This window comes from Variovorax sp. FG153 (assembly GCF_057809595.1).
Genome location: NZ_JBMDKG010000001.1, coordinates 444545 through 663958, shown reverse-complemented (window position 1 = coordinate 663958; position 219414 = coordinate 444545). Strand labels below are relative to the sequence as shown.

The window sequence follows — 219414 nt, the reverse complement described above, 5'->3', positions numbered from 1 at the left end:
TCGCGGAGCCCGGCACCGTGCCGATGTCCAGGCCGTTGTCGGTGAAGCTGCCGCCATAGCTCATGAGCCTGTAGAGGCCCGGGCCGAAGCTGCCGCCCGCGGACTGCGCGATGTTCAAGGTGCCATCGAGTTGCAGGTTGCCGGTGACGTTGATCAGGTCGTTGAGCGCGCCGCCCGGAACACCGGCTTGGCCGAGTTCGTAGTTCAGCGTGGAGCCGCCGGCCAGGGTCAGCGCGCCCAAGGTCAAGGTGCCCGGGCTGTTGCCCGCGGCGAGGATGCCGCCCTTGTCGATCGTGACCGCGCCAGCGATGCTGCCGCTGCCCGCGAGGGTCGCGCCGCTCTGGACCTGCACCGCACCCGTGCCCGTCGCACTGACGCCCTTGTTGTTCACGCTCAGCGTGCCCGCACCGACGGTGGTACCGCCGGTGTAGGTGTTGGCGCCCGTGAGCGTGAGCGTGCCGCCGCCCACCTTGACGAGCGAACCGCCCATCCCGCTGATCGTGCCCGACAGCGTGGTGTTGTCGCCGCTCGCGCCCAACGTGAGCGCCTTGGCGCCGAGCACGAACTCGCCCGCGCCGCTCAGCGAGCCGAAGCTCACGCCGGTGGTCGCCTGGTCGATGCGCACCTGCGCGCCGGCCTGGTTGAGCACCGTGGCCTTGTCGGCCGTCGCGTCGCCCGCGAAGGCCAGCACGCCGCCCGCTGCGTTGGTGATGGTCGACGCACCCGCGCTCGCCTTGTCCTGGAAGCGCACCGTGCCCTGGTTGCCAATGGCCGCAGTGCCGGCATCGAAGCCGCCACCCAGTTGCAACGTAGCGCCCGAAGCCACGCTCGCCGCGCCGCTGCCCAGCGCTCCGGTCACGTCGGTGGCCAGCGTGCCGGCGTCGACGGAGGTACCGCCGGCGTAGCTGTTGGCGCTGCTCAACGTCAGCATGCCCGCGCCGATCTTGCGCAGCTTGCCACTGCCGCTCATCGTGCCCGCATAGCTGCCGGTCTTGGCCTGGTCGAACACGACCTCGGCGTCGTTGACGATGCCGCCCTGCAGGCTCGCCGTATTGCCTTGCAGCACGCCGGCCTTGACCGTGGTGCCGCCGGTATAGGTGTTGGTTCCGCCGAGGATCAGGCGCCCCACGTCGTCCTTCACCAGGCCACCCGCGCCGGTCAGCGCGACATTCACCGTGGCCGTGCGATCGACGTCCGTTCCCGAGCCATCACCCACGCGCACCACCGTGCCCGAAGCACCGAGCTCGATCGCATCGCCCTGCAGCACATAGCCATCGGCCGCGAACTGCGCGCCGTTGATGCGCACCGTGCCGCCCGCATTGCTGACCGTGACCGTGCCGCCCGTGCCGCTGAACACCGCGAACTGGTCCTGCGCCCAGGCCGCGTTGATCTTGCCGTCCGCACCGGTCCAGCCGTCGCCCGGCACGCCCACGCGCCAGGTGCCCGTGCCACCCGCGATCTTGCCGTCGTTGTACTTGGTGTTGTCGCCGCCATCCCAGAAGTTCAGCGACAGACCCGTGCGGTTCACCAGATTGACCTGCTGCGCCACCGAGGTCTGCACCTGCAGGTCCTTGGCCGCGACCGGCGCGCTGCCGATGTCCAGGCCGTTGTCGGTCAGGCTGCCGGTGTAGTCGATGAGGCGATAGATACCCGCGCCGAACACGCCGCCCTTCGATTGCGCCACGTTGAGCGTGCCGTCGAGTTGCAGATTGCCATTGACCTGCACACGGTCGTTGAGTGCGCCACCGGCCGTATTGGCCTGGCCCAGGTCGTAGTTGAGCACCGAGCCTTCGGCGAGGTTAAGGCCGCCCAACGTCAGCGTGCCGACGCCTGCGTTGCCCGCCGACAGCACGCCGCCCTTGGCGATGCTGACCGCGCCTGCGACGCTGCCATTGCCCGCCAGGGTTGCACCGCCCTGTACTTGGACGGCACCAGTACCCGTGGCGCTACCGCTCGCGTTGTTCACGGCCAGCGTGCCCGCAGCCACCGTGGTACCGCCGGTGTAGGTGTTGGCACCACTCAGCTCGAGCGTGCCGCTGCCCACCTTGACGACCGAACCACCGGCACCGCTGATCGTCCCCGACACCGTCGTGCTGGTGTTCAGTCCACCCGTTGTCAGCGCCTTCGCGCCCAGCAGCACGTTGCCCGCGCCTTCGAGCGAGCCGATGCCCACGCCCGCGTTCGTCAGGTTGCTGATGCGCAGCCGCGCCCCCGCGTTGTTCACCACCGTCGCCTGGTCCGCGCTCACGCGGTCGAACAGGTCGATCAAGCCGCCGCTCTCGTTGACCAGGCGTGCCTGGCCCGCGCTTGCATCGTCGAGCAGGTTGATCTGCCCGCCATCGAAGTTGGTGATCTGCGCCTTGCCTGCGTTCGCGTCGAACCACAGGGTGGTGATGCCGCCGCGGTTCTCGATCACGGCATTGCCCGCGCTCGAGGTACCGCGGAACTCGACCGTGGCGTCCTTGTTCGCCGTGATGGTCGCGCTGCCGGCAGAGCTGCTGTCGCTGAAGGCCAGGAAGCCGCCGTTGTCGGTCGGCGCACCGCCGCGCTGTGCCACGGTGATCGCGAGCTTGCCCGCGTCGGCCTTGTTGGTGAAGACCAGCGAGGCATTGCCCGCGACCGACACCGGGCCCGTGCCCAGTGCGCCCGTGACCAATGCCTCGACCGAGCCGGTCGCCACTTCGGTGCCGCCCGCGTAGCCGCTGGCCGCGCCGAGTTGCAGGGTGCCCAGGCCGGTCTTGCGCAGGCCGCCCGTGCCGCCGACCGTGCCGTTGAGCGCCACGGTGCGGATCAGGTCGATGTCGAAGCTGTTGACGCCCGCGCCCAGGCTCACGGCGCGCGTGCTCGTGGTGTCGCCGGTCACGTGCAGGGTGGTGCCCTCGAGCGCGAGACCACCGGTGGCCGCGCCGAGGTTGGCGTCCGATGCGATCTGCAGGATGCCGCCCTTGACGGTGGTGCCGCCGCTGTAGCCGTTGCTGCCCTCGAGCACCAGGGTGCCCAGGTCCTCCTTGACCAGGCCGCCGGTGCCGTTGAGTGCCGAGGCGATGGTCGCGGTCATGCCCGCGCCGGCCGCGGTGCCGTCGCCCACGCGCACGGTGGTGGCCGCGTTGCCGAGTTGGATCGCGTCGCCCTGCACGCGGTAGCCGTCGGTGGCGAACTGCGCGCCGGTGATGCGCACGGTGCCGTTGCCGCCGTCCACGCTGACGATGCTGGCGGTGCCGCTGAAGACGGCGAACTGGTCCTGCACCCAGGCCGCGTTGATCTTGCCGTCGGCGCCAGTCCAGCCGTCGCCCGGTACGCCCACGCGCCAGGTGCCCGATCCGCCGGCGATCTGGCCGTCGTTGTACTTGCTCGCGTCGCCGCCGTCCCAGAAGTTCAGCGACAGGCCCGCGCGGTTCACGAGGTTGACCTGCTTGGCCACCGAGGTCTGCACCTGCAGATCGGCCTTGGCGCCCGGTGCGCTGCCGATGTCCAGGCCGGCGTCGATCAGGCCGCCGGTGTAGCTGATGAGCCGGTACAGGCCCGCGCCGAAGCTGCCACCCGTGGACTGCGCGACGTTGAGCGTGCCGTCCAGGCGCAGGTCGCCATTGACGTTGACGAGGTCGTTGAGCGGACCGCCCACGGTGTTGGCCTGGCCGAGCTGGTAGTTCAGCACGGCGCCGTCGGCGAGGCTCAGGCCGCCCACCGTCAAGGTGCCGGGGCCGCCATTGCCGGCCGACAGCACGCCACCCTTGGCAATGCTGACCGCGCCCGCGATGCTGCCGCTGCCCGCGAGCGTGGCGCCGGACTGCACCTGGACCGCGCCCGTGCCCGTGGCGCTGCCAAGCGGGTTGTTCACGGCGAGCGTGCCCGCCGCGACGGTGGTGCCGCCGGTGTAGGTGTTGGCGCCGCTCAGCGTGAGCGTGCCGCTGCCCACCTTGACGATGGATCCGCCCGTGCCCGAGCCCGGCTGCACGAAGACGCTGCCCTTGTCGCTCACGGTGCCCCAGAGGGTGTCGGTGGTGTTCAGCCCGCCCACGGTGAGCTGCGTGGCGCCGAGCACCACGTTGCCCGCGCCCAAGAGCGAACCCAGTTCGACGCCGGTCTTGGCGGTCGAGCCCGACACGTCGACCACGCCGCCCGCGGCGTTGCTGACCGTGGCTCCCGCGCCCGAGCTGCTGTCGGCGAAGCGCACGAGGCCGCCGAAGGCATTGCTGATCTGCGCGCTGCCCGCCGTGGCGGTGCCGCCGAAGCCCAGCAGGCTCTTGGCGCCGTTGGCGATGGTCGCCGACCCGGCGCTGGCGTTCTCGAAGAAGCTGATCGAGCCGCCGGCATTCGTGATGCTCGACGTGCCCGCGCTCGTGTTGCCGCTGAACTGCACCGAGTTCGCGCCGACCATCTGCCAGGTCGCGCCATTGAGCGTGATCTTCGAGTTCGCGGCCGTGGCGTTCTGCGAGAACAGCAGCATGTTGCCGGCGTCCGCGCTCAAGGCGCGGCCCACGGTGTAGTCGTTGCCGCCCGCGCTCGCCGTGCCGGTGTACAGCAGCAGCGTGCCGTTGCCCTGCTGGCGCACCGCGCCGCTGCCGAGCACGCCGCTCGCGGTGGTGGTGATGCTCGCGCCGTCCTGCAGCAGCGTGCCGCCGCTGTAGCTGTTGGCCGTCACCAGGCCCAGGGTGCCGCCCTTGCCGGTGACGGTGAGCAGGCCCGTGCCGCTGACGAGGCCGCCCACGCCGAAGACGCTGTTGCCCAGGTCGATGGTGGCGCCGCCCGCGCCGAGCGCGAGCGCGCGCATGCTGAAGAACGGGGTGGAACCGGCCGCGATGCGCAAGGTGGCGCCATCGATCGCGAGCCCCGTGCCGAACGCGCCGAGGTTGTTGTCGGCCGCGATCTGCAGGATGCCGCCCTTGATGGTCGTGCCGCCGGTGTAGCTGTTGTTGCCGCTGAGCACCAGCGTGCCGCCGTCGTCCTTGACCAGTCCGCCCGCGCCGCCAATCGATGCGGCGATGGTCGCGGTCATGCCCGCGCTGGCATTGGTGCCGTCGCCCACGCGCACCACCGTCTGCGGGGCGCTGATCGTGAGCGGGTCGCCGTTGATCGTGTAGCCGTCGACCGCGAACTGCGCGCCGCCCAGGCGCACCGCGCCGCCCGTGCCCTTGTTGTCCACCGTGACGGTGCCGGCGGTGCCGCTGAAGATCGCAAAGCCGTCCTGCACCCAGGTGCCGTTGGCCAGGCCGTTGGCATCGGTCCAGTTGTCGCCGGGACTGCCCGCGCGCCAGGTGCCCGTGCCGCCCGCGATCTTGCCGTCGTTGAAGTTCGCGCTGTTGCCGCCGTCCCAGAGGTTGAGCACGAGGCCGTCGCTGTTGATCAGGTTGACCTGGTTCGCCACCGAGGTCTGCACCGCGAGCTTGTTCGTGGGTGCCGTGCCGATGTCCAGGCCGTTGTCGGTCAGCGCGCCGGTGTAGTTGATGAGGCGATACAGCCCCGCGCCGAACTTGCCGCCCGCGGTCTCGCTCACGTTGAGCGTGCCGTCGAGCTGCAGGTTGCCGTTGACGTTGATCAGGTCGTTGAGCGCGCCGCCCGCCACGCCGGCCTGGCCGAGCTGGTAGTTCAGCACGGAACCGGCCGCGAGGTTCAGGCCGCCGACGGTCAGCGTGCCGGGGCCTGCGTTGCCTGCGGACAGCACGCCGCCCTTGGCGACCGTGACCGCGCCCGCGATGCTGCCGCTGCCCGCGAGCGTGGCGCCCGCTTGTACTTGCACAGCACCAGTACCCGTCGCGCTGCCGCTCGCGTTGTTCACGGCCAGCGTGCCCGCGGCGATGGTGGTGCCACCGGTATAGGTATTGGCCCCCGTGAGCGACAGCGTGCCGCTGCCCACCTTGACGACCGAACCGCCCGCACCGCTGATCGTGCCCGACACGGTCGTGCTGGTGTTCAGCCCGCCCGTGGTCAGCGCCTTCGCGCCGAGGAACACGTCACCCGCGCCTTCGAGCGAGCCGATGCCCACACCCGCATTGGTGAGGCTGATGATGCGCAGTTTCCCGCCCGCGTTGTTCACCACCGTCGCCTGGTCCGCGCTCACGCGATCGGCCAGGTTGATCACCCCGCCGCTCTCGTTGACCAGGCGTGCCTGGCCCGCGCTCGCATCGTCGAGCAGGTCGACGCGACCGCCCGCGAAGTTCGTGATCTGCGCCTTGCCGCCATCCGCGTTGAACCACAGCGTGGTCGAGCCGCCCCGGTTCTCGATCACCGAGTTGCCCGCGCTCGATGTGCCGCGGAACTCGACCGTGGCGTCCTTGTTCGCCGTGATGGTCGCGCTGCCGGCAGAGCTGCTGTCGCTGAAGGCCAGGAAGCCGCCGTTGTCGGTCGGTGCGCTGCCGCGCGCGGCCACCGTGATCGCGAGCTTGCCCGCATCGGCCTTGTTGGTGAAGGCCAGCGAGGCATTGCCCGCCACCGACACCGGGCCCGTGCCCAGCGCATCCGTGACCTGTGCCTCGACCGAGCCCGCGGCGACATCGGTGCCGCCCACGTAGGCATTGGCCGCACCGAGCTGCAGGGTGCCCGCGCCGGTCTTGCGCAGGCTGCCCGCGCCGCTGACCGTGCCGTTCAGCGCGACCGTCTTGTCGATGACGAAGCTGTTGACGCCCGTGCCCAGACTCACGGCGCGTGCGCTCGTGGTGTCGCCTGTCACGTGCAAGGTGGCGCCTTCGAACGCGAGGCCGCCAGCGGCCGCGCCGAGGTTCGCATCCGAGGCGATCTGCAGCACCCCACCCTTGACGGTGGTGCCGCCGCTGTAGCTGTTGGCGCCCTCGAGCACCAGGGTGCCCAGATCGTCCTTGACCAGGCCGCCGGTGCCGGTGATGTCGGACGCGATGGTCGCGGTCATGCCAGCGCCCGCGGCGGTGCCGTCGCCCACGCGCACCGTCGTGGCCGGAGCGCCGATCGTGAGCGCATCGCCGTTGACCGTGTAGCCGTCGACCGCGAACTGCGCGCCACCGATGCGCACCGCGCCGCCCGCGCCCTTGTTGTCCACCGTGACCGTGCCGGCGGTACCGCTGAAGATGGCGACACCGTCCTGCTGCCAACCGCCATTGAGCGTGCCGTCGACGCCGGTCCAATTCGCGGTCGAACCGCCCGCGCGCCAGGTGCCGCTGCCGCCCGCGACCTTGCCGTCGTTGAAGTTCGCCGGATCGGCGCCGTCCCACAGCGTGAGCGTCACGCCTTCGCTGTTGATCAGGTTGACCTGCTTGGCCACCGCGGTCTGCACCTGCAGGTTCTTCGCATCGGTCGGCGCGGTGCCGATCTCCAGGCCGTTGTCGATCAACGTGCCCGTGTAGTCGATCAGGCGATAGAGCCCGGCCCCGAACTTGCCGCCCTGCGATTGCGTCACGTTGAGTGTGCCGTCGAGCTGCAGGTTGCCGTTGACGCTGATCATGTCGTTGAGCGCGCCGCCCGCCACGCCGGCCTGGCCCAGTTCGTAGTTCAGCACGGAGCCGGCCGAGAGGTTCAGGCCGCCGACGGTCAGCGTGCCGGCGCCGCCATTGCCCGCCGACAGCACGCCGCCGTCGGCCACCGTGACCGTCCCCGCGATGCTGCCGCTGCCCGCGAGCGTCGCGCCAGCCTGGACCTGCACCGCGCCCGTGCCGGTCGCGCTGCCGCTCTTGTTGTTCACGCTCAACGTGCCCGCGGCCACCGTCGTGCCGCCCGCATAGGTGCTGGCGCCGGTGAGATCGAGGCTGCCGCTGCCAGCCTGCGCCAGGCTGCCGGACCCGCCGATGCTGCCGCCGAAGCTCACGGCGTCGGAACGATCGAAGGCCAGCTCGCCGTTGGCGACCACGTCGCCCGAGATGCTGCCCGCCGTGCCGCCGTTGCCGATCTGCAGCCGGGTGCCCGCGGCAATCGTGGTCGTGCCGCCGGGGACCCTCGTCGTCAACGAGCCCGTGACCACCGCGCCCTTGCTCACGTCGAACGAGAGATTGTCGGCGGCCACCTTGCCGGTGATGCTCAGTGCCCGTCCATTGGCAAAGCTGAAGCCGCCGGTTCCGGGGACGCTGCCGGCGTCGAAATCGCCCAGGGTCGCGACCATGTTGGCGCCGGTCAGGTTGACGACGCCCACGGCGCTGCCGCTCAGGGTGTCGGCGACGATCGCGCCGGAACTCGTCTGCCCGATCGCGCCGGTCGAGAACAACACCGTGTCGGTTGCGCTCACCGTGCCGGAGATCGACAGGTTGCTTCCCATCAGGTAGGTGCTGGCACCGCCGTCCACCTTGCCCGTGACGTTCAGCTGGAGACCGCTCTTCACGGTCAGGCCCTGCGCGCTGAAGTCGCCGAGCGTGCCGATCTGGTTGGCCTCGTTGGAGAGCGCGACCGCGCCTGCGGCACTGCCGGTCAGCGTGCCCGCGGTGATCGTGCCGCTGGACTGCGCGATGCCCTGGCTGCTGTTCAGGCTCAGGGTGCCGGCCGTCTCGACATCGGCGGCCAATGCAATGCCATCGCGCCCGCCCAGCGTGACGTTGCCGCCGCGCACGGTGTTGCTGATGCCCAGTTGCCCGCCTTCCGCGGCGAGGACCACGTTGCCGGTGCCGGCATCGATGGCCTGGCTCGGCAGCACGAGCTGGCCGCCCGCGACCACCGAGACGCTGCCATTCGTGCCGTTGGCCAGCGAAGACACTGTGAGGTCGTTGCGGTCGCGGATGGCAATGCTGCTGCCCTGCAGGCTGACCGCGCCGCCGAAGTCGTTGTTCGCATCGGTCAGCGCGATGGCGCCTGTCGCGTCGAAGCTGCTGGTGCCGACGACCGACAGCGCACCGGTCTGCGTGATCGCGCCGCCGCTCGTGAGGCCCAGCGTGCCGCCGACCGCGCCGGCGCCCAGCGTCAGGCCCGAGGCAGCGGCGATCGAGGTGTTGCCGCCGGTGATGCCCAATGCGCCGCCGAAGCTGTTGCTCCCTTGCGTCAGCGTGATGGTGCCCGTGCCTGCATTCAGCGTGGTGGTGCCGGCGACCGCCAGCGCACCGGACTGAACGATGGCGCCGTTGTTGCTCGTGGCATTGATCGAGGCGGCGCTTCCCTGGCCGAGCGAGAGCGCTCCGTTGCTGGTTGCGGTGAGGTCGCCCGTTGCGAGGTTGCCCAGCGTCAATGCGTTCGCGTCGGTGATCTCCGTCGTGCCGCCGGTCAGATGCACCACGCTGCCGAAGTCGTTGCCCGTGTTGTTGAGCGTGATGGCGCCAGTGCCCGCCGCGGCGGAGATGGTAGTCGTGCCGGCGACGCTGATCGCCCCGCCCTGGACGACGGCACCGCTCGTGCTGGTGGCATCGATCGATGCGGCACTGCCTTGCCCGAGCGACAGCGCGCCGCCGCTCACGGCGGTCAGCGCGCCGGTCGCGATGTTGCCCAGCGTCAGGGAATTGGCGGCATTGATCTGCGTGGCGCCGCCCGCGAGGTTGACGAAGCCGCGGAAGTCGTTGGCCGTGTTCGTGAGCGAGATCGCGCCACCGTTCGCTTCGATACTCAGCGCCGCGCCAGCGTCGATAGCGCCGGTCAGAGCGATGGCGGAGCCCGTGCTCGTGATGGCGCCCGTGTTGGCCATGACCACCACGCTGCGCGCGCTCGTCAGATCGCCGGTCGCTGAGAGCGTACCGCCGTCGAGCACGAGCCTGCCGAGGCCCAGGTTGGCATCGCTGGCGACCTGCAGCACGCCATTGCGAACGACCGAGTCGCCCGTGTACACGTTGTTGCCGCTGAGCACCAGCGTGGCGCCGCTTGTTTGCGTGAGGTCACCGCCACCCGAGATCACGCCCGAGAGTTGCACCCCGTTCGCGCCCGAGACGGTCAGCCCGCCGGTGCCGAGAACGACGTCGTTGGCGAGCGAGAGACCGGGTACCGCAGCTTCCAGCGCCCCGCCGTTCGAAGTGACCGCGCCCTTGCCCAGCGACAGCGCGTTGTCGATCACCGCGGTCGCGCCCGATCCCAGCGTGGCCTGCGTGGCACCCGACACGCCGTTCAGCGTCCAGGTGCCGCTCGCGACATCGAGCTGGTTGAAGTTCAGATATTTGCTGTTCGAGAGGGTGCCCGTGAGCGAGGTGCCCTGTTGCAGGCGCAGCGTGTTGTTGCCGCCCAAGCCGCCGTCGACCATGCCCGCGGCGGCGAAATTGACCGTGACGGCGCCGATGCCCAGGTTGGTCGCCAGTGCAGTTCCCCCTGCCGCATTGACCGACGAGTCGGTCGTCGCCACGAACAGGTTGGTGCTGTTGGCGCCGAGGGCGACGCTGCCATTCACGGTGCCCGAATTGGTGAAGGTATTGCCCCCGGCCGAGGAGCCCAATCCGACGCGCCCGGTGATGGTGCCGGAGTTGTCCACGTTCACCCGACCGCCGCCATAGCCCACCATCACCCCTGCGTCGGGAGCGCTCAAGGTTGCCCCGAAGATGGGGGCCGTGGACATCGTGCCCGTGTTGGTGATGTTCGAGGTGCCCCCGGCCCCGTTCTGAATCGCCAGCGCCATCCCGGTCAGCCCCACCGACAGGCCCCGGGTCCCGCCGAGGATGCCGTTGTTGGTCACGGTCTGCGTGCTTCCCGCCGCGTTGCCCATGACCACACCCGACGACAACACGCCCAGGCCCGAGCCCAGGAGGGTCGGATCGATTCGGCCGTTGTTGGTCAGCGTGTCGTTGGAGCCCGTGAGCGTCATCGCATTGCCGCCCACGCCCAGGAGCACGCCCACGCTGCCGCCCGGGTTCACCGTCACGTTCAGGTTGTTGCTGCCATTGGCGTAGCTCGGCGCCAGCGGGTTGGCCGCGCCGCTGCAGCTCACGTTCGAGCCTGCTGTCGTGCATGCCGCCTGAGCGGGGAAGAAGCTCGTAGCGAACAGGGCGAGCGCCGCGCCCGCAACGGCGGTCGATACGCTGCGCTTGCCGCGGGAACGGGTCGTTTCCGGTACGGCGACCCAACTGCCCGTGGCTGCATTCCAGAGGCTTCTGAAGGCGATGTTCATGGGGATGTCTCGATGTCTTGTTGACGGTTAGAACGTTTTGACACAATTATGAATTGCAGCGCAATGTTTCCTAACTGTTAATTCAGCTTTTGGTCAGTCTTGAGCTCGGGCCGTTGCGAAGAGAGAACAGTCCAGCCTCCCCGGTCGGAACGGGACACGCTCTCGCCGGCAGCACTTTCCAAGGCGCGCGACCGCAGTTTTTTCCAAGCCGCGGCGTCCCGCCGTTCCTAAGCTCTGGCCACCTTCGTTCAACCGCCATAGCCCATGCCATCCCAAAGCGACCTTTTCCACTGCCTGCATTCGGGCCCCGCGCCCCTGATCCTCGTGAACGCCTGGGACGCCGCCAGCGCCCGCGTCATCGAACGCGCCGGCGCGAGCGCCATCGCCACCACCAGCGCGGGCATCGCGTGGTCGCTCGGCTATGCGGACGGCGAACGGATGCCCGCCGATGAACTGGTCGCGGCCTGCGCGCGCATCCGCCGCGTGGCGCGCGTGCCGCTCAGCGTGGACCTCGAACGCGGCTACGGCGACAGCACGCAGGCCGTGCGCGACGTGGCGGCCGCGCTCATCGACCTGGGCGTGGCCGGCATCAACATCGAGGACGGCACACGGCCGGGCACGCGCGAGCTGGCGCCGCCCGAAATGCTGTGCGAGCGCATCGCCGCGATCCGTGCGCTCGATGGGCGCTTCTTCATCAATGCGCGCACCGACACGCACATCGTTCCCTGGGATGACCCGGCGGCGCGCTTCGAGGAAACGCTGCGCCGCGCGACGCTCTGCGCGGCGGCGGGCGCGGACGGCATCTTCGTGCCCGGCCTGTCGAGCCCCGAGGAAATCGAAGGCCTGTCCCGCGCGGTGGCCCTGCCGGTGAACGTGTACGGGGGCTATGCCGGCGCGCCCCCGGCCGAGAGCTTCGCGCGGGCTGGCGCGCGTCGCATCAGCCTCGGCTGCGGCCCGCTGCAGGCGGCGCTGGGCCTGGTGGGCCGGCTCGCGAGCGAGGCCTTCGCGCACGGCCGCTTCGATGCGATGGACGAACGCATGCTGTCGGTCGGCGAGCTCAACGCGCTCTTTTCACCCGCCGCATGAAAATTCAGTTTTCATTAATGCGAATCACTCTCATTTAGTGCTATAGTCGAGCCAAGTCACCAACCAGCTTCATTCCAAAGCGACCACCGCCACCATGCAAGCTCTCCTCTCTCAAGGAAGCCAACCGTCCCCGTCGGGACTGCCGAGCCAACGTCCGACCCTGCGCGTGCGCCGCGCGGCCGCGCCGCAGCCCGTCGACGTGACGGCCGAGGCCTTCGTGCACGCGCCGGTGCTCGCGGACGAAGTCGCCCGTGAAGCCGCCGCGCAGGCGACGGCCAGCCTCGACAGCGCCGCGCTGCTGCGCGGCCAGAAGGTGGTCGAGATCTCGCACAACGGATTCGTGTACAGGCTGCAGGCCACCAAGCTGGGCAAGCTCATCCTGACCAAGTAGTTTCAGTTTCATCGTGGGGCGACTCCGAGACTCAACGGTCTCCAAGGGTCGTTTTTTGCTAGCCATCGGTTCACCGGCCAGCCATGCATTTTTTTCCCACGCCGACGAACATCGACCGGACGCACGCGCATGGACGAGCACGCCGCCGCTCCCGACCTGAAGCAGACCGGGCTCAAGGCCACCCTGCCCCGCCTGAAGGTGCTGGACCTGTTCCGCACCAGCAAGCAGCGGCACATGGCGGCGGAAGACGTCTACCGCCAGCTGGTGGCCGAGCAGACCGACCTCGGCCTGGCCACCGTCTACCGCGTGCTGGCCCAGTTCGAGCAGACGGGCCTGCTCAAGAAGAGCCAGCTCGGCAACAACAAGGCCGTCTACGAACTCAACGACCGTGAGCGCCACCACGGCCACCTGGTGTGCACCAAGACGGGCGACGTGCTCGAGTTCTTCGACCCCGAGATCGAGAACCGCCTGAAGGTCATCGCGGCGGAGCTGGGCTACGAGCTCTCCGACTACGTGGTCACGGCCTTCGGCGCGCGGCGCTAGCGACCATGCGTGATCGAGCGGCGAGATGCCAGGCCCCGAGGCGGGCCCGGCCCGTCGTTCCGCTCTCCCAAACTCGGATCCACGGCACGGCCACTCGCTCCCGCGTCGACGCCTTGTTACAGGCTCGCGAGATACTCGGGCGGTGAACCCGCCGTCTCTCTTTCTCCCTTCCCACCACGACCCGCTGATCGTCGCGGCCTCGCTGCTGATCGCCACCCTGGCCTCTTTCGTCGCCCTCGACCTGTCGCGGCGCATGCGCGGGAGCGCCGGGGATTTCCGGCCGCTGTGGTGGAGCGTGGGCTCGGTGGTGCTGGGCACGGGCATCTGGTCGATGCATTTCGTGGGCATGCTGGGCTTCACGCTGCCGATCGAGCTGGGCTTCTCGGGCTGGTACACCTTCCTGTCGTGGGTCGCGGCGGTCGCGGCCTCCGGGGTGGCGCTATGGGTCGCGAGCCGGCCCAACTACAGCCTCGGGCGGCTGGGCGTGGCCTCGCTGGTCATGGGCGGCGGCATCTGCGGCATGCACTACATCGGCATGGCGGCGCTGCAGATGGCGCCCGGCATCCTGTGGCAGCCGGTGATCGTGGCGCTGTCCGCGCTGGTGGGCGTCGGAGCCTCCGCCGCGGCCTTGCTCATCATGCGCAACCTGGGCCGCGTGAGCACCGCCCGGCGCCCCGCCGTGCAACTGCTGGCGGCGCTGGTGATGGGCATCGCGATCTGCGGCATGCACTACACCGGCATGGCCGCGGCCAACTTCGCGCCCGATTCGGTCTGCCTGAGCGCCAACGAACTGCACGGCGCGGGGCTCACGGTGATCGTGGTGCTGGCTTCGTGCGTGCTGCTGCTGGGCACGTTGCTCGGCTCGATCCTCGAGGGGCGCATGCAGGTGGTCACGCAGCGCCTGGCCAACTCGCTCGAGAACGCCAACGCCGAACTCACGCAGGCCAACCGCGAACTGCAGCGCTACGCCTTCACCGATGCGCTCACCGGCTTGCCCAACCGCGTGCTGTTCGAGGACCGGCTGCAGCACGCGCTGGCGCGCATGGCGCGCGTCAACCAGCCGCTGGTGAAGGAACGCGTGGCGATCCTGTTCGTCGACCTCGACGGCTTCAAGCCGATCAACGACTCCTTCGGCCACGCGGCCGGCGACGAGATCCTGCGCGCCGCGGCCAGGCGGCTCGGGGAGGTCGCGGGCGACGGCGACACGGTGGCGCGCATCGGCGGCGACGAGTTCCTGCTGCTGCTCGAGGGCGTGAGCGACGCGGCGGAGGCCGCGCAGGTAGCCAACCGCGCGCTGCGCCGGCTGGCCGAGCCCTTCTCGCTGCAGGACAAGCCGCTGCAGATCGCCTGCTCGATCGGCATCGTGGTCTACCCGGGCCAGGGCGAGCCCGACAAGCTCGTGGCCAATGCCGATGCCGCGATGTACATCGCCAAGCGCGCCGGCGGCGCGAACTACGTGATGTTCGAATCGCACATGGGCTCCGACGTGGCGGCGCAGCTGCGGCTGCAGAGCGACCTGCGCCGGGCCGTCGACCTGAACCAGTTCGAGCTGCACTACCAGCCGAAGATGGACGGGCGCGACGGCTCGCTCAGCGGCGTGGAGGCGCTGGTGCGCTGGAACCACCCCGAGCTCGGCCTGATCGGGCCCGCGCAGTTCATCGGCCTGGCCGAGCGCTTCGGCATGATCGTGCGCCTGGGCGACTGGATCCTCGACGAAGCCTGCCGGCAGATCGCGCTGTGGCGCGCGCAGGGCCTGTCGATGCCAGTGGCGGTGAACCTGTCGGTGATGCAGCTGCGCGAGGTCGATTTCGTCGAGCGCGTCGAGCGCGCGCTGACCCGGCATGCGGTGCCGGCCTCGCTGCTGCTGTGCGAGATCACCGAGTCGGTGGCGATGGAGGACATCCGCGCCACGCACCGCACCTTCGAGGGCCTCGCGGCCGTGGGCGTGTTCCTGTCGATCGACGATTTCGGCACCGGCTACTCGAGCCTGAGCCAGTTGCGCCGGTTGCCGGCGCGCCAGGTCAAGATCGACCGCAGCTTCGTGCAGGACCTCGAATCCAAGGAGGACTCGCGCGCCGTGGTCGACGCCGTGATCCGGCTCGCGCATGCGCTGGGCCTGAGCGTGGTGGCCGAGGGGGTCGAGAACGAGATCCAGCGCGACATCCTGCTGACGATGGGCTGCGACGAACTGCAGGGCTTCCTGTACTCGCGCGCGCTGCCGGCCTCGCAGCTGTTCGACTGGCTCGCGGTGCGCGCCGCAGCCTAGGACGCGTCCAGCACCTCGCGCACCCGCACCGCCAGTTCCTCGATCGTGAAGGGCTTGCCGATCAGGTGCACGCCCGCGTCGAGCACGCCGTTGTGCACCACCGCGTTGCGCGTGTAGCCGGTGGTGAACAGCACCTTGAGTCCGGGCCGCCGCCGCAGCGCCTCGTCGGCCAGCTTGCGGCCGTTGGTCTCGGGCATCACCACGTCGGTGAACAGCAGCTGGATCTCGGGATGGGCGTCAATCAGCTTCAGCGCCGCCGCGGCGCCGTCGGCCTGCAGCACGCGGTAGCCGAGTTCGGTGAGCGCGGCCACCGTCAGCTGGCGCACCGCGGGCTCGTCCTCCACCACGAGGATCAGCTCCTCGGTGCCGCCCAGCGGTGCATCGGGGGCGGCCTCGGCCTTCTCGTCCTCGGCGGGCGCGCCGAGCAGGCGCGGCAGGTAGACCTTCACGGCCGTGCCCTCGCCGACCTCCGAATAGATCTTCACGTGGCCGCCCGACTGCTTGACGAAGCCGTAGACCTGGCTCAGGCCCAGTCCGGTGCCGCGGCCCACTTCCTTGGTGGTGAAGAAGGGGTCGAAGGCCTTGGCGACCACGTCGGCGGGCATGCCCGAGCCGGTGTCGCTGACGGCGATCATCACGTACTGCCCGGCCGAGAGGCCGAGGTGCTCGACCGCATAGCGCTCGTCGAGGTGGGTGTTGGCGGTCTCGATGGTGAGCCGCCCGCCGTCGGGCATGGCGTCGCGCCCGTTGACCGCGAGGTTGAGGATCACGTTCTCGAGCTGGTTGGGGTCGGCATGCGTGCGCCACAGGCCGCCGGCCAGCACGGTCTCGAGCTGGATCGCGCCGCTGAGCGAGCGGCGCAGCAGGTCCGACATGCCCGCCACCAGCCGGTTGGCATCGAGCGACTCGGGACGCAGCGGCTGCTGGCGCGAGAAGGCGAGCAGCCGTTGCGTCAGCAGCGCGGCGCGCTTCGCACCGTCGCGCGCGGCCTCGACGTAGCGCCGGGCGCGAACGTCGTCGACCGCGAGCTGACGCCCCAGCAGGTCGAGCGAGCCGATCACCACCGCGAGCATGTTGTTGAAGTCGTGCGCGATGCCGCCGGTGAGCTGGCCCACCGCCTCCATCTTCTGCGCCTGGCGCAGCGCCTCCTCGGTCTTCAGCCGCTGCGCGACCTCCTCGGCCACGCGGTGCTCGAGCGAGTCGTTGAGCTCGAGCAGCGCGCGCTCGGCGCGGTGGCGCTGGGTCACGTCCTGGAACAGCACCGCGACCTGGCGGCGCTCGGGCGGCTCGACGCGGAAGGCCGCCAGCTCGAGGAAGCGGCCGGTGCGCACCAGTTCGCGCTCGAAGCGCACCGGCTCGCCCGTGAGCAGCACGCGGCGGTAGATGTCGACCCAGCCGTCGGCCTCGTCGGGCACCATCTCGCGCACCCGCTGTCCCACCACGTCGGCGATGCCGGCATTGGCCAGGTAGGCCGGGTTGGCCGTGACGTGGATGTAGTCGCTCATCGGCCCGTGCGGGCCGTCGAGGAATTCGATGACGCAGAAGCCCTCGTCGATGGTCTCGAACAGGGTGCGGAACTGCCGGTGGCTCTCGCGCAGCGCGAGCTCGGCCGCCTTGCGCTCGGTCAGGTCGAGCATGGCACCGATCATGCGCAGCGGCCGGCCCTGCGCGTCGCGCAGCACCGTGCCGCGGTCGAACACCGCGGCATGGCTGCCGTCCTTGCGCAGGAAGCGGTATTCCTGCGTCCAGGCCGTGCCGCCGCCGTCGATCACCGCATGGATGCCGGTCTCGACGCGCTCGCGGTCCTCGGGATGGATGTGGTCCAGCCACCAGTCGGCGCTGGTCTCTTCCTCCGTGTGGCCGAACAGCGTGGTCAGCGCCTGGTTCCAGACCACGTGGCCGTCGGACAGGCGCCAGTCCCAGACCGCGTCGTTGGTGGCCAGCACCGCGAGCCGGTAGCGCTCCTCGGTCTCCATGCGCTGCGCCTGGCGCCGCGTCGCCTCGTCCTCCTCCACGGCCAGCCGGCGCTGGGTCAGCACCTTGTCGGTGGTTTCCCAGACCGTGCACAAAAGGCCATGCACGGCGCCTCGTTCGTCGCGCAGCGGCGCATAGGAGAAGGTGAACCAGGTCTGTTCCTCGCGACCCTCGCGGTTCACCACGAGCGGCAGGTCTTCGCGATAGACCGGGCTGCCGGACAAGGCGGTCTGGACCAGCGACCCGACGTCGGGCCAGATCTCCGCCCAGACCTCGGCCAGCGGCGCCCCCATGGCCCGGGGATGCTTGCCCCCGAGGATCCGGGCGTAGGGCTCGTTGTAGACCATGCCGAGCCGCGGGCCCCACGCCAGCCACATCGGCACGGCGGAGTCCTGCATCAGCGACACCGCGTGGCGCAGTGCGCCCGCCCAGCCCTGGGGCGGCCCGAGCGCCGAGCGGGTCCAGTCGTACTCGCGCAGGAACGCGGCGGCGGGCGTGCCGTCCGGCCGGAAATGCCCGCCATGCTGCAGTGCGGTGCCGGGCCCGCCGTGTGTCTCGCTGTTCTTCATGAGTGCGTCCGCGTGCTGGGCGCATCCCTCGATACGCCTGTCCAGGGCGGTATCGTAGGGGCGCCGCGGGGCGGGACGCGTCGGCGGGCAGGCCGTTTTGGCGCGGACTTCGCGCCACCGGCAACGGGGACGGGGTCAGGCGCTTGCGTCGGGCAGAAGCACCAGCTTGCCGAAGGTGCGCCGCTCCTGCAGGTCGCTCAAGGCACGCGGCAATTCGCTGAAGCCGTAGCGGCCACCCACGTCGGCATGCAGCTGCCCCTGCCTGAAACCCGCCAGCACGTCGTCCAGCGCCTGCCCGATCAGCGGCAGGTCGCGCTCATGGCTCCAGTAGATGCCCAGCGCCGAGGCGCTCTTGAGCAGGAGCCGGTTGGCGCGGATCTCGGGAATGCGCCCGCTCGAGAAACCCACGAGGCACAGGCGCGCGCCGTGGGCCAGGCACTTGACGCTGCGGTCCGTGATATCGCCCCCCACGGGATCGATGACCACATCCACGCCCTTGCCGCCGGTGGCCTGCATCACCTGCTCGACCCAGTCGTCCTCGCGGTAGTCGATGCAGACCGAAGCGCCGCGCTCCCTGCAGCGCGCGAGCTTGTCCTGGCCACCCGCGGTGGCGATGACGCGCGCACCGGCCCGAACCGCGAGCTGGGTGGCCGCCAGCCCGACCCCGCCGGCGGCCGCGTGCACCAGCACCGTCTCGCCGGCGTGCAACCGGGCGCGCGCGAACAGGGCGATCCACGCGGTCGGCCAGACCACCGGCAGCGCGGCGGCCTCGGCCAGCGGGACCTCCTCGGGCACGCGCACCAGCCATGAGGCCTCGGCCACCGCGAACTGCGCGAAGCCGCCCCACAGGACCTTGGTGGCGACCCGGTCGCCGGGGCCGAAGGCGCCACCGCCCGAGACGCTCTCGACGATGCCGCTGATCTCCTGGCCCGGGGTGAAGGGCAGCGGCGGCCGGATCTGGTAGGCGCCGCGCGCCATCAGCACGTCCGAGAAGTTGAGCCCGGCCGCCGCCACCCGTACCAGTACCTGGCCCGGCTTGGGATGCGGCAGCGGCATCTCCATGAGCTCCGGGGCCTGAGTGGTGTCCCTGACGATCCACGCCTTCATACGGCCCCCCGCGCGCGCAGTTGCGCAAGATCCGCCGGCGCGATGCCGATGCCCTGCAACACCTCGTCGGTGTGCGCGCCCAACAAGGGGTCGGCCTGGACCTTCGCCGGATCTCCCGAAGAGAACACGGCCGGCTGCAGCACGAACGGCCAGGGGCGCTCGGCATCCTGCGCCTGGGCGACGCGTCCTCGATCCTGCCGCGCGGACTGCGCATGGGCCTGCTGCAGATCCCAGACCGGGCCCGCGGGCACGTCGGCCTCCAGGCAGGCCTGGACCACCTCGTCCACGGTCCGCTCGCGCGACCATGCCGTGATCGCCGCCTTCAGCGCCGGCTCGTTGCGCGCGCGCTGCGGGTTGTCGACGAAGCGCGGATCCTCGACCCACTCGGGCTTGCCGATCAACGGCGCGAAGCGGCGGAAGAACCCGTCGTTGCTGACCACGATCACCACCCAGCCGTCGCGGGCCTCGAAGCAGTCCACCGGCGAGGTCACGGGATGGCGGTTGCCCACGCGCTGCGGCGCCGTGCCGCTGGCGAACAGGCGGCTCGCGCTGGTGAGCTGCAGGGCCAGCATCGCATCGAACATCGACAGGTCGATCTGGCGCCCCTGGCCATCCCGTTCGCGAGCGAACAGAGCCGTCATCAGCGACCAGGCACCGAACAGGCCCGTCACGAGGTCCGCCACCGAGTCGCCCACGCAGGTGGGTTCCTGCCCGGGACGGCCCGTGGTGCTCATGAGCCCGGACATGGCCTGGATGATCAGGTCATAGGCCGGTCGCCCCTTGAATTCGCCCTGCTGCCCGAAGCCCGAGATGCTCAGGTACACCAGCGAGGGATTGCGCGCCTTCAGCGTCTCGTAGTCCACCCCCAGCCGCTGCGCGACGCCGGGGCGGAAGTTCTCGACCACCGCATCGGCGGTGTCGATCAGCGCATACAGCATCTCGCGCGCGCGCTCGTCCTTGAGATTGAGCGTGACGCTCTTCTTGTTGCGGTTCAGCAAGGAGAAGTAGACGCTGCGGCCGTCGACGAAGGGGCCGAAGTGGCGCGAATCGTCGCCGGTCACGGGCGTCTCGATCTTGATCACCTCGGCCCCCACGTCGGCCAGCAGCGCGGTGCAGTAAGGCCCCGACATCACGCGCGACAGGTCGACGATGCGCAGGCCATTCAGAAGTTGTTGTTGGGTCATGAGAGGGTCATCCCAGAAGAAGGCTGTCGTCGCTGAGTTCCTTGCCGCTGCGCTGGGAGAACAGCGCCAGCAGGTCCGGAACATCGAGCCGCTCGCGTTCGCTGCCGGCGATGTCGAAGACGATGCGCCCCTGGTGCAGCATGATGGTCCGGTCGCCGTGATCGAGCGCCTGGCGCATGCTGTGCGTGACCATCAGCACCGTGAGCTTCAATTCGCGCACGAGGTCGTCGGTGAGCTTCATCACGAACTCCGAGGTGCGCGGATCGAGCGCGGCCGTGTGCTCGTCGAGCAGCAGCAGCTTCGATTCGTTGAGCGACGCCATCAGCAGGCTGATCGCCTGGCGCTGCCCACCCGAGAGCAGGCCCATGCGGTCGTGCAGCCGGTTCTCCAGGCCGAGGCCGAGCCGGGCCAGCGCCGCGCGGATGCGCTCGCGCCGAGGCGCCGTCACCGCGTGACCCAGTCCGCGCGCATGGCCACGCGCCAGCGCGATGGACATGTTCTCCTCGATCGTCAGTTCCTCGCAGGTGCCCGCCAGCGGGTCCTGGAAGACGCGGGCGATGGCACCGGCGCGACGCGCGACCGGCCAGCCGGCGATGGCTTCGCCATCGATCGTGACGGCCCCGCCGGTGGGGGTCGTCTCTCCCGCCAGCACATTGAGCAAGGTCGACTTGCCGGCGCCGTTGGAACCGATCACCGTGATGAACTGCTGCTGGGGGATGTCCAGCGACAGGCCGCGCAGCACGTGGTTCTCGAGCGCGGAACCGGCGTTGAAAACGACATCGAGCTTCTCGACCCTGATCATGCTTTTCTCCCGCGCAACGCGCCGGCCAGGCCCACGCCGGGCGCGACCAGTGCCAGTGCCACGAGCGCCGCGGTCACCATGTTCAGGTCCGAGGGCGTGAGCCCGATGCTGTCGACGTCCAGGGCCAGCGCCACCGCGATGCGGTAGAGCACGGCGCCCACCAGCGCGGACAAGGTCGCGCGCACGATGGTCGTGTTCCTGATCAGCACCCCGCCGCCGATCACGGCGGCAAAGCCGACGACCACCACGCCGCCGCCCATGTTGACGTCGGCCGAGCCCTGCGTCTGCGCGAAAAGCGCACCGCCGAGGGCGGACAGTCCGTTCGCCATGGCGAGCCCCAGCCAAGTCATGCGGCCGGTGTGGATGCCGTAGGCCGCCGCCATGCGCGGATTGGCGCCGGTCGCCCGCAGGGCCAGCCCGGTCTCGGAAGCGAGGAAGCGGTTGAGCAGCAGCACGATCGCCGTGCACAGCAGGACGAGCACGAGCGGCACCGCATAGGCACTGCCGGCGAAGTGCGTGGCCAGGCCCGTGAACACCGTGTCCGTGCCCAGCAAGGGCGTGTTGGGCCGCCCCATGATGCGCATGTTGATCGAGTACATCGCGACCGAGGCCAGGATGCCGCTGAGGATGTGCAGGATGCGCAGCCGGACATTGAGGAAGGCCGTGAGCGAGCCCGCGAGCATGCCGGCGACGAAGGCCAGCAAGGTGGCCAGATAGGGGTTGGCGCCCGCGACGATCGATGCGGCGGCCACGGCCCCGCCGAGCGGGAAGCTGCCCTCCACCGTGATGTCGGGAAACTTCAGCAGGCGAAAGGTGATGTAGGTGCCGAGCGCGACGAAGCCGAAGATCAGCCCCGTCTCGAGCGCGCCCAGCAAGGCGTAGAAATTCATCCCGCCCTCCTCAGCGATTGACGATGTTGGCCTGGCGGGCCACGTCGTCCGGGATGCTCAGGCCCGCGGCCTGCGCGGCGCGCTGGTTCACGACCGTGCGAAACACCTGCGGCGTTTCCACGTCGATATCGCCGGGCTTCGCGCCCTTGAGGATCCTGACCACCTGGCGGGCCGCTTCCTCGCCGACGGCGTTGTAGTCGAAGCCGATCGAGGCGACCGCGCCGCGCTCCACGGTGCGGGTCTCGGCCGTGAACACGGGAATCTTCTGTTCCTGGCCGATGCGCACCGCCGATTCGAGCGCCGCGTACACGGTCGGATCGTTGGGAATCCAGACCACGTCCGTCTTGCCCACGAGCGAACGCATGGCCGAACCGACCTCGTTGGAGGTGGGCGCATTCGCCTCGACCAGCGTCATGCCATGGGCCTTGAGCAGCGGCTTGAGCACCTCGATCTGGTAGCGCGAGCCATCGAGCCCGGTGTTGTAGATCACCCCCAGGCGCCTGGCCTGCGGCATGAAGGCCTTGATCAGGCGCAGCTGCCGCTCGATCGGCGCGAGGTCGGAGATGCCGGTGGCGTTACCGCCCGGACGCTTCAGCGAAGGGACCACCTTGGCGCCGAGCGGATCGGTCACCACGGTGAAGACCACGGGCACCGTCCTCGTGGCCGACAAGGCGGCCTGCGCCATCGGCGTGGTGATGGTGACGATCACGTCGGGCGCCTCGCCGACGAACTTGCGCACGATCTGCGTGGCGATGCCCGCGTTGCCCTGCGCCGACAGGTAGTCGAGCCTGAGGTTCTGGCCCTCGACATAGCCCGCGCCGCGCAGCGCGTCCACCAGCCCCGTCTTGACCTGGATCAGTTGGGGAATGTCGACCATGTTCGCGATCGCCACGTGCTTGTTCTGCGCCGAGGCCATCGACGCGCCGACGACGAGCCCGAGGGCCAGGAAGTACCTTGTCCATTTCATGACGTGCTCCTTCAGAGTCAGGCTGCCAGCGAAGGCAGGTCCAGTTGGCGCTCGCGCGCGGTGCGCGCGGCGATCTCGTAGCCCGCGTCGGCATGACGCATCACGCCGGTGGCGGGATCGTTCCAGAGCAGCCGCGCGATGCGCTCGTCGGTGCCTTGCGTGCCATCGGCCACCAGCGCCATGCCCGCGTGGATCGAATAGCCCATGCCCACGCCGCCGCCGTGATGGATGCTGACCCAGTCGGCACCGCAGGCCGTGTTGAGCAGCGCATTCAGGAGCGGCCAGTCGGCCACGGCGTCGGAACCGTCGAGCATGCCTTCGGTCTCGCGGTTCGGACTCGCCACCGAGCCCGAATCCATGTGGTCGCGGCTGATGGCGATCGGCCCGCTGAGCTCGCCGTTGCGCACCATCTCGTTGATCGCGAGCCCGGCGAGATGCCGCTCGCCCAGGCCGAGCCAGCAGATGCGCGCGGGCAGGCCCTGGAACCTGACGCACTCGCGCGCCATCGTGAGCCAGCGGCCCAGCGCCTGGTCTTGCGGGAACAAGGCGCGCAGGCGCTCGTCCGTCTTGTAGATGTCCTGCGGATCGCCCGAGAGCGCGACCCAGCGGAAAGGCCCCTTGCCCTCGCAGAACAGGGGCCGGACATAGGCCACCACGAACGACGGAAAGTCGAAGGCCTGCGTCACGCCCTCATCGAGCGCGACCTGGCGGATGTTGTTGCCGTAGTCGAACACCACGGCGCCGCGCGCCTTGAAGTCCAGCATCGCGCGCACATGCAGCGCGATCGATGCGCGCGCCGCCTGCTCGACCGCGCGGGGGTCGCTCGTGCGCGCCGCCTCCCAACGCGCCACGTCCCAGCCGGCGGGCAGGTAGCCGTGCAGCAGGTCGTGCGCGGCGGTCTGGTCGGTCACCACGTCGGGACACAGGCCGCGCCGGACGATCTCGGGCAGGACCTCGGCGGCATTGCCGCACAGCGCGATCGACAGCCCGCGGCGCTGCGCGCGTGCCTCGTCGACGAGTTCGAGCGCATGCGCGAGATCGCGCGCCTGCACGTCGAGGTAGCCGGTGCGCAGGCGCATGTCGATGCGGCTCTGCTGGCACTCCACCACGAGGATCGCGGCCCCCGTCATCCGCCCGGCCAGGGGTTGCGAGCCGCCCATGCCGCCGAGCCCCGCGGTGAGCATCCATCGGCCCTCCATCGAGCCGCCGAAATGCCGGCGCCCGACCTCCGAATAGGTCTCGTAGGTGCCCTGCACGGTGCCCTGGCTGCCGATGTAGAACCAGGAGCCGGCCGTCATCTGGCCGAACATCATGAGGCCCTTGCGCTCGAGCTCGTTGAAGTGGTCCTGCGTGGCCCATTTGGGCACGAGGTTGGAATTGGCGATCAACACGCGCGGCGCCATCGCATGGGTCCGGAACACGCCCACGGGCTTGCCGGATTGCACCAGCAGGGTGTGGTCGTCGTCCAGCCGCTCGAGCGTTTCGACGATGCGATCGAAGGCGTTCCAATTGCGCGCCGCGCGCCCCACGCCGCCATAGACGATCAATTGCGCAGGATTCTCCGCAACGTCCGGATCGAGGTTGTTCATCAGCATGCGCAACGGCCCTTCCGTGCGCCAGCTGCGGGCTCGAAGTTCGCTCCCGCGGGCTGCGCGAACGACCCGGGGCAACGATGTCTCGTGAGGCAATTTCTTCTCCTGTGCGGTCCATGCCAAGGCGGCCGATTCAGCGTTGCCACCAATTCCATTGCTCATGGATCCGGAGAAAGATGGCATGCCTGAAAACGATGGGAATTACGCCGGTTCTCCCTAGAATGCGGCGTGTCCGCGACGATTATGAAAATTGCGTTGCACGGCCGAAAGCGATTTTTCCTCCTTGGTTGATGACCAACGCTCATGCATTGAATGCGAACCCACACGCCCTCCCTTTCGTGCCTGCTCGCGTTCGAGGCCAGTGCCCGGCACCACAGCTTCACCCGCGCGGCCGACGAGTTGTGCGTGACGCAGGGCGCGATCAGCAAGCTCATCAAGGCCTTGGAGGACGAACTCGGCACGCTGCTGTTCGTGCGTGAAGGCAAGCGATTGACGCTCACGCCGGCGGCCGATGCGTACCTGCGGCGCATCCAGCCGCTGCTGCACAAGCTCGAGGCCGCGTCGGTCGAGCTCAAGGCCGGGGGCCGCAGCAGCGGCCGTTTCAACCTCGCGGTGCTGCCCAGCATCGCGGCTCGGTGGCTGATGCCGCGCTATTCCGATTTCTCGGCGCGCCATCCCGACGTCATCCTGAACCTCACCACCCACCTGTCGCCGTTCAACTTCCACATCGAGGACATCGATGCGGCCATTCATTTCGGCGCCAAGGCCTCATGGAGCGGCGCCGAGATGGAGTTCCTGCTGCAGGACGCGGTGGTGCCGATCTGCAGCCCGGATTTCCTGCGCCGCTACGGCCCGTTCGACGAGCCGCGCCGGCTGCTGGACTACACGCTCGTGCACCTGGCCTCGCGCATGGACTCGTGGAATTTCTGGCTCGGCAGCCTGGGCGTGGAGATGGGGCACACGCCGCCGGGCCCGGTGTTCGAGCACTACCTGATGATCGTGCAGGTGGTCACCGCCAGCCTGGGCATCGGGCTCGCGCCCTATTTCCTCGTGGCCGACGACATCGAGCAAGGCCGGCTGGCCGTGCCCTATCGCCATATGGCCAGCGAGGACCTGGCCTACTACCTGGTCTATCCCGGCGAGAAGAAGGACTATCCGCCGCTGCGCGCGTTCAGGGGCTGGCTGGCGCAGGAGTTGGTGGCGACGCAGGGGTCGATCGACAGCTTCCGTGCAAGCTGCCCGCATCCATCGTTCAGGACCTCGATGCCATCGTGACGGGAAGGGAGTCCTGGCGCCGCTGCGCCCACGCCACCACCTGCCCCAACGGCGCCGGCCGCATGAAATAGAAGCCCTGCAGCAGCGGACAGCCCAGCCGCACGAGCGTCTCGAACTCCTCCTGGCTCTCCACGCCCTCGGCCACCACCTCGATGTCCATCGAGCGTCCGAGCCGCACCACCGCCTCCACCATCAGGCAACTGGCCGGCGAGGAATCGAGGCCGAACACGAAGCTGCGGTCGATCTTCACCTGGTGCACGTGCTCGCCGCGCAGCGAGGCCAGCGAGGAGTAGCCGACGCCGAAATCGTCGATCGCGACCGCGACGCCGGACTCGGCCAGCGCGCGCAGCCGGGCGCGCGCGGTCGAGGTGTCGAGCGCGACCTCCTCGGTGATCTCGATCTGCAGGCGTTGCGGCGGCAGGCCGTGGGCCGCGAGCACCTGCGCGGTAATGACATCGACCGGCAACTGCGACATCTCGCGCGGCGACACGTTCATGGCCACCGGCAGTTCGGCGAAGGCGCCGCCGATGCCACCGAGTTGCACCAGGCCGTGGCAGACCTCCTCGAGGATGTGGCGCAGCAGGCGCTCGGCCAACCCGGTGCTCGCGGCCGCGAAGATCACTTCGCCCGGCGCGACCCAGCCGTGCTTCGGATGCCGCCAGCGCAGCACGGCCTCGAGGCTGTGCAGGCGCCGCCCGCGGTCGGCGAGGATCGGCTGGTACCAGGCGCAGATGGCGCGCGTCGCCATGGCCTCGACCATGTCGCGCTCGATGTCGCGCCGGCGCAGCAGGCGGCCGTGCAGCACCTCGTCGAAGCGGTGGCAGCGGTTGCGCCCGCGCCGCTTGGCCTCGTAGAGCGCTTCGTCGGAGAAGCTCAGCATCTCCTCGGCCGAGCGGTCGAGGCTGGTGCAGATGCCCACGCTCACGCCGAGCTGGCCGCCGTAGTGCGAGGTGGCATGGCCGATCGAATCGATGAGCCCCTGCGCCACGTGCTCGGGCGCATCGGCCGCGCCACGCGGGCGATAGAAGACCGCGAACTCGTCGCCGCCCCAGCGGCCGACCACGGCGTCATGCTGCGAGAGCCGCTGCTGCAGCCATTGGCCGACGTCCTGCAGCACGCGGTCGCCGGTCTTGTGGCCGAAGGCATCGTTGATGGCCTTGAAGCCGTCGAGGTCCAGCATCAGCGCGGCATGCGGCACCATGTCCGCCTGCGCGGCCTCGAAGCGCGCGGCCGCCTTCGCGAAGCCCTCGCGGTTGAGCAGGCCGGTCAGCGAATCGTGATTGGCGCGGAAGTCCAGCTCGCGCGTCGCGCGCGTGGACTCGGCATGGGTGCGCTGCAGCTCGGCCGCCATGAACAGCGCCTCGTTCTTCAGCCGGCTGCTGGCGCGGAACGCGCGCTCGCCGCGCCGCGAGGCGTAGACCAGCGTGCACAGGTAGACGAAGACCATCGCCGCCAGCGCATCGTGATGAAAGCCGCCGGCATGGAGCAGCCACGCGGTGACCGCGGCCAGCGCGGGTGTCACGAAGACGATCGGCACCGGGGCATAGGCCGCGCTGAAGATCACGGAGCCGGCGCAGACGCCGCAGACGATGGTCAGGAAGAACAGCGTCTCCGAGGGGTTCCCGCTGTCGCAGAACAGCGGCAGCAGTGCCCACACGCAGCCCGACAGCAGGGACGACAAGGTGATCCGGCGGAAGCGCAGAGCGAGTTCGCGCTCGTCCATGCGGGCCACGGCCCGTTCGACCGCGCGCAGCGAGCGGCATACGTAGGCGCGGTAGGCATTCGACAGCACGACCAGCATCAGCCATGCAGCCGGCCCGGCCCAGTGGGCCGAGGCATAGAGCGCGACCCCGGCGGTCACGCAGCCCACGGCCATGCCCGAGGGCACCACGGCGCGCACGCTGCGCTGCACCGACAGGAGCTGGTCGCCCCTCACCCGTCTCGAGAGTTCGTCGGGCGACGGGCCGCTCGAGTGGTCTTGACCTGATGGAAGATCGACCATGGTGGCAACGGGTAGCGGGAGCTCTCACCCCCTCAAGCCATTGCGCACCCAATGCACCTCGGCGCGATTCGTCCATCTGCCCTTCGGGGCGTCGGCCTGCGCCGACAGAAGGCATCAGGCCGCGGACACGACCACGCCGTCCCCATCGAGCCACAGCCGATCGCCGGGCCGGAGCTCGATGCCGCCGAAGGCCAGCACCACGTCGCGCTCGCCCTTCCCGGCCAGGCTCGCGCGCCGGGGCGTGGTCCCGATCGCGAGCACGGCCAGCGGCAGCGCGGCCAGCAGTTCGGCATCGCGCACGGCGCCATGGATCACGACACCGGCCCAGCCGTTGACGAGGCCGATGCGCGCGAGCCGGTCGCCGAGCAGCGCCATGCGGCAGGTGCCGCCGCCATCGACGACCAGGATGCGCCCCTCGCCAGCGGTCGCGAGCAGGTCCCTGACCAGGCCGGCATCCTCGTGGACACGCAGGCAAGCGATGAGGCCCGAGGCGCGGCGTGTCGATCCGAAGGAGCGCAAGCCGACTTCACAGACCCTGGCATCGGAACCGAGCCGGTCGGCGACATCGGCGGTGGCCTCGTGTGTGTCGTTGCCGTGCATGCCTCAATCCAGCGTCGCGCCCGACTGCCTGACCAGCTTCTGGTGCTTCGCCAGTTCCGACTGGAAGAAGGCCGGCGCCGCATCGGGCCCGATGTCGAGCACCGCGAGCCCCTGCCCCGTGATGGCGGCCTGCGCCTCGGGCGACTTCATGGCCGCGCGGATCGCCGTGGCTGCCGCGTCCACCGCCGGCCTGGGCAGGCCCGCGGGACCGACCAGTGCGATCCAGGCATCGAATTCGTAGCCGGACACGCCGGCCTCGGCGAGCGTGGGAACCTCGGGCAGCGCGGCCGAACGCTGGCGGGTACTGACCGCGAGCGCGCGCAGCGTGCCGGCCTTGACCTGCGGCGCGACCTGCGAGACGGACACGAAGGCCAGGTTCACCTGGCCGCCGATCAGGTCGGTGATCAACGGGCCCGTGCCGCGGTAGGGCACGTGCTTCATGTCGATGCCGGTCTCGCTCACGAGCAGTTCGGCCGCGAGGTGCAGCGTGCTGCCGTTGCCGGCCGAGCCGTAGTTCAGGGTGCCGGGCTTAGCCTTGGCGTGGGCCAGGAGTTCCTTGACCGACTTCACGGGCAGGGCCGGGTTGACCACGAGCACCAGCGGCACGGTGGCGAGCACGGCGATCGGCGTGATGTCCTTGAGGCTGTCGAAGGGAATGGACTTGTAGATGCCGGGATTGATGACGTGGTTGGACGAGATCATGCCGAGCGTCAGCCCGTCCTTGGGCGCGCGCACGATCTGCTGCGTGCCCGGGATGCCGCCCGCGCCGGCGACGTTCTCGACCACCACCGGGTGGCCGGTGCCGCGGCCCAGCGCGGGTGCGACGGCGCGCGCGACCGCGTCGACCGTGGAGCCCGCGGCGAGCGGCACGATCATGCGCAGCGGCTTGTCGCCGCCCAGGGCCTGGGCCCAGGCGCCGATCGGCGCGAGGGTGAACGCGGTCGCCATCGCGGCCAGCGCGCGGCGTTTCATCGAGATGCTCGTCATGGGGTCGTCTCCGTTGGTTTGAATCTTGTCGTTGGCGCTCAGGCCTCGCCGTGCCTTGCGCGCAGCTGCGCGAAGGACAACAGCTCGCCCGCGATCGCGCTCGCGGCCACCGTGGGCGGGCTCGCGAGCCAGACGCTGCCGGGACCGCCGCGGCCCGGAAAGTTGCGGTTGATGGCGCTGACGGTGACCTGCGCGGCATGCGTGGATCCGCCAGGGCCGCAATTGCCGCAGGCGCCGCACGAGGGCTGCAGGATGCGCGCGCCGACGCGCTCGAAGGCCTCGAGATAGCCGGCGGCGATGCAGTGGTCGCGCACGGCGGTGGTGCCGAACTGCAGGAACAGTTCGACGCCGGGCGCCACGCGCAGCCCGCGCGACGCGGCCCAGTGCAGCACCTCGTGGTAGTGCGCGAAGTCCTCGCGCTTGCCGGCGGTGCACGAGCCGCCATAGGCGATGTCCACGCGCACCGGCGCCGCGAGCGCCGCGAGCGGCAAGCCGTTGCCGGGGTCGCCAGGCGCGGCGAGCATGGCGCCGACCGCCGCGCAGTCGACATGCAGGGTCCGGTCGTACACCGCGCCCTCGTCGCTGCGCATCCACGGCTCGAGTTCGAATTCGATGCCGCGCCGCTCGCGCAGGAAGCGCAGCGTCTCCTCGTCGGGCGCGACGATGCCGGTGAAGCCGCCGAGCTCGGCCGTCATGTTGGTGAGCGTCGCGCGTTCGTCGATGGACAGAGCCCGCACCGCGGCGCCCGTGAACTCGAACACCATGCCCACCCCGCCGCCCGCGCGGATGAAGGGCAGCGCCAGCAGGTGCAGCACCAGGTCCTTGGCCGTCACGCCCTCGGCGAGCTGGCCGGCGAGTTCCACGCGCAGCGAGCGCGGCATGGTGAGCCGCACGGCGCCGGTGACGAAGGCATTGGCCATGTCGGTGGTGCCGATGCCGAAGGCCACGCAGCCGAGCGCGCCGCTGTGCGGCGTGTGCGAATCGGTGCCGACGATCAGCTGGCCCGGCAGCGCATGGCGCTCGGCCACCATCGCATGCGAGATGCCGGCCACGTTCGAGCCGTCGTCGCGCGCGGCCTCGTCCTCGGTCGGCGTGCGATGGCTGCGCAGCGCGTACTGCGCGGCGAAGCGGCGCTGCGCCTCCACCATGCGATGCACGTTGGGCACCAGGCCGCCACGCACATGGGTCGGGCTTTCTTCCACGTAGGAGGTGTGATCCTCGAACACGACGATGCTGTCGGGCCGGTGCAGTTCCAGGCGCGGACCGAAGGCGGCATGCAGCATGTGCGCGGCCATGCCGGTGTAGTACTCGTGGATGAAGCGCAGGTCGGCGCGCACGAAGGCGCCGTCGCCCGGCGCGGGCCGACCGCCGGTGACGGGCGTCGAGAGTGCATGCCGCTCGACGATCTTCTCGAACAGCGTGCGCGGACGTTCCGTGTCCGATGCCGGCTCGGCCTCGGGCTGCCGCAGGTGCGAGGCGCCGAAGCGCAGCAGCCCGCCGCTGCGCAGGATGGCGCAGGCCAGCGCGTCGCGGCCCGCGAGCAGCTCGTCGAGGGCGATGGCCTCGCCGGCCTCGATGCGCTCGACCAGGCCGAAATCGGTGGAGGTGAACAGGCCGATGTTGTCGGCGTTCTGGCGATAGATGCGTTCGAAGCTGCGCGCGATCACCAGCCGCACGCCGGCCAGCTTCTCGGCCGCGGGGCTGTGCTCGCGCGACGAGCCCTTGCCGTAGCGCCCGCCCGCCACCACGACCTCGATGCCCGAGGCGGCGATGGCGCCGGGCGCGATCGGCTTCCTGCCGTCGACCTCGAGGCCGGTGTAGGGAAAGCGGCCGAGCTGCTCGTCGTAGTGCGTGAGGATCGCGATCGGCGTGATCTCGTCGGTCGAGACGTCGTCGCGCAGCGCGCCGGCCGCGGCCAGGCTGCCGCGTTCGCCGCGCAGCACGGCCTCGATGGCACCGGGCGCGGTGCCGAGAAACAGGATGCGGGGATCGAAGCGAAGCGCCGCGTCGCCGGGCGGTTCTTCTTGTCTGTCGTGGAGCATGCCGCATGCTGCGGCTGCCGCCGGCGCGCGGGAAGCGCCAAGGCGGCAGAGGGGGTCACGCGAAACGCGTGATCGGGTGAAACCCGCAGCCGGCTCAGCCGCGCAGGCTGTCGATCAGCGCGAGCACCAGGCGCGGCTGCGGCGAGCGGCGCAGGCTGTAGAGCTGCAGGTTGCGGTCGGCCCAGCGCTCGTCGAGCGGGCGGCGCTCGAAGCGCGCGGTGCCCGCGAAGGCCGAGGCCGCGCTGCGCGGGATGATTGCGATGCCGAGCCCGGCCTCGACCATGCGGCACACGGCGTCGAAGCTGCTGACCGACACCGTGGGCGAGAAGCGGCCGCCGCCGGCCTCGGCGCGCTCGTGCAGCGAGCGGTCGAGCGCGCCTCCCTGGTGCACGCCGATCAGCGGCTCGCGCAGCACGGCGGCGAAGGAGACGCTGTCGAGCGCGGCGAAGGCATGCCCCGCGGGCACCACCACCTGCAGCGGATCGTGCGCGAAATGCCAGGCCTCGAGCCCGGCCGGCACCGCCTGCTCCACGCCGACGCCGACGTCGGCGAGATCGTCGAGGCAGGCGCGCAGCACGTCGCGCGTGTCCTGCTCGTGCAGCGCCACGCGCGCCTGCGGATGCGCCTGCATGAAGCGCCGCAGCCGCTCGGGCAGGAAGCCGACCACGGCCGACATGTTGGCGTACAGCCGCACCGTGCCGCGCAGCTCGCCGCCCTCGCTCTGGACCTCGCGCGCCAGCGCCTCGAGGTCCTCGTCGATCTTGATGCCGCGCGTGAGCACCAGCCGGCCGGCGTCGGTCAGCGCGATGCCGCGCGGCGAGCGCACCAGCAGCGCGGTGCCGAAGGCGTGCTCGAGGTCGGTGATGCGCCGGCCCAGCGCGGAGGCCGCGATGTGCTCGCGCTCGGCCGCGCGCGCGATCGAGCCCGCCTGGGCGGCCGCGACGAAGAGGCGGATGCTGTAGGGATCGATGCGGCGTGCCATGGAGCGGGTGGATGGAGGCTTCGCCGCATTCTCTCAGTCCCCCGCGCGCCAGCCGCCGCCCAGGGCCCGGTACAGCCCCACGCTCGCCTGCAGCCGCGCCATGCGCAGCTGCGCCGCGTCGTCCTTCGCCGCATGGAGCGTGCGCTGCGCATCGAGCAGGGTGATCAGGCTCTCGGCCCCGGCGCGGTAGCGCGTCTCGGCGAGCACGCGCGAGCGCGAGGCCGCGGCGAGTTCGCCGGCCTGCGAGGCGATCTGCGCCTCGAGGCCCTCGACCGCGTGCAGCGCGGTCTGCGTGTCGGCGAAGGCGTTCACGATGGCGGCGCGGTAGTCCGCCAGCAGCTCCTCGCGCCGCGCCTGGGCGAGATCGCGCCCGGCCGCGAGCCGGCCCGCGTCGAAGATCGGCGCGGCCAGCGCGGCGCCGATGCCGTAGACCGGGTTGTCGAAGAGGCCGCGCAGGCGGCCGTCGGCGCTGCCAAGCGCGGCCGTCAACGTGAGGCTCGGGAACATCGCCGCGCGCGCCGCATCCACGCGCGCATCGGCCGCGGCCAGCCGGGCTTCGGCGCGCGCGATGTCGGGACGACGCAGCAGCAGCTCGCTGCGCAGGCCGGCATCGACGCGCGGCGGCCGCAGGCGCTCGAGGCTGCCGGCCGCGAGCGGTGCGGCCGGTTCGCGCTCGCCGAGCCAGGCCGCGAGCTCGACCCGGCTGTCGGCCTCGGCCTGGCGCAGTGCATCGGCGGTGCGCCGCTGCGCGGCGACGATGCCGCGCTGCTGCTCGAGCTCGAGCGGCGTGGCCGCGCCGGCGAGGTGGCGAGCCTCGATCAGCGCGAGCAGCCGTTCGGCATCGCGCTGGTTGAGCTCTGCGATCGCCACGCGCTCCTGCAGCCCCGCGGCGCGCAGCCAGGCCGAGGCGACGCCGGCGCTGGCACCGATGCGCAGCGCGGCGAGGTCGAAGCGGCTGGCGCGCAGGTCCTCGAGCGCGCCGCGCTGCGCCGCGCGCTGGCGGCCCCAGAGGTCGACCTCGTAGCTGGCCGCGAGGCCGATCGCGTGACTGGCGCCCGCCACCGTGGCGTTGCCGCCGAGCCGGTCGTCGCGGCGCGCGCCCAGCGAGGCCGTGACCGCGGGCCACAGCAGCGCGCCATCGATGCGGGCCTGGGCCTCGGCCTGGCGCGCGCGCGCCGAGGCGGCGGCCAGGTCGAGGTTGCGCGCCTGCACGGCATCGACCGCGGCCTGCAGACCGGCATCGCCGAAGCCGGCCCACCAGTCGGCCTGAGCCGCGTCGGCGGACGGCGGCACGGCCTGGGGCACGGCGGGCGGCGGGGTCTGGGCACAGCCCGCGGCCAGCGCCGCGAACGCCAGCCGAAACAGAAATCTCATCGTCATCGTGTGCCTGTTCATTCGCTCGAAAGGGCCGCGACGGGATCGAGCCGCGCGGCCTGGCGCGCCGGCATGAAGCCGAACACCAGGCCGGTGGCGGTGGCGCAGGCGAAGGCACCGACGATCGCGCGCAGCGAGAAGATCACGGGCACGTTCCACCAGATCAGCGCGCCGCCCACGGCCAGGCCGATCGCGACGCCGGCGCAGCCGCCCACCACCGACACCAGCACGGCCTCGGTCAGGAACTGGCGCAGGATGTCGCGCTGCCGCGCTCCCGTCGCCATGCGGATGCCGATCTCGCGGGTACGCTCGCGCACGGTCATCAGCATCACGTTCATCACGCCGATGCCGCCGACCAATAGCGACACCGCGGCGATCAGGCCCAGCAGCAGGGTCATCGTGTCCTCGGTGCGGGCCTTGGCGGCGATCGCGGCGGCCGCGTTGCCGATGCGGTAGTCGCGGATGCCGTGGCGCTCGAACATGACCTCGTCGACCGCGCGCTCGGCCGCCTCGACGCCGGCGCCCTCGCGCACCGTCATCGCCGTGTAGGTGGGCTCGCGCTGGCCGAACACCTTCACGCTGGCGGTGGAGAACGGCATCAGCAGCAGGTCGTCGTAGCTATGGTCGCCGGCCAGCGCGCCCTTCTCGGCCATCACGCCGATGACCTGGAACGGCATGTTCTCGATCAGGATGTGCTGTCCCACGGGATCGTCGATCTCGGGCATCAGGTCGCGCGCGAGCTTGCGGCCCAGCACCGCGACGGCGGCCATGGTGTCCTCGTCCTCGGCGGTGAAGAAGCCGCCGCTGCACACCGGCCAGGTCTGCACCGCGGGCATGGCGGCGCCGGTGCCGCGCACATAGGTCTGCAGGTCCTTCTCGCCGAAGCGCACCACCTTGTTGCCGGTGACGTTGGGCAGCACCACCTCGATCTGCGGCAGCTCGGCCACCGCCGCCAGGTCGGCCAGCGTGACGCTGCGCCCCGGGATGCGCGAGCTGGCCCCCACCGAGCTCATGTAGAGCAGATTGGCGCCGAAGGCACTGGCCTGCGCCACCACCTGCTGGCGCGCCCCGAGCCCGACCGCGAGCATCACGATCACCGAGGCCACGCCGATCACGATGCCCAGCAGCGTGAGGCTGGTGCGGAAGCGATGGATCCACATCACGCGCCAGGCGGCGCGGCAGGCATCGCGCAGCTCGGCCACGAACGGCGCGCGCGCGCCCCTGGCCTGCGGCCGCAATTCGGGCAGCACCGCCGTGCCGGAGGGCGGCGCGGCCGGGCCGGAGTCGTCGACGATCAGGCCGTCCCTGATCTCGATCGTGCGCCGCGCGGCGGCCGCCACCTTGTGGTCGTGCGTGATGACGATCACGGTGTGGCCGGCGCGCGCGAGTTCGTCGAGCAGCGCCATCACCTCGGCGCCGCTGCGCGAATCGAGGGCGCCGGTGGGCTCGTCGGCCAGGATGATGCGCCCGCCGTTCATGAGCGCGCGCGCGATCGACACGCGCTGCTGCTGGCCGCCCGAGAGTTCGTGCGGCCGGTGCGCCAGCCGCTCCTCGAGGCCCAGGCGCGCCAGCAGCGCAGCGGCGCGCACGCGGCGCTCGGCCTCGGGCATGCCGGCATAGAGGGCCGGCACCTCAACGTTCTCGCGCGCCGACTCGGTGCCGATCAGGTGGTAGCTCTGGAACACGAAGCCGAAGGCCTCGCGCCGCAGCCAGGCCAGCGCGTCGGCATCGAAATGCGTGACGTCGCGCCCGGCGAAGCGATAGCTGCCGCCGCTCGGGCGGTCGAGGCAGCCAAGCAGGTGCATCAGCGTCGACTTGCCCGAGCCCGAGGCGCCGACGATGGCGACGAACTCGCCGGCGTCGATGCGCAGCGACACGCCGCGCAGCACCTCCACCGCGGGCGCGCCGCCGCGGCCGCCGTAGCGCTTGCGCAGGCCGCGCAGCTCGATCAGGGGCGGCGCCTCGCTCACAGCTGGAAGCGCCGCGGGCCCGAGGCGGGCACCGGATCGGCGGTGATCAGCCGGTCGCCCTCGGCCAGGCCCTCGAGCACCTCGGCGCGCAGGCGGTCGCGCACGCCGATGCGCACCTGACGCTCCTGCGGCCGGCCGTCGGCCGCGAGCACGCGCGCGGTGTAGCGGCCGGGCTTGCCGGCCACCGGGCGCAGCGCCGGCAGCGGCGCGGTCAGCACGTTCCTGGCCGCGGCCGTGACGAAAGTGACCTGCGCCGTCATCTGCGGCATCAGTTCGCCGTCGGCGTTGTCGACGTCGAACAGCACGGTGTAGAGGATCACCTTGCTGGTCGACGGCGCGAGCGCGGTGCCGGCGCTCTTGCCCTCGGGCACCGGCGGCGCGGGCAGCACCTGGCGCACGCTGCCGCTCCAGCGGCGGCGGCCCTCGGCGCCGCCCTGCCCGCCCAGCGTGGTGAAGTGCACCGGCATGCCGGTCTTCACGCGGCGCACGTCGGCTTCGGAGACCTCGGTCCACACCGTCATGGCCGACAGGTCGGCCACGCGCAGCACGTTGGGCGTCTGGTAGGTGGCGTTGAGGGTCTGGCCCACGCGCGCCTCCACCGACACCATGGTGCCGGTCATCGGCGCGTCGATGCGGGTGTAGCCGAGCTGGGCCTGGTTGCCCTTGAGCGTGGAGCGCGCCTGCTCGATCTGCGCCTTCAGGCGCGCGATGCGCGCCGCGGCGGTGGCCAGCGCGGTCTCGGCCGCCTCCACGTCCTCCTCGCGCGTCGCGCTGGCGCGCGCCATCTGCTGCTGGCGCGCATGCTGGCGCAGCGCCTGGCGGTGCAGCGCCTGCTGCTCGGCGAGCTGCGCCTCGAGCCCGGCCAGCTCGGCGCGGTTGGCGTCCACCGTCGCCTGCTGCACGGTGGGATCGATCTCCACCAGCGGCTGGCCCTGCTTCACGTCGTCGCCGGGCCGCACGTGCAGGCGCCGGATCTGCCCCGACACCTGCGCGCCCACGTCGACGTAGCTGCGCGGCTGCAGGGTGCCGATCGCGCTCACGCTGGCCTCGATGTCGCCGCGCGCGATGACGGCTGTTTCGTAGCCGCCGGTCTCGCGGCCCTGCCAGGTCAGCGCGAGGCCGGCCAGCAGCGCGACGGCCGCGCCGGCCAGCAGCCAGCGCAGACGGCGCGGCTTCGGGATGTCTTCTTCATGCGCCATCGCGGTCAGCGCCTCGGTTGCGAAATTGCTCTCATACCGGCATGACGCGCGAAGTGCGGAAACGGGTAGTCCCCCAGCACCGGCGGAAGGTGGATCGTCAAAAAGTTCGCACTACAATGAGAATCGTTCTCACTATCCAATCACACCAGCAGCCGTCCGGGATCGCGCGCCGTGTCTTCCTCTCACCCTGAAATCCGCGAGCTCTACGCAGCGCACCATGGCTGGCTGCGTGGCTGGCTGCTCGGCCGCCTGCGCTGCGGCTTCACCGCCGCGGACCTGAGCCATGACACCTTCGTGAACATCCTCGAACAGCAGGCCGCGCCGGTGCTGCGCCAGCCGCGCGCCTACCTGCAGGTGGTCGCGAGCCGGCTGATGATCAACCGCTTCCGGCGCATGACGGTCGAGAACGAGGTGCTGCGCACCGTGGCGCTGCTGGCCGAGGACGATCTCGCGCCGAGCGCCGAGGATGCGGCCTCGCGCCGCGAGCTGCTGGGCCAGGTGCTCGCGTTGCTGGCCGACGAGCTCGACGAGAAGAGCCGCACCGCCTTCATCCTGGCGCGCGTCGACGGCCAGCCCTACCGCGAGATCGCCACCCAGCTCGGCGTGTCGGAAACCCGCGTGAAGCAGTACCTCGCGAAGGTGCTGCTGCACTGCCACAGCCGCATGGCCGCCGCCGTCGCGGCATGAACGCGGCGGAGCAGCACAGCCGCGAGCAGGCCGCCGACTGGGTCGTCCGGCTGTCCGACGAGGAGGTCGACGACGCCACGCGCGCCGCCTGCGAGGCCTGGTGCGCCGAACATCCCAGCCACGCCCGCCTGCTCGCCGAGATGCGCGACCTGTGGGGCGCGGTCACGCCCCAGACGCCGGTCGCCGGCGCGGTGCCGACGACGCGGCGGCGCAAGCCGCATGCACGCCGCGCGCTCGGCCTGCTGGCGCTGGTGCCGGTGCTGCTGCTCGGCGCCTGGGCGCTGCCCTGGCACGAATGGGCGGCCGACCAGCGCACGGGCATCGGCGAGCTGCGCCGGCTCACGCTCGCCGACGGCAGCCGGCTGGTCATGAACGGCGACAGCGCCGTCGACATCGATCTCTCGGGCGAGGTGCGCCAGCTGCGCCTGCTGCGCGGCGAGGTCTACGTCGAGGTCGCGAAGGCCGCCGCCCCGTTCGAGGTGCTCGACCGCGACGGCAGCGTGCGCGCCTTGGGCACGCGCTATGCCGTGCGGCGCGACGACGAGGACACGCTGGTCACCGTCACCGAATCGCGCGTGCGTGTCAGCCCGCGGGCCGCCGACGGCGAGGCCGTCGAGCTCGGTGCCGGCGAGCAGCTGCGCTTCGACGGCCAGGGCATCACGCGCCCGCCCGCCGCGGCCACGGCCAATACGCTGGCCTGGCAGCAGGGCCGGCTGGTGTTCGAGGATGCGCCGCTGCCCGACGTCTTGCGCGAACTCGCGCGCTACCGCCCCGGCCTGCTGCTGGCCGACGACCCGGCCCTGCGGGACCTGCGCTTCACCGGCGTGCTGCCGACCGCGCGCAGCGATGCGGCGCTCGAACTGCTCGGCGCCAGCCTGCCGCTGCGGGTGCTGCGCGTGTCGCCCTGGCTGGTGCGCGTGAGCGCGGCCGGCCCCGCGCGGTGAGGGATCGAAAAAAAACGCGCCGCCCCTACCCGATTCCGGCGCTCGCTTGTCATAGGTGGAAAGAGCCACACACCAATGACAAGAGGTTGACATGAACCACCGCTGGAACGCGCCGCGGCTGAGCGCCGTGGCGTTCCTGTTCTGCGCCGCCATGGCGTCGATCCATGCCCAGGCCGTCGACGCGCCCATCGACTGGCAGCAGCCCGCGCAGCCGCTGGGCGGCGCCCTCACGGCCCTCGCGGTGCGCACGGGACTGATCGTCGGCGTCGACGCCGCGGCCGTGCGCGGCAAGCAGGCGCCCGCGCTGCAGGGCCGCTACACGGCCCACGAGGCGCTGCAGCGGCTGCTCGCGGGCAGCGGGCTGCAGGCCGTGCGCGACCCGAACGGCAGCTATGCGCTGCGCAGCGCCGTGCCGGCCCCCGCGCCGCCGGCGGCCGCCGTACCCGCGGGCGCAACGCTGGGCGCGATCCAGGTCAACGCCTCGCGCGACGCCATCACCGAAGGCAGCGGCTCCTACACCACCGACGCGCCGCTCACCAGCGCCACGCGGCTGCCGATGACGCTGCGCGAGACGCCGCAGTCGGTCACCGTGATCACGCGCGAGCGCATGCAGGACCAGGGCATCACGCAGGTCGCCGACGTGCTGCGCCAGACGCCGGGCCTGAGCTTCATCCAGAGCGGCAACGCGGGCACCGATGCCAACAGCGTCTACGCGCGCGGCTTCGTGGTCGAGAACTACCAGGTCGACGGCATCCCGCAGACCGGTAGCTGGCTCACGCAGACCGGCGACCTCGCCTTCTACGACCGGGTCGAGGTGATCCGCGGCGCGACCGGCCTGCTCAACGGCGTGGGCACGCCGGCGGCCACCATCAACCTGGTGCGCAAGCGGCCGACGCGGGACTTCCGCGCCAGCGCCGCGCTGAGCGCCGGCTCGTGGAACACCTTCCGTGGCGAGGTCGACATCGGCGGCCCGCTCAACGAGGCCAACACGCTGCGCGCGCGCATCGTGGCCGCCGCGCAGGACGGCGACTCGTGGATCGACCGCTATTCGGAACGCAAGAAGCTCCTCTACGGCATCGTCGAGGCCGACCTCACGCCGGCCACGCGCCTGACCGCCGGCGTGGAACTGCAGCAGCACCACAACGACGGCACCGCGCGCAGCGGCCTGCCGCTGTACTTCAGCGATGGCTCGCTCGCCAACTTCGCACGCTCGCGCAGCGCCGCCGCGCGCTGGGCGCGTTCGTACCAGGACCAGCGCCAGTTCTTCGCCGCACTCGACCACCGCTTCGACAACGGCTGGGGCCTGCATGCGAGCTTCAACCAGTCGCGCCGCGGCTACGACGACGTGATCGGCTATGCGCTGCGCGGCTACGTCGATCGCGCGAGCGGCACCGGCCTGGGCCTGTGGGCCACGCGCTGGAATTCGGAACCGCTGCAGAACGCGGCCGACCTCTACGCGAGCGGGCCCTTCGAGCTGTTCGGGCGCAAGCACGAGCTGGTGGTGGGCTACAACATCTCGCGCACCAAGGACAGCCCACCCACCTACTACAACTGGACCATCCCGGGCTACGACGCTTCGATCCCGAACTTCTACCTCTGGAACGGCGACTGGCCGGCGGAGCCCTTCAATCCGCGCACCGGCAGCTCGCAGACCGCGACCAACCAGACCGGCGCCTATGCCACCGCGCGACTGCGCCCGACCGACACGCTGTCGGTGATCCTCGGCACGCGCGTGAGCCGCTGGACCGAGCGCACGCGCCGCGTGCCGTTCCAGGGCAGCGCCAACTTCGGCGAGCGCAGCGAGAAGGACGTGGTCACGCCCTATGCCGGCGTGGTATGGGACTTCGACCCGCAGTGGTCGGCCTATGCGAGCTACACCGACATCTTCAAGCCGCAGACCAACAAGGCACTGAACGGCGACTACCTCGATCCGCTCGTGGGCAAGGCCTACGAGATCGGCATCAAGGGCGCGCTGCTCGACGAGCGCCTGAACCTCGGCGCGGCCGCGTTCGAGGTCCGGCAGGACAACCTCGCGGTGCGGCTGGACAACCAGTTCGCGCCCGACGGCTCGGCCGCCTACCGCGCGGCGCAGGCCACGACCACGCGCGGCTACGAGCTCGAGGCCGCGGGCGAACTCGCGCCCGACTGGCAGATCGGCGCCGGCTATTCGCACAGCGTGTCGCGCGACGCGGCCGGCGCGCGCCTGAACACGCAGGTGCCGAAGAACCTGCTCAAGCTGTTCACCAGCTACCGCATCGCCGGCATCGGCAACGGCCTCACCGTGGGCGGCGGCCTCAACTGGCAGAGCGCGAGCTACAGCCGGAACCTGGGCCCGAGCGGCTCGGCCACCTTCACGCAGGGCAGCTACGCCACGCTCGACCTGATGGCGCGCTACCAGCTCTCGCGCCAGCTCAGCCTGGCGGTGGCGCTCAACAACGTGTTCGACAAGCGCTACCACACGAGCACCACCACCAGCTTCTACGGCGCACCGCGCAACCTCACCGTCACGCTGCGCGGCACCTACTGATCCTTCGAGCCAGATCGCCCCCGGCCCCGACGCCGGCGGGCGGCGCCAGCCATTCCCTTCCACGGCAACCGGCGTCGCGCGACGCCCTTTCCGGATTCCCATGCCACATCACGCTCCCCGCTTCCATCCCTCGCCCCTGGCCCTCGCGGCCCTGCTCTGCAGCCTGTCCGCCGCCGCGCAACAGGCCACGCCCGAAACCGCCGCGCTCGGCGCCATCACCGTGACCGCCGACCGCGACAACCGCACCGAGGGCAGCGGCTCCTACACCGCGCGCGCGGCCGGCACCGCGACCCGGCTCGACATGACCCCGCGCGAGACGCCCCAGTCGGTCAGCGTGGTCACGCGCCAGCAGATGGACGACCAGGGCCTGCGCACCGTGGCCGACGTACTCGCGCAGTCGACCGGCATCACGGTCAACGAACTCGACAGCGAGCGCACCGGCTTCTATGCGCGCGGCTTCTCGATCGACAACTTCCAGATCGACGGCATGTCCCGCGGCAGCAACAGCCCGCTGACCGACACCGCGCTGTACGACCGCATCGAGATCGTGCGCGGCGCCAACGGCCTGATGGGCGGTACCGGCGATCCTTCCGCCACCATCAACTTCATCCGCAAGCGCCCGACGCGCGAGTTCCAGGCCAGCGCCGGCCTCACGCTGGGCCGCTGGGACCTGCGCCGCGCCGACGTCGACATCGCGGGCCCGCTCAATGCGAGCGGCAGCGTGCGCGGCCGCTTCGTGTTCGCCGACTCCGACCGCAAGTCCTTCATGGACTACTACCGCGAGAAGAAGAAGCTCGGCATGGTCTCGATCGAGGCCGACCTCACGTCCTCGACGCTGCTCACGGCCGGCTTCGACCTGCAGGACAACAAGCCGCGTGGCGCGACCTGGGGCGCGGCGCCCTACTGGAACTCGAACGGCACGCTGGCCAACCTGCCGCGCAACTTCAGCATCACCACGCCGTGGAGCGGCTGGGACAAGAAGCAGAGCACCGCCTTCGCCTCGCTCGAGCACCGTTTCGACAACGGCTGGCGCGCCAAGCTGGGCCTGGCGCGCACCGAGAGCGAGGTCGACCGCAGCGTGGTCTACGCGGGCAGCGGCTACCCGAATCCCGCCACCGGCGGCGGCCTGTCCTTGTGGTCGGGCGTGGGCTGGGCCAAGGAGACGCGCGACAACCTCGACCTCTACGTCTCGGGCCCGGTCAGCTTCCTGGGCCGCAAGCACGAGCTGATCGCGGGCTGGAACGGCGACTGGCGCGAGAGCGACACGCCGGCCGCGCGCGTGACCTATCCCTACTCGGCCACCGTGCCCAACTACTACACCTGGAACGGCTACCTGCCGCAGCCGGTCGCGGTGCGCACCGGCGCCTACACGCTGGGCCACACGCGCCTGGGCGGCGGCTACGTCGCGGGCCGCTTCAGCCTGGCCGATCCGCTGACGGTGATCGTCGGCGCGCGCGTGAGCAACTACACCACGCGCACGAACAGCTACAGCACGGCCGGCGTCTACAACGGCTTCAGCGGCATCTCGCGCCACAAGAACGAGGTCACGCCGTACGCGGGCATCGTCTACGACATCGACGACCGCTGGTCGGCCTACGCGAGCTACACCGACGTGTTCGCACCGCAGTCGTACAAGGACAAGAACAACAACTTCGTCGACCCGGCCACCGGCACCAACATCGAGGCCGGCATCAAGGGCGAGTTGATGGAGGGCCGGCTCAACGTCTCGGGCGCCATCTTCCGCACCAAGAAGGAGAACGTCGCCACGCTCGACACCTCGGTGCCCGCGGGCTTCACGCTGGCCGACGGCAGCTCGGCCTACGTCACCGACGGCACCGGCACCATCGCGCGCGGCGTCGAGGCCGAGGTCTCGGGCCAGCTCACGCCGGCCTGGAACCTCACGGCCGGCTACACCTACATGAGCGTGGACCGGCCGGAGTGCAGCTGCTCGGTGCCGATCCCGCCGCGCCACCTGCTGCGGCTGTCGACCGCCTACCGCCTGGGCGGCGCGCTGCAGGGGCTGACGCTCGGCGGCAGCGTGAGCGTGCAGAGCGCGACCACCAACCTGTCCTGGTACAACCGGCCCGGCACCACCTCCAAGGCCGAGATGCGGCAGCCCGGCTACACGCTATTCAACGTGATGGCCTCGTACGAGCTCAACCGCAACCTCACGGTGGCGCTCAACGTCAACAACCTCTTCGACAAGAAGTACTACCGCAACATCGGCTTCTACGACGGCGTGTACTGGGGCGAGCCGCGCAACGTGACCGTCTCGCTGCGCGCGAAGTTCTGAGGGAGCGGCCGATGAACGCCCCGATCCGCCATCGCCTGGCCGTCGCCTCGCGCGCCATCGCCGCCATCGGTGGTGGCTATGCCGTGGCCGCGCTGTCGGCCGCCGCCATCGCGCTGTGGTGGCCCGCGAGCCGTGCCGAGGCGGCGCTGGGCGGCACGCTCGCCTCCTTCCTGGTGTTCGCGGGCGCGGTGGTGTGGGTGTTCGCCGCCCGCAGCGCCGCGCGCGCCTGGCTGGGGCTGGCCGCGCCCGCGCTGCTGCTCGGCGCGCTGGTGTGGCTGCGCTACCCGGGGAGCCCGGCATGAAGGAAGGCTTTCGCCAATCGATGGCCTGGCTGCACACCTGGTCAGGCCTGCTGGTGGGCTGGGTGCTGCTGCTGGTGTTCGCCGCCGGCACGGCCGCCTACTTCCGCGACGAGATCACGCTGTGGATGAAGCCCGAGCTGCACCGGGCCGCGCGCCAGCCGGTGCCGCAGGCCCAGGCCGCGGAGCGCGCCATCGCGCTCTTGCAGCAGCGCGGCCCGAACAGCCCGAGCTGGACCATCACCCTGCCCACCGTGCGCGAGCCCGCGGTGCGCGTGTTCTGGCGCGGCCCGCCCGCGCCGCCGCCGCCCGCGGGCGAGCGGCCGCGCCGCGCGCGCTTCGAGAACGCGACCCTCGATCCGGCCAGCGGCGAGGCCATCACCGCCGCGCGCGCCACGCGCGGTGGCGAATTCTTCTACCGCCTGCATTTCGACCTGCACTACATGCCCGCGCTCTGGGCACGCTGGATCGTCGGCTTCTGCGCCATGTTCATGCTGGTGGCGATCGTGAGCGGCGTGATCACGCACAAGCGCATCTTTGCCGACTTCTTCACCTTCCGGCCGAGGAAGGGCCAGCGCTCCTGGCTCGACGCGCACAACGCCACCGCAGTGCTGGCGCTGCCCTATCACGCGATGATCACGTACACGGGCCTGGTCACGCTGATGTTCCTCTACATGCCGTGGGGCCCGCAGCTCGCCTACCAGGACAAGGGCGGCACCGAGGCCTTCTTCTCCGAGGTGTTCCCCGCAGGCGGCCCGCGCGATGCCAAGGCCGCGGGTCGGCCGGCGCCGCTGGTGCCGATCGCGCCATTGCTCGCACGGGCCAGCGCGCACTGGGACGGCGCGCCGGCCGGGCGCATCGCCATCGGCCATCCCAACGACGCCAACGCCACCATCAGCATCGCGCGCCAGGAAGGCCGCGGTCTCTCGAGCGACCAGCCCTCGATGCTGTTCGACGGCACGACCGGCGCGCTGATCTCGACCACGGGCGATGTGCCGAAGGCGGCGGCGCAGACGCGCGGCGTGCTCTACGGCCTGCACATCGGGCGCTTCGCGAATCCGCTGTTGCGCGCGCTGTTCTTCGTCTCGGGGCTCGCGGGCTGCCTGATGGTGGCGACCGGCCTGCTGCTGTGGGCCGTGAAGGAACGCCAGAAGTACGCGAAGACGCTCAAGCAGGGTGGCCGCATCGGCTTCGGGCTGCGGCTGGTCGACGGCCTCAACGTGGGCGCGATCGCGGGGCTGCCGATCGCCTTCGCGAGCTACTTCTGGGCCAACCGGCTGCTGCCGGTGGGCATGCAGGATCGCGGCGCGAACGAGATCCTCTGCTTCTTCGTCGCCTGGGGCGCGGCGACCGTCGCGGGCCTGGCCTGGCCGTCACGGCGCATGTGGCAGGTGCAGCTCTCGATCGGCGCGCTGCTGTTCGCCGCGATCCCGCTACTCAACGCCTTCACGACCGCCACCCATCTCGGCCATTCGCTGCGTGCGGGACTGTGGGCCGTGGCGGGCTTCGACCTCGTGTCGCTCGCGCTCGGCCTCGGCCTGGGCGCGGCGGCCTGGCACCTGGGCCGGCGCAAGGCGGTGAAGAAGCCGGAGCCGTCCGCGGCCAACGCGCCCGCGGGGGGGCGCGCATGACGCAGGCCTTGTCGATCCTCGCGGCCTTCGCCGCCACACTCGGCGGCTTCATCGCGCTGAGCCTCGCGATGGACCGCCACCATGAGGACGCCTTCGGTCGCGGCCGCAGCCCGGGCCGCTGGCGGCGCCCGCTGCAGGGCGCCGGCAGCGCGCTGCTCGTGCTCTCGCTGGCGGCCTGCCTCGCGGCGCAGGGCGCGGTCATCGGCTGGGTGCTGTGGTTCGGCGCGCTCACGGCCGCGGCGCTGTGCACGGTGCTGGTGGCGGGCTACTTCGCGCGGCGCGCGGCGGCGGTCAGCGTGGCCGCTGCTTCGTGCGCGGTGCTGTGCCTGGCCTTCGCGCTGCTGCGCTAGCGAACGCCCAGGCTCGGCGCAAGAAGCTCAGAACTGCCCCTGCGCGTCCCCCGTGCGATCGTGCACCCATCGCATCGCCTGCAACTGCGCCTGCCGCAACGCCTCCTTGGCGCTGCCATGCCCGAGGTCGTCCGCGGGCAGTTCACCGGCGATGAAGGCGGGGCCGCCCGCATAGTCAAGCCGCGCCAGATAGCGGCCGCTGCCGTCGGGCTGCGCACGGCAGATGAAGGCGTGTTCCCACAGGTCGATTCGTTCTTCGAAGCTCATTCGGAGGGTCCTCTCGTTGTCCGGTCTTCAATGACTTGGAACGAGTCTATGGACGGCGCGGCCGCGCCGCGTAGGAGCCGCCCGCGCGGGCAAGTCGGCAGGCAGGCGGGCTGCGCGGATGCGATGGCTCACGGTATCGATAGCCGTCATGCCTGACGGGTCCGCCGAACCTTCGCGCGTCAGCCTTGATGCTTCGTTAGAGCAGTTGCTTGCGTCGCGCGCCGAAGTCCGCTTCGACCTCGTCATGCGGGCGCCCCTCTCCGACTCGCACGTCCCGTCGACCGGCCTCCACCTTTCGCGCCACGAATGCTTTGAGCTCCGGATCCTCGCGCTGATTGCGCACGAACTCGCGCAGCTCGGACTTCAGCTTCATCGTGAATACGGATTCCTTGGACATGCCGACCCTCCTTGAAAAAAACGAAATTTACTGTCTGCAAACCCACCCCGGATACACAGCGATACGCAGCCCCGGCCCCCGGCCCCTCCCGCGAATGAACATCCGCCCCATCGATCGCCAGGCAGCGCGAACGACACCGGCGCGACAGGCCCTCGGCCCGATGCCATCCACCACCATTCGCAAGGAGTTCCCATGACGCTTTCCTCCCCGCTCGAGCGCCGCTCGTTCCTCGCCAAGGCCGCCATCGGCCTCGCCACGGCCCAGTTCGCGGCGGTCGTTCCCGCGTTCGCGCAGTCGAACACGACGTCCGCCGGCGGCACGCCGCGGCGCCTCGAGCCGCTCAAGCACATCGATGCGGGCGTGCTCAACGTGGCCTATTTCGAGGCCGGCCCCGCCAACGGCGCGCCGGTGCTCCTGCTGCATGGCTGGCCCTATGACATCCACATGTTCGTCGACGTCGCGCCGCTGCTCGCGGCCGCGGGCTTTCGCGTGATCGTGCCCTACCTGCGCGGCTACGGCGCCACGCGCTTCCTCTCGGCCGACACGCCGCGCAACGGCCAGCAGTCGGTGGTGGCGGCCGACATCTTCGCGCTGATGGACGCGCTGCGGATCCGCAGCGCCACGGTCGCGGGCTGCGACTGGGGCGCGCGCACGGCCTGCATCATGGCGGCGCTGCAGCCCGAGCGCGTGAAGGCGCTGGTGTCGGTCAGCGGCTACCTGATCGGCAGCCAGGAGGCCGGCAAGAACCCGCTGCCGCCCGAAGCCGAGTTCCAGTGGTGGTACCAGTACTACTTCGCGACCGAGCGCGGCCGCCTGGGCTACGACAGGAACCGCAACGCGTTCTCGAAGCTGATCTGGCAGCTCGCCTCGCCGAAGTGGAACTTCGATGCCGCGACCTTCGAACGCAGCGCGCGCGCCTTCGACAACCCCGACCACGTCGCGATCGTGGTCCACAACTACCGCTGGCGCCTCGGCCTGGCCGAGGGGGAAGCCCAGTACCAGCCGCTCGAGGACCGGCTCGCCAAGGCACCCGCGATCACGGTGCCGACCATCACGCTCGAGGGCGATGCCAACGGCGCGCCGCATCCCGAGCCCGCGAGCTACGCGAAGAAGTTCTCGGGCTTCTACGAGCACCGGCAGGTCGACGGCGGCATCGGCCACAACCTGCCGCAGGAAGCGCCCCAGGCCTTCGCGACCGCCGTGGTGGACGTGGCGCGACGCGCCGTCTGAGCCGGGTCTGGCCGCCGCCTCGGTATCCAGAAGTGCCAAAAAGTAGACACTTATGTTTTCATTTATTGAAAGATTACTAAAGCTTTAGTTACACTGTCGGCTTCGAGGGTCAGACGGCGCAGACCGGTCCCGCCCTGAGGGGGTACGCGAGTACCCCTTTATTCATTTGTTCGTGTCCGGCTTGCCGCCGCCCTGCGTCCACACGCGGGGAGGCTGTGCGTCGGCGCCAGCTACTGACTCCTCGAAATGCACGTACTGTCGATCTTCGGGACCCGTCCCGAGGCCATCAAGATGGCCCCCCTCGTCGCCGCCCTGCGCCGCGAGCCGCGCGTGCGCAGCACCGTGTGCGTGACCGGCCAGCACCGCGAGATGCTGACCCAGGTGATGTCGCTGTTCGACCTCGAGGCCGACCACGACCTCGACGTGATGCGGCCCAACCAGTCGCTCAACGGGCTCTACGGCCGCCTGATCGCGGGCGCCGACGCGGTGCTCGAGGCCGAGCAGCCCGACTGCGTGCTCGTGCACGGCGACACCACCACCGCCGCGGCCTGCGCCATGGCCGCCTTCCATCGCCGCATTCCGGTCGGCCACGTCGAGGCCGGCCTGCGCAGCGGCGACATCCGCTCGCCCTTCCCCGAGGAACTCAACCGCCGCTTCGTCGATTCGGTCAGCAGCTGGATGTTCGCGCCCACGCCCTCCTCGCGCGACGCGCTGCTCGCCGAGAAGCCACCGGGGCGCATCTGGGTCACGGGCAACACGGTGATCGACGCGCTCGCGGCCACGGTCGAGCGGCTCGAGTCCGACCGCCCGCTGGCCGCCACGCTCGCGAAGCGCCACGGCTGGGTCGATGCCAGGCGCCGGCTGGTGCTGGTCACCGGCCACCGCCGCGAGAACTTCGGCGAGGGCTTTCGCAACATCTGCGCCGCGCTGCGCGAGCTGGCGCAGCGCGACGACGTGCAGATCGTCTACCCGGTGCACCTGAACCCCAACGTGCACGACGTGGTGAAGGCCCAGCTGTCGGGCCTGCCCAACGTGCACCTGATCGCACCGCTGGGCTACCTCGACTTCGTCTGGTTCATGCAGCGCGCCTACCTGATCCTGACCGACTCGGGCGGCGTGCAGGAAGAGGCGCCCTCGCTGGGCAAGCCGGTGCTGGTGATGCGCGACGTGACCGAGCGCCCCGAGGCCGTGGCCGCTGGCACCGTGCGGCTGGTGGGCACCTCGCCCGAGCGCATCGTGGGCGAGGCGCGCCGCCTGCTCGACGACCCCGCGGTGCACGCCGAGTTCTGCCGCCGCGGCAATCCCTACGGCGACGCGCGCGCGAGCCAGCGCATCGTGGACGTGCTGTGCGAACGGCACACCGCCGAGTTCGTGCCCTGAGCGCCGAACGCCGCCCCTCTTTTTTTTTCAAGTTTTCCTGCCGAGTCTCTCCATGCCTTCTCTGTTCTCACGACGGATCGTCCCCACGGCCCTGCTCGCCCTGAGCACCTCCTTCCTCGCGCACGCCAGCCCCGCCAGCGACGCGCTGCAGCGCCTGCAGGGCGAGACTTGGGTCAACCGCAGCTTCGCGCTGTCGGACCTGGGCATCGGCGACATCGTGCTGCTCAACGGCTTCGACAGTCGCCAGGAGTTCTACCTGCCGGTGCCGCGCGGCCTCGCGCTGGCCGAGGCCAGCATCGACTTCAGCGGCCGCTACCACAAGGCCGAGGGCGGCAGCACCTCGATGCTGCTGACGGTCAACGGCCGGCCGGTGCAGGCGCACCGCATCGAGGCGGCCGAGGGCGACGCGAGCCAGAGCCTCAAGGTCGACACCGGCGTCGCGCGCACGGCGAACTTCGTGCGCCTCGGCGTCCAGTGGTCGAACAACGTGGCGCGCCGCGTCTGCGAACTCGAGCGCTCGACCGGCAACGTGCTCGCGATCTCGCCCGAGACGCGCTTCAACTACCGCTTCAACAGCGGCGCGCTGACCAGCCTCGCCGACGCCTGGGCCACGCTGCCCGCGCGCCCGGTCCTGCTGGTGGCTTCGCGCAATCTCTCGAAGACCAGCTACGACAGCGCCTGGCGCCTCGGCGTTGCGCTCGAGCAGGCCAACCGCCGCGTGCAGATCCAGGCCTTCCCGGTGGCCGGCGATGTCGTCGACACCTCGGGCTGGCAGGTGCCCGCGGGGCTCGCCGCGCTGCCGGCCTTCGCCGGTCTCGCCGGCGGCAATGCGCGCTACGAACTCAAGAACGAGGCCGAGGTCGGCGCGCTGCTGGTGCTCGGCGCCACCGCGGCGAGCGGCGATCTGCTGGTGGCCGACACGGCGCTGCGCCAGCAGATCGCCAAGGCGCTCGAGGCGCTGGCCGTGCAGTTCGCGGGCGACGCCGACGCGCTGCGCGCCTTCGCGCTCTGGCGCGAGCAACAGACCGCGCTCGCCGCGGATGCCGGCAGCGCCGGCCAGGTGCGCCTCGCCACGCTGGGCGCGCATCCGGTGATCGTGGTGCCCGAGAACGCGGGCGCGCAGGCGGCCGGCGTCTTCGCCGAGACCTGGCGCAACCTGCTGGTGTCGCGCCAGGCCGGCGTGCGCACGGCCGATGCGCCCGATGCGAGCGAACGTCCGGCGATCCGTCTCAACAGCCTGGGCGCCAGCGAGGCCGGCTTCGACGTGGTGTCGCGCGGCGAGTGGACCGCCACCCTGCCGCTGGGCGTGGTCGCGGCCAACGGCCGCATGCCTTCCGAGCTGGTGATCGACGTGGCGGCCGCGCCCGGCGCCTCGTCCACGCGTCCCGTGGCCTCTGTGTTCTGGAACGACGTGCTGCTGTCGGCCAAGCGCCTGGAGGCCGATGGCCGACCCGAGCGCCTCGATGCGCGCATTCCCGGCTATGCGCTGGGCCTGAGCAACGTGGTGCGCGTGTCCTTCCAGCGCCAGCCCTATTCGAACGACTGCCAGGAGATGCCGCAGGGCTTCCCGGTCAACGTGCTGCCCACCAGTTTCGTGCGCGCGGGCGACGCGCGGCCCGATGGCAGCTTCGTCGGCCTGCTGCCGCTGATGTCGGGCAACCCGCAGGTCGCCGTGCCGCAGGCCTGGCTGGCCGACGCGCCCGCGAGCCTCGCGCGCCTGGTGCGCATGGCCGTGGCCGCCGGCGTGACGCCGGTGCGCTCCGAGCTGGTGGTGACGCAGTCCGGCGCCTTCTCGCCGACCCGGCCCTTCCTCGCGCTGCAGGTGGCGGTCGACGGCGCCGCCTCGAAGGTCGAGGTCAAGGACGCGAGCCTGCGCATCCATGGCCGCAAGGCGCCGTGGCTCGAGCTCGACGACCTGTCGCAGCTCAGCGCCATCGAGGTGAGCCGCGCGCATGGCCAGGACGGCATGCAGTGGCAGCCGATCGGCGCGCGCGCCGTGGTGCCGGCCAAGCCCTTCGTGCTGAATCGCGGCGACATCGCGATGCTCGGCGCCGACGGCCCCGTGAGCTGGCTCGACAGCGGCAATCCCGCGGACGAGAGCGCGCGCCGCGGCGGCGAAGGCGCGTTCTTCGAATGGCGTTCGTATGCCGCCTGGGGCATGCCGGTGATCGGCGTGGCCGTGTTCGCGCTGCTGCTGCTGATCCTGCTGGCCTGGCGCGCGCGGCGCCGCCATGCGCGCAAGTCGCAGCAGTAAGGATCCGACCGAAGCCGCATGTTCGAGCTCTACGGACCCTTCCTGCTGGCCGACTACTACCGCGGTCTGGAGATCGTGACCGCGGTGGTCGGCGTGGTGATCCTGCTGTCGAGCATCGACGACCTGTTCGTCGATGCCTGGTACTGGGTGCGCGAGATCTACCGCTCGCTGACCGTGCGCCGCCGCTACCGGCGCCTGACCGCCGCGCAGCTGCGCGCGGCGCGCGAGCAGCCGATGGCCATCATGGTGCCGGCCTGGCTCGAGTACGACGTGATCGCGCCGATGCTCGCCAACATGGTGTCGACGCTCGAGTACAAGAACTACGCCATCTTCGTCGGCACCTACCGCAACGATGCGCGCACCATCGCCGAGGTGGAGCGCATGCGCCGGCGCTACCGCCAGCTGGTGCGCGTGGAGGTGCCGCACGACGGCCCCACCTGCAAGGCCGACTGCCTCAACTGGGTGGTGCAGGCGCTGTTCCAGCACGAGCGCACCATGGGCGAGCCCTTCGCGGGTGTCGTGCTGCACGACAGCGAGGACGTGCTGCATCCGCTCGAGCTCAAGTACTTCAACTACCTGTTGCCGCGGATGGATTTCATCCAGCTGCCCGTGACCTCGCTCGAGCGCCACTGGTTCGAGCTGGTGGCCGGCACCTACATGGACGAGTTCGCCGAGTGGCACAGCAAGGACCTCGTGGTGCGCGAGAGCCTGTCGCGCATGGTGCCCTCGGCCGGCGTCGGCACCTGCTTCTCGCACCGCGCGCTGCAGACGCTGGCCGCGGAGCTCGACAACCAGCCCTTCAACACCGCCAGCCTGACCGAGGACTACGACATCGGCGCGCGCCTGGGCCGGCTCGGCATGAAGCAGATCTTCGGCAAGTTCGACGTCGAGTACGTGACGCGGCGCACCGCCTGGTTCGGCGCCGGCCGCGAGAAGCTCGGCTCGCTGCGCATGCCGCTGGGCGTGCGCGAATACTTCCCCGACACCTTCCGCACCGCCTACCGCCAGAAGGCGCGCTGGACCCTGGGCATCGGCCTGCAGGGCTGGGAGCAGATGGGCTGGGCCGGCTCGCTGGCCACCAAGTACCTGCTTTTCCGCGACCGCAAGGGCCTGTTCACCGCCTTCGTGGCCATCCTCGGCTATTTGCTGATGCTCAATTTCCTGCTCTTCTTCTTCGCCGACGCCATGGGCTGGTGGACCGTCTACTACCCGTCGATCTTCCAGTCGGGCGGCTGGCTCATGACGGTGATGGAGCTCAATGCCGTGGCGCTGCTGCTGCGCTTCGCGCAGCGCTTCCATTTCGTGTCGGCGCTCTATGGCTGGGAGCACGGGCTGCTGTCGATACCGCGCATGGTGATCGGCAACTTCATCAATGCCATGGCCGCGGCGCGCGCATGGAAGCTGTTCCTCTCGCACAAGCTGTTCGGCAAGCGGCTGGTGTGGGACAAGACCATGCACGACTTCCCCTCGGCCGACCAGCTGGTGCAGCAGCGCCAGCGGCTGGGCGAGGTGCTGCTGTCGTGGCGCGCGATCGACGAGACACAGCTCGACAACGCGCTCACGATCCAGCGCGGCACGGGCCGCAAGCTCGGCAGCATCCTGCTCGAGCAGGGCTGGCTCGACGCGGGCACGCTCGAGGAGGCGATCTCGTTCCAGCGCGGCGATTCGGTGCTGGCGCCGCTCGCGCCGCAGGGAGTGCCGGCATGAAGGGGCTCGACAACCGCACGCTGCTGGCGGTCGCGCTGGCCGCGGCCTGGCCCGCGGTGCCCGCGTTCGCCGCCGTGCATTCGCTGCCGGCCGCGCCTTCGCCCTCGACGTCGGCTTCAACCGCTTCCACGCCCGGCGCCGCGCCGGCGCCGACGCGCACCGCGCCGCGCAAGCGCTCATCGCATGGCCGTGCCTGGCAACTGGCCGACCAGGCCTTCAAGGCCTATGGCCGCGGCGACTTCGAGACCGCGCTCGCGCGCGCCGATGCCGCCTTGCGCCTGCAACCCGCGGCGCAGCGCGTGCACCTGCTGCGCGTGTATGCGCTGCAGAAGCTGGGGCGCAACGACGAGGCCGCGCGCGCGGCCGAGCGTGCCATCGACCAGGGCCATGGCAACGCGGCGCTGCGTACGGCACTGGCCAACCTGCGTGCCACGCCCGCCGACGGCACGCCCGGTACCGAGGCCTACCGCGCGGGCTTCCCGCTCGCGGCGCAGGCCTACCGCGACTACGCCGAGGGCCGCGATGCCGAGGCGGCGAGGTCGGCCGAACAAGCGGTGCGCGCCGATCCGAGCCAGGGTCCCTGGGTACTGCTGTGGCTCGACGCGCTCGCGCGGCAGCAGCGCCACGACGAACTCGTGCAGGCGGCGGCCACCGCGCTGGAGCTGGGTGCGCCGAACGCCGCCGAGATCGCCGCGCGCGTGCGGCAGGCCAGCCGTTCGATCGCGCTGCGGCATGCGCAGAAGGCCTACGACGCCCTGTCGCGCCAGCAGCCGCGCGCGGCGGTCGACGAGGCCCGCGAGGCGGTGCGCATCGCGCCCGACGTCGCGAGCCATCGCCAGTTGCTGATCGATGCACTGCAGGCCGTGCCCGACCTGGAAGGTGCCGAACAGGCGACCACCGAGGCCTTGGCCGCGCAGGACGACGGCGCGGCATTGCGGCTGCAGCGCGCCTACCTGCGCCAGCAGCTGTCGCGCGGCGGCGAGGCGCAACAGGATGTCGATGCCGTGGTCGCCGACGCGAAGGTCGACGAGGAACAGCGCCGCGACGCGCGCCTGATCGGCGCCGATCTCGCGCTGGCCGCGCGCGACGGCGAGCGCGCGCGTACGCTGCTCGCGCCGCTGCCGCCCGACGACGCGCAGGTGCGCTCACGCCGCCAGCGGGCCGAGGATGCCGCGAGCGGTTGGGGCTCGCCCGCCACGCCGCCCGTCACCGCCTATGCGCCCGTGAAGCTCTGCAACGACACGCCCGAGGGCCCGGCCTGCGCGCTCGCGCCCTGGGACACGCCGAAGGCCGGCGATGCCGCCACGCGGGCCTACGCGGCCTATGCGCAGAAGCGCTATCCCGAGGCCATCGCGCTGGCGAAGCAGGCCGCGGCCGAACGGCCCGACGACGCATCGCGCCAGAAGCTGCTGACCACCACGCTCGCCGCGGGCACGACCGCGGAACGTCAGCAGGCGCTGCAGCGGCTCGACACCGCGATCGCCGCGCAGCCCGCCGACGCCACCCTGTTGCGTCAGCGCGGCTACCTGCACATCGCGAACAAGGACCCGGCACTCGCGCTGCAGGACTTCGTCGCGGCCCGCAACACCGGCCAGGCCCCGCGCAGCAATCTGCTCGACGAGGCGCAGGCGGCCGCCGGCACCGGCGACCGCGCCGGTGCGGCCGCCACGCTGCGCCAGGCCGTCGACGACGAGGACGTGGGCTGGCTCTCGCTCGACCGTCAACAGCTCCACGACCTGCGCAGCACCATCGCCAGCTATTCGCGCGAATGGGGCGTGAACAGCACCGTCGGCTACCGCGGCGCGCATGCCGCCTCCTTCGGACTGCCCGGTCAGCCGGTGGCCGTGCCCGGCAACGCGAGCTTCAACACCACCGAGGTGTTCTGGCGCCCGAGCGGCATGCTCAACACCAACCGCAGCATCTTCGACGTCTACGGCCGCCTCTCGACCACCCTGCACGCCGGCACCGACGTGACCGCCGCGCAGTTCGTGCAGAACCCCTGCGGCGGCATCGGCATCACGCCCGAGCAGCGCACCCGCGGCATCGCCGGCCTGCCCTCGACCAGCGGCGCCCTCGGCGTGCGCTACACGCCCGACACCGCGACCGGGCTCACCTTCGGCCTCGAGCGGCAGTTCATGCTGGGCAGCGCCACGCGTTCCGGCGCCATCGATCCCGCGCCCGCGAGCCTGCGCTGCCAGCTCAACAACCGCTCCGCGGCCCTCGACTACCGCGCCGACACGGGTTCGGGCGGCTGGCAGGCCTACCTGCTCTACGGCTTCTACGAGGGCACCGGCCTGCGCGTGGACAGGCGCAGCTGGTTCACCATGGAAGGCTACCTGCAGGCCGGCTACACCCTGCTCGACATGCCGGCCGCCTACACGGTGCGCGACACCGCCGGCAACGTGCTCGCCGACGGCAGCGGCCGCCTCAAGCGCGGCCAGGGCTTCGCGGCCGGCGAGGTGCGCATCGGGCGCAGCTTCGTCACCGACTACAACGACCGCCTCGTGTTCTTCCCACACGTCACGCTCGCCGCGGACTGGTTCTCCAACCGCAACCGCGCGAGCGGCGTGCCGATCGCGGGCTTCGACAGCGTGGCCCTGTCCGACCGCGGATCGAGCTGGTCGGCCGGCGCGGGCGTGGGCATCAACCTGCGCTACTGGTTCAACGAGGACCGCTACAACGCGCAGCGCTCGCATGTGGATGCGAGCTTGCAGTACCGGACCACGCTGGGAGGGGTGGCGGGGCGGGCGAAGGGGGTGTTCTTGAATCTGACGTTGTCGTACTAGGCCCATGCAGGCCCGGTCGACGACCTCAGGCACATCAAGGATGCCTGCTCGGTTCGGATCGGTGTTTGGTTAGACGGATCTCCGTGACCAGCATCCCGGCCACGATCAATGCGGCACCGATCCAGTTCTGAAGCGTCAGTCGATCGCCGGCGAGAAAGTAGCCGAACAGGCCGCCGAATACCGGCTCCAGGACGATGATCAGAGCGATCCTGTTGGGTGATGAGGCGACTTGCGCTTTGGTTTGCACATAGAAGCCAAGCGCTGTGCCAAGGACTCCGATCACGAGTATCGCGTTGACCGCCGCCCCGGCTGGAGGAATAGCCCACTCCCCTAACATAACCGATTGGGCCAAAGACAGAAGTCCGACGACGGATATCTGAATCAGCGCGATATTGAAGGCATCTGCCATCTTGCTGGCACAAGATAGAAGAATGATATGCAACGCAAATGAAGCCGCGCACATCAACACCAGCAGATCGCCCCATCGAACGCTCAGACCTTTCAGTGTCAGCAAGGCCAATCCGATCGTCGCCAGAAAAATGCCAACGACCTGCCGTCTTTCGGGCTTCACATGGCGCCAGAAGAACAGCAGCAGCGGCGTGAAGATCACCGCCAAGCCCGTGATGAAGGCGGCATTCGAGGCCGAGGTGAACTTCAGTCCCTTGGTTTGAAAGAGAAAGGCGAGGTAGAGGGCCATCCCCGTCATGCTTCCCTGCACGAGATCGATCTTCGAGATACACCGCCGACGCGCGGTGGCCACCAACAACATCGCAACCGCTGCCACGAGAAATCTGCAGGCATTGAAGGCCGAGTCGCTCATGCCATTCAAGGCATCGTGAATGGCGACGAATGACCATCCCCACAGCGCTGTGACGAATATCAAAGCGACCTCCCATTGCCGCCTTCGATGATGTGTCTGTTCGATTGAATTCATCATGACTTCCGGATTTCCCAAACAAGGGAACGTCCGGTTCGAGCGCCGTTATTCCTCGGCGCGAATTATCAAAACCCACCCGTAAGAAGTGGCGGACCGAGTGTCAGTTTTGGTGTACGCTGCATGCGACTGAAAGGGAGAGGTCCTCGCGGCCAGGACGCATGCCATCGAAGACGACGGAGCCGCTTCGCGCCCTGCTGGCGCGCCGCAGCAGAGAGCTGGGGAGGTCACTCACCGCCATCGCGGCTGAAGCGGGCCTTGCCCGTACCTATCTCTACGAACTCGCCAATGGCAACAAGCGCGACCCGTCCGTACGCACGCTGATCAAGCTGGCGGGGGCGCTGCAGGTTTCGCCCCTCCTCCTCTTTCGCTACTACGCAGCCCTCGAGGGTTCGACGGCCTTCGGCGCCTTCCCTCTGCCGACCAATCGTTCGCACAATCCTCGCGACCCGAACGACATCGCCGCCTTCAACGCCGACGTCACCACACCCGACCATGCGGTGGTCTCGCCCGGCGAGACATTCAGAAAGATCTGGGAGATCCAGAACGTCGGCACGCGCCCCTGGCGCGGGCGTCGCCTGATCCGCGTCGACGGCGAGTACGCGATCGCGAGACGGCTGCCGGACGGCAGCCTCGAGGCGGTTCAGGAGGCCTATCTGGCGAGCCTCTATCGCGATGTGGAAGTGCCCGACACCTTGCCGGGGCAGCCCGTGCATGTCGGCGTGGACTTCGCGGCACCGAAAGACACCTGCACCGTGGCATCGATCTGGCGCATGACGAATGCGGAAGGCGTTCCTTGCTTCGGTCCCAAGTTCTTCTTCCACGTCGTCGTGACGGTGATGGCGCAGTAGGACCTAGAAAGCGACGCCCCACGCCTCGAGCAAGCGCTTCGCCTCCGGCGTCTCCCCCACCACCCACGGATCGATCGCGAACGCGATCACGCGCTCCGCGCCATAGCCGCGCGCGATCTCCATCTGCCGTCGCACGCGCTCGGGCGTCGCGGCGCGCGCCTTGAAACCCTCCTCGCTCCCCGGTGGCACGGGCAACTGCTCGAACAACTCCACCACCAGATCGAAGGCCACGCCACGCCGCCGCAGCAGCGCGCGCAGCGGCTCCAGCCCCGCGAGGTTGTCCATGCCGCCCACGCCCACGCCGTCCTGCAACATCGGGCGCAGCGGCGCGCGGTCGAGGATCCGAGACCAGAGTTCCGCGAGCGAGCCCTCGGTCGGCAGCCGGCTGAAGAAGGTCGACACCGCAAGCGGCTGGCCGCCCGTGCGGCGGGCGACGGTCGCGATCCCTTCGAGCCAGTCCACCAGCTGCTGCCGGCGCTCGGCCGTCGCCCAGTTGTACTGGTCGAGCTCGTAAGGCAGGTACCAGCCGCGAAAGCCCGGCAGCTTGGGCCAGCGCGCCGACTCCATGAACCGCAGGCAGCGATCGCGCGCGGTGGCCAGCAAGGACGGCAGAACCGCCGGATCCTTCGAGCCCATGGCCTTCCACCAACTCTCGTCGTAGGGCAGGCCCATGCGGATGCCCATGCCCTCGCGCGCGGCCTCCTCGAACAGCATGGCGAGCAGGCTGTCGGGCAGCGTCCAGTCGAATGCACCGCCGTAGAGGGCGCTCCACTGCAACACGATCTCGTCGCAACCGAGTGCACGCGTGATGCGCAGCCGGCGCCGCCATTCGTCGATGGAGAGCGATTCATGGCTCTTCCAGGGCTGCAGGAAGCTGCCCTGGAACCTCGGCGGCGGCGCGGTGCAGGCGCCCAGCAGGGCGGCCGCGGCCAGCATCAGGCAACTGCGTCGGCGAAGCAGCGGGAGCGGCAAGGGCGCGGGAAGAAAAGACATCGGGCCACAGTATCGGCGCGTCCCGCGCGACGGCTTCGCGCTCCGGCGGCGGGCCGCGGGTCGCTGTGGTCTCGAGGACACATTTGTCCACAAAGGTCAAAAGGCATAGGAAGTTTTGCAGCAACGCCAACCTATGATGAGAATCGTTTTCATTCATAACAAGCTCGCCAGAGCCCGGCCATGCTGGCCCGCCAGCGTCGTGCCGCCCCGTTTCCGACCTCGCCCCGCCCCCGCACCGGCTCGCCGGTGCCTGCTCTTTCTCGCCGATCCCCGACCGATGTCCTCCCGTTCCGCTCCCGCCTCCCGCACCGCCTCCACCGTTCCTCCCTCTTCCCTCCGCCCCCTGGCACGCCATTGCCTGGCCGCCTGCCTGGCTTTCGCCGCCGCCGGCACCGCGGCCCAGACCGCCACCGCGCCCGCGACGGGCCAGCTCGGCGAAGTCGTCGTCTCCGGTGAAGCCGAAGCCATCGGCGGCCTGCAGAAGACCTATGCCGGCGGCCAGTTCGCGCGCGGCGGCAGCCTCGGCATCCTGGGCATCACCGACCTGATGAACGTGCCCTTCAGCACCACCAACTACACGGCCGAGCTGATCCAGAACCAGCAGGCGCTGAGCGTGGCCGACGTGGTGATGAACGACGCCTCGGTGCGCCCGCTGACCTCGCGCGGCGGTTTCGGCGACGACTTCCAGATCCGCGGCTTCACCGTGCCCAACGCCGACATCGGGCTCAACGGCCTGTTCGGCCTCACGCCCACCACGCGCGTGCCACTCGAGATGATCGAGCGCGTCGAAGTGCTCAAGGGCCCGGGCGCGCTGGCCAACGGCGTCGGCCCCAGCGGCAGCGTGGGCGGCAGCATCAACGTGGTGACCAAGCGCGCGGCCGACGTGCCGCTCACGCGCCTGACCACCACCTACATGAGCAAGGGCCAGCTCGGCACGCACCTCGACGTGGGCCGCCGCTTCGGCGACGAGAACCAGTGGGGCGTGCGCGTCAACGGCGTGTTCCGCAACGGCGAGGGCAACATCGACAACGGCAAGCAGAAGCTCGGCCTCGGCTCGCTGGGCCTCGACTACCTCGGCACGCGCCTGCGCTGGTCGCTCGACGCCTTCGCGAGCAAGGGCGAGACGCGCGAATTCCGCCCGCAGACCAGCTTCGCGGCCGGCATCACGCGCATTCCCGAACCGCCGTCGGCGCGCCTGAACTTCTACCCGGGCACCGAGCTGAACGACAACGTCAAGACGGCCATCTCGCGCGTCGAGTACGACATCAGCGACAGCACGATGGTCTACGGCAGCGTGGGCTACACCGACCTCGACTACCAGCAGGTGTTCCCGAGCGGCCGGCCCAATTCGCTGGGCAACTTCAACGTCTCGAACGCCTACTACGACTTCTACAGCAAGACCACCGCGGCCGATGCCGGCGTGCGCACGAAGTTCAAGACCGGCAGCGTGGGCCACACGGTGGCGCTCGGCGTGAACCTGCTCGACCAGGAGTCGGGCTTCTTCTATGCGACCTCGCGCACCACGAATCCGTCGAGCCTGTACTTTCCCTCTCCACTGCCGCTGGTGACCACGCCGCGCACGCCCGCGGTGAAGTCGGCCGAGCTCAAGCAGTCGAGCGTGGTGCTGGCCGACACCATGTCCTTCGCCGACGGCCGCTTCCTCGCGACGCTGGGCCTGCGCGACCAGACCATCGAGCAGGAGAGCTTCTCGCAGACCTCGGGCGCATCGACCAGCCGCTACAAGGCCAGCGCGACCTCGCCGCTGGTGGGCCTGGTGTTCAAGCCCGTGCAGAACGTCTCGGTCTATGCCAACTACACGGCCGGCCTCACGCGCGGCGGCACGGCCGGCCCGGGCACCGCCAACGTCGGCGAGACCTTCGCGCCGCAGAAGTCGAAGCAGTACGAAGCCGGCGTGAAGGTCGACTGGGGCCGCCTCACGACGCAGGCCGCCGTCTACCAGATCACGCGGCCCAATGCCCTCACCGACCCGGCCACGCTGGTCTACAGCTTCGGCGGCGAGCAGCGCAACCGCGGCCTCGAGCTCACGGCCTACGGCGAGCTCCCGCAGGGCCTGCGCGTGATGGCCAGCGCGGCCTTCAACGACGCCAAGCTCACGCGCACCGCGGGCGGCACCAACCAGGGCAAGGACGCGGCCGGCGTGCCCGACCGCACCTTCAACCTGGGCCTGGACTGGGACACGCCGTGGGTGGCGGGCCTGAGCCTGAACGGCCGCGTGATCCACACGTCTTCCGTGTATGCCGACGCCGCCAACATCCTGCGCGTGCCGGGCTGGACGCGGCTGGACATCGGCGCGCGCTACGCCACGAAGATGGGCGGCAAGCCCGTGACCTTCCGCGCCAACCTCGAGAACGTGTTCGACAAGAACTACTGGGTGACCAGCACCTACGTCACCGTGGGCGCGCCGCGCACGCTGATGCTGTCGGCCACCGTCGATTTCTGAACCTGAACCAAGGAGCTTTACGCATGAACCGCATCACCGCCATCGCCACCGCCGCCTTCGCCCTGCTGGGCTTCGCGGGTGCCGCGCAGGCGCACCAGATCTGGATCGAGCAACCGGCCGGCGAGAAGACCGCCGTCGTGCGCTTCGGCGAGTTCGGCGAGAACCTGCGCGAGGTCTCGCCGGGCCTGCTCGACAAGTTCGGCAAGCCCACCGCCACCCTGGTGTCGGCCAAGGGCGAGCAGAGCGTCGACGCGCAGAAGACCGCCAGCGGCTTCGCGCTGCCCTTCGGCGCCGCGGCCGGCGAGAGCATCGTGGCCGAGGACGCGGGCTATCCGCTGTTCAACCGCAAGCAGGGCGACAAGCAGACCGTCGGCCGCTACCACCCGGCCGCGCGCCTGGTCACCGGCTTCGCGCCGCTGCAACCGAAGCTGGTGCTCGACATCGTGCCCGCGGGCAATGCCGGCGAGTTCAAGCTGTTCTTCAAGGGCCAGCCCAAGGCCAAGACCAAGGTCGCGCTGGTCACGCAATCGGGCTGGGCCAAGGAAGGCCACACCGACGAACAGGGCCTGGTGAAGTTCGACCTGCCGTGGCAGGGCACCTATGTGGCCGAGGTCAGCGTCAGCGACGCCGTGGCCGGCGAGCGGCCCGGTGCCAACGGTCCCGAGAAGTTCGACAGCGTGAGCTACGTGACGACGCTGACGTACGTGAAGGCGGACGGCATCGCGGCGCTGCCGGCGGGGCCTGCGGCTGCGCCGAACAAGTGATCGATCGCCGCCCGCGTTCTACGCGGGCGGATCGTCGGTCGCGCCCTCCATCTCCCGCACCCACCGCCACAACGTCGATCGGCTCACCCCCAGCTGCCGCGCGGTCTGCTGCCGGTTGCCGCCGTTCGCGGCCAGCAGTTCGCGCCACTGCGATTTCGCGGGCACACCGCTCACCTCGACCGGCACGGCGCTCTCGTCCGCGAACAGCTCCGGGCATTCGTGCCGCAGCTCCTCCCAGCGAATCTCCTCGATGCGCTCGAACTGCATGAGGAAGACGGCGATGCGCTCGCCCACGTTCTCGAGTTCGCGCACGTTGCCGGGCCAGCCGTAGGCCAGCAGGCGCGGCATCAGCGGTGCCAGTGCTCGCCGCGCATCGAGCGCGCCATGGCCCTGCCGCTGCAGGCAACGCTCCACCAGCACCTGGGCCAGCAGCGCGACGTCCTCGCGGCGCTCGCGCAGCGGCGGCAGCACCAGGCGCAGGGTGTTGATGCGGTAGTAGAGGTCCTGGCGAAAGCGCCGCTCGGCGATCATCTGCTGCAGCGGCTGGTGCGTGGCCGCGATCACGCGCACGTCGACGGGAATCGGCGCGGTTGCGCCCAGCCGCGTGATCTCGCGCTCCTGCAGCACGCGCAACAGGCGCGTCTGCAGGTGCAGCGGCATGTCGCCGATCTCGTCGAGGAACAGGGTGCCGGTGTGCGCGGTCTCGAACAGGCCGCGCTTGCCGCCGCGGCGCGAGCCGGTGAAGGCGCCCTCCTCGTAGCCGAACAGCTCGCTCTCGAGCAGCGCCTCGGGAAAAGCCGCGCAGTTCACCGCCACGAAGGGCCGGCCCGCGCGGGTGCTCTCGTTGTGGATCGACTGCGCGAACAGCTCCTTGCCCACGCCGCTCTCGCCCGCGATCAGCACCGTGAGGTCGTTGCGCGCGAAGCGCTGCGCGGTCTGCACGGCGCGCGCGAAAGCCGGGCTGTGGCCCACCAGGCTCGCGAAGCGGTGCCGCGCCGCGCTCTGGCGGCGGCCATGCTGCATGCGCAGGCTGGTGTCGGCTTCCTGGATCGCGCGCGCGTCGTAGAGCGTGAGCGCGGCGCCGACGATCTCGCCGTGCTCGCGGATCGGCGTCCGGTTGACCACCCAGTCGCGCTGCGCGAAGCGCTGCACCAGCGCGCGCTCCTCCAGGCCCTGGTCGAGCGTGGCCTGCAGCGACAGCTCGGGCTGCATCAGCTCGAGCGAACGGCCCAGCAGGCGCGCGGGCGCATGGCCCAGCAGCAGCTGCATCGGCGGGTTGACCGCGATGATGCGGTTGTCGCGGTCGACCGCGAGCACCGCCTCCTGCAGGTTGTGCAGCACGCCGTTGAGCTGCTCGTAGCGCCCGGCCTCGAGCCGCGCCACGCGCGCGAGCTCGATCGCGTCCTCGAAGCCCTTGCGGATGCTCGCGAGCGAATAGGCCAGCAAGCCGTGCAGCCCCGCCTGCTGCGCCAGCTCCACCACCAGGCTCGAACCCACGATCACGTCGAAGCCCTCGCGGCGCAATGACTCGAAGCGCTGGCGCGCGTCGTCGGGCGTGCGGTAGGCGTACTGGCTGACCTCGATGTTGAGCAGGTCCTTGACCTCGTCGAGCTCGGGAATGGTCTGGCCGTACATCACCACGCCCACGCGCTTGGCGATGCGCCGCGCCTTGATCAGCGCCTGCATCAGGTCGAAGCCGCCGAGCTGGATCGTCGCGACCGGCGCCTCGAGGCCGGCGCGCAGGATGCTCGCGTTCGAGCCCGCGCTGACGAAGGCATCGACCAGGCCGCGCTCGAGGCGGTCGCGCGCGATCGCGAGCGCGTCGCCGAAGGTGCCGTCGACCACCTCGATCTCGGCGCGGCCGACGTACTCGGCCACCACGGGCAGCGCGAATTCGCGGATCTGGCGGTAGCTCAGGAAGCACAGGCGCGGCAGGCCGCGGCGCGCGGGCGAGGCCGGGTCGGAGGGGAGCGGGCGTTCCATCATGCGTTGCATTGAAACATGCCAAGCGTTTCATCCATGTCGCACAAGACACAGTGAAAACCCGAGTCTCTTGAAAAATATCCTTTCACATCAACGACTTGCCTCCAGCCCCATGCGCTGGCACATGCCGTGCAGCACCAAGGTCTTTCAGGAGACACACGACTTGGCACTCGAACACATCACGGTGCTCGACCTGACGCACATGCTGTCGGGCCCCTACGGCACCATGCTGCTGGCCGACCTCGGCGCGCGCACCATCAAGGTCGAGCCGCCCGGCAGCGGCGAAGGCACCCGACGCCTGCTGGAGAACGATCCCGACTACGCACGCGGCGGCATGGGCGCCTACTACCTCACGCTGAACCGCAACAAGGAGAGCGTCTGCGTGGACCTCAAGAGCGCCGGGGGCAAGGCCGTCTTCCTCGACCTGGTGCGCCGGGCCGACGTGGTGTTCGACAACTTCAGCGTCGGCGTCACGCAGCGCCTGGGCATCGACTTCGAATCGCTGTCGCAGGTCAACCCGCGCATCGTGACCTGCTCGGTCACGGGCTTCGGCCAGACCGGCCCCGAGACGCAGCGCCCGGCCTTCGACCAGGTGGTGCAGGCGATGGGCGGCGGCATGTCGATCACCGGCACGCCCGAAAGCGGCCCCACGCGCAGCGGCATCCCGATCGGCGACCTCGGCGGCGGCATGTTCGGCGCGATGGGCGTGCTGGCGGCGCTGGCCGAGCGCGAGCGCACCGGGCGCGGGCAGCACGTCGACATCTCGATGCTCGACGCGCAGATCTCGCTGCTCAACTACATGGCGACCATGCACCTGATGTCGGGCCACGTGCCCGCGGGCATCGGCAACGGCCACTTCGTGCACGTGCCCTACAACAGCTATCCCACGGCCGACGGCCACATCATCATCGCCTGCATCGGCGACCCCTTCTTCGAGCGCTTCGTCGAGTTCATCGACCTGCCGGCGTTGCGCGACCCGGCCTACCGGCAGCAGCCGGTGCGCTTCGCGGCGAAGGCCGGGATCGACGCGCTGATCGCCGGCGAACTGCGCAAGCAGCCGACCGCGCACTGGCTCGAGCGGCTGCGCCAGGCGCGCATTCCGTGCGGGCCGGTCAACGACTTCGCGCAGGCGCTCGGCGACACGCAGGTGCTGGCGCGCGACATGGTGGTCGAGGTGCCGCTGCACACCGGCGAGACCGTGCGCATGCCGGGCAACCCGATCAAGCTCTCGGCCGCCGCGCCGAAGGCCTACGGAAGCCCGCCGTCGCTCGGCGAGCACACGCGCCGCGTGCTCGGCGACTGGGTCGGCTATACCGATGCGAAGCTGGACGCGCTGCGCCAGGCCGGCACCATCGCCTGAAGATGACGATGGAAGCCATCCACATCACCGACGTCGCGCCGCGCGACGGCCTGCAGAACCAGCCGGTGCACCTGGGCGCCAACGACAAGCTGCGCCTGGTGCAACTGCTCGCGGCCGCCGGCGTGCGCAGCGTCGAGGCCACCAGCTTCGTGTCGCCCAAGGCCGTGCCGCAGATGGCCGACGCGGCCGAGCTGCTGCCGCTGGTGCACGCGGCGCTGCCCGAGCTGCGCTGCTCGGTGCTGGTGCCCAACCTCAAGGGGCTGGAGCGCGCGCATGCGGCCGGCGCGGCCGAGATCGCGGTCGTGCTCTCGGCCACCGAGACCATGAACCAGCGCAACATCAACATGGGCCTGGAGCAGGCGACCGAGGTCAGCGAACGCACGCTGGCCGCGGCGCAAGCGCTGGGCCTGCGCACGCGCGCCTATGTGGCCGTGGCCTTCGACTGCCCGTTCGAGGGCGAGACCCCGCTGGCCGAGGTGCTGCGCCTCGCGCAACGCATGCAGGCCGCGGGCGCCGGCGAGATCGTGATCGCCGACACCATCGGCTCGGCCTCGCCGGGCATGGTGAAGGAACGCATGCGCGTGCTCGCCGAAGCCATCGCGCCCGAACGGCTCGCGATCCACCTGCACGACACGCGCGGCATGGCGGTCGCCAATGCCTGGGCCGCGCTCGAGGCCGGCATCCGCCGCTTCGACGCCAGCGTGGGCGGCATCGGCGGCTGCCCGTTCGCGCCCGGTGCCGCCGGCAACCTCGCCACCGAAGACCTGGTGCTGATGGCCGAGCGCAGCGGTTTTGCGACCGGCATCTCGCTCGACGGCCTGCTCGAGGCGATCGACTTCGCGCAGGAACGGCTGCAGCGCCCGCTCGGCGGCCGCGCGATCGCCTGGCTGCGGCGCCAGCGCGAGAAGACGAATTCATCCAACAACACATCCCCGGAGACAGCAACGACATGACGAACCCATCGACTCCCTTCACCGCGCATCCCACCCGCCGCACGGCACTCGCCGCGCTGGCCGCCATGGCCTCGGCCGGCGCCTGGGCGCAAGCACCGGCCGCCAAGTTCCCGACCAAGCCCGTCACGCTGGTCGTGCCCTACTCCGCGGGCGGCGGCACCGACATCGTGGGCCGGCTGATGGCGCAGCGCCTGTCGGACCTGTGGGGCCAATCGGTGGTGGTGGACAACCGCACCGGCGCCAACGGCGTGATCGGCTCGAACTTCGTCGCGCGCGCGCCTGCCGACGGCCACACGTTGCTGCTGGTGGTGGGTTCGCACGCGGTCAACCCGGTGCTGATGAAGAGCCTGCCCTACGACACCGACAAGGCCTTCACGCCGATCACCAACATCGCGAACTCGCCCTCGGTGCTGGTGGTGCAGGCCAACGGCCCCTACAAGACGCTGCGCGACGTGATCGAGGCCGCGCGCAAGGAGCCCCTGGGCGTGGGCTATTCCGAGGGCCAGACCCGGCTGACCGGCGAGATGATCCGCCAGGCCGGCAAGCTGCAATCGACCGGCGTGCCCTACAAGGGCGGCGCGCCGATCATGGTCGACATCATCGGCGGCCACCTGCCGATGGGCGTGACCAGCGTGCTGACCGCCCTGCCCCATGTGCGCTCGGGCGCGCTGCGCGTGGTCGGCGTGGCCGACACGCAGCGCATGGCGCTGTTCCCCGATGCGATGACCTTCAAGGAGGCCGGCCTCGACGGCGTGGAATCGCTGAGCTGGTATGGCCTGTTCGGCCCGGCCGGCCTGCCCGCGCCCATCGTGGCGCAGATCAACCAGGACCTGAAGAAGGTGGCGGCCGACCCGGCCGTGCTCAAGCAGATGGAGGACCAGGGCGCGCACATCACGCTCACGCCGCCGGCCGAGTTCCGCAGCTTCCTCGCGGCCGAGACGAAGAAGTGGACGCAGGTCGCGCAACGCGGCGGCATCCGGGCCGAGTGACGATGGCCAGCCCCCTTCTGCGCGAGAAGCTCGAGCGCCGCGAGTTCATCGTCATCCCCGGCCTGCAGGACATGATCGCCGCCACCATGGCGGCCAAGGTCGGCTTCGACATCGTCTACGGCTCGGGCTTCTGGCTCACGGCCTCGAGCCTGGGCCTGCCCGACGCGGGCATCGCCACCTACACCCAGATGCTCGACCGCATGGCGACGCTGGTGCGCGCGAGCGGCGGCGCGGCCGTCATCGCCGATGCCGACACCGGCTACGGCGGCCTGCTCAACGTGCACCACACGGTGCGCGGCTACGAGGCGGCCGGCGTCACGGCCATCCAGCTCGAGGACCAGGAGTTTCCGAAGAAGTGCGGCCACACGCCGTTCAAGCGCTGCGTGCCGGTGCAGGACATGGTCGACAAGATCCGCGTGGCCGCCGAGGCGCGCGAGGACAAGAAGAACTTCCTGATCATCGCGCGCACCGACGCGCGCGCCGAGCTCGGCGTGGACGAGGCGCTGCGCCGGCTCGAGGCCTATGCGCGCGCGGGCGCCGACATCCTGTTCTTCGAGGCGCCGCAGTCCGAGGACGAGATGCGCCGCGCCTGCGCGGCCTTCGAGCTGCCGATGATGGCCAACATGTCCGACGGCGGAAAGACGCCGATGCTGGACGCGCAGACGCTGCAGGAGATCGGCTTCTCGCTCGCCATCTATCCGTCGATGACCAGCCTCGCGGCCGCGGCCGCGATGGAACGCGCGCTGCGCCACCTGAAGACCAGCGGCGGCAGTCTGGCACCGGGCGACGACCTGTTCGACTTCAACGAGTTCTGCCGGCGCATCGGCTTCGAGGAGGTCTGGGACTTCGAGAAACGCTGGGCACGATAGCGCCCCACCGCTACGAACAACAACGGAGACAAGAGATGAGACATGCATGGAAGCTCGCGCGGCTCGGCATCGCGGCCGCGGCCCTGGCCGGCTGCTCGACGGGCACGCTGCAGGTGGCCGACGTCGGCAGCTATCACGTGGGCGGACGCGCCGTCACGCTCTCGGGCCTGCCCGAGAAGGAGCTGGTGTTCACGCCCGGCGCGCCGCCGCTGAAGTTCGACCCCAACGGCGACTTCGAGGTCGAGGGGCTCTATGCGCGCTACACGCGACTGGCGAACCCGAAGGGCCGCTATCCGCTGCTGCTGTGGCACGGCGGCGGCCTCTCGGGCGTGACCTGGGAGACCAAGCCCGACGGTCAGCCCGGCTGGGAAAACCACTTCCTGCGCGCCGGCTGGGACGTGTACGTGAGCGACGCGGTCGAGCGCGGCCGCGCCTCGTGGGCGCGCTATCCCGAGATCTTCAAGAGCGAGCCCTTCTTCCGGCCGAAGAAGGAAGGCTGGGAGCTGTTCCGCATCGGCGAGACCGGCTCGTACGACACCGATCCGGCGAAGCGCCGCGCGCTGCCGGGCACGCAGTTCCCGGTGGCCAGCTTCGACCAGTTCGCCAAGCAGTCGATTCCGCGCTGGAGCACCAACGACGCGGCCACGCAGGCGGCCTACGACGCCTATGTGCGGAAGGCCTGCCCCTGCGTGATCGTGGTCCACAGCCAGGGCGGCAACTTCGCCTTCAATTCGGCCCTGAAGTACCCCGACAAGGTCAAGGCCATCGTCGCCGTCGAGACCTCGGGCTCGCCGAACCCCGAGACCACCGACTTCGCGCGCCTCAAGGGCGTGCCCATGCTGTGGGTGTGGGGCGACAACCTCGAGCGCTATCCGTTCTGGGCGCGCATCACGGCGCAGCAGGAAAACTTCAGGCAGCGGCTGATCGCGGCCGGCGGCACGGGCGACCGACTGCTGCTGCCCGAACTCGGCTGGCGCGGCAACTCTCACATGTTGATGATGGACCGCAACTCGGATGCGATTGCCGAGCGCGTCGACCAGTGGCTCGCGAAGCAGGGCCTGAAGCGCTGAACAGAATCAAGAGCGAATCGAAGAACGAACGAAGGAGACAAGCGATGAATGCATTGAAGAACACGCGGGCGCGCCTGCTCGCGGCCGCGCTGCCGCTCGCGCTGGCCATGGGCCCCGCGGCCGCGCAGCAGGACTACCCCAACAAGCCGATCCGCCTGATCGTGCCCTTCACGCCCGGCGGCGTGACCGACACCGGCGCGCGCGTGGTCGCCGACAAGCTCGGCGCGCGCCTGGGCCAGAGCGTGGTGGTCGACAACCGGCCCGGCGCCTCGGGCAACATCGGCACGCAGATGGTGGCGACCGCGGCGCCCGACGGCTACACGCTGCTGCTGGGCTTCGACGGCACGCTGGTCATCAACCCGCACGTCTATACCAAGGTGCCGTTCGACACCCTCAAGGACTTCGTGCCGGTCAGCAAGATCGGCGACGCGGTGCTGATCATCGTCGTGCACCCCTCGGTGCCCGCGAAGACGCTGTCCGAACTGGTGGCCTATTCGAAGACCAACCCGGGCGGCGTGTCCTACGGCAGCGCGGGCACCGGCAGCACGCCGCACCTGGCCGGCGAACTGCTCAAGGCCCGTACCGGCGCGAACTTCGTGCACGTGCCCTACAAGGGCGGCGGCCAGTCGATGACCGACCTCGTCGGCGGCTCGCTGCCGATGCTCTACACCGCGGTGGCCGGCGCCTATCCCTTCGTGCAGAAGGGCCAGATCCGCCCGATCGCCGTGTCGAGCGCGCAGCGGCTGGCCTCGCTGCCCGAGGTGCCCACGGTCGCCGAATCGGGCGTGCCGGGCTTCGAGTCGAGCTCGTGGATCGGCATCCTCGCGCCCGCGAAGACGCCGCAGCCCATCGTCGAGCGGCTGCAGCGCGAGCTGCATGCGGTGGTGCAGTCGCCCGAGGTGCGAGAGCGGCTCGCGTCGCTGGGCATCTCGGCGCTGGGCAACACGCCCGCGGAGTTCGGCCAGCAGATCCGCGCCGACCTCGCGAAATACGACCAGATCGTGAAGGCGGCCAAGGTGCGGGTCGACTGACGTCGGGCGCGCGGCGCGCCACCGCACAATGCACGCGCACGCATCCTCGTGCGACCGCCGCCGCCCCATGAACCCGATCGAGATCCGCGCCCTGCCCGCGCATGCCCTGCTCGCCCGCTACGAGGGCACGGGTGCCTACACCGACTGCCACACGCTCGCCGTCGACGGCCGCGTGCCACTGGCCGCCTACGTCGAGGCCTTCTACACCTCGCCGGCCTTCAAGCCCGAGCGCTGGCTGCTCGGCATCGTGCTCGGACGGCGCGCGAACGACGGCGACGCCGCCGCGCTGGCCGCGGGCCATGTCGAGACCTTCTCGGCCTGGCGCGTCGAGGCGCACGCGGCCGACCAGATCGTGCTGGCAACCGGGCGCACGCGCAGCTGGCTCATGGTGGCGCCGCGCGCGGACGGCGCGGCACCGCGGACCACGCTGTTCTTCGGCTCGGCCGTCCTGCCGCGCGCGAAGGGCGGGCTCGGCTGGACGATCGATGCGCTGACGGGCTTCCACAAGCTCTACTCGCGCGTGCTATTGCGCGCCGCCGCGAAACGCGTCGCGGCTAGGTCAGGTACCTGATCACGAGCAAGGTCACCTCGTCGGTGAAGGCCTTCACCTTGCGGTTCGCGAGCAGCGCGGGGTTGTGCAGCACGGCCTCGTGCGCGAGCGTCTCGACCGACGAGACGCAGACGAAGGCCGCGAGATCGAGGTCGAGCGCGCGCAGCTCGGCGCGGTGAGCCTCGAGGTAGGCCCGCACCAGCGCGCGCACCTCGCGGTCGAAACCCTCCACCTCCGCCAGCCGGCCGATGCGCGGAATCTGCTCGACCAGCACGCGGTGCAGCTCGGGGTCGACGCGGTGCGCGTCGATCATCAGCGCGACCAGTTCGCGCACACCCTGCTCGAGCGGCATGCCCGCGACCCGCACCAGCGCGCGACGCAGCACTTCCATCATGTCGTTCTTGTGCCGCTCGATGACCGCGGCCACCAGTGCCTCCTTGGTCGGAAAGTACTGGTAGAGCGAGCCGATGCTGGCGCCGGCCTCGGCCGCGATGCGGTTGGTGCTCGCGCGCTCGAAGCCCTCGCGCACCAGAACGCGAGCAGTGGCCTCGATCAGCGCGTCGACGGTCGCGCGCGAACGCTCCTGCGAGGCCTTCTTTCTCGGGTGGACGACGGGTGCGCGGGCCATGGCGTTCCTCGAATGCGAGTAGACATTGTGAGCAATTGCTCGGATTATCGATCGCAACGCAGCGAAGCGGAACACCCAGGAATCCAGGAGATGGCCATGAACAAGACCCTGCGCCCGGCGCGCGACTTCACCCCCGCGGTGCCGGTGCTCGGCGCCTACGACCCCATCGTGTCGCTGTTCACGCGCGAACGGCACTGGCGCTCGGCCCTGCTGGTGCAACTCGCGCCGCGGCCTTCCGACGTGATCGCCGACGTGGGCTGCGGCACCGGCTCCTTCCTCGCGCTGCTCGGCCGTTCGGGGTCAACGCCTCGGCTGATCGGCATCGACCCCGACGAGCGCATCCTCGAGCGCGCCCGCGCCAAGCTCGCCGCCACCGGCGTGCGCTGCGAACTGCACCGCGGCTACCTGCGCGACGCGGCTGCGCTGCTGTGGCCGCTGCAACCGACCAAGATCGTGAGCAGCCTGGTGCTGCACCAGGTGCCGCTGGCGGAAAAGCGCGCGGGCCTCGCGGCCATCCACGCCGCGCTGGTGCCGGGCGGCGAGCTGCACATCGCCGACTACGGCCTGCAGCGCACCCGGGCCATGCGAACGCTGTTCAAGGTGGTGCAGTGCGTCGACGGCTTCGCCGATACCCAGCCCAATGCCGACGGCCTTGTGCCGCTGCTGATGCGGGAAGCGGGCTTCGCCGAGGTCGAGGAGACCGCGGTGATCCCGACGCTGACGGGGTCGATCTCGCTCTATCGCGGCAGGCGCCGAGCCGCCAGCCACTCGCGCGGCGACACGCCCAGCTTCTGCGCGAACACCCGCGACAGCGCCGAGGCATTGGCATAGCCGAGCGCGTCGGCAATGGTCTTCACCGAGGCACCGCCACGCAGTTGCGCCTGCGCGATGCTGAGCCGCCAGAGCGCGAGGTAGTCGGCGGGCGTAGTGCCCACCACCTCGCGGAAGCGCTGCGCGAAGGCGCTGCGCGACAAACCCGCCTCGCGCGCCATCTGCTCGAGCGGCCAGGGCTCGCCGGGCCGCTCGTGCAGGCCGACCAGCACGCGCGCGAGCCGCGGATCGCCGAGCCCCGTCAGCAGGCCCGGCGGCAGTTCGCTGTGTTCCGGATGATCGAGCAGCCAGCGCAGCAGCTGGATCAGCACCACCTCGAACAGGCGGTCGGCCAGCAGCCGGTGGCCGCACTGCACGCGCAGGGTCTCGGAGAACAGCAGCGCCAGCGACTGCTCGAGCCCCTCGACCTCGCGCAGTGGAAGGCGGATCAGCGGCGGCAGCGCGCGCGCCAGCGGATGCGTCTCGCCGCCATCGAAGTCCAGCGTCGCGCAGACGAAGTCCGAGCCTTCGACGGGCGCGTTGTGGAAGTGGTGCGTCAGCGGGCGTGGATAGAACAGCAGGCTCGGCTCCTTCACGACCAGCTTGCGCGGCGCGCCGCTGCGCGAGGCATGCGTGACCACCATTTCGCCGCGGCGCAGCACGTGCAGGAAGCCGCGCCCCGGCTCGGCCGCGAAGCTGGTGGTGCCGCACAGCGGGCCGTTGTGGAACAGGTGCGCCCGCACGCGGAAGCGCTCGAGCAGCGAGGACAGCCTGTCGATGGGAGGTGGCGCGGCCATTCGGACGAAAAGATATGTTTGATGGATAAAACGATCCGAATGATACGAGGATCACCAGCAAACTTCCTTCACCGACACAACCCCTTGAAAGGAAAGCACCATGTCCCGTATCCCCCTCGTCTCCCCCGCCGAAGCCACCGGCGACACCCAGGCCCTGCTCTCGCAGATCCACGGCGCCTTCGGTGCCACGCCCAACATGTTCCGCGCCGTCGCCAACTCGCCGGCCGCGCTGCAGAGCCTGTGGGGATCGTTCGGCGCGCTCGGCGGCGGCGTGATTCCCGCGCAGCTCGGCGAGAAGATCGCGGTGGCGATCGCCGACCGCAACGCCTGCCACTACTGCCTGGCCGCGCACACGGCGCTGGGTCGCAAGGCCGGTGCCTCGTCGGCCGAGATGACCGCCGCGCAGCACGGCGAGTCCGCCGATCCGCAGACCGCCGCCGCGCTGCGCTTCGCGCTCGCGGTGGTCGAGCAGCGCGGCCGGATCGACGCCGCCGAGGTGCAGGCGCTGCGCGACGCGGACTTCGACGACCGGCAGATCGTCGAGATCCTGGCGCACGTGGCCTTGAACCTGTTCACGAACTACGTGAATGTCGCCCTCGACGTGCCCGTCGATTTCCCGGGCGTGAAGCTGCGCGCGGCCGCCTGAGCGGCGGCGCCGGGCCCTGCCATCTCATTGGAGCCAACACCATGTCGAGAATCCATCCCCCGGCGCCCGAACTGCAGGTCGATCGCTGGCTCAACACCGAGGCCCCCGTCACGCTCGAATCGCTGCGCGGCAAGGTCGTGGTGCTGCATGCCTTCCAGATGCTGTGCCCGGCCTGCGCCACGCACGGCCTGCCGCAGGCCAGGAAGACGCGGCAGCTGTTCGCCGCGAAGGACGTCGCGGTGATCGGGCTGCACTCGGTGTTCGAACACCACGCGGTCATGACGCCCGTGGCGCTCGAGGCCTTCGTGCGCGAGTACCGTTATGTCTTCCCGATCGGCATCGACCGGCCCTCGCCCGGCAGCAGCATTCCGCAGACCATGCGCGCCTACCAGTTCCAGGGCACGCCGAGCGTGGTGCTGATCGACAGGCAGGGACGGCTGCGGCTGAGCCACTTCGGCTTGCTCGACGACATGTCGCTGGGCGCGGCCATCGGGCAGCTCGCGGCCGAGGAGTTCGCCGCGCCGCTGGTCGCGGATGCGGTGCGTGCAGAGGAGTCGGCCCCCGGCGATGGCTGCGGCGACGCCGGCTGCGCGGCTCGCTGACCTTGCGCCGAAAGGCTTCAGGCCCCGACTCGCGCACACTCTTGCATTACCCCCATTGGCCGATGGTCAGGCCCGTGCCGCGCCGCCACAATGACCGAGGCGCACGCCACGCCCGCGGCCTCGTCGGAGCAGAACATCCGAATCCAACACACCGACACGCGCCGCGGGATCCCACTCCGCTCCACGTCAAGGAAAGCTTTCAGATGTACTTCGAGAACAAGACCGCCTGGGTGACCGGCGCTTCCTCCGGCATCGGCGAGGCACTCGCGCTCGCGCTGCTCGAGCGCGGCGCGCGCGTGATCGCCTCCGGCCGCCGCCCCGAGCCGCTGGCCGCCCTCGCGGCGCGCGCCCCCGAACGCGTGCTGGTACTGCCCTTCGAGGCCACCGACTACGACGCCCTGCCGGCCATCGTCGAGCGCGCCGCCGCCTGGCAGGGCCGGATCGACGTGCTGATCAACAATGCCGGCATCGCCCAGCGCAGCCTCGCCATCGACACCGATCTCGCCGTCTATCGCCGCCTGATCGAGGTCGACTACCTCGCCCCCGTCGCCCTCACGCAGCTCGTGCTGCCGCGCATGGCCGAGCGCCGCGCCGGCCACATCGCCGTGATCGGCTCGGTGGCCGGCAAGGTCGGCGCGCCGCTGCGCACCGGCTACAGCGGTGCCAAGCATGCGGTGCAGGGCTACTTCGATGCGCTGCGCGCCGAGGTCGAGCAGGCCTACGGCATCCGAGTGAGCGTCGCGCTGCCGGGCTCGGTGCGCACCTCGGTGTCGATCAATGCGCTGGGCGCCGACGGCAGTGCCCGCGGCCGTTCCGACGCGAACATCGACCAGGGCATGGAGCCCGCCGTCGCGGCCGGACTGCTGCTCGACGGCATGGCTTCGGGCCAGCGCGAGATCGAGATCGCGGCCGGGCTGGAAGCGGCCGCGCTGCAACTGCGCCGCCACGATCCCAACCGCCTGTTCGACATGGCCGCGCAGGAGGGCGCGCGGCTCGCGGCACAGCGCGAGCAGCAGGGGGCGGGGGCGAGCTTCGATCCGGCCGATGTGCGGGCGGCGGGGACTTATGGGCAGGATGCCTTGAAGGCGGCTTGAGCGTTGCTGGTCTGGGCAGACGTGCCGCCGCGGGCTCGGCGCGAGGTCGTTGCAGAATGCGGTCCGACTCCACTCGCGGGCGTGGAGTTCGCGCTCGCGCGCGGCTTTGCATGAACCCCGAAGAAAGCATCGAATGACCGAGACCCTGCGCCAGCCCTACCCCCCGATCGAACCCTACGAGAGCGGCATGCTCGACGTGGGCGACGGCCACCGCATCCGCTACGAGCGCGTGGGCACGCCCGGTGCCAAGCCCGCGGTGTTCCTGCACGGCGGCCCCGGCGGCGGCATCTCGCCCGAGCACCGGCGGCTGTTCGATCCCGCGCGCTACGACCTGCTGCTGTTCGACCAGCGCGGCTGCGGCCTGTCGGAGCCGCATGCGGGCCTCGAGGCCAACACCACCTGGCACCTGGTGGCCGACATCGAGCGCCTGCGCGAACTGGTGGGCGCCGAGCGCTGGCTGGTGTTCGGCGGTTCGTGGGGTTCGACGCTGGCGCTGGCCTATGCGCAGAAGCACCCCGAGCGCGTGAGCGAACTCGTGCTGCGCGGCATCTACACCGTCACGCGCGCCGAGCTCGACTGGTACTACCAGTTCGGCGTGTCGGAGATGTTCCCCGACCGATGGGAGCAGTTCCAGGCCCCGATCTCCGAGGCCGAGCGCGGCGACATGATCGCGGCCTACCGCAAGCGGCTGACCGGCGACGACCCGGTGGCCCGGATCGAGGCCGCGCGCGCCTGGAGCGTCTGGGAGGGTCAGACCATCACGCTGCTGCCGAGCCCCGCGCTCGCGGCCTCGCATGCCGACGACCATTTCGCGCTGGCCTTCGCGCGGCTGGAGAACCACTACTTCGTGCACGACGCGTGGCTCGAGGACGGCCAGCTGCTGCGCGACGCGCACCGGCTGCACGGCATCCCGGGCGTGATCGTGCACGGCCGCTACGACATGCCCTGCCCCGCGCGCTACGCCTGGGCGCTGCACAAGGCCTGGCCCGAGGCGGAGTTCCATCTGATCGAGGGAGCCGGGCATGCGTATTCGGAGCCCGGGATCCTCGATCGCTTGCTGCGGGCGACGGATGGGTTTGCCGGGCGCTGAAGCGTGAATCTCTCGAGCACTGAGCGGCAAGCCCTCGATGCATATCTGGCGCGCATCCAAGACCATGATCTGCCGGGCACGGCACTGCTTCCCGACGCCGAGATCGTCCGCTGGAGCCTGGCGCTGCGTTTTCACCCGGTGCTGCGACGCCTCGGCGGCCTGGTGCTCGACGATGCACGGACAAGCAACCATCACGTGCTGCTGACCGCACCACCGCTCGCTGGCGCGGTCCTGTACCTGGCTCATGACGGCGACTCGCGCGTGGTGTTCGCCGACATCGAGGCCTTTCTGGACGCGGCCCGACGCGCCGATGCCGAAGATCGAGATGTCGAGGACCTCCATCCTTCGGTCTCTCCGCTCGCCGGCGACCAGGCAGGCGTGGGCACGTTCATCCGTTCGCTGCTTGCATCCCCGGACGACGAGGATGCGGCCATCGCCTTCATTCCATCGCTGGACCTGCGCGATACCGCGCTGCTGCGCGAACTCGCCTCGCACGAGAACTTCTTCGTGGCGGAAGCGCTCGCAGTGGAGATCGCGAAGCGTCCGGCCGAAGCGCTGCGCGGGATCGCCAGGATGTGCGCGGCGCATTCGCATCCGCAGGCGGCGAATGCGGGCCAGCGGGCCGTGGCCGCGGTGGAGCGGTGGACGCGAAACGGACAGCGCTAGGATCGGCGCCATCCACACACATCATCCCGGCGTCGATGCGCGACTTCCTCTATTACTCGCTGATGCTCCTGCTGGGCTTCGCCTGGTACCGCTTCGGTCAGAAACTGCTTGCGAAAGGCAACCGCGACGAGAACGACGAGCTCACCAAGGGCTTCGTCGGTCCGGTCGGCTTCCTCGTGGCGGGTGGCATCGCGTGCTACCTCCTCGTCGCCACCTTGCGCGCGCTGGTCCGGGGCGAGGTGCCCTGCATCGGCAAGGGCTGCGCGGGGCAGGTGTACACGCTGGCGATGCATGCGGGCGAGTACTGGTCGAACGTCTTCTACATGGTGTGGATGGTGCTGGCGCTGGGGTATGCGCTGTACGTGACGTTCAGGATCTGGTTCCGGATCTGACGCTTCCGGCGCGTATCCACGCCGCGCCGAAGACCCACGAAGCACCCGTTCACGCGGGGTGCGACAACCGCTCGCAGTGCTCGATCAACAGGTCGGTCAGCACGCGTATCTTCCTGGCCGGATGCTGGCCCGGCGGCCGGATGACGTACGCACCCGCGGGCGGCGGTGGATAGCGCGTCATGACCGGCACCAGCGCGCCGGCGGCCACGTATTCATGCGTGAGCCAGTCCGGCACATAGGCGATCCCGAGGCCCGCCACCGCGGCCGCGACCAGTGCCGTGCCGTTGTCGGCCTTGAATCGTCCCTGCGGTCGGACCGTGATGATCCGGTCGCCATCCCTCAGTTGCCAGGCCTCGGTGCCCTGCATCAGCGCTTCATGGGCACCGAGTTCGTCCGGCGTCTCGGGCGACCCGTGCGTGCTGATGTAGTCCGGGCTCGCCACGAGCTTGCCGTAGATCGGGCCGACGCTTCTTGCAATGAGGTTGGAGTCCTCGAGATAGCCGACCCGGATCGCGCAGTCGAAGCCTTCGGCGATGAGGTCGACGAATCTGTCGCTGTAGCAGGTCTGGATGTGGAGCTGCGGATGGCGCTTCGCCATCTCGGCGAGCATGGGCGCGAAGTGGGTCGGGCCGAAGCTCAATGGCACCGCGATCCTCAGGCGCCCGCGAAGCTCGCCCGCGGGCAGGATCGTCTCCATGGCCGTGTCGATGTCGATGCAGACCTTGGCCGCATGGTCGCGGAAGGTGCTGCCCGCTTCCGTGAGCGCGGCGCCGCGCGTGGATCGCGCGAGCAGTTGGACGCCCAGTTCCGCTTCGAGCCGAAGCAGCCGCCGGCTCACCATCGACTTGGAGATGCCCATCCGCACGGCGGCCGGTGAAACCCCTCCCGCACTGGCCACTTCGACGAATGTACGCAGGTCCTCGATGTCCAAGCTGGCGTTCCTCCAATCGCGACACAGTTCGCCGAAAGATGGTACTACCGGGCGAAGAGATGGCTCGCAATACTCCCTGCGGACGACATCGCCACGAGCGAATCCGTCGTCTCGAACCCCTCCCGCAACAGCGGCAACACAGGAACCAGCCATGACTTCTCGCAACGGCCTCTCTTCGCTTCTTCGTCCCGAAGACTCGGTCCTCGTCCTGATCGACCATCAGCCCTATCAGCTCGCGAACCTCAACTCGCACGAACCGCAGATGGTCATCAACAACACCGTCGGCCTCGCGAAGGCCGCCAAGGCCTTCGGTGTGCCCACCATCCTGACGAGCGTGATCGCCGAGCGCGGCGGCCTGCTCTTTCCCCAACTCACCGACGTCTTCCCCGGGCAGGAGGTCATCGACCGCACCTTCATCAACACCTGGCAGGACAAGGTGGTGGTCGACGCGGTCAAGGCCACGGGGCGCAAGCAACTGATCATCGCGGGCCTGTGGACCGAGGTCTGCGTCGCGATGCCGACGATCCAGGCACTCGGCGAAGGCTGGGACGTCACCGTGGTCACCGATGCGTCGGGTGGCGTCTCGGTCGAGGCGCACCAGGTCGCGATCCAGCGCATGATCGCGGCCGGCGCGAACATGCTCACCTGGCTCGCGGTCGCCTCGGAATGGCAGCGCGACTGGGCACGCACCGACAGCGCTACCGCATTGACCCAGGTGATCACGCAGCACGCGGGAGGCAGCGGCATCGCCTACCTGTGGGAGCAGCAGTTGCTCAAGACCCCCGTGCCCGCCGACGCGGCATGACGATGGACAGGAAGGCGTGAAGGGCCTTCATCCGCGCGTCATGCCGTGCGCCAGTTCGGCGTCCTCGCCAGCGCGCGGAAGATGGCGGCCGCGTCCGCGCCCGGCGTTTCGTAGAGATCGAGCACCTGCCCCGTGACGAGGCCATGGAAGAGGGTCTCGAGGCGCTTGTCCCATTTCAGCAGCGCCATCGACCAGGCCGGAAAGAAGCGCGCCGGGATGCCCACGAGCTCCAGCAAGCGCGGCGACTGGTGGCGCCTGTCGCGCTCGATCGCGGCATAGAGCGCGCGCACCTCGCGTTCCTCGCCCTCCAGGTACTGCATGTAGGCGCCGTCGAGGAAGCACAGCGCGCCGGTGATGCCGAACCGCGGGTTTCGGGTGCGCGATGTGTGGAGGATGCTCGAGAGATCGCTGGGATGCGGCGAGGGCGCACGGCTCGCGTAGATCAAACGTACTAGCATTTATGAATGCTACGCCATGCGGAATACAGCAGCACCGCGAGCCGAGCGAGCTGCCATGGGATCTTCACGCCCGACGCGGCTCGACCTGGGCTCGCTTTCTCAGGTGGGTAGCCCACCCGACATCGAGGACGGTCGAGAACGTGAACATCAGCTCGCTTCTCGAACTCGCCGTGCGCATGGCAGCCTCGACATCGACCGTGTCGTCGACATAGATCAGCCAGAGCCGAACACCATCGCCGACTTCGGCCATGACCAGCTTGGAACGCTGTCCCTCTTCGAGCGCCAGACAGAGTTCGTCCTCCAGCCTGCGCAAGGCCTCGAGTTCGGTCTCGGTCGGCATCCCCCTGTCTTCACCACCGTAGTCGACGGTCACACGCAGCAGACGCGACATGCACCGCAGTTCGTCGTCGCCGGGCTCCCGGTCAAGGATCCGGCCAACGACCCGCTTCCCGCCATCGGTCTCTCCTTCGACGATCAGCCATGGCTCGACCGCGAGGTGTTGGGCCCACGGCTGGGCCGGGCGCATGAGCGTTGCGCCGACTCCGAACGCGAACGCCAGCCAACGGCGCCGCGAATGCCGCTGCGTCTCGCCGCTCATTGCGCTCGCAACGCCTTCCAACCGATCTTCAACTCGTTGTCGGTCACGACGGTCACGCCGATCTCGGGGCCCGCGACTCGCAATGCCCGCACCACCTTGTCGGTCAGGCCGTCCGCGTGGCACACGCCGGCGCCCAGGCCCAGGGTCGCCGCAATGACCATCCACGATGCACGCCGAAAGCGCCAACTGCGCATCGACGGCCGTTTCACCTCGTGTTCCCTCATCACTGCCACACCGTCATTTCGCGTCTCCTTGCGCTCGTTGATCCCCCTCGATTCCGCATCGTCTGCACAGCCCCCGCACACGCGGCTTCTTTCGAGACTTACCTGACCTCGCCATCTCGCTCGGCAGTCATGCTGGCGCGAACTAATTTCCGGCTTGACGAATTTGCAAGCCTCGCGCAATCTTCACCGAGGGGAGCGACCGCGGAGAGAGGGGTTGACATGATGATTCGTGTTCGCTTGCAGCAAGCACGCCTTGCTCTTCAACGGGACACCATGGCCATGCTCGTCGTGTATGGATCCGTCGGCCTCTGGGTGGTTTTCTGGTTCGGCGACTAGCAAGGCTTCGGGGAAGTTTCGGCCGCATCGGTATATCTCGGGCGAAGGCGTTCGGATCGAACTCGTAGCGCAGGATCGCGGTCCGGGCACGGCCGAACTGCATCGGAGATCGCCCCCCCCCGGAATTCAGTGGGCCGATATCGCTCGCTAAAGCGCCATCACCATCTCGTGCCAGGACATCCCTCCATGGTCCGACGGCGAAGGCCGCACGTACCCGTAGCCCTGCCGTTCATAAAGGGCCACGTGCCGCTGCTTGCACATCAGGTGGATCGTGCGCTTGCCGGCCCGCCGCATCCGCTCGACGAAGGTCTTCATCATCACGGTGGCGTATCCCCGCCCCTGGAACAGCGGGTCGATGACCACCGACATGATCACGACGTTGGGCGCCTCGGCGTCGTGGCCGACCAGTTCCTTGAACGCCTCGTCGGACATCACGACCTCGTGCGCGCATCCGCTGTTGATGAAGCCGATGACCTGCCCCTCGAGTTCCATGACGAGGAAGCCCTGCGGGTACTGCGCGATGCGCGTGCGGATCTTGGCCAGGGTGGCGGCCTCGTCGCCTTCATAGGCACCGATCTCGATCGCGTAGCAGCGTTCGGCATCGGAAGAAAGGGCTTGGCGGAAAACGGGGTCTGACATGGAGAGCGGGGTCGAGGCGAATGGCGAACCCGTCATGGTACGGACTCGCGCGGCGGCTCAGCGTGCCGAACGGCGATGGCGCGCGCGCAAGGTGTCGGAAGGCGACTCGCCGAATTGCGCCTTGTACTGCTGCGCGAGACGGCTCAGGTGAAAGAAGCCATGGGCGAACGCGATGTCGGTCACCGTATCGTCGTCCTCCCCGTCCAGCAAACGCTCGCGCACCTGCGCCAGACGGATGCGCCGCAGGTATGCCGTCGGCGTGATGCCGCGGTGCGCCTGGAACGCGAGCTGCAAGGCACGCACGCCGACGCCCAGCGAAGCGGCGATGTCGGACACCGTCAGCGACAGGTCCGCGATGCGGTCGTGAATGAACGACTCGGCCAGGGTCGCGAGGCGCGCCGGCCGCGAAGCCGGCCGCTCTCCGCGCATCCAGCCGGTGTAGTTGTGCGGATGCCCGTGGAGCAGCGACATGAGGACGAACTGCTCGAGCGACCGATAGGCCGGCGCCGGCAGCGCCGCGGGCAGGGTATCGACCAGGTCCCACACGCCGGACCATGAACGCTCGAGCGCCGGCGTGAACGGCACCGGATCGAACTTCAATCCATCGTCGAGCGGACGGCCGACGAGGCTCGCGCAGCAGGCCTCCAAGGCGGCCGTATCGGGCCGGAAGGTGATCTGCTCGAAGCTGGCGCCGAAATCGAAACGGGTGGGCCGGCCGGCCGACACGGGGATCGTCGTGCCGGCGCGCCAGGTGGCGCTGCGGTTGCCCTGGGAGACGGTGCCTTCGCCGGCGGTGCAGCGCATGAACAGGAACAGGCCGGGGAATTCGCCCGCGTCGACTTCCACGCGCGCACCGTAGGCCAACTGGACCAGCGCCAGCGGCCGTGCCTCGGTCGCGCTCAACCGCGTGTCCAGGGCCCTGGCCCGGCGATCCAGGTGGAGTTCGTGCGGGCAGTACACGGCGCCCACGGCGTGGATCGCTTCGTCGAGATCATGGGTTCGATAGTGCATGGTCGCCCCTTCCACGGACTGCGTGGCGGCTCGTGCGCACCGCGGCCGCGCGAGCATTCTAGGGGTGCGTTCCCCGCATGGAAACGCGATGCGGGAACGCCCGGAGGCCTCTTCCTGCGCATCGTGGATAGCGCTTCGCATTCCGGATCGCGGCGCGCCGCTTCTTCCTCAAGACTGGCGCCAGCCGAGCCGACCGAGCCAACCGGGCCGGTCGCGCTTCCATCCATCCATGCAGAGGAATCCCCTGATGAGCTCGATCCAAGACCTCGGTCTTTCCGAAACCTACGGTGCCTTCATCGACAACGCGTTCCAGCCGGTCGACGGCCCCACCTTCGCGGCCCTGCATTCCGGCACGGGCGAGCAGATCGCCCGCATTGCCCGTTGCGGCGCGGCCGAGGTCGATGCGGCCGTGCAGGCCGCCGCCAAGGCCTTCCCGGCCTGGCGCGCCACCGCGCCCGAGGAACGCTCGGCCCTGCTGCTGAAACTGGCGGCGGCCGTGGAGGCCGATCAGCAGCGCCTAGCGCGCATCGATTCGGTCGACATCGGCCGGCGCCTCTTCGAGACCGGCCTCGACCATCAATTCGCGATCTCGCAGTACCGCTACTTCGCGGCCGCGGCCATCACGCACGAGGGATTCGGCCGCCCGATCCCCGGCGGCTACATGGTCGCCAAGCGTGAGCCCTACGGCGTGTGCGGCCAGATCATTCCGTGGAACGTGCCCGCGATCATGGCGGCCTTCAAGATCGCACCCGCGATCGCTGCCGGCAACACGGTGGTGCTGAAGCCCGACGAGAACGCCTCGCTCAGCACGCTGGAGCTGTGCAGGCACATCGCGAAGATCTTTCCGCCGGGCGTCATCAACATCGTGCCCGGCTTCGGCGAGGAGGCCGGCGCCGCCTTGACCGCGCACCCCGGCGTGGCGAAGCTGGCCTTCACGGGCAGCAGCGAGGTCGGCCGGATCATCTCGCGCGCCGGTGCCGAGCGGCTGGTGCCCGTGTCGCTGGAACTGGGCGGCAAGAGCCCGAACATCATCTTTCCCGACATCGAGGACATCGACGCGGTGGTCGACAACGCGATGTTCGCGACCCTGTACTGCAACGGCCAGTCCTGCCTCGCGGGCACCCGGCTGTTCGTGCACGACGCGGTCTACGACGCCGTGATGGACCGCCTCGTCGCCGGCATGGAGCGGGTGAAGGTCGGCGCGGCGCTCGTGCCCGACACCGTGCTCTCGAACCTCGTCTCGCCCGAGCAGGGCGAGCGCGTGATGAACTACATCGGCATCGGCAAGGCCGAAGGCGCGCGGCTGATGACCGGCGGCCAGCGCGTCGCCGTCGAGGGGCAGGCCCACGGCCACTTCATCGCGCCGACGGTGTTCGAGGCCGACAACCGCATGCGCATCGCGCAGGAAGAGATCTTCGGCCCGGTGCTCAGCGTGATCCGCTGGAAGGACCACGACCGGATGATCGAGGAGGCCAACGGCGTGCGCTACGGCCTGGCCGCCGGCCTCTACACGAGCAACCTGCGCAACGCCTGGGACACGGCCGAACGGCTGCAGGCCGGCTCGGTGTGGATCAACCACTACTTCAACCTCGCGAGCGGCTCGCCCTTCGGCGGCTTCAAGGAGAGCGGGATCGGCAGCGAGTACTGCCACGAGACGCTCAACATGTACACCCACCTCAAGGCCGTGACGATCCAGACGCGAGTGGCCGCGCCCTGGTTCGCACCCAAGGCCTGAGCCCGCGACACGCAGCCCTTCGCCCTCCCCCCATCCCCATCACCTGAAGAGGTCATCCCATGCAGATCACAGCCGCCGTCATGCGCGAGAAGGGTGGCAAGTTCACCCTCGAGGACATCGAACTGGAGCCGCCGCGCGACGACGAGGTGCTCATCCGCATGAAGAGCTGCGGCGTCTGCCACACCGACACCCTGCCCCGCGACCAGGTGGTGCCCGCGCCCTTCCCCGCGGTGTACGGCCACGAGGGCGCGGGCATCGTCGAGCAGGTCGGCAGCCGCGTGAGCAAGCTCCAGCCCGGCGATCACGTCGTGATGAGCTGCAACTCCTGCGGCCACTGCGACACCTGCCAGACCGGCAAGCCCATGTACTGCCGGCACTTCTTCAAGGCCAACTTCGGCTTCGCGCGCATGGACGGAACGCCCACCATGCACAAGGGCAGCGACGTCGTGCACGGCGCCTTCTTCAATCAGTCCTCGTTCGCGACCTACGCCCTGGGCACCGAGCGCAGCGTGGTGAAGATCCCGTCCGATGTGCCGCTCGAGATCATGGGCCCGCTGGGCTGCGGCGTGCAGACCGGCGCGGGCGCGGTCATCAACTCGCTGCGCCCGCAGGCCGGCGATTCGATCGCCATCTACGGTGCAGGATCGGTCGGCCTCTCGGCGCTGCTCGCGGCCAACGTGACCGGGTGCGCTATCCGCATCTGCGTCGACCCGAACGAGGCGCGCCTGCAGTTCGCGCTCGAGCTCGGCGCCACCCATGTGATCAACCCGCGAACCACCGACCCGGTGCGGCGCATCCAGGAGATCACCGGCGGTGGCGGAACCCAGTTCTCGCTCGAGACCTCGGGCAATCTCACGGCCCTGCGCCAGGCCGTCGACTCGATCCAGATCATGGGCGAGTGCGGCATGATCGGCGCGCCCGCATTCGGCAGCGAGATCGGCCTCGACACCTGGGGCCTTCTGCTGGGCCGCAAGATCCGCGGCATCTGCGAGGGCGACTCGGTGCCGGACCTGTTCATCCCGAAGCTGGTCGAGCTGTATCGGCAGGGGCGCTTCCCCTTCGACAGGCTGATCCGGTTCTATGCCTTCGACCAGATCAACGAGGCGGTGGAAGACGGCGAGCAGGGCCGGACCATCAAGGCCGTGCTGCGCTTTCCCGACTGAACGACGCGCTCGCTCTCAGGGCCGGTCGACCGCGCGCTCCGTCTCCTCGAGAAAGCGCAGCAGGCCCTCGATCTCCGTGGACTTGTCGAACACCGCATCGGCGCCCAGCAGCATCGCGCGCTCGCGCATGTCGGGCGTCGCGAAGTTCGAGAAGATCACCATGCGCTGGCGCGGCAGGCGGTCCTTGCAGCCCATGAGCACGCCGAAGCCGGTGCCGTGGCGCAGGAAGAGATCGACCACGGCCACGTCCCATTGGCCGTCGGCATCGTGCAGCCAGGCCACGGCCTCGGCCTGGGTTTCGGCCGTGCCCACCATGTGCACGGGCGCGAGCTCTTCCAGTGTCGCGATCAGGCTGTCGCGGATCAGGGGGTTGTCCTCTACGAGGTAACCGTTCAGGCTCATGGTGTTTTCGCCATCGTGTGGACCCTTGGCCCTCAGAGCGCGAACGACCGGCGCAACCGCTCGCCCGCGAAGGCCTGCGCGTCCCGCGCCTTCTCGAGCACCGCCGCGGCGCCGAAGAACTCGTGCGCCACGCCTTCGTACTCCTTGCGTGCGATCTCCACGCCCGCGTCGATCAGCGCGCTCTCGAGCCGCGCCCCGTCGCTGCGCAGCGGATCGAGCCGAGCATTGACGATGGTGACGGGCGCCAGCCCGGCCAGCGGCGCATCGACCAGCGACAACCGCGGGTCGTCGAGGTCCTGCTCGCTGCGCGTCACATGGGTGAAGAACCAGTCCATCATCGCGCGGTTGAGCGGCTTGGCGATCGCGTTCTCGAGGTAGGACTCGGTGTTGCGGCTGGTCTGCGTGACGGGATAGATCGACAGCACATGGCGTGGCGCACTGAGGCCGGCATCGCGCGCGGCGATCGCGGTCGCCACCGCGAGATTGCCGCCAGCCGATTCGCCCGCGAGCGCGAGGCGCGAAGCATCGCCGCCGAGCGAGGCCGCATTCTCGATCAGCCAACGATAGGCCGCCAGCGCGTCGTCCCACGCGGCCGGAAACTTGTGCTCGGGCGCGAGCCGGTAGTCGACCGACAGCACCATCGCCTGCGCGGCCGCGGCGAGCCCGCGCGCGCCACCGTCGTACACCTGTCGGTTCGCGATCACCCAGCCGCCGCCATGGAAGTACAGGACGACGGGAAAGGGCCCCTGCCCCGCGGGCGTGTAGAGCGTGGCCGCCAGCGGGCCGGTGGCGCCATCGACCGTGAGTTCGAGCGTGGTCACGCCGGGCACCAGCGCCTCGGGCACGGCCGAACGGTTCTGCTGCTCGAGCACCTTCTTCACGGCATCGGCCGGCGTGGGCTGACGGCGCGCCTCCTGCGGCGTGAGCTTCTCGATCGCCTGGGGCTCCAGCGCGTCATGGGCCTTCGCCACCGCGATCTGGTCGTCGTCCGCGCGCAGCGCCGCCACGACGTTGGACACCGCATTGAGAAGAGGGTTGGGCTTCTTGTCGTCGCTCACCGGTTGCTCCTGGGGCTGAAGAGGGAAGAGGTTGAGCAACTTGTACGACGCAAGCACCCCGGGGGGCTTGTCGGACGTGGGCGCGCGAGGGCGTGAGGCTTCGAAACCCCTCGCCCCGCCGCGTGCCCCGCGCGGGTCGGATTCAGCGCGCCGGAACTGCGAGCCCGAGCAGTCCCAGCGCCTGCCGGTGCGTGCCCGATGCCGGGTCCGCGAGATCGGCCAGCACGCTCATGTGGTTGCGGTTCGCGGGCCGCTCGGCGCCCACCACCACGCGGCGGCCCCAGGCCTTGGCGATCAGCTCGGCCTGGCGATGGAACTCCTCGCTCTCGTCGCCGCCGACCACCGTCACCAGCGTGCCCTGCTTCGGCGCGGGCATCGCGGCCGGGCTCAGCCGCAGCGCCGAAGCCTCGGTCAGCCCGATGTCGGCCGCGAGGAAAGGCGCGTGCCGCAGGGGCTCGAGCTCGTAGACCCCCGAGATCGGCAGCGCCGCCTTGACGAGATCGCGCGGCAGGTCGGGCCCGACCCGTTGCCAGTCGCAGGCCAGCAGCATGGTGGCGAGATGGCCGCCGGCCGAGTGGCCCGCGACGACGATGCGCGCGGGATCGCCGCCATGCGCCGCGACGTTGCGATGCACCCAGGCCAGCGCCTGCGTCATCTGCCGCGCGATGTGCTCGATGTCGACCGCCGGGCACAGCGCGTAGTTGAGCTGCACGAAGGTGGCGCCGGCATCGGCCAGCGGCGGCGCGAGGAAGGCATGGTCACGCTTGTCGAGCGCGCGCCAGTAGCCACCATGGATGTAGACGAAGACCGGCGTCTTCCCGGCACCCGATGCGGCCGGCAGGATGTCGAGCCGCTCGCTCTCGTCGTCGCCGTAGGCCAGATCGCGAATCCATTCCGGTCGCCGCAGCGCCTGCGCCGACGCATCGGCCCAGTACTTCAGGATCGACGGGTGTTCGGGAATGCGCGCACGGTTGTTGTACTGCGCATCGAACCATTCGGGCGCCGGCGGCGGTGTCGACGCGGCCGTCGCCTCGGCCGCCGCGCGCTTCGCCGCCGAGTCGCGCAGCGCCGCATCGACCAGCGCATCGGCCATCCACAGCGCGGTGCGCTCGACCTCGCGGTCCTCGAGGCCCCAGATGTCCTTGAGCACCACGTAGGGCTCGATGCCGTAGACGATCGAGAGGGCATGGTGCAAGCGGTCGCGCATGCGCGGGTTCAAGAGCGGCGACATCGGCTCGAGCGCATGCTCGAGGATGCGCACGCGATGGCCGCGCCGGTACGGTTCCTCGGCCAGCAGGCCCGCGCGCTCGAGGCCCCACTGCTCGAGCGAGAGCTGCGCCGCGGCGCGCATCGGCGCCTCGAACTCCTTGAAGCGCGGGAAGGTCTGGCAGAACAGCTCGTGCAGCCGCTCGCGGCCGTTCGGGTTGTCCGACGCCATCTGGCGCACCGGGCCCAGCGAGCTGTCGACCACCGCGGTGACGAGCGCGCTGCGGCTCGGGAAGTAGCGGTAGGCGGTCGCGCGCGACACGTTCGAATGCGCCGCCGCCTCGGCCACCGAGGGGATGTGGCCCTTCAATCGAATGATGTCCATCGCGGCCTGCAGCAGCTGGCGGAAGGTGGCGGCGCGAACGCCGCGTTCCGGCGCGCGCGGCGCCTCGCTCGGTGTGTGCTTGAGTCTTGCCATCGGGTTTGTACGGGGATGGGAAATGCGGAAGTCGTCTTGTGGAGATGGTGACACGGCTCGTATGATCCGCGCACCCAGATTTGAGACTCACGTCTCAAAAATGCCGAATGACTTCCGGAGCCACCGGGGCGATCGCAGCGCGACGACCCCGGGGCCATATGGAGACAAAGTCGATGCGCTTCGCAAGCTGGAGTTGGGGTGGCCGCAACCATGCGGGCACGATCTCGGCCGACGGCCGGGAAGCCACGCCGTTGGCGGTGGGCGACGCCTCGCGCGGCGTGCTGCCGCTGATCGAGGCGCTGGCACGCAACGAGCCGCTGCCGCAACCCTCGGGCACGCGGCTGCCGGTCGAGGTGATCACCCTGCGCGCCCCGCTGCCGCGTCCGCTGCGCGGCCTGTTCTGCGTCGGGCGCAACTACCGCGCGCATGCGGCCGAGCTCGCGGGCTCGGTGTTCCGCAGCAGCATGCCCGAGAGCGATCCGTGGCCGATCGTGTTCGGCAAGCTCGGCGAATGCGTGATCGGCCCGCACGATCCGGTGCGGCTGCCGCGCTCCTCGGTGTCGGTGCAGATCGACTACGAATCCGAGCTCGCGGTGATCATCGGCCGCGGCGGGCGCGACATCCCGCGCTCGCAGGCGATGGAGCACGTGTTCGGCTACACCATCGTCAACGACGTCACGGCGCGCGACGTGCAGATGCGCCACCAGCAGTGGGACCTCGGCAAGAGCTTCGACACCTTCTGCCCGATGGGCCCGTGGATCGTGACGGCCGACGAGATGGACGGCCGCGCCACGCGCGTGCGCGGCTGGGTCAACGGCGCACTGCGCCAGGACGGCCTGACGCGCGACATGATCTTCGACATCCCGACGCTGATCGAAACCTGCTCGCGCGGCATCACGCTGCATCCGGGCGACGTCATCGCCACCGGCACGCCCTCGGGCGTGGGCATGGGCCTGAATCCGCCGCAATGGCTGGGCCGGGGCGACACGGTGCGCATCGAGATCGACGGCATCGGCGTGATCGAGAACCGCTTCGAGGCGCTCGCATGAGCTTCCAGTTCATCGACCGCATCGCGGTGGAGGACGAGGGCGAAGGCCCGGTGGTCGTCTGCGTGCATGGCCTGGGCGGCAGCTCGAACACCTACACGCCGCTGATGCCCGCGCTGGCGCGCCATCGCGTGGTGCGCATCGACCTGCCGGGCAGCGGCCGCTCGCAGCGCGCCGAAGGACCGCTCACGATCGAGCGCTATGTAGCGACCGTGCTCTCGGTCTGCGAACGCCTGGGCATCACGCGCGCGCACTGGGTCGGTCATTCGATGGGCACCATCGTCTGCCAGCACATCGCCGCGGCGCATCCCCAGTGCGTGGCGAGCCTCGCGCTGTTCGGCCCGCTGATCGCGCCGCCCGATGCGGCGCGCACCGCGATGAAGGCCCGCGCAGACAAGGCACGCGGCGGCGCGGTGGGCATGCACGAGATCACGCAGGCGCTGCTGCAGGGCGCGATCTCGGCCGACACGCGCCAGCGGCTTCCGGTGGCGGTGGCCTTCGTGCGCGAGAGCCTGATGCGGCAGGAAGGCGAAGCCTATGCGCGCAGCTGCGAGGCCCTGGCCGGCGCGCAGCCCGCGGCGGTGGAGAACATCGAGGCCGCGGTGCTGCTGGTGACCGGCGACGAGGACGGCGTGGCGCCGCCGCAGGCGGTGCGCGCCATGGCCGACCGGCTGCACCGCGCCGCGAGCAAGCGCGTGGTGGTGCTGCCGAAGTGCGGCCATTGGACACCCGTCGAGCGCCCCGACGAGTGCCAGCGCGAGTTGCGCGAATTCCTGGCGGCGCAGGCGAGGAGCTGACCGTGGCCGACGTGCTGTTCACCAACGTCCGCATCTTCGACGGCGGCGGCGAGGCGCCCTTCGCCGGCGACGTGCTGGTGCAGGGCAACCGCATCGCGCGCGTCGTGAAGACTTCGCACGGCGCGCGCTCCGCGCCCGTGCATGGCGCCCAGGTCATCGACGGCGCGGGCGCCTTCCTGATGCCCGGCATGGTCGAGGCCCACACGCATTTCTCGTGGAACGACCAGCCCAGCCTCGACGCGATCCAGCGCATGCCGCCCGAGGAGCACATCCTGTGGTGCGCCGAGGTCGCGAAGCGCTACCTCGACATGGGCTGGACCAGCTGCGTGGGCGCCGCCACCGCCAAGCCGCGGCTCGACGTGGTGATCCGCAACGCCATCAACGACGGCACCATCGTCGGTCCGCGCTACCTGGCCGCGAGCCAGGAGATCACCGTGCCCGGCGGGCTCGGCGACACCACGCAGCCGCACCTGCCGCAGCCCGAGTTCGCCTTCGGCGCGGTGGTCAGCGGCGCCGAGGAGATGCGCCGCTGCGTGCGCATGTTCGCCAAGTACGGTGTCGATTCGCTCAAGATCAATCTCTCGGGCGAGTCGATCACCGGCATGCCCAGCGAGATGAGCCAGTTCACCGAGGAGGAGATCCGCGTCTGCGTGGAGGAGGCCAAGGCCTGGGGCAAGCGCGTGGCCGCGCATGCGCGCTCGACCTGGTCGATCAAGCAGTGCGTGAAGCACGGCATCGAGGTGATCTACCACGCGAGCTTCACCGACAGCGAGGCGCTCGACCTGCTCGAGGCGCACAAGATGGAGCACTTCATCGCGCCCGGCCTCGCGTGGCTGATCAACACCTGCCACCACGCGAGCCAGTGGGGCCTGACGAAGGAAGTCACCACGAAGATGGGCTACCACCGCGAGCTCGACGCCGCGGTGGAGAGCATGCGGGCGATGCGCAAGCGCGGCATCCGCATCCTGCCCGGCGGCGACTACGGCTTCGCCTGGACGCCGCACGGCACCAATGCCAAGGACCTCGAGTACTTCGTGAAGTACGTGGGCATGAGCCCCATGGAGGCCCTGCTGTCGGCCACCGCCTGGGGCGGTCCGATGATGCGCATGGGCAAGGTGCTGGGCTACATCCGCGAGGGCTACCTGGCCGACATCCTGCTCGTGGACGGCGATCCGCTGGCCGACATCACGGTGCTGCAGGACAAGTCGCGCATCCTGGCCGTCATGAAGGACGGCGAGTTCCACCGCGCGCCGCCGCTGCGCCAGGCGCAGGGCCTGCGCGTCGCCTCTCCCACCCGCTGGGCCGCCTAGGCCTTCCGCATCCCGACCGGAGCACCGCATGGCCGACGTCGTCTTCACCAACGTGCGCATCCTCGACGGCACGGGGCAGAACCCCTACAGCGGCAGCGTGCTGGTGCGCGGCAACCGCATCCGGCAGGTGGGCCGCAGCACCGCGCCGATCGCGCCCGGCGGCGCCACCGTGATCGACGGCGCGGGCGCCACGCTCATGCCCGGCATGTGCGAGGCCCACACGCACTTCTCGTGGAACGACGCCGCCACGCTCGCGGCGATCCAGACCATGCCGCTCGAGGAGCACGTGCTGTGGTGCGCCAAGGTCGCGAAGCGCTACCTCGAGGCCGGCTTCACCTCCTGCGTGGGCGCGGCCTGCGCCAAGCCGCGGCTCGACGTGGTGATCCGCAACGCGATCAACGCGGGCCAGATCCCCGGGCCGCGCTACCTCGCGGCGAGCCAGGAGATCACGGTGCTCGGCGGCCTGGGCGACGAGACGCTGCCGCACCTGCCCTTTCCCGAGTTCAGCTTCGGCGTGAACATCTCTGGCGCCGACGAGATGCGCAAGGCGGTGCGGCTGTTCCTCAAGTACGGCGTCGACTCGATCAAGCTCAACCTCTCGGGCGACAACTTCACGCCGCAGTCGCCCTCGGAAACCACCTGGATGCTCGACGAGGAGGTGGCCGCGGCGATGCGCGAGGTCAAGATCCGCGGCAAGCGCGGCGTGGCGCATGCGCGCTCGTCGGAGAGCGTGAAGCAGGCGCTGCGCCACGGCATCGACCTGATCTACCACGCGAGCTTCGTCGACGAGGAGGCGCTCGACATGCTCGAGGCCGCGAAGGACCGCGTCTTCGTCGCGCCCGGCATTGCCATCCTCTACGCCATGCTGCACGAGGCCGAGCCCTACGGCATCACCTACCAGATGGCGGCCGACATGGGCTACCAGATCGAATGGGACGCGGCCTGCGTCTCGCTCGCCAAGATGCACAAGCGCGGCATCCGCGTGCTGCCGGGCGGCGACTACGGCTTCGCCTTCACGCCCCACACGCAGAACGCGCGCGACCTCGAGTTCTTCGTCAAGTACCTGGGCTTCACGCCGATGGAAGCGATCCGCTCGACCACGCTGTACGGCGGCCAGATCATGATGCGGCCCGACGATCTCGGCCTCGTCAAGGAAGGCTATCTCGCCGACCTGATGCTGGTCGACGGCGATCCGCTGGCCAACCTCTCGATCCTGCGCGATGCGAAGCGCATCCTGGCCGTGATGAAGGACGGCGAGTTCGCCAAGGCACCGGCGATCGCCTCCGAGCGCGGCTGGGACCGGGGCTGGGAGCGCGCGGCATGACGCGCGCCGCCCTCACGCGCTGGGCCCTGTGGCTGGTGCTCGGCGTGCCGATCGCGGTGTTCGCGGTCTGGGCCGTGGCCGACAACGCCTCGCTGTTCTTCAAGACCCTGCTCAACGGCCTCACGCTGGCCTCGCTCTACTTCCTCGTGGCCAGCGGCTTCACGCTGGTGTTCGGGCTGATGCGCAACGTGAACCTCGCGCACGGCTCGCTCTACCTGTTCGGCGCCTACGTGGGCTGGTTCGTCGGCGAGCACACCGGCTCCTGGGTGCTCGCGGTGATGGCCGGCTTCCTCGCGGCCGCGGTGCTGGGCCTGCTGATGCAGCTGCTGGTGTTCCGCCACATGCAGGGCCAGGACCTGCGACAGACGCTGGTGACCATCGGCCTGTCGATCGTGTTCGCCGACCTGATGCTGTGGATCTGGGGCGCCGAGATCTACACCTTCGATCCGCCCTCGTGGATCTACGGCTCGACCACGCTGCCGCTGGTCGAGAAGTTCCCGACCTACCGGCTGGTGGTGCTGCTGGCCTCGGTGCTGATCGGCGTGGGCCTGTGGCTGCTGCTGGCGCGCACGCGCATCGGCATGATGATCCGCGCCGGCGTCGACGACCGCGGCATGCTGGCCGCCTCGGGCGTCAACGTGCAGCTGGTGTTCGCGCTGACATTCGCCATCGGCGCCGGCCTCGCGGGCCTGGCCGGCGTGGTCGGCGGCACGGCCCTGTCGATCTCGCCGGGCGAGGACACGCGCTACCTGCTGGCCTCGCTGGTGGTGGTGATCGTCGGCGGCATGGGCAGCGTGGTCGGTGCCGCCATCGGCGCGCTGCTGATCGGGCTGGCCGAGCAGTTCGGGCTGGCCTATGCGCCGACCTACAGCGTGGTCTTCACCTTCGTGATCATGGTGGTCGCGCTGGCCTTCAAGCCGCGCGGGTTGATGGGGAAGGCTGCATGAGCGCCGCGCCGGGCCGCCCCAAGCAAGCTCGCACCGCAGTGCGAAGCACGGAGGTGCTCCTGTGAGCGCGGCACAGTGGCGCCGTGCCATGAAGTCGGGTGCAATGCCCGCACAGGAGGCGCGCGTCACCGCGTTGCCACGCGCGGTCGCATCGCCATCGCAACCCGCCGAGCCGCCGCCCGCCCACGGCGAGCTGCCGCGCTGGCTGGGCAGGCTGCTGCGCCCCGTGCGCTGGCGTCATCTGGTCGTGGCGCTGCTGGTGCTGGTCTATCCCTTCGTCGCCTCGCCCTTCTTCACCTTCCAGATCGGCGCCCAGTCGCTCGCGCTCGGCCTGATCGCGCTGTCGCTGACCTTCCTCGGCGGCTATGGCGGCATGGTCTCGCTCGCGCAGATGACGGTGGCGGGCTTCGCGGCCTACGTGGTCGCGATCGTGGGCAGCAGCAGCAACACGGCGATCAGCCTGGGCTGGCCCTGGTGGCTCGCGGTGCTGGTGGCACTGGCGCTGGCCACGCTGTTCTCGGCCGCGGTGGGCTGGCTCTCGGTGCGCACCGAGGGCATCTACACCATCATGATCACGCTGGCCGTGGGCGTGGCCTTCTTCTACCTCGCGCAGCAGAACTACACGCTGTTCAACGGCTTCCAGGGTTTCAGCAAGCTGGCCGCGCCCACCGTGTTCGGGCTCGACCTGCGCGAGCCCGTGCCCTTCTACCTGCTCACGCTGGGCTGCTCGGCGGCGGGCTACTTCTTCATCAAGCACCTGATCCGCGCGCCCTTCGGCGTGGCGCTGCAGGGCATCCGCGACAACCCGCGCCGCATGCAGGCGCTGGGCTTCGACGTCACGGCGCACCGGGTCGCGGCCTATGCGGTGTCGGGCTTCCTGGCCGCGGTCGGCGGCGTGCTGCTGGTCTGGTACAACGGCCGCATCTCGCCCGGCACGCTCGGCATCGGCGCGATGATCAACATCCTCATCATCGCCGTGCTCGGCGGCATGAAGCACCCCATCGGTGCCTTCATCGGCGCGCTCGTCTTCGTGCTGCTGCAGAACTTCGCCATCGACCTGGTCGACCGCGAACGCTTCAATCTCGTGATCGGCGGGGTCTTCCTCGCGATCGTCCTCTTTTCCCCCGACGGACTGCTGGGCCTGTGGCATCGCTTGCGCACGCGCCTGGGCGCACCTTTCCCCACCCGTGGCTCAGGCCGCATTCACCAGTGACAACAAGGAGCGAGACATGAAGAGAGTCGAGAAGGCGTTCGGACGCGGCATCGTCGCCGCCGCTGCAATGTTGGCGATGGCCGGGGCCGCGGGCCTCGCGCAGGCGCAGGAAACCCTCAAGATCGGCCTGCTGGCCTCGCTCGAGGGGCCGTTCGCGGCGCCGGGCCAGGACGGCATGCGCGGCGCCGACCTCGCGCTGAAGGAGAAGAAAGGCATGGCCGGCGGCAAGAAGATCGAGTTCGTGAAGGTCTCGTCGGACGCCACGCCCGACAAGGCCGTGAACTCGACGCGCAAGGCGGTCGAGCAGGACAAGGTGCAGATCATGATCGGCCCGCTGTCGGGCGACGAGGGCATCGCGGTCAAGAACTACGCGAAGACGCAACCCAACGTCACCTTCATCAACGGCTCGGCCGGCGCGCAGGCCGCGACGCTGCAGGACCCGGCGCCCAACTTCTACCGCTTCAACACCGAGGGTGCGCAGTGGATGGTGGGCCTGGGCGAGCATGCGCTGTCCAAGGGCTACAAGCGCACCTTCCTGATCGCCGAGGACTACGGCTTCCCCTACTCGCAGGTGCAGGGCTTCATGGCCAGCTACTGCGCCAAGGGCGGCAAGGTGGTCGACAAGGCCTGGGTGCCGCTGGGCACCAAGGACTACGCCTCGGTGATCGCGAAGATCCCGAAGAACGTCGATGCGCTGCTGGTGGTGCTCGGCGGCTCCGACGCGGTGAACTTCCTGACCCAGTACGAGCAGGCCGGCGGCGACAAGCCGATGATCGGCGGCTCGATCACGGTCGACCAGACGGTGCTGAACTTCAAGGGCAAGCGCCGCGAATCGCTCCTGGGCACGGCCTCGGCCGGCCCGATGGCCGACTCGATCGACACGCCCGAGTGGAAGAAGTTCGTGGCCGACTACAAGGCCAGCTTCAAGGACGGCTTCCCGAGCCCGTCGCTGTTCGCCTACCTCTACTACATCAACACCAAGGCCACGCTCGATGCGCTCGACGCGGTCAAGGGCGACCTGTCGAACAACCAGAAGGCCTACCGCGAGGCGCTGCAGAAGACCAACTTCAAGGGCCCGGCCGGCGACGTGAAGATCGATGCCAACCGCAACGGCGTGGGCACGACCTACATCACCGAGGTGAGCAAGGCGCCCGACGGCTCGTTCTACAACAAGGTCGTGAAGTCGGTGCCGAACATCTCGCAGACGCTGGGGCTGTCGGACGCCGACTTCAAGAAGATGGGGATGGGCACGCGCGACGTGCCGGATTGCCGGACCTGAGGCCGGCGACCACCGTCGAACGAACGCGCGGGGTCCGCCCCGCGCGCCCACCCCACTTCGAGACATCCAGGATGGCCACGATCACCACGCTGCGACCGCCCGCTTCGCGCGCGCCCCAACCCGCGCGCGGCGGGAGCACGCAGCTCCTGTCGGGCGACGCATTGCGCCTGGACGGCGTGACGCGCGCCTTCGGTGCGCTGCGCGCGGTCGACGGCGTCTCGCTCGCGGTCACGGCGGGACAGAAGTACGCCATCCTCGGATCGAACGGCGCCGGCAAGACCACGCTGTTCAACGCCATCACGGGCGACTTCCCGCCGACCGCGGGACGCATTCATTTCTTCGGCGAGGACATCACCGACCTGCCGCCGCAGGACCGCATCCGCAAGGGCCTGCGGCGCACCTACCAGTCCTCGCTGCTGTTTCGCGACCTCTCGGTGCGCGACAACCTGTTCCTCGCGGTGCGCGGCGTGGCCAGCGGCCGCTTCAGCTTCCGCCGGCCCGGCGCCGGCCATGCCAGCACGCGCGCGACCGAGGACCTGCTCGAACGCGCGCGCCTCGCGCACATCGCCGACGAGAAGGTCGCCAACCTCGCGCACGGCCAGCAGCGCCAGCTCGAGATCGGCATGGCGCTGGCCGGCGCGCCGCGGCTGATCCTGTTCGACGAGCCCGCGGCCGGCCTCTCGCCGGCCGAGCGGCGCGAGCTGGTGGCGCTTCTGACCTCGCTGCCCGCGCACATGAGCTTCGTGCTGATCGAGCACGACCTGGACATCGCGCTGCGCGTGGTCGACCGCGTGACGGTGATGCACAACGGCCGCGTGTTGCGCACCGGCAGCCCGGCCGAGATCGAGGGCGATGCGCAGGTGCAGGCGATCTACATGGGGAGCAAGCACTGATGGCCTGGTTCGGCGGCGGCGATCGCGACACGGCAGCCGGCCGGTCCACCGCGCTGGTGGTCGAGGGCCTCGACGTCTACTACGGCCGTGCCCACGCGCTGCAGGGCGTGAGCCTGTCGCTGGAGCGCGGCGTGCTCGGCATCGTCGGGCGCAACGGCATGGGCAAGACCACGCTGTGCAACGCGCTCACCGGGCTGGTGCCGGCGCGCGGCAGCGTGCGCTTCGGCGGCGAGGAGATCCTGGGCCTGGCGCCCAACGAGATCACGCGCCGCGGCATCGCCTACGTGCCGCAGGGCCGGCGCGTGTGGCCCTCGCTCTCGGTCGACGAGACGCTGCGGCTGGTGGCGAGCCGCCGGCGCGAGGTCGACCGCGTCTATGCGATGTTCCCGCGGCTGGCCGAGCGGCGCGGCAACGGCGGCGCCCAGCTCTCGGGCGGCGAGCAGCAGATGCTCGCGATCGGCCGCGCGCTGCTCTTGAACCCCAAGCTGCTGGTGATGGACGAGCCGACCGAGGGCCTGGCGCCGGTCATCGTCGACCAGGTGGCGCAGGCGCTGCGCGATCTCGCGGCCGAGGGCCGCATCGCGGTGCTGCTGATCGAGCAGAACCTCGGCGTGGCGATCTCGGTGGCCGACCGCATCGGCCTGATGGTCAACGGCCGCATCGCGCGCGAGATGCCGGCGGCCGAACTCGCGGCCGACCGCGAGCTGCAGGAGAAACTGCTGGGCGTGCGCTCGGGCGGCCATGGCGACGAGGCCGAGGCGGAGCAGCCCGCACCGCGCATGGGCGAGGACGACGCCCGCGACAACGCGCCGCGCGTCTATACCGTGCGCCGCGCCCATGGCGATGGCGCGCCCTCGCTCGACGACCTCGCGCCGGCCAGCGTGCGCGGCTTCACGCGCTGGAACGCCGGCGGCACGGCCGCGCCCGCGGCCGACATCCCGCGCCTGATCGCGCCGCCCGAGCCCGCGCCCGAAGCGGCGCAGCCCGCGGCCGCCTCGGGCCAGGTGTTCGACTTCCCGGTGGCCGCGAGCAGCGTGCGCGCGGCCTACGTGGCCGGCACCTTCGACACCAAGAGCCGCGAGCTGTTCTTCCTGCGCCAGTGCATCGAGCGGCTGGGCCTGCGCGTGGTCACGGTCGACCTCTCGACCTCGGGCAAGCCCTCGACCGCGAGCGTGCATCCGCGCGAGGTGGCACGCCACCATCCCAGGGGCGAGTCGGCGGTGTTCAGCGGAGACCGCGGCAGCGCCACCGCCGCCATGGGCCTGGCCTTCGAGGCCTTCCTGCGCACGCGGCGCGACCTCGGCGGCCTGATCTCGGCCGGCGGCTCGGGCGGCACCTCGATGGCCACGCAGGGCATGCGCGCGCTGCCGATCGGCGTGCCCAAGCTCATGGTCTCGACCATGGCCAGCGGCGACACACGGCCCTACGTGGGCCCGAGCGACATCTGCATGATGTATTCGGTCACCGACGTGCAGGGCATCAACCGCATCAGCGAGAGCGTGCTGTCGAACGCAGCCAATGCGCTGGCCGGCATGGTGGCGCATCCGGCTTCCGTGTCGGCCGTGACCCGGCCCGCCATCGGCCTCACGATGTTCGGCGTGACCACGCCCTGCGTGCAGGCCGTGACGCGGCGGCTCGAGGACGACTGGGACTGCCTGGTGTTCCATGCCACCGGCGTGGGCGGCCAGTCGATGGAGAAGCTCGCGGACTCGGGCCTGCTCGCGGGCGCGATCGACGTGTCGACCACCGAGGTGGCCGACGAGATCGCGGGCGGCGTGCTGTCGGCCGGGCCCGACCGGCTCGACGTGTTCGCGCGCCACGCCCTGCCCTACGTGGGTTCGTGCGGCGCGCTCGACATGGTGAACTTCGGCGCCTGGGAGACCGTGCCCGAGCGCTTCCGGGCGCGCAATCTCTACCGCCACAACACCACGGTGACGCTGATGCGCACCACGGCCGACGAATGCCGCGCCATCGGCGAGTTCATCGCCGCCAAGCTCAATGCCATGCGCGGGCCGGTGCGATTCCTCATTCCCGAAGGCGGCGTCTCCGCCATCGACCGGCCGGGCCAGCCCTTCCACGACCCCGAGGCCGACCGCGCGCTGTTCGCCGCGCTCGAGGCCGGCTTCAGGCCCGGACCCAACCGTCAGCTCAAGCGGCTGCCGCTGCACATCAACGACGAAGCCTTCGCCGATGCGCTGGTCGAGGCCTGGCGCGAGGTCTCGCGGGCCGCGCCCGGCGCGCGCCGCGCATGAGCGAAGAACAACCCAGGAGGAGCCCCCATGACCCGCATCTCACGCACCGCGCTGCTGGAGCGCTTCCGCACCAAGATCGCCTCGGGCCGGCCGCTGATCGGCGGCGGCGCCGGCACCGGCCTGTCGGCCAAGTGCGAGGAAGCCGGCGGCATCGACCTGATCGTGATCTACAACTCGGGCCGCTACCGCATGGCCGGGCGCGGCTCGCTCGCGGGGCTGATGGCCTACGGCAATGCCAACGAGATCGTGTGCGAGATGGCGCGCGAGGTGCTGCCGGTGGTGAAGCACACGCCGGTGCTCGCGGGCGTGAACGGCACCGACCCGTTCATGATCCCCGACGAGTTCCTGCACCGGCTGATCGCGCTGGGCTTCTCGGGCATCCAGAACTTCCCGACCGTGGGCCTGATCGACGGCACCTTCCGCGCCAACCTCGAGGAGACCGGCATGGGCTACGGCCTCGAGGTCGAGCTCGTGGCGCGTGCGCGCGCCCTCGACCTGCTGACCACGCCCTATGTCTTCGGCGAGGCCGATGCGCGCGCCATGGCCGGCGCGGGCGCCGACATCGTGGTCTGCCACCTGGGCCTGACCACGGGCGGCGCGATCGGCGCCGAGACGTCGCTGAAGCTCGACGACTGCGTGCCGCTGATCAACCGCTGGGCCGCGGCCGCGCAGGAAGTGAACCCCGGGGTGATCGTGCTCTTTCACGGCGGCCCCATCGCCACGCCGGAGGATGCGCAGTACGTGCTCGCGCGCTGCCCCGCCTGCGACGGCTTCTATGGCGCCAGCTCGATGGAGCGCGTGCCCGCGGAGGTGGCGCTGACCGAGACCACGCGCCGCTTCGTTCAGATCACGCGATAAACCAGGAGACGACATCCATGTCAGGTTCTCAATTCGGAAGTTTCATCCTCGGGCTGCTGGTGGTGGCGATCGCGGTCGCGATCGTCGTCTGGCTGCTGCACTGGCTCTACCTGCGCAGCTCCAAGGAACGCGCCTTTGTGCGCACCGGCCTGGGCGGACAGAAGGTGGTGCTCGACGGCGGCGCCTTCGTGCTGCCGATCGTGCACGACGTGATCCCGGTCAACATGAACACGCTGCGGCTGGAGGTCAGCCGCGGGCGCGACAAGGCGCTGATCACCAAGGACCGCATGCGCGTCGATGTGATCGCCGAGTTCTACGTGCGCGTGGCGGCGAAGGCCGAGTCGGTGGCGGTGGCCGCGCAGACGCTGGGCCTTCGCACCATGGAGCCCGAGCAGCTCAAGGAACTGGTCGAGGGCAAGTTCGTCGACGCGCTGCGCACCGCCGCGGCCGAGATGACGATGGAGGAACTGCACGAGAAGCGCGGCGCCTACGTCAAGCGGGTGCGCGAGGCGGTGGCCGAGGACCTGACCAACAACGGCCTCGAGCTCGAGGCCGCCTCGCTCACGCAGCTCGACCAGACCGGCATGGAGTTCTTCAACCCCAGCAATGCCTTCGACGCCGAGGGCCTGACGCGGCTGACCGAGCAGATCGAGCGCCGCAAGAAGCAGCGCAACGACGTCGAGCAGGACACGCTGATCGCGATCCGCAACAAGAACCTCGAGGCCGAGAAGCTGTCGCTCGAGATCGATCGCGAGAGCGAGCATGCGCGGCTGACGCAGCAGCGCGAGGTCGAGATGGCGCGCTCGCGCCAGCGCGCCGAGGTGGCGATCGAGCGCGCGCAGCGCGAGCAGCATGCCGAGAGCGCTCAGATCGCGGCGCGCCAGAGCATCGATGCCGCGCGCATCCGCTCGGAGCAGACCATCGAGGAGGAGCGCATCGGCAAGGAGCGCGCGATCCAGAGCGCGGAGCTCGAGCGCCGCACCTCGCTCGAGCTGGCCGAGCAGCAGCGCTCGATCGCCGTGGCGCGCGAGAGCAAGGCGCAGAGCGAGGCCCAGGCAGAAGCCGAGGCCGCGCGCGCCCAGGCGGTGACGGCCGAGGAGAAGGTGTTCACCGCGCGCGAGGTCGAGAGCGCCGAGCGCAAGAAGACCATCGAGCTGATCGCGGCCGCGCTGGTCGCCGAGCGCGAGGCGCTGCGGCTGACCTCCGCGGCCCAGGCCGAGCACGACGCGAGCGCGCACCGCGGCGCCGCGCTACGCGCCCAGGCCGAGGCCGATGCCGACGCCGAGAAGATCCGCGCCGATGCCACGCGCGTGCGCGCCGAGATCGAGGCCGAGGCCGCGCGCTGGATGAACGAGGCGCACAACATGCTCACGCCCGAGGCGCGCCTGTCGGCCCTGCGCATGCGGCTGGTGGAGAAGGCCGAGGGCATCATCCGCGAGTCGGTGCGGCCGATGGAGCGCATCGAGGGCATCAAGATTCTGCAGGTCGACGGCTTCGGCGGTTCCTCGGGCGGCGCGCGCAATGCCGAGGGCGGCGGCAACTTCGCCGACGGGCTGGTGAACTCGGCGCTGCGCTTCCGGGCCCAGGCGCCGCTGGTCGACCAGCTGCTGCGCGAGATCGGCATCGAGGGCGGCGACATCCAGAAGCTGGTCAACGAAAGCAGCGGCGCGCGTGCCGCGCTGGGCGCCGGCACGCCCAAGGAATAAGGCATGGTGAACGTCTACGTCTCGAGCGTGATCGACGCGAGCGCCGACAACGTGTGGGCGCGCGTGCGCGACTTCAACGGCCTGCCGCAATGGCATCCGCTGATCGCCGACAGCCGGATCGAGAACAACCAGCCGGCCGACCGCGTGGGCTGCATCCGCCATTTCCACCTGCGCGACGGCGGCATGATCCGCGAGCGGCTGCTCGCGCTCTCGGACTACGACTACAGCTGCAGCTACGAGATCCTCGAGAGCCCGATGGGCGTGAGTCACTACACCGCCACGCTCAAGCTCACGCCGGTGACCGACGGCGGGCGCTGCTTCGCCGAATGGAGCGCCGAGTTCGACTGCGAGGAACATCGCGAGCGCGAGCTGGCCGACTCGATCGGCGAGGGCGTGTTCCAGGGCGGCTTCGATGCGCTGAAGCGGCACTTCGGAGGACGCTGATGCTGCAGCGGGTCGTGCGCTCCACCGTCATCGACGCGCCGATCGAGCGCGTGTGGGCGGTGCTGCGCGACTTCAACAGCCATGCCGACTGGCACGAGGTGGTGGAGGCCAGCCGCATCGAGGGCGACGAGCGCGGCGACCAGGTGGGCTGCGTGCGCAGCTTCACGCTGCGCGACGGCAACCGCATCCGCGAGCAGCTGCTGAGCCTGTCGGACAGCGAGCACAAAAGCACCTACTGCATCGTCGAGGCCACCTTGCCGCTGCAGCGCTACGTGGCCACCGTCACCCTGAAGCCCGTGACCGACGGCAACCGCACCTTCTGGCATTGGGAATCGACCTTCGCCACGCCGCCGGGCCGCGAGCGCGAGCTGCGCGACACGGTGGCGCGCGGCGTCTACGAGGCGGGGTTCGAGAACCTGCGGCGCTACCTGGAGCGCGGGGCGCCCACGTCTTCCGTGGGCATCGCCGCATCGGCCGCGCTCGCGCTGCCGCGGCGCAGCGTGGGCCTCGAAGTCTATGGCGGCCCCGAGGTCCTGCGCCCGCGCGACGACGAAGCGGCGGCGCCCGCAGAGGGCGAGGTGCGCATCCGCCAGCGCGCGATCGGCGTGAACTTCCTCGACGTCTACCTGCGCCGCGGCTGGATGCCGTCGATGCTGCCGGTGTCGGAGGGCGCGCCCGGCGTGCCCGGCATGGAGGCGGCCGGCAGCGTGATCGATGTCGGCCCCGGCGTCAGCGGCCTCTTTCCCGGCGACCGCGTGGCCTACCTCGGGCCCGTGCCCGGCGCCTACCGCAGCGTGCGCTCGGTGCCCGCGGACTGGGTGGTGCGGCTGCCCGCGGCCGTCGAGGACGACGAGGCCGCGGCGCTGCTGCTCAAGGGCCTCACGGCCGACTACCTGCTGCGCGACCTCGGCCGCGTGCAGCGCGGCACGCGCATCCTCGTGCATGCCGCGGCCGGCGGTGTCGGCCTGCTGCTGTGTTCCTGGGCACGCAGTCTCGGCGCGGTGGTGGTGGGCACCGTCTCGAGCGAGGAGAAGGCGCGCGTCGCGCGCGACCATGGCTGCGAGCACGTGATCGTCACGCGCGACTACCGCTTCGCCGATGCGGTGCAGCGCGCCTGCGGCGGCGTCGACGTGCTGGTCGACGGCCTCGGCGAGGCCGCGCGCGCCGAGAACCATGCGGCGCTCGCGCGCCGCGGCCACTGGATCAGCCTCGGCCAGGCCAGCGGCGCGCTGGCCGCGCTGCCGCCCGACCTGCTGATCGCCAAGTCGCTGAGCTTCTCGCGGCCCGTGGTGTTCGACTACGTCGCCACGCCCGCGCAACTGGCCGAGCGCGCGCAGCGCCTGTGGGATGCGCTCGCCAGCGGCGCCCTCCGCAAGCCGCCGATCGAACGCTTCGCGCTCGATGCCGCGGCGCGCGCCCATGAACGCCTCGAATCGCGCGCCAGCATCGGCGCTTTGGTTCTGCTGGCCTAGGGCCTGTCAACACCATGCAAGGAGAACGCCCGTGATCGTCGGCATGAACCACTTCACCGTCACCGCGGAAGACGAGCGCCAGACGCTGGACTTCTACACCGGCCTGCTCGGCCTGCGCGTGGGCCACCGGCCCGACCTCGGCTTTCCGGGCGCCTGGCTCTACGGCAGCGGGCCGCAGGCCGTGCTGCACCTGTACTTCGGCCGGCCCGTGCCCGCGCAGCGCACCGGCGTCATCGACCACATGGCCTTCACGGCGCAGGACCTGCGCGCGGTGAAAGCGCGCTTCGACGCGGCGGGCGTGAAGTACGAACTGCGGCAGCAGGCGGGCGCGGGGACCTGGCAGCTGTTCTGCCACGATCCGAACGGGGCGAAGGTGGAGCTGGATTTCGATCCGACGGAGACGCTTTAGGACAGGTGTTCCGCTGGCCTACCGACCCTTGGCGTGGGCCATGCCATCGCTCCAGATGTCTCGCATCTGTGCCAGCAGCTCCTTGGGAATCCGCGGGTCACGGGCCGCCAGGTCCAGTGTCTTGCCCATTCCCTCGGCGATTCGCGCGAGCACCCTTTCCGGCTTCGCGACCGCGCAGACCTTGCTGCCGAACTGCAGCAGTTCCTCGGTCGTCGGATAGGCCTTGGTGTGGCCCTTGCCGGCGAAGAGCTTGAGGGCCAATGTGCGGTCCTCGAGCTCGGGTCCGCCTTCGTAGCGCGTGTACCGGTAGAGGGACGTCGTCACCACGTCGAACATCGGCGCGAGGCGGCAGTCGGCCGCCGAGGTATAGAGCAGGCCGTAGTTCTTGAGATGGCCGTCGCCGTTGCGCACCATGACGCTGAAAGCAACCTGCTCGAAGAAACGCTCGAGGTTTTCGATCGGCAACTGGAGGTACCGCATCAGCTCGGCGATGCGCTGGTAACTCCCGTGGTACTTCCGGTCGGATTGGATATCGCGCACGCGAAGCCCCATCAGCGCCGCGATGTCCTCGAAGGCGATGCGGGAGCCATCGGCGGCGATGTCGAAGCGGTCGACCAGCAGCAGTTGTCCGTCGTCCGAGAGGTCGAAGGTGGGTGTCTCGATGCCGGCGTGGCCGGCCGCTGTCAGGCACAGGAATTCGTTGGCCGACAGGCCGGGGTAGGACGGCGCGGCCGCCTTCACGATGATGGTGGGCACCGGAACGCTGACCCGGTCCGGCACCATGATCTTCGGCTGCATGCCGCCGATGCCGGCACCGGTGCTCATGTACGCCCGCACCAGTTCGTCGAACACCTCGGGCGTGTAGCGGGTGGCCAGCAAGGTCTTGCGGTCGATGAGCCGGGGCGCGGCGAGCGCCGGCGCCCCCGGCAGCCGGAAGCCCAGCCGGCCGATACCGTTCGACCCCACCACCGCGAGCAGGTGCATCGGGGTCAGCTCCTGCTTCGGAAACATGGCACGCAGCCGCAGGTACAGATCGCCCTCGGGCAGGTTCTGGTCCATCACCGCGAAGAGGTTGCCGTCCTGGTAGGTCGGCCGGGTCGGCGGCATGAGCAATGCGACCGAGGGCTGCTCAGTCTGGCTGTCCAGGTACCGGAACTCGTAGATCGAATGCTTGAGCAGTTGGCCGGCCGGCGCGCCGGCGATCTCGACCTCGAGCTGCCTGATCTTTTCAGGAAGCATCGTCGTCGTCCTCGTCCTGCCCGAAGCGCTGCGCGACTTCCTCCAGCGTGGGCATGCCCAGGCGCTCCAGGCGGATCGTGAGATCCATGGCGCGCAGGATGTCCAGCAGCGATGCGACGGTGATGTCCTCCCCGCGTTCGAGCCGATAGAGGACATTGCGCGCGCGGCCCGACCGCGTAGCAATGTCGGTTGCCTTCAGGCGACCTTCCTTGCGCGCTCGTTGAATGGCTTGGCCGAGTTCGATGGGCAGCCTGATCTTGTCCTGCATACGCCACATTTTCCGGAAAAATCCAGAAAATGTCCATTATCCAGGACACTTTTAAAGAAGATCCGTTACGGGACCGCCCCCTTCACCCCCAACGCCTGCGACAGCCGCGCACAAGCCGCGACCACCTGCCGCCCCAGCGCCTCCACATGCCCCTCGCCGATGCGCGCGGCCGGGCCGAAGATGCCGATCGATCCCGCGACGCCGCGGCCGTTGTAGAACGGCGCGGCCACGGCCACGGCGCCTTCGATCAGTTCGTCGCGGCTGACGGCATAGCCGCGCTCGCGCGTGCGCTCGAGTTCGGCGCGCAGTTTCTTGAGGTCGATCTTCAGGTCCCTGGTGTACTGCTCCAGCCGTTCGTCGGCCCCGGGCATGAAGGCCAGGATCGCGCGGCCGCTGGCGCCGCGCGCGATGCGCTCGGTGTAGCCGACGCCGCGCTTGAAGTTCAGCGGCTGCGGGCTCGGCATCTCGGCCAGGCACAGGCGCATCTCGCCCTGCGCCACGAACATCGCGACCGTCTCGCGGGTCTCGCTCCACAGCCCGCGCATGATCGATTCGGCCAGCGCCGACAGGTCCAGCGTCTCGGTCCACACGTGCGACAGCCGCGCCACCGAGGGCCCGAGCCGGAAGCGCTGCGGGTCGCCGACCGAGACGATGAAGCCCTTGGTTTCGAGCGTGTAGAGGATCCGGTAGAGCGTGGGCCGGCTCAGGTCCACGCGCTGCAGCAGCTCGCCGGCGGTGAGCTCGGCGTCGTCCTTGGTGAACGCCAGAAGGATGTCGAGGGCGCGGTTGACCGCGCGCACGTTCTCCGAATTCTTCTCCTTCGGCTCCATGGCCCCTCCTGTGTCGTCGCTTTGCATCGCGGCATTTTCGCTTCCCGCCCGATCCCCTCCCCGCGCCGCACGGCCGCGCCGGCGCGGCCCGATTGCGCGATCGAATCTTGTCCGTATAATGAGCGTACAGTCCACACAACGGACAACCAACCATCAAAAAGCGATTGGAGACACGATGAACCCCGCCACCCCTTCCCGCCTCCGCGGCCGCTCGTTGCTGGCGGCCGCTTCCCTCTTTCTTGCAGCCCTGGCCGCGCCCGCGCAGGCCGCCTATCCCGACAAGCCGGTGCGCGTGGTGGTCGGCTTCGCACCCGGCGGCACCAACGACATCCTGGCCCGGCTGATCTCGGTCAAGCTCTCGGAGCGGCTCAAGCAGTCCTTCGTGGTCGACAACCGCGCGGGCGCCAACTCGATCATTGCGGCCGAGCTGGTGGCCAAGGCGCCGGCCGACGGCTACACGCTGTTCGTGGCCTCGTCGGGCGCGATGACGGTGAACCCGGCGGTCTACGGCAAGCTGCCCTACGACCCGGTCAAGGACTTCCAGCCGGTGGCGCTGCTGGGCTCGTTCCCGCTAGTGGTGACGACCAACGCCGCGTCGAGCGCGAAGACCATGGCCGAGCTCAAGGCGCTCGCGGCCAAGGCACCGGCCGGCGGACTCAACCACGGCGTGGCCTCGTCCTCGTTCCAGCTCGCGGCCGAGCTCTACACCAGCGAGGGCGGCGCGAAGTTCACGCACGTCAACTACAAGGGCACGGGGCCGGTCATCACCGCGCTGCTGGGCAACGAGGTCGACCTCGGCTTCCTCGACATCGCGGCGGTGCTGCCGCAGATCCAGGCCGGCCGGCTCAAGGCCGTGGCCGTGACGACAGCCAAGCGCTCGAGCGTGCTGCCGCAGGTGCCGACCATCGCCGAGTCGGGCACGCCCGGCTACGACGTGCCGATCTGGACCGGCCTGGTGGCACCCGCCGGCACGCCCACCGAGGTGGCGGACCGCATCCGCGCCGCGCTCAAGGAAGTGCTGGCCGAGCCCGACACCGTGAAGAAGCTGCAGGCCCTCGGCATGGAGCCGGGCCATGTGGACAGCGCGGCCTTCGGCAAGCAGATCGCCGCCGACATCGCGCGCTGGACCGCGCTCGCGAAGAACGCCAACCTCAAGGTCGACTGACCGGCGCACCGAAGGAGCCACCGATGAGCGCCAGCGTCGCGATCACCCTGCTCTTCGCCGATGGCGGCACGCGCCGCGTCGACGCGAATCCCGGCGACACCGTCGTGGCCGCGGCCGCCGAGGCCGGGCTCCACCTGCTGACCGACTGCAGCAACGGCCAGTGCGGCACCTGCACCGCGCAGCTGGTCTGCGGCAGCGTCGAACTCGGCGACTACGACCGCGCCGTGCTGCCCGATGCCGACCGCGCGGACGGCGCCACCTTGTGCTGCGTCTCGCGTGTCACGACGCAAGACTGCGTGATCGAGCTGCCCTACGACCTCTCCGAGGCCACGGCCGAGGAGCCGCCACCGATCGCGGGCACGGTCAGCGCGATCGAGCGCGTGGCGCTCGAGACGATGCGGCTCGAGGTCCGCGTCGATGCGCCCGTGACTTTCCAGCCCGGCCAGTACGTGCGCCTGCGCGCCGCGGGCAGCGAGGCCTGGCGCTCCTACTCGATGGCCAATGCCTCGGGCGACAGCACGCTGGTGTTCTATGTGCGGCTGGTCGACGGCGGCGCCTTCTCGAGCTGGCTCGCGCAGTCGGCCGAGGTCGGCGCCACCCTCGAACTCAGCGAGCCGCGCGGCAGCTTCTTCCTGCGCCAGGAACCGCGGCCGCGCCTGTTCGTGGCCGGCGGCACCGGTCTCGCGCCCTTCCTCTCGATGCTCGAGGCGATCGCCGCGCGCGAAGGCGCGGCGATGCAGCCGACCACGCTGCTGCTCGGCGTGCGCACCGGCGCCCACCTGTTCGCGCTCGAGCGCATCGAACAGCTCAAGCAACGGCTGCCGGCGCTCGAGGTGCGCCTGGCCGCCGAGGCCGAGCCCGGCGACGCCTGCCATGGCGGCTATGCCACCGACCTGATCGGCACGCTCGCGCTCGATCCCGCCACGCGCATCTACCTGTGCGGCCCGCCGCCGATGGTCGAGGCCGGCCGCAGTGCCGCGGCCTCGGCCGGCCTCTCGCGCGCCGACATGCTCTGCGAACGCTTCAACTGAAGCGCCGCTCTCCGATTCCCCACCCGACGCACACGACGACAAGGACGCAACGAATGACGACGACGACACCGATGGTCTATCACCGGATGGTCGACCTCAAGCAGGGCACGATCAGCCGCGAGATCTTCTCGAGCAAGGACGTGTACGAGGAAGAGCTCGAGAAGGTGTTCACGCGCGCCTGGCTCTTCGTGGGCCACGAGAGCCAGATCCCCAAGCCCGGCGACTACTTCACCTCGCGCATGGGCGCGGAGTCGGTGATCCTCACGCGCGACAAGAAGAACAAGGTGCACGTGTTCCTCAACTCCTGCCGCCACCGCGGCATGAAGGTGTGCCAGTACGACCACGGCAACACGCAGCTCTTCACCTGCCCCTATCACAGCTGGAGCTACACCACCGAGGGCAAGCTGTTCGGCGTGCCGCAGTTCAAGGCCATCTACGACGGCTGCCTCGAGAAGGAGAACTGGTCGCTGATCGAGGTCGCGCAGCTCGCGATCTACAAGGGCACGGTGTGGGCCACCTGGGACAAGGACGCGCCCGACTTCCTCACCTACCTGGGCGACGCGCGCGCGCACCTCGACCTCGCGCTCGACTGCCGCGACGGCCGCGAGGGCGGCTCCGAGGTGCTGGTGGGCGTGCAGAAATGGGTGATCCCCTGCAACTGGAAGTTCGCGGCCGAGAACTTCCTCGGCGACACCTATCACAACGTGAGCCACCGCTCGGTCGACCTGATCGGCATCGGCCCGAGCGCCGAGGTCGGCGTGAAGGGCCGGCGCGACAACGAGCTCGAGTACGCGCAGCACCTGTGGGTGAACTTCCCCGCCGGCCACGGCGTGCACAGCGCGCTGCTGCCGGAAGACACGCCCTTCGTCGACACCTACAAGAACAACCCGGTGATCGCCGAGTACTTCCGCCATTGCCACGAGGAGCGCAAGCGCCGGCTCGGCGCCGAGAAGAACCGGCTGGTGCCCTTCGTCGGCACCATCTATCCGAACACCTCGTTCCACGGCAAGCAGCCGCGCAACCTCTGCGTGTGGCATCCCAACGGGCCGGAGTCGACCGAGGCCTGGCGCTTCTTCCTGGTCGACGCCGACGCCCCGCAGGAGGTGAAGGACTTCCTGCGCACCTACTACATGCGCTATTCGGGTCCGGCCGGCATGACCGAGCAGGACGACATGGAGAACTGGAACTACGCCACCGCGGGCAGCCGGGGCACCATCGCCAAGCGCTATCCCTACAACTACCAGCAGTCGATGGGCAAGGTCACGACCGAGGGTCCGGTGCCCGGCAACGTCAGCCTGCAGGTCAGCGAGGAGAACCCGCGCCAGTTCTACCGCCGCTGGCGCGACTACATGGACGGCGCCGACTGGGACACCCTGCTGGGCCGCCACGACACCGGCGCGGCGAGCTTCGCCGAATGACGGCAGCGGAATCAACAGGCATGGCGCACCAGCCCGTCACCCTCGTCACCGGCGGCACCTTCGGCCTCGGCGAAGCCATTGCGCTCGAGCTGGCCCGGCGCGGCCACCGCGTGCTGGCCTTCGGGCTCGCGCAGCCGCAGGTCTCGAGCACCGCGCAAGGCCTCGAGGGCGTGCGCGCCGCGGCCGAGGCCGCGGGCCTGGCCGAGCGCATCGAGGTGCTCGAGGCCGATGTGTCGAGCGCCGCCGATGTCGAACGCGTGGTCGAACGCGCGCTGTCGCGCTTCGGCCGCATCGACGGCCTGGTCAACAACGCCGCCATCGGCCCGCTCGGCACGGTGCTCGACACGAGCGAGGAGATGTTCGACCGCATCCTGGCCGTCAACGTGAAGGGCGTGTACCTCGCCTCGCGCGCCGTCATCCCCACGATGGCCGCGCAGGGCGGCGGCTCGATCGTCAACATCGGCTCGGGCGCCGGCCACGGCAAGCCCAACATGGCGGCCTACGCGGCCAGCAAGGGCGCGGTGCTCGCGCTCACCACCGCGATGGCCTACGACCACTTCCACCAGCACATCCGCGTGAACCTCGCGATCCCCGGCGGCGGCGGCATCGTCTCGGGCATGAGCGTGGGCCGCGTGGGCGGCGACGCCGCGCTGTTCGCGGGCCGCAAGGTCGCGGGCACGGTGGCGGGCCGCCCGGCCAACGGGCGCGACCTGGCCAACGCCGTGGCCTTCCTGCTGTCCGACGACGCCGCCACCGTCTCTGGCACGGTGGTCGACGTCGGCTGCTTCGCGAACCAGGGCGGACCGATCCCGCCCGCACCGAATTCCTGACCGAACCTCCCACGAAGGACGCATCGATGACCGAGACCCTCACCGAACCGACCGCCGTCGCCAGCCCGCCGCCGAGGCCGCCACGCGACGCGCGCTACTACGAACTCAAGCGCGAGATCGAGGAGTTCCTCTACGACGAGGCCGAGATGCTCGACCAGCGGCGCTTTCGCGAATGGCTGGACACGCTGACCGAGGACCTTGTGTACTTCATGCCGATGATGTTCAACGTCAAGTTCGGCCAGCACGAGACGCGCGAGAAGACCCGCTACGAGAAGGACATGAGCTGGTTCAACGAGGGCAAGTGGACCCTGACCAAGCGCGCCGAACAGATCCTCACCGGCGTGCACTGGGCCGAGGAGCCGCTGTCGCGGCTGTGCCGCCTCGTCACCAACGTGCAGCTCACCGCGATCGGCGAGAACGCGGCCGGCCAGCAGGAGGTGTCGGTGCTCAGCGGCTTCCTGATCTACCAGAACCGCTGCGAGCACGAGGAGTACTACTTCGCCGGCAAGCGCAGCGACGTGCTGCGGCGCGTGGACGGCCGGTGGCAGCTCGCGCGGCGCGAGATCCGGCTCGGCCAGAACGTGCTGCTGGCCAAGAACCTCACCATGTTCTTCTGAGGCCCGCCCATGCTGAACATCATGCACCTCGAGGCGGGCCGCCGGCTCGAACTGCGCAGCGGCGCCATCGGCGAGATCGTCGAGAACATGGGCGACGGCATCTGGGTGCAGCTGCGCATCCTGAGCGCGCCGCGCGGCGACTTCGCCGCGGGCGACGAAGAGCTGATCCATTGCGAGGACATCAAGGACCTCGCGCCCGACTGACATCGACACACGACGGGCAGGACCGGGCCATCGAAGCCCGGCCGTCCGTCGACGCCACCCACGAACCGGAGACAAGCCCCATGAAGACCCTTTCGACGCGCCTGAGGGCGCGTGCGCTCGCGAGCGCCGCCCTCGCGCTTTGCGCCTTCGCCGCCACGGCGCAGCCCTTTCCTTCCCGGCCGGTGACGCTGGTCGTTCCTTTCGCGCCAGGCGCCTCGGCCGATGGAATCGCGCGCATCGTCGGGCGCGAACTCTCCACTGCGCTGGGCCAGCCCGTGGTGGTCGACAACAAGCCCGGCGGCGGCGGCGCCACCGGCCTGATCGGCGTGGCGAAGTCCGCGCACGACGGCTACACCATCGGCATGGGCGCCACCGGCGCGATCGTGGTCAATCCGAACCTGCCCGATGCCGCGCCGCTCAAGCCGCAGGAGCAGCTCGCGCCGGTCGCGAAGGTGGCCGACATCCCGCTGGTGCTGGTGGCCGGCGCGAAGACCGGGCTGCGCGACCTGCGCGGCTTCATCGAGAAGGCGCGCGCCACGCCCGAGGGCACGAGCTACGGCACCACCGGCCAGTACACCGCGCAACACCTCGCGGGCGAACTGCTGGCCAGCATGGCGAAGCTCAAGCTGGTCGCCGTGCCTTACCGCGGCAGCGGCCCCGCGGTCACCGACCTGCTCGGCGGCCAGTTGCCGGTGGCGGTGGTCGACCTGACCTCGGCCTATCCGCACATCAAGAGCGGCGCGCTGGTGGCGCTCGGCGTGACCAGCGCCACGCGCAGCGCGGTCGCGCCCGAAATTCCGACCCTCGCCGAGGGCGGCGTGCCCGGCTATTCGGCCACCGCGTGGATGGGCCTGTTCGCACCCGCCAAGGCACCGCCCGAGGCGATCGAGAAGCTCGCGGGCGCGATCCAGGCCGTGGTCGCCAAGCCCGAGGTGCAGTCGCAGATCGTCGGGCTCGCGGCCGAACCGCGCTACCTCGGGCCGGCCGGTTTCAAGAGCTTCATCCACGCCGAGTCGGACAAGTGGGCGGGCGTGATCGCCTCCATTCCCGCGCCGCAGAAGTAGTCCGCCAAGGAGACGCCATGAACCGCATCAAGAAGCTCGCAAGCCTGCTCGGCCTCGCCGTGCTGGCCGGCGCCAGCACCGCCGCGCCCTGGGCGCCCACCAGGCCGGTGCGCATCATCGTGCCGATCACCGGCAGCACCAACGACACGGTGGCGCGGCTGGTGCAGCCGAAGCTGCAGGAGGCACTGGGCCAGCCGGTGATCGTCGAGAACCGGCCCGGCGCGGGCGGCAACATCGGCGCCGACTACGTCGCCAAGTCGCCGCCCGACGGCCACACGCTGCTGGTGGGCTACAACGGGCCGATCGCGATCAACGCCACGCTGTTCCGCAAGATGCCCTTCGATCCGCGCAAGGACCTGGCGCCGATCACGCTGGCCGTGACCTCGCCGCAGTACCTCGTGGTCAATGCCGACCTGCCCGCGAAGACGCCGGCCGAGTTCGTGGCGCTGGCCAAGGCGCGCAAGGGCGGGTTGTCGTATGCCTCGGTGGCGGTGGGCAGCGCCTCGCACCTCACGATGGAGATGCTGAAGTCCGCCGCGCAGGTCGACATCACGCACGTGCCGTACAAGGGCGCCGGGCCGGCGCTGGTCGACCTCGTGGCCGGCAACGTGCAGAGCGCCTTCCTGGTGCCGGGCAACGTGCAGCAGTTCGTCAAGGACGGCCGGCTGCGCGTGATCGCGACCACGGGCGAGAAGCGCTTCGCGAACGTGCCCGAGGTGCCGACGATGGTCGAGTCGGGCTACCCCGATTTCGTCGCCACCTCGTGGGTCGGCTTCCTCGCGCCCGGCGGCACGCCGCGGCCCGTGATCGACCGGCTCAATGCCGAGATCGTGAAGATCGTGCGCTCGCCCGAGATCAGCGCGAAACTCCGGGAGCTGGAATTCGACGTGGTGGCCGGCTCGCCCGAGGATTTCTCGCGCTGGATCGACAAGGAAGTGGACCGCTGGGGTGCGGTCATCAAGTCGACCGGCGCCACCGTCGACTGACCAGCGCACCCACGATCCGAACGAAGAACCCAGGAGACACACGAATGACGATGGATGCGGCCTCGGCCCCACCCGCTCCCCCCGCGCCGGCCGGCATGCCGGCCGCCGAATGGACCGCCCGGCTCGACCTGGCCTGCTGCTACCGGCTGTTCGACCACCTCGGCTGGACCGAGCTGATCTTCAACCACATCACGCTGCGCGTGGACGAGGCCGGCGAGGGATCGGAAGCGCGCTACCTCATCAACCCCTTCGGCCTGCACTACGCCGAAGTCACGCCACTGAACCTGATCCGCACCGACATCGGCGGCAACTCGCAAAGCGAGAGCGCCTACACGGTCAACAAGGCGGGCTTCGTGATCCACAGCGCCGTGCATGCCGCGCGGCCCGATGCGCACTGCATCATGCACGTGCACACCACCGCGGGCTGCGCCGTCGCGTCGAAGGAAGAGGGCCTGCGGCACGACAACTTCTACAGCGCGATGATGTACGGCGACGTGGCCTACCACGACTACGAGGGCGTGACCACGAACCTCGACGAGCAGCCGCGGCTGGTGCGCTCGCTCGGCCAGGCCAACCACCTGATCCTGCGCAACCACGGGCTGCTGGCCGCGGGGCCCGACATCCCGACCGCCTTCAACCGCCTGTGGACCCTGCAGCGCGCCTGCGAGATCCAGCTCGCCTCCGATGCCGGGCGCGGGCCGAACCGCGCGATTCCCGCCGAGATCCTCGAGACCGTGCCAGCCACGCGCGTCGCGGGGCGCGGCCCCGTCAACCGGCTGGTGTTCGAAGCCATGCTGCGGCGCGCGGGCATCTCGCGCGCGATGTTCGGCTGAGCGGGCACCGCACGCCATGGCCGCCGGCAGCAAGGGCACCCTTCCCCCGCTGGACCGCGAATCCGCCGAGCCCTTCTACCGCCAGATCTACGAACGCTTTCGCAACGCCATCGCGAACGGCACGCTGAACCCGGGCGACCGCATCCCCTCGGCGCGCGCGCTCACGCAGGAGCTTGGCCTGGCGCGCGGCACCATCGATGCCGCCTACGGCCTGCTCTCGGCCGAGGGCTACATCCAGGCGCGCGGGCAGGCGGGCACGGTGGTGTCGCCGGGCCTGCGGCCGCGCATGCCCCTGGCGCGCGAACGGCCAGCGCCCGCGGCCAGGCCCTACGCGCCGAGCTTCCGGCCCGATTCGATCCTGCCGTTCCAGATGGGCCTGCCCGCGCTCGACGTCTTCCCGCGCAAGATCTGGGCACGACTCGGCGCACGCGCCGCGCGCGCGATGCAGCCCATCGACATGACGCATCCGGCGGTGCCGGGCCTGCCCGCGCTGCGCGCCGGGATCGCCGCCTACCTGCATGTGTCGCGCGGCATCGACTGCGCACCCGCGCAGGTCTTCCTCACCTCGGGCTACCGCCACACGCTCGAGCTGGTCGCGCAGGCGCTGCTCGAACCGGCCGACCGCGTGTGGTTCGAGAACCCCGGCTATCCGCCCACGCGCGAACTGCTGGCGGCGATGCGGCTCGCGGGCGTGGCGGTGCCGGTGGACGCCGAGGGCCTGGTGGTGGACGAAGGCCTGCGGCTCGCCCCGAAGGCGCGCGCCGCGGTGGTCACGCCCGCGCACCAGAGCCCGCTGTGCGTCTCGCTGTCGCTGCCGCGCCGGCTCGCGCTGCTCGACTGGGCCCGGCGCAACCGGTCGTGGATCGTCGAGGACGACTACGACGGCGAGTACCGCTATGCGGGCCGCCCGCTGCCCGCGCTCAAGAGCCTGGACCGCGACGGCCGCGTGATCTATGCCGGCACCTTCAGCAAGGTGCTGTTCCCGAGCCTGCGGCTGGCCTACCTCGTCGTGCCCGAGGCGCAGGTCGGGCGCTTCGAGCAGGCCTTGTCGATGTTCGCGGGCGGCAGCCCGCAGCTCACGCAGGCGATCGTCGCCGACTTCATCGCCGAGGGCCACTTCGCGCGGCACATCCAGCGCATGCGCAGGCTCTATGCCGAGCGCCGCAATGCCACGCGCGCCGGCCTCGAGCGCGTGCTCGGCGCCAGGGTGCGCATCGACGAACAGCCCGGCGGCATGCACCTGATCCTGCGGCTGCAGGGCCGGCGCTCCGACCGCCGGCTGGTCGCGCGGATGCGCGAGGAAGGACTGTTCGCGGAGGCGCTGACCGACTGGGCCGTCGACCGGGACATCGCGCCCGCGCTGATGGTGGGGTTCACGAACGTCGATTCGCAGGCCACGGCCGAGGCGCTGGCGCGGCGGATCCTGAAGCTGCTGTGAGCGAGCGGGAAGGCCGGATCATGGCCTAGTGCGCAAGGCCGATCTTGGCTCTTTCGAACTATGCCAAGCACGGGCACCATGAAGTCCTTCATCGCCACATCGCATCCAGAGGATTCCGTCATGACCCATCGCATCGACTACGCCAAGGTTTCGCCCGAAGGCTACAAGGCCTTCGGCGGGGTGTACGCCGCGCTCCAGAAGAGCGGCCTGCCCAAGGAACTGGTCGACCTCGTCTACCTGCGCGTCTCGCAGATCAACGGCTGTGCCTACTGCATCGACATGCATTCGCGCGACCTGCTCAAGGGCGGCCTCGCCGTCGACAAGCTGGTGCTGGTGCCGGTGTGGCACGAGGCCGGCGCCGTGTTCAGCGCGCGCGAACGCGCCGCGCTGGCCTGGTCGGAATCGGTGACCCGCGTGGCCGACACCGGCGTGCCCGACGCCGACTACCAGGCCGCCAGAACCGAATTTAGCGAGAAGGAACTGGTCGACCTGACCTATGCCATCGGCCTGATGAATGCCTTCAACCGCCTTGGCGTGACCTTCCGCGCCACGCCGGCCGCGGCCGTGGCCGCCGCCAAGGCCTGAAGCGGCGGCCGCTCCCACGCGCAGGAGGCATTCAGTTACAGGCCCCATCGGCGCCGTCCGACGCACCGCCCCGAGCCCCCGCCACGATCATTCCCGCCATATTCCCGGAGGTTCCCAAATGGCTGTGGCGCAAAAGAACTGGATGACGGACGGCGGCGGCCCCAAGGAGGCATCGCTCGCCACATGGACCGTGCTCGTGTCGCTGGTGGTGGTGGTCGTGACGATGGGCTGCCTCTACCTCGCGGTCCAGCGAGAGCGGGCGGCCGTGGCGCAGGCACCCGTGTCGGCCGTGTCGGTGCAGACGCAACCCGAAGAGATATCCCTGGCGAGCATGCCGGTCGGGCTGGCGAAGTAAGGCCAGCCGGGCCAAGCCCGCTCAGGCCAGCGGCCGCAGCGCCACCCCCATGTCGCGCCAATCCTCCGGATGGCAGGTGAACAGCAGCACCTGGTGCCGCTGCGCCGCATCGAACAGCACCCGCTTCATCTGCGCCAGGCGCAACGCATCGCTGTGCACCAGCGCGTCGTCGAGGATCAGCAGGGTCGGACGGCCCGCCTCCTGCAACAGGTCGGCATAGGCGAAGCGGCTGATGAGCCGCAGCTGCTCGCGCGCGCCGAAGCTCAACTCCTGCAACTGACCGCTCTCCACCGCGCCGCCCAGGCGCGCGCGCGTGAGCGTGGCGGGCGCGAGTCCCGCATCCATCTCGACCGTGGCGCCGGGCATCAGCAACGGCAGGTAGTGCTGCATGCGCGCCTGCAGCGGTGCCTGCAGCCGGGTCAGCGTGGCCTGCCGCTTCTGCTCCAGCTTGCGGCACAGCAGCGACAGCGCCTCGGCACGGCGCTGCAGGTCGCCCTGCCGGCGCTGCGCCTGCGCGAGCTGGCCGGCCAGCGCCTCGCGCTGTTCCTCGAGGCCCTGGGCACCGGACTGCTGCAAGGCGCTCTCGAGCACCAGCAGTTGTTCGCGCCGCTGCTGGTGGCCGCGCATCAGTTGCTCGATGCTGCGCCGCAGCCGCTCGATGTCCTGCAGCACGATGTCGGGTCGCGCGGCCTGCAATTCGGTCTCGGTGAGATCGATGCGCGCGGCCAGGGCATCGGCCTCGGCGCTCGCGGCCAGCAGTTGCTGGTTCGCCTGCGCCTGGCGCTGCTGGCGGCCCGGGTCGGCCAGCGTGGCCTGGGCCGCGGCCAGTTCGCGCCGCGCTGCCTCGCTCGCGCCCTGCGCGGCCGACTGGCGGCGCTGCGCCTCGCCCAGGGTCTTGCGCAGCGCCTGCTCGGCCGCCACGGCGGCTTCCTGCGCGGCCTCGGCCTCTTCCATCGAGGGCAACTCGCCCGCGGGCGTTGCGGGCAGCCGTTCGAGCGCGACCTGCGCGCCCGCATGGCGTGCCTGCGCCTGGGCGTGCTCGCCGCGCAGCGTGTCGATGCCGCGCGGCGCGACGATCGCCAGCGCCTGCTGCGCGAGCCGGGTCTGGGCCTCGAGGTCGGCCGCGGCGCGCTGCCGCGCCTGGGCCTGCGCGACCTCGTCCACGCCGAGCGAGCGCAGCGCCGCCTGCAGCGCCTCGCGCGCATCGGCATGCTGGCGCGCCAGGCCCGCGAGATCGTTGCCGCCGGGCGTGATGATCAGTTGGCCGCCGCCGGGCAGGTGCAGCGTGGCGGGCGCATCGACGAGCCGTTCGCCCTCGGCGCGCAGCTCGTGGCTTTCGCCGCGCGCCTGCAGGCGCAGCGCCTGGCCTTCGGGCAGCATGAACTGCAATCGCGTGGCGACAGCCTGGCGGCGCAGGTCGGCATCGCGCTCGGCGCGCTCGAGCTTGAGCAGCCGATCGAGTTCGGCCGGCTGGATCGCCGGTGTGGAGCCGGCCGTGGCGCGCAGGGCAGCGAGCCGCTCCTGCGCATCCTCGGCACGCGCGAAGTTCTCGGCATGGCGCACGACCTCGGCCTGGGCCTGCTGCAGTTGCTGCTGCAGGCCGCGCCGCTGCGCTTCCTGGCTCGCCGCGCGCCAGGCCTCGCGCGCGGCATCGACGCGCCGTTGCGCCGCATCGGCCTGCGTGCGCGCCTGGGCCACGGCCTCGTCGCTCTCGCGCAACTGGCGCTCGGCCTCGTCGGCGGCCCGCTCGCGCGCCTGCGCCGTCGCCTGCTGCTGCGCCAGGCCTTCGAGTGCCTTGGCGAGCAGGTCGCGCGTCTCCTGCAGCTGCCGCAACCGTGCGCGGTCGCCAAGCAATTGCGCCTGGCCGGCCTGCAGCGCTTCGTTGCGCGTCTGCGCGGCCTGCAATTCCTCGCGCAGCGCATCCCAGGGCCGGGCCGTCTCGTCGGCCTGGTGCTGCTGGCGCATCAGCGCGAGCTGGTCGACCTGCTCGCGGTAGGTGGTGATCTGCGCATCGAGCGCGGCACGCTGCGCCTGCAGTGTGGCCGCCTGTTCGATGACTTCGGCATAGGCGGCGCGTGGCTTGCCGGTCGAGGTCAGGAGTTCGTCGCGCTGCGCGCGCAGGCTGTCGAGCAGCGCATCGCCGCCGCTCGCGGCCAGCGGCGCCGCGGCATCGCCGGCCGGGTCGCGCAGCGCATCGTGCAGGTGATCGCGCGCATGGCTCACGTCGAGCTCCTGGCCGCGTCCCTGCTCCACCCACAGCAGACCCGGAATGCCCCAGTTCTCGGGCCGGCTCGCGCCCTTGGCCGCGAACGAGAAGCCGAACAACTGCGCCAGGTGGTCCTCGGCCTCGGTGCCCTCGAGGCTGCGCGCGCCGGCATCGAGCACGCAGCGCTTCTTCGCGAGGAAGCTCTTCATCAGCCGGTGCGGCTGGCCGTCGAGCAGGAAGTCGAGCTCGACCTGCGGCGCGGCGCCCGTGCCCTCGCCCCAGGGGCGCAGGTCCTCGACCTGGGTGGAACGGTGGCGCTCGAAGAAGGCCGCGCGGATGGCGCGCACCAGCGTGCTCTTGCCGGCCTCGTTGGCGGCCGCGACGATGTTGAGCCCGGGCTCGAAGCCATCGAGCTCGAAGGGCGCGCGAAAGCGTCGCAGCTGCTCGACGCGCAAGCGGGTGATCTGCAGCTTCATGGCCGGGCCCCCTCCGCCGCGCCGCGCGCGAGTTCGGCCGCGAGCAGCGCGAGTGCGTCCTGCGCGATGCGCGCCTGCGCCGGGTCCGCCCCGGCCTGGGCCTCGCGCAGCTCCTGCATCACCTCGCCAAGGTAGCCGTCGGCGCGCAGGCCGGCGATGTCCTCGTCGGTGGGCTCGAGCCGCAGCGCCGACAGGTCGGCCTGCAGATGGCGCGCGCGCGCCTCCGCGCGACCGATCGCGGCCTGCAGCCGCTGCAGCCCCGCGAGGTCGATGCGGCCCTGCACGCGCAGGTCGACCACGTCGTGCGCATCGAGCCCCTCGAGCTGCGCTTCGAGCGCATCGACGTCGGTCGCGACCTGCAGCACGCCGGCGATGGCCTGCCAGCGGAAGCGGCCGACCTGGAGCTGGGTGACGCGCGGCTCGGCACCGGGCGCGTCGATCTCGACCAGCAGCGCCTGGCCCGAGCCGTTGTCCTTGAAGCGGTCGGGCTCGGGCGTGCCCGCGTACCAGGTGCGCGCGTCGATGCGCTTGCAGCCGTGCCAGTCGCCGAGCGCGAGATAGTCGAGCCGCGCGCTCGCCGCGCGCTCGGGCGCGATCGGGTTGGCCGAATCGATGTCCTCCGACAGCAGGCCCTGCACGCTGCCGTGCGCGAGGCCGATGCGCAGCAGGCCCGCGGGCGTGTCGGCCTCGTCGAACCAGGCCGTGAGGTCGTTGTAGGTGTGGCGCTGCGCGAGCGGCGCGGGCAGCACCGCGAAGCCCTGGGCCTCGAACAGGCGCGGCTCGGGCGCGAGCAGCGGGTGCACGTGGGACGGCACCGCGCCCAGGCGCTGCGCGCGCGTCCACACGCTCTCGGCCAGCGCGGCGTCGTGGTTGCCGGGAATCAGCAGCCAGGGGCCCGGATAGGCGGCCAGTGCATTGAACAGCCGGCGCAGCGTGCGCTCGGAGACGGTCTGGGCATCGAACACGTCGCCCGCGACCAGCACCGCGTCGACCCGGTGCTCGAGCGCGAGCGCGGCGAGGCGTTCGACCACGGCGATGCGCGCCTCGGCCAGGATCGGCGCGTGCTCGGGGTCGAAGCTCGCGAACTGGCGGCCGATCTGCCAGTCGGCCGTGTGGAGAAAACGTGTCATGAAAGGATGGGAGGGTGCGGCGCTCTCGCGCCGTGGCGTTGCATTGTCGGTGCTTCGCTCACGCGTCGAAGCCCTCGGCCAGCGTCTCGCGCAGCCAGGCCACGAACACGGCCACGGCGCGCGGCACATGGGTGGCATAGGGACGGATCGCATAGAGCTTCTCGCCGAAGGCACCGACCGAGCGCCATTGCGGCAGCACTTCCTGCAGCTTGCCCGACTGCAGCGCCGACTGTGCGCTGAAATCGGGCACCAGCGCGATGCCCAGGCCGCTCACGGCCGCGTCGCGCAGCGCCTCGCTGTTGTTGGCCACCAGCGGCCCCGACACCGGCACCGTGATGCGCTGCACCGCCGCCTTCGAGGCCGCGGCCCGCGCCTCGAAATGCCAGGTCGGCGTTTCCTGCGCGCGCGGGTAGTGCAGGCAGTCGTGCTCGGCCAGCGCCTGCGGCTCGCGCGGCGTGCCGCGGCGGCGCAGGTAGGCACGGCTCGCGACCAGCACCGAGCGGGTGTCGCACAGGGTCCAGGCGACGTGGGTGTCGGGCGGTGCGGCCGTGTGGCGGATCGCGAGGTCGAAACCCTCCATCGCGAGCGAGCTCAGGCGGTCCGACATGTCGAGCTCGATGCGCACCTCGGGCTGCGCGCGCAGGAAGGCCGCGAGCCGCGGCACCAGTTGCTGGCGCGCCAGCGCCACCGGCGCGGTGACGCGCACCAGCCCGCGCGGCACGCCGGCCAGGTCGCGCACGCCCTCGAAGCTGTGGGCGATCTGCTCGAAGGGCCCGCGCATGTCCTCCACCAGCCGCTGGCCGGCCTCGGTGAGCCGCACGCTGCGCGTGGTGCGCTGCACCAGCGAGGCGCCGGCCGCGCGCTCGAGCTCGGCGATGCGCTGGCTCATGGCCGCCTTGCTCACGTTGAGCCGCAGCGCCGCCGCCGTGAAGCTGCCCTGCTGCGCCAGCACCGTGAGCCAGTGCAGGTGGGTCCAGAGCGACTCGATATTTTGGGTCTTCATGGATCCATTGTTCACTATCGCAAACAATAAGTTCAAGCTTCGCGTCTAGGCGGCGGCGGCCTCGCTGCCTAAACTGCCCTCGATCCCCGCATTCCCGCCTCCTTTCACACCAGAGACACGCACCATGCCCATCCAGTCCATCGATCACTACATCGCCGGCAAGGCCGTCGCCAACACCTCGGGCCGCACGCAGGACGTGACCAACCCGGCCACCGGTGCCGTCACCGGCCGCGCCGGCCTGGCCGATGCCAGCCAGGTCGCCGCCGCCGTGGCCGCCGCGCAGGCCGCCTTCCCGGCCTGGGCCGACACCCCGCCGCTGCGCCGCGCGCGCGTGATGTTCAAGTTCCTCGAGCTGCTCAACCAGCACAAGGACGAGCTGGCCCACCTGATCACCGCCGAGCACGGCAAGGTGTTCACCGACGCGCAGGGCGAAGTCAGCCGCGGCATCGACATCGTCGAGTTCGCCTGCGGCATTCCGCAGCTGCTCAAGGGCGACTTCACCGACCAGGTCTCGACCGGCATCGACAACTGGACCCTGCGCCAGCCGCTGGGCGTTGTCGCGGGCATCACGCCCTTCAACTTCCCGGTGATGGTGCCGATGTGGATGTTCCCGGTGGCGATCGCCGCGGGCAACACCTTCGTGCTCAAGCCCAGCCCGACCGACCCGAGCCCCTCGCTGCGCATCGCCGAGCTGCTCAAGCAGGCAGGCCTGCCCGACGGCGTGTTCAACGTGGTGCAGGGCGACAAGGCCGCGGTCGACGCGCTGCTCGAGCATCCCGACGTCAAGGCCATCAGCTTCGTGGGCTCGACCCCGATCGCCAACTACATCTACGAAACCGGCGCGCGCCACGGCAAGCGCGTGCAGGCCCTGGGCGGCGCCAAGAACCACATGGTGGTGATGCCCGACGCCGACATCGACCAGGCCGTCGACGCGCTGATCGGCGCGGGCTACGGCTCGGCCGGCGAGCGCTGCATGGCGATCAGCGTCGCGGTGCTGGTGGGCGATGCGGCCGAGAAGATCATGCCGAAGCTGATCGAACGCACCAAGACCCTGAAGGTGCTCGACGGCGAGAACCTCGAGGCCGAGATGGGCCCGATCGTTACGCGCGCCGCGCACGAGCGCATCACCGGCTACATCGCCCAGGGCGAGAAGGAAGGCGCGAAGCTGCTGGTCGATGGCCGCCAGTTCGACGGCGCCAAGGCCGGCAAGGGCTGCGACGACGGCTTCTGGATGGGTGGCACCCTGTTCGACCACGTCACGCCCGAGATGCGCATCTACAAGGAAGAGATCTTCGGCCCGGTGCTGTCGTGCGTTCGCGTCGCCAACTTCAAGGACGCCGTCGATCTCGTCAACGCCCATGAGTTCGGCAACGGCGTGAGTTGCTTCACCCGCGACGGCAACGTGGCACGCGAGTTCGGCCGCCGCATCCAGGTCGGCATGGTCGGCATCAACGTGCCGATCCCGGTGCCGATGGCCTGGCACGGCTTCGGCGGCTGGAAGCGCTCGCTGTTCGGCGACATGCACGCCTATGGCGAGGAAGGCGTGCGCTTCTACACCAAGCAGAAGTCGATCATGCAGCGCTGGCCCGAGAGCACGCCGAAGGGGGCGGAGTTCGTGATGCCTACGGCAAAGTAAGCGACTCGACGTTTCGTTCGCTGATTGAACGCCCCCTCGAGGGGCAATGCAGCCGCCGCCGGGGAACCCGTTGGCGGCTGCGTGCATTGGGGGTCATGGCACGGGCCGACGACGGAATGGGGACTGCTTCATACGTCGGGGTCGATGCGGTAGTCCCGTTGCTGCTCGAACTCGCGGTACTTCTGCGACACCTGCTCATCGGTGTATTCGCCCTCGACGGTGTCCTCGATGCCTCGGCCGCTCAGACCCGGCAGCCCACCGATCGCGCCGCCCCACAGGTGCCGCTCCTGCGGCACGCCCACGAACGCCAGCAGATACGCATCGAGGATCCCCTTGCCCGGCGACGCGATCTCCGTGCTCAGTGCCGCAAGGTAGTCGGCCTTCCGTGTCCGGTGCCACTCGATGCAGAAACCGGCGCGATGGCACAGCTCGCTATGGATCACGAGCATCGTCCGCCCGTTGCCGTCCAGAAACGGATGCCCATAGGCGAACAGCCCCATGACCTCTCCGGGCCGCTGCCGCAATTGCCGCGGGTTGGCGGCCATGCGCAGTCCGGCCTCCACCGCGCGACGCGCATCGCGCGGATGACTGAACCACGTGCCGGCCTTGGAGACGGCCGAATCGGGCGCCGTGGCCGCCCGGTCCTGTCCCGCCCAGGGGTAGAAGGCCGAGAACAGGATCCTGTGGACTTCCAGGAACTCCGCGTAGGCCACGGTCCGCCGCGTCGCGAGGAACGCCAACGCTTCATCGAGCCCCGCTCGAAACAGCTGGTGCTCGAGTTCCTGGACGATCTGCGGGTCCTTCTCCGCGTAGAGATTGCGGAGATAGCCCCGCTCGTCGAAGTCCTTAAACGGATCGAACACGCTGCTTCTGTTCGCGCAGGTAATTGATCAGCAAGGTGGCCATGTCCTGGGTGGAGAGCTTGCCCGCCCGCTTCAATGCAATGAGCAGGTCCTGCACATCGCCGGAGCGGACCTCGTCGCCCGCCAGCCGCGTGACCGTGTCCGCCCATTGATCGGCGGGTGTACGGGTGTAGCGCACACCGAGCTCGTGCGCGAGATTCCGGACGAAGGCCTCGACACCGCTGACAGGCAGCACCAGACCGCGGGGGAGCGTGCGCCCCTTGTGCGCGCGCGAAGGCGTGTGCGTGCGATCCTGGAGTTTCATGGGTGTGTCGATGGCCCCCGCATTTTATCACCCCGCCCGAAAATTATTCAAAAACCTCAATTACATCAACAACTTACATGCTGCCAACGAACCGACGGCCAGCCGACTCAGCTCGCCCGCATCCGGCAAGCCGCCCGCACGATCCGCGCCGTCGGATTCGGCGTCATGTCGAGAAAACGCATCGGCTTGGGCGAGGCGCTGTAGTCGGCCACATGGTGCGGCTCGCCGCGCCACAGCGGCTCGGCATAGAAGCGCGCCTGCACGTAGGTCGCGCTTTTCGCCTGGCAGTCGAAGACCACGCGCGACTCATACGAGCGATAGGGGATGCGGTCCCAGTTGAAGCGCGGGCCCGAGCGGTTCACGCGCACGTTCATCTCGATCAGCGGCTTCTCGGGCGCGGCTTCGCCTTCCGCGGGCGGCGGTGCCGCGATGCGGTTCGGATCGACCTGCACCGTGTCGGCCGCCTTGTCGAGCGGATCGCCGACCACGGTGAACCATGCGGGCTGCGCCCATGCCAGGCTGCCCGCCACTGAAAGACCCGCCGCCAGCCACCAATGCCTCACGCGTTTGCTCCTCGTTGTCGCGACCGGGCCCCGCCAGGTCGGCAGGGAAAATAACCGAAGAATCCGGTTCGCTGACACAGGAATTTACAGTTTGGGGCCTGCCGGATTTGTCGGACGCCGACGTGGAGGACCTGCGGAAAGCATGCCGTTGGCCCGCCCGACGCCGGACAAAGCTTGCGCGCCGGCCGCATGCCGAGGCGTTTTCCGACATGACGTCAACGCATGACCCACCGAATTTGCAAAGGATCGCACCCATGACCAGAAAGCTCATCAGCTCCGGCTCCACCTTCGAACAGCAGATCGGCTACTCGCGCGCCGTCGTCGCGGGCGACTGGGTGTTCGTCTCGGGCACCACGGGCTTCGACTACCGCACCATGACCATCTCGGACGACGTGGTCGAGCAGACCGAGCAATGCCTGAGGAACATCGAGGCGGCGCTGCAGGAGGCCGGCGCCAGCCTGCGCGACGTGGTGCGCGTGACCTACGTGCTGCCGAACGGCGCCGAGTTCGAGGCCTGCTGGCCGGTGCTGCGCAAGTACTTCGGCGAGGTGCGCCCCGCGGCGATGATGATCTCGGCGGGACTGGCCGATCCGCGCATGAAGATCGAGATCGAGGTGACGGCGCTGCGCGGTTGAGTGGATGGGAAGAGAGGCAACGCGCAGCCTCGACTCACCGCACGGGGCGGCAGCGAGCCGCGCTCGCCGCTACCTGCTCACAGACCATCGCTCACATAGAACGGCCGCGAGGCATAGAAGCGCTGTTTCGCGATGTCGGCGGTCAGCATCTCGACGTCCTTCTGGGCAATGCCGTACTGTCCCTTGAAGACCTGGGCCGCGATCCCCTTGGCGATCTGCCGGAACGACTGCGTACCGACGTCGCGGCCATTGACCGCCAGGATGTACAGGGCCTCGGCGATATAGCCCATGGCCTCGTTCTCGTACCCCGAATGCTTGCCCAGCGTCAGCATGTCGAGGTGCGCATGCGTCGCCTCGTGGATCACCAGCGCGCGGTCGCGCTCGTCGAGCAGGTTCAGTGTTTCCGCCACGTCCATGACACCGAATCTGGCGTCGTACTCCGCGGCATTGCCCTTCCCGACGTTCGTGCCGATCCGGATCTTTCCGGTTTCGACGGCGCGCGCGACGTCACGGTAGGCGCTCGGCCAGACCCTCAGGTTGTTGATCGCGAAGTTGTGCTTCGCGATCGCCCTGTCGTATTTCAGGATCTGGATGACATGACTCTTCACGGTGGCGTTCACTGACGGCTCCTCGACGGTTGTCCCAAAGAAGCCTGGATTCTGCGAAGACCACGGGCCTTGCGACCATATGCTGTTGGAGGTGGCAGCACCCCGTCGGGGCCGCGCTTACGGCCGATCACATTTGGGAGTGCCCCGGCCGCTCGGGGCCGAGGCGTGTCCGTCAGAGCACTCCAGGCGCCCGCCGGACGATGTCCCGTACCCGGAGGCGCCGCGGCTTCACGAAACGCAGCGTCATGCGGTCCGATTCACCGATGGCGAGGTACTTCGCGCGGTCCACGTCGCCCCCGCGCAGCGTCGGCGGCAATGCCCAGACGCCGTTCGCATGGTCGCGCGTGTCGCGCGGATTGGCATTGATCTCGCTCTCGCCGTCGAACACGAAGCCGGCCGCGCGGGCGCGCGCGATCACGAAGTCCTGCGCCACGTAGCCGCTGTCGATGGTCCGCGCGAGCGAGGTGCCGGGCAGCGCGCGATGCTCCTCCACCCCGAGCACGCCACCGGGCTTGAGCACGTCGTAAAAGGCGCGCAAGGTCTCGTCGAAATGGCCGTCGGCGATCCAGTTGTGGATGTTGCGGAAGGTCAGCACCGCGTCGGCGCCACCCGGCGGATGGATGTCGGTGAAGCGGCCGGTGGGCAAAGTGCCGAGCACCACGCGGCCGTAGTGGGCTGGATCGTCCGCGAGTTTCTTCGCGAAGGCCGCGCGGGCGCGTTGCTGCTCGGGCGTGCCGTCGGCCGGCGCATGGGCCGCGTAGAGGCGGCCTCGGGCTTTCAGAAAGGGCGCGAGGATCTCCGTGTACCAGCCGCCGCCCGGTGCGATCTCGACCACCGACCACTCGGGCCGCAGGTCGAAGAAGGACAGCGTCTCGAGCGGATGCCGCGCGCCGTCGCGCGCGCGGTTGGCCGCGCTGCGCTGCGGGCCGTCGATCGCCGACTGCAGCGCGGCGAGCGCGGGATCGGTCGCGCCCATGGCAACGGGCGCGACGGCGGCCGAGGCCAGGCCCAGCAGCAGCGCGCGGCGCCGGTCCGAGTGACGGCCGGGCATGGCGACAAGGGATGCGATGGACATGGGACGCTGCTCTTTCTCGAAATGGACGCTCTCAGGCCAGGGCGGCATCCGCGCGTGCCGCGAGCGATCGCGCGGCCGCGCCGGCCACGCGCGGCAGCACATGATCGGCGAAGCGGCGCATTTCCGCTTCGAAGGGCTGGAACTGCAGCATGAACAGCTCGATGCCGGCCGCGTGGAAAGCCTCGATGCGGCGCGCCACGCTGTCGTAGCTGCCCACGAGCTCAGCCGCGGTGCCGCCGTTCGAGCCCACGCGCGGCGACTTCCGCGCGGTCTGGAACATCACGGCCTTGGGATCGATGTTGGGTTTGTTGGCCGCGCGCAGCGGCGCGTCGAGCGCCGCGAGCGCGAGCAGCCGCGCATGCTCGGTGCGTGCCTCCTCGTCGGTCTCGCGCGCGACCACGAAGGCCGAGAGCCCGAACTGCAGCGGCGCCCAGCCGGCCGGCCGCTCGCGCCGCCGCAGGTCGGCGATCAGCGCCTGCACGTCGGCCAGCGGCTGGCCGTTGATGAACCAGGTGTCGCCGCGATCGGCCACCAGCGCGCGCGCCGGCTCCGATTCGCCGCCCACGTAGATGCGCGGCCGCGCACGGTGCAGGCCCGCCGGGCTCAGCCGGTAGTCGTCGAGCCTGAAATGCTCGCCCGCGAAGCGCGTGCGCTCGCCGCGCAGCAGCGACTCCACCACCTCGATCCATTCGCGGCCATAGGCATAGCGCGCATCGTGCTCGGCGAAGGGAATGCCGGCGCGCTCGAGCTCGGGCCGGTTCCAGGCATTGACGAGGTTGATCGCGAAGCGCCCGCCGCTGATCTCCTCGATGCCCAGCGCCATCTTCGCGAGCACCGCCGGGTGATAGAGGTAGGGCTTGATGGCCGCGATGATCTCGATGCGCGAAGTGAGCGCGGCCAGCGCCGCGGCCGCCGTCCAGGCCTCGAGCTGGGCGCTCTCGCCATCGTGCGGATTGACCGTGTGCTGCGCCACCAGCACCGAATCGAAACCGAGCCGCTCGGCCTCGAGCACCAGCGCGCGGTTGCGCCGCCAGGAGGCGTCGTAGGGTTCGTCGGGATCCTGCAGCGCGGCGCGGCTGCCGTGCACCAGCGCCCAGATGCCGAAGCGGGGGCCGGGCCCGTGGGAAGAAGCAGAGATCATGGCGATGAGGAAGGGTTATGCCGCGGCATCGCGCAGCAGCGGCAGCAGCTGCTCGCCCTGCCGGCGGATCTCGTGGAGGTAGGGCGTGTCGGACAGCACGAAGTGCGTGATGCCCAGCGCCTGGTACTTGCGCAGCGAGCGCGCGACGTCCTGCGCCGAGCCCACCAGCCAGGTGGTGGCGGCACCGCCGCCGCCGTACTTGCCGGGCGTGGTGTAGAGGTTGTCGTCGAGCACCTCGCCGCGCTCGTGCAGCTGCAGCAGCCGGCGCTGGCCCACGGCCTGCGCGCGGTCGGGCTCGCCGGGCGCCGCGCCGCGCGCCATCTGCGCCACCTTGGCCTCGGCATCGGCCCAGGCCTCCTCGGTGGTGTCGCGCACCAGCGTCGTGACCCGCAGGCCGAAGCGCAGCGGCGGCAGATCGCGGTCGAGGCCGCGGCTCAGCGCCTTCAGCCGTTCGATGCGTTCCTCGATGCCGTCGCGCGGCTCGCCCCAGAACAGCTGCACGTCGGCCTCGGTCGCCGACACCCGCTCGGCCGCCTCGGAGGCGCCACCGAAATAGATCGTCGGATGGCGCCGCGTGCCGCGCACCTCGATGCGCGGCTGCACGGTGGCGTTCTCCACGCCGAAGTGCTCGCCACGGTACGTCACGCCCTCCTCGGTCCAGAGCCGGCGCACCAGGTGGATGAACTCGCGCGTGCGCGCATAGCGCTGCGCGGGGTCGCCCTCGCTGTCGCCATAGGCCGCGAGCTGGTCCTTGCCCGAGACGATGTTGATGCGCACGCGGCCGCCGCTCAGGTGGTCGAGCGTGGCCGCGGCCGATGCGAACTGCGCGGGCCGCCAGTAGCCCGGGCGGATCGCGATCAGCGGCTCGAAGGTGGTGGTGCGCGCGGCCAGCGCGGTCGCCACCGTGAAGGTGTCGGGCCGGCCCCAGCCGGCGCCGATCAGCGCACCCTTCCAGCCATGCGCCTCGAGCGCCAGCGCATGGCGGGTCAGCGTATCGAGGCTGTTGTGGCCCTCGACGGCGGCATCGCCGCGATGGCCGGCCACGACCTGGTTGGGGACGTACCAGAGGAATTCGGTGGGTTCGCTCATCGCCGTGCCTCCACCACCGGAACGCAAGCGCGCGATGCGGATATGCACATGTGCTTTTCTTCGTTCGCCCGCGAGCGGCTTCGCTCCATCGTTGGGTTCTTCATTTCACCGACTTCCAAAGGATTCCTCGCATGAGCCGCGACCGACTCTTCCTGCTAGAGGCAGGCTTCACCGACGACAGGCACCCGGGCGATGCCTTCGTCTGCCCCGACGGCCTGCCCATCGAGGGGCTGCTGGCCTCGGCGCCCGAACAGGCCGCGCGCCTCGAGGTGCACCGGCTGCCGTTCCCGCGCCCGCGCGCGGCCGTGGTGGCGCTGCTCGACGAGGCACACCAGAGCCTGCCGGTGCTGGTGTTCGGCGACGAGCCGCCGGCACCGGCCGACGCGCAGTCGCTCGGCGCCTTGCGCTTCGTGACCGACACGCGCCGCATCCTCGCGCTGCTGGCCAAGCGCCACGGCTTTCCGAAGGTACATTGACCCCCGAGCCGGGCGCGGCTGGCTTCAGGCCACCGCGTGCAATTGCGGCCGCGGCGCGGCGGCGCGCTCGGCCTGCGGCTGCAGTCGCCGCAGCACCGGCAGCGCACGCGAGACCGCCAGCGCGATGCGCGCGCGCAGCAGCTCGCTGCGCACCTGGTAGTTCTCGAAATCGCGGTCGGTGGCGTAGACACCGATCGGCAGCGTGTGCGACTGGAAGAAGCTGAACAGCGGCCGCAGCTGGTGGTCGATCACCAGCGCATGGCGCTCGCTGCCGCCGGTCGCGGCCAGCAGCACCGGCTTGTCGATCAGCGCATCGTGGTGCACGAAGTCGAGGAAGTGCTTGAACAGGCCGCTGTAGGCGCCGCGGAACACGGGGCTGGCGGCGATCACCAGGTCGGCCGACTCGAGGGCCACGAGGGCTTCCTCGACCGCGGCCGGCAATTGCGGGCGGTAGAGCACGGCGCCGAACTGCGGCACCAGGTTGCCGATCTCGATCACGCGCCTCTCGACCGGGATCGCCTGGGCGATGCCTTCGATCAGCTCCTCGACCAGCACCAGGGTGCGCGAGGGGCGTTGCAGGCCGCCGGACAGGGCGACGATCTTGAGGGGGGTTTGGGGCATGGGATGGATGGCGCGGCCGGCGGGCTGCGCGTGTGCAGACTAGGGCTGCGGCCATTCTGCGCGCCGTGCGCGGCGCGTGAACCTCGACTTTCGCATGTGCTTCTGCGAACTTCGTCTATGCGGCACACGGGGTGTGCCGCGCGCATGGCAGGCATGCGCGGCGGCCATGGGAGAAGCCGCATATGGGCCGCATATGGATGTGCGCAATCGTTCGTTCCGCGCGGCCGATGCGCGTCCCAGAATCGCGCCGGCCCTCTCCCTCCCCCTCTTCTCTCTTCCCCCGCATGACGCTCCCCACCTCCGCCATCGACCATCCCTGGGGCGCACCGCCCAGCGCGCGCTACGACGAACTCGCGCGGCCGTTCCGCGCCGTGTTCGCGCGCATCCGCGAGGGCGCGGTGGCACGCGACCTCGCGCACCAGCTGCCGCACGAGGAGATCGGCTGGCTGCGCGAGGCCGGCTTCGCACGGCTGCGCCTGCCGGTCGAACGCGGCGGCGCCGACGCCAGCCTGGTCGAGCTGTTCGCGCTGCTGACCGAGCTCGGCGCGGCCGACACCAACGTGGTCAATGCCCTGCGCGCGCACTTCGGCTTCACCGAGGACGTGCTGCTCGCGCCCGAGTCGCCGTGGCGTACGCATTGGCTCGAGCGGCTCGCCGCGGGCGAGCTCGTGGGCTCGGGCTTCTCGGAGACCGGCGACGCCAAGGTCGGCGCCTTCTCGACCCGGCTGCGCGCCACGCCGCGCGGCCTGCGACTCGACGGGCGCAAGTTCTACACCACCGGTTCGCTGTTCGCCGACTGGATCAACGCCGTGGCCGACGACGACGAAGGTCAGCCCACGATGATCTCGGTGCCGCGCCAGGCCGCGGGCGTGCAGGTGCTCGACGACTGGGACGGCTTCGGCCAGGCGCTCACCGCGAGCGGCACCGCCACCTTCGAGGACGTGGCGATCGATCCGCTGTGGGTCAACCCGAGCAAGCTGCGCTTTCCCTACGCCTCGCCCTACTTCCAGACCGTGCACCTGGCCTCGCTGGCCGGCATCGCGCGCGCCTCGAGCGACGACCTCGCGCAGCGCGTGCGCGAACGCGACCGCAGCTACAGCCACGGCAATGCCGCGCGCGTGTCCGACGATCCGCAGATCCTGCAGGTGGTGGGCCGCGGCCGCAGCGCGGCCTATGGCGCGAGCGCGATCGTGCTGCAGGCGGCCGGTGCGCTGCAGCGCGCGCACGATGCGCACCTCGATGCTTCGCTGCCCGACGAGGCGCGCGCCGCTGCCGCGGCCGCCTCGCACGTGGAGGTCGACCAGGCGGTCTCGGTCGTCACGCGGCTGGTGCTCGACGCGAGCACCGAGCTGTTCGACGCGCTCGGCGCCTCGGCCACGCTGCGCACCCACGGGCTGGACCGCTACTGGCGCAACGCGCGCACCATCTCCTCGCACAACCCGCGCGTCTACCGCGAACGCCAGGTCGGCGCCTTCGCGGTCAACGGCACGCCGCCGCCGACCTTCTACCGCGTCGGCAGGAGCTGAGCTCCGCTACTGCGCGAAGGCATCAAGCGCCAACGCACCGGCCGGCCGGTCGAAGCGCTGCTCGATCTGCTGGATCGCCTGCGCGAGGAACTGCAGGAACATGCCCATCGCCACCGCGGTGGTCTGGCCCGCGCGCTGGTAGAGGCAGCTGAACGAGCGCGCGCCCGCGTCGGCCAGGCCGGTCCACACCAGGCGGCCGGCCGCCACGTCCTCCACCACGTTCTCGGCGATCAGGAAGCCGATGCCGGTGCCGCCGGCCACCAGGCGCCGCACCATCGCGACCGAGCTGGTCTCCACCAGCGGGCGGGTCTGGCGGTGCGCGCGCAGGTCGATCTGGTCGACCATCGCGCGCAGCTCGGTATCGGGCGTCATCAGGATCAGCGGATGTTCGAGGCAGTCGCGCAGCCGCGGCAGCTTGCCCAGCGCCGTGAGCGGATGGCCGGGCGGCGTGACCAGCCCGAGCTGCTGCGCGAAGGCGCCGATCTCCTCCACGCCCGGCGGCGGCTTGCGGCGCAGGCAGTAGCCGATGTCGGCCTCGCCGGTCGCAACCCAGCGCAGGATGTTCTCGCCGCTGCCCGAGCGCACGCCGTAGGTCACGCCGGGGTAGCTCTTCATCGCGGCCTCGATCACCTCGGGCACCAGCTGCTCGGCCGAGGAGTGCGAGACCGCGAGGTTGATGTGGCCGCGGCGCAGCGAGCGCAGGTCCTCGACCTGGCTCAGCGCGCTGTCGAAGTCGCGCTGGCCGCGGCGCACCGCGGCAATCATGATCTCGCCCGCCGTCGTGAGCTGCATGCCGCGCGGCAGCCGGTCGAACAGCGGCGCGCCGACCTGCTCCTCGAGGTTGAGGATCTGCTGGTGCACGGCCGCGGCCGTGAGGTGCAGCGACTCGGCCGCCTTGCGGATCGAGCCGCGGCGGGCGACCTCGTCGAAGCAGCGGAAGGACTGGGAGATGGCGCGCATCGGGGCAATGTACGTTTTTTCCTGACGCACCGTTCGAAACAATCAGATTTTCCTGACGGCTCGGGCGGCCTAGATTCGGCGCCATCGCATTGAGGAACCCGTCTTGAACACTCGCACCCGTCCCGCCTCCACCGTCGACCAGGTCACGCAGCGCCGCCGCGGCGTCGGCCTGATCGCCCACGATCCCGTGCTCAGCGCGGGCGGCTACACGCTGATCGCGCCGCAGACCGCGCGGGGCCACGTCTACCTGGTCGGCATCGACGGCGAGGTGGTCCACCAATGGAAGCTGCCGGTGCGCGCGGGCCGGCATGCCGTGATCCTCGGCAACGGCAACCTCGGCTACAACGGCAACCACGCCGACTCGCCCGACCGCTACCCCGCCTGGTCGATGTGGCACGGCGGCGACTTCCGCGAGCTCACGCCCGAGGGCGAGCTGGTCTGGCACTACGAGGACCCGTCGCACCACCACGACGCCCTGTGGCTGCCCAACGGCAACCTGCTCTACGCGGCCTGCGCGCCCGTGCCCGCCGACTTCGCGCGCCGCGTGCCCGGCGGCACCGCGCACGCCGGCGACGAAACCATATACGGCGACGTGATCCGCGAAGTGAACCGCGCCGGCGAGATCGTCTGGGAATGGAAGTGCTGGGAGCACCTCGCGCCCGAGGACTTCCCGATCCACCCGGGCTTCGGCCGCTACCACTGGCCGCTGGTCAACGGGCTCGACGTCGACGCCGACGGCCTGGTGCTCATGAGCCTGCGCACCACCTCGGGCGTGATCGGCGTCGACAAGGCCAGCGGCCAGGTGCGGCTGCACATTCCGCCGAGCGTGGTCTCGCACCAGCATGCGCCGGTGGCGCTGCCCAATGGCCGCATCCTGGTGTTCGACAACGGCAACTTCCGCCATGGCGCGCACGTGGCCTTCTCGCGCGTTCTCGAGATCGATCCCGCGACCCACGAGGTCGCGTGGTCCTATGCCGACGAGATGGTCAACGCCTTCTACACCGCCTTCATGGGCAACGCGCAGCGGCTGCCCAACGGCAACACGCACGTCACCGAGTCGGCCACCGGCCGGCTGTTCGAGGTCACGCCCGAGGGCGAGGTGGTCTGGGAGTACGTGATCCCGTGGTTCGACGAGTACCCCGACGAGGCCGCGCGCAAGACCGGGCCGGGCCGGCTCAACAGCGTGTTCAAGACCTACCGCTACACGCGCGAGCAACTGCCGTGGCTGCGGGCCTGATGACCGATCGCGCCATGAAAACCTCCACCCTCCTCGCCCGCGCGCTGTGCGCCGCCGCCGCGCTGCTCCCCTTCGCCCCCGCGGCCAGCGCCGCGCCCGAGCCGCAGAACGTGCGCATCCTCTCGAACTGGTTCGCGCAGCCCGACCAGGCCGGCTACTGGCAGGCGCAACAGGACGGCCTCGGCAAGGAAGCGGGCATCCGCATCAGCGTGCTGCAGGGCGGCCCGAAGATCCAGACCGTGCCGCAGGTGGCCTCGGGCCAGGCCGAGTTCGGCATCGGCAATGCCGACGACGTGCTGCTCGCGCGGCTGCGCGGCGCGCCGGTGCGCGCCGTGTTCGCGCACCTCGACCACGTGCCCTACACGCTGGTGTATCACGCCGACCCGGCCGTCAAGGGCATCGCCGACCTGCAGGGCCGTACCTTCGCGGTCAACATCGGCAATGCCTACTGGGAGTGGACAAAGAAGCGCTACAAGCTCGCCAACACGCGCGAGATCCCGGTCTCGGGCGACCTGAGCCTGTTCCGCGACGATCCGAAGATGGTGCAGCAGGGCTACTCGCTGTTCCTGCCCGCGCGCATGGCCGCGAGCGGCCTCGCGGTGCAGCAGATCACGCTGGCCTCGCTCGGCTACAGGCCCTACAGCGTGCTGTTCACCACCGACGAGCTGATTCGCACCAGGCCCGCATTGGTGAAGGCCGCGATCGCCGCGGTACAGCAGGGCTGGCGCAACTACGTGCGCGACCCCTCGGGCCTCAAGCCGCTCTTGACCGGCATGAACAAACAGATCTCGCCCGAGATCTACGACGCCGCCAACAAGCTGATGATCGAGACGCTGGTCTCGCACGACCTCAACCGCGTCGGCTGCATGGACGACGCGCGCTGGAAGGAGCTGGCCGGCCAGTTGCGCAGCGTGGCCTTCCTGCCTGCGGGCTTCGACGAGCGCCAGGCCTACGACCGCGGCCTCGTGCCCGGCTGCCGGTCATGAGCATCGGCGCTTCGATCGCGCTCGAGGGTGTCTCCAAGCGCTTCGACCGCGGCCTGCAGGCGCTCGACCCGATCGACCTCGAACTGCGCGCCGGCGAGTTCGTCTCGCTGGTCGGCCCCTCGGGCTGCGGCAAGTCGACGCTGCTGCGCATCCTGGCCGGCCTGGTGGCCCCCAGCACCGGCCGCTGCCGCCTGGGACCGGGCGCCGAGGCCGCCAGGGCCTTCGTGTTCCAGGAGCCGGCGCTGCTGCCCTGGCGCACGGCCGAGCGCAATGCGCAGTTGCTGATGGAGCTCGAAGGCCTCGCGCCCGACGAGCTGCAGCGCCGCGCCGCCGAGGCGCTCGCGCTGGTCGGCCTCGCGGGCATGGAGAAGCTCTATCCGCACCAGCTCTCGGGCGGCATGCGCATGCGGCTGTCGCTGGCACGCGCGCTCGCGCTGCGCCCCGGCCTGCTGCTGCTCGACGAGCCACTGGCCGCCGTCGACGAGCTGTCGCGCGAGCTGCTGCAGGAGGAGCTGTCGGCGCTGTGGCGCCAGGCCGGCTTCACCGGCGTGCTGGTGACGCACAGCGTGCACGAGGCCGTGTTCCTCTCGAAGCGCGTGGTCGTGATGTCGCCGCGGCCGGGCCGCGTGGTCGAGGTCGTCGAGGTGCCGTTCGTCTTTCCGCGCACGCCGCAATTGCGCGCGAGCGCGGAGTTCGCGCGGCTGGCCGGCGAGGTGACGGCCGCGCTGCGGCGCGAGACCGTGCCGCGCGCGGCATTCGCATGAGGCAGGCCACGCCATGACCCCCCACCCTTCCTCTTCGATCGCCGCGCGCTGGACGCGCGACGCCTGGCCCGTCGTGCTGGTCGCCGTGCTCGTCATCGGCCTGTGGTTCGCGCTGACCGCCACCGTCTACCGCGGCAAAGGCTACCTGCTGCCCTCGCCGCTCGAGGTGGGCGCGGCTGCCATCGAGAACGCCGGCCTGCTGCTGATGGCCGCCTTCACCACGCTGAAGGAAGCGAGCCTGGGCTTCCTGGTCGCCATCGTCGGCGGCATCGCGCTGGCGGCGCTGCTGAGCCAGTCGCGGCTGCTCGAGCGCAGCCTCTATCCCTACGTGGTGCTGCTGCAGACCGTGCCGGTGGTGGCGATCGCGCCGCTGATCGTGCTCTGGTTCGGCTACAACGAGGGCTCGGTGGTCGTGATCAGCCTGATCATGTCGCTGTTCCCGATCGTCAACAACACGCTGCTGGGGCTGCGCTCCACCTCGCGCAACCTGGTCGAGCTGTTCGCGCTGCACAACCGCAGCCGCTGGACCGCCTTTCGCAAGCTACAGCTGCCCGCGGCGCTGCCGCAAATCATCGCGGGCCTGCGCGTGTCGGCGGGGCTGTCGGTGATCGGCGCCATCGTCGGCGAATTCATCATCGGCTCGGGCAATGCCGAGGGCGGGCTCGGCGTACAGATCGTGTTCGCGCAGGGCCGCATGTACACGGCGCTGCTGTTCGCCGAGGTGATCGCGGCCACGCTGCTGGGCTTTTTGTTCTTCGCGCTCGTGAGCGCGGTGGGGCGCGCGCTGCTGCGCCACTGGCACGAGTCGGCGATGCCGGGCTGAGGCCCTTCAGTCCAGCCAGCCGCCGCTGTCGTGCACCGCGCGACCGCCGACCAGCGTCAGCTCGGCATGCACCTGCGCCAGCGCCTCCAGCGGCACGGTGAGCGGATCGGCATCGAGCACCGCGAGGTCGGCATAGCGCCCCGGCGCCAGCGTGCCCTTGCGGTCCTCCTCGAAGCTCAGGAAGGCGCCGTTGCGCGTCACCGTCTCGAGCGCCTGCAGCCGGCTCAGGGCCTGGCCCGGGCCGATGGCGCGGCCGGTGGTGCGCTCCTCGCGCGCCACCGAGGCCCACACCGCGGTGAACAGGCTCACGGGGATGTTGTCGCTGCCCGCGGCCAGCGGCAGCCCGGCCTCGAGCAATGCGCGCTGCGGCAGGAATTCCTCCTGCCGCTCGAGGTCGGCCAGCCGCGGCGCGCCGTTCTTCCACAACATGTAGAACGGGATGCTCGTGACCATCAGGCCCAGCCGCTTCACGCGTTCGATATCGGAGGCCGTGACATGGCCCACGTGCTCCACCACCCAGCGCCGGCCCGCGAGCGGGAAGCGCGCGTCGATGGCATCGAACACCTCGAGCACCTCGGACAGCCGGTCGACCACCACGCTGTGCACGCGCAGGTCGTGCTCGGCCGCGAGCCAGGCGTAGTCGCGGAAGTCCTCGATGCGGTTGGCCCATTCGACGAAGCCCATCCAGCCGGTGTTGGGCAGCGCGCGCCGCACGGCATTGGCCGCGGCGCGGTCGCCGCCCAGGCCGACGTAGATGCCACCGATGGCAAGCATCGGGTCGCCGCTGCCGCGCCCGCGCGCATGCGCGAGCCAGTCGCGCATCGCGAGCCGCGCCTCGGCCACGTTCGACCAGGTCGGGCTCACGCACAGGCGGGTGCGCATGCTGAGCCCGCCCTCCTCCCACAGCCGGCGATAGACCGCGATGGTCTCGGGCGAGGAGCCGTGGCCCTCGTAGATGCTGGTGGTGCCGCAGGCGTGGTAGAGCGGCAGCGAACGGCGCAGCCCCTCGAGCCGGTCGTCGAAGCCGAAGGCCGGCACCTGCGTGAGCACCGAGAACTCGACCAGCGGCCGCTTGTTGGTCTCGACGATCACGCCGTTGGGCCGGCCGTCGTCGCCCAGTTCGATCTGCAGCCCGCCGCAGTCGGGGCAGGTGTGCTCGTCGATGCGGTGCAGCGCCAGCGCGCGGCTGTTGAGCGCGCTGTGGCCCGGCGGCACGCCCCAGTTGCCGAACAGGCCCGGGATGTAGACGGGATGATCGGGCGCCACCGCGTCGAGCTCGTGCCGGTTCGGCATGCGCCGTTCGGCCAGGTTGGACGGGCCGCCGAAGTAGAACGGCGGCCGGCCCACGGGCATGGTCACGATCCAGCGGCCCGGTGGCGTGCGCGCGGCCTCGGCCGCGACCACCGCCAGCAGGTCGGCGATGCAGGTGGCATGCGCGAGGCTGGGCCGCAAGGTCTTCAGGCCCTCGCGCTCCATGTGCGCATGGGCGTCGACGAGGCCGGGCAGCACGGTGCGGCCGCCGAGGTCGATGACGCGCGTGTCGGCGGTGCGCGTACGCGCCACCTCAGCCTCGCTGCCGACCGCGAGCACGCGGCCGCCGGCCAGCGCCACCGCCCGCGCGGGCGCCGCGCCGGGTTCCATCGTCAGCACCTGGCCGTTGGCCAGGATCAGCTCAGCGGCGGCCATTGGCGCCATACCAGGGGAACAGGCGGTGCAGCAGCCAGGCGAACAGCTGGTCGGCCAAAAATCCGATGGCGCCGAGGAACAGCAGGCCCACGAACATGATGTCGACGCGGAACACCAGGTGCGCGAACGAGATCAGGTAGCCCAGGCCCTGCTCGGCCCCGACCAGCTCGGCCGCCACCAGCACCACGAAGGACACGGCCGTGGCCTGGCGCAGCCCCGCGAACACGAAGGGCAGCGCGGCCGGCAGCGCGACCTGCGTCATGGCCGCGAAGGGACTGGCGCCGAGCGCGGCGGCCGAGCGCAGGTAGACGGCGGGGATGTCGCGCACGCCGATGAAGGTGTTGACCCAGACCGGGAAGAAGGCGCCCCAGGCGATCAGCATCACCTTCGAGAGGTCGCCGAGCCCGAACCAGACGATGGCCAGCGGCACGATCGCGATCGCCGGGATGGCGCGCAGGCCGTGCAGCACCGGGTCGGTGAACTGGCGCAGGGTGGTGCTGCGCCCGGTCAGCACGCCGGCCACCACGCCGAGCGAGGCGCCGAGCAGGAAGCCCCAGAGCGCTCGCAGCAGGCTCGCGCCCACGTGCGGCCAGATGTCGCCCTTGCGCCAGGCCATGTCGAGCAGCACGCCGGCCACCTGCGAGGGCGGCGGGAACATCTTGGTGTTGATGCCGGGCACGACGCGCGGCGCGATCTCCCAGGCCAGCAGGAAGGCCACGATGCCGGCCGCGCCCAGCAGCAGCTGGCGCCGGCGCGCGCGCCGCTGCCGCGCGAGCTGGTCGCGCCGGAAGTCGCGCTCGAGCGCTTCGCGCCGCGACAGCGATGCCTCGGCCGGCGCCGCCTCGGCGCGGGCGCGCAGGTCGTCGAGCGCCGCGCTCACGAGGCCACCTCTTCCGACTGCGCGAAGGCCGCCGCGATGCGCGCATAGGCCGCGCCGAAGGCCGGGTCGGCGCGCTCGCGCGGATACGGCAGGTCGACCTCGACGATCTCGCGGATGCGCCCCGGGTGCGGGCTCATCACCACCACGCGCTGCGCGAGGAAGACCGCCTCCTCGATGTTGTGGGTGATGAAGAACACCGACAGCCCGAGCTCGCGCCACAGCCGCAGCAGCTCGCGCTGCAGGCTCGCGCGCGTGAGCGCGTCGATGGCCGCGAAGGGCTCGTCCATCAGCAGCACCTTCGGCCGCGTGGCGAGCGCACGCGCCACCGCCACGCGCTGGCGCATGCCGCCCGAGAGCTCGAAGGGATAGCGCCGCGCCGCATGCGACAGGCCCATGAGCGCGAGCAGTTCCTCGGCGCGCGCGCGGCGCTCGGCGGCGCCCAGGCCCAGCATCTTGAGGCCGAACTCCACGTTGCGCCGCGCATTGAGCCAGGGGAACAGCGCGTACTCCTGGAACACCACGCCGCGGTCGGCGCCGGGCCCGGTCACGGGCTGGCCGCCGGCCGTCACGCTGCCCGTGGTGGGCTCGACGAAACCCGCGATGGCGTTGAGCAGCGTGGTCTTGCCGCAGCCGCTCGGGCCGATGGCGCAGACGAACTCGCCCTCGCCGATGTCGAGGTTCACGTCGGTCATGGCCCAGTTCAGCTCGCCGTTCGACGAGGCGTAGAGCTTGGAGGCATCGCGCACGCTGACGATCGCGCGCGAGGCCGTGTGGTTCGCGCCCATGGCCTCAGCCCAGGCGCACGCGATCGGGCGCCGCGGCCTTCAGCGCATCGGCGTAGATCAGCTTGCGGTAGAGCGCGCGCAGGTCTTCCTTCGGCGGCGTCGCAAGCCCGGCCTCGACGGCCCACTGCGCGTTGAGCACCAGGTCGTCGAGCAGCCGCTCGTCGAGCCGCACGCCGACCGAGACGGTCTCGAGCCCGGCCTTGGTGGTCTCGACCGTGGCCTTGGTGCGCTCGGCCACCAGCGCGATCGCCTCGGCGGTCTGGGCGCGGTAGAAGGCCTCGGCATCGAGCAGGCTGCGCACCGCGGCCTCCACCAGCTTGGGGCGCGACTGCACCAGCGATTCGCTCGCGGTCAGCACGTAGTGGCTCAGGAACACCTTCTCCAGCCCCGTGTCGTCGAGCACCTTGACCTTGCCGCCGCTGTCGGCGATGGCCTTCTGGCCCGCGTCCCAGCCCCAGGCGAAGGCATCGATGTCGCCCTTGGCGATGGCGGTCACGGCATCGGGGCCGCGCAGGTTGACCAGCGTCACGTCCTTGAGCGCGAGGCCGTGCAGCGAGAGGAAGCGGCTCAGGAAGTAGTGGCCGCTGGTGCCGACCGTGGTCGCCACGCGCCTGCCCTTGAGCTGCGCGCCGGTCGCGATGCCGTGGTCGCTGCGCGCCGCCACCACCATGCCGCTCGACAGCCGGCTGAACTCGGCCACGATGACCGCGCGCACGCCGTTCGCGCCGGCCAGGCCGATCACGCTGTCGGTGGCGGTCGCGAACTGGGCCTTGCCGGCCACGGCCGCGTCGAAGGCCAGCCGGCCCGAGGTGAACTGCAGCGTGGTGGCCTCGATGCCGTGGTTCTTCCAGAGGTTACGGCTCGACACCAGGTAGGGAATGGCCCAGCTGAAGCCCTGGCTCTCGGCGACCACGATCTTCTCGAGCGATTGCGCGCGCAGCGGCAGGGACAGGCCGGCGGTACCGGCGAGGGCGGCGAGACCGAGGCCGAAGCGGCGGCGGTCGATGGGATGCGAGGAGTTCATGGGGTCGGAGGGAGGAAAAAGAATACGGAACGCGAGGGCTCAGCCATAGCCATAGGGATTCGGCACGTCGCCCGCCAGCAGCCAGGCGCCGATGCCCTGGTGCCGGTAGTCGAGCGGGTCGTGCAGCGTGTGCACGCGCACGTTGCGCCAGTAGCGGTCGAGGTTGTGCTTCGAGGCGGTGCCGCGCGCACCCACCAGCTCGAAGATCTGCGAGGTGACGTGCAGCGCCGTGCGCGCGGCCTGCGTGCGCGCCGCGGCCACGTCGATCGCGAGTGCCCCGCGGCTGTCGGCCGTGAGCGCGAAGCCCTGTTCCCAGGCCTGCTGGAAACGCTCGTTGGCCTGGTTCGACAGCGCGGTGGCGGCCTGCAGCGCCGACCACATCTCGCCCGCGCGCAGTTGCAGCAGCCGGTCGTCCTCGGCGCGCTCCACGCCGGCCATGGGCCAGGGCTGGGTGTGGGCGCGCAGGTGGTCGATGGCGGCGCGCAACGCGCCGAAGGCATTGCCGAGGTAGATCTCGGTCAGCACGATCTGGCCGATCAGGTTGCGCAGCGTGGCGCGCGGGCTCGAGGCCACGCCGGGCGGGCCGAGGATCTCGTCGTGCGCGATGCGCACGCGCCGGAACTCGACGTTGCCGCTGTCGGTCTGGCGCTGGCCCATGTTGTCCCAGTCACCGAGCACTGTGATGCCCGCGCGCGAGGTCGGCACCACGGCGAACAACCGGTCGGTCGGCTCGGGGCCGAGCACCACCGAGACGTTGAGCACGTCGGAGTCCGGGGCGCCCGAGCAGAAGCCCTTCACGCCGTCGATCTCGATGCCGTCGTCGGTGCGCACCGCCTGCAGCCGGGTGTCGCGTGCATTCACGGCATTGCCCCAGAACCAGCGCTTCTCCACCGCCTCGCCGAGGAAGCGCGCCTGCTGCGCCTCGGAGCCGAACAGCAGCACGCTCGCCACCTGCAGGTGCTGGAAGCCGAACAGGTGCGCGAGCGAGCTGTCGGCCTGCGCGAGCCGGCGCAGGATGCGGAAGATCAGCGGCCAGGCCGCCTGCTGGCCGCCATGGGCCGCGGGGATCGCGAGCGTGAGCAGGCCGCTGCGGCGCAGCAGCGCGCGTTCGGCCAGTGCCGTGCCGCCCGCGCGGTCGCGCTCGGCGGCACTGGCGGCCAGGGTGTTCGCGAGCGCGAGCACCGGCTCGGTGAAGACGCCGAAGTCCTCGGCGAAGGGATTGGCCGCCGATGGCGTGCCCTGGGGAGCGGAAGAAGAGGACACGGGATGGCGGCCTGCGGTGGAGAAGAGGAAGCGGAAAGCGGGGGCGGGCCGGAACGCGGGATCGGAGAGCGGCGACGCCGGCCGCGGCGGCTGCACGCATGATGCCGAGCCGGACCCCGTTCGCTTAGAACATTCCGGCGCATGGATATGCGCGGCGCGTTCAGCGCCGGTGGTCGACGCGCCGCGCCAGCCACTCGCCGACGAACTGGATCGCCGACACCAGCGCGATCAGGATCACGATCACCTCGAACATCACGCGCGTCTCGTAGCGCTCGTAGCCGTAGCGGATCGCCAGGTCGCCGAGACCGCCGGCACCCACCGCGCCCGCCATGGCCGAGGCATTGACCATCGCGATCACGCTGACCGTCATGCCGCCGATGATCCCGGGCAGCGCCTCGGGCAGCAGCACGTGGCGCACGATGTGCCAGCGCCGGCAGCCCATGGCGCGCGCGGCCTCGACCAGGCCGGCGTCGACGTCGTTGAGGCTGACCTGCGCGATGCGCGCATAGAACGGGATCAGGTTGGCCGCCAGCGGCACCACCGCGGCCCAGGTGCCGAGCGTGGTGCCGACCAGGAAGCGCGTGACCGGCAGCAGCGCGATCAGCAGGATGATGAACGGGATCGCGCGGCAGACGTTCACCGCGATCGACAGCGCCCTGTGGAAGCGCGGCCGCGGATAGAGGTTGCGCGGCGCCGTCACCGTGAGCACCACCGCCAGCACCAGCCCCAGCGCGATCGCGATGAAGGCCGAGATGCCCACCATCAGCAGCGTCTGGAAGAAGGCCTGGACGTACTTGTCAATCTGCGGCGTGGACATAGCCCAGGACCTCGATGCGGTCGGCCGCGAGCGCCTGGCGCGCGGCTTCGATGTCGAAAGAAGGGTCGGCGCCCACCGGCACGGCCACCAGCAGCCGGCCCTGCGCATGGCCGCGGATGCGGTCGAGCCCGCCGTGCAGCCAGGTCGCACCGGGGCCCAGCGCGGCCAGCGCCTCGAAGGGCAGGCCCCGCGGCCGCGCGGCGCCGTCGAAGCCCAGGCTCAGCACCCGCAGGGCCGGCCGGCCCGGGATGCCTTCGAGGTTTTCGAGGTCGGGCACCAGCGCCGCCGCGAGGTCGGGCGGCAGGTCGTGCAGCAGCGGTTGCAGCAGCGCGCGCGTGGCCTCGGCCCGCGGCTTGCCGAACACGCGCCACACCTCGCCGAGCTCGACGAGGCGGCCGCGGTCGAGCACCAGCACGCGGTCGCAGACCTCGCGGATCACCGCCATGTCGTGCGTGATCAGCACCACCGTGAGGCCGAAGCGCCGGTTGATGTCGCGCAGCAGCGCGAGGATCGATTGCGTGGTCTCGGGATCGAGCGCCGAGGTCGCCTCGTCGCACAGCAGGATCTGCGGCCGGTGCACCAGCGCGCGCGCGATGCCCACGCGCTGCTTCTGCCCGCCCGAGAGCTGCGCCGGCCAGGTGTCGGCCTTGTCGGAAAGGCCCACGAGCTCGAGCAGCTCGGCCACACGCTCGCTGATGCGCCGCGGTTCCACGCCCGCCACCTTGAGCGGCAGCGCGACGTTGTCGCGCACGGTCTTGGCCGACAGCAGGTTGAAGTGCTGGAAGATCATGCCGATGCGCCGGCGCAGCGCGACCAGGCCGTCCTCGTCGAGGCCGCCCACGTCCACGCCGTCGACGCGCACCGTGCCGCCGCTCGCGGCCTCGAGCGCATTGACGGTGCGCAGCAGCGTGGACTTGCCCGCGCCGCTGCGCCCGATGATGCCGAAGACCTCGCCGCGCTCGACGGCGAACGAGACCGCCTCGAGCGCCGCCACCGTGCCTGCCGCGCCCGCGTAGCGCTTGGAGACCCGGTCGAAGACGATATGGGCCGGCGCCGCCGGCGTCGTCGCGGCGCTCAGAACACGGGCAGTACCGAACCCTGGTACCGCGTCTGGATGAACTGGCGAACTTCCTCCGACTGGTAGGCCTGGACCAGCGGCTTGACCCAGGCCGCGTTCTTGTCCTTCTCGCGCACCACGATGATGTTGACGTAGGGGTTGTTCTCCTTCTTCTCGACCGCGAGGCCGTCGCGCGTGGCGATCAGGCCGGCCTGGTAGGCGAAGGTGTTGACGATGGCCGAGGCGTCCACGTCCTCGAGCGAGCGCGCGAGCACCACCGAGGCGGCCTCCACCAGCTGCACCTTCTTCCTGTAGCCGGTGATGTCGGCCAGCGTGGCGGTGCCCTTGAAGGGATCGAAGCCCTCGCGCAGGGTGAGCACACCCTGGTCGCGCAGCACGACCAGCGCGCGCGTCTGGTTGCTCGGGTCGTCGGGAATGCCGAGCTTGGCGCCGTCGGGCAGGTCCTTGAAGGCCTTGTGCTTCTTCGAATAGAAGGCGATCGGCGAGATGTAGGTGTTGCCCACGCTGACCAGCTTGTAGCCGCGCTGCTTGACCTGGTCGTTGAGGAAGGGAATGTGCTGGAACGAGTTGGCCTCGAGGTCGCCGTTGTTGAGCGCCTCGTTGGGGCTGGCCGAGCCGGTGATGACCACGGGTTTCACCTCGAGTCCATTGCGCTTGGCGACCTTGGTGACCACTTCCCAGATCTCCTCGTCGACGCCGCCGCGCACGCCCACGCGCAGGGTCTGCGATTGCGCGAGGGCCGCGGTCTGAGACCAGAGCGCGGTCGAGGCGAGGACGAGTGCGCCGAGGGCGCGAAGAACACTGCGTGTGTGCATGACTTTCTCTTTTCGGTTGCCGGTTTTTTGCTGCGGCCGATCTTCGAAGGCCGCGCCATGGCGGGAAAGGAAAGTTTTCGCACAAGCAATCTCGCTGCGCGACGAAGGCGCGGATCGATCCGCGCCGCGCGCCGCTGACGCGCTTGCACATGCGCATTCCGAAGTTGCCGTGGCGCGAGGCCACCGATACGGTCGACGGCTTCGCATGTCACCCTGCCTGGAGTTCCTTCGATGACCGCTTCGCTGCCTTCCCTCCCGCTTCCGCCGAGCCGCCGCACGCTGGTGCGCGGTGCCGCCGCCGCGCTCGGCGCCGCCGGCCTCGGCCTGCTGGGCCGCCGTGCCTGGGGCGCCGACAACGACAAGCCGATCACGCTGTCGTGGACCGGCACCGGCCTGTGCCTGAGCCCGATCGTGGTCGCCAACGAGCTGGGCTACTTCACGAAGAACAACGTGAAGGTGGAGATCATCAATTTCGCGGGCGCGGTCGACCAGGTGCTCGAATCGATCGCCACCGGCAAGGCCGACATCTCGCTGGGCCTGATCCATGCCTGGCTCAAGCCGCTGGAAGCGGGCTTCGACGTGAAGGTGGTGGGCACCGCGCACGCGGGCTGCATCCGCGTGCTCGCGCCCAAAACCTCGGGCATCGCGAGCATCGAGGCCGTGAAGGGCAAGACCATCGGCGTCTCGAGTCCCGCGGGCTATGGGCGCCAGTTCTTCTCGACCGCGCTGGCGCGGCGCGGCGTGAACCCCGACCAGGACGTGCAGTGGCGCGTGTTCCCGGCCGACCAGCTCGACATCGCGCAGAAGAAGGGCGAGATCGACGTCATCGCCGACTCGGACCCGAACCTCTACCTGATCGAGAAGCGCAACCCCGGCGCCTACCTCGAGATCGCCAACATCCTCAAGGGCGACTTCAAGGACCGGCTGTGCTGCATCGTCGCGGCGCGCGGCGAACTGGTGAAACGCAATCCGCAGCAGGTGGCGGCCGTGGTGCGATCGCTGCACCAGGCCGCGGACTTCATCGCCGAAAACCCCAACGAGGCCGGGCGCGCGGTGAGCAAGCTGTTCCCGAAGGTGGCGCATCAGGACCTCGGCAGCATCCTCTCGACCATAGGCTACACGCACCACGCCAGGCGCTTCGATCTCGCGAAGGAGATCGAGAGCTATGCGGTCGACCTCAAGCAGGTGGGCGTGCTCAAGAAGAGCACCGATCCGGCGCGGTTCGCGAAATTCCTGACGGTGGACGTGCTGGCCTGAGCGCCTGCTTCAGGCCGCCAGCGGCTCGGGCACCGCGGCCAGCAGCGAGCGCGTGTAGTCGTGCGCGGGCCGCGACAGCACCTCCTCCACCGGCCCCTGCTCGACCAGCCGGCCACGGTTGAGCACCAGCACGCGGTCGGCCACGTGGCGCACGAGGTTGATGTCGTGCGAGATGAACAGCAGCGCCGTGCCCAGCCGCGACTGCAGCTCGGCGATCAGGTCGATGACCTGGGCCTGCACCGAGACGTCGAGCGCCGACACCGGCTCGTCGCAGACGATCAGCGCGGGCTGCGCCGCGAGCGCGCGCGCGATCGCCACGCGCTGGCGCTGCCCGCCCGAGAGCGAACGCGGAAAGCGCTCGGCCAGCTCGGGCGCCAGGCCCACCTGCTGCAGCAGCGCCGCGATGCGCGCGCCCACCTCGGCGCGCGGCAGGCCCTGCAGGTTCTCGGCGATCACCTGCGACACGCGGTAGCGCGGATCGAAGCTGCTCAGCGGATCCTGCGGGATGTACTGCAGCCGTGGCCGCAGCGGCCGCCGCGCGGCCTCGGAGATGCCCGACCACGGCTGGCCCAGCAGCCGCACCGTGCCCGCGTCGGGCTCGAGCAGGCCGAGCACGATCTTCGCGCAGGTGGACTTGCCCGAGCCAGATTCGCCGACCAGGCCGAGCACCTCGCCGGCCGCAATCGAGAACGACAGGTCCTCGAGCGCCACGAAGTCCTCGCGCGGACCCAGACCGCGCCGCACCGCGAAGCGCTTGCCGATGCCCCGGACCTCGAGCACCGGTGCCTGCGCGGCCGGCACCGGCGCGCGCGGCGGCAGCGGCTCGCGCACGATGCGCAGCCGCGCCTCGGGGCCCGCGCCGGTTGACTCGAAGCGCGCCGACGACAGTCGGCTGCCGCGCGAGGAGGTCGAGGGCACGGCCGCGATCAGCTGCCGGGTGTAGCCATGGCGCGGGCTCGACAGCACGTCGCGCACCGGGCCCTGCTCGAGCACGCGGCCATGGCGCATCACGAGCACACGGTCGGCGATGCCCGCCACCGCCGACAGGTCGTGGCTGATCAGCAGCAGGCCGCTGCCTTCGTCGCGCACGCGCTGCGCCAGCACCTCGATCACCTGCTTCTGCAGCGCCGCGTCGAGCGCGGTGGTCGGCTCGTCGGCCACGATCAGCGGCGGCAGGCCCGCGATGGCGGCCGCGATCAGCGCACGCTGGCGCAACCCGCCCGAGAGCTGGTGCGCGTACTGGCCGATGCGGCGTTCGGGATCGGGCATGCCCACGCGCGCGAGCGTTTCCAGCACGCGCCGGCGCACCGCCGCGCGGCCGCGCAGCAGGCCGTGATGCTCGAGCACCTCGCCGACCTCGCGGCCGATGGGGCGCAGCGGATCGAGCGACACCAGCGCGTCCTGCATCACCAGCCCCGCGAAGGTGCCGCGCAGGCGGCGCCAGTCGGCGGCATCGAAGCGGCTCGTGTCGCGCCCGTCGATCAGGAATTTGCGCGCGTTCACGCGCGCGCTCGGCCCGGCGAGCGCGAGCAGGCTGCGCGCGGTCACGCTCTTGCCCGAGCCCGACTCGCCGACCAGCGCCACGCATTCGCCGCGCGCGATGCGCAGGTCGAGCGCCTCGACCACGGTGCGCTCGCCCGCGGGCGTGTCGAAGCGGACCGTAAGGCCTTCCACGTCGACCAGCGGAACATCGCTCATGCCAGCCTCCCCTCGAAGCGCCGCTGCAGATGGTGGCCGAGCACGGTGAACGAGATCACCGTGAGCGTGATGGCCGCGCCCGGGAACACGCCGGGCCACCAGGCCACGCGCAGCACGTCGCGGCTCTCGGCCAGCATCACGCCCCACTCGGGCGTGGGCGGCTGCGGGCCGAGGCCCAGGAAGCTCAGGCCCGAGGCCGCGAGCACGGTCGATCCCACGTAGACGGTGGCGGTCACGGGCACCGCCACCAGCACGTTGGGCAGCAGGTGGCCGAAGAACACCTGGGCGCGGCTGCGGCCGTAGATGTAGGCATGGGTCACGTAGTCGGCCTGGCGCACGATGCGCGTCTGCGCGCGCACCACGCGCGCGAACTTCGGAACGCCCGCGATGCCGACCGCGAGCGCGATGTTGGCCAGCCCCGGGCCTAGGAACACCACCACCAGCATCGCCAGCAGCACGCCCGGAAAGGACGAGATCACGTCGAACAGCCGCGACAGCCCCTCGTCGAGCAGCCATTGCTTCTGGCCCGCCACCAGGCCCAGCAGCACGCCGGCCAGCACCGAGATCGCGGTGCCGCCGATGCCGATGAACAGCGAGTAGCGCGCGCCATTCACGGTGCGCGAGAGCACGTCGCGGCCGAGCCGGTCGGTGCCGAAGGGATGCTCGGCGCCCGGCGGCTGCAGCACCGCGAGGAAGTCGCCCTCGAGCGGATCGTGCGCGGCCAGCCAGCGCGGCGCGACGGTGGCGATCACCAGCAGCGCGACGAACAGCGCCGACAGCAGCACCGCGAGCGGCGGCAGGCGCCGGCGCGGTGCGCTCGACGCGGGAGCGCTGCCCGCGGGCAGCGCGACGGTCTCGGATGCGGAAGTCATGATGCCTTGAGCCTCGGGTCGATCAGTGCATAGAGCAGGTCCAGCAGGGTGGACGCCGCGACGTGGATGAAGGCCGCCAGCAGCACCACCGCGAGCACCACGGGCGCATCCTGGCTCAGCACCGCGTTGAGCGTGACGGTGCCCAGGCCGGGCCGGCCGAACACCTTCTCGGTGATGACGGCGCCGCCGAGCAGGCCGCCGATGATCCAGCCGCCGAGCGTGACCACCGGCAGCGCCGCATGGCGCAGCACGTGCCGCAGGCGCAGCCGCAGCTCGCCCAGGCCGCGCGCGCGCACCGTGACCACGAAGGGCTGTTCGAGCGCGCGCTCCATCGCCTCGCGCAGCACCTGCGCCAGCAGGCCCGCGGTCGGCAGCGCCAGCGCGGTCGCCGGCAGCACCAGCGCGCGCCAGTCGGCCGCGCCCGAGACCGGGAACCAGCGCAGCGTGAACGAGAAGGCCATCAGCAGCAGGATGCCGAGCCAGAACACCGGCGTGGAGGCGAACACCAGCTCCAGCGTGGAGGCCGCCGCGCGCGCGAAGCGCCCGCGGCCCGAGGTCAGCGTGGCCACCACCACCGCGAACAGCAGCGCCAGCACGCCGGCCGCGAGCGCGAGCTCGACCGTGGGCCACAGCTGCGCCATCACCACGCGTGCCACCGGCTGGCGCAGTTCGTACGAGGTGCCGAAGTCGCCGCTGGCGATGCGCGCCAGGAAGCCCAGGTACTGCTCCCACAGCGGGCGGTCCAGCCCCCACTCGGCCGCGATGGCCTCGCGCAGGCCCGGGTAGTCGAGGTCGCCGGCCAGGATGTCCTCGACCCGGCCCGGCAACGCATGCAGGGCCAGGAAGGCCGCGGTGGCGCTGCCCCACGCCACCAGCAGGCCGGCACCCAGCCGCGAGATCACCAGTCGCCACATGACGGGCTCAGCGCTCCGACAGCCACACGTCGTGGAAGTTCGACGGCGAATCGAGCTGCGTCTCGAACGACAGGCCGCGCACCCGGCTCTTGGCCGCGAGCTGGTAGTTGGCCGAGAACAGCGGCACGATGATGCCCTGGTCCACCGCGTGGCGCTGCGCGGCGTCGACCAGCTTCTTCTTCTCCTCGAGAGTCGTGGAAGCCAGCGCGTCGTTGATGTAGCCGAACAGCGTCCTGTCGCCCTTGTCGGCCACCGCGCGGATGAAGCCGCTCTCGCCGATGTTGCCCTGCAGCTCCTGCGCCGCGTCGGCCGGCAGGTAGGTGTTGGGATAGATGCTCCACGAGCCCTTCTGCAACTGCTGCGCCCACTCGCCGCCGGTGACGAAGCGCAGCCGCAGGTCGAAGCCCAGGTTCTTGCGCAGCTGCGCCTGCAGGCCCTGGATCAGCACGTCGCGGTTGTCGCGCACGAAGGGCTGCGGATAGCCGACCTCGATGGTCAGGCGCTGGCCGTCCTTGGTGCGGAAGCCCTCGGCGTCGCGGCCGGTCCAGCCCGCTTCGTCGAGCAGCTTGTTGGCCGCGGCCGGGTTGTTGCCCCAGCTGCCCTCGAGCGCCTTGTTGTAGAAGAAGCTGTCGGGTCCGATGTTCGACCAGGCGCGGCGGTAGGCGCCGCGGTAGACGCTCTTGACCAGCGCATCGATGTCGGCGCCGTCGCGCAGCGCGCGGCGCACGCGCACGTCGGTGGCCGGCGGGATCGTGTAGTTGACGTTGAGCGTGAACGAGGTCTGCGCGCCCGCGGGGCCGACCAGGAACTGGAAGCCCGGCTGGTCCTTGAACAGGCCCACGTCGGTGGGCTGTACGCCCTCGATCACGTCGACCTGGCCCGAGCTCAGCGCGCCCGCGCGCACCGCGTACTCGGGCAGGAAGCGCACCGTCACGCGGTCCAGCCAGGCCGGGCCCTGGTGCGCCGCATAGCCGGGCGCCCACTGGTAGCGCGGGTTGCGCGCGAAGCCGGCCGACTGGCCGCGCACGTAGTTCTGGAACACGAAGGGGCCGCTGCCCGCGATGGCCGGGCCGCCGCCGCAGAGGTCGTCGCCCGACTGCAGCGACTTCGGCGAGATCAGGCCCAGCCGCACGCTGGCGATCGATTCGAGCAGGCCCGAGTCGGGCCGGGCCAGCTGCAGCCGCACCTCGCTGGCCGACACCACCTGCACGCGCTCCACCGCCTTGAGCAGTTCGCCGGCGGCATTGGTGTTCTTCGTGTCACGCACGAAGTCGAAGTTGAACTTCACGGCCGCCGCGTCGAGCGGCGTGCCGTCATGGAACTGCAGGCCCGGCTTGAGCTTGAAGGCATAGGTCTTGCCGTCGGGCGAGACGCTCCATTCCAGCGCCAGCCAGGGCAGGAACTTGCCGCCCTTGCCCTTGGCGACCAGCGAGTCGATGTAGTTGCGGATCAGGATGTAGGAGTTCTGCTGCGTCGAGCGGTGCGGGTTGAAGCAGATCGGATCGGTGGTGACGCCGAAGACCACCTCGCCGCCCTGGCGCGGCGTGTCGGCGGCCAGCGCGAGGTTCATGCCGCAGGCCGCGAGCAGGCCGGCCTGGAGGATGCGCGGCAATGCGCGCCGCGGGGAAGCAAGGGCAAGGGAGATCTTCATGACGACGGAAAGGAACGTGGGAAAGCCGCGCGGACGAATCCGCGCCAGGAGGAGAGGACAAGGAGTCGGCGCGCGCGGCGCCGGCCGTGCAGGCCCGGGCGAACGCCCGTGCACGGGCAGCGCCGATCTTCGAAGCTCAGGGCTTCGCGGCTAACGAAAGTTTTCGCAGAAGCTATCTCGCTCAGCGCACATGGAGCGCTTCAGCGCCCTTCATCCGCTCAATCCAGAAGTCCGTCCCAGTAGAGACGCGCTGCAGCCAGCACGGTCCGCATCTGCGTCGTGTGCGCGAGCCTGAAGGCCGCGCCGCGCACGGTCTCGTCGGGGAACTCGCTGACCAGCGTGAACGGCACGGTCGAACGCTCGTCGGTGATCACCATGCAGGGAATGCCGTTGATGGGCGCGAACGGCAGCTCGCCGACGTGGGCATGCCACATGCGCTGCTGGAGCGCATTGAACGCGGCCAGTTCGGCCGAGCCCGCGAGCAGTTCCTTCGTGAGCGCATCGAGGAAGCGCAGGCCGTCGTGGCCCCGGTGCTGGCGCAGGATCAGGAAGAAGCCCTTGGGCACCGTCCACAGCTCGCTGCCGCGCGGCACATAGCCGGCGCGCGGGCGCGTCCATTCGTGCGCCGGGTAGCCATGCAGACTCAGGTGCAGGCGCGCGCCGGTGCGCGCGATCGCCTCGAGCCGCGGCGCCTTCTCGCCGAAGGGCGGCTTGGTGCGCGCCTCGAGGTCGTCGCCCAGCGCGGTGTAGCGCGCGGCATGCGCCATGTGCGTGGGATCGGTCTGCTGGAGCCGATGATGCAGCGCCGCGCCGTCGGGGTTCTCGAGCGCGACCAGCGCATAGTGCGCGCCGGGCAGCGCATTGAGCAGCGGTGCCGCGCGCAACGCGCCGACCACGCCCGAACTCTCGTTCGCATGCTGGCCGGCCGTGACCACCAGGCCCGGCAGCGTGCCGCGCACATGCAGGCCCGCGACCGGGCGGCCCTGGAACGAGGTCACGCCGAAGCGCTCGCCGGGCAGGCGCGCCATCGCGGCCTCGACCTCGACCGGGGCCAGCGAGCGGTCGGCGCTGTCGAGCACCAGGGCGGCGTCGACGGGCGGGTCGACCCGCCGATGCGCGGCCAGCCGCACCGTGACGCGCGTGTCGTCCTCGCTGCGCGAGATCAGCGGCACGATGTGGCCAGGCTGCAGCGTGCGATCGGCATCGTCGAGGCCGGCGCGCGCCTTGAAGAACTCGAGCGCGCCGTAGTAGCAGTCCTCGTGCAGCGCCTCGAAGGTGTCGATGGTCTCCTCGCCGAAGGGCAGCCGGCGTTCGATGCCGGTGGTGGCGATCGCGATCTCGAGCGTGTCGAACAGCGGCAGCGTGTCGCTCCAGGCATGGCCGCGCACCGCGTCGAGCGCGGCCGCGCAGGCGGCCTCGAACTCGGTGGGCAGCGCGGCGTCGTGCACCAGCGCGTCGCCATCCCAGACGCGCAGCCAGCCGCAGGGCGAGGCGGTGGCGTCGTTGGGCGCGAACACGCGCCACTGCCGCGCGCCGGCCGTCACGAGGTGCTCGCCGGGCAGCTCGCCGTCGGCGAAACGCAGCGCGACGTCCTCGCCGAGCAGGCCGGCCAGCGGATAGGCCTCGAGGCGAAAGCGCTGGCCCTGGCCCGCGGGCGTGCGGACCTCGACCGAGGTCGCCCCATCGCCCTCGAATTCCTCGAGAAAGAAATGCACCAGCGGCTTGTAGGCGCTGCGCAGCACGGCCTGCACGCCTGCCGCGGCGAGCGCCTGCTCGGCGGCGCGGCGCATCGGCGCGTCCTCGAACAGCCAGGCTTCGATGCGCGTGACCGGATTGGCGCCGAAGCGTTCGACCAGTTGCACCAGCGTGCGGGGGAAGGTGGCGTCGAGCAGCAGGGTCATGGCGGGAAGAATAAACCGCCTCGCGGCGTGGGGTTACCAACGGGCAGACACGCGGCCCCGGGGACAGGCGCCCCAGTCTTGGCCCTCGGGCGCGCAATGCAAGCACGGAATCCGCATACGTTGAACCGTTTTCGTTCTTTGGCCCGCAGGTGGGCGCACGCTAGCCTGCGCCGGCTCCCGACTCACGGGGACCCCTCATGGAAAGCCTCGCCTCGATGTCTCATGTCTTCGACAACCTCCCGCTGCCCACGGCACCCGTTGCCGTCGAGCCGGCCGCCAAGCCGTTGCCGCCGCGCCGCGCGCCACGCGTGCTGTCGCGCAACCGGCTGCTGCTGATCTCCTGGCTGGTGCCGGCCCTGGTGCTGGTGGCGTGGGAGCTGGCGGCGCGGGCCGGCCATCTCTCGATCCATGTGCTGCCCGCGCCCAGCAAGGTGGCGGCCACGGCCTGGGGCCTGATCCAGGAAGGACGGCTGATCAGCGACATGGGCACGAGCCTGCTGCGCGCGGCCGCCGGCTTCGCGATCGGCGGCTCGATCGGCTTCGCGCTCGGCACGGTGGTGGGCTTCTCGCGGCTGGCCGAGGCGCTGTTCGACCGCAGCATCCAGATGATCCGCGCCATTCCCTTCCTCGCGATGCTGCCGCTGGTGATCGTCTGGTTCGGCGTGGACGAGGGCGGCAAGATCTTCCTGGTGTCGCTGGGCGTGATGTTCCCGATCTACATCAACACCGTGCTGGGCATCCGGCAGGTCGACCCCAAGCTGCTCGAACTCGGCCGCGTGACGGGCCTGAGCAATGCCACGCTGATCCGGCGCATCGTGCTGCCGGGCGCGCTGCCCTCGATCCTCGCGGGATGCGCGCGAGTTCCTGCGCACCGACGTGATCGTGCTGACCATCGTGGTCTACGCCACCATCGGCGTGGCCTCGGATGCGGTGGCCCGGCTGCTCGAACGCCGGCTGCTGGCCTGGCATCCCAACTACGCGGCGGGGGAACGGCGATGAGCGCGCAGCCATCGCAACCCGAGGCGCCCGCCGTCGTCGTGCACGGCCTGCAGCGCCGCTATGGCGAGCGCACCGTGATCGGCGGGCTCGACCTGCGCATCGCGCGCGGCGAGTTCGTCGCGCTGCTCGGCGAGAGCGGCTGCGGCAAGACCACGCTGCTGCGCGCGCTCGCCGGCCTCGATGCCATCGACGGCGGGCGCATCGACGGACCGCGCCAGCCCGCGGTGGTGTTCCAGGAGCACCGGCTGCTGCCGTGGGATTCGCTCTGGCGCAATGTCTCGCTGGGCCTCGACGAGGCCACCGGCAAGGCGCTCGCTCAGGCTGCGCTGGCCGAGGTCGGCCTCGGCGACCGGCTCGACGACTGGCCGCGCAATCTCTCGGGCGGCCAGGCGCAGCGCGTGGCGCTGGCGCGCGCGCTGGTGCGCGAGCCCCGGCTGTTGCTGCTCGACGAGCCCTTCGCCGCGCTCGACGCGCTCACGCGCATCCGCATGCATGGCCTGGTGAAGGAGCTGGTGCGCCGCCACCGGCCCGGCGTGCTGCTGGTCACGCACGACGTCGACGAGGCGGTGGCGCTGGCCGACCGCGTGCTCGTGATGCGCGACGGCGCGATCGCGAGCGAATACGCCGTGTCGCCCGAAGCCAATGCCAGGCGCACGCATCCCGATGCCACGGCGCTGCGCGAGGCGCTGCTGGCCGAGCTCGGCGTGGCGGCCGACAGCGTGCCCGCCTGAACCTCCTTTTCGTTTTCCTTTCTCCACCGGCCTCCTCCCTTCATGACCTCCTCGTTCTCCCCGGCCTCGCGCCGCAGCTTCCTGCAGACCGCCGTCGTCGGCGCCGGCGCCCTGGCCACGGGCCTGGCCCAGGCGCAGGCCGCCGCCCCGGCCAAGGCCACGCGCAACACCGACACCGTGCGCCTCACCTGGGGCCGCGGCGGCCTGCCCGCGCTGGCGAAGAACCGCGGCGAGTTCGAGAAGCTGCTCGCCAGGGACGGCATCAAGGTGCAGTGGATCGGCCCCTTCCCCAACCACGCGCCCTCGCTGCAGGCCGTGACCGGCGGCAGCGCCGACTTCGGCTTCGGCGGCAGCACCACGCCCGCGCTGGCCGCCATGCTCGCGGGCTCGCCGCTGGTGTTCACTCAGTTCGCCATCGTCGAGCCGCGCAGCACCGCGATCATCGCCAAGGACGGCTCGGGCATCGACAAGGTGCAGGACCTGGTGGGCAAGTCGGTCGCGGTCAACCGCTCGGGCCTCGGCGAGTTCCTGCTGGTGGCCGCGCTCGAGAAGCACAACATCGACCGCGGCAAGGTCAAGTTCGTCTACCTCAATCCGCCCGACGCCGGCCCGGCCTTCGCGCAGGGCAAGATCGACGCCTGGTCGATGTGGAGCCCGGGCGTGGACATCGCGCGCACCGAGTACAAGGCGCACGACGTCTTCTTCGAGGGCCGCGACCTCGACTTCCTGATCGACTTCAACTCCTACGTCACGCATCGCAAGTTCGCCGAGGAGAACGTGGCCATCGTGCGCGCCGTGAACGCGGCCTACGCGGCCGAGGCGAAATGGATCAGCGAGCATCCGGTGGAAGCCGAGACGCTGAACCAGCAGGACGCCGGCTACAGCGACGCGGTGCGCGACACCCTGGTCAAGCTCAAGCGCCGCTGGGACGTGCGCGGCGTGCAGGACGCGAAGTTCCTGCAGGAATTCCAGAAGGCCTCCGACTGGCTGTCGGAGCGCAAGATCCTGCCGCAGAAGGCCAGGGTCACGGACTACCTCGCGCGGCTGTGAGGACGGGGCGACGCCTCGCGGCAGGAAGGCGACGGCCCCTCAGCCGCAGCGCGGCTCGCCCGCGCGAGTGCAGATCGGCACGAAGATGCGCGTGCCCGCGCGCTGCACCAGCAGCGCCGCCGTGCCGTCGGCCGTGTCGAGCTGCTGCGCCAGCGCCTCGGCGCTGTCGATCGGCTGGCCGTTGAGCGCGAGGATCAGGTCGCCCGGCTGCACGCCCGCGCGCGAGGCCGCCGCGTTCACGCGCTGCACCAGCAGGCCGCCCTCCACGCGCAGCAACTGCCGCTCGGCCGGCGCCAGCGGACGCACCGCGAAGCCCAGGCGCGACGGCGCGCTCGCGGCACCTGTCGCCAGCGGCGGCGTCTCGAAACCGTCGACGCGCACCTCGAGCACCTGCTCCGTGCGGTCGCGCCACACCATCAGGCGCACGCTGTCGCCCGGCGTCTGCTCGGCGATGAAGCCCAGCGCATCGGCCGCCTGCACCACCTCGCGGCCCTGCACCGCCAGGATCACGTCGCCCGGCCTCAGCCCGCCGGTCTCGGCCGCGCCGCGCGGCTCCACGTAGTTCACCAGCGCGCCGGCCGGGCGCGACAGGCGGAAGGTGTCGGCCAGCGCCTGCCCCACCTCCTGCACCGACACGCCGATGCGCCCGCGCGTGACCTTGCCGGTGGCCAGCAACTGGTCCTTGATGCGCATGGCCGCGTCGATCGGAATCGCGAACGAGAGGCCCTGGTAACCACCGCTGCGGCTGTAGATGCGCGAGTTGATGCCGATCACCTCGCCGCGCAGGTTGAACAGCGGCCCGCCCGAATTGCCGGGGTTGATCGGCACGTCGGTCTGCAGGAACTGCATGTACTCCGCGCCCGGCAGCAAGCGCCCCTTCGCGCTCACGATGCCGGCCGTCACCGAGTTGCCGAAGCCGTAGGGCGAGCCGATCGCCACCACGCCGTCGCCCGGCTCCACGCTCGAGGGCTCGCCGATGCGCACCGTGGGCAGGCCGCTCGCATCGATCTTGAGCAAGGCCACGTCGGCCACCGCGTCGAGCCCGACCAGGCGCGCGCGGAACTCGCGCCGGTCCGGCAGCTTCACCGTGATCTGCGTGCCGCGCGCCACCACGTGCGCGTTGGTCAGGATCAGCCCGTCGGCGCTGATGAGAAAGCCGGTGCCCAAGCTGGCCTGGTCGGTCTCGGCGGGCTGCGGCTGCGCGCCGGGCACCAGCAGCAGCCAGCGGTCGCTGAGGCGGCGCGCCGGCGCCGAAGGCCGCTCCACGCCGATGTGGACCACGGCCGGGCCGTAGCGCTTGACCAGCTCCGCGAGCCCCGAACTCGGCCAGGGCATCGCGGCCTGCAGCGGCAGGCCGAACGCCAGCCCCGCGAGCACGACGGCCAATGCCGCGCAGAAGCGCCACGTCCGCGTGCTCGCTCTGGCGGCGCGCGGCGAGAGTCTGGCGGACGAGACGGTCATGGCGGTCTTTCAGGAGCAAGGTGGGCCCAGCCGCACGACGCGCCGACGAACAGGGTCGAGGCGCGCGGACGGCGTGGGCCTCGAAGACAAGACGGTCCGGCGCTTGCCGGACTGCGCTTTGTCATGAAAATTTCATGAAAGGCCGGGCGCCGACGCCGCGTGCTAACGTCGACGCCAAAGGGGCCTCGGCCGAGGCTCCGACCACTCCGACGAAGATGGGATCGATGAGCCTGACCCGCGCCTGGTCGCGCCTCCAGTCACTGCGCGACCAGCCCGCCCGCAGCGATGTGCTGCTGACGCGCGCGGCCCTGATCCTCTGCGTTCCGATCATGCTGGCCTACGGCTGCGCCGGGCTCGTCTATGGCGAGCTGCCGATGCTCACGCCCTTCGGCTTCGTCGAGATGCCCGGTGCCTGCGCCTGGCTCACGGCCGCGATGGCCTTCGCGCTCGCGGTGCTGGCGACCGACTGGCTGGTGCGTGGCGAGCTGGCCACCCCGCGTGCCTCGGTGATCGTCACGACGCGCTCATGGCGCATGGGCGATCCGCCGATGCCCGCCCTGCCCCCGCATGTGTGGCCGCAACCGCGCAGCTCGCCGCTGCGCATCGCCTGCCTCGGCATCGCGGCGGTGGCCTGTGCCTCGGCGCTGGTGGGACGCATCACGCTCGCGCTGGGCTGGCAGGCCTTCGCGCGGCCGGGCGGGCTGGCGCCGAACGCGGAATGGCCGCTCTATCCGCTGCAATGGCTCTGGCCCTGGCTGCTGCCGCTGACACGCCAGCCCGTGCTGCTGGGCACGATCGTGGTGGGCGCGGTGCTGCTGCTGGCCGCCTATCTGCTGGCATGGCGCAAGGTGCGCGGCGCCTGGCTGCCGTTCATCACGATGCTGCCGCTGCTGTTGGCGGTTCATTTCCTCGGCGCGGCCGGCTTCGATTTCGCGGGCGCGCGAGGCCTCGGCGGGATCGTCGAGCCCGAGCTGTCGGCCGCGCTGGCGCAGCGCCCCGGGCACTACAACATCCACACCTTCCTGAGCCTGTGGGGCGCCATCGGGGCACTCACGGTCGGGCTGATCGGGGGCTTCTGGCTCGAGTCCTCGTCGGTGCTCGAAGAGGACTGATCCCGGGACGCGAGCGGCTCAGGTCCTGCGCGCGATGCGCACGATGGCGTCGTAGATCTCATGCTCCGCGTCCGCCGGCTCGATCTCTCCCGCGGCGGCCGCGAACGACACGGCCTCGGCCGTGCCCAGCATCGCGCGCATGCCCGCCAGCGCGAGCGGCTGTTTCGCGAAGGGCTGCAGCGCATCGCGGCACTTGGCGAGGAACAGCGCCTCGTGCTCCTTCTTGAGCGCATCGAGCTCGGGCGAACCGGCCAGCGCAGCGCTCACGCCGGGCATCTCGCGGCCCATCTCCATCACGCAGTTGACGTAGGTGGCGGCGATCACCTTGGCCACGGCCGGCAGCGACCGGGCCGCGACTCGCAGGGCCTCATCCATCAGCGCGTGCTGCCGGCCGTCGTACTCCTCGTAGAGCACGCCGAGCAGCCCGGTGCGCGTGCCGAAGTGGTCGTAGACCACGGGTTTGGTCACGCCCGCGCGCTCGGCCAGGTAGCCCAGCGTGAGCGCGTCGGTGCCCTCGCCGCGCACGATGGACCAGGCCACGTCCATGAGCTGGCGGTTGCGCTCCTCCTTGGGCAGACGCTTCTTCGCCGCGACGGGCGCGGGCGGTTTCGGGGGGGTGCTTGACATGATTAACCTACCAAAGATAACCTACAAAAAGTAATCTACCAATAGTAGTTTAAATCCATCCGCAAGAAAGGAAGCTTCATGCACGCCCTCGTCGTCGTCAGCCACCCCGATCCGAAATCGCTCACGCATGCCGTCGCGCGCGCCTACGCCGAGGGCGTGGCGGCCTCCGGCGACCACAGCACCGAGATCGCCGACCTCGCCGCGGAGGGCTTCCAGCCGGCCTTCGGCCAGGCCGACGCCACCGCCTACCTGCTGCAGGCGCCGCTGCCGGCCGACGTGCTGCGCGAGCAGCAGCGCATCGACCGCGCCGACGCGCTGGTGCTCGTCTATCCCGTCTACTGGTGGTCGTTCCCGGGCCAGCTCAAGGGCTGGATCGACCGCGTGTTCTCCAACGGCTGGGCCTACGACGAGCGGCCCGACGGCTCGCTCGGCAAGCGGCTCGGCCACCTCCCGATCCACCTGATCGGCATCGGCGGCGCGGACGGCGGCACCTATGCGCGGCACGGCTACGACAAGGCGATGCGCACGCAGATCGACCACGGCATCTTCGATTTCTGCGGCGCGCCGGTGCGCACCTCGGAGTTCCTGGTCGATGTGAATGGGCGGGGCGGGGCCGCGCACCTGGTCACCGCGCGGGGGCTCGGCAGCAACGCGTTCGCGAAGGAAGCGCCGCAGCGAGCGGCTGCCGAGCTGGCGGGCTAACCCCAGGCTCAGCCCTTCGCCAGCCGCCGCCGCGCCTTCACCGCCGAAGCCAGCCCCTCGAGCACCGGCACCGTCTGCGCGAAGCCGATGCAGGCATCGGTGATCGAGACGCCGTGCTTGAGCGCCACGCCGGGCTGGAGGTCCTGCCGCCCTTCCTCGAGGTGGCTCTCGATCATGAGGCCGGTGATGCGCCGCTCGCCGCCCGCGATCTGCGCCGCGACGTCCTCGGCCACCACGATCTGGCGCTGGTGCTGCTTGCTGCTGTTGCCGTGCGAGACGTCGATCATGACCTGCGGCCGCAGGCCGTTCGCCAGCAGCGCCTGGCAGCTGGACTCGACGTCGGCGGCCGAATAGTTGGGCGCCTTGCCGCCGCGCAGGATCACGTGGCAGTCGTCGTTGCCACGCGTTTCGAAGATCGCCGCCATGCCCATCTTGGTCATGCCCATGAAGGCATGCGGCGCACGGGCCGCGAGGATGGCGTCGGCCGCGACCTTGACGCTGCCGTCGGTGCCGTTCTTGAAGCCGACGGGGCAGCTCAGGCCCGAGGCCAGCTGCCGGTGGCTCTGGCTCTCGGTGGTGCGCGCGCCGATGGCGCCCCAGGCGATCAGGTCGGCGATGAACTGCGGGCTCAGCAGGTCGAGGAACTCGGTGCCGGTCGGCAGGCCCAGCGTGGTCAGCTCGAGCAGCAGGCGCCGCGCGCGCTCCAGGCCCTCGTTGATGGCGAAGCTGCCGTCCAGGTGCGGGTCGTTGATGTACCCCTTCCAGCCCACGGTGGTGCGCGGCTTCTCGAAGTAGGCACGCATCACGATCAGCAGGTCGTCCTGCAGCGAATCGGCCAACTTCTTGAGGCGCTGCGCGTATTCGATGGCCTGGTCGTGGTCGTGGATCGAGCACGGGCCGACCACCACCACCAGCCGGTCGTCGCGGCCATGCAGCACGTCGGCGATCGCGGCGCGGGCGCCCTCGACCAGCGCCAGGGTGTTGTCGCGCACGGGCACGCGCTCCTGCAGCAGGGCGGGGGTCATGAGCGGGCGCACGGCGCCGATGCGCACGTCGTCGATCCGGGTGGTGTCGAGCGTGCTGTCGCGGGAGCCGATTTCGGCGTCGTGGAGGGGGTCGTCGAGGCGGGGCATGGTCGTGGGTGGAATGTCGGAGGGCCCGCCGATTGTCCCCGAACGCACCCATGGCCCTCAGAGGAAGCGCGAGCGCCTTTCGTCGCGCGGGCCGACCGCGAGGTCCTCCGACAGTCCCTTGAGCACGGCATAGCCGGCCTGGAGCGCATCGAGGTAGGTGGCAAATCCCGCCGCGGCTTCGAGCAGGCGCTCGTACTCGGGCGAACCGTCGAACGACTCGAGCAGCACCCAGTAGTACTCGCTCGTGTCGTGTTGTTCCACCGTCAGCGCGATGGAGATGAGAGGGCCGAACATGCGGGGATGCTCGCAGTCCCGCATGACGGTCTGAAGAAAGCTAGATCTGCAGGACGGGGAACGACTTCACGAGGTCGTCGAGCGCCTTGAGTTGCGCCATCAAGGGCTCGAGCTGGTGCAGCGGCAGCGCGCTCGGTCCGTCGCACTTGGCCTGGGCCGGATCGGGATGGGCCTCGATGAACAGGCCCGCGAGGCCCAGCGCCATGCCCGCGCGCGCGAGGTCCACCAGCTGTTCGCGGCGGCCGCCCGAGGCGGCGGCGCCGGCCTCGCGCTGCTGCAGCGCATGGGTCACGTCGAAGATCACCGGCAGGTCGCCCGTGGTCTTCTTCATCACGCCGAAGCCCAGCATGTCGACCACCAGGTTGTCGTAGCCGAAGCAGGTGCCGCGGTCGCACAGGATGATCTGGTCGTTGCCCGCTTCCCTGAACTTCTCGACGATGTTGAACATCTGGCTCGGGCTCAGGAACTGCGGCTTCTTGATGTTGATGACGCGGCCGGTCTTCGCGAGCGCCACCACCAGGTCGGTCTGGCGCGCGAGAAAGGCCGGCAGCTGCAGCACGTCGACCACCTCGGCCACCGGCGCGGCCTGGGCCGGCTCGTGGACGTCGGTCAGCACCGGCACGCCGAAGGCCGTCTTCACCTCCTGCAGGATGCGCAGGCCCTCGTCGAGGCCGGGGCCGCGGTACGAGTGGATCGACGAGCGGTTGGCCTTGTCGAAGCTTCCCTTGAACACGTAGGGAATGCCGAGCTTGCCGGTGACGCGCACGAATTCTTCGGCGGTGCGCAGCGCCAGGTCCTTCGACTCGAGCACGTTGACGCCGCCGAACAGCACGAAGGGGCCGTCGTTGCGCACGCCGATACCGGGGGGGATGGTGACGTTTTTCATGGGGGAGCTCCTGTCCTGAATCTTGGGGCCTATTGTCGGCGCTCCCGGCGGCCGGGCCCCAGGCCGGGCGTTCAGGGCATCTTCACGGCGATCTGCAGCAGTCCGCGCAGGTGGCGCGGCCCCAGGCGCGCGTCGTTGGCCGAGATCAGGCACAGCGCGCCCAGGTGCGGCTCGAGCGGGCCACCGTTCTTCTCGTACAGCACCAGCGCCTTCTCGCCGATCGTGCTGTTGTAGAGCTCGTTCCAGCTGAAGATGGCCTGGTAGCCGTCGTCGCCCAGCGCGACCACCACGCAGCGCTTGAGCTCCGAGCGCGGCCGCTCGGAGAAGCCGCAGGCATCGAGCACGTCGACCAGCCGCGCGCCCGCGTAGCTGTCGACCTGCGCCACGGCGCGGCCCGAATAGCACAGCACCTGGGTCGGGCCGAGGTCGTGGCGCGCCATGCGCTCGAGCGCCTCGCGCGAGAACGCGGCCGGCCGCGGCACGCCGCCGAGCACATGCAACAGGGCCCCCGCGCGCGGATTCGGGCTTTCTTCGCCCGCGAAGCGACGCTGCTCCACGGGCACAACGGCATCCAGGCTCATCGTGGTTCCTCGGTGATCGACAGGTGGCAGGCCGGCATTCTGCGCGGCGCGCCCGGTCGGCGCGATCCGCTTCGGCGTATGGCCGCCATCCGCGAAACAGGATTTCGCCATATTCCAACTGACATAGCGAAAACCGGAATCTACCCCGATCCGATGCCCCTTGCGGCTCAGCGCCCCAGCCGCGGCCCGGCCATGATGATGAACATGCCGAGCAGGCTGACTCCCACGCCCACCCAGTCGGTCACGCTCGGCTGCACCTTGTCGACCGCCCAGAGCCACAGCACCGCCACGCCGATGTAGACGCCGCCATAGGCCGCGTACACCCGGCCCGCCGCGGTCGGGTGCAGGGTCAGCAACCAGGCGAACAGGGCCAGCGAAACCGCCGCGGGCAGCAGCAGCCAGGCCGAATGGCCCTGGCGCAGCCAGAGATAGGGCAGGTAGCAGCCGACGATCTCGGCCAGGGCGGTGGCGACGAAGAGGGCGAAGGTCTTGAGCAGGTCCATGCGGGGATTCTCGGTCCGGGCACGGCCCGCCCTGCCATCAACCCGTCGCCGCGCCTGCCTGCTGGTCCTGGAACAGCCGCTCCAGCATCCGTGCCAGCCGGTCCACATCGACCGGCTTGGTCAGGTGCCCGAGGAACCCAGCCTCGAAGCTGGTGTCGCGGTCGCTGGGCTGGCCGTAGCCGGTCACGGCGATCAGAGCGGGCGGGTCGACCAGTTCGGCGCGCAGCCGGCGCGCGACCTCGTGGCCGTCGATGCCGGGCAGGCCGATGTCGAGCAGCACGACGTCGGGCCGGCCGGCCTTGACCGCCTCGATGGCGGCGAAGCCGTCGTGCACGACCGCGCTGGCATAGCCGAGCGCGTCCATCAGCAGCGCCATGGTCTCGGCGGCATCCTGGTTGTCGTCGACCACCAGCACCAGCCGTTCGCCGGGCGCCCGGCCCGATGCACCCTCAGCCGACAGCGGCTGCGCCACGGCCGCCAGGTTGACGACGAATTCGCTGCCCTCGCCCGGGCGCCCGCTGCTGAACACGCTGACGCGGCCGCCGTGCAGCGCGACCAGCTGCTGCACCAGGCTCAGCCCGAGGCCGAGCCCGCCCTTGGAGCGCGCGGCATCCTGCTCGCCCTGCACGAACAGGTCGAAGATGCGGCGGATGTCCTGCGGCGCGATGCCCGGGCCGGTGTCGCGCACCGCGATCTCGGCCTCGATCGGGCTGGCGTCCGCGGTGCCGGGCGCGGCGGGGCCGAGGCCGAGCCGCAGTTCGATGCGCCCGCCGCTGTCGGTGAACTTGGCGGCGTTGTGCACGAGGTTGCTGACCACCTGCACCAGCCGCGCCCGGTCGCCCGTGACCCAGGGGTCGGCGCCGTCGACCTGCAGGTCGAGCACTTGCGACTTCAGCGCGACCAGCGGGCGCACCGTCTCGACGGCGTCGTGGATCACCTCGCGCAGCCGCACCGGCTTGGCCTCGAGGTGGATCTTGCCGCTGGTGATGCGGCCCACGTCGAGCAGGTCGTCGATCAGCCGGGTCATCTGCCGCAGTTGCCTGTCGATGATGTCGCGCGTGCTGTTGAAGATGCGCGACTCGATCTTCTCGCGCTTGAGCAGCTCGAGCGCGTTCGAGATCGGCGCGAGCGGATTGCGCAGCTCGTGCCCGAGCATCGCGAGGAAGGTCGCCATGCGCCGGCCCTCGTCCTCCAGCGCCGTGATGCGGCGGCGCTCGCTGAGGTCGCGCGTGACCTTGGCGAAGCCCTTGTGCTGGCCCGCGGCGTCGTACAGCGCCGTGATGACCACGCTGGCCCAGAAGCGGCTGCCGTCCTTGCGCACGCGCCAGCCCTCGTCCTCGAAGCGGCCGTCGCGCAGCGCGTTGCGCAGCTCCTGCGCGGGCCAGCCGCTGGCCGCCACGTCGGGCGGATAGAAGGTCGAGAAGTGCCGGCCGATGATCTCGGCCGCCTCGTAGCCCTTGTTCTTCTGCGCGCCCGCGTTCCAGCTGATCACGTGGCCCGCGGGGTCGAGCATGAAGATCGCATAGTCCTTCACGCCCTCGACCAGCAGCCGGAAGCGCTCCTCGCTCGCGCGCAACAGCTCGTCCTGCTGGCGCCGCGCGCTGAGGTCGCGCGTGATCTTGGAGAAGCCGCGCACCCCGCCGTCGGGCCCGATGAGCCGCGTGATGACCACGCTGGCCCAGAAGCGCGAGCCGTCCTTGCGCACGCGCCAGCCCTCGTCCTGGAAATGGCCCGCCTCGCGTGCCTGCGCGAGTTCCTGGCCGGGCGCGTCGCGCTGCTGTGCCTCGGCCGGATAGAACATCGAGACATGGCGGCCCAGGACTTCGGCGTCTTCGTAGCCACAGACCAGCCGCGCGCCGGCGTTCCAGCTCAGCACCATGCCGTCGGGGTCGAGGAAGAAGATCGCGTAGTCGGTGACGGCGTCGATCATCTGCCGGTGATCGGCGTCCGACAGGTTGGCGAGGGACAGCCGCTCGGTCGCGGCAGGGTCTGGCATGTTGTTCGTTCTCTCGGACAGTGGGGCGCGCCGGCTCTCCCCCGCGGGTGGACCGGGGAGTATTCCTCCGCTCGAGAGCCCGGCCCGTGGGACGTTTCCGACATCTGCGGTCGGCAATCAGGCTGGACACCCTGGTTTTCGTTGGTCACCGACGCAAGCCCCGGGGCCTTTGAGGAACGTCAGCCCCAGGTGGCCCGACCTGTGCCCGCGCGTCAGCCGGCAAGCCGCAATTCCTGCATCAGGCCAGCAACATTGTTGACCTGCAGCTTGTCGTAGATCGCCTGGATGTGATTGCGAACGGTCGCGGGCGAGCGCGCCAGCAAGGAAGCGATGCCCTTGTAGTTGTCGCCACGGGCCAGCAACTCCGCGACGGTGCGCTCGCGCGGCGTGAGATCGTCCGCGCGACACCGCTTGCGCACGCTCAGGAACAGCAGCCGTTGCTCGATGCGAGCCGAGACCACGGCATGCCGGCCCAGATACGCGGACTGCACCGTCATGAAATGCACGAGGAGGAATGACGGCAGTGCCCGGCGCGGCCAGCCCGAGAACTCCTCGCGCATCAGTGCGGCGAAGTTCTCGTCGCAGTGGTACATCGCCCCTCGCAGATCGGCGATGGCCGCCCCCCTGGAGGATGGTGGGCGGGTGCGGTCGAGGTGCATCAGGCGGTTGAGCGCAAGCGCCTGCATCATGTGCGGGGAGAGGCTGCTCAGGAGATGCACTTCCTCGGGCTTGCAGTGCGCATCTTCGTCGGCTCGAAACAGCGAGAACCAGTGCATGAAGTTCGAACGGGGCGCGCTGTCCATCGCGATGAAGATGTTGTTCTGGTCATGGCGCTGAAGATAGTCCCGGATGGGGGCGTTCCTTGCGCCACCGAACCAGTCGGCGGTGTTGAAGCCTCGCGCGCCTTGCCCCTTGCCGAAGAAACTGGCCGCCGCGGAATCGAGGTGCTTGAACGCCTCATACTCCCGCATCATCTCCGGCGCCTTCTGGTGGAGATGCAGCGTACGGACGTCGATTCCATCGCGCGCGGTCGTGGCCGTTCCCCACATCGATGCGTCAAAAGGTATATGTGACTTGATCAGTCCGAGCGCGGCGTCCTGAAACGTCTCGATCGACGATTCGTGCGCGAGCCGATAGAGCCGCAACAAGAGGTCGCTGAAGTCATGTAGCGCCGATGCGGTCATGGGTCGGGTTTTCCATTGGCAACGAGATGTCGCTCCCACGTGTTTCCGTAGCCCGAGCGACGATAGCTTCTGGATGGCATCAAGCAAGACAACAGATTCACCTTCGCAGATCTCGTAAATAGTGCATTTGCATCATTTTCTTTTCCGAATTGACACCTATCGTTCTCGCAAGCTGCCTGGTGTGTTCGGTCGTGACGCTACCGTCACGGGCCCACATTCGCATCCGGCAACGTCGAACATTTCCACGGAGGGTGTATGGGGAGCTCGGATTCCGGCTTGATGAAAGCAGTGGTCGCTGCCTCGCGCGCGGCATCGGATTCGTCGCAATGGGGCGATTTCCTGTCGGTTCTGTGCGATCGCTTCGACGCCACCGCCGCGTGCATCCACACACCAAGGGATCCGATCGGGAAATGGTCGCTGTTCTCGGACGTCGGCCTTCCCCGGCACACCGTGCCGGACTACATCGAACACTGGTCGGCGCGCGATCCGTGGATGGCTGGTGCGACGTCCAGGGAGATCTGCGTGCGCACGGGCGAATGCGGCATCGGCAGGGAGCTGTGCGATTGGGACAAGTTGGAAAAGATGGACTACTTCCACGAGTACGCCGCTCCCACCGGGGTCAAGGGGCTGCTGGCAATGATCGTGGATGACGGATCGATGCCCTCGGTGGCGCCGATGACGGTGATCGGGCTGTATCGCCGTCCGGGGCTGGAGGAATTCAGCTACCAGGACAAGCGGGTTTTCGAATCGGTGCATGCGCCCCTTCAACTCGCCCTTCACACCCATTGGTCGCTTCACCGCAACCTCGAAGCCGAACGACTCTCCACCGCGCTCGTCGACGCGAATCCCCAGCCACTCTTCGTTCTTTCGCACGCAGGCGAACTCCTGTATGCGAATCCGGCCGGCCAGGCGCTGCTGGCGAAAGGGGATTGGATCGATGTGCGGACGGGAAAGCTGGCGCGGTTGGGCCAGCTCGAAGCGGCGGAAGTGTCGGCCTCCCTGGCGCGCGCGCAGTCGGGGCAGATTCAGACGCATTCGCTGCTCCGGATGCGGACCGACAGCCTGCGTGTCTGCGCGACGGCCCGATTCGTTCCACTGGGCATCGACAACCCTGCCCGCTGGGCCTGGCCGCGCGCCGCGACGCTTCTCACCATCGATGAGGGCCACGACGACCTCCAGTCGCGACGCATCGCGCAGATCGCGATGCAATTCAAGCTGACCGCCGCCGAGGCGCGACTGCTGAATGCCCTGGTCGACGGCGAGACACCCGGCGGCATTGCCGAGCACCAGGCCATCTCGGTCCATACGGTTCGTACCCACCTGAGCAACATCTTCGGCAAGACCGGGCTGCGTCGGCAGGCCGACCTGATTCGCCTGGTGACGCAGTAGCCGCACGCCGGCGCGAGGCGTCGCCGGCCTGTGCGACAGGTTCTCACTGTGCCGTGAGGACCACGATCTCGCCGTTGGCATTGCGCCGGTAGAACAGCTCGCTGCCTCTCAGCCGCACCTCATTGCACCCGCTCTCCAAGGTCTTGCGCATGTCTTGACAGAGCTTCGTGCCGTCCAGCCGGACCGTGCCATCGACGATGCCTCCACCGGGCCCGGCACCGGTGCCGCCGCGCCGGTACGACATCCGGAAGTAGTCGCCCGGTCCGAAGTCCATCGTCCAGCCCGTGCCGTCCATCCGTGTGCCTACAAATTTCTTGCCATCGAGACCCTTGAGCGTCTCGGGTGTCAGTGGCACGGCTTCCGGCGGGAAATCGGCGGTAGGAGTCTGGGCCAAGGCAGCCGACACAGCGATACCGAACGCAGCGGCGGTCGCCCTGCGAAGGATGTGTCGCATCGAGTTCATTGTTTCGATCTCCTCATCACCTCAGGGCGCGATCTGTGTCAACCCGACGTAGCCGAGACCGGTGAACGCACTGAAGATCGCATTCGCCGCCGTCAAATTCATTCGGATCTGCTTGCGGGCGACGGACTTGGACTGGTTCGCAAGGTAGACCTCGCCATTGCGTTCGACCAGTACCCGCTCGGAGCCAGAGTAGGTGGCCAGGCCCGGTACGCGGCTGAAGCGCATCACGCGCGCATCTCCAAGCTGAGTGATCGTGTAGCTGCCCTCGCCCACGACATCGCAGTTGCGGGCCGAGCCGTTGATCGCACGCTGCTTGCACTCGTAGAAGGTCACGGCGGTGCTGCCACCCCCTGCGAAGCTCACGCGAATCGGCGTGTTGGTGGTGTAGTAGTCGGTCGCGGTCGCGGCGGTACCCAAGGGTGCACCGCCCAGCGTGAGGAGGCTCAGCGACGTGCCCTGCCATCCATCGTTGCGAGGCCCGCTGGAGAACGCGGTGCCCGCCAGGTTGGCCGGTGCGTTGATGCAGGGCTTGCCGGGGTTGCGCGAGATCACATCCTCGAGGCTGGTCGCCGGCGTGAAGGCCGCGGTGGACACGGAGCAGGCGACCGCCGGATTGACCCTCGAGTCGCCACCCGCCGCGACCTCGGCCAGGGAGACGGTGGCCTTGTTGGCGTCGGTCGGCGTGTAGATGGGCGCGGCCTCGAGATCCACCGCGTTCTGGTAGTACATGACCGAGCCTGCGGGAAAGGTGTAAGGCGCCAGGCTCGTCAGCATCTCCACCGCGCCCATGTTGGGGCCCCAGGTCGAGTAGCGCTGCCCGTAGGGACCATTCGTGCTGTACGGGTGGGCCTTCACGCCCATGAATACCGCGGCCAAGGGCTGGCCGCTGATGTCGACCGACATGCGCCTGTTGACGCTGATGCTCAGGCCATCGCAGTAGTTACCGATGTTGACCGACCTGGCGTCGCGCACCGTGCTGGTGTTCTGGAATCCCGCAGGGCAGCTGACCCATGCAGTCCCGCTCCAGTGGAGATCGTTCTGGCGCTCCGGCGAGTTGCCGGACGACCAGGCCGCAATCGTGCCGTTGACGTTGTTGTTGCGAAGCTCCCTGTACTTAAAAATGCCGTTGACGGGCGTGAGTTCCTCCGCCGTGGACAGGAACAATCGTCGCGACCAGTTGGTGCTGTTCGTCAGCGTCAGGAAATCCAGGGTGCCGGCGGGGCCCGGAGCCTCCTCGAGCGCATTGGGTGCGGTGGTCAAGTTCCTGGTCGCCATCACGGCCAAGCCAACGTTGGACACGGTGAGCTGGTTCTCGTTGCTGTCCGTCACGTACAGGTCGGCCAGGTGCGCGATGTTGGCCTTGCACTGCTCCGAATTCGCGCCCGTGGCACAAGACTCGCGCCCGTAGCGTGAGTCGAGATTCGACCGGATGGGCAGAAGCCGGTCGAGCAGCATGTTCTGCGACTCGTTGGCGATATCGGTGGCGGTGATCGGGCCGCCGCTCAATGTGGGCTGGTCGATGGCCGGCGCCAGGACATCGGAGATGCGTTGGGCAAAGCGCACCAGCATCGCCGCGGCGGCAACGCTCGCGTTGTCCGCGCTGTAGTCCGTGAACAGGTTCGCGGGCAGGCCCAGCTGCGAACGCACATTCGCTTCCGCCTGGTCCGAGCTGGCACCCGTGTTCTCGACCATGCGATGGATCAGCGTGGTGAAGGAGGTGATGCGCTGCGGCCGATCGGCGGGAGCCTTCAGGATGTAGGCGGTGGTGACCGGGCCGAACAGCGTATCGACGGCATCGGTGCCGACGAGGGCGACCACGGGGCCCGAGCCGAGGTCATCGGACGCGACCTTGAGCGTGACGCTGCCCGAGGCATCGGTGCGGCCACTCGGCTCGCCGCTGTCGAGCATGCCGTTGTTGTTCCTGTCGAGGAACACCTGTGCGTTGCGGATCGAGCCTTCCATGACCTTGATCGTCAGGTCCTGATCGGTCGAGCCCGGCGTGGTCGTGTCGGGCACCGTCGGAGCCGGGCCCGTGGCAAACGGAAAGATGGCGCCACCTCCGCCTCCCCCGCCACCGCCGCAAGCCGCGATACCCGTCAGCACGGCGCAAGCCAGCGCAACCTTGGTTCCCAGGAATCCATTCGCCATCTTCTGCTCCTCGTTGTTGAAGCACCCCCTCCGGGTGCTCTGCGGCGGAGTATTGAGAGGGGCCGGTTCTTTGGCATCCTTCAAATCAACTAGATCATGACCATGCGCACCCCGTCCCCTACGGCGGGGACAGACAAGCACCCCCCGCGGCCCGACCATCGCGCTGCAGGAGACACGCAGATGGAATGGCTGATCCCTTACAAGCTCGACACCGACGCGCCCGACGGCAGCCGGCCTTCGCTAGAGGTGCCGCGCGCGCCGGAACCGGTCGCCGCACAGCGCCGCACCGCATGGGCGCGCGTGCGCGCCCTCGTCCTCCCCACCCCGACGCGCGCGCCATGCAGCAGGTCGTGATCGTCGGTGCGGGTCATGCGGGCTTCCAGTGCTGCGCCTCGCTGCGCCAGGAAGGTTTCGACGGCGCCATCGTGCTGGTGGGCGACGAGGCCAGCCTGCCCTACCAGCGGCCGCCGCTGTCGAAGGCCTACCTGCTCGCGAAGGCGAGCGCGAGCGACCTGCACTTCCGGCCCGAGCGCTTCTTCGAGGAACAGCGCGTGCAGCGCGTGCAGGGCCGCGTCGAGCTGATCGATCGCGCCGCGCAGCGCGTGGTGCTGACATCGGGCCAGGCGATCGCCTACGACCACCTCGTGATCGCCACCGGATCGAGCCCGCGCCGCATGCGCGTCGAGGGCGCGGACCTCGAGGGCGTGATGAGCCTGCAGACGCTGGCCGATGCCGACCGGCTGCGCGAGCGCATGGCCGACAGCCGGCGCGCGGTGGTGGTCGGCGCGGGCTTCATCGGGCTCGAGTTCGCCTCGGTGGCGCGTGCCCTCGGGCTGGAGGTGACGGTGCTCGACGTGGCCGATCGCGCGCTGGCGCGGGCCGCCTCGCCGCACAGCGCGCAGGCCGTGGCGGCCTCGCACGAGGGTCGTGGCACGCGGCTGCGCTTCGGCTGCGGCGTGACGGCGCTGGAGGGCCATGAAGGCCGGATCGCTGCGGTGCGCACCGCCGACGGCGAAACGCTGCCCGCCGACCTCGTGGTGGTCGGCATCGGCGCCGAGCCGCGCACGCAGCTCGCGGCGCAGGCCGGGCTCGCGGTCGACAACGGCATCCGCGTCGATGCGCAGTTGCTGAGCTCCGATCCGGCGATCTCGGCCATCGGCGACGTGGCGGCCTTTCCCGACCCGGTCGGCGGACGCCACATCCGGCTCGAATCGGTGCAGAACGCCGGCGACCAGGCGCGCAGCGTGGCGGCGCGGCTCGCGGGCAAGACGGTGGCGCACGGCCCGGTGCCGTGGTTCTGGAGCGACCAGGGCGAGCTCAAGCTGCAGATCGCCGGGCTGCGCGCGGCCGACGATGCGCACGTGGTGCTGCGCGATGCGGCCTCATCGGCCGCCACCGTGCTGTGCATTCGCGAAGGACGTCTCGCGGCGGTCGAGACCCTCAACCGCGCGGGCGATCACATGCTCGCGCGCCGGCTGCTGGCCAAGGGCGTGGCGCTGAGCGAAGAAGAAGCGCGGGCGCCGGGCTTCCAGCTCAAGGCGCTGGCCTGAGCCGCACGCGCTTCAGAGCACGTCGCTGCCCGACAGCGAAGGCGTCTGCGCGATGCGCTCCGAGATGACGCGGCAGGCCTCGAGCAGCGGCGCCACGTAGGCCTGGGCCGGGTCCTCCTTCTGGCGGAACACCAGCGTGCTCACGCTGATCGCCGCCACCGGCACGCCGCCCACGCCGCGGATCACCGCGCCGAAGCAGAAGATGCCGGCCTCGTTCTCCTCGTTGTCGACCGACCAGCCGCGCTCGCGCGTCTTCTGTACCTCGGCGCGCAGCGCGGCGGCATCGACGGTGGTGTTGGGCGTGTAGCGCGGCATCGGCAGGCGCTTGACCAGCGCCTTGAGCGCGCCGTCGTCGAGCGCCGCCATGTAGGCCTTGCCGACGGCGGTGGCGTGCAGCGACACGCTGGTGCCGATGCGCGAGGCCATGCGCACCGCGCTCGGGCTCTCGAGCTTCTCGATGTAGACCATGGTCGTGTCGTTGGGCACGGCCAGGTGCACGGTCTCGCCCGTGAGGTCGCGCAGCCGCTTGAGCTCGTCGACCGCCGCCAGCCGCAGTTCGGAACGGCCCCAGCTGCGGCTCGCGAGCTGGATCAGCCGCGGGCCCAGCCCCAGGGTCGCGCTGTGCGGATTCTCGACCAGCAGCCGCTCGGCGATCAGCGCCGCGACGATGCGATGCACCGTGGGCCGCGGATAGCCGCTCGCGCGCATCAGCGCCGCGACGTTGACCGGCTCCTGCGCATCGGCCACCAGTTGCAGCACGTGCATGAACTTGGAGAACGAGGCGGTGCCCGCGACCTGGTTCGCGGAAGCGGCGGAAGAAGCGGGAGCGGCGGAGGAAGACCGGGGAGCAGGCATGGACGAAGGGACGAGGCCGGCGCGGGCACCGGCGGGAACGAGGGCCGGGCCATTATCCATACCCTCCATCCAGTCCACGCGCATCGGGCGCGCCCTCAGCTCACCATGTAGCCGCCGTCGACCGGCAGCACCACGCCGGTCATGAACGACGCGGCCGGCGTGCAGAGGAACATCGCGGCACGCGCCACGTCGTCGGGCGTGCCCCAGCGGCCCAGCGGCGTGCGCGCGAGGATCGGGCCCGCGCGCGCGGGATCGTCCTGCAGCGGTTTCGTGAGCGGCGTCGCGATCCAGCCCGGCGCGATCGCGTTCACGCGGATGCCGTCGGCCGCGTACGCGATCGCCAGCGACTTGGTGAGCTGCGCCACGCCGCCCTTGCTCGAGGCATAGCCGGGCACCAGCCCGCCGCCGAAGAAGCTCAGCATCGAGGCCGTGTTGACGATGCAGCCGCCGCTCGCCTTGAGGCGCTCGCGCGTCATGCCGCACACGCGCATCGTGCCCGTGAGGTTCACGGCCAGCACCTTCTCGAACACCGCGAGGTCGTGCTCCGCGCCGCGCTGGATGATGCCGGCGCAGTTGAAGACGATGTCCAGGCGCTCGATGCCGCCGATCGCGGCCTCGAGGCTCGCGTCCGAGGTCACGTCGGCCTGCCGGACCTCGACCGCGGCATCGAGCGTGCCGTCGCCGTTGCCCAGGCCGATGGCCGTGACCTGCGCGCCGAGCGCGGCCAGGTGGTTGGCGATCACGGCGCCGATGCCCTGGGTGGCGCCGGACACCAGTGCCCGCTTGCCCTTGAAGAGTGCTGCCTCGTAAGTCATGAAAAGGGAGTTGCCTTTGCGTGGATCAGTTCTTGATGTCGAGCTTGCCCATCAGCGTCTTGAAGTAGGCGCTGTCCTTGGCCATCGTGGCCTTGAAGGCGACGTCGTCGGCATAGGCGAAGCCCAGGTTCTGCTTGTCGAGCACCTCGCGGAAGGCGGGCTCGTTGGCGGCCTGCTGGCTCACGGTCTTCAGGTAAGCGATGACCTCGGGCGGCGTGTTCTTCGGCGCCGCGATGCCGCGCCAGGTGCCGATCACCAGGTCGATGTTGCGTTCCTTGAGCGTGGGCACCTTCTCGAAGCCCTTCACGCGCTGCTCGGCCATCACGGCCAGCGTCTTGAGCTTGCCGGCCTGCACGTAGGTCGTGACCTCGGCCGGGCTCACCGCCACCGCGTCGATGTGGCCGCCCATCAGCGCGAGCACCGCGGGGCCGGCGCCCTGGAACGGCGTGTGGTTGAACTTCACGCTGGTCTTGTCCTCGAGCGCGGCGGCGGCCAGGTGCCAGATCGAGCCGTTGCCGGCATTGCCCACGCTGAGCTTGCCGCTGTCCTTCTTCGCGGCGGCCAGGAACTCCTCGATGGTGTTCCACGGCGCATCGGCGCGCACGGTGATCGCGGCCTGGTCGGCGTTGAGGCGCGCGATGGGCGCGAGGTCCTCGTAGGTGAACTTCGCGAGGCCCATGTGCGGCAGCGTCGTGAGTTCCACCGTGACCACCGCGAGGCGGTAGCCGTCGGGCTTGGCGTTGACCACGTCCTGCCAGCCGATGGCGCCGCTGGCGCCGGGCTTGTTGACGATGATCATGCTCTGCGGCATGTGCTTGCGCGTGGCGTCGGCGAAGGCGCGCGCCAGCGCGTCGGTGCCGCCGCCGGGCTGGAACGGCACCACCAGTTCGACCGGCTTGTTGGGATAGTCGCGCGATTGCGCCGAGGCGGGCGCGGCGGCCAGCAGCGCCGCCACCGGCAGCAGCGACAGCGCCGCGAGGCGTTGCAGTTTCGAGGCGAAGCGAATCATGGGGTGTGTCTCCGTGGTTTGAAAATGAATGGGACCGAAAAAACTTGCTTCAGTACGTGGCCCGACCGCCCGAGAGGTCGAAGGTGGCGCCGGTGCTGAAGCTGCACGAGCCCGAGCACAGCCAGGCCACCATCTCGGCCACCTCGGCGCTCTCGCCCAGGCGCTGCATCGGGCTCTTGCCGATCATGGTCTGCACGTGCTCGGCCGACATCTGCTCGAGGATCGGCGTGCGCACCGCGGCCGGCGCGATCGCGTTCACCAGGATGCCGGTGGTCGCGAGCTCCTTGCCGAGCGACTTGGTCAGCGCGATCACGCCGGCCTTGGCCGCGCTGTAGGCCGAGGCATTGGGCGTGCCCTCCTTGCCGGCCAGCGAGGCGATGTTGACGATGCGGCCCGCGCCCGCGGCACGCAGGTGCGGCACCACGGCGCGGCACACGTTGAAGGTGCCGACCAGGTTCACGTCGACGATGCGGCGCCACGTGGCGGGGTCGTAGGCATCGAGCGCCATCGTGGGCCCCGCGAAGCCCGCGCTGTTGACCACGAAGTCGATGCGGCCGAACCGCGCGACCACCGCGGCGGCGGCGCGCTCGACCGTGGCGAGATCGCTCACATCGACCTGCCAGGCGTCGTCGCTCGCGCCGGCCTCGGCCATGTCCCACACCGCCACGCGCGCGCCGCTGCGCCGCAGCTGCGCCGCGACCTCCGCGCCGATGCCGCTGGCACCGCCGGTGACCACCGCCACCGCGCCCGCGAAGTCGTAGCCGGCGCGGCCGTAGGCCGTCGTGCTCATCGGATGAACTGCTTGACGTAGTCCGCGCCGAGGCCGACGTTCTCGAAATGCTTGCGGCACATGTCGATCTTGGTGAACACGTCCTCGTAGCCCATGCCCTTGCCCCAGGGGTCGGTGTAATACATGACACCGTTGACCTGGAAGTAGGTGATCATTTCCTCGACGTCCTCGGGCACGTACAGCGTGTGCGTCTCGCCCGGCGGCTCGAACACGTAGCTGCCCTCGGTGGCTTCCCAGTCGTGCTCGAGATAGCGCCAGCGCCCCTTGAGCACGAAGCCGTGCACCGCCTGCGGATGGCGGTGGCGGCTCAGCACGCCCGACTTGCGCACCTTCAGCAGGTTCATCCAGTAGCCCTGGCTCGCGTTCAGGCACAGCGGCCGGAACCACACGTTCTCGGCCTGCGGCACCCACAGGCGCTCGTCGGTCGGGATCGCATGCTGCACCACGATCTCCGGCAGCGCGTCCGGAGGATTCGGGTACTGGTAGGGCATCTTCGGGGTCGGGTCCGAATCATCGAGGGGCATGTCGCTTGTCCATATTGTGGATGTATGTCCATATTGTAGACATCGACATGCGGCGCACATCTTTGCGTAAACCCTGATGGCGCGCGCGACCGCGCCGCCGCATGGGCGCGGCGGTTCGGATCACAGGAGGTGTTTGCGCTCAGTCGAGGCGGACGGCGGCGGGAAAGGCTTCGACGAGGTGCTCGATGAAGGCGCGCGCGGCCGCGCTCATGCCGCGCCGGCTCGGCATCAGCGCCGAGATGGTCGAGTCGGCCGCCACCCAGTCGGGCAGCACGCGCCGCAGGCGGCCGGCGCGCAGCTCGTCGCGGCAGATGTAGGCCGGCAATGCGACCACGCCCATGCGCGCCTCGGCCGCGCGCTTCAGGGTCACCATGCAGGTGCCCTCCATGCGCGGGCGGATCGCGACCTGCGCGGTCTGCGCGCGGTCGTCCTCGCGCTTGAGCTGCCACAGGGGCGCGAGGCCGCCGCGCTTCATGAACAGCGTGGCGCAGCCCAGCAGGTCGTCGGGCGTCTCGATGGCGCCGGCGGCCTCGAGGAACTCGGGCGCCGCGAACAGGTGCCAGGGCGCTTCAGCGAGCGGGCGCTGCACCAGGTTCGAATCGGGCAGCGCGCCCGAGTAGGCGCGGATCGCGAAGTCGTAGCGGTCGGCCACGATGTCGACGTTGGCGTCGCTCGCGTCCTGCAGCAGGTTCACCTTCGGGTACTTCGCGAGAAAGCTCGCGACCATCCCGGTCATCGCGAACTGCGAGGTCGCGACCGACACCGTGTAGCGCACGGTGCCCGTCGGCTCCGTGCTGCGGCTGCGCATCGCCGCTTCGGCCTCGTTGGCGCGCGCGATGGTGGCGACCGCATGGCCGTAGAAGGCCTCGCCCGATTCGGTCAGCGTGATGCGCCGCGAGGTGCGCGCCAGCAGCGTCAGGCCGAGCTCGGCCTCGAGCTGCTGGATGCGGTAACTGATCGTCGACACGGGGCGCTGCAGCGCGCGCGCCGCGGCCGAGAGGCTGCCCCGGTCGATCACTTCCACGAAGTACCGAAAGTCGTTGAGGTCGAGCACGCGTGTCCTTCGCCGATGAAGTCTTCGAAGCCGCGCCAACTTAGCATGTTCCGCGACGGATCAGGCGCTCCAGTGACGAGCCACGAACGCAGCCGCGCGGTCGAGCGACTTGCGCGCACTCGCGAGTTCGCGCGTGTTGAGCTGGAACACGTGGTGCATGCCCTGCCATTCCTCGAGCTCGACCTGGGCGCCAGCGCCGCTGGCCGCTTCCACGAGACGGCGCGAATCGTCGCGCAGCACCTCGTCCGAGCCGACCTGGACCAGCGTGGGTGGCAGGCGCGACAGGTCCGCATCGAACAGCGGCGAACCGCGCGGATCGCTGGCCGGCGCGCCGCCCAGGTAGGCCGCGGCCGAAGCGCGCAGATAGCCCACGTCGAGCAGCGGATCGCCCACCGCCAGTTCCTGCGCGCTCGCGCCGCTCAGGCTCAGGTCGGTCCAGGGCGAGAACGCGACCAGCGACGACACGGCGATGCCCTGCCTCGCGGCCTCGAGCACGGTCGCGAACGACAGGCCGCCGCCGGCCGAGTCGCCCGCCACCGCCACCGCGCCGAAACGCGCTGCCAGCCCCGCGAGCGTGCGCAGCGCGAGGTCGCGCGCCGCGGGCAGCGCGGCCTCGGGCGCCAGCGGGTACTCGAGCACGAAGACCGGCACGCGCGTGCGCACCGCGAGCTGGCTGGCCAGCCCCACATAGGCGCTCGCATGGCCCAGGCCGTAACCGCCGCCATGGATGAACAGCAGCGCGCGCCCGGGCACGGCCTGGGCGGGCTCGACCCACCAGCCGGAAGCGGCTTCGTCGACGGCCTCGCGCGCAGCAACCTCTGGCGCGGTGGGCGTCTGCGCGATGAAGCGGTCGTAGATGTCGCGCGGCGTGCCGGGCGCGGTGGACCAGAAGCGGCCGAACTCGAGGCGCAGCGCGCGCGCCGCGGCGATGTCCTGGGGATCGATGGGAACGAGGGCCATCAGCGGACTCCGAAGCCGTGGCCCGCGAGATGCCAGGCCATCATCATGGTGGTGATGTTGGGCGGCGCGCTCGGTGCCCTGGGCATGATCGACGCGTCGATCACGAACAGGCCCGGCACGCCGTGGACGCGCCCGCCCCCATCGACCACGCCCTGGCCGGGCGGTCCCATGCGGCAGGTCGAGGTGGGGTGCGCATAGCCGTCGAGCTGCTGCTCGATCGCGCGCCGCAGGTCGTCGCCGTCCGAGACCTCCGGCCCCGGCGCCATCTCGGCCGCGACCATCTGCGCGAACGGCGACTGCCGCCCGATCGCGCGCGACAGCCGCACGGCCTCGAGCATGCGCGCCATGTCGCGCGGCGTGCCCAGCAGGTTGTAGCGGATGCGCGGCGCGCTGCGCGGATCGCGGTCGGCCAGCTCGAGGCTGCCGGTCGCCTCGGGCTGCGTCACCGACACCGCCAGCACGATCGCGCCGCCCGTGGGGCTCAGCGCCGGATCGAACAGATGGGTGGCCGAGATGTGCAGGTCGAGGTCGCCGGGCTCGGCCTGCGAGGACGCGGCCCAGAGGATCGCGCCTGCCGCGGGATGCATGCCGGCCGCCTCGGGCGTCAGCGCATAGACGTTGTAATAGAACGGATGCTCCTGCAAGCCCTGCCCGACCGGCAGTTCCGCCACCAGCGGAATGCCCAGCGACGCCAGGTGCGACGCGGGACCGATGCCCGATCGCAGCAGGATCGCCGGACTGCCGAAGGCGCCCGCGCTGAGGATCACCTGGCCCGCGCGATGGCTCTCGCCCTCGGCATCGACCACGCCCACCGCGCGGCCTTCCTCGAACAGCACGCGGTCGATCTCCACGCCGCCACGGATCGTGAGGTTGGGCCGCGCGCGCACGTCCTCGCCGAGGAAGGCGATGCCGGTGTTGATGCGCCGGCCCGAGATCACGTTGAGCGGGTATGGCGCGACGCCGGCCTGCTGTTCGCCGTTGAAGTCCGCCACGCGCGCGAAGCCGAGCGCGGCCGTCGCATCGACGAAGCCATTGAGCGCCGGCGTCAGCTCGTCGCGCCGCCGGTTGCGGATCGGCAGCGGGCCTGCGCGGCCGCGCAACGCATCGTCGCCGTCGGGCGTGTTCTCGATCGCCTTGAAGGCCTCGAGCAGCTCGGGCCATTGCCAGCCCTCGATGCCGAGCGCGCGCCACTTCGCGAAGTCCGCGGGCCGCGAGCGCATCGCCACCGCCGCGTTGACGGCCGAGCTGCCGCCCAGCGTCTTGCCGCGCGGCGCGTGGATGCTGCGGCCAGCGAGGCCGGTCTCGGCCTGGTAGCCCCAGTCGTGGCCGTCGGGTCCGCCCGCAGTGTCGGCATCGGCGAGGTCGCGTGGAAACACGTTCGGCCGGTAGGCTTCGCCGGCTTCGAGCAGCAGCACCTTGCGCGCCGGATTGGCGCTGAGCCGATGCGCCAGCACAGCGCCCGCCGAGCCGCCACCGACGACGATGACGTCGAAGGCAGCGCTCATCGCGACAGCGCTCCGGCCACCTGGCCCATCAGCACCGCGAACGGCATGTCGAGCGCGGCATACACGTCGAGCGCCTTCGGATCGGCGTTGTCGCCCATGATCTCGACCATCAGGGTCGCGTAGTCGGAGATCTCGATGCCGAGCGTCGTCAGGCGCGCGATGCCCGCTTCGCGCTTGGCGGCCGAGAAGGTGCCGCAGGCGTCGATGGCAACGATCGGCTGGTAGCCCTCCTCGCGCGCCGAGATCGCCGGCAGCGAGGCGCAGACCTCGAACGACAGCCCCGCGATGATCAGGTGGTCGCGCTTGGTTGCCTTCACCGCTTCCACGAAGGGCGGGTAGTCCCAGGCGTTGACCGTCGAGCGGTCCATGATCTCGCCGCCGCCCAGCGCTTCCTTGAGTTCGGAGGCCGTCGGTCCCCACATGCTGTCGCGCGCCGTCGTCACCGCGACGATCGGCAGGCCCAGGACCTTGGCCGCTTTCGCGAGGCCGACGACGTTGTGCTTGAGGTCGCTGACCGTCATGTCGCGCACGCCGGTCATCAGTCCGACCTGGTGGTCGATGAGCAGGACGGCCGTGTTGTCCCGCGTCATGCGGGTGCGTTGGGCTTGCATTGGTGTGACTCCTTGCGATGGGTGGATGCGGGTTCGAAACGTGGACGATTCGACCGGATGCGCCATGCAGGGTCAACGAGATCGGCGGGGATCGGGGCTGGAAGGATCTTCCAATGGGTTGGAGGGTGGGAGAGGTTCCAATGGGGCGGATGCTTTGGAGATCGCGAGCGCAAGCGACCGCGCCTCAGCATGGCCGGCGTCCAAAGCCTCCATGGACTACCGCGGCAGGGAACGCTGGTCGGGATAGGGGACCTTGTGACGCAGCACGCCAAAGGCGACGAGCCCGCCGAGACCGGGCAGCAAGAGAGGCAGCAGCCCATAGCCGACCCAGCTTCGTTCGGCCAGTACCGCCGCACGCCCGATCAGCACGTGGAACGCGAAGAAAAGCGTGACATATCCCGCCGTGCTGTACGTTGCATACCGTGTGTCCGGAGAGCCCGCGAAGAAGAAGCCCATCACCATCAGCAGGAAACACAGGCGTGCCCAATTCAAGGTCTTGTGGGCATCGATCAGGCGAAGTTCGGCCGCCGACGGCGGCGTGCGCTGGACTTCAGCCTCGGAGCCCAAGCCGGCCTTTTCCCTGCGCTCCTTCAAGTAGCTGTGCAGAAACACGGTCCCGATGAATGCCATGCTCAAGCCGAGGATGACACCCCAAGCACCGCCGACCAACCCGTTGATGACCACGAAAAAAGCGGCGAAGGTGGCGATGCGAAATCCGAGATTCATCCTGGTTCCCTCCTGGTTTCAACGTCCAGAAATCCGGGTCGTTTCGTGCATTGGGTGACGCGCCACGCGCGCTCATCGAAGCTTGATTTGCCACGGCTTCGGCATGGCCTCTGCGCTCAACCGCCGTGGCTCTCGCTCGGCCCTTCAGTCCCATCGGCATTCCAGAAGCGCCACACGCCGACTTCACGCCCGTCGCGATAGTGCCCCTCGGAGGCCCGCCGGCCATCGGGATGGAAGTCGCGCCACAGCCCGTCTTCCTTCCCGTCGACGTAGTGGCCTTCCGATGCCACCGTGCCGTTCTCGTGATAGGCCACGAACGAGCCATGCCGGATCCATCGCGTCTTGTCGGGCGACATCACCCTCGTGTAGCGGAATCGGATGATTCCCGATTCGTAGGGGATCTCGGCGATGTTGAGATTGAGGTCGGCGGTCATGTCTTGGTGCTGGTGAGCGTTGTGGCAGGCGAGCTCAAACATCCTGTGCCCGCGGAGCCGCTCAACAAGAGGCTGCCACCACTGCGGACGGCCATCTCTGTCTTGCCCGTATCCATCAGGCAGGGCTCGTGGGCAGTCCATAGCCCAGCTGACGCTCGTGTCGGATCGAGAGCAACACCACCTCGCGCTCGGAGTGGGCGTAGAGCATCACATGGCGGTCCAGCACCAACTCTCGAAGTTCGAACCGTCCAAGTGCGCGAGCAAGCTGTTTTGCCTGCTCGGCTTGAAAACTCCCCCAACCCGACTGGGCGTCGAGGAATCGAGCGGGCCGCCCGCTCGTGGGCGCGAATGACAGCAGAGTCCGCGCCTTGACAACCTCGGCTTGCAATTTCTTGAAGCGCGCCGACGCCGACGCAGCATCCTGCTCTTCCATGAAGCTCCGAGCAACGTGCAGGCACACCAGAAAGTTGGGGACCGCCCGGATCCTCGCGTTGACGGGAATGCTCACGGTGCTGCGGCAATACCGAGAGCTTGATCCAGTTCTTCATCGGACACGAACTGCCCCTTCAAAGCCTCTCGCAGGCCTGTGATCGCGTCCTCCGCCAGCACGAGATTGGCATGCTCCGCCTCGAGCGCATGGTAGTAATCGAGCCGGCGCGCATCGACCAACGCGACATAGCTTGCCCCGTTCTTGGTCAACACCTTCTCGGAGCCGCTGCCGACCACGTCTTCGGCCAGTTCGGTGAGGCGGGCGCGTGCTTCACTGATGGGAACGATGTCCGATGCTTTGAATGCCATTTTGCAGAATCCATTAAGCTTTACGTTAATGTCAGTCTAGCAGCCGACCATAGGCCTAGCAATCGCCGCTGAATCTGCGCAGCCCCACCGTACATCTGCCCACGATGGATGTCCGGCAACCTCCACGATCAGGTCGCGCGCGAAAAGGCCGCGACTCACCCACCCCCACCCACGACCTGCTCCGTATGCTCCCCCAGCATCGGCGCCCTCGCCTCCCGCTTCACCCCGCGCTCGCCATTGAAGCGAATGGGCTCCACCACCGCGCGATAGCTGCCCAGCGTGGGATGCGCATGCGTCTCCAGCAGCCCCTGGTGGGCGACCTGAGCGTCGTCGAACACCTCCTCGATGCCGCGCACCACGGTGCATGGCACGCGCGTGCCGAAGATCGCTTCCCATTCGCGGGCGTCGTGCCGCATCAACGCGGCGCGCAGCTGCGGGACCAGTTCGGCCTCGTTGGCCTTGCGCAGGCGCATGTCGGCAAAACGCGGATCTCGCGCCAGATGCGCGAGGCCCGTGAGTTCGCACAGCGCCTCCCAGAACGGCTGGGTCTGGGCCTGCAGGTAGACGTAGCCTTCGCGCGTGGGGTGGATGCCCGAGAGCGCGCCGCCGCGCAGGTCGCGGTCGACGCCGGGACCCTCGCCCTCGGCCCACACCATGCGGCCCGCCTGCATCGCGAGCGCCGCTTGCAGCAACGAGGTATCGACACGTTGCGGCAGGCCGGTGCGTTCGCGCTGGAACAACGCGGCGCAGATGCCGGTGGCGATCAGGCTCGCGCCGTAGAAGTCCACGGCCGAACCCCACACCACGCGCGGCTCGTCGCCCGGATAGCCCTGCGCCTTGGCGATGCCGGTGCGGCATTGCAGCACCTGGTCGAAGCCCGGGCGCTGCGCCTGCGGACCATCGGGGCCATAGCCGGTGAAGCTGCAATAGATCAGGCGCGGCTGGATCGCGGTCAGCGTGTCGCAGTCCAGCGCCAGCCGCTCGGCCACGCCGGGGCGGAAGTTGTGCAGCACCACGTCGGCCTGGGCCACGAGCCGGTGGCAGGCTTCGCGATCGGCGGGCTGCTTGAGGTCGAGCACGATGCTGCGCTTGTTGCGGTTCACCCCGATAAAGGCGCGGCTCTCTCCGGGCAGGGTCGAGGGGTAGTAACGCATCGGGTCGCCCTCGGGCGCCTCGATCTTGATCACGTCGGCGCCCAGGTCGCCCAGCAGGCTCGCGCCGTAGGGGCCCGCGATGTAGGTGGTGAAGTCCAGCACCTGGATGCCGTCGAGTATCTGTTGCGCCATCGATGTCGTCGTTTCGGGTCGTGGGGTGTGATGAAGAACTAGGCAAGCAGGCGCCGCGCGCGATCGACCATCGGGCGATCGATCATGCGGCCATCGAGCCGCAGCGCGCCCAGGCCCTCGGCGTCGGCGCGGGCATGCGCCTCGAGCACCTTGCGGGCCTGCGCGATCTCGGCCTCGGTGGGCGCGAACACGCGGTTGAAGACCTGCACCTGCGCCGGGTGCACGGCGGGCGTGCCGCTGAAACCCAGTCGGTGCGACAGCCGCGCCGCGCCTTCGAGCGCGTCCATGTCGTCGAGCTCGGCGATGGAAGCGGCCAGTCCCCAGCAGGCCAGGCCCTCGGCCGCGGCGCACATGGCGACGCGGGCCGCGGCGGGTACCAGCAGCTCGGCATGCGGAGGACGGCCGATCGCGGCCGCATAGTCCTCGGCGCCGAAGCCCAGCGCGCGCAGGGCGGGATGGGCGGCCGCGATCGCATCGGCGCGCAGCACGCCGCGCGGGGTTTCGATCAGCGCGACCAGCGAGCGCGGTCCGGTCGAGCCGCGCTCGCGCGCATGCCGCTCCAGGTGCACGAAGGCCGCGCGCACCTCGCTCGGCGACTCGACCTTGGGCAGCATGACGGCATCGACGCCCGCGGCCACGCAGGCCTCGAGGTCGGCGTCGAGCAGTTCGGCCTCCGCATTCACGCGCGCCATCAACGGCAGGCCGGTGCCGCGCAGCGCACCGGCCGCATGCGCCAGCGCGAGCCGCGCCTCGGCCTTGCGCTGCGGCGCGATCGCGTCCTCGAGATCGAGGATCAGCGCCTGCGCGCCGCGCTCGCACGCGCGCGCGAAGAAGCGCGGCTCGAGCACCGGCACGAACAGCGCGCAGCGAATGCGGTGGGCGTCCATCGGCGGCTCCTCAGTCGGCGGTGATGCCCAGGCGGGCCACCACGCCTTCCCACACCGGCGCGTCCTTCAGCATCTGGGTGCGGAAGCTCTCGACCGGCATCACCAGCGGCTCGGTCTCCATGCTCGCGAACTGGGCCTTGACCTCGGGCGAGGACATCACGGCCGCCATCTCGGTGCTGATGCGCTCGACGATGGGCGCGGGCAGCTTCGACGGGCCGAACAGCCCGCCCATGGTGTTGAGCGTGAGGCCGGGATAGCCGAGCTCGGCCATCGTCGGCACGTCGGGATAAGTGGCCAGGCGCTGCGCCGAGGTCACGGCCAGGGCCCGCAGCCGGCCGCCGCGGATCAGCGCACCCGCGGCAATCGGCGAGTCGGTCGAGAACAGCACCTGCCCGCCCGCGAGGTCGGCCAGCGACTGGCCGCTGCCCTTGTAGGGCACGTGGGTGGCCTTGGCATTGACCTGCTGCAGGTACATCTCGGTCGCCAGGTGCGTGAGCGTGCCGGTGCCGGAGGACGAATAGCTCGATGGCGCGGCCGCCAGCCGCTTCGTCAGTTCCTGCAGGCTGCGCGGGCTGTCGGGCTGCGTGCCGACCAGCACCATGTAGGGGCTGCGCAGCGCCGCGGCCACCGCGGTGAAGTCGCGCAGGTGGAACTTCGCGTTGCGGTTCATCGCCGGCACCACCACCAGCGGCGCGGTGGTGCTCAGCAGCAGCGTGTAGCCGTCGGCCGGCTGGTCGAGCACGAACTGGTGGCCGATGATGCCGCCGCCGCCGGCCTTGTTCTCCACGTACACGCTCTGCTTGAGCCGCTCGCCGAGCTTGCTCGCGAGCAGGCGCCCGATCACGTCGCTGCCCGAGCCGGTGCCCTGGGTCACCACCAGCCGGATCGGCTTGCTGGGGTAGGTGTCGGCCAGCGCCAGCGGTGCCACGCCGGCCAGCGGCAGTGCGGCGCCTGCGGACAGTGCGCGGATAAAGTCTCTACGATGCATGCGTTTGTCTCCAGTGGCGTCTGCTTCGCCTAATTAGTCGAATATTCGAATATTATCTCTTCATGGCGCATCCAACAAGTGCCGGCGCGGCGTTGACCATCCAGGACATCGTCGACGCCATCGTCCGCGAGATCGACGAAGGCCGTTATCCCGTCGGCAGCCTGCTGCCTTCCGAAGCCCAGTTGCAGGCGCAGTTCGGTGCCACGCGCTACCGCCTGCGCGAGGCCATGAGCGCGCTGCGCAAGCTCGGCGTGATCGATTCGCGCGCCGGCATCGGCACCCACGTGCTGGCGCGCAATCCCACGCCCTTCTTCGTGCATTCGCAGCAGACGCTCGAAAGCATCATGGAGGCCGCACGCACCACGCAGCTCAAGCTCGAACGCGCCGGCCTCGTCGCCGCCGACGAGCAATTGGCCGGCCTGCTGCAGGCCGAGCCGGGCAGCCAGTGGCTCTTCCTCGACACGCTGCGCTACCTGCGCGGCGAAGCGCGCCCCACCGGTGCGCTGTGGCTCTACATGCGGCCCGAGTTCGCGGGCGTGGCCGAGCGGCTGGAAGCATGGAACGGCCCGGTCTTCAAGCTGATCGAGCGGCTCTACGGCGTGGGCGTAGCGGTGGTGGAACAGGAGATCGACGCGGCGCCACTCGAGTCGCGCCTGGCCGAGCGCCTGGATGCAGTGCCCGGCTCGCCCTGCCTGCAGGTCACGCGCCACTGGTTCGATGCCGCGGGCAAGCTGGTGCAGTGCTCGGTCGGCCTCTATCCGCAGGGGCGCTCGCGCTATCGGTCGCGGCTGCCGCTCGCGAGCCTCTGAGTTCGGACGGCCGGGCATCGGGCGCCACCGATGCCCAGGCTGTCGGTGTTCACCTAAGGTGACCGCCTTAACAACCAGGCGTCTTCTGCGCGGCGTGGGTGGGCTATAGCATTTTCGGCTTCACCCATAACGAGACATCAATGAAGCGCCTGTTCACGATCGCGATCGCGGCCCTCGCCGCCCTTCCTGCGTTCGCCGAGTATCCCGACAAACCGATCATGATCGTGGTGCCCTTCGCGGCCGGCGGCCCCACCGACAAGGTGGCGCGCGACTTCGCCGAAGCGCTGCGCAAGCCGCTGGGCAACGTGGCGATCACCATCGACAACACCGGCGGCGCCGGCGGCACGCTCGGCGCCGCCAAGGCCGCGCGCGCGGCCAACGACGGCTACACGCTGATGCTGCACCACGTGAGCATGGCGACCTCGCCCTCGCTGTACCGCAAGCTGCCCTACAAGACCCTCGAGGGCTTCGAATACCTGGGCCTGATCAACGAAGTGCCGATGACGCTCATCAGCTCGAAGTCGGTGCCCGCGAACAACTTCACCGAGCTGCGCAAGTGGCTCGAGACCAACGGCAGCAAGACCAACCTCGCCAACGCCGGCATCGGCTCGGCCTCGCACCTGTGCGGCCTGATGCTGCAGAGCGCGCTGAAGATCGCGCCGCAGACCATCCCCTACAAGGGCACGGCGCCGGCCATGACCGACCTGATCGGCGGCCAGGTCGACATCATGTGCGACCAGACCACCAACACCACCGCGCAGATCGAGGGCAACATGGTCAGGGCCTATGCCGTGACCACGCAGCAGCGCCTGAAGACGCCGGTGCTGGCCGCGCTGCCCACGCTCGACGAGAGCGGCCTGAAGGGCTTCAACGTCAGCATCTGGCATGGCCTGTTCGCGCCCGCGGGCACGCCCAAGGCGGTCACCGACAAGCTCAATGCGGCGCTGAAGGTGGCGCTCAAGGACCCGGCCTTCATCAAGAGCCAGGAAGGGCTCGGCGCCGTGATCATCACCGATGCGCGCGTCAACGGTCCGGAGCACAAGAAGTTCGTCGAGACCGAGATCGAGAAGTGGGGCGCGGTCATCAAGGCGGCCGGCCAGTACGCGGACTGAGCATGGACCGCGCCATGACGACGAATCCGAACCGCCTGCGCCTGCGGCTGATCGCACTCGCGGCGCTGGCGCCGCTCGCGGGCGCCGCGGCGGCCGCCTCGCCGAAGTTCTCCATCGAGCTCGTGGGCGGCCGCATCAAGGGCGACGACACGTTGAAGGTGCGCCAGGGCGACCAGGTGCAGATCAGCGTGGTCAGCGACCAGCCCCTGGTGCTGCACCTGCACGGCTACGACATCGAAACGCAGGTGACGCCGCCCGCGCCGGCGCTGCTGAGCTTCAAGGCCAGCCTCGCGGGCCGCTTCCCGGTGCACGAGCATCGCCACGGTCCGGGCAACCACCGCGCCGTGATGTTCATCGAAGTCCATCCCTAGGCGCGCCCTGAAAACGCTTCGCTTCGGGACCGGTCTCGCGATCGCGTGCGCCTCGGCCGGCGCGCGGGCGCACGGCTTCGGCCAGCGCTTCGACCTGCCGCTGCCGCTGTGGCTGTGGCTCACGGGCGCCGGCGCGACCCTCGTGCTGACCTTCGCGGCGCTCGCGCTGTTCGCGCGGCGCCACGACTTCGGTTCCTCCTTCCTGCGCGACACCGACCTGCTGCGCTTCACGCCGCTGCGCCGCATCGCGCATCCGCTCGCGGTGGTGCTGCGAACGCTGGGCTGCGCGCTGTTCGTGCTGACGCTGGCCACCGGCTTCCTCGGCAATTCCGATGCCTATGCGAACCTGATCGTCACGATGGTCTGGGTGCTGTGGTGGGTCGGCATGGCCTTCTTCTGCGCACTGGTCGGCGACCTGTGGGAGATCGTCAATCCGCTGCCCACGCTGTACCGCGCCGCCGCGCGCCTGGTCGGCGGCGGCCGCGAATCGCTGGGCCTGCCCTGGCCGAAATGGCTGGGCGCCTGGCCGGCGGTCGCGCTGTTCTTCGCCTTCGCCTGGACCGAACTGGTGTGGCAGGACAAGGACCTGCCCGCCGCCCTCGCCGGCGCCCTGCTGGGCTATGCGCTGCTGAGCTGGGCCGGCATGCTGCTGTTCGGCGTGGAGGCCTGGCGCCACCGGGCCGATGCCTTCGCGATGGCCTTCCGCGTGCTGGGCCGCTTCGCACCGCTCGAGCTGCGCGGCTCGACGCCGACCGAGCCTGCGCGCCTGCGGCTTCGGCCCTACGGCGCCGGTCTGCTGACGACCGAGCCGGTGCCGAATTCGGTGGCGGCCTTCGTGCTGCTGATGCTCGCGACCGTCACCTTCGACGGCTTCCACGAGACTCCGCTGATGGACCGCATCGGCACCGCCGCCCAGACCTCGCGCACGGTGGCCGAGACGCTGTTCACGCTCTCTTCCGCGACCGGCATGGACGAGACGCAATGGCTCAACAGCGTCATGCTGCTGCTGTTCCCCGTGGCCTTCGTGCTGATCTTCCGCGGCGTGGGCGCGTGGATGCTGCGCCTGGCCGGCAGCACCGAACGCGCGGCCGTGAACGCGATGGTCTGGAGCCTGGTGCCGATCGCCGTGGCCTACCACCTCGCCCACTATGCCTCGCTGCTGCTGACGACAGGGCAGTTCATCGTTCCGCTCGCCTCCGATCCCTTCGGCTGGGGCTGGAACCTGTTCGGCACGCGCGGCCGCACGGTCGACCTCGGCATCGTGAGCCCGGCGGTCTACTGGTACACGGCCGTGACGCTGATCGTCGTCGGTCATGTGCTCGCGGTGGTCGTCGCCCATGTCGAGGCCACGCGGCGCTTCGCGAACCACCGCGCGGCGATGCTGAGCCAGCTGCCGATGCTGGTGCTGATGGTGGCCTATACGAGCCTGAGCCTCTGGATCATGGCGCAGCCGATCGTGGGGTGAGCGGCGTCAAGCCAAGGCGGCCTGGCGCTTCAGAAAGCCCTCGACCACGCCCGCGAAGTACGACGGATGCTGCTGCATCGGGTAGTGCCCGCAATCGGGCACCACCCGCAGCTCCGCGTTCGGATGCCACGCGAGGAAGGTGCGCTTCATCGCCTCCGCATCGAGCCCCGGATCCCTGTCGCCGACGACGACCAGGAACGGGGTTTCTAGCCCTCGCACCTCGTCGGCGAAATCGGCCGTGACCAGCATGTCGAGGTAGTGCCTGCGGCATGCGGGCGCCACCGCCTCGCGGTTGTGCCGCAGCTTGCCTTCGATCCATTCGTCGGAAAGGCTACCGCCGACGAACTTGAGCAGCCGCCGAAGCGCGTCGTCGTCGTCGGCCGTGCTGGCAAAGAAGGCCAAGGCCTCCGGCCCCAGCCTGTTGCCGGCAGCTGAAACCGGGCACACGGCGATCGCGCTCGCGATGCGCGAGGGCGCGTCCGCCGCGAGGCGTTGCGTGACCATCCCGGTCATCGAATGGCCGAGGACGTGGAAGCGCCGCCAGCCGAGGCGGTCGGCGAGCGCGAGACAGTCCGCGGCGATCTCCTTCACCGTGAACTCGCCCGGCAGCGCCATCGACAGCCCATAGCCGCGCAGGTCGGCGAAAACATGGGTGAACGCCTGGCCGTCGAGCCAGGGCAGGAGCGCTTCGTAGTTCGCGTGGTCGCCGAGCCAGTCGTGCAGGACCAGCACGGGGACCGGCCCATGGCCATGTCGGGCGTATCCGAGGCCAGCGTGCGATGCGGGGCGAATCTCGAGGGGTGCTTTCATCTCTGGGTTCCATGGAAGTTGCGGAACAAAAAGAAAACGCCCTCCCGGCGAACCGGGAGGGCGTTTTGAAAGTGCCGCGATGTTATCGACCGCGCGAGCGAAGGTCAACAGGCATGCACGGTCCTTCGCATCTTCAGCTCTTGAGGTTCGCCACCGCCAGCTTCCCGCCGCTTTGCAGGTAGCCATTGGTCGTGAACGAGCAGCCCTCGGTGCAGCTCAGCGAGAAGAAGCCCTTGTTGCCGCCGTTGTCGGTCACCTGCAGGCGGAACTTCGCGGGCTGGCCGTCGAAGCTGCCGTCGGCGTCGATCTGCACCGAGTTGCTGGTGGCCGTGACCTGCGCGCCATCGGCGTCGATCGCCGAGCCCAGGCGCGTCACCGCACCCAGCTGCACCTTGTTGCCCAGGCCCTCGATGCTCAGGCTGACGCTCGGGCCCTTGCTGTCGCGGCCGGCCTTCAGCGCCACCGTGATGTCGCCCTGCGCCGTCGCCACCTTGCCGCTGACGTTCGCGCTGCGGCTCATGCACGGGTTGTACTGCGGGTTGGTCAGCTCGAGCGAGACCAGGCCGCCCTGGTTCCAGCCGGTGTAGTAGAGGCAGTTCTCGGCGTCGTAGCGCGGGTCGGGACGCGTGAAGTCCATCTTGCTCGGCGTGTTGCGCCGCGCGACGTAGTAGCCGATCTCCTTCGGGCTGGTGGGATCGGTCCAGTCGGCGAAGCGGATGCCGCCCGATGCGGCCGCGTAGACGGCCACGCGCATGTGGTTGCGGTCGTCGAAGTTCAGGTAGTGGACCATCGGGACGTTGCCGCCCTCGGCCACCAGCGTCGGGCAGACGCTGGCCTTGTTGGCATCCTGCTCGTAGGTGCCGACGATCTTCGGATGCTTCTCGTCCGAGATGTCGATCATGCGGCCGAAGCTCTGCTGCTTGCACTGGTTCGGCAGGCCGTTGGTGTCGCTGGTCGTCAGGGCGTACGACTCGTCGGTCGAGACGATGTACTCCTTGCCGTTGACGTGCCGCACCCATTCGGTGGCGTGCGTCGCGGCGGTCGAGGTCATGCGCGCATAGCCGCCCTGCTCGAACTCGGGGTTGGGCTGCTGGTCGCACCACGAGAGGAAGCTCACGTACTTGAGCTTCGGATCGGCCACGCGCTTGACGATGTCGCTCGAGTCCATGATCAGCAGGCCGTTGGCGCAGGTCTGGTCGCGCCAGAAGGTGGTGGTGGGCGTCGGCAGGTTGCCGGCCACCTGGCCGCCGCCGCCGTACACCGCGAGATAGAGCCGCGTGCCGTCGGGATTGGTGCTGACGTCATGGATGTTGGTCGCGGCCATGATGCGCCAGTTCTTGTTGCTCTTCACCTCGTCGGGCAGCTGCGAGCGGTTCCAGCTCAGCAGCAGCTTCGGGTTCTTCGGATCGTCGAGGTTGGTGATGTGCAGGTCGACGCGCTTGTTGTCGATGGTGTAGTTGGCGAAGTTGTCGTCCGTGGGCGAGGTGCCGCCGGTGATGAGCGTGGTGCCGCCGTCCTTGGCCGTGGTGCCGAAGGGCACGCCGTACCAGGTCTTGCCGTCGGGCGAGAGCCAGCCGTCGTGGTGGCCGCCCGAGGACTGGTAGCTCGCGTTCAGCGGCACCGGGTGCAGGCAGTCGCTGACGTCGTAGACGTCCACCATCTTGTTGTCCTTGTAGCCGGCCACCAGCAGGTCGCCCGAGAGCTCGAGGCCCGAGTACGCCTCGATCGCCGCCGGCGTGCGCAGGATCTTCCCGTTCGGGTTGACCGGGGTGGCGGCGGTGGTCTCCTCGCCCCACTTGTTGGTGCTCGTGGCCTTGACGGTGGCCGAGGGCGCGGTGCCGACGACCGTGGTGTCGCCGCTCGCGGGCACGACCTGCATCTTCGTCGGCGTCTTCATGTCGAACACGATGATGCCGGTGGTCAGCGCGGCATCGCCGCCGGCCGCGCCATCGCGGTTGGAGGCGTACGCGCAACGCGTCGAGCCCTTGGCCTTGATCTGCAGGTCGCCGAAGGCGCCGCGGCCGAACAGCGTGTTCTGCGCGACCTTGCGCGCACCGCACCAGTAGCCCTGGAAGCCATCGGGATTGGCGGTGGCGTCGTACATCGCCGACTTGGGGATGTGGCCGTTGACGCCCGGTTCTGCCTGGTCCCCGGGGCCGGCTTCGCACAGCCGCGGCGGCGTCACGTACGGCTGGGCCACCGGGCCCGTGTCGGCGGGCGGCTGGTCGGTGGACCCCGCGGGGGGCGGCGCCGATCCGACGATGAGCGGCGCGCTGTCGTTGCTGCCGCCGCAGGCGGCGAGCAGCAAGGCGCTGGTCAGGGCGCCAACCAACAGCAGGTTGGCTCTGGGGGCTTGTCTTCTCTTCATGGTTCTTCTTTCTCTGTCAAAAAACACGGGGCCAGGGGAAAGTCTTCGCGTCAATGTCCGAAGGGGGCGGGGTCGCCCGCGAATGCCGGTTCCACGTCCGGCTCCGGCGGGTGGGCCGGGCGGGAAGGCAGCGGCGATGCGACGGTGCGGTCGGTCTCGATCACGACCGACTGCCCCGCGCCCGCGAGCACGACGCTGTCGGGCTGGATCGCGCTGACGGTGAGGCCCTCGAGGTGGCCACCGACACGCAGTTGCAACAGCTGCGAGTCGTCGGTGCGGCGCATCAGCGCGAAGCTGTCCACGCCATCGGCCGCCACGACCGTGCCGACGAGCTTGAAGGCCGCGACCGACAGCGCGGCGTCGACCGGCTTCGCGGCCACCGGCACGGGCTTCGGCGCCGGCGCCACCACCGGCGCGGGAGCCACAGCGACCGGCGGCATCGGCACGACGGCCTCATCGGACGACGGCCACCACCACGTGGCCGACAGCGCAATGACGCACACCGCCGCAAGCCACCAGGGCCAGCGGATGCGATGCGTCACGGAAGCCTGCATAAGGTGTCGATGTGGTCGTGGAGTGGGCGCAGAGATTAGTTGTGAAAGCCCTGCGTCAGAAGACGACCAACGGTTAAAACGTTCGTCGCAGGTGAGCGCGTGAATCGCATCGCGGGCCCTGTCCGAGACCCTCGCCGACACTGGCGTCACGGCACGCAAGCCGCGTGTTTTCATCGCATGCGGACGTCGATCGCGATGCATCGTTATCCCTTGCGCGCGCGCGCCGCGTCGATAACATCGCCGGCTTCTTTCAATGGAGGCAAGGGACAGCGATGTTGCTGACGACATGGATCCTCGCCGGCGCGCGGGCCTCGGCCATGGCCGCGGCCCTGCTGCTCGCGCAGCACGCGGTGGCCGGCCACGACGCGGTCGATCCCGCGGTGCGGCGCTTCACGGCCAAGGTGACCGGCCTGGGTCAGGCCGGCAAGGCGGGCCGCATCGCCACCTTGCGCTTCGAACCGATCGGCCCGGGCATGGTGGCCCCCAAGCGCAACGAGATGCGCGGCTGGCGGCTCACCTTCATCCGCGGCAAGATGTTCGGCCGCACCCTGTGGCTCCAGAGCAATACGCCCGACGAACTCACGGTGCGCGCCACCGATCCCTCGATGGAAGGCGTGAACGCCGGCGACATCGTCGTCATCGAATTGATCGACCCCAAGCTGGTCGACCCCCATGCGTAGGCTGCTGCTCGCCGCAACGTTCTCTGTCCTGGCCACCGCGGCGGCAGCGCAGACCGTGAAGCTGCCGGCCGACGCGGTCGACGGCTTCCACGCCGCGCTCAAGCGCAAGGACACGGGCGGTGCGCTTTCCTACCTCGACCGTTCGCTGGTGGTGTTCGAGTTCGGCGTCACCGACCCGACGATCGAGGCCTATGCGCTGAGCCACCTGCCGGGCGACATCGACATGGCGGCCGTCTCCACCTGGACCCTGCAGGCGCGCCGCCTCGGCGGCAGCGGCAACGAGCGCTGGGTGCTCAGCACCTACCACGTGACCGGCAAGCTGCCCGACGGCAAGCCCATCGATCAGGTGATGCAGGAAACGGCGATCGTGCGCCGCGCGGGCGACAGCTTCCGCATCGTCCACCTGCACTGGTCGAGCGACAAGCTCTGGGCGCAACCGCCTCGGCCCGCCGCGCCCTGACTCAGAGGTCGAAGCGCAGTTCGGCCGTGTAGGTGCGCTGCGGGTACGGGTGGAAGTTCCAGTAGCGGTCGTTGTTCGCGTTGTCGATGCCGAAGGCCGCCGACCACTGCCTGTCGATCTGGTAGCGGACGCGCAGGTCCACCGTGAAGTAGCGGCTCGCCCCGAAGTAGGCGAAGGCGTTGACGTCGCTGTTGTCGAGGTTCGAGTACTGCCGGCCGCTGTAGCGCGCGGCCACCGTGAAGGCCCAGCGCGCATCGGTCTTGTAGGTGGCGTAGGCCGTGGCGCGCCAGCGCGGCACGCGCGGCTGCCACTTGCCCACCGCCGCCGGAAAGGCCGCGTCGGCCACCGTCTTCGAATCGGCATAGGTCAGGCTGCCGCCGAGATCGAGGCCCTGGATGCCGACGTCCTGCCCGGTGTATGCGAGCTCCACGCCGGTGGTGCGCATCCGGTCGACGTTCTGCACGCGCGAGACGGTCGAGTTCGGAATCAGCTGGCTGTAGAGCGCGTTCTTCGTGGTCTCGTGGAACAGCGTGGCACGCAGCAAGCCGTTGCCCAGGTCCTGCTCGGCCGTGAGTTCGCCGGTCCACGACTTCTCGGGCTTCAGGTTCGGGTCGTTGACGAACGAGAGCGCGCCGCCCGAGGTCGCGCCGTAGAGCTCGCCCACCGTCGGATAGCGCACCGCGCGGCCCACCGAGGCCTTGATCACCGTCGAAGGCGCGAGCTGGTAGGCCAGGGCGGCCTTGGGCGAGAGGTCGGACTCGCTGCGCGAGGCATAGGGCTGTGCGCTCGTGGCCGTGGCGGTGAAGCCGTCCGTGGCCTTCCACTTCTCGTAGCGAAGCCCGAGCACGGTCTTCCATCGCGGTGCGAAGGACCATGCGTCCTGCGCCCAGGCACTGAGCGTCCGGCTGCGCCCGCCGACCTGGCTCACGGGGGTGAACGCAGGGCCGTCCTGCCAGTCGCCGAGCACGTTGGTCTTGGCGATGACGAGCTTGTAGGCATCACGGCCGACACCGAAGTCGACCACGTGCGCGCCGCCCACGCCCTGCGGCCGCCAGGTGCCCTTGGCCGCGAGCGTGTTCCAGCCGGTGCCGCCCTGGTCCTGCAAGGTGCCGGCACCGCCGAGGGCCGCGAGCGGCAGCGCGACCGTGGGCGAGCGCTGCGTGTCCCTGGCGTAGTCGTAGAGGCTGGCGGCCACCTCCCAGTCGAAGGCACCCTGGGTGTTGCTCTTGACGGACAGCCCGTGCATGAAGTGCGTGGCGCGGTCCTCGGTCCACGGAAAGGCCGTGGGCGCGAGCGTGAAGCTGCGCCCGCCGATGTTGACCGGCCCGCTGTAGACCGGCTGGCCGCGTGCATCGACGAGGTAGCTCTCGCTCTGCCCGCTGCCGGCGTTCTGCCACCAGCCGAGCGTGTAGCTCGCGCGCAGCGTGGGCGAGATGTCGTAGGCCAGCTTGAGCTTGGCGTGGTCCTGCACGGTGCGGTACTGCGTGCCCGCGCCGAGGATCAGCCATGGGGCGTTGGTGGTGTTGAGGCCCGGCACCGCGCCGAACACCGGCGTTCCCGCGCCGCCGGCCACGGTGGACGCCAGCGTCGCCGTGGTGAAGGTCAGCGGCTGCCCCTGACTGTCGGTGCGGTTGACGTCGATCCACCAGGACCAGTCGCCGCTGCGGCTGCCCAGCGAGGCGCTGGTCTGCCAGCCGTTGAAGCGCCTCTTCGTGCGGTAGAGCTCGTTGGGCTGCGAGGAGAAGCCCGCCTTCACATGGGCCTCGAGCTTGTCGGGCATGCGCGTCACGTAGTCGACCACCGCGCCCGCCGAGTTGCCCGGGTACGCGGCCGAGAACGGGCCGTACATCACGTCGACCCGCTCGATCTCCTCGGCCGTGACCAGGCCCCAGCGCGGCGCGAAGTTGGTGCCGTTGGCGATGCCGTTGCCCAGGTAGTTCGACAGCAGGATGCCGTCGGCATAGACGGCCGAGCGCGCGCTGTTGCCGGTGCCCGAGGCGCGCGTGGAAAGGATCGCGTGGTTGTAGTCGCCGATGTAGCGCTTGCGCACCAGCAGGCTCGGCAGGTACTTGAGCGCGTCCTCGCTGTCGGTGGCGTTCACGCGCGTCTCGATCTCGGCGCGCGTCACGCCCTCGATGGTGGTGGGAATCTGCGTGGGCAGCGAACTCGGCCGGGCGCCGGTGACCGTGACGATGCCGAGCGACCTGGCGCGCTCGGGCGCGTCCTGGGCCATGGCATCGGTTGCAACGCAGGGAAAGGCCGCGACCAGCGCGAGCGACAGGAGGGACCTGTTCATGAAGGCCTGGCGCGATCTGTAGCGGGAAGTCGCATGTCTCTGTTCTTGTTCGGATGCGCCGGCGCCGCGGCGCGAAAGCGGCAGAGGTTAGTCGCGGCCCGTGGCGCCCCGGAAGGACTTCGTCGGTTAACTCGTTCACCAAAGGTGGGCGCATGCGAGCGGCTTTCGGCGCACCGCGAACGCCGCAAACCCGCATGGATGCTGGTATTTCGCTCGTTGCAGCGCATGCCGCACACGTCCGCGGCGGCGCTGCACCCCGGCGGACGCTTGCCGGATAATTCGCGACCACAACGACAACGAGACACGAGACAAAGTGCGCGAGGCCCACCTCCGAGATCTGATAGCCGTCATCGAAACCGGCAGCGTGCGGTCCGCCGCGCGCAAGCTCGGCCTGGCGCAGGCAGCAGTCAGCAAGAACCTCACCGCGCTCGAGAAGTCGCTGGGCGTGCCGCTGCTGGTGCGCTCCGCGCGCGGCGTCGAGCCCACCGAGTTCGGCCGCATCGTGCTGCGCCGCGCGCGCGTGATCGATGCCGAGCTGCGCCATCTGCAGGAAGAGCTCGAGAGCGCCGGCGGCGAGGGCCGCAAGCTGATCACGGTGGGCCTGTCGGCCACGGCCGAGGCCATGCTGCTGCCCACAGCCGTGGCGCGCTTTCGCGAGCACACGCCCAATGCATTGATCAGCGTGCTCGGCGGCCGCTCGTCGTCGACCATCGCGGCGCTGCGCGAAGCCAGGATCGACTTCGCGGTCGGCCCGCTGCCCACCGACCAGAGCCTGTCCGACCTGCACACCGAGCAGCTGTGCAGCTCCGACATGGGCATCGTCGTGCGCGCGGGCCACCCGGCCGCCGATGCGCGCGACCTGGCCGCGCTGGTGCCCTATGGCTGGCTCTACAGCGTGCAGCAGTCGGGCGGGCCGATGATCGTCACGCTGATGACGCGGCAGGGCCTGCCGGCGCCGACGCTGGTGGCGCATTGCGATTCCTCGAGCGCGCTGGTGTCGATGCTGCTGCAGAGCGACCTCGTCACGCTCAACAGCCTGGGCGGCCTGGAGCCCTTGCGCGAACGCGGGCTGCTCAAGGTCCTGCCCATCAAGCTCGATCTGCCGCCGGCCGTGCAGCACCTCGTGACGCCGACGAAGCGGCCGCTGACCCCCTCGGCCGCGGCGCTGGCCGACGAGTTCCGGCGCGCCTCGCGCAGGCTGCGGCGGTGAACGGCGGCACGCTGGCGACGCGGCGCGCTCTGCTCGCCGCCATCGCGTGCGCCGGCCTGTCCGGCCGCCACGCGCTGGCTGCGAATGACACGGGCCGGCCCCTGCGCATGATCGTGCCGCAGGCCCCGGGCGGCGCCGCCGACTTCATGGCACGGCTCATTGCGAGAGAGTTATCGAGCGTGCTCGATCGCCCCGTGGTGGTCGACAACCGCGCGGGCGGCGGCATGATCGTCGGCACGCAGGCCGTGGCCATGGCCGCGCCCGACGGCAACACCATCGGCATGGTGTTCTCGCCGCATGCCGCCAACGGGGCGATGCGCCAGCAGATGCCCTACGACGCGCTCGACGATTTCGAGCCCCTGTGCCTCGGCGGCCATTCGATCGTCGTGCTGGTCACGCAGCCGGGCTTCGCCGCGCGCGACATGGCCCAGTTGATCGCGCTGGCAAGACGCACCGATCCGCCGCTACAGTACGCGTCGCTGGGCATCGGCTCGGTGTCGCACCTGGCCGGCGAGCTGCTCGCCATCGAGGCCGACGTGACGCTCGAGCACGTGCCCTACAACGGCAGCGCGCAGATCTACCGCGCGCTGCTCAACGGCGATCTGCCGTTGGCCTTCGTCACGCTGGAGAGCGCGCTGCCGCACCTGCAGTCGCGGCGCCTGCGCGCGCTGGGCATCACCAGCGCCCGACGGGCCGCGTCCTATCCGCAGCTGCCCGCGATCGCGGAGTCGCTGCCCGGCTTCGAGCTGATCGGCTTCTATGGTTTCGTGGCACCGGCGCACACGCCGCCGGTGCAGGTCGAGGCGCTGAGCAGCGCACTCGCACGGACCCTGCAGACCCCGCAGGTGCATGACCGGCTGGCGGCCGGCGGGGTCGAGGTTTCGGTCGCGCCGCCGGCGGCCTTCGCCGCCTTCCTGCGTCAGCAGATCGGCAAGTACGCGGCGCTGTCCAGGCGCACGGGGATCACGCTGGACTGAAGCGGCCCCCGGTCCGGCCCGCTTCCGCTTCGCTCAGCTGCCTTCGATGATCCGCAGATCGCGCTCGGCGCCGTCGCCCAGCGCGACCAGCGCGGCCTGGTAGTCGGGGCTGTCGTGGGTGGCCGTGGCCTGCGCCACGCTGTCGAACTCGATCAGCACGGTGCGTTCGGCCAGGCCGTATTCGTAGGTTTTCGCGGGCAGGCCGCGTGCCAGGAAACGCCCGCCGCCCGCGGCGATGGCCGGACCGGCCAGCTTCGCGTAGGCCGCGAGTTTGTCGGCGTCCTTGACGGCGCGGTATGCACTGACCCAATAGGCTTTTGCCATGTCGATTTCTCTGTAGTTGCCAAAGGCTTTCAATATAGCGGGGCAAGGCGCCTCGCGCCTCGGCCCGGCCGCAAGCCACCTACACTGCACCGGCCAATCTCCTGGCTCGCATCGCACTCCGTCCACTCCACGTCGCGAGGTTCCATGGCTGGTGCAATTTTTCGATGGCGGCGCTGGCGATGGCTGCTGGTGCCTCTGCTGTTGTTCGGCCTCCTGCTGTCGATGAGCGACCCGCTCTATCGGTACGCGGCGGCCCGGACGCCGGCCTTTGCCTTTCCCGCATGCCAGAAGGCCTGGGCCCATCGCGGGTATGCGGCAGCCGGCGGCGAGAACGGCCTCGCGGGCATCGCGGAGGCCTTCAGGCGCGGCGCGGCCGGCGTGGAGATCGACGTTCTGTTCGACCCCGAGCTCGACGACTTCGTGGTCTCCCACGACCGGCCCTACACCCTGTTCGACGGCCAGCCGCTGCGCCTGGAATCGGTGCTGTCGCGTTTCCCGCGCAGCGGCCTCTTCTGGCTCGATGCGAAGGACCTGCGCAAGCTCTCGCCCTGGACCGCCCACCAGGCGACGCACCGGCTCAGCGCGCTGCTCGAGCGCTACGGCCTCACCGAGCGCGCGTTCGTGGAATCGAGCCAGCCGCTGTACCTGTCCTGGCTGGCCGACCAGGGCGTGCACACCAGCTATGCCATCAGCCCCAACGACCGCAAGTACAGCGCATCGCTGTACCGGCTGCACGCGGCCGTCATGAAGCTGGCCTATGCCTTCGTGGGCGCCGACGCCATCTCGATGACCGCCGCGCGCTACACGCCGGTCACCGCGGCCACCTTCGACGAGGCCGCGATCCTGCTGTCGACCGTCAACGACGCCGGCATGCTGCGATACCTGTCGGCACGACCCGAAGTCAAGGTCGTTCTGACGGACGAAGACCACTACGCCGTCACGGCCTGCGCCGATCGCCCGCGCCGATGATCGTGGCCACGCGCTACGGGCTCGCGATCTCCCCGCGCTCGACCAGCAGTTGCCGAATGTCCTTCTTCGCGATCTTCCCGTAGCCCGACTTCGGCAAGGCCTCCCAGAAGAACACGTGGTGCGGCCAGCGGTAGCGCGCGCAGCGGCCGTCGAGGTGCGCGATCAGCGCGTCGCCATCGACCTGCGCGCCCTCGCGCCGTACCACCACGGCCACGCCGACCTCGCCCCACTTGGGATCGGGCACGCCGAGCACCGCCACCTCGGCCACCGCGGGATGCGTGAGCAGCACCTCCTCGACCTCGCGCGGGTAGACGTTGGAGCCGCCCGAGATGTACATGTCGGACTCGCGGCCGGTGATGTAGAGCAGGCCGCGCGCATCGAGCCGGCCGAGGTCGCCGGTGTGGAACCAGCCGCCACGCAGCGCCTTGCGCGTGGCCTCCTCGTTGCCGTGGTAGCCCGCGAACACGGCGGGGCCGCGCACGCAGATCTCGCCGACCTCGCCCGTGGGCAGGCGTTGCAGCTCGGCATCCAGGATCGCCACCTCCATGCCGGTGCGCGCGCGGCCGCACGAGCCGATGTTGGCGTTCGGGTCCTCGTCGTCCGCCGAATGCATGGCGGCCGGCAGCACCGTGATGTTGCCGGTGACCTCGCCTAGCCCGAAGTACTGCACCAGCACCTTGCCGAGCTTCTTCAGCGCGAGCTTCTGGTCGGCGCGGTACATCGGCGCGCCCGCGTAGATCACGTGCCGCAGCGAGCTGTGGTCGTAGCGGTCGACCGCCGGATGCTCGACCAGCATCTTGACGATGGTCGGCACGGTGAAGAGGTTGCTGATGCGATGCGCCTGCACCGAGGCCCAGAAGGCCTCGGGGTCGAGCTTCTCGCTGGCCGGCAGCACGGTGGCCGCGCCGCGCGCCACGTTGAGCAGCGCATGGATGCCCGCGCCGTGCGACAGCGGCGCGACCGCGATCGAGCAGTCGTGCTCGGTCGTGCCCGGGATCAGGTCGGCCAGGTGGTTGGCGACCACGAAGGCCATCTGCCCGTGCGTGAGCACGCCGGCCTTGGGCCGGCCGGTGGTGCCCGAGGTGTAGAAGAACCACAGCGGGTCGTCGCGGTTCACGGTCTCGTGCTCGGCCTGCGCCGCATCGTGCGCCTCATGCGCGCGCACCAGCTCCTCGTACGAATGCTCGCCTTCGCGCGCGCGGCCGATCGCGAGCACATGCGCGAGCGCCGGCGAGGCTGCGCGCACCGCGTCGGTGTGGCCGGGGAAGATATCCTCCACGATCATCGCGACCGCACCGCTCGACGCGCCGAGGTAGGCCACCTCGGGAGGCGTGAGCCGGAAATTGGTCGGCACCCAGACGCAGCCGAGGCGGAACGCGACCCAGCAGCTCTCGAACATCTGCAGGTTGTTGCGCGACTGCACGAGGATGCGGTCGCCTTTTTTCAGCCCGAGCGCGCGCAGCGCCGCGGTCATCGCGGCCACGCGCGCCTCGATCTCGCCCCAGGTCCAGCTGCGGCCGCCCTCCTGGATGAGGCCCGACCGCTCGGCAAAGAGCGCGGCCGTCTGCGTGAGCAGCCGGCCCAGGTTCATCGCCTGCGCCGCACTCACGAGGCCGGCTCCAGGATGCTGAGGTAGCTCGCCACCGCCGAGCCGCCCATGTTGAACACCGCGCCCATGCGCGTGCGCTCGACCTGCATGCCGCCGGCCGTGCCCGAGAGCTGCATCGCGGCCATCACGTGCTGCGACACGCCGGTGGCGCCGATCGGATGGCCCTTGGACTTGAGCCCGCCCGAGGGATTGACCGGCAGCCGGCCATCCTTGCGCGTCACGCCGTCGAGGATCACGCGCGCGCCCTCGCCGTGCGGCGCGAGTCCCATGGCCTCGTACTCGAGCAGCTCGGCGATGGTGAAGCAGTCGTGCGTCTCGACGAAGCCCAGGTCGTCGAGCGAGGCGCCGGCCGAGGCCAGGCCCTTCTTCCACGCCATGGCCGCGCCCTCGAACTGCGTCGGGTCGCGCCGCGACATCGGCAGGAAGTCGTTGACGTGCGTGCGCGAGCGCCAGCGCACCGCGGGCACCCTGGCGCCCGCGAGCGGCTCGGTCGACAGCACCAGCGCGGCCGCGCCGTCGGACACCAGCGAGCAGTCGGAGCGCTTGAGCGGTCCCGACACGAAGGGGTTCTTGTCCGAGGGCGTGCGGCAGAAGTCGAAGCCGAAGTCGCGCCGCATGTGGGCATAGGGGTTGTGCATGCCGTTGGCGTGGTTCTTGGCCGCGATGGCCGCGAGCGCGTCGGACTGGTCGCCGAAGCGCTCGAAGTAGTTGCTCGCGATGCCGCCAAAGATGCCCGCGAAGCCGGCCGGGTCGGCGCCCTCCTCCTTCACGTACGAGCACTTGATCAGCGTGGCCGCCACCTCGGGCGTGCGCAGGCCGTTCATGCGCTCCATGCCGATCACCAACGTGCGCTTCATGCGGCCCGCGGCCATGGCGTCGAGCGCGGCCCAGATCGCGGCCGAGCCGGTGGCGCAGGCGTTCTCGCAGCGCACGGCCGGCGTGTGGCGGAACTCGGGCATGGCCACCGCGGGCAGCGAGGCCGTGAAGTCCTGGCCGACGAAGCCGGCGTTGAAGTGGCCCACGAAGATGCCGTCGATGTCCTCGGCCGCCACGCCCGCGCTGTCGAGCGCGGGTTGCACGGCGTCGCGGATGAGCTGCTCGAGCTCGGCGTTGTCGAGCTTGCCGAAGGGCGTGTGGCCCCAGCCGACGATGTAGGCGTTGTCGTTGCGCATGATGTCTCCTGGAAGGAATGGAAAGCGGGGATTCAGGGCACGGCGGGCCGCGCGGGCACGGGCCGGCCATGACGTTGTACCAAGGTCAGCGCGATCGTGCCGGCCGCGGCCGCGAGCACGCCCGTGGTGAGCGACAGCACGGCGGCGCTGCCGCTGCGGTACATCAAGCCCATCCAGCCGCCGCAGAGGAAGGCCGCGCCCGCGAAGATGAAGCCGCCGAGCGCCGAGGCCGCGCCGGCCTGCAGCGGGAACGGCGTGGCCATGCCGACGTGGCCGCAGGGCTGGTGGATGCCGTAGGCCAGCAGCATCAGCCACAGGCCCGCCGTGAGCGTGCCGGCCGTGTGCGCGCCGGCGAGCTGCGGCACCACCAGCACCAGCGCCGCCAGCAGCGACAGGAAGCCCGCGCGCCGCACCGAGGTCACGATGCCGTGCGCCGCGATCCAGCGCCGGCACAGCATGGTGCCCGCGAGGTAGGTGACCGAGGCGCCGCCGATCACCAGCCCGAAGCCCACGCGCGAGACGCCGAAGGTCTCGATGAAGAGATAGGCCGAGCTCGAGAAGAAACCGAAGTTGGCCGCGTAGCCGAAGGCGTTGAGCAGCGTCCACGACTGGAAGGCCGGATCGCGCGCGATGCGCGCATAGCCCGCCAGCAGCGGGCCGAGGCGCAGCGCATCGGGCTTGAGCGAGCGCGCGGTCTCGGGCACACGCGCGAGCACCAGCAGCGCGCCGGCCAGGCCGCACAACGCCATCGACCACAGCGTGGCGCGCCAGCCCAGGGTCTGGGCCAGCAGCGCACCGGTCACGGGGATCAGCATCGTCAGGCAGGCAAGCACCGACATCGCCACCGTCATCACATGCGTGCCGTGCTGCTGCTCGAACAGGTCGCGCACGATCGCGCGCCCGCAGACCATGCAGGCCGCGATGCCCAGGCCCTGCGCCGCGCGCGCGGCGATCAGCACCTCGATGTTCGGCGCCATCGCGCCCACCGCGGCGCCCGCCGCGTACAGCAGGAAGCCCGCCACCAGCACCGGCCGGCGGCCAAAGCGGTCGGAAGCCGGGCCCCACAGCAACTGGCTCAATCCGAAGCTGAACACCAGCACCGCGAGCGTGAGCTGCACCACGCCCACGCGCGCCGCGTACTCGTTGCGGATCGCGGGCAGCGCCGCGAGGTAGAGGTCGGTGCCCAGCGGCTGGACCGCGGTCGAGAGCGTGACCACGCCGACGACCAGCGCCGGCCCCATCGCAGCGACTGCGGCGACAGCGCCGGTCTTCACGGACTCAGCGCTCGAGCAGGTTGCGCTCCTGCAGCCAGCCGCGGATCAGCGCCGTGGCTTCCTGCAGCAGCTCGGGCTGGCCGGCGTAGTAGTGGGTCGCGCCCTTCACCACGCGAAAGAGCTTGTCGGGCGAGGCCGCGGCCTCGAACAGCATCTTGGGATGCGTGGTCGGCACCGCGTCGTCGGCGCTGTTCTCGATCACCAGCAGCGGCACGCGGATGCGGCGCGCGCCTTCGAGCCCGTTGCCGCAGGAGTCGTCGAGCGACCATTGCGACAGCCAGCTGCGCAAGGTGGTGAAGCGCGCGAGCCCGACCGGCCCGGAGTTCACCGTTTCGGGATTGCCCATATAGCACCAGCGCGGCCGGCGGTCGTTGGGGTCGAGCGTGGGATCGAGAAAGCGCGGATCGGCCAGCGTGCGGTGCACGAGGAAGGGCCGCTCCATCTCTCCGGTGTTGCGTGCCTTGAGCTCGGCCAGCTTCGCCCGCGCCCAGGCCGTGATGCGGCGCATGCGGTCGAGCTGCGCCACGCGGTAGCGCTGGATGTAGGCCGGCGAATACGGCGGCTGGTTCGGGTTGCGCGGGTCGTAGATGTCGAGCTCGACTTCGCGGTCGTCGGGGTTCAGCTCGTCCTTCACCGAGGGATCGATGGTCTCGGCCAGCAGGTGCGCGCGCGAGAGGTGCGCGGCCTGGTAGATCACCGCATCGGCCGGGATCAGCCCCTTGCCCTTGAGATCGACCGCATCGCCGGCCGGCGTGTGCGTGATGCGCGGGTCTTCGGCCTCGGCCTGATAGCTCACCGCCAGCGCCCCGCCGCCCGACCAGCCCACCAGCACCACGTGGCGATAGCCCCAGACCTGCTTCGCATGGCGGATGTAGGCGCTCAGGTCGAGGAACACTTTTTCCATGATCAGCGCCGTGTCGTTGCGCTGGTAGCGGCTGCCCGCGCACAGCACGTGCGCGCCGGTGGCCGCCATCGCGCGCGGCACCGGCAGCAGCTGCAGCGTCGACGCCGGGTGCATGAAGACCATCAGCGTGTCCGACGCCTGGCCCTCGGGCCGGAAGCGGATCGCCTCGAGGTTCACCGCGCCCTGGTTGCCGGAGAAGCCGTAGGTCTCGGTGAAGGCGGCGTGCTCGTCGTACTGGAGGTGCACCCACTCGGTCTGGACGGTGAAGGACTCGGTCATGAGGGGAATGTAGGACCGGGCGGGGAGGATGGCAGTCCCCCGGTGGAGGTACAGCAGAGGCCGATCCTCCCATCGCCGGGCGATCGCTCGATGCTCACTTCCCGCCCGTCTCTGTCTTGAGAAGCGCGGCTGCACGTCGCTTGGAGAAATATGCCTCTACCTCATCGTGCGCAACGGCAGGGCGTGGTTCGTCCAGCGCCTCCTGCACCTTCGCTCGAAACCAAGCGTGGTGCGCAGCGGCGTCGACGACGGGTTCTGCGGGCAATGCACGGTCCTCGGTGTCTACATCGATGCGGTTCTGCACGACTGCTTTGCCGACCATGGCGACGTCCTCTCAGTGTGAAGCGAAAGCTCGAACGTACTTCATGTGAACGCGATTGGCGACATCCTCGGCGCGCGTGCTCCAAACCTTTCAATCCTCGCGGCTCATCAACCACCGTCCAGAAAACCTCCCGGCCTTCACACACCGCCGCGCTCCGAGCTATCGATCTGCTCGCGCGAAGCCCCAGTCGCCGCAATCACGATCCCCACCAACACGGCCAGCAGCCCCGCGACAAGGTTCCACCGCAGCGGCTCCGCCAGCAGCCAGGCGCCCACCAGCCCCGCCGCCACCGGATTGACCGTCACCGAGATCGCCACGCGCGTGGGCGTGGTGCGGCCCAGCGCGAAAGCCCAGAGGAAGAAGACGATCGCGCCACCGAACACGCCGAGGTAGGCGATGGCCAGCCACTGGGCCGTGCCGAAGGAAGCCACGGGCGCGAAGCTGCCGCCCTGCCAGGCGATGCCGGTGAGGCACAGCGCGCCGACCGCCATCGCCACGGCGGTGAAGGTCAATGGCCCCGAACGACGGATCAGCGGACGCGAGCCCACGCTGTAGAACGCCATGCACAGAGCGGCCGCGAGCATCAGCAGGTCGCCGCGCCAGGCATCGGGCGGCGCGGTGCGCAGTCCCGACAGCAGCGCCAGCCCCACGCCCGCCATCGCGACCAGCACGCCGATCGTCTTGCGCCGCGTGAAGGGCTCGACGCGCAGCACGCCCGCCACGGCCATGGTGAGCAGCGGCAGCGCCGACAGCGCCAACGCGCCGCGCGCGGCGGTCGTGTAGTGCAGCGAGGCATTGAAGAGCAGCGGGAACAGGCCGAAGAACAGCAGCCCCAGCCCGGCGGCCGCGGGCCAGTCGCGCGGCGCGGGCCACGACTCGCCGGAACGCAGCAGCGCCATCGGCAGCAACAGGCAGAAACCGATGCCGAAGCGGAAGGCGCCGAGTGCCACCGGATCGATGACGCCCGCGACATAGCGCGTTGCGCCCACCGCCGCGCCGCCCAGCGCGCTGGACAGCATCGCGGCCGCGATGCCCAAGAGTTCTCCCACGCCTGTGCTCCCTTGTCGATGAAGTGACAGCAGCGTAGGCAGCCCTCTATCATCAATCAATGGAATTTATTTGGTCACTCTGATCAACAAATCGAATGAGCATCCCGACGCTCGACCCCGAGCTGCTGAAGGCCTTCGTGGCCGTGGCCGACCACCGTTCGTTCACCCGCGCGGCAACGGCGCTGAACCGCACGCAGTCGGCCGTGAGCATGCAGATCAAGCGGCTCGAGGAGCGGCTGGGCACCGAGCTCTTTCACCGCACCAAGGTCAATGTCGACCTGAGCCTCGCGGGCGAGGGGCTGCTCGGCTATGCGCGCCGCATCCTGCTGCTCAACGACGAGGCGGTGGGCCATCTGCAGCAGCACAAGGTCGAGGGCCGCGTGCGGCTCGGCGTCATGGACGACTACGGCAGCTTCGTCGTGCCGCCGGTGCTCGCCAGCTTCGTGGCCGCGTATCCGCGCATCAACATCGAGATGGAGACCGGCCTGACCGCGCGCATGCCCGAGCGGCTGGGCGAAGACTTCGACCTCGTGATCGCGATGCATCCTGAAGGCCAGGGCGGCGGCGAGCTGCTGCGGCGCGAGCAGGCGGTCTGGGCCACGGCCGTTTCGCACTCGGTGGAATCGCAGGATCCGCTGCCGGTCGCGCTCTATCCGCAGGGCTGCCTGTTCCGCCAATGGGCGACCAAGGCGCTCGATGCGTCGGGGCGACCATGGCGACTGGCTTTCGTGAGCCACAGCCTCGCGGCCGTGGAATCCATTGCAGCGCAGGGACTGGCGGTGACGGTGGTGAAGTCGGGCACCTTTCCGCCGAGGCTGCGGGCGCTGTCGGAGCGCGATGGCATGCCGCGGCTGCCTGCGGCGGATATACGGCTGCATCGGGCGGCGGGTCTGCCGCGGGCGGCTGGGTTGTTGGCGGATCACATCGTGCGGGCTATTGCGCTCTGACTGGCGCGATCAGTTGGCAGCCCTTGCGAATAGCGAGGACAGGATAGGACCTGTCTCCCAAGCGGGCCGCGAAACCGCGGCCCGCAGACCGGCCCTTACCCGCCAGTCTCGAGCGCGCCACGTCGCGCCATCTCGCTCAACTGAAACAGCTCCCCGGCCTTGCGGGCGAGTTCCGCTGCGAGCCAGAGCAGGTTGTCCAGTTGGCGAGGCCCGTCACCGCTGCACCAATCGATGTCCTTTCCGTGGGAGGCCCACAGAAGCGCTTCGAGTTGGGAGAGGGTGTTTTCGAGGAGATCCGCCGGGGCTTGGGCGGTTTCTCTGGAGGAAACCGGCGTGCGACGCCGGGCTATAGTCTTGGTAGCCATTTTTGTGCGTTCCTTTCGAGGGTCTTGCACGAACTTGGTTAGACGGCTGGGGTGCTCCAACACCCTGGCCGTCGCCTTTTGATACCTCGCATTTGCATCGCTGCCTTTGCAACGACAACCTGCCGCGAGGCAAGCAGCCTTCGAACATCTCGGTGGGTTGGTGTGTTGCGCCTTTCTTCTCCCCTAGTTGGGGTAGTGAGTGAGAGGGGCATCCACTCTAGGGAAGAAGTGGGCGGGTTGACGTGCCGTTTGGCATGAAGTTGCGGTAAGCGCCAATAAATGCAGCTTCCGTAGCGCACTGAGCACGGACCTCTAAGAGGCCGTGGCGTGCTGCCCCGATCGGCATCGGAGCCGCTGGGATGCGGGCAAGAAAAGACTCAGTCCATCCAGGACCGCGCCCGGTCCAGATGCTCGTGGCACTCGCGCGCCATGCGCACCTACAGTTCCGCACAAGTCGGGATGTCATCGATCAGCCCGATGCACTGGCCGGAAGAGGCCACGCCCTCCTGGACCGCGCGGCCGCGCGCGCCGGCCACCAATCGGCGGACCTCTTCGAACTCGCTCTCTACTCCATAGGTCAAGTGTCAGCGTCGCAGCGGTTACCGTCATTCGCCGGACATTGCCAGCTTTACAGTCACGGCCACGAGTTCGCCGTTGGCTCATCCATCTCCTGACCGGCAACGACGGGCGCGATCCTAGGTGGAGCAGGCATCCACACCGTCCTGCTACTGCAGGTGCGCAGGTCCTGCAGATACATTGAAACTTTAGCGTGGCCGGTCCATACCCGCGTGCCGTTGAGAGTGCAAGGCCTGCGCTGCCCGACTTCGCAAAACACTTACGTTCATCCACGGCTTTACGCAGCATCAGAACCCGGGGATGGCCACCTGCCCTAGGCCTATTGGAAGTGCTCCGTTTCAAACCACAAGTTGCACCTAAACCAGGACGTCGCTTGGAAGCACTGCCAGTGCAGAACGCGGCGCCAGCCAAATCTCTGCAAGCACCGCTGACGCGCGCTCCACTGTGATGTACGGGGCCCCAGTTCCTCGATAAGCAGACGCAAAAGTCGGCCAGGAAGCAAGCACCATTCGCCTCAATGTCTCGACCTCGGCCTCCGACTCGCAGACCACGCCAAGTACGCAGTCCGAAAGCGTTACCCTTCGACCCGCTGCAAGCACACACAGCTTCCCGGGCGTGACGAGCCCAACCCGAGGGAAAAGCAATGCAGGCCCTATTAGGACGCCGCCCTGCACATGCTCACCCGAGTGAGTCACCGTGCCGTTCAGCAGGTTGTTTGTATGCACCAGCGGCCTGCCCTGCCTGACCGGAACCACCGTGCGGGAATGCATCTGAACGCGGCCTCGTGAAATCGTTAGTGCGAGGGGGGGGGCGACCTGCTCGGCCACTGAGGCGCGAACGTTTACCTTCGTCATCCGAACCAGGCAGGTTCGCGCCCTCACGCCCTGGAACGCAGACCTCGCGTTGTCCCGGATGACCTCGACGTTGAAGTGCTCGCGCAGCGCACGCCACACGGTCTCGTCATGCTTGCTAACCATGCAGCCGTCCGGCAGAACCGCCAAGATGGTTCCATCTGGCCTCAAGAAGGGAATGCTGTTGACGACAAACGCCATCGCGATGCTGGCGTAAAACACCTCATTTCCAATCGCAACTTCGAACGTCTGTCGGTTCCTGCGGGAGAACGGAGGGTTCAGCAGGACCAAGTCGACGCCTGCGAGGTGGTTCCGCAGCGACGATGACCGCACAGAGCGCGGGCTCAGGAAGTCCGAACACGCAGTCCGCCATTTTGGTCGGCTCTTTCGAAGGCTGGCCACCGAGACGGCAGACACGTCGTTGGCAATCATCGAAGCCGTCGGCCAGCGACGCTCGGCCGCGAGCAGGAGGCTTCCCTCGCCACATGCAAAATCGGCGATCGAGAGCGTGCGGCGGCGCGGTGTAGCGAGACCCACCAGCGCGTCGGCAAGCTCGGGCGATGTGTAGAAACGGTCCATCAGCGCCGCCCCGCTCCGGTCGTCATCGAGCTGCCGCCTGCGCCTGCGGTGATGGCGCCAACGTGATAGACCAAGAGCCTATCAAGGCCGTTGGTGCGACCCTCCTTGCGAATCGGGTTGTCATAGATGAGCTCAATGCGGCTCGGCGACGTCAATGCGAACATCACCGCGCCCAGTGCATGCGGCTTCGTGCCAATCATGGCGACCTTCAACGTGGAGTTGGGATGACGCCGAGCCAATTCCTGCAGAAGGTAGAAGCAACTGAAGGGGCAGTTCGCCGGGACGAACTGGATATGGTGCCAGGCGCTCGTCTCCTCCAGCGCGGCCCTGTTCCCCATGTAAGTCTCGAAGACGTACCAGGGCTTGAAGCCCGGGATGCCTACCACCGGCACTATCCGCTCGTGGCTTGGCTGCACCTGCTCGATGACATGGCGAAACCTTGCCCCCTCGAACCCCAGCAGCGGCACGAAGACTGACTCTTCCGTCGTGGAAATCGTTGCGAAGCCCGGCATTGGCGCGATGCCTGCGATGCGTGCACTGAGGTCGTAAATTTGGCCTTCAAGCGGTGCCGCGCTTCGCTTGTACCGATACGGTTCCACGTAGACAGCACGCACCTCCATCCTCGCGGCGATGGCCGCCCGGATGAGTGCAGCCCAGGTCGGGTGGCTTAGGCCGGTGATGTCGACGTACAGGACTCGGCCTGTTCCAAGGGGAGCAAGCAGCCTCGAAAGCGATGCGGCACTCCGCAGGAAGAATTCCTCCTCGACGCCGGACACCTGGAAACCAGAGACGGATTCAGTAGTGACCTCGATGAGCTCAACGTCCGTGCAACTCTGTCCCCACTGGCCGGTGTGACCGCTGCGGTCTTCATTGGTGACGCGATAGATGTACGCGCTCCCAGGCACGGGCGTAAAGAGACTAACTGACTCGAAGGTGTCAGTCAGAATCGGCTCGCGCTTCAACTCACGCATAGAAGTCGCCGAACAGCTGCATCTGGTCAGGAAGATCCGCTTCGGACTCCCTGTGATTGAGCTTCAAGACGGCTTCGATGCCCTCTCTCGGCTTGTCCACCAAGCTCAGCAGGTTCGCCGTCGACAGCAGAACCTTCCGCTTTTTCCGGTGGCTAAAGACAAAGAAGGGCGCAAAGATGGGATGAATCATGTAGTCGTAGGCCTTGGTATCCCGCTCATCCAGCGGCTTGCTGCCGGCATACCTGACCAACGCCAAATGCATCACCGAGTGCTTGAGCAGGTCCATGGCCTTCTCATCACTGTCGGACTCCTGCTCTTCGCGAAGGTGGAATTGATTCGCCTCGGGCGTGTGTCCAGCAGGCGATTCAGCCAGAACGCCAAAGACTCGGCCAAGGCTCAACAGCAACTTCGTCAAACGTGCGCCGTCAACACTGAGGCCCTCCAGCTCGGATAGGTTCTTCCGCCCGACCGCCTGCGCAGCTCGGGTCTGAACTTCGGCGCTGATGGGCGAGAGCGGTTCACCGCCTTCTTCGTCATGAAGGAGAAGTGCCGAGTGCACCAGTTCAAGAAGGTAGCGGATGTTGCCTTCGCAGAGCGATAGGTAGACGTCCCAGCCGCTGTAGTACTTCCGGATGCCCCGCTTGCCGTTGCGGATGGCGAATAGCGATGCATGAAAGTGGTTGTTGAAGCGGTCCTTGCTAGAAGAACTGTCCGTAAGCCACGCATTAATCTCCTGGGAGAGCGTAGTCGTCCCCCTATGAGAACTCGCCCAATAGTCCAAAAAGTACTGAACGCCAATCGGAAGTGCCTTTGCAGCTTCGAGCTGCGCCGGCGAGCTCGCCGCTTCTATCGCCTTGCGGACGCGAGCTTCTTGACCCTTGTCAATCAGGCGCGCGGCCTCATCGAGGTCGTCCAGCTTGGGGAACAGCGAAGGGAAGTTTGCGACGACGGAAGTACCCTCAAACGTCCCTTGGTATCGAGCCGACAGAACACCCTCGGCGAACGACTTGAAGCGAGATTCCGTCAGCATCTCCGCAATGGAAATGCGTGCGTAGTCCGCCGGGGAGGTCAACTGCTCGTTTCCATTCAGCGTTGAACGCTCTCGCCATCCGAGCTCTCGGACACCGACTTTAAATGTGTAGGCCCCCTGCGAGTGCTTGATGATGGTGTTGAGGATGCGCTGCTGATAGTCCTCGAAATTCTCGAACTCGTCGATGAGGAAGAAGAACTGCTTGCCGGCCAGTTCCTTCGTACGGAGCAACGCCGAGGCAAGCGCATCCACCGGCGCACCCTGCATCGAGAGAAAGGTCGGCGGCGCGTCTACGATGCTATTGATCGACGCCTCGAAACCCAACATCTGAAGTTTGACTTCTTGAGCCAGGTCAGCCAGGCGGCCGTCAGACTTGAGGCCGAGGGTCGCGCGGAACGCTGCAAGGTCATTCGAGTCCAGGGACAAGTCTCGGTCCGTCTGAAGCTCGTACCAGCAGGCGAACTCCAGGAGCTGCGTGCAGAACACCAAATTCAGATAGTGACCAAAGCAGGCGCGCCACCTTTCCTCCGACAGCTCCGGTCCCCGGAAAGCCGTCACGCGGTTGGTGTTTACGCGGTGGTATAGGCCAAAGAACTGCCAAGTGTCGATGACACTCTTGTCAGATTTGGCGAAGGCGAACTGACCTTGGTATGAGAGGCCCTGCAGGACAGTAGTCTTCCCAGTGCCCCGCCCTCCAATGAGTACACACGGCCGATTCGTCTTCAGCAAATCGAAGTAGCCCGGTACGGTGAACAAGTCGAACAGCTGCTCGCGAAGCCATTCCGCCTTGTATAGGCCAAGCACCGTGCTCAGCTTTTCGATAGACCCGTTCTGGCTCGTCATGGTTATTTCTTCAGGAGCGGCTTCCAGCCGTTCTCTTGGTGCGTGAAGATAGGCAGCACAGCATCTGGCCACCCATGTTCGAAAGCAAGCGCCAAGCCGAGCTTTCGGTAGCCCATCCAGCACCCCTCCTGTCCATCGCGAAATGGGATGCCGGCCTTTACGCTCGCGCGCTCAACAAAGAGGGGGCCCTCGACCTTCATGTCGTCCCGCCAAATCACCGAGCTGCTAGACAGAGCGCTGTACGTCTCCGGGAGGGAGTGCGCAGGCGCAAGCTTCACCAACGGGCACGTTTGTGCAATGTAGTCACGACCGACATCGGTGCAAATCAAGGGGCAGTAATAGAAGCCCACCGCGCCTGACCCGATAGTGGCTACGAGCGACTTGAACGACGCCGCTCCCAGATCAGATAGCTGGTGAATCTTTGTCCACGTGTTCTCGAACTGTTCGCCGGAACCGACAAAGTCGTCGACAAAGATGACGTTGCCGCGAGGGGTTGCCTTCAGCTGGTCGAGTGCCTTCGCTGGCGAGAGCAGCTGTTCCTCCTGCACTCCGAGCTTGTTGCGAGCCAGCCGGGTGAAGATAAAGCCGCTGTCTGCATCGCTGCTGTAGTTGCCCTCGGCGCGGACGACGATGGCCGACTCCAGGAACTGGGTCCACTGCGAACTGGCCGAAAAGTAGTTGTCCTTGTTCTGGACCACCAACTGCGACAGGTTTTGGAAGGCACCCTGGAACAGCGCGCCCACCAGCTCGTCCGCGAAGTAGGTGAAGCCTTCCAGCAAGCGGATGGCGTACTTTTGATCGACGGCATCGAAGTTCTCGAGCCAGCCTTTGGGGTCAAAACGTGTCGCCCGTGGCCACAGCTGCGCGCTGACAAAAAACTTCCAGTTCTCGGCAACGGTTGGTGGCAGCTCAACAGCCACGTGCTACCTCGTCGTACTTTTTCGACAGCTGGCCGTAGAGCTCGGACGCGAAGGTGGCTGGGTTCTTGTCCAGGCCCGCAGCGAACTCCACCAACCATACGTTGTCCTCGCGGCCGTCCCAGGTCTTGACGTACGTGCCTGCCTTGTAGCCATGGTCCTGCCGGAACCCGTTGAGCACGTTCTTCCCTACGTACATCTCGTAAAGCGTTTGCTCTTCCAGACCGACGGCACTGGCGAGCTCGCAAAAACCAGCCAGGTCGAAGCGCCTTGTCGTCAGCACGGACGTCGCGAAAGCCTCCACTAAGGCGATGCGCGCCGCAGAGTCGTCAACGCCAACGCCGCTGCGCTTTGCGTAGACGATGTAGGCACCGAGAAGCTGCGTTGCAGCGGCGTCCGCCGTCCCGTGCTGCTGCAGAAGCTCGCTCAACCCAAAGTGGAAGATGTCGACCAACTCCAGGTGAACCTGCGGAATGTCGGGCGATTGATGCTTCCACCACTTCCAGCCAATGTGGTCTACGAGCTCAGCGCACTCCGTCCAAATCGCCCGGAACCAGGCGTTGTCCGCATCGCGCCAATCGGGGCTAATCCTGCTGTTGATGCTGTCCTGAAGCGCGAGCATGGACTGCAGTCGGCTCCTCAGCGTGACCTCGCCCGCAGTACTCATGTTGTTTCCTCAAGTGTTTTACGTTGATATCTTAAGTTAACCCGGGCCATGCAGGCCCCCTGCAACGCCGCATTCTCGGGACATCGACCGCTCCGTCGTCCGGGGTGTAGAGCAGCGGTGACCTAGTGATTGTTCGACGGAAGCCAGTGCGGGCATCGCGTACCTACGTTCCCGGTTCGGCTTCAAAGCTGAGCGCCAGCGCTTCGCAAGCCTGCCTTAGGTCGTCCATTTCCGCTTCGGGACGGGAGTTCGAAGGTGCGCGGGCCATGAGTGGTCATTAGCCCCTGCTAGTGCTAGAAGTCTCCCGCAGGCGAATTCCGATCTCAAAGATACAGCAGTCATTGAGGGCGACGCGGATCGAATGACGGATGACTGCCACTCCTGACCTTCAGGTGGCGACCCGCGAACGGCCTTGACCAGTCTCAGCAGAAATCGGCCACATCAGCCCGAAAGCTTTCTGCGGCCGGTCAAGGCCATCGAAGCAGCCGCTTCCTTCACATTGAAGTCCGCGTTGTCGAAATGGAACCCGCACTCGACCGGCCCTACGTGCTTCACGCTCGCTCATCCAATGAATTCCTCCATGGTCTGCAAACACTATGGCTACAGCGCCTTCTTCATGTACGCCACGTAGAACCCCTGGATGTAGTCATCGATGCGCCCGAACTCTTCATAGCCTTGCTTGAGATAGAACTCACGCGCCTGCCACTCGAAGGTGTTCAACGTCGCATTTCGGGCACCCAGCTCGCGGGCTTTCTGTTCCGCCGTTTCGAGCAGCCTTCGCCCCAGGCCTTGGTGCCGAGCCGCATCGTCCACGTACAGCAGCTCCACATTCAGCCAGTGCAATAACACGAATCCTCGCAACCCACCCACGAGCCCGCCCGTGTCGCCCTTTGCGCTGACCCAGACCGGCTGCACCTGCCCGTACTCGCCGACAAACCGATAGTTGAACTGCCGCATGCGGCGGCCCAACTCGCCCGAGTGCACCTCTTCAGCGGTTGGGGTGTAGATCTCGAAGTTGCTCATGATTCAAGAGCCGGCTTCCAGCCGGCAGCGGTAGTCAAAGCCAGCGAGACGCGGCGTCACCGGCATCCATCTCGACCGGCGCACGCGACGCGATGAGCGTCGCAGCAAGATTGGCCCCGGCAACGGCGACCAACGGGCGGACCACTTCCTCGCCTCCCGCCACCAGATGCCAGGGAAGATTGAACAGCGCAACCGTCCCCAGACCGGTGAGCAATCCGAGCTGCGAACCCTGTCGATACAGCGTCAAGGTTCTGCCAAGGCAGGGCATCGCGAATCGGGGCTCTCCGCGCAAGCGTCGCAGCAAGGACATGGCCGTCTCCTCGTCTTCGGGTTTCTTGGCGCGCATCGTGCCATAGAGCCAAGCGCCCGTTCCGGACCGCCCCGCCGTCAGCACCGGGCCAGGGCTCGATCTCAGCGCGTCGACGTGCGACGCCGGTTCGAAGGGAACGCGCTGGCCCGAAAGCGCCACGCCACCCATGCTCCCGCGCATGCCAACGCCGCCATGAGCCAGGGAAACACCGCGCTGCCCACGGTGCCGAGCAGCACGCCTCCCAACAGTCCGCTGGCCGCGAACGACAGGTTGAAGACCGTGACCAGCATCGATTGCGCGATGTCGGACGCGTCTCCGGCCGCATCGGCCAGCGCGGTCTGCAGCAGCGTGGGCGCGCCACTGAAGCTCAATCCCCACACGCACACGCCGATGAACACGAGCGTGAAGGATGAACCGGCCTCCCCAAGCGCCACGCCGACCGCCGCGAAGGTGCCGAGCGACCCCAGGAGCAACGCGCGCAGATGACGGTCGACGAGCCAGCCCACGCCCCAGAGGCCGATGGCCGTGGCCAGCCCGAAGCTCAGCAGCAGGGTATCGAGCCGGTCGAGCAGGCCGCGCTGCGCGAGGAATGGCGCGATGTACGTGTAGAGCAGGTAGTGCGCGAAGATCCAGAGCATGACGATCAGCAGCACCGGCCCGACACCGGGCGTGGCCAGCACCCGGCGATAGTCCGCCCGCTCGCCGCCGTCCCGGCCCGGCAGGTCCGGAACGCTCGCGCGCACCCAGGCCACCAGCACCAGACCGATCGCGGACATGCCGCCGAACATCCAGCGCCAGCCGATCTGACGGCCGAGCCACGCCGCCAGCGGCACGCCGAACGACAAGGCCAGCGGGATGCCGACCATGACGATTGCCAACGCGCGACCTTGCAGGTGGCTCGGCACCAGGCGCCGGGCACAGGTCGCCAGTTCGCTCCAGGCCAGGCCGGTCGCGAGGCCGACGACGAGGCGCGCAGCCAGCGAGAGTGCCAGGTGGGTGGAGAGCGCGGTCACGGCATTGCAGGCACAGAACCCAGCCAGCGCGAGCAGCAGCACCTTGCGGCGCGACCACGCACGGGTGGCCGCCGTGAGCGGAATGGCGGCCAATCCGGCGCCGAGCGCGCACAGCGTGACGAACTGTCCGGCCCAGGCCTCGGACACCCCCAGGCCCCGCGCGATCTGCGGCAGCAGGCCCGCGGGCACCGCCTCGTTCGCCGTGGCCATGAAGCTGGTCAGGGTCAGCGCGAGCAGCGCGGCCCAAGGCAGCCGCGTGGCCGCATCCGGCTCGGAAGAAAGGTCGCTGAGGCGCGATGCGCCGCCGATGGCTCGTGTCATGTCGGATGCTTCCTGTGTGTGCGGGGCCCTGGCCAGCCAGGACGGAAGCCGGCAGTGTGCGGCTGCGCTCCAACTTTGATAATTGGGCGGAAAATTGAATGAACTTCAAATCCAAGTGAAAGATGGCAACCGATCGATGGGGCGACATGCGCCTGTTCGCGGAGACGGCCTCGACAGGCAGCCTCTCCGCCGCCGGACGCAAGCTGGGCTTGTCGCCCGCGGCGGCGAGCGCCCGGCTGAAGAAGCTGGAGACGGCCTTGCGCGCGAAGCTGCTCGACCGCACGACCCGGCACCTGCGGCTGACCGAGGAAGGCCGGCTCTATCTGGCGCACTGCGAGGTCGCGCTGCAGAGCATCCATGAGGTGGAAGCCCTGCTGCGCGAGGGGCAGGGCATGGTGCAGGGCAAGGTCAGGATCTCGGCCTCCACCGACTTCGGGCGGCAGGTGCTCGATCGGTGGCTGGACATGTTCGCGAGCCTTCACCCCGGCGTACGGGTGGCATTGACACTGACCGACTCGGTGTCGAACCTCCACCAGGACAACGTCGACCTCGCGATCCGTTTCGGGCAACCCGAGAACAGCGCCCTGGTCGCACGGCGGCTGGCACCCAATTGCCGGGTGCTCTGCGCCTCGCCCAACTACCTGGAGCGCCACGGCACGCCACGCACGCCCGAGGCGCTCGCGGACCATCGCTTCATCGTGCTGGTGACCGCGGCCGGGCCGCTCAACGAATTCCACTTCGCGCGAGGCGGCGAGACCTGGCAGCACACGGTGCGGATGGCCGATGCATGGGAAACGAACGATGGAGGACTCGTGCGCGCCTGGACGCTGGCGGGACGAGGCATCGCGCGCAAGACGATCTGGGATGCGGCCGAGGATGTACGGTGCGGCCGGCTTCGGATCCTGCTACCGGAGTACGTGGCGAAGGAACCGGGTGTGTACGCGATACGGCATGCCACGCAGTACATGGTCCCGCGGGTGCGGGCGCTGCTGGACTTCCTGGCCGAGCAATTCGCGCAGGAAGCCGAGCGGATGCGGGATATCTGGCCCGGCGAACGCTAGGCCTGCAGCGGCTGCGGCCACTGCAAGGCGCCCGCTCGCGCGGGCACCTTCATGGGCTTTCTTAGCCCTTCATGGCCTTGATGTCGGCCTTGGCCTTGTCGTGGTCGGCCTTGGCCTGGTTCACGCAAGCGCTCTTGGCATCGCCCGACTGGTCATCGCACTTTTCCTTGGCGACTTCGTAGGTGGCCGTGGCCTTCTCTTCGGCGACCTTCTTGGCGTGGCCGGCGGTCGGCTTGTATTGCTGTTCGAGTTCGGCCTTGGCCACGTTCTCCGTGCCCTTGGCCTGCTTCTCGCAGACGTCCTTGGCGTTGTCCTTTATCGTGTCGCACTGGGCCTTGGCGACCTTGTAGTCGGCCTCGATCTTTTCCTTGGCGACCTTGTACTGGTCCTTGGTCATGCCGTCGGCCGCGTTGGCTGCGCCCATGGCGAAGCAGCTCGATGCGATGGCGAGAACGAGAAGATGTTTTTTCATGAGAAGGCCCCTGTTTGGTTGAGTGTCTTTGTCACCGAGCCGCCCTGTGCGGCTGCAGTGAATGCACTCTAGGAAAACAGGGGGGACGAGCAGGTAGGACGACGGCGCTCGGGGGGCTAGGCAGAGGCCACGGCTGCGCGCAAGCGCAGAGAGGGCGCGCTCAGTTCTGCACCGTGACCCACACGGCCCGCGGGTCGCATTGCCGCGCGCATGCGAACACGTAGACCTCGTTGCCCAGAAAGAGCACATAGCCTCGGGCCGAAGAACCGTCGGGCTGCTCGGGTGCATCGGGCAGCTTGAGAAACTGGAAGCTGTCGCTGACCTGGCACACGAACGCCATCGCAGAGCCGCAGGAACAGGTGAAGCTTTCTTCATCCTGCACCCACTCGGGCTCGCCACCCACCGCGATGCGGTAGTACTCGTCGGCGGGCGCATCGGCCACCACGAGCTCGGCGGTCTGAAGCACAGGGGGACTGGGCACGCGATGCATGGCCCGCGGCTTCTCGAGCGACGCGAACCAGTGGCCTTCGCCCTGGTCCCAGTAGGCCGGCGGCAGCGCTTCGAAGGATTCGAAGCTCGGGATCTCGTTGTGCTCGGGGCACATGAGCACCGACAGCCTGCTTCCGTCGAAAAACGGAAGCTCGGCCGCGCGAGGCAGCGTGAACTGAAGGAAGGGAATCATCTGCCGGTCGCACTGCGTGCAACATGGCAGCCCCTGGCCCTCGGGCGC

General features: G+C 69.7%; 199 protein-coding genes and 2 pseudogenes (1 of these 201 running past the window's edge). 92 read left to right on the top strand and 109 right to left on the bottom strand.

Annotated elements, in window-relative coordinates:
• Window positions 1–10966: autotransporter-associated beta strand repeat-containing protein (locus tag ACODT0_RS03095; protein WP_489040550.1), on the bottom strand; the 10966-nt coding region annotated here is incomplete at its 3' end.
• A gap of 264 nt (window positions 10967–11230) precedes the next feature.
• Here ACODT0_RS03095 and ACODT0_RS03090 point away from each other — a divergent pair.
• From ACODT0_RS03090 to ACODT0_RS03075, 4 genes are all read left to right on the top strand, one after another.
• Complete coding sequence (locus ACODT0_RS03090; protein ID WP_489040549.1) at window positions 11231–12052, top strand: isocitrate lyase/PEP mutase family protein; 822 nt, start codon at window positions 11231–11233, stop codon at window positions 12050–12052.
• Between the two features lie 229 nt (window positions 12053–12281).
• Complete coding sequence (gene hemP, locus ACODT0_RS03085; RefSeq protein WP_261211258.1) at window positions 12282–12443, top strand: hemin uptake protein HemP; 162 nt, start codon at window positions 12282–12284, stop codon at window positions 12441–12443.
• Window positions 12444–12572: 129 nt separating this feature from the next.
• Complete coding sequence (locus ACODT0_RS03080; protein WP_057594672.1) at window positions 12573–12986, top strand: ferric uptake regulation protein; 414 nt, start codon at window positions 12573–12575, stop codon at window positions 12984–12986.
• Window positions 12987–13128: 142 nt separating this feature from the next.
• The gene (locus ACODT0_RS03075) at window positions 13129–15252 is read left to right on the top strand and encodes a putative bifunctional diguanylate cyclase/phosphodiesterase (RefSeq protein ID WP_057594671.1); all 2124 of its coding nucleotides are present in this window, start codon (window positions 13129–13131) and stop codon (window positions 15250–15252) included.
• Here ACODT0_RS03075 and ACODT0_RS03070 read toward each other — a convergent pair.
• From ACODT0_RS03070 to hutU, 7 genes are all read right to left on the bottom strand, one after another.
• Complete coding sequence (locus ACODT0_RS03070; RefSeq protein WP_489040548.1) at window positions 15249–17795, bottom strand: PAS domain S-box protein; 2547 nt, start codon at window positions 17793–17795, stop codon at window positions 15249–15251. The genes ACODT0_RS03075 and ACODT0_RS03070 overlap by 4 nt on opposite strands.
• 135 nt (window positions 17796–17930) lie before the next feature.
• Entirely contained in the window at window positions 17931–18851 is a 921-nt protein-coding gene (locus ACODT0_RS03065) for an NADPH:quinone oxidoreductase family protein (protein WP_489040547.1), read from the bottom strand.
• 47 nt (window positions 18852–18898) lie between these two features.
• A complete protein-coding gene (locus ACODT0_RS03060) occupies window positions 18899–20086 on the bottom strand; it encodes a CaiB/BaiF CoA transferase family protein (protein ID WP_489040545.1) in 1188 nt (395 codons plus the stop codon).
• Between the two features lie 7 nt (window positions 20087–20093).
• Window positions 20094–20888 carry an ABC transporter ATP-binding protein gene (locus ACODT0_RS03055; RefSeq protein ID WP_057594667.1) on the bottom strand — a complete coding sequence of 265 codons (795 nt, stop codon included), beginning with the start codon at window positions 20886–20888 and terminating at the stop codon, window positions 20094–20096.
• Window positions 20885–21778: an ABC transporter permease gene (locus ACODT0_RS03050; RefSeq protein ID WP_489040544.1), complete on the bottom strand. Its 894-nt coding sequence runs from the start codon at window positions 21776–21778 to the stop codon at window positions 20885–20887. Before ACODT0_RS03050 ends, ACODT0_RS03055 begins: the two co-directional genes overlap by 4 nt.
• Window positions 21779–21788: 10 nt before the next feature.
• Entirely contained in the window at window positions 21789–22745 is a 957-nt protein-coding gene (locus ACODT0_RS03045; protein WP_057598460.1) for an ABC transporter substrate-binding protein, read from the bottom strand.
• Window positions 22746–22762: 17 nt separating this feature from the next.
• Window positions 22763–24499 (bottom strand): urocanate hydratase, encoded by a 1737-nt coding sequence (gene hutU, locus ACODT0_RS03040; protein ID WP_489040543.1) that lies wholly within the window; start codon window positions 24497–24499, stop codon window positions 22763–22765.
• A 150-nt stretch (window positions 24500–24649) separates the two neighbouring features.
• Between hutU and ACODT0_RS03035 the strand changes: the two genes are divergently transcribed.
• Window positions 24650–25612, top strand: a complete 963-nt coding sequence (locus ACODT0_RS03035) for a LysR substrate-binding domain-containing protein (RefSeq protein WP_489040542.1) — start codon at window positions 24650–24652, stop codon at window positions 25610–25612.
• Here the strand turns inward: ACODT0_RS03035 and ACODT0_RS03030 are convergent.
• The 8 genes from ACODT0_RS03030 to ACODT0_RS02995 form a co-directional block, all read right to left on the bottom strand.
• Window positions 25590–27548 (bottom strand): putative bifunctional diguanylate cyclase/phosphodiesterase, encoded by a 1959-nt coding sequence (locus ACODT0_RS03030; RefSeq protein WP_489040541.1) that lies wholly within the window; start codon window positions 27546–27548, stop codon window positions 25590–25592. The genes ACODT0_RS03035 and ACODT0_RS03030 overlap by 23 nt on opposite strands.
• A 180-nt stretch (window positions 27549–27728) precedes the next feature.
• Entirely contained in the window at window positions 27729–28214 is a 486-nt protein-coding gene (rraA, locus tag ACODT0_RS03025) for a ribonuclease E activity regulator RraA (protein ID WP_489040540.1), read from the bottom strand.
• Window positions 28215–28217: 3 nt separating this feature from the next.
• Window positions 28218–29201, bottom strand: a complete 984-nt coding sequence (locus tag ACODT0_RS03020) for a Bug family tripartite tricarboxylate transporter substrate binding protein (RefSeq protein ID WP_413765487.1) — start codon at window positions 29199–29201, stop codon at window positions 28218–28220.
• Window positions 29202–29239: 38 nt separating this feature from the next.
• On the bottom strand, window positions 29240–31243 hold the full coding sequence (locus ACODT0_RS03015) for an aconitase family protein (protein WP_489040539.1): 2004 nt from the start codon (window positions 31241–31243) through the stop codon (window positions 29240–29242).
• 94 nt (window positions 31244–31337) lie between these two features.
• Window positions 31338–32225, bottom strand: coding sequence for a LysR family transcriptional regulator (locus ACODT0_RS03010; protein WP_057594658.1), 888 nt, complete (start codon window positions 32223–32225; stop codon window positions 31338–31340).
• Window positions 32226–32258: 33 nt separating this feature from the next.
• Complete coding sequence (locus ACODT0_RS03005) at window positions 32259–33599, bottom strand: efflux transporter outer membrane subunit (protein WP_489040538.1); 1341 nt, start codon at window positions 33597–33599, stop codon at window positions 32259–32261.
• Between the two features lie 17 nt (window positions 33600–33616).
• Window positions 33617–35569, bottom strand: a complete 1953-nt coding sequence (locus tag ACODT0_RS03000; RefSeq protein WP_489040537.1) for a MacB family efflux pump subunit — start codon at window positions 35567–35569, stop codon at window positions 33617–33619.
• Window positions 35566–36768 carry an efflux RND transporter periplasmic adaptor subunit gene (locus ACODT0_RS02995; protein ID WP_489040536.1) on the bottom strand — a complete coding sequence of 401 codons (1203 nt, stop codon included), beginning with the start codon at window positions 36766–36768 and terminating at the stop codon, window positions 35566–35568. Before ACODT0_RS02995 ends, ACODT0_RS03000 begins: the two co-directional genes overlap by 4 nt.
• A gap of 171 nt (window positions 36769–36939) precedes the next feature.
• Here ACODT0_RS02995 and ACODT0_RS02990 point away from each other — a divergent pair, with 171 nt between their 5' ends.
• The 7 genes from ACODT0_RS02990 (at window position 36940) to ACODT0_RS02960 (ending at window position 45499) form a co-directional block, all read left to right on the top strand.
• Complete coding sequence (locus tag ACODT0_RS02990) at window positions 36940–37455, top strand: sigma-70 family RNA polymerase sigma factor (protein ID WP_489040535.1); 516 nt, start codon at window positions 36940–36942, stop codon at window positions 37453–37455.
• Window positions 37452–38399, top strand: coding sequence for a FecR family protein (locus ACODT0_RS02985; RefSeq protein ID WP_489040534.1), 948 nt, complete (start codon window positions 37452–37454; stop codon window positions 38397–38399). The genes ACODT0_RS02990 and ACODT0_RS02985 overlap by 4 nt, the downstream gene beginning before the upstream one ends.
• 91 nt (window positions 38400–38490) lie before the next feature.
• Window positions 38491–40926, top strand: a complete 2436-nt coding sequence (locus ACODT0_RS02980) for a TonB-dependent siderophore receptor (RefSeq protein ID WP_489040533.1) — start codon at window positions 38491–38493, stop codon at window positions 40924–40926.
• Window positions 40927–41026: 100 nt separating this feature from the next.
• On the top strand, window positions 41027–43219 hold the full coding sequence (locus ACODT0_RS02975) for a TonB-dependent siderophore receptor (protein ID WP_489040532.1): 2193 nt from the start codon (window positions 41027–41029) through the stop codon (window positions 43217–43219).
• A gap of 11 nt (window positions 43220–43230) precedes the next feature.
• Window positions 43231–43521 carry a DUF3649 domain-containing protein gene (locus ACODT0_RS02970; RefSeq protein WP_489040531.1) on the top strand — a complete coding sequence of 97 codons (291 nt, stop codon included), beginning with the start codon at window positions 43231–43233 and terminating at the stop codon, window positions 43519–43521.
• The gene (locus ACODT0_RS02965) at window positions 43518–45149 is read left to right on the top strand and encodes a PepSY-associated TM helix domain-containing protein (protein ID WP_489040530.1); all 1632 of its coding nucleotides are present in this window, start codon (window positions 43518–43520) and stop codon (window positions 45147–45149) included. The genes ACODT0_RS02970 and ACODT0_RS02965 overlap by 4 nt, the downstream gene beginning before the upstream one ends.
• The gene (locus tag ACODT0_RS02960; RefSeq protein ID WP_489040529.1) at window positions 45146–45499 is read left to right on the top strand and encodes a DUF3325 domain-containing protein; all 354 of its coding nucleotides are present in this window, start codon (window positions 45146–45148) and stop codon (window positions 45497–45499) included. Before ACODT0_RS02965 ends, ACODT0_RS02960 begins: the two co-directional genes overlap by 4 nt.
• A 27-nt stretch (window positions 45500–45526) precedes the next feature.
• On the opposite strand, the gene ACODT0_RS02955 is transcribed toward ACODT0_RS02960, so the two are convergent.
• Together ACODT0_RS02955 and ACODT0_RS02950 are read right to left on the bottom strand one after the other, a co-directional pair.
• The gene (locus ACODT0_RS02955) at window positions 45527–45766 is read right to left on the bottom strand and encodes a hypothetical protein (protein ID WP_489040528.1); all 240 of its coding nucleotides are present in this window, start codon (window positions 45764–45766) and stop codon (window positions 45527–45529) included.
• Window positions 45767–45962: 196 nt separating this feature from the next.
• Window positions 45963–46163 carry a hypothetical protein gene (locus ACODT0_RS02950; RefSeq protein WP_489040527.1) on the bottom strand — a complete coding sequence of 67 codons (201 nt, stop codon included), beginning with the start codon at window positions 46161–46163 and terminating at the stop codon, window positions 45963–45965.
• Window positions 46164–46355: 192 nt separating this feature from the next.
• Here ACODT0_RS02950 and ACODT0_RS02945 point away from each other — a divergent pair, with 192 nt between their 5' ends.
• From ACODT0_RS02945 to ACODT0_RS02925, 5 genes are all read left to right on the top strand, one after another.
• A complete protein-coding gene (locus ACODT0_RS02945) occupies window positions 46356–47393 on the top strand; it encodes an alpha/beta fold hydrolase (RefSeq protein ID WP_261211219.1) in 1038 nt (345 codons plus the stop codon).
• Between the two features lie 246 nt (window positions 47394–47639).
• Window positions 47640–48773 (top strand): non-hydrolyzing UDP-N-acetylglucosamine 2-epimerase, encoded by a 1134-nt coding sequence (wecB, locus tag ACODT0_RS02940; protein WP_296734477.1) that lies wholly within the window; start codon window positions 47640–47642, stop codon window positions 48771–48773.
• 52 nt (window positions 48774–48825) lie between these two features.
• Window positions 48826–51027 (top strand): cellulose biosynthesis cyclic di-GMP-binding regulatory protein BcsB, encoded by a 2202-nt coding sequence (locus ACODT0_RS02935; protein WP_489040526.1) that lies wholly within the window; start codon window positions 48826–48828, stop codon window positions 51025–51027.
• 18 nt (window positions 51028–51045) lie between these two features.
• Window positions 51046–52734: a glycosyl transferase family protein gene (locus ACODT0_RS02930; RefSeq protein WP_489040525.1), complete on the top strand. Its 1689-nt coding sequence runs from the start codon at window positions 51046–51048 to the stop codon at window positions 52732–52734.
• Window positions 52731–55520, top strand: coding sequence for an NfrA family protein (locus ACODT0_RS02925; protein ID WP_489040524.1), 2790 nt, complete (start codon window positions 52731–52733; stop codon window positions 55518–55520). Before ACODT0_RS02930 ends, ACODT0_RS02925 begins: the two co-directional genes overlap by 4 nt.
• Before the next feature lie 34 nt (window positions 55521–55554).
• Here the strand turns inward: ACODT0_RS02925 and ACODT0_RS02920 are convergent, their stop codons facing one another.
• A complete protein-coding gene (locus ACODT0_RS02920; protein ID WP_489040523.1) occupies window positions 55555–56454 on the bottom strand; it encodes a DMT family transporter in 900 nt (299 codons plus the stop codon).
• Between the two features lie 161 nt (window positions 56455–56615).
• Here ACODT0_RS02920 and ACODT0_RS02915 point away from each other — a divergent pair, with 161 nt between their 5' ends.
• Window positions 56616–57305: an NBR1-Ig-like domain-containing protein gene (locus ACODT0_RS02915; RefSeq protein ID WP_489040522.1), complete on the top strand. Its 690-nt coding sequence runs from the start codon at window positions 56616–56618 to the stop codon at window positions 57303–57305.
• A gap of 3 nt (window positions 57306–57308) precedes the next feature.
• Here the strand turns inward: ACODT0_RS02915 and ACODT0_RS02910 are convergent, their stop codons facing one another.
• Complete coding sequence (locus ACODT0_RS02910; RefSeq protein WP_489040521.1) at window positions 57309–58241, bottom strand: DUF4434 domain-containing protein; 933 nt, start codon at window positions 58239–58241, stop codon at window positions 57309–57311.
• A 334-nt stretch (window positions 58242–58575) separates the two neighbouring features.
• On the opposite strand from ACODT0_RS02910, the gene ACODT0_RS02905 reads away from it, so the two are divergent.
• Together ACODT0_RS02905 and ACODT0_RS02900 are read left to right on the top strand one after the other, a co-directional pair.
• Window positions 58576–60759: a TonB-dependent receptor gene (locus tag ACODT0_RS02905; protein WP_489040520.1), complete on the top strand. Its 2184-nt coding sequence runs from the start codon at window positions 58576–58578 to the stop codon at window positions 60757–60759.
• Between the two features lie 23 nt (window positions 60760–60782).
• Window positions 60783–61523 (top strand): cobalt ABC transporter substrate-binding protein, encoded by a 741-nt coding sequence (locus ACODT0_RS02900; protein WP_489040519.1) that lies wholly within the window; start codon window positions 60783–60785, stop codon window positions 61521–61523.
• Window positions 61524–61541: 18 nt separating this feature from the next.
• On the opposite strand, the gene prpR is transcribed toward ACODT0_RS02900, so the two are convergent.
• The gene (gene prpR / locus ACODT0_RS02895) at window positions 61542–63506 is read right to left on the bottom strand and encodes a propionate catabolism operon regulatory protein PrpR (RefSeq protein ID WP_489040518.1); all 1965 of its coding nucleotides are present in this window, start codon (window positions 63504–63506) and stop codon (window positions 61542–61544) included.
• A 163-nt stretch (window positions 63507–63669) separates the two neighbouring features.
• Between prpR and ACODT0_RS02890 the strand changes: the two genes are divergently transcribed.
• The 7 genes from ACODT0_RS02890 to ACODT0_RS02860 all read left to right on the top strand — a co-directional run bounded on the left by ACODT0_RS02890 (window position 63670) and on the right by ACODT0_RS02860 (window position 70349).
• Window positions 63670–64866, top strand: coding sequence for a CaiB/BaiF CoA transferase family protein (locus tag ACODT0_RS02890; RefSeq protein WP_489040517.1), 1197 nt, complete (start codon window positions 63670–63672; stop codon window positions 64864–64866).
• An 8-nt stretch (window positions 64867–64874) separates the two neighbouring features.
• Window positions 64875–65819 carry a hydroxymethylglutaryl-CoA lyase gene (locus ACODT0_RS02885; protein WP_489040516.1) on the top strand — a complete coding sequence of 315 codons (945 nt, stop codon included), beginning with the start codon at window positions 64875–64877 and terminating at the stop codon, window positions 65817–65819.
• Complete coding sequence (locus tag ACODT0_RS02880; RefSeq protein WP_057592716.1) at window positions 65816–66808, top strand: tripartite tricarboxylate transporter substrate binding protein; 993 nt, start codon at window positions 65816–65818, stop codon at window positions 66806–66808. The genes ACODT0_RS02885 and ACODT0_RS02880 overlap by 4 nt, the downstream gene beginning before the upstream one ends.
• Before the next feature lie 2 nt (window positions 66809–66810).
• Window positions 66811–67677, top strand: a complete 867-nt coding sequence (locus ACODT0_RS02875) for an isocitrate lyase/PEP mutase family protein (RefSeq protein WP_489040515.1) — start codon at window positions 66811–66813, stop codon at window positions 67675–67677.
• Window positions 67678–67712: 35 nt separating this feature from the next.
• Window positions 67713–68747: an alpha/beta hydrolase gene (locus ACODT0_RS02870; RefSeq protein WP_489040514.1), complete on the top strand. Its 1035-nt coding sequence runs from the start codon at window positions 67713–67715 to the stop codon at window positions 68745–68747.
• 107 nt (window positions 68748–68854) lie between these two features.
• Window positions 68855–69778, top strand: a complete 924-nt coding sequence (locus tag ACODT0_RS02865) for a Bug family tripartite tricarboxylate transporter substrate binding protein (protein ID WP_489040552.1) — start codon at window positions 68855–68857, stop codon at window positions 69776–69778.
• 67 nt (window positions 69779–69845) lie between these two features.
• Window positions 69846–70349 carry a hypothetical protein gene (locus tag ACODT0_RS02860; RefSeq protein ID WP_489040513.1) on the top strand — a complete coding sequence of 168 codons (504 nt, stop codon included), beginning with the start codon at window positions 69846–69848 and terminating at the stop codon, window positions 70347–70349.
• Here the strand turns inward: ACODT0_RS02860 and ACODT0_RS02855 are convergent.
• Window positions 70333–70956 (bottom strand): TetR/AcrR family transcriptional regulator, encoded by a 624-nt coding sequence (locus tag ACODT0_RS02855; RefSeq protein WP_489040512.1) that lies wholly within the window; start codon window positions 70954–70956, stop codon window positions 70333–70335. The two genes, ACODT0_RS02860 and ACODT0_RS02855, sit on opposite strands and share 17 nt — an antisense overlap.
• A gap of 96 nt (window positions 70957–71052) precedes the next feature.
• Here ACODT0_RS02855 and ACODT0_RS02850 point away from each other — a divergent pair, with 96 nt between their 5' ends.
• Window positions 71053–71787 carry a class I SAM-dependent methyltransferase gene (locus ACODT0_RS02850; RefSeq protein WP_422098952.1) on the top strand — a complete coding sequence of 245 codons (735 nt, stop codon included), beginning with the start codon at window positions 71053–71055 and terminating at the stop codon, window positions 71785–71787.
• On the opposite strand, the gene ACODT0_RS02845 is transcribed toward ACODT0_RS02850, so the two are convergent.
• The gene (locus ACODT0_RS02845) at window positions 71694–72563 is read right to left on the bottom strand and encodes an AraC family transcriptional regulator (protein ID WP_489040511.1); all 870 of its coding nucleotides are present in this window, start codon (window positions 72561–72563) and stop codon (window positions 71694–71696) included. The two genes, ACODT0_RS02850 and ACODT0_RS02845, sit on opposite strands and share 94 nt — an antisense overlap.
• A gap of 100 nt (window positions 72564–72663) precedes the next feature.
• On the opposite strand from ACODT0_RS02845, the gene ACODT0_RS02840 reads away from it, so the two are divergent.
• The 6 genes from ACODT0_RS02840 (at window position 72664) to ACODT0_RS02815 (ending at window position 77053) form a co-directional block, all read left to right on the top strand.
• Window positions 72664–73209, top strand: coding sequence for a carboxymuconolactone decarboxylase family protein (locus ACODT0_RS02840; RefSeq protein WP_489040510.1), 546 nt, complete (start codon window positions 72664–72666; stop codon window positions 73207–73209).
• Window positions 73210–73250: 41 nt separating this feature from the next.
• Window positions 73251–73811, top strand: coding sequence for a peroxiredoxin family protein (locus ACODT0_RS02835; protein WP_261211191.1), 561 nt, complete (start codon window positions 73251–73253; stop codon window positions 73809–73811).
• A 203-nt stretch (window positions 73812–74014) separates the two neighbouring features.
• A complete protein-coding gene (locus ACODT0_RS02830; RefSeq protein WP_489040509.1) occupies window positions 74015–74905 on the top strand; it encodes an SDR family NAD(P)-dependent oxidoreductase in 891 nt (296 codons plus the stop codon).
• Window positions 74906–75038: 133 nt separating this feature from the next.
• Window positions 75039–75995, top strand: a complete 957-nt coding sequence (pip, locus tag ACODT0_RS02825) for a prolyl aminopeptidase (RefSeq protein ID WP_489040508.1) — start codon at window positions 75039–75041, stop codon at window positions 75993–75995.
• A 3-nt stretch (window positions 75996–75998) separates the two neighbouring features.
• Window positions 75999–76661, top strand: a complete 663-nt coding sequence (locus tag ACODT0_RS02820; protein ID WP_489040507.1) for a hypothetical protein — start codon at window positions 75999–76001, stop codon at window positions 76659–76661.
• Window positions 76662–76696: 35 nt separating this feature from the next.
• Window positions 76697–77053: a hypothetical protein gene (locus tag ACODT0_RS02815; protein ID WP_489040506.1), complete on the top strand. Its 357-nt coding sequence runs from the start codon at window positions 76697–76699 to the stop codon at window positions 77051–77053.
• Window positions 77054–77102: 49 nt separating this feature from the next.
• Here ACODT0_RS02815 and ACODT0_RS02810 read toward each other — a convergent pair whose 3' ends face one another.
• Window positions 77103–77984 (bottom strand): LysR family transcriptional regulator, encoded by an 882-nt coding sequence (locus tag ACODT0_RS02810; protein WP_489040505.1) that lies wholly within the window; start codon window positions 77982–77984, stop codon window positions 77103–77105.
• 151 nt (window positions 77985–78135) lie between these two features.
• Here ACODT0_RS02810 and ACODT0_RS02805 point away from each other — a divergent pair, with 151 nt between their 5' ends.
• Window positions 78136–78789: a hydrolase gene (locus tag ACODT0_RS02805; RefSeq protein ID WP_489040504.1), complete on the top strand. Its 654-nt coding sequence runs from the start codon at window positions 78136–78138 to the stop codon at window positions 78787–78789.
• Between the two features lie 38 nt (window positions 78790–78827).
• On the opposite strand, the gene ACODT0_RS02800 is transcribed toward ACODT0_RS02805, so the two are convergent.
• The 5 genes from ACODT0_RS02800 to ACODT0_RS02780 all read right to left on the bottom strand — a co-directional run bounded on the left by ACODT0_RS02800 (window position 78828) and on the right by ACODT0_RS02780 (window position 82055).
• Window positions 78828–79247 (bottom strand): BLUF domain-containing protein, encoded by a 420-nt coding sequence (locus ACODT0_RS02800; protein WP_489040503.1) that lies wholly within the window; start codon window positions 79245–79247, stop codon window positions 78828–78830.
• A 64-nt stretch (window positions 79248–79311) separates the two neighbouring features.
• Window positions 79312–79845: a DUF695 domain-containing protein gene (locus ACODT0_RS02795; protein WP_489040502.1), complete on the bottom strand. Its 534-nt coding sequence runs from the start codon at window positions 79843–79845 to the stop codon at window positions 79312–79314.
• On the bottom strand, window positions 79842–80069 hold the full coding sequence (locus ACODT0_RS02790) for a hypothetical protein (protein ID WP_479672815.1): 228 nt from the start codon (window positions 80067–80069) through the stop codon (window positions 79842–79844). Before ACODT0_RS02790 ends, ACODT0_RS02795 begins: the two co-directional genes overlap by 4 nt.
• Before the next feature lie 483 nt (window positions 80070–80552).
• Window positions 80553–81044, bottom strand: a complete 492-nt coding sequence (locus ACODT0_RS02785; protein WP_413765510.1) for a GNAT family N-acetyltransferase — start codon at window positions 81042–81044, stop codon at window positions 80553–80555.
• Between the two features lie 57 nt (window positions 81045–81101).
• Complete coding sequence (locus tag ACODT0_RS02780) at window positions 81102–82055, bottom strand: AraC family transcriptional regulator (RefSeq protein WP_479669352.1); 954 nt, start codon at window positions 82053–82055, stop codon at window positions 81102–81104.
• Between the two features lie 247 nt (window positions 82056–82302).
• Here ACODT0_RS02780 and ACODT0_RS02775 point away from each other — a divergent pair, with 247 nt between their 5' ends.
• Together ACODT0_RS02775 and ACODT0_RS02770 are read left to right on the top strand one after the other, a co-directional pair.
• On the top strand, window positions 82303–83790 hold the full coding sequence (locus ACODT0_RS02775) for an aldehyde dehydrogenase family protein (RefSeq protein WP_489040501.1): 1488 nt from the start codon (window positions 82303–82305) through the stop codon (window positions 83788–83790).
• A gap of 59 nt (window positions 83791–83849) precedes the next feature.
• Window positions 83850–84953 (top strand): NAD(P)-dependent alcohol dehydrogenase, encoded by a 1104-nt coding sequence (locus tag ACODT0_RS02770; RefSeq protein WP_057592694.1) that lies wholly within the window; start codon window positions 83850–83852, stop codon window positions 84951–84953.
• A gap of 15 nt (window positions 84954–84968) precedes the next feature.
• Here ACODT0_RS02770 and ACODT0_RS02765 read toward each other — a convergent pair whose 3' ends face one another.
• The 3 genes from ACODT0_RS02765 to ACODT0_RS02755 form a co-directional block, all read right to left on the bottom strand.
• Window positions 84969–85355: a response regulator gene (locus ACODT0_RS02765; protein ID WP_489040500.1), complete on the bottom strand. Its 387-nt coding sequence runs from the start codon at window positions 85353–85355 to the stop codon at window positions 84969–84971.
• Window positions 85356–85387: 32 nt separating this feature from the next.
• Window positions 85388–86413 carry an alpha/beta hydrolase gene (locus ACODT0_RS02760; protein ID WP_489040499.1) on the bottom strand — a complete coding sequence of 342 codons (1026 nt, stop codon included), beginning with the start codon at window positions 86411–86413 and terminating at the stop codon, window positions 85388–85390.
• Between the two features lie 142 nt (window positions 86414–86555).
• The gene (locus tag ACODT0_RS02755) at window positions 86556–88097 is read right to left on the bottom strand and encodes an alpha/beta hydrolase fold domain-containing protein (protein ID WP_489040498.1); all 1542 of its coding nucleotides are present in this window, start codon (window positions 88095–88097) and stop codon (window positions 86556–86558) included.
• Between the two features lie 173 nt (window positions 88098–88270).
• On the opposite strand from ACODT0_RS02755, the gene ACODT0_RS02750 reads away from it, so the two are divergent.
• From ACODT0_RS02750 to ACODT0_RS02680, 15 genes and pseudogenes are all read left to right on the top strand, one after another.
• Window positions 88271–89146, top strand: a complete 876-nt coding sequence (locus ACODT0_RS02750; RefSeq protein WP_093352675.1) for a fumarylacetoacetate hydrolase family protein — start codon at window positions 88271–88273, stop codon at window positions 89144–89146.
• Window positions 89143–89940, top strand: a complete 798-nt coding sequence (locus ACODT0_RS02745) for an alpha/beta fold hydrolase (protein WP_489040497.1) — start codon at window positions 89143–89145, stop codon at window positions 89938–89940. Before ACODT0_RS02750 ends, ACODT0_RS02745 begins: the two co-directional genes overlap by 4 nt.
• 2 nt (window positions 89941–89942) lie before the next feature.
• Window positions 89943–91250 (top strand): metal-dependent hydrolase family protein, encoded by a 1308-nt coding sequence (locus ACODT0_RS02740; protein WP_489040496.1) that lies wholly within the window; start codon window positions 89943–89945, stop codon window positions 91248–91250.
• A 28-nt stretch (window positions 91251–91278) separates the two neighbouring features.
• Complete coding sequence (locus ACODT0_RS02735) at window positions 91279–92574, top strand: metal-dependent hydrolase family protein (RefSeq protein WP_479669356.1); 1296 nt, start codon at window positions 91279–91281, stop codon at window positions 92572–92574.
• Window positions 92571–93521 carry a branched-chain amino acid ABC transporter permease gene (locus ACODT0_RS02730; RefSeq protein ID WP_208512424.1) on the top strand — a complete coding sequence of 317 codons (951 nt, stop codon included), beginning with the start codon at window positions 92571–92573 and terminating at the stop codon, window positions 93519–93521. The genes ACODT0_RS02735 and ACODT0_RS02730 overlap by 4 nt, the downstream gene beginning before the upstream one ends.
• A gap of 103 nt (window positions 93522–93624) precedes the next feature.
• Window positions 93625–94734 (top strand): branched-chain amino acid ABC transporter permease, encoded by a 1110-nt coding sequence (locus ACODT0_RS02725; protein WP_489040495.1) that lies wholly within the window; start codon window positions 93625–93627, stop codon window positions 94732–94734.
• Window positions 94735–94750: 16 nt separating this feature from the next.
• Complete coding sequence (locus ACODT0_RS02720) at window positions 94751–96013, top strand: ABC transporter substrate-binding protein (protein ID WP_082321692.1); 1263 nt, start codon at window positions 94751–94753, stop codon at window positions 96011–96013.
• Between the two features lie 71 nt (window positions 96014–96084).
• The gene (locus ACODT0_RS02715; protein WP_082321691.1) at window positions 96085–96906 is read left to right on the top strand and encodes an ABC transporter ATP-binding protein; all 822 of its coding nucleotides are present in this window, start codon (window positions 96085–96087) and stop codon (window positions 96904–96906) included.
• A pseudogene (locus tag ACODT0_RS02710) lies at window positions 96906–97403 on the top strand (ABC transporter ATP-binding protein); the annotation flags it as partial. The gene ACODT0_RS02715 and the pseudogene ACODT0_RS02710, both read left to right, overlap by 1 nt.
• Before the next feature lie 537 nt (window positions 97404–97940).
• Window positions 97941–99158, top strand: a complete 1218-nt coding sequence (locus ACODT0_RS02705) for a Tm-1-like ATP-binding domain-containing protein (protein WP_296799377.1) — start codon at window positions 97941–97943, stop codon at window positions 99156–99158.
• A 27-nt stretch (window positions 99159–99185) separates the two neighbouring features.
• Complete coding sequence (locus ACODT0_RS02700) at window positions 99186–100016, top strand: phosphoenolpyruvate hydrolase family protein (RefSeq protein WP_489040494.1); 831 nt, start codon at window positions 99186–99188, stop codon at window positions 100014–100016.
• 17 nt (window positions 100017–100033) lie between these two features.
• Window positions 100034–101722 carry a flotillin family protein gene (locus tag ACODT0_RS02695; RefSeq protein WP_261211164.1) on the top strand — a complete coding sequence of 563 codons (1689 nt, stop codon included), beginning with the start codon at window positions 100034–100036 and terminating at the stop codon, window positions 101720–101722.
• Between the two features lie 3 nt (window positions 101723–101725).
• Complete coding sequence (locus ACODT0_RS02690; protein ID WP_057592685.1) at window positions 101726–102166, top strand: SRPBCC family protein; 441 nt, start codon at window positions 101726–101728, stop codon at window positions 102164–102166.
• Window positions 102166–103638: an SRPBCC family protein gene (locus ACODT0_RS02685; RefSeq protein ID WP_489040493.1), complete on the top strand. Its 1473-nt coding sequence runs from the start codon at window positions 102166–102168 to the stop codon at window positions 103636–103638. The genes ACODT0_RS02690 and ACODT0_RS02685 overlap by 1 nt, the downstream gene beginning before the upstream one ends.
• Window positions 103639–103669: 31 nt before the next feature.
• Window positions 103670–104047 (top strand): VOC family protein, encoded by a 378-nt coding sequence (locus ACODT0_RS02680; RefSeq protein ID WP_296727183.1) that lies wholly within the window; start codon window positions 103670–103672, stop codon window positions 104045–104047.
• 18 nt (window positions 104048–104065) lie between these two features.
• Here ACODT0_RS02680 and ACODT0_RS02675 read toward each other — a convergent pair whose 3' ends face one another.
• The 3 genes from ACODT0_RS02675 to ACODT0_RS02665 all read right to left on the bottom strand — a co-directional run bounded on the left by ACODT0_RS02675 (window position 104066) and on the right by ACODT0_RS02665 (window position 106384).
• The gene (locus ACODT0_RS02675; protein ID WP_057592683.1) at window positions 104066–105286 is read right to left on the bottom strand and encodes a type II toxin-antitoxin system HipA family toxin; all 1221 of its coding nucleotides are present in this window, start codon (window positions 105284–105286) and stop codon (window positions 104066–104068) included.
• Window positions 105276–105554: a helix-turn-helix domain-containing protein gene (locus ACODT0_RS02670; protein ID WP_413765522.1), complete on the bottom strand. Its 279-nt coding sequence runs from the start codon at window positions 105552–105554 to the stop codon at window positions 105276–105278. Before ACODT0_RS02670 ends, ACODT0_RS02675 begins: the two co-directional genes overlap by 11 nt.
• A 65-nt stretch (window positions 105555–105619) precedes the next feature.
• Window positions 105620–106384, bottom strand: a complete 765-nt coding sequence (locus ACODT0_RS02665) for an IclR family transcriptional regulator (protein ID WP_489040492.1) — start codon at window positions 106382–106384, stop codon at window positions 105620–105622.
• A 175-nt stretch (window positions 106385–106559) separates the two neighbouring features.
• On the opposite strand from ACODT0_RS02665, the gene ACODT0_RS02660 reads away from it, so the two are divergent.
• The 12 genes from ACODT0_RS02660 (at window position 106560) to ACODT0_RS02605 (ending at window position 116910) form a co-directional block, all read left to right on the top strand.
• A complete protein-coding gene (locus ACODT0_RS02660) occupies window positions 106560–107549 on the top strand; it encodes a tripartite tricarboxylate transporter substrate binding protein (RefSeq protein WP_057592680.1) in 990 nt (329 codons plus the stop codon).
• 23 nt (window positions 107550–107572) lie between these two features.
• Window positions 107573–108580: a 2Fe-2S iron-sulfur cluster-binding protein gene (locus ACODT0_RS02655; protein ID WP_489040491.1), complete on the top strand. Its 1008-nt coding sequence runs from the start codon at window positions 107573–107575 to the stop codon at window positions 108578–108580.
• 53 nt (window positions 108581–108633) lie between these two features.
• On the top strand, window positions 108634–109998 hold the full coding sequence (locus tag ACODT0_RS02650) for an aromatic ring-hydroxylating oxygenase subunit alpha (RefSeq protein WP_057592678.1): 1365 nt from the start codon (window positions 108634–108636) through the stop codon (window positions 109996–109998).
• Between the two features lie 20 nt (window positions 109999–110018).
• Window positions 110019–110828, top strand: a complete 810-nt coding sequence (locus ACODT0_RS02645; protein WP_413765525.1) for an SDR family NAD(P)-dependent oxidoreductase — start codon at window positions 110019–110021, stop codon at window positions 110826–110828.
• A gap of 26 nt (window positions 110829–110854) precedes the next feature.
• Complete coding sequence (locus ACODT0_RS02640; RefSeq protein WP_413765526.1) at window positions 110855–111445, top strand: 3-phenylpropionate/cinnamic acid dioxygenase subunit beta; 591 nt, start codon at window positions 110855–110857, stop codon at window positions 111443–111445.
• A gap of 9 nt (window positions 111446–111454) precedes the next feature.
• A complete protein-coding gene (locus tag ACODT0_RS02635; protein ID WP_093352531.1) occupies window positions 111455–111649 on the top strand; it encodes a hypothetical protein in 195 nt (64 codons plus the stop codon).
• Between the two features lie 80 nt (window positions 111650–111729).
• Window positions 111730–112713, top strand: a complete 984-nt coding sequence (locus ACODT0_RS02630; RefSeq protein ID WP_489040490.1) for a Bug family tripartite tricarboxylate transporter substrate binding protein — start codon at window positions 111730–111732, stop codon at window positions 112711–112713.
• A 17-nt stretch (window positions 112714–112730) separates the two neighbouring features.
• A complete protein-coding gene (locus ACODT0_RS02625) occupies window positions 112731–113699 on the top strand; it encodes a Bug family tripartite tricarboxylate transporter substrate binding protein (protein WP_489040489.1) in 969 nt (322 codons plus the stop codon).
• Window positions 113700–113743: 44 nt separating this feature from the next.
• Window positions 113744–114532 (top strand): class II aldolase/adducin family protein, encoded by a 789-nt coding sequence (locus ACODT0_RS02620; RefSeq protein WP_413765529.1) that lies wholly within the window; start codon window positions 113744–113746, stop codon window positions 114530–114532.
• Window positions 114533–114548: 16 nt separating this feature from the next.
• A complete protein-coding gene (gene pdxR / locus ACODT0_RS02615; RefSeq protein ID WP_489040488.1) occupies window positions 114549–115970 on the top strand; it encodes a MocR-like pyridoxine biosynthesis transcription factor PdxR in 1422 nt (473 codons plus the stop codon).
• A gap of 120 nt (window positions 115971–116090) precedes the next feature.
• A complete protein-coding gene (locus ACODT0_RS02610) occupies window positions 116091–116555 on the top strand; it encodes a carboxymuconolactone decarboxylase family protein (RefSeq protein ID WP_057592721.1) in 465 nt (154 codons plus the stop codon).
• 118 nt (window positions 116556–116673) lie between these two features.
• The gene (locus tag ACODT0_RS02605) at window positions 116674–116910 is read left to right on the top strand and encodes a hypothetical protein (protein WP_057592671.1); all 237 of its coding nucleotides are present in this window, start codon (window positions 116674–116676) and stop codon (window positions 116908–116910) included.
• A gap of 21 nt (window positions 116911–116931) precedes the next feature.
• On the opposite strand, the gene ACODT0_RS02600 is transcribed toward ACODT0_RS02605, so the two are convergent.
• Genes ACODT0_RS02600 through ACODT0_RS02590 form a run of 3 tightly spaced genes read right to left on the bottom strand, consistent with a single transcriptional unit; the run spans window position 116932 to window position 121725 of the window.
• Complete coding sequence (locus tag ACODT0_RS02600) at window positions 116932–119592, bottom strand: AAA family ATPase (RefSeq protein WP_489040487.1); 2661 nt, start codon at window positions 119590–119592, stop codon at window positions 116932–116934.
• Entirely contained in the window at window positions 119589–120722 is a 1134-nt protein-coding gene (locus tag ACODT0_RS02595; RefSeq protein ID WP_489040486.1) for a metallophosphoesterase family protein, read from the bottom strand. The genes ACODT0_RS02600 and ACODT0_RS02595 overlap by 4 nt, the downstream gene beginning before the upstream one ends.
• Window positions 120723–120780: 58 nt before the next feature.
• The gene (locus tag ACODT0_RS02590; RefSeq protein WP_057592669.1) at window positions 120781–121725 is read right to left on the bottom strand and encodes a LysR family transcriptional regulator; all 945 of its coding nucleotides are present in this window, start codon (window positions 121723–121725) and stop codon (window positions 120781–120783) included.
• Window positions 121726–121849: 124 nt separating this feature from the next.
• On the opposite strand from ACODT0_RS02590, the gene ACODT0_RS02585 reads away from it, so the two are divergent.
• Entirely contained in the window at window positions 121850–123361 is a 1512-nt protein-coding gene (locus ACODT0_RS02585; RefSeq protein ID WP_489040485.1) for a CoA-acylating methylmalonate-semialdehyde dehydrogenase, read from the top strand.
• Window positions 123362–123489: 128 nt separating this feature from the next.
• Here ACODT0_RS02585 and ACODT0_RS02580 read toward each other — a convergent pair whose 3' ends face one another.
• The 3 genes from ACODT0_RS02580 to ACODT0_RS02570 all read right to left on the bottom strand — a co-directional run bounded on the left by ACODT0_RS02580 (window position 123490) and on the right by ACODT0_RS02570 (window position 125091).
• The gene (locus tag ACODT0_RS02580) at window positions 123490–124224 is read right to left on the bottom strand and encodes a Fic/DOC family protein (RefSeq protein ID WP_489040484.1); all 735 of its coding nucleotides are present in this window, start codon (window positions 124222–124224) and stop codon (window positions 123490–123492) included.
• Window positions 124208–124528: a hypothetical protein gene (locus ACODT0_RS02575; RefSeq protein WP_479669372.1), complete on the bottom strand. Its 321-nt coding sequence runs from the start codon at window positions 124526–124528 to the stop codon at window positions 124208–124210. The genes ACODT0_RS02580 and ACODT0_RS02575 overlap by 17 nt, the downstream gene beginning before the upstream one ends.
• 107 nt (window positions 124529–124635) lie before the next feature.
• Complete coding sequence (locus tag ACODT0_RS02570; protein WP_261211142.1) at window positions 124636–125091, bottom strand: surface-adhesin E family protein; 456 nt, start codon at window positions 125089–125091, stop codon at window positions 124636–124638.
• A gap of 254 nt (window positions 125092–125345) precedes the next feature.
• Here ACODT0_RS02570 and ACODT0_RS02565 point away from each other — a divergent pair, with 254 nt between their 5' ends.
• Window positions 125346–125726: a RidA family protein gene (locus ACODT0_RS02565; protein ID WP_261211141.1), complete on the top strand. Its 381-nt coding sequence runs from the start codon at window positions 125346–125348 to the stop codon at window positions 125724–125726.
• Between the two features lie 77 nt (window positions 125727–125803).
• On the opposite strand, the gene ACODT0_RS02560 is transcribed toward ACODT0_RS02565, so the two are convergent.
• From ACODT0_RS02560 to ACODT0_RS02545, 4 genes are all read right to left on the bottom strand, one after another.
• Window positions 125804–126346 carry a hypothetical protein gene (locus ACODT0_RS02560; RefSeq protein WP_057591196.1) on the bottom strand — a complete coding sequence of 181 codons (543 nt, stop codon included), beginning with the start codon at window positions 126344–126346 and terminating at the stop codon, window positions 125804–125806.
• A gap of 160 nt (window positions 126347–126506) precedes the next feature.
• The gene (locus ACODT0_RS02555) at window positions 126507–127409 is read right to left on the bottom strand and encodes a class I SAM-dependent methyltransferase (protein WP_489040483.1); all 903 of its coding nucleotides are present in this window, start codon (window positions 127407–127409) and stop codon (window positions 126507–126509) included.
• A 31-nt stretch (window positions 127410–127440) separates the two neighbouring features.
• On the bottom strand, window positions 127441–128550 hold the full coding sequence (locus ACODT0_RS02550) for an LLM class flavin-dependent oxidoreductase (protein ID WP_489040482.1): 1110 nt from the start codon (window positions 128548–128550) through the stop codon (window positions 127441–127443).
• A gap of 15 nt (window positions 128551–128565) precedes the next feature.
• On the bottom strand, window positions 128566–129639 hold the full coding sequence (locus ACODT0_RS02545; protein ID WP_489040481.1) for an LLM class flavin-dependent oxidoreductase: 1074 nt from the start codon (window positions 129637–129639) through the stop codon (window positions 128566–128568).
• 131 nt (window positions 129640–129770) lie between these two features.
• On the opposite strand from ACODT0_RS02545, the gene ACODT0_RS02540 reads away from it, so the two are divergent.
• Complete coding sequence (locus ACODT0_RS02540; RefSeq protein WP_489040480.1) at window positions 129771–130115, top strand: DUF3088 domain-containing protein; 345 nt, start codon at window positions 129771–129773, stop codon at window positions 130113–130115.
• Between the two features lie 24 nt (window positions 130116–130139).
• On the opposite strand, the gene msuE is transcribed toward ACODT0_RS02540, so the two are convergent.
• Window positions 130140–130736 (bottom strand): FMN reductase, encoded by a 597-nt coding sequence (msuE, locus tag ACODT0_RS02535; RefSeq protein WP_489040479.1) that lies wholly within the window; start codon window positions 130734–130736, stop codon window positions 130140–130142.
• Between the two features lie 284 nt (window positions 130737–131020).
• Here msuE and ACODT0_RS02530 point away from each other — a divergent pair, with 284 nt between their 5' ends.
• The gene (locus ACODT0_RS02530) at window positions 131021–132262 is read left to right on the top strand and encodes an acyl-CoA dehydrogenase family protein (protein WP_489040478.1); all 1242 of its coding nucleotides are present in this window, start codon (window positions 131021–131023) and stop codon (window positions 132260–132262) included.
• Between the two features lie 6 nt (window positions 132263–132268).
• Here ACODT0_RS02530 and ACODT0_RS02525 read toward each other — a convergent pair whose 3' ends face one another.
• On the bottom strand, window positions 132269–133222 hold the full coding sequence (locus ACODT0_RS02525) for a LysR family transcriptional regulator (RefSeq protein WP_413765540.1): 954 nt from the start codon (window positions 133220–133222) through the stop codon (window positions 132269–132271).
• A 103-nt stretch (window positions 133223–133325) separates the two neighbouring features.
• Here ACODT0_RS02525 and ACODT0_RS02520 point away from each other — a divergent pair, with 103 nt between their 5' ends.
• From ACODT0_RS02520 to ACODT0_RS02505, 4 genes are read left to right on the top strand one after another with little or no spacing between them, the layout of a single operon-like run.
• Window positions 133326–134459, top strand: coding sequence for an aryl-sulfate sulfotransferase (locus tag ACODT0_RS02520; RefSeq protein ID WP_489040477.1), 1134 nt, complete (start codon window positions 133326–133328; stop codon window positions 134457–134459).
• Between the two features lie 14 nt (window positions 134460–134473).
• Complete coding sequence (locus tag ACODT0_RS02515) at window positions 134474–135445, top strand: ABC transporter substrate-binding protein (RefSeq protein ID WP_489040476.1); 972 nt, start codon at window positions 134474–134476, stop codon at window positions 135443–135445.
• Window positions 135442–136209: an ABC transporter ATP-binding protein gene (locus ACODT0_RS02510; RefSeq protein ID WP_489040475.1), complete on the top strand. Its 768-nt coding sequence runs from the start codon at window positions 135442–135444 to the stop codon at window positions 136207–136209. Before ACODT0_RS02515 ends, ACODT0_RS02510 begins: the two co-directional genes overlap by 4 nt.
• A 13-nt stretch (window positions 136210–136222) precedes the next feature.
• Window positions 136223–137032, top strand: coding sequence for an ABC transporter permease (locus tag ACODT0_RS02505; protein WP_489040474.1), 810 nt, complete (start codon window positions 136223–136225; stop codon window positions 137030–137032).
• A gap of 6 nt (window positions 137033–137038) precedes the next feature.
• Here the strand turns inward: ACODT0_RS02505 and ACODT0_RS02500 are convergent, their stop codons facing one another.
• The 8 genes from ACODT0_RS02500 to ACODT0_RS02465 all read right to left on the bottom strand — a co-directional run bounded on the left by ACODT0_RS02500 (window position 137039) and on the right by ACODT0_RS02465 (window position 145380).
• Entirely contained in the window at window positions 137039–138718 is a 1680-nt protein-coding gene (locus tag ACODT0_RS02500) for an amidohydrolase (protein WP_489040473.1), read from the bottom strand.
• Window positions 138705–139598, bottom strand: a complete 894-nt coding sequence (locus ACODT0_RS02495) for an ABC transporter permease (protein ID WP_489040472.1) — start codon at window positions 139596–139598, stop codon at window positions 138705–138707. The genes ACODT0_RS02500 and ACODT0_RS02495 overlap by 14 nt, the downstream gene beginning before the upstream one ends.
• Window positions 139595–140383, bottom strand: coding sequence for an ABC transporter ATP-binding protein (locus ACODT0_RS02490; protein ID WP_479669385.1), 789 nt, complete (start codon window positions 140381–140383; stop codon window positions 139595–139597). The genes ACODT0_RS02495 and ACODT0_RS02490 overlap by 4 nt, the downstream gene beginning before the upstream one ends.
• 4 nt (window positions 140384–140387) lie before the next feature.
• Entirely contained in the window at window positions 140388–141407 is a 1020-nt protein-coding gene (locus ACODT0_RS02485; protein ID WP_489040470.1) for an ABC transporter substrate-binding protein, read from the bottom strand.
• 39 nt (window positions 141408–141446) lie between these two features.
• Window positions 141447–142670, bottom strand: coding sequence for an acyl-CoA dehydrogenase family protein (locus ACODT0_RS02480; RefSeq protein WP_489040469.1), 1224 nt, complete (start codon window positions 142668–142670; stop codon window positions 141447–141449).
• A 160-nt stretch (window positions 142671–142830) separates the two neighbouring features.
• Window positions 142831–143487 carry a methionine ABC transporter permease gene (locus tag ACODT0_RS02475; protein ID WP_296727092.1) on the bottom strand — a complete coding sequence of 219 codons (657 nt, stop codon included), beginning with the start codon at window positions 143485–143487 and terminating at the stop codon, window positions 142831–142833.
• Window positions 143468–144565: a methionine ABC transporter ATP-binding protein gene (locus ACODT0_RS02470; RefSeq protein WP_489040551.1), complete on the bottom strand. Its 1098-nt coding sequence runs from the start codon at window positions 144563–144565 to the stop codon at window positions 143468–143470. The genes ACODT0_RS02475 and ACODT0_RS02470 overlap by 20 nt, the downstream gene beginning before the upstream one ends.
• A complete protein-coding gene (locus ACODT0_RS02465) occupies window positions 144562–145380 on the bottom strand; it encodes a MetQ/NlpA family ABC transporter substrate-binding protein (protein ID WP_489040468.1) in 819 nt (272 codons plus the stop codon). Before ACODT0_RS02465 ends, ACODT0_RS02470 begins: the two co-directional genes overlap by 4 nt.
• Window positions 145381–145611: 231 nt before the next feature.
• Between ACODT0_RS02465 and ACODT0_RS02460 the strand changes: the two genes are divergently transcribed.
• Entirely contained in the window at window positions 145612–146637 is a 1026-nt protein-coding gene (locus tag ACODT0_RS02460) for an ABC transporter substrate-binding protein (RefSeq protein ID WP_489040467.1), read from the top strand.
• A gap of 9 nt (window positions 146638–146646) precedes the next feature.
• Here the strand turns inward: ACODT0_RS02460 and ACODT0_RS02455 are convergent, their stop codons facing one another.
• The 5 genes from ACODT0_RS02455 to ACODT0_RS02435 form a co-directional block, all read right to left on the bottom strand.
• A complete protein-coding gene (locus tag ACODT0_RS02455; RefSeq protein WP_489040466.1) occupies window positions 146647–148335 on the bottom strand; it encodes a dipeptide ABC transporter ATP-binding protein in 1689 nt (562 codons plus the stop codon).
• Entirely contained in the window at window positions 148332–149207 is an 876-nt protein-coding gene (locus ACODT0_RS02450; RefSeq protein WP_489040465.1) for an ABC transporter permease, read from the bottom strand. The genes ACODT0_RS02455 and ACODT0_RS02450 overlap by 4 nt, the downstream gene beginning before the upstream one ends.
• Window positions 149204–150121: an ABC transporter permease gene (locus tag ACODT0_RS02445; protein WP_093352605.1), complete on the bottom strand. Its 918-nt coding sequence runs from the start codon at window positions 150119–150121 to the stop codon at window positions 149204–149206. Before ACODT0_RS02445 ends, ACODT0_RS02450 begins: the two co-directional genes overlap by 4 nt.
• A gap of 7 nt (window positions 150122–150128) precedes the next feature.
• Complete coding sequence (locus tag ACODT0_RS02440; RefSeq protein ID WP_489040464.1) at window positions 150129–151772, bottom strand: ABC transporter substrate-binding protein; 1644 nt, start codon at window positions 151770–151772, stop codon at window positions 150129–150131.
• Between the two features lie 218 nt (window positions 151773–151990).
• Window positions 151991–153673: a M14 family metallopeptidase gene (locus tag ACODT0_RS02435; protein WP_489040463.1), complete on the bottom strand. Its 1683-nt coding sequence runs from the start codon at window positions 153671–153673 to the stop codon at window positions 151991–151993.
• 197 nt (window positions 153674–153870) lie between these two features.
• Here ACODT0_RS02435 and ACODT0_RS02430 point away from each other — a divergent pair.
• The 3 genes and pseudogenes from ACODT0_RS02430 to ACODT0_RS02420 form a co-directional block, all read left to right on the top strand.
• Window positions 153871–154467 (top strand): annotated as a pseudogene (locus ACODT0_RS02430) (ABC transporter permease); the annotation flags it as partial.
• A 201-nt stretch (window positions 154468–154668) separates the two neighbouring features.
• A complete protein-coding gene (locus ACODT0_RS02425) occupies window positions 154669–155403 on the top strand; it encodes an ABC transporter ATP-binding protein (protein WP_057591211.1) in 735 nt (244 codons plus the stop codon).
• Window positions 155404–155445: 42 nt separating this feature from the next.
• On the top strand, window positions 155446–156453 hold the full coding sequence (locus ACODT0_RS02420) for an NrtA/SsuA/CpmA family ABC transporter substrate-binding protein (RefSeq protein ID WP_489040462.1): 1008 nt from the start codon (window positions 155446–155448) through the stop codon (window positions 156451–156453).
• Between the two features lie 39 nt (window positions 156454–156492).
• Here the strand turns inward: ACODT0_RS02420 and ACODT0_RS02415 are convergent, their stop codons facing one another.
• Window positions 156493–157914, bottom strand: coding sequence for a trypsin-like peptidase domain-containing protein (locus tag ACODT0_RS02415; RefSeq protein ID WP_489040461.1), 1422 nt, complete (start codon window positions 157912–157914; stop codon window positions 156493–156495).
• A gap of 224 nt (window positions 157915–158138) precedes the next feature.
• Here ACODT0_RS02415 and ACODT0_RS02410 point away from each other — a divergent pair, with 224 nt between their 5' ends.
• Entirely contained in the window at window positions 158139–159026 is an 888-nt protein-coding gene (locus tag ACODT0_RS02410; protein ID WP_489040460.1) for a hypothetical protein, read from the top strand.
• Between the two features lie 18 nt (window positions 159027–159044).
• Here the strand turns inward: ACODT0_RS02410 and ACODT0_RS02405 are convergent, their stop codons facing one another.
• Entirely contained in the window at window positions 159045–159653 is a 609-nt protein-coding gene (locus tag ACODT0_RS02405; RefSeq protein WP_489040458.1) for a TetR/AcrR family transcriptional regulator, read from the bottom strand.
• Window positions 159654–159731: 78 nt separating this feature from the next.
• On the opposite strand from ACODT0_RS02405, the gene ACODT0_RS02400 reads away from it, so the two are divergent.
• Complete coding sequence (locus ACODT0_RS02400; protein ID WP_489040457.1) at window positions 159732–160355, top strand: NAD(P)H-dependent oxidoreductase; 624 nt, start codon at window positions 159732–159734, stop codon at window positions 160353–160355.
• A gap of 8 nt (window positions 160356–160363) precedes the next feature.
• Here the strand turns inward: ACODT0_RS02400 and ACODT0_RS02395 are convergent, their stop codons facing one another.
• The 7 genes from ACODT0_RS02395 to ACODT0_RS02365 all read right to left on the bottom strand — a co-directional run bounded on the left by ACODT0_RS02395 (window position 160364) and on the right by ACODT0_RS02365 (window position 166932).
• Entirely contained in the window at window positions 160364–161488 is a 1125-nt protein-coding gene (locus ACODT0_RS02395) for a 3-deoxy-7-phosphoheptulonate synthase (RefSeq protein WP_057591217.1), read from the bottom strand.
• Between the two features lie 57 nt (window positions 161489–161545).
• Window positions 161546–161782: a hypothetical protein gene (locus tag ACODT0_RS02390; protein WP_296727040.1), complete on the bottom strand. Its 237-nt coding sequence runs from the start codon at window positions 161780–161782 to the stop codon at window positions 161546–161548.
• 40 nt (window positions 161783–161822) lie between these two features.
• Window positions 161823–162668 carry a 3-deoxy-8-phosphooctulonate synthase gene (kdsA, locus tag ACODT0_RS02385; protein WP_057591219.1) on the bottom strand — a complete coding sequence of 282 codons (846 nt, stop codon included), beginning with the start codon at window positions 162666–162668 and terminating at the stop codon, window positions 161823–161825.
• A 71-nt stretch (window positions 162669–162739) separates the two neighbouring features.
• On the bottom strand, window positions 162740–163249 hold the full coding sequence (locus ACODT0_RS02380) for a molybdopterin-binding protein (RefSeq protein WP_489040456.1): 510 nt from the start codon (window positions 163247–163249) through the stop codon (window positions 162740–162742).
• A gap of 167 nt (window positions 163250–163416) precedes the next feature.
• Complete coding sequence (locus tag ACODT0_RS02375) at window positions 163417–163752, bottom strand: YnfA family protein (protein WP_489040455.1); 336 nt, start codon at window positions 163750–163752, stop codon at window positions 163417–163419.
• A 37-nt stretch (window positions 163753–163789) separates the two neighbouring features.
• Entirely contained in the window at window positions 163790–165748 is a 1959-nt protein-coding gene (locus tag ACODT0_RS02370; protein WP_489040454.1) for a PAS domain-containing hybrid sensor histidine kinase/response regulator, read from the bottom strand.
• Window positions 165749–165960: 212 nt separating this feature from the next.
• The gene (locus ACODT0_RS02365) at window positions 165961–166932 is read right to left on the bottom strand and encodes a helix-turn-helix transcriptional regulator (protein ID WP_489040453.1); all 972 of its coding nucleotides are present in this window, start codon (window positions 166930–166932) and stop codon (window positions 165961–165963) included.
• Window positions 166933–167211: 279 nt separating this feature from the next.
• Here ACODT0_RS02365 and ACODT0_RS02360 point away from each other — a divergent pair, with 279 nt between their 5' ends.
• Window positions 167212–168321, top strand: coding sequence for a helix-turn-helix transcriptional regulator (locus ACODT0_RS02360; RefSeq protein WP_489040452.1), 1110 nt, complete (start codon window positions 167212–167214; stop codon window positions 168319–168321).
• A 43-nt stretch (window positions 168322–168364) separates the two neighbouring features.
• On the opposite strand, the gene ACODT0_RS02355 is transcribed toward ACODT0_RS02360, so the two are convergent.
• On the bottom strand, window positions 168365–168784 hold the full coding sequence (locus tag ACODT0_RS02355) for a hypothetical protein (RefSeq protein WP_489040451.1): 420 nt from the start codon (window positions 168782–168784) through the stop codon (window positions 168365–168367).
• Window positions 168785–168805: 21 nt separating this feature from the next.
• Window positions 168806–170932: a hypothetical protein gene (locus ACODT0_RS02350; RefSeq protein ID WP_489040450.1), complete on the bottom strand. Its 2127-nt coding sequence runs from the start codon at window positions 170930–170932 to the stop codon at window positions 168806–168808.
• A 180-nt stretch (window positions 170933–171112) separates the two neighbouring features.
• On the opposite strand from ACODT0_RS02350, the gene ACODT0_RS02345 reads away from it, so the two are divergent.
• The gene (locus ACODT0_RS02345; protein WP_489040449.1) at window positions 171113–171286 is read left to right on the top strand and encodes a hypothetical protein; all 174 of its coding nucleotides are present in this window, start codon (window positions 171113–171115) and stop codon (window positions 171284–171286) included.
• Window positions 171271–172482 (top strand): NAD(P)/FAD-dependent oxidoreductase, encoded by a 1212-nt coding sequence (locus ACODT0_RS02340; RefSeq protein WP_489040448.1) that lies wholly within the window; start codon window positions 171271–171273, stop codon window positions 172480–172482. The genes ACODT0_RS02345 and ACODT0_RS02340 overlap by 16 nt, the downstream gene beginning before the upstream one ends.
• 12 nt (window positions 172483–172494) lie before the next feature.
• Here the strand turns inward: ACODT0_RS02340 and ACODT0_RS02335 are convergent, their stop codons facing one another.
• The 16 genes from ACODT0_RS02335 to ACODT0_RS02260 form a co-directional block, all read right to left on the bottom strand.
• Window positions 172495–173337, bottom strand: a complete 843-nt coding sequence (locus ACODT0_RS02335; RefSeq protein ID WP_489040447.1) for an IclR family transcriptional regulator — start codon at window positions 173335–173337, stop codon at window positions 172495–172497.
• Window positions 173338–173432: 95 nt separating this feature from the next.
• Window positions 173433–174152: an SDR family NAD(P)-dependent oxidoreductase gene (locus ACODT0_RS02330; RefSeq protein ID WP_057591225.1), complete on the bottom strand. Its 720-nt coding sequence runs from the start codon at window positions 174150–174152 to the stop codon at window positions 173433–173435.
• Window positions 174153–174177: 25 nt separating this feature from the next.
• Window positions 174178–175161, bottom strand: a complete 984-nt coding sequence (locus ACODT0_RS02325) for a tripartite tricarboxylate transporter substrate binding protein (protein WP_082321687.1) — start codon at window positions 175159–175161, stop codon at window positions 174178–174180.
• A gap of 49 nt (window positions 175162–175210) precedes the next feature.
• Window positions 175211–175951: an SDR family NAD(P)-dependent oxidoreductase gene (locus ACODT0_RS02320; RefSeq protein WP_489040446.1), complete on the bottom strand. Its 741-nt coding sequence runs from the start codon at window positions 175949–175951 to the stop codon at window positions 175211–175213.
• Entirely contained in the window at window positions 175948–176475 is a 528-nt protein-coding gene (locus ACODT0_RS02315; protein WP_057591227.1) for a 2,4'-dihydroxyacetophenone dioxygenase family protein, read from the bottom strand. The genes ACODT0_RS02320 and ACODT0_RS02315 overlap by 4 nt, the downstream gene beginning before the upstream one ends.
• A gap of 139 nt (window positions 176476–176614) precedes the next feature.
• Complete coding sequence (locus ACODT0_RS02310; protein ID WP_489040445.1) at window positions 176615–177529, bottom strand: LysR substrate-binding domain-containing protein; 915 nt, start codon at window positions 177527–177529, stop codon at window positions 176615–176617.
• 60 nt (window positions 177530–177589) lie between these two features.
• Window positions 177590–178489, bottom strand: a complete 900-nt coding sequence (locus tag ACODT0_RS02305) for an alpha/beta hydrolase fold domain-containing protein (RefSeq protein ID WP_489040444.1) — start codon at window positions 178487–178489, stop codon at window positions 177590–177592.
• Window positions 178489–179994, bottom strand: a complete 1506-nt coding sequence (locus ACODT0_RS02300; RefSeq protein WP_489040443.1) for a GMC family oxidoreductase — start codon at window positions 179992–179994, stop codon at window positions 178489–178491. The genes ACODT0_RS02305 and ACODT0_RS02300 overlap by 1 nt, the downstream gene beginning before the upstream one ends.
• Window positions 179991–180605, bottom strand: a complete 615-nt coding sequence (locus ACODT0_RS02295; protein ID WP_296726997.1) for an isochorismatase family protein — start codon at window positions 180603–180605, stop codon at window positions 179991–179993. Before ACODT0_RS02295 ends, ACODT0_RS02300 begins: the two co-directional genes overlap by 4 nt.
• A 216-nt stretch (window positions 180606–180821) precedes the next feature.
• Window positions 180822–181331, bottom strand: a complete 510-nt coding sequence (locus ACODT0_RS02290; protein ID WP_413765570.1) for a hypothetical protein — start codon at window positions 181329–181331, stop codon at window positions 180822–180824.
• A gap of 116 nt (window positions 181332–181447) precedes the next feature.
• Window positions 181448–181765, bottom strand: a complete 318-nt coding sequence (locus ACODT0_RS02285) for a toxin-antitoxin system YwqK family antitoxin (RefSeq protein ID WP_489040442.1) — start codon at window positions 181763–181765, stop codon at window positions 181448–181450.
• A gap of 115 nt (window positions 181766–181880) precedes the next feature.
• Window positions 181881–182273, bottom strand: a complete 393-nt coding sequence (locus ACODT0_RS02280; protein ID WP_489040441.1) for a hypothetical protein — start codon at window positions 182271–182273, stop codon at window positions 181881–181883.
• Entirely contained in the window at window positions 182270–182563 is a 294-nt protein-coding gene (locus ACODT0_RS02275; RefSeq protein WP_296726986.1) for a type II toxin-antitoxin system Phd/YefM family antitoxin, read from the bottom strand. Before ACODT0_RS02275 ends, ACODT0_RS02280 begins: the two co-directional genes overlap by 4 nt.
• Before the next feature lie 155 nt (window positions 182564–182718).
• Complete coding sequence (locus ACODT0_RS02270; protein ID WP_296726984.1) at window positions 182719–183849, bottom strand: CaiB/BaiF CoA transferase family protein; 1131 nt, start codon at window positions 183847–183849, stop codon at window positions 182719–182721.
• A gap of 38 nt (window positions 183850–183887) precedes the next feature.
• Window positions 183888–184736 carry an HpcH/HpaI aldolase/citrate lyase family protein gene (locus ACODT0_RS02265; protein WP_489040440.1) on the bottom strand — a complete coding sequence of 283 codons (849 nt, stop codon included), beginning with the start codon at window positions 184734–184736 and terminating at the stop codon, window positions 183888–183890.
• Between the two features lie 10 nt (window positions 184737–184746).
• Window positions 184747–185724, bottom strand: a complete 978-nt coding sequence (locus tag ACODT0_RS02260) for a Bug family tripartite tricarboxylate transporter substrate binding protein (RefSeq protein WP_064262198.1) — start codon at window positions 185722–185724, stop codon at window positions 184747–184749.
• A gap of 62 nt (window positions 185725–185786) precedes the next feature.
• Here ACODT0_RS02260 and ACODT0_RS02255 point away from each other — a divergent pair, with 62 nt between their 5' ends.
• The 4 genes from ACODT0_RS02255 to ACODT0_RS02240 all read left to right on the top strand — a co-directional run bounded on the left by ACODT0_RS02255 (window position 185787) and on the right by ACODT0_RS02240 (window position 189481).
• On the top strand, window positions 185787–186533 hold the full coding sequence (locus ACODT0_RS02255; RefSeq protein WP_489040439.1) for a GntR family transcriptional regulator: 747 nt from the start codon (window positions 185787–185789) through the stop codon (window positions 186531–186533).
• A 140-nt stretch (window positions 186534–186673) separates the two neighbouring features.
• A complete protein-coding gene (locus ACODT0_RS02250; protein ID WP_093347169.1) occupies window positions 186674–187645 on the top strand; it encodes a tripartite tricarboxylate transporter substrate-binding protein in 972 nt (323 codons plus the stop codon).
• A gap of 14 nt (window positions 187646–187659) precedes the next feature.
• On the top strand, window positions 187660–188016 hold the full coding sequence (locus ACODT0_RS02245; protein ID WP_261211093.1) for a hypothetical protein: 357 nt from the start codon (window positions 187660–187662) through the stop codon (window positions 188014–188016).
• Between the two features lie 142 nt (window positions 188017–188158).
• Window positions 188159–189481: a hypothetical protein gene (locus ACODT0_RS02240; protein ID WP_489040437.1), complete on the top strand. Its 1323-nt coding sequence runs from the start codon at window positions 188159–188161 to the stop codon at window positions 189479–189481.
• A gap of 6 nt (window positions 189482–189487) precedes the next feature.
• Here the strand turns inward: ACODT0_RS02240 and ACODT0_RS02235 are convergent, their stop codons facing one another.
• The 3 genes from ACODT0_RS02235 to ACODT0_RS02225 all read right to left on the bottom strand — a co-directional run bounded on the left by ACODT0_RS02235 (window position 189488) and on the right by ACODT0_RS02225 (window position 193099).
• Window positions 189488–190291: an alpha/beta fold hydrolase gene (locus tag ACODT0_RS02235; protein WP_489040436.1), complete on the bottom strand. Its 804-nt coding sequence runs from the start codon at window positions 190289–190291 to the stop codon at window positions 189488–189490.
• A 133-nt stretch (window positions 190292–190424) separates the two neighbouring features.
• Window positions 190425–192659, bottom strand: a complete 2235-nt coding sequence (locus tag ACODT0_RS02230) for an LVIVD repeat-containing protein (RefSeq protein WP_413765576.1) — start codon at window positions 192657–192659, stop codon at window positions 190425–190427.
• 50 nt (window positions 192660–192709) lie between these two features.
• The gene (locus ACODT0_RS02225) at window positions 192710–193099 is read right to left on the bottom strand and encodes a hypothetical protein (protein WP_057598454.1); all 390 of its coding nucleotides are present in this window, start codon (window positions 193097–193099) and stop codon (window positions 192710–192712) included.
• A 386-nt stretch (window positions 193100–193485) separates the two neighbouring features.
• On the opposite strand from ACODT0_RS02225, the gene ACODT0_RS02220 reads away from it, so the two are divergent.
• Window positions 193486–193893 carry a hypothetical protein gene (locus ACODT0_RS02220; RefSeq protein ID WP_261211087.1) on the top strand — a complete coding sequence of 136 codons (408 nt, stop codon included), beginning with the start codon at window positions 193486–193488 and terminating at the stop codon, window positions 193891–193893.
• Window positions 193886–194353: a YybH family protein gene (locus ACODT0_RS02215; RefSeq protein WP_057594160.1), complete on the top strand. Its 468-nt coding sequence runs from the start codon at window positions 193886–193888 to the stop codon at window positions 194351–194353. Before ACODT0_RS02220 ends, ACODT0_RS02215 begins: the two co-directional genes overlap by 8 nt.
• A gap of 1 nt (window position 194354) precedes the next feature.
• On the opposite strand, the gene ACODT0_RS02210 is transcribed toward ACODT0_RS02215, so the two are convergent.
• A complete protein-coding gene (locus tag ACODT0_RS02210) occupies window positions 194355–196649 on the bottom strand; it encodes a TonB-dependent receptor (RefSeq protein ID WP_489040435.1) in 2295 nt (764 codons plus the stop codon).
• Between the two features lie 313 nt (window positions 196650–196962).
• On the opposite strand from ACODT0_RS02210, the gene ACODT0_RS02205 reads away from it, so the two are divergent.
• Window positions 196963–197859, top strand: coding sequence for a LysR family transcriptional regulator (locus tag ACODT0_RS02205; RefSeq protein WP_057594162.1), 897 nt, complete (start codon window positions 196963–196965; stop codon window positions 197857–197859).
• A complete protein-coding gene (locus ACODT0_RS02200; RefSeq protein WP_489040434.1) occupies window positions 197856–198836 on the top strand; it encodes a tripartite tricarboxylate transporter substrate-binding protein in 981 nt (326 codons plus the stop codon). Before ACODT0_RS02205 ends, ACODT0_RS02200 begins: the two co-directional genes overlap by 4 nt.
• A 33-nt stretch (window positions 198837–198869) precedes the next feature.
• On the opposite strand, the gene ACODT0_RS02195 is transcribed toward ACODT0_RS02200, so the two are convergent.
• Window positions 198870–199160, bottom strand: a complete 291-nt coding sequence (locus ACODT0_RS02195; protein ID WP_057594164.1) for a DUF1330 domain-containing protein — start codon at window positions 199158–199160, stop codon at window positions 198870–198872.
• A gap of 189 nt (window positions 199161–199349) precedes the next feature.
• Between ACODT0_RS02195 and ACODT0_RS02190 the strand changes: the two genes are divergently transcribed.
• Window positions 199350–200129, top strand: coding sequence for a glycerophosphodiester phosphodiesterase (locus ACODT0_RS02190; protein WP_489040433.1), 780 nt, complete (start codon window positions 199350–199352; stop codon window positions 200127–200129).
• 13 nt (window positions 200130–200142) lie between these two features.
• Here the strand turns inward: ACODT0_RS02190 and ACODT0_RS02185 are convergent, their stop codons facing one another.
• From ACODT0_RS02185 to ACODT0_RS02160, 6 genes are all read right to left on the bottom strand, one after another.
• Window positions 200143–201738 carry an acyl-CoA synthetase gene (locus tag ACODT0_RS02185; RefSeq protein ID WP_489040432.1) on the bottom strand — a complete coding sequence of 532 codons (1596 nt, stop codon included), beginning with the start codon at window positions 201736–201738 and terminating at the stop codon, window positions 200143–200145.
• Window positions 201735–202910, bottom strand: a complete 1176-nt coding sequence (locus ACODT0_RS02180) for an acetyl-CoA acetyltransferase (protein WP_208509615.1) — start codon at window positions 202908–202910, stop codon at window positions 201735–201737. Before ACODT0_RS02180 ends, ACODT0_RS02185 begins: the two co-directional genes overlap by 4 nt.
• Before the next feature lie 32 nt (window positions 202911–202942).
• Complete coding sequence (locus ACODT0_RS02175) at window positions 202943–204184, bottom strand: MFS transporter (protein WP_489040431.1); 1242 nt, start codon at window positions 204182–204184, stop codon at window positions 202943–202945.
• Window positions 204185–204188: 4 nt separating this feature from the next.
• Window positions 204189–205367, bottom strand: coding sequence for an alpha/beta hydrolase (locus tag ACODT0_RS02170; protein WP_489040430.1), 1179 nt, complete (start codon window positions 205365–205367; stop codon window positions 204189–204191).
• Between the two features lie 94 nt (window positions 205368–205461).
• Entirely contained in the window at window positions 205462–205689 is a 228-nt protein-coding gene (locus tag ACODT0_RS02165; RefSeq protein ID WP_489040429.1) for an antitoxin PaaA2 family protein, read from the bottom strand.
• Window positions 205690–205826: 137 nt separating this feature from the next.
• The gene (locus ACODT0_RS02160) at window positions 205827–206738 is read right to left on the bottom strand and encodes a DMT family transporter (RefSeq protein WP_489040428.1); all 912 of its coding nucleotides are present in this window, start codon (window positions 206736–206738) and stop codon (window positions 205827–205829) included.
• Between the two features lie 95 nt (window positions 206739–206833).
• Here ACODT0_RS02160 and ACODT0_RS02155 point away from each other — a divergent pair, with 95 nt between their 5' ends.
• Window positions 206834–207685, top strand: a complete 852-nt coding sequence (locus ACODT0_RS02155; RefSeq protein ID WP_489040427.1) for a LysR family transcriptional regulator — start codon at window positions 206834–206836, stop codon at window positions 207683–207685.
• Window positions 207686–207780: 95 nt separating this feature from the next.
• On the opposite strand, the gene ACODT0_RS02150 is transcribed toward ACODT0_RS02155, so the two are convergent.
• From ACODT0_RS02150 to ACODT0_RS02110, 9 genes are all read right to left on the bottom strand, one after another.
• Entirely contained in the window at window positions 207781–208050 is a 270-nt protein-coding gene (locus ACODT0_RS02150; RefSeq protein ID WP_489040426.1) for a hypothetical protein, read from the bottom strand.
• A 932-nt stretch (window positions 208051–208982) separates the two neighbouring features.
• A complete protein-coding gene (locus ACODT0_RS02145) occupies window positions 208983–210056 on the bottom strand; it encodes an N-6 DNA methylase (RefSeq protein ID WP_489040425.1) in 1074 nt (357 codons plus the stop codon).
• Window positions 210056–211027, bottom strand: a complete 972-nt coding sequence (locus ACODT0_RS02140) for a hypothetical protein (protein WP_489040424.1) — start codon at window positions 211025–211027, stop codon at window positions 210056–210058. Before ACODT0_RS02140 ends, ACODT0_RS02145 begins: the two co-directional genes overlap by 1 nt.
• Window positions 211020–212900: an ORC-CDC6 family AAA ATPase gene (locus ACODT0_RS02135; protein WP_489040423.1), complete on the bottom strand. Its 1881-nt coding sequence runs from the start codon at window positions 212898–212900 to the stop codon at window positions 211020–211022. Before ACODT0_RS02135 ends, ACODT0_RS02140 begins: the two co-directional genes overlap by 8 nt.
• A 2-nt stretch (window positions 212901–212902) precedes the next feature.
• Window positions 212903–213820: a phosphoribosyltransferase-like protein gene (locus ACODT0_RS02130; RefSeq protein WP_489040422.1), complete on the bottom strand. Its 918-nt coding sequence runs from the start codon at window positions 213818–213820 to the stop codon at window positions 212903–212905.
• Entirely contained in the window at window positions 213810–214484 is a 675-nt protein-coding gene (locus tag ACODT0_RS02125; protein WP_489040421.1) for a dUTP diphosphatase, read from the bottom strand. Before ACODT0_RS02125 ends, ACODT0_RS02130 begins: the two co-directional genes overlap by 11 nt.
• 600 nt (window positions 214485–215084) lie before the next feature.
• Window positions 215085–215507, bottom strand: coding sequence for a GNAT family N-acetyltransferase (locus ACODT0_RS02120; RefSeq protein WP_489040420.1), 423 nt, complete (start codon window positions 215505–215507; stop codon window positions 215085–215087).
• Window positions 215508–215541: 34 nt separating this feature from the next.
• Entirely contained in the window at window positions 215542–215817 is a 276-nt protein-coding gene (locus tag ACODT0_RS02115) for a hypothetical protein (RefSeq protein ID WP_489040419.1), read from the bottom strand.
• Window positions 215818–215918: 101 nt separating this feature from the next.
• Window positions 215919–217151, bottom strand: a complete 1233-nt coding sequence (locus tag ACODT0_RS02110) for an MFS transporter (RefSeq protein ID WP_489040418.1) — start codon at window positions 217149–217151, stop codon at window positions 215919–215921.
• Between the two features lie 122 nt (window positions 217152–217273).
• Here ACODT0_RS02110 and ACODT0_RS02105 point away from each other — a divergent pair, with 122 nt between their 5' ends.
• Complete coding sequence (locus ACODT0_RS02105) at window positions 217274–218212, top strand: LysR family transcriptional regulator (RefSeq protein ID WP_489040417.1); 939 nt, start codon at window positions 217274–217276, stop codon at window positions 218210–218212.
• A 61-nt stretch (window positions 218213–218273) separates the two neighbouring features.
• Here the strand turns inward: ACODT0_RS02105 and ACODT0_RS02100 are convergent, their stop codons facing one another.
• Together ACODT0_RS02100 and ACODT0_RS02095 are read right to left on the bottom strand one after the other, a co-directional pair.
• Window positions 218274–218684 carry a hypothetical protein gene (locus ACODT0_RS02100; RefSeq protein ID WP_489040416.1) on the bottom strand — a complete coding sequence of 137 codons (411 nt, stop codon included), beginning with the start codon at window positions 218682–218684 and terminating at the stop codon, window positions 218274–218276.
• A gap of 160 nt (window positions 218685–218844) precedes the next feature.
• Window positions 218845–219414: the 3' portion of a hypothetical protein gene (locus tag ACODT0_RS02095; RefSeq protein WP_489040415.1), read on the bottom strand. It continues 72 nt past the right edge of the window; only the last 570 of its 642 coding nucleotides appear in the window; the start codon falls outside the window, past its right edge; the stop codon is at window positions 218845–218847.

Coding starts and splice junctions, on each gene's coding strand:
- ACODT0_RS02915 (WP_489040522.1), top strand. CDS start 56,616: ATGCCATCGAAGACGACGGAGCCGCTTCGCGCCCTGCTGGCGCGCCGC.
- ACODT0_RS02110 (WP_489040418.1), bottom strand. CDS start 217,151: ATGACACGAGCCATCGGCGGCGCATCGCGCCTCAGCGACCTTTCTTCC.
- ACODT0_RS02245 (WP_261211093.1), top strand. CDS start 187,660: ATGACGACGAATCCGAACCGCCTGCGCCTGCGGCTGATCGCACTCGCG.
- ACODT0_RS02350 (WP_489040450.1), bottom strand. CDS start 170,932: ATGGCGAATGGATTCCTGGGAACCAAGGTTGCGCTGGCTTGCGCCGTG.
- ACODT0_RS02590 (WP_057592669.1), bottom strand. CDS start 121,725: ATGAAGACCCAAAATATCGAGTCGCTCTGGACCCACCTGCACTGGCTC.
- ACODT0_RS02420 (WP_489040462.1), top strand. CDS start 155,446: ATGACCTCCTCGTTCTCCCCGGCCTCGCGCCGCAGCTTCCTGCAGACC.
- ACODT0_RS02910 (WP_489040521.1), bottom strand. CDS start 58,241: ATGCTGGCCGCGGCCGCCCTGCTGGGCGCCTGCACCGCGCCGCCGCCG.
- ACODT0_RS02510 (WP_489040475.1), top strand. CDS start 135,442: ATGAGCATCGGCGCTTCGATCGCGCTCGAGGGTGTCTCCAAGCGCTTC.
- ACODT0_RS02900 (WP_489040519.1), top strand. CDS start 60,783: ATGAACCGCATCACCGCCATCGCCACCGCCGCCTTCGCCCTGCTGGGC.
- ACODT0_RS02785 (WP_413765510.1), bottom strand. CDS start 81,044: ATGTCAGACCCCGTTTTCCGCCAAGCCCTTTCTTCCGATGCCGAACGC.
- ACODT0_RS02425 (WP_057591211.1), top strand. CDS start 154,669: ATGAGCGCGCAGCCATCGCAACCCGAGGCGCCCGCCGTCGTCGTGCAC.
- msuE (WP_489040479.1), bottom strand. CDS start 130,736: ATGCCCCAAACCCCCCTCAAGATCGTCGCCCTGTCCGGCGGCCTGCAA.
- ACODT0_RS02375 (WP_489040455.1), bottom strand. CDS start 163,752: ATGGACCTGCTCAAGACCTTCGCCCTCTTCGTCGCCACCGCCCTGGCC.
- ACODT0_RS02370 (WP_489040454.1), bottom strand. CDS start 165,748: ATGCCAGACCCTGCCGCGACCGAGCGGCTGTCCCTCGCCAACCTGTCG.
- kdsA (WP_057591219.1), bottom strand. CDS start 162,668: ATGAAAAACGTCACCATCCCCCCCGGTATCGGCGTGCGCAACGACGGC.
- ACODT0_RS02935 (WP_489040526.1), top strand. CDS start 48,826: ATGCCTTCTCTGTTCTCACGACGGATCGTCCCCACGGCCCTGCTCGCC.
- ACODT0_RS02625 (WP_489040489.1), top strand. CDS start 112,731: ATGAACCGCATCAAGAAGCTCGCAAGCCTGCTCGGCCTCGCCGTGCTG.
- ACODT0_RS02855 (WP_489040512.1), bottom strand. CDS start 70,956: ATGGCCCGCGCACCCGTCGTCCACCCGAGAAAGAAGGCCTCGCAGGAG.
- ACODT0_RS02390 (WP_296727040.1), bottom strand. CDS start 161,782: ATGTTCGGCCCTCTCATCTCCATCGCGCTGACGGTGGAACAACACGAC.
- ACODT0_RS02595 (WP_489040486.1), bottom strand. CDS start 120,722: ATGACACGTTTTCTCCACACGGCCGACTGGCAGATCGGCCGCCAGTTC.
- ACODT0_RS02120 (WP_489040420.1), bottom strand. CDS start 215,507: ATGAGCAACTTCGAGATCTACACCCCAACCGCTGAAGAGGTGCACTCG.
- ACODT0_RS02945 (WP_261211219.1), top strand. CDS start 46,356: ATGACGCTTTCCTCCCCGCTCGAGCGCCGCTCGTTCCTCGCCAAGGCC.
- ACODT0_RS02325 (WP_082321687.1), bottom strand. CDS start 175,161: ATGATTCGCTTCGCCTCGAAACTGCAACGCCTCGCGGCGCTGTCGCTG.
- ACODT0_RS02850 (WP_422098952.1), top strand. CDS start 71,053: ATGAACAAGACCCTGCGCCCGGCGCGCGACTTCACCCCCGCGGTGCCG.
- ACODT0_RS02600 (WP_489040487.1), bottom strand. CDS start 119,592: ATGAAGCTGCAGATCACCCGCTTGCGCGTCGAGCAGCTGCGACGCTTT.
- ACODT0_RS02745 (WP_489040497.1), top strand. CDS start 89,143: ATGAGCTTCCAGTTCATCGACCGCATCGCGGTGGAGGACGAGGGCGAA.
- ACODT0_RS02695 (WP_261211164.1), top strand. CDS start 100,034: ATGTCAGGTTCTCAATTCGGAAGTTTCATCCTCGGGCTGCTGGTGGTG.
- rraA (WP_489040540.1), bottom strand. CDS start 28,214: ATGCACGGCAACGACACACACGAGGCCACCGCCGATGTCGCCGACCGG.
- ACODT0_RS02485 (WP_489040470.1), bottom strand. CDS start 141,407: ATGAACTCCTCGCATCCCATCGACCGCCGCCGCTTCGGCCTCGGTCTC.
- ACODT0_RS02195 (WP_057594164.1), bottom strand. CDS start 199,160: ATGGCAAAAGCCTATTGGGTCAGTGCATACCGCGCCGTCAAGGACGCC.
- ACODT0_RS02835 (WP_261211191.1), top strand. CDS start 73,251: ATGTCGAGAATCCATCCCCCGGCGCCCGAACTGCAGGTCGATCGCTGG.
- ACODT0_RS03070 (WP_489040548.1), bottom strand. CDS start 17,795: ATGAAGAACAGCGAGACACACGGCGGGCCCGGCACCGCACTGCAGCAT.
- ACODT0_RS02255 (WP_489040439.1), top strand. CDS start 185,787: ATGGCGCATCCAACAAGTGCCGGCGCGGCGTTGACCATCCAGGACATC.
- ACODT0_RS02715 (WP_082321691.1), top strand. CDS start 96,085: ATGGCCACGATCACCACGCTGCGACCGCCCGCTTCGCGCGCGCCCCAA.
- ACODT0_RS03020 (WP_413765487.1), bottom strand. CDS start 29,201: ATGACGAGCATCTCGATGAAACGCCGCGCGCTGGCCGCGATGGCGACC.
- ACODT0_RS02965 (WP_489040530.1), top strand. CDS start 43,518: ATGAAGGAAGGCTTTCGCCAATCGATGGCCTGGCTGCACACCTGGTCA.
- ACODT0_RS02905 (WP_489040520.1), top strand. CDS start 58,576: ATGTCCTCCCGTTCCGCTCCCGCCTCCCGCACCGCCTCCACCGTTCCT.
- ACODT0_RS02475 (WP_296727092.1), bottom strand. CDS start 143,487: ATGTCCACGCCGCAGATTGACAAGTACGTCCAGGCCTTCTTCCAGACG.
- ACODT0_RS02105 (WP_489040417.1), top strand. CDS start 217,274: ATGGCAACCGATCGATGGGGCGACATGCGCCTGTTCGCGGAGACGGCC.
- ACODT0_RS02165 (WP_489040429.1), bottom strand. CDS start 205,689: ATGGTCGGCAAAGCAGTCGTGCAGAACCGCATCGATGTAGACACCGAG.
- ACODT0_RS02235 (WP_489040436.1), bottom strand. CDS start 190,291: ATGAAAGCACCCCTCGAGATTCGCCCCGCATCGCACGCTGGCCTCGGA.
- ACODT0_RS02725 (WP_489040495.1), top strand. CDS start 93,625: ATGCCCGCACAGGAGGCGCGCGTCACCGCGTTGCCACGCGCGGTCGCA.
- ACODT0_RS02100 (WP_489040416.1), bottom strand. CDS start 218,684: ATGAAAAAACATCTTCTCGTTCTCGCCATCGCATCGAGCTGCTTCGCC.
- ACODT0_RS02435 (WP_489040463.1), bottom strand. CDS start 153,673: ATGACCCTGCTGCTCGACGCCACCTTCCCCCGCACGCTGGTGCAACTG.
- ACODT0_RS02530 (WP_489040478.1), top strand. CDS start 131,021: ATGACGCTCCCCACCTCCGCCATCGACCATCCCTGGGGCGCACCGCCC.
- ACODT0_RS02805 (WP_489040504.1), top strand. CDS start 78,136: ATGACTTCTCGCAACGGCCTCTCTTCGCTTCTTCGTCCCGAAGACTCG.
- ACODT0_RS02515 (WP_489040476.1), top strand. CDS start 134,474: ATGAAAACCTCCACCCTCCTCGCCCGCGCGCTGTGCGCCGCCGCCGCG.
- ACODT0_RS02970 (WP_489040531.1), top strand. CDS start 43,231: ATGAACGCCCCGATCCGCCATCGCCTGGCCGTCGCCTCGCGCGCCATC.
- ACODT0_RS02135 (WP_489040423.1), bottom strand. CDS start 212,900: ATGACGAGCCAGAACGGGTCTATCGAAAAGCTGAGCACGGTGCTTGGC.
- ACODT0_RS02655 (WP_489040491.1), top strand. CDS start 107,573: ATGAGCGCCAGCGTCGCGATCACCCTGCTCTTCGCCGATGGCGGCACG.
- ACODT0_RS02500 (WP_489040473.1), bottom strand. CDS start 138,718: ATGGCCGCCGCTGAGCTGATCCTGGCCAACGGCCAGGTGCTGACGATG.
- ACODT0_RS02775 (WP_489040501.1), top strand. CDS start 82,303: ATGAGCTCGATCCAAGACCTCGGTCTTTCCGAAACCTACGGTGCCTTC.
- ACODT0_RS02215 (WP_057594160.1), top strand. CDS start 193,886: ATGCGTAGGCTGCTGCTCGCCGCAACGTTCTCTGTCCTGGCCACCGCG.
- ACODT0_RS02860 (WP_489040513.1), top strand. CDS start 69,846: ATGAACCCGATCGAGATCCGCGCCCTGCCCGCGCATGCCCTGCTCGCC.
- ACODT0_RS02265 (WP_489040440.1), bottom strand. CDS start 184,736: ATGGACGCCCACCGCATTCGCTGCGCGCTGTTCGTGCCGGTGCTCGAG.
- ACODT0_RS02545 (WP_489040481.1), bottom strand. CDS start 129,639: ATGAGCGAACCCACCGAATTCCTCTGGTACGTCCCCAACCAGGTCGTG.
- ACODT0_RS02250 (WP_093347169.1), top strand. CDS start 186,674: ATGAAGCGCCTGTTCACGATCGCGATCGCGGCCCTCGCCGCCCTTCCT.
- ACODT0_RS02845 (WP_489040511.1), bottom strand. CDS start 72,563: ATGGCCGCGCCACCTCCCATCGACAGGCTGTCCTCGCTGCTCGAGCGC.
- ACODT0_RS03055 (WP_057594667.1), bottom strand. CDS start 20,888: ATGATCAGGGTCGAGAAGCTCGATGTCGTTTTCAACGCCGGTTCCGCG.
- ACODT0_RS02795 (WP_489040502.1), bottom strand. CDS start 79,845: ATGAGCGGCGAGACGCAGCGGCATTCGCGGCGCCGTTGGCTGGCGTTC.
- ACODT0_RS02220 (WP_261211087.1), top strand. CDS start 193,486: ATGTTGCTGACGACATGGATCCTCGCCGGCGCGCGGGCCTCGGCCATG.
- ACODT0_RS02685 (WP_489040493.1), top strand. CDS start 102,166: ATGCTGCAGCGGGTCGTGCGCTCCACCGTCATCGACGCGCCGATCGAG.
- ACODT0_RS02445 (WP_093352605.1), bottom strand. CDS start 150,121: ATGTGGCGACTGGTGATCTCGCGGCTGGGTGCCGGCCTGCTGGTGGCG.
- ACODT0_RS02555 (WP_489040483.1), bottom strand. CDS start 127,409: ATGTCCATCGCATCCCTTGTCGCCATGCCCGGCCGTCACTCGGACCGG.
- ACODT0_RS02675 (WP_057592683.1), bottom strand. CDS start 105,286: ATGCTTCCTGAAAAGATCAGGCAGCTCGAGGTCGAGATCGCCGGCGCG.
- ACODT0_RS02880 (WP_057592716.1), top strand. CDS start 65,816: ATGACGAACCCATCGACTCCCTTCACCGCGCATCCCACCCGCCGCACG.
- ACODT0_RS02155 (WP_489040427.1), top strand. CDS start 206,834: ATGAGCATCCCGACGCTCGACCCCGAGCTGCTGAAGGCCTTCGTGGCC.
- ACODT0_RS02440 (WP_489040464.1), bottom strand. CDS start 151,772: ATGAAGATCTCCCTTGCCCTTGCTTCCCCGCGGCGCGCATTGCCGCGC.
- ACODT0_RS02750 (WP_093352675.1), top strand. CDS start 88,271: ATGCGCTTCGCAAGCTGGAGTTGGGGTGGCCGCAACCATGCGGGCACG.
- hutU (WP_489040543.1), bottom strand. CDS start 24,499: ATGAGCAATGGAATTGGTGGCAACGCTGAATCGGCCGCCTTGGCATGG.
- ACODT0_RS02335 (WP_489040447.1), bottom strand. CDS start 173,337: ATGCCTGCTCCCCGGTCTTCCTCCGCCGCTCCCGCTTCTTCCGCCGCT.
- ACODT0_RS02290 (WP_413765570.1), bottom strand. CDS start 181,331: ATGAATCTCGGATTTCGCATCGCCACCTTCGCCGCTTTTTTCGTGGTC.
- ACODT0_RS03005 (WP_489040538.1), bottom strand. CDS start 33,599: ATGAGATTTCTGTTTCGGCTGGCGTTCGCGGCGCTGGCCGCGGGCTGT.
- ACODT0_RS02640 (WP_413765526.1), top strand. CDS start 110,855: ATGACCGAGACCCTCACCGAACCGACCGCCGTCGCCAGCCCGCCGCCG.
- ACODT0_RS02870 (WP_489040514.1), top strand. CDS start 67,713: ATGAGACATGCATGGAAGCTCGCGCGGCTCGGCATCGCGGCCGCGGCC.
- ACODT0_RS02925 (WP_489040524.1), top strand. CDS start 52,731: ATGAAGGGGCTCGACAACCGCACGCTGCTGGCGGTCGCGCTGGCCGCG.
- ACODT0_RS02330 (WP_057591225.1), bottom strand. CDS start 174,152: ATGACTTACGAGGCAGCACTCTTCAAGGGCAAGCGGGCACTGGTGTCC.
- ACODT0_RS02360 (WP_489040452.1), top strand. CDS start 167,212: ATGAAAGCAGTGGTCGCTGCCTCGCGCGCGGCATCGGATTCGTCGCAA.
- ACODT0_RS02660 (WP_057592680.1), top strand. CDS start 106,560: ATGAACCCCGCCACCCCTTCCCGCCTCCGCGGCCGCTCGTTGCTGGCG.
- ACODT0_RS02410 (WP_489040460.1), top strand. CDS start 158,139: ATGAGCCTGACCCGCGCCTGGTCGCGCCTCCAGTCACTGCGCGACCAG.
- ACODT0_RS02730 (WP_208512424.1), top strand. CDS start 92,571: ATGACGCGCGCCGCCCTCACGCGCTGGGCCCTGTGGCTGGTGCTCGGC.
- ACODT0_RS03035 (WP_489040542.1), top strand. CDS start 24,650: ATGCGAACCCACACGCCCTCCCTTTCGTGCCTGCTCGCGTTCGAGGCC.
- ACODT0_RS02995 (WP_489040536.1), bottom strand. CDS start 36,768: ATGGCGCATGAAGAAGACATCCCGAAGCCGCGCCGTCTGCGCTGGCTG.
- ACODT0_RS02765 (WP_489040500.1), bottom strand. CDS start 85,355: ATGAGCCTGAACGGTTACCTCGTAGAGGACAACCCCCTGATCCGCGAC.
- ACODT0_RS03010 (WP_057594658.1), bottom strand. CDS start 32,225: ATGGCACGCCGCATCGATCCCTACAGCATCCGCCTCTTCGTCGCGGCC.
- ACODT0_RS02550 (WP_489040482.1), bottom strand. CDS start 128,550: ATGATCTCTGCTTCTTCCCACGGGCCCGGCCCCCGCTTCGGCATCTGG.
- ACODT0_RS02985 (WP_489040534.1), top strand. CDS start 37,452: ATGAACGCGGCGGAGCAGCACAGCCGCGAGCAGGCCGCCGACTGGGTC.
- ACODT0_RS02665 (WP_489040492.1), bottom strand. CDS start 106,384: ATGGAGCCGAAGGAGAAGAATTCGGAGAACGTGCGCGCGGTCAACCGC.
- ACODT0_RS02755 (WP_489040498.1), bottom strand. CDS start 88,097: ATGGCAAGACTCAAGCACACACCGAGCGAGGCGCCGCGCGCGCCGGAA.
- ACODT0_RS02305 (WP_489040444.1), bottom strand. CDS start 178,489: ATGGCCCTCGTTCCCATCGATCCCCAGGACATCGCCGCGGCGCGCGCG.
- ACODT0_RS02575 (WP_479669372.1), bottom strand. CDS start 124,528: ATGAAACTCCAGGATCGCACGCACACGCCTTCGCGCGCGCACAAGGGG.
- ACODT0_RS02700 (WP_489040494.1), top strand. CDS start 99,186: ATGACCCGCATCTCACGCACCGCGCTGCTGGAGCGCTTCCGCACCAAG.
- ACODT0_RS02405 (WP_489040458.1), bottom strand. CDS start 159,653: ATGTCAAGCACCCCCCCGAAACCGCCCGCGCCCGTCGCGGCGAAGAAG.
- ACODT0_RS02620 (WP_413765529.1), top strand. CDS start 113,744: ATGACGATGGATGCGGCCTCGGCCCCACCCGCTCCCCCCGCGCCGGCC.
- ACODT0_RS02585 (WP_489040485.1), top strand. CDS start 121,850: ATGCCCATCCAGTCCATCGATCACTACATCGCCGGCAAGGCCGTCGCC.
- ACODT0_RS02885 (WP_489040516.1), top strand. CDS start 64,875: ATGGAAGCCATCCACATCACCGACGTCGCGCCGCGCGACGGCCTGCAG.
- ACODT0_RS02455 (WP_489040466.1), bottom strand. CDS start 148,335: ATGAGCGATGTTCCGCTGGTCGACGTGGAAGGCCTTACGGTCCGCTTC.
- ACODT0_RS02230 (WP_413765576.1), bottom strand. CDS start 192,659: ATGAAGAGAAGACAAGCCCCCAGAGCCAACCTGCTGTTGGTTGGCGCC.
- ACODT0_RS03060 (WP_489040545.1), bottom strand. CDS start 20,086: ATGACCCAACAACAACTTCTGAATGGCCTGCGCATCGTCGACCTGTCG.
- ACODT0_RS02125 (WP_489040421.1), bottom strand. CDS start 214,484: ATGAGTACTGCGGGCGAGGTCACGCTGAGGAGCCGACTGCAGTCCATG.
- ACODT0_RS02920 (WP_489040523.1), bottom strand. CDS start 56,454: ATGAATTCAATCGAACAGACACATCATCGAAGGCGGCAATGGGAGGTC.
- ACODT0_RS02650 (WP_057592678.1), top strand. CDS start 108,634: ATGACGACGACGACACCGATGGTCTATCACCGGATGGTCGACCTCAAG.
- ACODT0_RS02400 (WP_489040457.1), top strand. CDS start 159,732: ATGCACGCCCTCGTCGTCGTCAGCCACCCCGATCCGAAATCGCTCACG.
- ACODT0_RS02145 (WP_489040425.1), bottom strand. CDS start 210,056: ATGGACCGTTTCTACACATCGCCCGAGCTTGCCGACGCGCTGGTGGGT.
- ACODT0_RS02780 (WP_479669352.1), bottom strand. CDS start 82,055: ATGCACTATCGAACCCATGATCTCGACGAAGCGATCCACGCCGTGGGC.
- ACODT0_RS02295 (WP_296726997.1), bottom strand. CDS start 180,605: ATGCAAGCCCAACGCACCCGCATGACGCGGGACAACACGGCCGTCCTG.
- ACODT0_RS02975 (WP_489040532.1), top strand. CDS start 41,027: ATGCCACATCACGCTCCCCGCTTCCATCCCTCGCCCCTGGCCCTCGCG.
- prpR (WP_489040518.1), bottom strand. CDS start 63,506: ATGGAACGCCCGCTCCCCTCCGACCCGGCCTCGCCCGCGCGCCGCGGC.
- ACODT0_RS02815 (WP_489040506.1), top strand. CDS start 76,697: ATGCGCGACTTCCTCTATTACTCGCTGATGCTCCTGCTGGGCTTCGCC.
- ACODT0_RS02735 (WP_479669356.1), top strand. CDS start 91,279: ATGGCCGACGTCGTCTTCACCAACGTGCGCATCCTCGACGGCACGGGG.
- ACODT0_RS02415 (WP_489040461.1), bottom strand. CDS start 157,914: ATGACCGTCTCGTCCGCCAGACTCTCGCCGCGCGCCGCCAGAGCGAGC.
- ACODT0_RS02540 (WP_489040480.1), top strand. CDS start 129,771: ATGAGCCGCGACCGACTCTTCCTGCTAGAGGCAGGCTTCACCGACGAC.
- ACODT0_RS02225 (WP_057598454.1), bottom strand. CDS start 193,099: ATGCCGCCGGTCGCTGTGGCTCCCGCGCCGGTGGTGGCGCCGGCGCCG.
- ACODT0_RS02115 (WP_489040419.1), bottom strand. CDS start 215,817: ATGTCCTTGCTGCGACGCTTGCGCGGAGAGCCCCGATTCGCGATGCCC.
- ACODT0_RS02180 (WP_208509615.1), bottom strand. CDS start 202,910: ATGCGCAACGACAACGCCTACATCGTCGGCTGGGGCCACACGCCCTTC.
- ACODT0_RS02670 (WP_413765522.1), bottom strand. CDS start 105,554: ATGCAGGACAAGATCAGGCTGCCCATCGAACTCGGCCAAGCCATTCAA.
- ACODT0_RS02355 (WP_489040451.1), bottom strand. CDS start 168,784: ATGAACTCGATGCGACACATCCTTCGCAGGGCGACCGCCGCTGCGTTC.
- ACODT0_RS02930 (WP_489040525.1), top strand. CDS start 51,046: ATGTTCGAGCTCTACGGACCCTTCCTGCTGGCCGACTACTACCGCGGT.
- ACODT0_RS02285 (WP_489040442.1), bottom strand. CDS start 181,765: ATGACCGCCGACCTCAATCTCAACATCGCCGAGATCCCCTACGAATCG.
- ACODT0_RS02635 (WP_093352531.1), top strand. CDS start 111,455: ATGCTGAACATCATGCACCTCGAGGCGGGCCGCCGGCTCGAACTGCGC.
- ACODT0_RS02525 (WP_413765540.1), bottom strand. CDS start 133,222: ATGCGCGCCATCTCCCAGTCCTTCCGCTGCTTCGACGAGGTCGCCCGC.
- ACODT0_RS02950 (WP_489040527.1), bottom strand. CDS start 46,163: ATGTCCAAGGAATCCGTATTCACGATGAAGCTGAAGTCCGAGCTGCGC.
- ACODT0_RS02210 (WP_489040435.1), bottom strand. CDS start 196,649: ATGAACAGGTCCCTCCTGTCGCTCGCGCTGGTCGCGGCCTTTCCCTGC.
- ACODT0_RS03090 (WP_489040549.1), top strand. CDS start 11,231: ATGCCATCCCAAAGCGACCTTTTCCACTGCCTGCATTCGGGCCCCGCG.
- ACODT0_RS02300 (WP_489040443.1), bottom strand. CDS start 179,994: ATGAGCGCTGCCTTCGACGTCATCGTCGTCGGTGGCGGCTCGGCGGGC.
- ACODT0_RS02800 (WP_489040503.1), bottom strand. CDS start 79,247: ATGCTAGTACGTTTGATCTACGCGAGCCGTGCGCCCTCGCCGCATCCC.
- ACODT0_RS02345 (WP_489040449.1), top strand. CDS start 171,113: ATGGAATGGCTGATCCCTTACAAGCTCGACACCGACGCGCCCGACGGC.
- ACODT0_RS02840 (WP_489040510.1), top strand. CDS start 72,664: ATGTCCCGTATCCCCCTCGTCTCCCCCGCCGAAGCCACCGGCGACACC.
- ACODT0_RS02865 (WP_489040552.1), top strand. CDS start 68,855: ATGGGCCCCGCGGCCGCGCAGCAGGACTACCCCAACAAGCCGATCCGC.
- ACODT0_RS02365 (WP_489040453.1), bottom strand. CDS start 166,932: ATGACCGCATCGGCGCTACATGACTTCAGCGACCTCTTGTTGCGGCTC.
- ACODT0_RS03045 (WP_057598460.1), bottom strand. CDS start 22,745: ATGAAATGGACAAGGTACTTCCTGGCCCTCGGGCTCGTCGTCGGCGCG.
- ACODT0_RS02790 (WP_479672815.1), bottom strand. CDS start 80,069: ATGAGGGAACACGAGGTGAAACGGCCGTCGATGCGCAGTTGGCGCTTT.
- ACODT0_RS02960 (WP_489040529.1), top strand. CDS start 45,146: ATGACGCAGGCCTTGTCGATCCTCGCGGCCTTCGCCGCCACACTCGGC.
- pdxR (WP_489040488.1), top strand. CDS start 114,549: ATGGCCGCCGGCAGCAAGGGCACCCTTCCCCCGCTGGACCGCGAATCC.
- ACODT0_RS02275 (WP_296726986.1), bottom strand. CDS start 182,563: ATGGCATTCAAAGCATCGGACATCGTTCCCATCAGTGAAGCACGCGCC.
- ACODT0_RS02875 (WP_489040515.1), top strand. CDS start 66,811: ATGGCCAGCCCCCTTCTGCGCGAGAAGCTCGAGCGCCGCGAGTTCATC.
- ACODT0_RS03080 (WP_057594672.1), top strand. CDS start 12,573: ATGGACGAGCACGCCGCCGCTCCCGACCTGAAGCAGACCGGGCTCAAG.
- ACODT0_RS02140 (WP_489040424.1), bottom strand. CDS start 211,027: ATGCGTGAGTTGAAGCGCGAGCCGATTCTGACTGACACCTTCGAGTCA.
- ACODT0_RS02645 (WP_413765525.1), top strand. CDS start 110,019: ATGGCGCACCAGCCCGTCACCCTCGTCACCGGCGGCACCTTCGGCCTC.
- ACODT0_RS03015 (WP_489040539.1), bottom strand. CDS start 31,243: ATGCTCCACGACAGACAAGAAGAACCGCCCGGCGACGCGGCGCTTCGC.
- ACODT0_RS02980 (WP_489040533.1), top strand. CDS start 38,491: ATGAACCACCGCTGGAACGCGCCGCGGCTGAGCGCCGTGGCGTTCCTG.
- ACODT0_RS02770 (WP_057592694.1), top strand. CDS start 83,850: ATGCAGATCACAGCCGCCGTCATGCGCGAGAAGGGTGGCAAGTTCACC.
- ACODT0_RS02505 (WP_489040474.1), top strand. CDS start 136,223: ATGACCCCCCACCCTTCCTCTTCGATCGCCGCGCGCTGGACGCGCGAC.
- pip (WP_489040508.1), top strand. CDS start 75,039: ATGACCGAGACCCTGCGCCAGCCCTACCCCCCGATCGAACCCTACGAG.
- ACODT0_RS03050 (WP_489040544.1), bottom strand. CDS start 21,778: ATGAATTTCTACGCCTTGCTGGGCGCGCTCGAGACGGGGCTGATCTTC.
- ACODT0_RS02465 (WP_489040468.1), bottom strand. CDS start 145,380: ATGCACACACGCAGTGTTCTTCGCGCCCTCGGCGCACTCGTCCTCGCC.
- ACODT0_RS02450 (WP_489040465.1), bottom strand. CDS start 149,207: ATGACTTCCGCATCCGAGACCGTCGCGCTGCCCGCGGGCAGCGCTCCC.
- ACODT0_RS02380 (WP_489040456.1), bottom strand. CDS start 163,249: ATGAGCCTGGATGCCGTTGTGCCCGTGGAGCAGCGTCGCTTCGCGGGC.
- ACODT0_RS02720 (WP_082321692.1), top strand. CDS start 94,751: ATGAAGAGAGTCGAGAAGGCGTTCGGACGCGGCATCGTCGCCGCCGCT.
- ACODT0_RS02605 (WP_057592671.1), top strand. CDS start 116,674: ATGGCTGTGGCGCAAAAGAACTGGATGACGGACGGCGGCGGCCCCAAG.
- ACODT0_RS02170 (WP_489040430.1), bottom strand. CDS start 205,367: ATGACCGAGTCCTTCACCGTCCAGACCGAGTGGGTGCACCTCCAGTAC.
- ACODT0_RS02565 (WP_261211141.1), top strand. CDS start 125,346: ATGACCAGAAAGCTCATCAGCTCCGGCTCCACCTTCGAACAGCAGATC.
- ACODT0_RS02260 (WP_064262198.1), bottom strand. CDS start 185,724: ATGCATCGTAGAGACTTTATCCGCGCACTGTCCGCAGGCGCCGCACTG.
- ACODT0_RS02320 (WP_489040446.1), bottom strand. CDS start 175,951: ATGAGCACGACGGCCTACGGCCGCGCCGGCTACGACTTCGCGGGCGCG.
- ACODT0_RS02690 (WP_057592685.1), top strand. CDS start 101,726: ATGGTGAACGTCTACGTCTCGAGCGTGATCGACGCGAGCGCCGACAAC.
- ACODT0_RS02610 (WP_057592721.1), top strand. CDS start 116,091: ATGACCCATCGCATCGACTACGCCAAGGTTTCGCCCGAAGGCTACAAG.
- ACODT0_RS02490 (WP_479669385.1), bottom strand. CDS start 140,383: ATGGGCGCGAACCACACGGCCTCGCGCGCGATCGTCAGCGTGCGCGAT.
- ACODT0_RS02955 (WP_489040528.1), bottom strand. CDS start 45,766: ATGAGCTTCGAAGAACGAATCGACCTGTGGGAACACGCCTTCATCTGC.
- ACODT0_RS02315 (WP_057591227.1), bottom strand. CDS start 176,475: ATGCCCCTCGATGATTCGGACCCGACCCCGAAGATGCCCTACCAGTAC.
- ACODT0_RS03065 (WP_489040547.1), bottom strand. CDS start 18,851: ATGCCGCTGCCGCATCCCAAGCCGGGCCAGGTACTGGTACGGGTGGCG.
- wecB (WP_296734477.1), top strand. CDS start 47,640: ATGCACGTACTGTCGATCTTCGGGACCCGTCCCGAGGCCATCAAGATG.
- ACODT0_RS02270 (WP_296726984.1), bottom strand. CDS start 183,849: ATGGCGCAACAGATACTCGACGGCATCCAGGTGCTGGACTTCACCACC.
- ACODT0_RS02630 (WP_489040490.1), top strand. CDS start 111,730: ATGAAGACCCTTTCGACGCGCCTGAGGGCGCGTGCGCTCGCGAGCGCC.
- ACODT0_RS02460 (WP_489040467.1), top strand. CDS start 145,612: ATGACCGCTTCGCTGCCTTCCCTCCCGCTTCCGCCGAGCCGCCGCACG.
- ACODT0_RS02830 (WP_489040509.1), top strand. CDS start 74,015: ATGTACTTCGAGAACAAGACCGCCTGGGTGACCGGCGCTTCCTCCGGC.
- ACODT0_RS02395 (WP_057591217.1), bottom strand. CDS start 161,488: ATGCCCCGCCTCGACGACCCCCTCCACGACGCCGAAATCGGCTCCCGC.
- ACODT0_RS02340 (WP_489040448.1), top strand. CDS start 171,271: ATGCAGCAGGTCGTGATCGTCGGTGCGGGTCATGCGGGCTTCCAGTGC.
- ACODT0_RS02150 (WP_489040426.1), bottom strand. CDS start 208,050: ATGGCTACCAAGACTATAGCCCGGCGTCGCACGCCGGTTTCCTCCAGA.